This is a genomic window from Methylomonas sp. Kb3 (assembly GCF_002834115.1).
GTDB classification, from domain to species: domain Bacteria; phylum Pseudomonadota; class Gammaproteobacteria; order Methylococcales; family Methylomonadaceae; genus Methylomonas; species Methylomonas defluvii.
The window spans coordinates 57,672-288,357 of the sequence record NZ_PIZT01000068.1 but is presented as its reverse complement, the minus strand read 5'-3'; the positions used below and the strand labels follow the sequence as shown (position 1 = coordinate 288,357).

The 230,686-nt window shown below is 51.2% G+C and carries 193 protein-coding genes, 1 tRNA gene, 6 pseudogenes and 1 riboswitch (1 of these 201 running past the window's edge); of the genes and pseudogenes, 83 read left to right on the top strand and 117 right to left on the bottom strand.

From position 1 onward, the window contains the following. The 4 genes from CWO84_RS20160 to CWO84_RS20145 all read right to left on the bottom strand — a co-directional run. Positions 1–330: the start of an LTA synthase family protein gene (locus tag CWO84_RS20160; protein WP_165786387.1), read on the bottom strand. The gene continues 1,389 nt to the left of window position 1, outside the view; the window shows 330 of its 1,719 coding nt (coding positions 1–330); it begins with the start codon at positions 328–330; its stop codon lies off the left edge, out of view. A 64-nt stretch (positions 331–394) separates the two neighbouring features. Beyond that, the gene (locus tag CWO84_RS20155) at positions 395–961 is read right to left on the bottom strand and encodes a hypothetical protein (RefSeq protein ID WP_225892888.1); all 567 of its coding nucleotides are present in this window, start codon (positions 959–961) and stop codon (positions 395–397) included. Positions 962–1,030: 69 nt separating this feature from the next. Continuing rightward, positions 1,031–1,426 carry a hypothetical protein gene (locus CWO84_RS20150; protein WP_033155631.1) on the bottom strand — a complete coding sequence of 132 codons (396 nt, stop codon included), beginning with the start codon at positions 1,424–1,426 and terminating at the stop codon, positions 1,031–1,033. A 32-nt stretch (positions 1,427–1,458) separates the two neighbouring features. Then, on the bottom strand, positions 1,459–1,917 hold the full coding sequence (locus tag CWO84_RS20145) for a DUF302 domain-containing protein (RefSeq protein WP_033155632.1): 459 nt from the start codon (positions 1,915–1,917) through the stop codon (positions 1,459–1,461). A gap of 17 nt (positions 1,918–1,934) precedes the next feature. Between CWO84_RS20145 and mobA the strand changes: the two genes are divergently transcribed. Beyond that, on the top strand, positions 1,935–2,540 hold the full coding sequence (gene mobA / locus CWO84_RS20140) for a molybdenum cofactor guanylyltransferase MobA (RefSeq protein WP_033155633.1): 606 nt from the start codon (positions 1,935–1,937) through the stop codon (positions 2,538–2,540). 25 nt (positions 2,541–2,565) lie between these two features. On the opposite strand, the gene CWO84_RS20135 is transcribed toward mobA, so the two are convergent. Both CWO84_RS20135 and CWO84_RS20130 read right to left on the bottom strand, forming a co-directional pair. Next, entirely contained in the window at positions 2,566–5,829 is a 3,264-nt protein-coding gene (locus CWO84_RS20135) for a chemotaxis protein CheB (protein WP_101054786.1), read from the bottom strand. 81 nt (positions 5,830–5,910) lie between these two features. Further along, positions 5,911–6,495 carry a PAS domain-containing protein gene (locus tag CWO84_RS20130; RefSeq protein ID WP_033155635.1) on the bottom strand — a complete coding sequence of 195 codons (585 nt, stop codon included), beginning with the start codon at positions 6,493–6,495 and terminating at the stop codon, positions 5,911–5,913. A 475-nt stretch (positions 6,496–6,970) separates the two neighbouring features. On the opposite strand from CWO84_RS20130, the gene CWO84_RS20125 reads away from it, so the two are divergent. After that, positions 6,971–7,909, top strand: a complete 939-nt coding sequence (locus CWO84_RS20125; RefSeq protein ID WP_101054783.1) for a hypothetical protein — start codon at positions 6,971–6,973, stop codon at positions 7,907–7,909. A gap of 57 nt (positions 7,910–7,966) precedes the next feature. On the opposite strand, the gene CWO84_RS20120 is transcribed toward CWO84_RS20125, so the two are convergent. Both CWO84_RS20120 and CWO84_RS20115 read right to left on the bottom strand, forming a co-directional pair. Then, positions 7,967–8,521 carry a copper resistance protein NlpE gene (locus tag CWO84_RS20120; protein WP_240348051.1) on the bottom strand — a complete coding sequence of 185 codons (555 nt, stop codon included), beginning with the start codon at positions 8,519–8,521 and terminating at the stop codon, positions 7,967–7,969. A 214-nt stretch (positions 8,522–8,735) separates the two neighbouring features. After that, positions 8,736–9,068: a hypothetical protein gene (locus CWO84_RS20115; protein WP_101054777.1), complete on the bottom strand. Its 333-nt coding sequence runs from the start codon at positions 9,066–9,068 to the stop codon at positions 8,736–8,738. A 439-nt stretch (positions 9,069–9,507) separates the two neighbouring features. Between CWO84_RS20115 and CWO84_RS24535 the strand changes: the two genes are divergently transcribed. The 5 genes from CWO84_RS24535 (at position 9,508) to CWO84_RS20090 (ending at position 13,338) form a co-directional block, all read left to right on the top strand. Continuing rightward, positions 9,508–9,660, top strand: coding sequence for a hypothetical protein (locus CWO84_RS24535; protein ID WP_051669688.1), 153 nt, complete (start codon positions 9,508–9,510; stop codon positions 9,658–9,660). Positions 9,661–9,669: 9 nt separating this feature from the next. Continuing rightward, a complete protein-coding gene (locus tag CWO84_RS20105) occupies positions 9,670–10,194 on the top strand; it encodes a cytochrome c oxidase subunit II (RefSeq protein ID WP_033155639.1) in 525 nt (174 codons plus the stop codon). Then, the gene (locus CWO84_RS20100) at positions 10,187–11,806 is read left to right on the top strand and encodes a b(o/a)3-type cytochrome-c oxidase subunit 1 (RefSeq protein ID WP_101054771.1); all 1,620 of its coding nucleotides are present in this window, start codon (positions 10,187–10,189) and stop codon (positions 11,804–11,806) included. The genes CWO84_RS20105 and CWO84_RS20100 overlap by 8 nt, the downstream gene beginning before the upstream one ends. 2 nt (positions 11,807–11,808) lie before the next feature. Further along, positions 11,809–12,456 (top strand): c-type cytochrome, encoded by a 648-nt coding sequence (locus CWO84_RS20095; RefSeq protein ID WP_033155641.1) that lies wholly within the window; start codon positions 11,809–11,811, stop codon positions 12,454–12,456. A 90-nt stretch (positions 12,457–12,546) separates the two neighbouring features. Further along, positions 12,547–13,338 carry an elongation factor 1-alpha gene (locus tag CWO84_RS20090; protein WP_051669692.1) on the top strand — a complete coding sequence of 264 codons (792 nt, stop codon included), beginning with the start codon at positions 12,547–12,549 and terminating at the stop codon, positions 13,336–13,338. A gap of 69 nt (positions 13,339–13,407) precedes the next feature. Here CWO84_RS20090 and CWO84_RS20085 read toward each other — a convergent pair whose 3' ends face one another. From CWO84_RS20085 to rsxA, 11 genes are all read right to left on the bottom strand, one after another. Then, on the bottom strand, positions 13,408–14,337 hold the full coding sequence (locus CWO84_RS20085) for an HDOD domain-containing protein (RefSeq protein ID WP_101054768.1): 930 nt from the start codon (positions 14,335–14,337) through the stop codon (positions 13,408–13,410). A gap of 11 nt (positions 14,338–14,348) precedes the next feature. Further along, positions 14,349–15,653, bottom strand: a complete 1,305-nt coding sequence (locus CWO84_RS20080; protein ID WP_101054765.1) for a sigma-54-dependent Fis family transcriptional regulator — start codon at positions 15,651–15,653, stop codon at positions 14,349–14,351. Between the two features lie 465 nt (positions 15,654–16,118). Continuing rightward, a complete protein-coding gene (bfr, locus tag CWO84_RS20075; RefSeq protein ID WP_033155643.1) occupies positions 16,119–16,583 on the bottom strand; it encodes a bacterioferritin in 465 nt (154 codons plus the stop codon). A 1-nt stretch (position 16,584) separates the two neighbouring features. Beyond that, positions 16,585–16,806, bottom strand: coding sequence for a (2Fe-2S)-binding protein (locus CWO84_RS20070; RefSeq protein WP_033155644.1), 222 nt, complete (start codon positions 16,804–16,806; stop codon positions 16,585–16,587). Between the two features lie 3 nt (positions 16,807–16,809). Continuing rightward, positions 16,810–17,073, bottom strand: a complete 264-nt coding sequence (locus tag CWO84_RS20065) for an RnfH family protein (protein ID WP_033155645.1) — start codon at positions 17,071–17,073, stop codon at positions 16,810–16,812. Between the two features lie 3 nt (positions 17,074–17,076). After that, positions 17,077–17,787, bottom strand: coding sequence for an electron transport complex subunit E (locus CWO84_RS20060; RefSeq protein WP_033155646.1), 711 nt, complete (start codon positions 17,785–17,787; stop codon positions 17,077–17,079). Positions 17,788–18,112: 325 nt separating this feature from the next. Further along, positions 18,113–18,850: an electron transport complex subunit RsxG gene (gene rsxG / locus CWO84_RS20055; RefSeq protein WP_033155648.1), complete on the bottom strand. Its 738-nt coding sequence runs from the start codon at positions 18,848–18,850 to the stop codon at positions 18,113–18,115. Between the two features lie 8 nt (positions 18,851–18,858). Next, positions 18,859–19,920 (bottom strand): RnfABCDGE type electron transport complex subunit D, encoded by a 1,062-nt coding sequence (locus CWO84_RS20050; RefSeq protein ID WP_033155649.1) that lies wholly within the window; start codon positions 19,918–19,920, stop codon positions 18,859–18,861. Then, positions 19,917–21,419, bottom strand: a complete 1,503-nt coding sequence (rsxC, locus tag CWO84_RS20045; protein ID WP_101054762.1) for an electron transport complex subunit RsxC — start codon at positions 21,417–21,419, stop codon at positions 19,917–19,919. Before rsxC ends, CWO84_RS20050 begins: the two co-directional genes overlap by 4 nt. A gap of 13 nt (positions 21,420–21,432) precedes the next feature. Beyond that, complete coding sequence (rsxB, locus tag CWO84_RS20040; protein ID WP_033155651.1) at positions 21,433–21,966, bottom strand: electron transport complex subunit RsxB; 534 nt, start codon at positions 21,964–21,966, stop codon at positions 21,433–21,435. Positions 21,967–21,976: 10 nt separating this feature from the next. Next, complete coding sequence (gene rsxA, locus CWO84_RS20035; RefSeq protein WP_026147191.1) at positions 21,977–22,558, bottom strand: electron transport complex subunit RsxA; 582 nt, start codon at positions 22,556–22,558, stop codon at positions 21,977–21,979. A gap of 276 nt (positions 22,559–22,834) precedes the next feature. Here rsxA and nifL point away from each other — a divergent pair, with 276 nt between their 5' ends. Next, positions 22,835–24,472, top strand: a complete 1,638-nt coding sequence (gene nifL, locus CWO84_RS20030; RefSeq protein WP_033155812.1) for a nitrogen fixation negative regulator NifL — start codon at positions 22,835–22,837, stop codon at positions 24,470–24,472. Next, the gene (gene nifA, locus CWO84_RS20025) at positions 24,465–25,991 is read left to right on the top strand and encodes a nif-specific transcriptional activator NifA (protein WP_020485085.1); all 1,527 of its coding nucleotides are present in this window, start codon (positions 24,465–24,467) and stop codon (positions 25,989–25,991) included. Before nifL ends, nifA begins: the two co-directional genes overlap by 8 nt. 64 nt (positions 25,992–26,055) lie before the next feature. Here the strand turns inward: nifA and fchA are convergent, their stop codons facing one another. Then, entirely contained in the window at positions 26,056–26,685 is a 630-nt protein-coding gene (gene fchA, locus CWO84_RS20020) for a methenyltetrahydrofolate cyclohydrolase (RefSeq protein WP_033155652.1), read from the bottom strand. Between the two features lie 9 nt (positions 26,686–26,694). Beyond that, positions 26,695–28,068, bottom strand: coding sequence for a cysteine--tRNA ligase (cysS, locus tag CWO84_RS20015; protein ID WP_033155653.1), 1,374 nt, complete (start codon positions 28,066–28,068; stop codon positions 26,695–26,697). Positions 28,069–28,182: 114 nt separating this feature from the next. Between cysS and CWO84_RS20010 the strand changes: the two genes are divergently transcribed. The 9 genes from CWO84_RS20010 (at position 28,183) to CWO84_RS19970 (ending at position 37,811) form a co-directional block, all read left to right on the top strand. Then, on the top strand, positions 28,183–28,764 hold the full coding sequence (locus CWO84_RS20010; RefSeq protein ID WP_033155654.1) for a peptidylprolyl isomerase: 582 nt from the start codon (positions 28,183–28,185) through the stop codon (positions 28,762–28,764). Positions 28,765–28,813: 49 nt separating this feature from the next. Further along, on the top strand, positions 28,814–29,539 hold the full coding sequence (locus CWO84_RS20005) for a UDP-2,3-diacylglucosamine diphosphatase (protein WP_033155813.1): 726 nt from the start codon (positions 28,814–28,816) through the stop codon (positions 29,537–29,539). Between the two features lie 342 nt (positions 29,540–29,881). Next, positions 29,882–30,658: a serine protease gene (locus tag CWO84_RS20000; RefSeq protein WP_033155655.1), complete on the top strand. Its 777-nt coding sequence runs from the start codon at positions 29,882–29,884 to the stop codon at positions 30,656–30,658. Between the two features lie 31 nt (positions 30,659–30,689). Then, positions 30,690–32,078 carry a TIGR03013 family XrtA/PEP-CTERM system glycosyltransferase gene (locus tag CWO84_RS19995; protein ID WP_033155656.1) on the top strand — a complete coding sequence of 463 codons (1,389 nt, stop codon included), beginning with the start codon at positions 30,690–30,692 and terminating at the stop codon, positions 32,076–32,078. Between the two features lie 183 nt (positions 32,079–32,261). Further along, positions 32,262–33,308, top strand: coding sequence for a hypothetical protein (locus CWO84_RS19990; protein ID WP_240618103.1), 1,047 nt, complete (start codon positions 32,262–32,264; stop codon positions 33,306–33,308). A gap of 16 nt (positions 33,309–33,324) precedes the next feature. Further along, positions 33,325–35,097, top strand: a complete 1,773-nt coding sequence (locus CWO84_RS19985; RefSeq protein WP_101054759.1) for an AMP-binding protein — start codon at positions 33,325–33,327, stop codon at positions 35,095–35,097. Positions 35,098–35,203: 106 nt separating this feature from the next. Further along, positions 35,204–36,349: an SDR family oxidoreductase gene (locus tag CWO84_RS19980; protein ID WP_033155658.1), complete on the top strand. Its 1,146-nt coding sequence runs from the start codon at positions 35,204–35,206 to the stop codon at positions 36,347–36,349. A gap of 188 nt (positions 36,350–36,537) precedes the next feature. Next, positions 36,538–37,308, top strand: coding sequence for a PEP-CTERM sorting domain-containing protein (locus CWO84_RS19975; RefSeq protein WP_033155659.1), 771 nt, complete (start codon positions 36,538–36,540; stop codon positions 37,306–37,308). A gap of 242 nt (positions 37,309–37,550) precedes the next feature. Next, on the top strand, positions 37,551–37,811 hold the full coding sequence (locus CWO84_RS19970; RefSeq protein ID WP_033155660.1) for a transposase: 261 nt from the start codon (positions 37,551–37,553) through the stop codon (positions 37,809–37,811). Positions 37,812–37,879: 68 nt separating this feature from the next. Here the strand turns inward: CWO84_RS19970 and CWO84_RS24530 are convergent, their stop codons facing one another. The 8 genes and pseudogenes from CWO84_RS24530 to cysC form a co-directional block, all read right to left on the bottom strand. Further along, positions 37,880–38,182 (bottom strand): integrase core domain-containing protein, encoded by a 303-nt coding sequence (locus tag CWO84_RS24530; RefSeq protein ID WP_240618102.1) that lies wholly within the window; start codon positions 38,180–38,182, stop codon positions 37,880–37,882. 167 nt (positions 38,183–38,349) lie between these two features. Continuing rightward, on the bottom strand, positions 38,350–38,799 hold the full coding sequence (locus CWO84_RS19955) for an IS3 family transposase (RefSeq protein ID WP_165385983.1): 450 nt from the start codon (positions 38,797–38,799) through the stop codon (positions 38,350–38,352). A 93-nt stretch (positions 38,800–38,892) separates the two neighbouring features. Continuing rightward, positions 38,893–39,093, bottom strand: a complete 201-nt coding sequence (locus CWO84_RS19945; protein WP_051669700.1) for a transposase — start codon at positions 39,091–39,093, stop codon at positions 38,893–38,895. 62 nt (positions 39,094–39,155) lie between these two features. Then, a pseudogene (locus tag CWO84_RS19940) lies at positions 39,156–39,380 on the bottom strand (transposase); the annotation flags it as partial. Between the two features lie 97 nt (positions 39,381–39,477). Continuing rightward, positions 39,478–40,356, bottom strand: a complete 879-nt coding sequence (locus CWO84_RS19935) for a hypothetical protein (RefSeq protein WP_033155661.1) — start codon at positions 40,354–40,356, stop codon at positions 39,478–39,480. A gap of 97 nt (positions 40,357–40,453) precedes the next feature. After that, complete coding sequence (locus CWO84_RS19930; protein ID WP_084153222.1) at positions 40,454–42,835, bottom strand: VanZ family protein; 2,382 nt, start codon at positions 42,833–42,835, stop codon at positions 40,454–40,456. A gap of 12 nt (positions 42,836–42,847) precedes the next feature. Continuing rightward, positions 42,848–43,801, bottom strand: a complete 954-nt coding sequence (locus CWO84_RS19925) for a DHHA1 domain-containing protein (protein WP_033155663.1) — start codon at positions 43,799–43,801, stop codon at positions 42,848–42,850. Between the two features lies 1 nt (position 43,802). After that, on the bottom strand, positions 43,803–44,426 hold the full coding sequence (gene cysC, locus CWO84_RS19920) for an adenylyl-sulfate kinase (RefSeq protein WP_033155664.1): 624 nt from the start codon (positions 44,424–44,426) through the stop codon (positions 43,803–43,805). A gap of 282 nt (positions 44,427–44,708) precedes the next feature. Here cysC and dusB point away from each other — a divergent pair, with 282 nt between their 5' ends. Genes dusB through purD form a run of 4 tightly spaced genes read left to right on the top strand, consistent with a single transcriptional unit; the run spans position 44,709 to position 48,871 of the window. Further along, the gene (gene dusB / locus CWO84_RS19915; protein WP_084153223.1) at positions 44,709–45,686 is read left to right on the top strand and encodes a tRNA dihydrouridine synthase DusB; all 978 of its coding nucleotides are present in this window, start codon (positions 44,709–44,711) and stop codon (positions 45,684–45,686) included. Further along, positions 45,687–45,950: a helix-turn-helix domain-containing protein gene (locus CWO84_RS19910; protein ID WP_020485063.1), complete on the top strand. Its 264-nt coding sequence runs from the start codon at positions 45,687–45,689 to the stop codon at positions 45,948–45,950. It begins immediately after the preceding gene. Between the two features lie 37 nt (positions 45,951–45,987). Continuing rightward, positions 45,988–47,568: a bifunctional phosphoribosylaminoimidazolecarboxamide formyltransferase/IMP cyclohydrolase gene (purH, locus tag CWO84_RS19905; RefSeq protein WP_033155666.1), complete on the top strand. Its 1,581-nt coding sequence runs from the start codon at positions 45,988–45,990 to the stop codon at positions 47,566–47,568. A gap of 16 nt (positions 47,569–47,584) precedes the next feature. Continuing rightward, positions 47,585–48,871 carry a phosphoribosylamine--glycine ligase gene (gene purD / locus CWO84_RS19900; protein WP_033155667.1) on the top strand — a complete coding sequence of 429 codons (1,287 nt, stop codon included), beginning with the start codon at positions 47,585–47,587 and terminating at the stop codon, positions 48,869–48,871. Between the two features lie 80 nt (positions 48,872–48,951). On the opposite strand, the gene CWO84_RS19895 is transcribed toward purD, so the two are convergent. Both CWO84_RS19895 and CWO84_RS19890 read right to left on the bottom strand, forming a co-directional pair. Next, on the bottom strand, positions 48,952–49,356 hold the full coding sequence (locus CWO84_RS19895) for a septal ring lytic transglycosylase RlpA family protein (protein WP_033155668.1): 405 nt from the start codon (positions 49,354–49,356) through the stop codon (positions 48,952–48,954). A gap of 187 nt (positions 49,357–49,543) precedes the next feature. Beyond that, entirely contained in the window at positions 49,544–49,906 is a 363-nt protein-coding gene (locus CWO84_RS19890; RefSeq protein WP_033155669.1) for a SirB2 family protein, read from the bottom strand. A 521-nt stretch (positions 49,907–50,427) separates the two neighbouring features. Here CWO84_RS19890 and CWO84_RS19885 point away from each other — a divergent pair. The 3 genes from CWO84_RS19885 to CWO84_RS19875 all read left to right on the top strand — a co-directional run bounded on the left by CWO84_RS19885 (position 50,428) and on the right by CWO84_RS19875 (position 53,538). Next, positions 50,428–50,625: a hypothetical protein gene (locus CWO84_RS19885; protein ID WP_033155670.1), complete on the top strand. Its 198-nt coding sequence runs from the start codon at positions 50,428–50,430 to the stop codon at positions 50,623–50,625. Between the two features lie 152 nt (positions 50,626–50,777). Beyond that, on the top strand, positions 50,778–53,054 hold the full coding sequence (locus CWO84_RS19880) for a Tex family protein (RefSeq protein ID WP_033155671.1): 2,277 nt from the start codon (positions 50,778–50,780) through the stop codon (positions 53,052–53,054). Between the two features lie 103 nt (positions 53,055–53,157). Then, positions 53,158–53,538, top strand: a complete 381-nt coding sequence (locus tag CWO84_RS19875; RefSeq protein WP_033155672.1) for an exosortase system-associated protein, TIGR04073 family — start codon at positions 53,158–53,160, stop codon at positions 53,536–53,538. Between the two features lie 44 nt (positions 53,539–53,582). Here the strand turns inward: CWO84_RS19875 and CWO84_RS19870 are convergent, their stop codons facing one another. The 25 genes and pseudogenes from CWO84_RS19870 to CWO84_RS19755 form a co-directional block, all read right to left on the bottom strand. Continuing rightward, the gene (locus CWO84_RS19870) at positions 53,583–57,029 is read right to left on the bottom strand and encodes an SbcC/MukB-like Walker B domain-containing protein (protein ID WP_101054750.1); all 3,447 of its coding nucleotides are present in this window, start codon (positions 57,027–57,029) and stop codon (positions 53,583–53,585) included. Positions 57,030–57,195: 166 nt separating this feature from the next. Continuing rightward, entirely contained in the window at positions 57,196–59,205 is a 2,010-nt protein-coding gene (locus CWO84_RS19865; RefSeq protein ID WP_133120721.1) for a hypothetical protein, read from the bottom strand. 77 nt (positions 59,206–59,282) lie between these two features. Then, positions 59,283–59,627: a pilin gene (locus CWO84_RS25055; RefSeq protein ID WP_276308166.1), complete on the bottom strand. Its 345-nt coding sequence runs from the start codon at positions 59,625–59,627 to the stop codon at positions 59,283–59,285. A gap of 3 nt (positions 59,628–59,630) precedes the next feature. After that, positions 59,631–59,744, bottom strand: a pseudogene (locus CWO84_RS25050) (prepilin-type N-terminal cleavage/methylation domain-containing protein); the annotation flags it as partial. 278 nt (positions 59,745–60,022) lie between these two features. Next, the gene (locus tag CWO84_RS19855) at positions 60,023–61,807 is read right to left on the bottom strand and encodes an asparagine synthase-related protein (protein ID WP_240618101.1); all 1,785 of its coding nucleotides are present in this window, start codon (positions 61,805–61,807) and stop codon (positions 60,023–60,025) included. A 14-nt stretch (positions 61,808–61,821) separates the two neighbouring features. Beyond that, complete coding sequence (locus tag CWO84_RS19850) at positions 61,822–62,931, bottom strand: AMP-binding protein (protein ID WP_240618100.1); 1,110 nt, start codon at positions 62,929–62,931, stop codon at positions 61,822–61,824. A gap of 236 nt (positions 62,932–63,167) precedes the next feature. After that, the gene (locus tag CWO84_RS19845; RefSeq protein ID WP_101054735.1) at positions 63,168–64,373 is read right to left on the bottom strand and encodes a glycosyltransferase; all 1,206 of its coding nucleotides are present in this window, start codon (positions 64,371–64,373) and stop codon (positions 63,168–63,170) included. After that, entirely contained in the window at positions 64,363–65,580 is a 1,218-nt protein-coding gene (locus CWO84_RS19840) for a TIGR04063 family PEP-CTERM/XrtA system glycosyltransferase (RefSeq protein WP_101054732.1), read from the bottom strand. The genes CWO84_RS19845 and CWO84_RS19840 overlap by 11 nt, the downstream gene beginning before the upstream one ends. Positions 65,581–65,644: 64 nt before the next feature. Next, positions 65,645–66,721 carry a nucleotidyltransferase family protein gene (locus CWO84_RS19835; RefSeq protein ID WP_101055049.1) on the bottom strand — a complete coding sequence of 359 codons (1,077 nt, stop codon included), beginning with the start codon at positions 66,719–66,721 and terminating at the stop codon, positions 65,645–65,647. Between the two features lie 11 nt (positions 66,722–66,732). Beyond that, complete coding sequence (locus CWO84_RS19830) at positions 66,733–67,638, bottom strand: HprK-related kinase A (protein WP_225892893.1); 906 nt, start codon at positions 67,636–67,638, stop codon at positions 66,733–66,735. Positions 67,639–67,921: 283 nt separating this feature from the next. Further along, positions 67,922–68,686, bottom strand: a complete 765-nt coding sequence (locus tag CWO84_RS24225) for a hypothetical protein (protein WP_129871430.1) — start codon at positions 68,684–68,686, stop codon at positions 67,922–67,924. A 106-nt stretch (positions 68,687–68,792) separates the two neighbouring features. Beyond that, entirely contained in the window at positions 68,793–70,676 is a 1,884-nt protein-coding gene (locus CWO84_RS19820; protein ID WP_101054729.1) for an XrtA/PEP-CTERM system amidotransferase, read from the bottom strand. 20 nt (positions 70,677–70,696) lie between these two features. Further along, entirely contained in the window at positions 70,697–71,833 is a 1,137-nt protein-coding gene (locus tag CWO84_RS19815) for a TIGR03088 family PEP-CTERM/XrtA system glycosyltransferase (RefSeq protein ID WP_101054726.1), read from the bottom strand. Further along, on the bottom strand, positions 71,834–73,039 hold the full coding sequence (locus CWO84_RS19810) for a TIGR03087 family PEP-CTERM/XrtA system glycosyltransferase (RefSeq protein ID WP_033155683.1): 1,206 nt from the start codon (positions 73,037–73,039) through the stop codon (positions 71,834–71,836). It lies immediately after the preceding gene. Continuing rightward, the gene (locus tag CWO84_RS19805) at positions 73,039–74,058 is read right to left on the bottom strand and encodes a FemAB family XrtA/PEP-CTERM system-associated protein (protein WP_033155684.1); all 1,020 of its coding nucleotides are present in this window, start codon (positions 74,056–74,058) and stop codon (positions 73,039–73,041) included. The genes CWO84_RS19810 and CWO84_RS19805 overlap by 1 nt, the downstream gene beginning before the upstream one ends. Positions 74,059–74,064: 6 nt before the next feature. Next, positions 74,065–74,928 (bottom strand): XrtA system polysaccharide deacetylase, encoded by an 864-nt coding sequence (locus CWO84_RS19800; protein ID WP_033155685.1) that lies wholly within the window; start codon positions 74,926–74,928, stop codon positions 74,065–74,067. 6 nt (positions 74,929–74,934) lie between these two features. Then, on the bottom strand, positions 74,935–76,062 hold the full coding sequence (wecB, locus tag CWO84_RS19795) for a UDP-N-acetylglucosamine 2-epimerase (non-hydrolyzing) (protein ID WP_033155686.1): 1,128 nt from the start codon (positions 76,060–76,062) through the stop codon (positions 74,935–74,937). A 3-nt stretch (positions 76,063–76,065) separates the two neighbouring features. Continuing rightward, entirely contained in the window at positions 76,066–77,100 is a 1,035-nt protein-coding gene (locus tag CWO84_RS19790) for an XrtA/PEP-CTERM system-associated ATPase (protein ID WP_033155687.1), read from the bottom strand. A gap of 11 nt (positions 77,101–77,111) precedes the next feature. Continuing rightward, positions 77,112–78,791: a TIGR03016 family PEP-CTERM system-associated outer membrane protein gene (locus CWO84_RS19785; protein ID WP_225892895.1), complete on the bottom strand. Its 1,680-nt coding sequence runs from the start codon at positions 78,789–78,791 to the stop codon at positions 77,112–77,114. Continuing rightward, on the bottom strand, positions 78,769–79,668 hold the full coding sequence (locus CWO84_RS19780; RefSeq protein ID WP_033155689.1) for an XrtA-associated tyrosine autokinase: 900 nt from the start codon (positions 79,666–79,668) through the stop codon (positions 78,769–78,771). The genes CWO84_RS19785 and CWO84_RS19780 overlap by 23 nt, the downstream gene beginning before the upstream one ends. Positions 79,669–79,691: 23 nt before the next feature. Further along, entirely contained in the window at positions 79,692–81,239 is a 1,548-nt protein-coding gene (locus CWO84_RS19775) for an XrtA system polysaccharide chain length determinant (protein ID WP_033155690.1), read from the bottom strand. 76 nt (positions 81,240–81,315) lie between these two features. Further along, positions 81,316–81,987 (bottom strand): polysaccharide biosynthesis/export family protein, encoded by a 672-nt coding sequence (locus tag CWO84_RS19770; protein ID WP_240618099.1) that lies wholly within the window; start codon positions 81,985–81,987, stop codon positions 81,316–81,318. 33 nt (positions 81,988–82,020) lie between these two features. Further along, entirely contained in the window at positions 82,021–84,420 is a 2,400-nt protein-coding gene (locus tag CWO84_RS19765) for a tetratricopeptide repeat protein (protein ID WP_101054720.1), read from the bottom strand. Between the two features lie 80 nt (positions 84,421–84,500). Continuing rightward, positions 84,501–85,238 carry a PEP-CTERM/exosortase system-associated acyltransferase gene (locus CWO84_RS19760; RefSeq protein ID WP_033155693.1) on the bottom strand — a complete coding sequence of 246 codons (738 nt, stop codon included), beginning with the start codon at positions 85,236–85,238 and terminating at the stop codon, positions 84,501–84,503. 32 nt (positions 85,239–85,270) lie between these two features. Next, positions 85,271–85,744, bottom strand: coding sequence for a cyclic nucleotide-binding domain-containing protein (locus CWO84_RS19755; RefSeq protein ID WP_033155694.1), 474 nt, complete (start codon positions 85,742–85,744; stop codon positions 85,271–85,273). A gap of 96 nt (positions 85,745–85,840) precedes the next feature. On the opposite strand from CWO84_RS19755, the gene prsK reads away from it, so the two are divergent. Together prsK and prsR are read left to right on the top strand one after the other, a co-directional pair. Continuing rightward, entirely contained in the window at positions 85,841–87,940 is a 2,100-nt protein-coding gene (gene prsK / locus CWO84_RS19750) for an XrtA/PEP-CTERM system histidine kinase PrsK (RefSeq protein ID WP_033155695.1), read from the top strand. Then, entirely contained in the window at positions 87,927–89,303 is a 1,377-nt protein-coding gene (prsR, locus tag CWO84_RS19745) for a PEP-CTERM-box response regulator transcription factor (protein WP_033155696.1), read from the top strand. Before prsK ends, prsR begins: the two co-directional genes overlap by 14 nt. Before the next feature lie 74 nt (positions 89,304–89,377). On the opposite strand, the gene CWO84_RS19740 is transcribed toward prsR, so the two are convergent. From CWO84_RS19740 to CWO84_RS19720, 5 genes are all read right to left on the bottom strand, one after another. After that, the gene (locus CWO84_RS19740) at positions 89,378–90,148 is read right to left on the bottom strand and encodes a PEP-CTERM/exosortase system-associated acyltransferase (protein ID WP_033155697.1); all 771 of its coding nucleotides are present in this window, start codon (positions 90,146–90,148) and stop codon (positions 89,378–89,380) included. 166 nt (positions 90,149–90,314) lie between these two features. Beyond that, positions 90,315–93,626 carry a transglutaminase family protein gene (locus tag CWO84_RS19735; protein WP_033155698.1) on the bottom strand — a complete coding sequence of 1,104 codons (3,312 nt, stop codon included), beginning with the start codon at positions 93,624–93,626 and terminating at the stop codon, positions 90,315–90,317. Further along, on the bottom strand, positions 93,623–94,876 hold the full coding sequence (locus tag CWO84_RS19730; RefSeq protein WP_033155699.1) for a hypothetical protein: 1,254 nt from the start codon (positions 94,874–94,876) through the stop codon (positions 93,623–93,625). Before CWO84_RS19730 ends, CWO84_RS19735 begins: the two co-directional genes overlap by 4 nt. 92 nt (positions 94,877–94,968) lie before the next feature. Then, positions 94,969–95,913, bottom strand: a complete 945-nt coding sequence (locus tag CWO84_RS19725; protein ID WP_033155700.1) for an alpha-E domain-containing protein — start codon at positions 95,911–95,913, stop codon at positions 94,969–94,971. Further along, positions 95,907–97,340 (bottom strand): circularly permuted type 2 ATP-grasp protein, encoded by a 1,434-nt coding sequence (locus CWO84_RS19720; RefSeq protein WP_033155701.1) that lies wholly within the window; start codon positions 97,338–97,340, stop codon positions 95,907–95,909. The genes CWO84_RS19725 and CWO84_RS19720 overlap by 7 nt, the downstream gene beginning before the upstream one ends. 215 nt (positions 97,341–97,555) lie before the next feature. Here CWO84_RS19720 and CWO84_RS19715 point away from each other — a divergent pair, with 215 nt between their 5' ends. After that, positions 97,556–98,437: a PfkB family carbohydrate kinase gene (locus tag CWO84_RS19715; protein ID WP_033155702.1), complete on the top strand. Its 882-nt coding sequence runs from the start codon at positions 97,556–97,558 to the stop codon at positions 98,435–98,437. Positions 98,438–98,472: 35 nt separating this feature from the next. On the opposite strand, the gene CWO84_RS19710 is transcribed toward CWO84_RS19715, so the two are convergent. The 5 genes from CWO84_RS19710 to CWO84_RS19690 form a co-directional block, all read right to left on the bottom strand. Continuing rightward, positions 98,473–99,207, bottom strand: coding sequence for a DUF5765 domain-containing protein (locus CWO84_RS19710; RefSeq protein WP_033155703.1), 735 nt, complete (start codon positions 99,205–99,207; stop codon positions 98,473–98,475). Between the two features lie 167 nt (positions 99,208–99,374). Further along, a complete protein-coding gene (locus CWO84_RS19705) occupies positions 99,375–100,535 on the bottom strand; it encodes an efflux RND transporter periplasmic adaptor subunit (protein WP_225892902.1) in 1,161 nt (386 codons plus the stop codon). Positions 100,536–100,543: 8 nt separating this feature from the next. Next, positions 100,544–101,989, bottom strand: coding sequence for an efflux transporter outer membrane subunit (locus tag CWO84_RS19700; protein WP_033155705.1), 1,446 nt, complete (start codon positions 101,987–101,989; stop codon positions 100,544–100,546). Then, positions 101,989–103,569: a DHA2 family efflux MFS transporter permease subunit gene (locus CWO84_RS19695; protein WP_101054717.1), complete on the bottom strand. Its 1,581-nt coding sequence runs from the start codon at positions 103,567–103,569 to the stop codon at positions 101,989–101,991. The genes CWO84_RS19700 and CWO84_RS19695 overlap by 1 nt, the downstream gene beginning before the upstream one ends. A gap of 24 nt (positions 103,570–103,593) precedes the next feature. Then, entirely contained in the window at positions 103,594–104,451 is an 858-nt protein-coding gene (locus CWO84_RS19690) for a hypothetical protein (RefSeq protein ID WP_033155707.1), read from the bottom strand. A 127-nt stretch (positions 104,452–104,578) separates the two neighbouring features. Here CWO84_RS19690 and CWO84_RS19685 point away from each other — a divergent pair, with 127 nt between their 5' ends. Then, positions 104,579–105,475 (top strand): LysR family transcriptional regulator, encoded by an 897-nt coding sequence (locus CWO84_RS19685; RefSeq protein WP_101055047.1) that lies wholly within the window; start codon positions 104,579–104,581, stop codon positions 105,473–105,475. Here CWO84_RS19685 and CWO84_RS19680 read toward each other — a convergent pair. Both CWO84_RS19680 and CWO84_RS19675 read right to left on the bottom strand, forming a co-directional pair. Continuing rightward, entirely contained in the window at positions 105,448–106,434 is a 987-nt protein-coding gene (locus CWO84_RS19680) for a 2Fe-2S iron-sulfur cluster-binding protein (RefSeq protein WP_033155708.1), read from the bottom strand. The genes CWO84_RS19685 and CWO84_RS19680 overlap by 28 nt on opposite strands. A 15-nt stretch (positions 106,435–106,449) precedes the next feature. Then, on the bottom strand, positions 106,450–106,830 hold the full coding sequence (locus CWO84_RS19675) for a group 1 truncated hemoglobin (RefSeq protein WP_101054714.1): 381 nt from the start codon (positions 106,828–106,830) through the stop codon (positions 106,450–106,452). Between the two features lie 160 nt (positions 106,831–106,990). On the opposite strand from CWO84_RS19675, the gene CWO84_RS19670 reads away from it, so the two are divergent. From CWO84_RS19670 to CWO84_RS19615, 12 genes are all read left to right on the top strand, one after another. Next, positions 106,991–107,659, top strand: coding sequence for an HTH domain-containing protein (locus CWO84_RS19670; RefSeq protein ID WP_240618098.1), 669 nt, complete (start codon positions 106,991–106,993; stop codon positions 107,657–107,659). A 143-nt stretch (positions 107,660–107,802) separates the two neighbouring features. Beyond that, complete coding sequence (locus CWO84_RS19665) at positions 107,803–108,966, top strand: D-alanyl-D-alanine carboxypeptidase family protein (RefSeq protein WP_101054711.1); 1,164 nt, start codon at positions 107,803–107,805, stop codon at positions 108,964–108,966. Next, entirely contained in the window at positions 108,963–109,802 is an 840-nt protein-coding gene (locus CWO84_RS19660) for a D-amino acid aminotransferase (protein WP_033155710.1), read from the top strand. Before CWO84_RS19665 ends, CWO84_RS19660 begins: the two co-directional genes overlap by 4 nt. After that, on the top strand, positions 109,799–110,065 hold the full coding sequence (locus CWO84_RS19655) for a DUF493 domain-containing protein (RefSeq protein WP_020485010.1): 267 nt from the start codon (positions 109,799–109,801) through the stop codon (positions 110,063–110,065). The genes CWO84_RS19660 and CWO84_RS19655 overlap by 4 nt, the downstream gene beginning before the upstream one ends. Before the next feature lie 9 nt (positions 110,066–110,074). Beyond that, the gene (lipB, locus tag CWO84_RS19650) at positions 110,075–110,695 is read left to right on the top strand and encodes a lipoyl(octanoyl) transferase LipB (RefSeq protein ID WP_101054708.1); all 621 of its coding nucleotides are present in this window, start codon (positions 110,075–110,077) and stop codon (positions 110,693–110,695) included. A gap of 79 nt (positions 110,696–110,774) precedes the next feature. Continuing rightward, positions 110,775–111,734 carry a lipoyl synthase gene (lipA, locus tag CWO84_RS19645; protein WP_033155712.1) on the top strand — a complete coding sequence of 320 codons (960 nt, stop codon included), beginning with the start codon at positions 110,775–110,777 and terminating at the stop codon, positions 111,732–111,734. A gap of 441 nt (positions 111,735–112,175) precedes the next feature. After that, entirely contained in the window at positions 112,176–115,325 is a 3,150-nt protein-coding gene (locus tag CWO84_RS19635; protein ID WP_101054704.1) for a BTAD domain-containing putative transcriptional regulator, read from the top strand. A gap of 161 nt (positions 115,326–115,486) precedes the next feature. Beyond that, a complete protein-coding gene (locus CWO84_RS19630) occupies positions 115,487–116,419 on the top strand; it encodes a hypothetical protein (RefSeq protein WP_033155715.1) in 933 nt (310 codons plus the stop codon). Further along, a complete protein-coding gene (locus CWO84_RS24525; protein ID WP_165786383.1) occupies positions 116,416–116,577 on the top strand; it encodes a hypothetical protein in 162 nt (53 codons plus the stop codon). The genes CWO84_RS19630 and CWO84_RS24525 overlap by 4 nt, the downstream gene beginning before the upstream one ends. Before the next feature lie 182 nt (positions 116,578–116,759). After that, on the top strand, positions 116,760–117,593 hold the full coding sequence (locus tag CWO84_RS19625) for a hypothetical protein (protein ID WP_033155717.1): 834 nt from the start codon (positions 116,760–116,762) through the stop codon (positions 117,591–117,593). Positions 117,594–117,892: 299 nt separating this feature from the next. Further along, the gene (locus CWO84_RS19620) at positions 117,893–118,333 is read left to right on the top strand and encodes a putative lipoprotein (RefSeq protein ID WP_205800424.1); all 441 of its coding nucleotides are present in this window, start codon (positions 117,893–117,895) and stop codon (positions 118,331–118,333) included. Between the two features lie 41 nt (positions 118,334–118,374). Then, a complete protein-coding gene (locus CWO84_RS19615; protein WP_129871431.1) occupies positions 118,375–120,279 on the top strand; it encodes a hypothetical protein in 1,905 nt (634 codons plus the stop codon). 581 nt (positions 120,280–120,860) lie between these two features. Here CWO84_RS19615 and CWO84_RS19605 read toward each other — a convergent pair. The 6 genes from CWO84_RS19605 to CWO84_RS19580 form a co-directional block, all read right to left on the bottom strand. Next, on the bottom strand, positions 120,861–121,748 hold the full coding sequence (locus CWO84_RS19605; protein WP_051669709.1) for an efflux RND transporter periplasmic adaptor subunit: 888 nt from the start codon (positions 121,746–121,748) through the stop codon (positions 120,861–120,863). A 77-nt stretch (positions 121,749–121,825) separates the two neighbouring features. Next, positions 121,826–123,823: a prepilin peptidase gene (locus CWO84_RS19600; protein WP_101054701.1), complete on the bottom strand. Its 1,998-nt coding sequence runs from the start codon at positions 123,821–123,823 to the stop codon at positions 121,826–121,828. Next, positions 123,816–125,960, bottom strand: a complete 2,145-nt coding sequence (locus CWO84_RS19595) for a biotin/lipoyl-binding protein (protein WP_101054697.1) — start codon at positions 125,958–125,960, stop codon at positions 123,816–123,818. Before CWO84_RS19595 ends, CWO84_RS19600 begins: the two co-directional genes overlap by 8 nt. Positions 125,961–125,981: 21 nt before the next feature. After that, complete coding sequence (locus CWO84_RS19590; RefSeq protein ID WP_101054695.1) at positions 125,982–127,730, bottom strand: HlyD family efflux transporter periplasmic adaptor subunit; 1,749 nt, start codon at positions 127,728–127,730, stop codon at positions 125,982–125,984. Beyond that, positions 127,727–128,608, bottom strand: a complete 882-nt coding sequence (locus tag CWO84_RS19585; RefSeq protein WP_033155721.1) for an HDOD domain-containing protein — start codon at positions 128,606–128,608, stop codon at positions 127,727–127,729. Before CWO84_RS19585 ends, CWO84_RS19590 begins: the two co-directional genes overlap by 4 nt. Positions 128,609–128,614: 6 nt before the next feature. Further along, on the bottom strand, positions 128,615–129,481 hold the full coding sequence (locus tag CWO84_RS19580; protein WP_051669714.1) for an HDOD domain-containing protein: 867 nt from the start codon (positions 129,479–129,481) through the stop codon (positions 128,615–128,617). Between the two features lie 370 nt (positions 129,482–129,851). Between CWO84_RS19580 and CWO84_RS19575 the strand changes: the two genes are divergently transcribed. Both CWO84_RS19575 and CWO84_RS25255 read left to right on the top strand, forming a co-directional pair. Beyond that, positions 129,852–139,823, top strand: a complete 9,972-nt coding sequence (locus CWO84_RS19575) for a cadherin-like domain-containing protein (RefSeq protein ID WP_101054693.1) — start codon at positions 129,852–129,854, stop codon at positions 139,821–139,823. Between the two features lie 61 nt (positions 139,824–139,884). Next, a pseudogene (locus tag CWO84_RS25255) lies at positions 139,885–141,369 on the top strand (sensor domain-containing diguanylate cyclase); the annotation flags it as partial. 89 nt (positions 141,370–141,458) lie between these two features. Here the strand turns inward: CWO84_RS25255 and CWO84_RS25040 are convergent. After that, positions 141,459–142,247: a HipA N-terminal domain-containing protein gene (locus CWO84_RS25040; protein WP_084153226.1), complete on the bottom strand. Its 789-nt coding sequence runs from the start codon at positions 142,245–142,247 to the stop codon at positions 141,459–141,461. After that, the gene (locus tag CWO84_RS19560; protein ID WP_033155724.1) at positions 142,244–142,483 is read right to left on the bottom strand and encodes a helix-turn-helix transcriptional regulator; all 240 of its coding nucleotides are present in this window, start codon (positions 142,481–142,483) and stop codon (positions 142,244–142,246) included. The genes CWO84_RS25040 and CWO84_RS19560 overlap by 4 nt, the downstream gene beginning before the upstream one ends. A gap of 93 nt (positions 142,484–142,576) precedes the next feature. Here CWO84_RS19560 and CWO84_RS19555 point away from each other — a divergent pair, with 93 nt between their 5' ends. Continuing rightward, positions 142,577–145,018 (top strand): DEAD/DEAH box helicase, encoded by a 2,442-nt coding sequence (locus tag CWO84_RS19555; protein ID WP_101054690.1) that lies wholly within the window; start codon positions 142,577–142,579, stop codon positions 145,016–145,018. 83 nt (positions 145,019–145,101) lie between these two features. Here the strand turns inward: CWO84_RS19555 and CWO84_RS19550 are convergent, their stop codons facing one another. Together CWO84_RS19550 and CWO84_RS19545 are read right to left on the bottom strand one after the other, a co-directional pair. Continuing rightward, positions 145,102–146,298, bottom strand: a complete 1,197-nt coding sequence (locus CWO84_RS19550) for a Fic family protein (protein WP_033155726.1) — start codon at positions 146,296–146,298, stop codon at positions 145,102–145,104. 204 nt (positions 146,299–146,502) lie between these two features. After that, the gene (locus CWO84_RS19545; protein ID WP_033155727.1) at positions 146,503–146,724 is read right to left on the bottom strand and encodes a UPF0175 family protein; all 222 of its coding nucleotides are present in this window, start codon (positions 146,722–146,724) and stop codon (positions 146,503–146,505) included. Here CWO84_RS19545 and CWO84_RS25035 point away from each other — a divergent pair. Further along, positions 146,724–146,976, top strand: a pseudogene (locus tag CWO84_RS25035) (IS701 family transposase); the annotation flags it as partial. The gene CWO84_RS19545 and the pseudogene CWO84_RS25035 overlap by 1 nt on opposite strands. A gap of 9 nt (positions 146,977–146,985) precedes the next feature. Here the strand turns inward: CWO84_RS25035 and CWO84_RS19535 are convergent. The 15 genes and pseudogenes from CWO84_RS19535 to CWO84_RS19465 form a co-directional block, all read right to left on the bottom strand. Next, positions 146,986–147,207 (bottom strand): annotated as a pseudogene (locus tag CWO84_RS19535) (transposase); the annotation flags it as partial. Between the two features lie 250 nt (positions 147,208–147,457). Continuing rightward, a complete protein-coding gene (gene ltrA, locus CWO84_RS19530) occupies positions 147,458–148,567 on the bottom strand; it encodes a group II intron reverse transcriptase/maturase (protein ID WP_230410277.1) in 1,110 nt (369 codons plus the stop codon). Between the two features lie 17 nt (positions 148,568–148,584). Next, positions 148,585–148,764 (bottom strand): hypothetical protein, encoded by a 180-nt coding sequence (locus tag CWO84_RS19525; protein ID WP_051669720.1) that lies wholly within the window; start codon positions 148,762–148,764, stop codon positions 148,585–148,587. A gap of 543 nt (positions 148,765–149,307) precedes the next feature. After that, a complete protein-coding gene (locus tag CWO84_RS19520; RefSeq protein ID WP_101054688.1) occupies positions 149,308–150,405 on the bottom strand; it encodes an IS5 family transposase in 1,098 nt (365 codons plus the stop codon). A 346-nt stretch (positions 150,406–150,751) separates the two neighbouring features. Further along, positions 150,752–151,759 (bottom strand): DUF4325 domain-containing protein, encoded by a 1,008-nt coding sequence (locus tag CWO84_RS19515; RefSeq protein ID WP_033159536.1) that lies wholly within the window; start codon positions 151,757–151,759, stop codon positions 150,752–150,754. A 138-nt stretch (positions 151,760–151,897) separates the two neighbouring features. Further along, positions 151,898–152,665, bottom strand: a complete 768-nt coding sequence (locus tag CWO84_RS19510) for a site-specific integrase (protein WP_051670556.1) — start codon at positions 152,663–152,665, stop codon at positions 151,898–151,900. Positions 152,666–152,731: 66 nt separating this feature from the next. Then, positions 152,732–154,311: pseudogene (locus CWO84_RS19505) on the bottom strand (IS66 family transposase). A 166-nt stretch (positions 154,312–154,477) separates the two neighbouring features. Next, positions 154,478–154,828, bottom strand: a complete 351-nt coding sequence (tnpB, locus tag CWO84_RS19500) for an IS66 family insertion sequence element accessory protein TnpB (RefSeq protein ID WP_033159537.1) — start codon at positions 154,826–154,828, stop codon at positions 154,478–154,480. Beyond that, entirely contained in the window at positions 154,816–155,127 is a 312-nt protein-coding gene (locus CWO84_RS19495; RefSeq protein WP_101054683.1) for a hypothetical protein, read from the bottom strand. Before CWO84_RS19495 ends, tnpB begins: the two co-directional genes overlap by 13 nt. Before the next feature lie 48 nt (positions 155,128–155,175). After that, positions 155,176–155,676: a hypothetical protein gene (locus tag CWO84_RS19490; protein ID WP_033159539.1), complete on the bottom strand. Its 501-nt coding sequence runs from the start codon at positions 155,674–155,676 to the stop codon at positions 155,176–155,178. Further along, positions 155,676–155,948 (bottom strand): hypothetical protein, encoded by a 273-nt coding sequence (locus CWO84_RS19485; RefSeq protein WP_033159540.1) that lies wholly within the window; start codon positions 155,946–155,948, stop codon positions 155,676–155,678. The genes CWO84_RS19490 and CWO84_RS19485 overlap by 1 nt, the downstream gene beginning before the upstream one ends. 242 nt (positions 155,949–156,190) lie before the next feature. Then, a tRNA-Lys gene (locus CWO84_RS19480) sits at positions 156,191–156,266 on the bottom strand. A gap of 101 nt (positions 156,267–156,367) precedes the next feature. Continuing rightward, a complete protein-coding gene (locus CWO84_RS19475; RefSeq protein WP_026603562.1) occupies positions 156,368–156,916 on the bottom strand; it encodes a response regulator transcription factor in 549 nt (182 codons plus the stop codon). Next, positions 156,894–158,267, bottom strand: coding sequence for an ATP-binding protein (locus CWO84_RS19470; protein ID WP_033158427.1), 1,374 nt, complete (start codon positions 158,265–158,267; stop codon positions 156,894–156,896). Before CWO84_RS19470 ends, CWO84_RS19475 begins: the two co-directional genes overlap by 23 nt. A gap of 269 nt (positions 158,268–158,536) precedes the next feature. Next, positions 158,537–158,812: a hypothetical protein gene (locus CWO84_RS19465; protein WP_020483075.1), complete on the bottom strand. Its 276-nt coding sequence runs from the start codon at positions 158,810–158,812 to the stop codon at positions 158,537–158,539. A 377-nt stretch (positions 158,813–159,189) separates the two neighbouring features. Next, positions 159,190–159,274: riboswitch (cyclic di-GMP riboswitch) on the top strand. A 100-nt stretch (positions 159,275–159,374) separates the two neighbouring features. Between CWO84_RS19465 and CWO84_RS25030 the strand changes: the two genes are divergently transcribed. Further along, on the top strand, positions 159,375–160,487 hold the full coding sequence (locus CWO84_RS25030; RefSeq protein ID WP_033158424.1) for a hypothetical protein: 1,113 nt from the start codon (positions 159,375–159,377) through the stop codon (positions 160,485–160,487). A gap of 99 nt (positions 160,488–160,586) precedes the next feature. Continuing rightward, on the top strand, positions 160,587–161,354 hold the full coding sequence (locus CWO84_RS19450) for a hypothetical protein (protein WP_033158423.1): 768 nt from the start codon (positions 160,587–160,589) through the stop codon (positions 161,352–161,354). 195 nt (positions 161,355–161,549) lie between these two features. Here CWO84_RS19450 and CWO84_RS24735 read toward each other — a convergent pair whose 3' ends face one another. From CWO84_RS24735 to CWO84_RS19425, 5 genes are all read right to left on the bottom strand, one after another. Further along, positions 161,550–163,202, bottom strand: a complete 1,653-nt coding sequence (locus CWO84_RS24735; protein WP_051670308.1) for a sulfotransferase — start codon at positions 163,200–163,202, stop codon at positions 161,550–161,552. 41 nt (positions 163,203–163,243) lie between these two features. Continuing rightward, positions 163,244–164,611: a DNA repair protein RadA gene (radA, locus tag CWO84_RS19440; protein WP_101054680.1), complete on the bottom strand. Its 1,368-nt coding sequence runs from the start codon at positions 164,609–164,611 to the stop codon at positions 163,244–163,246. Between the two features lie 12 nt (positions 164,612–164,623). Then, positions 164,624–164,980: a type II toxin-antitoxin system RelE/ParE family toxin gene (locus CWO84_RS19435; RefSeq protein ID WP_033158421.1), complete on the bottom strand. Its 357-nt coding sequence runs from the start codon at positions 164,978–164,980 to the stop codon at positions 164,624–164,626. A gap of 3 nt (positions 164,981–164,983) precedes the next feature. Then, on the bottom strand, positions 164,984–165,286 hold the full coding sequence (locus CWO84_RS19430; protein WP_033158420.1) for a type II toxin-antitoxin system Phd/YefM family antitoxin: 303 nt from the start codon (positions 165,284–165,286) through the stop codon (positions 164,984–164,986). A 208-nt stretch (positions 165,287–165,494) separates the two neighbouring features. Continuing rightward, positions 165,495–165,689 carry a hypothetical protein gene (locus CWO84_RS19425; RefSeq protein WP_101054678.1) on the bottom strand — a complete coding sequence of 65 codons (195 nt, stop codon included), beginning with the start codon at positions 165,687–165,689 and terminating at the stop codon, positions 165,495–165,497. A gap of 145 nt (positions 165,690–165,834) precedes the next feature. On the opposite strand from CWO84_RS19425, the gene CWO84_RS19420 reads away from it, so the two are divergent. Continuing rightward, a complete protein-coding gene (locus CWO84_RS19420) occupies positions 165,835–166,773 on the top strand; it encodes a hypothetical protein (protein WP_033158418.1) in 939 nt (312 codons plus the stop codon). A gap of 166 nt (positions 166,774–166,939) precedes the next feature. Here the strand turns inward: CWO84_RS19420 and CWO84_RS19415 are convergent, their stop codons facing one another. The 4 genes from CWO84_RS19415 to CWO84_RS19400 form a co-directional block, all read right to left on the bottom strand. Continuing rightward, a complete protein-coding gene (locus CWO84_RS19415; RefSeq protein WP_033158417.1) occupies positions 166,940–168,532 on the bottom strand; it encodes a phospholipase D-like domain-containing protein in 1,593 nt (530 codons plus the stop codon). 194 nt (positions 168,533–168,726) lie between these two features. Further along, complete coding sequence (locus CWO84_RS19410; RefSeq protein WP_033158416.1) at positions 168,727–170,223, bottom strand: endonuclease/exonuclease/phosphatase family protein; 1,497 nt, start codon at positions 170,221–170,223, stop codon at positions 168,727–168,729. 48 nt (positions 170,224–170,271) lie between these two features. After that, a complete protein-coding gene (locus CWO84_RS19405; protein ID WP_101054676.1) occupies positions 170,272–171,861 on the bottom strand; it encodes a 1,4-alpha-glucan branching protein domain-containing protein in 1,590 nt (529 codons plus the stop codon). A gap of 7 nt (positions 171,862–171,868) precedes the next feature. After that, the gene (locus tag CWO84_RS19400) at positions 171,869–172,522 is read right to left on the bottom strand and encodes a DUF4912 domain-containing protein (RefSeq protein ID WP_033158414.1); all 654 of its coding nucleotides are present in this window, start codon (positions 172,520–172,522) and stop codon (positions 171,869–171,871) included. Positions 172,523–172,739: 217 nt separating this feature from the next. Between CWO84_RS19400 and glgX the strand changes: the two genes are divergently transcribed. Beyond that, complete coding sequence (gene glgX, locus CWO84_RS19395; RefSeq protein ID WP_033158413.1) at positions 172,740–174,938, top strand: glycogen debranching protein GlgX; 2,199 nt, start codon at positions 172,740–172,742, stop codon at positions 174,936–174,938. Positions 174,939–174,998: 60 nt separating this feature from the next. Here the strand turns inward: glgX and CWO84_RS19390 are convergent, their stop codons facing one another. From CWO84_RS19390 to CWO84_RS19380, 3 genes are read right to left on the bottom strand one after another with little or no spacing between them, the layout of a single operon-like run. Continuing rightward, entirely contained in the window at positions 174,999–175,511 is a 513-nt protein-coding gene (locus CWO84_RS19390; protein WP_033158412.1) for a hypothetical protein, read from the bottom strand. After that, positions 175,508–176,143: a hypothetical protein gene (locus tag CWO84_RS19385; protein WP_033158411.1), complete on the bottom strand. Its 636-nt coding sequence runs from the start codon at positions 176,141–176,143 to the stop codon at positions 175,508–175,510. Before CWO84_RS19385 ends, CWO84_RS19390 begins: the two co-directional genes overlap by 4 nt. After that, positions 176,140–177,948 carry a vWA domain-containing protein gene (locus CWO84_RS19380; protein WP_101054673.1) on the bottom strand — a complete coding sequence of 603 codons (1,809 nt, stop codon included), beginning with the start codon at positions 177,946–177,948 and terminating at the stop codon, positions 176,140–176,142. Before CWO84_RS19380 ends, CWO84_RS19385 begins: the two co-directional genes overlap by 4 nt. A 136-nt stretch (positions 177,949–178,084) precedes the next feature. Between CWO84_RS19380 and CWO84_RS19375 the strand changes: the two genes are divergently transcribed. The 3 genes from CWO84_RS19375 (at position 178,085) to CWO84_RS19365 (ending at position 180,830) form a co-directional block, all read left to right on the top strand. Next, positions 178,085–179,257: a phosphoglycerate kinase gene (locus tag CWO84_RS19375; RefSeq protein WP_101054670.1), complete on the top strand. Its 1,173-nt coding sequence runs from the start codon at positions 178,085–178,087 to the stop codon at positions 179,255–179,257. Positions 179,258–179,332: 75 nt separating this feature from the next. Next, positions 179,333–180,097, top strand: a complete 765-nt coding sequence (locus CWO84_RS19370; protein WP_033158408.1) for a hypothetical protein — start codon at positions 179,333–179,335, stop codon at positions 180,095–180,097. Positions 180,098–180,296: 199 nt separating this feature from the next. Next, positions 180,297–180,830, top strand: a complete 534-nt coding sequence (locus CWO84_RS19365; protein WP_308441611.1) for a transposase — start codon at positions 180,297–180,299, stop codon at positions 180,828–180,830. A 161-nt stretch (positions 180,831–180,991) separates the two neighbouring features. Here CWO84_RS19365 and CWO84_RS19360 read toward each other — a convergent pair whose 3' ends face one another. The 4 genes from CWO84_RS19360 to CWO84_RS19345 are packed head-to-tail and all read right to left on the bottom strand — an operon-like array spanning position 180,992 to position 187,419. Beyond that, positions 180,992–184,093: an efflux RND transporter permease subunit gene (locus tag CWO84_RS19360; protein ID WP_101054668.1), complete on the bottom strand. Its 3,102-nt coding sequence runs from the start codon at positions 184,091–184,093 to the stop codon at positions 180,992–180,994. Further along, a complete protein-coding gene (locus CWO84_RS19355) occupies positions 184,090–185,202 on the bottom strand; it encodes an efflux RND transporter periplasmic adaptor subunit (RefSeq protein ID WP_101054665.1) in 1,113 nt (370 codons plus the stop codon). The genes CWO84_RS19360 and CWO84_RS19355 overlap by 4 nt, the downstream gene beginning before the upstream one ends. Next, on the bottom strand, positions 185,199–186,761 hold the full coding sequence (locus CWO84_RS19350) for an efflux transporter outer membrane subunit (protein ID WP_101054663.1): 1,563 nt from the start codon (positions 186,759–186,761) through the stop codon (positions 185,199–185,201). The genes CWO84_RS19355 and CWO84_RS19350 overlap by 4 nt, the downstream gene beginning before the upstream one ends. After that, positions 186,751–187,419, bottom strand: a complete 669-nt coding sequence (locus CWO84_RS19345; protein ID WP_033158404.1) for a CerR family C-terminal domain-containing protein — start codon at positions 187,417–187,419, stop codon at positions 186,751–186,753. The genes CWO84_RS19350 and CWO84_RS19345 overlap by 11 nt, the downstream gene beginning before the upstream one ends. Before the next feature lie 344 nt (positions 187,420–187,763). Here CWO84_RS19345 and CWO84_RS19340 point away from each other — a divergent pair, with 344 nt between their 5' ends. From CWO84_RS19340 to CWO84_RS19315, 6 genes are all read left to right on the top strand, one after another. Beyond that, positions 187,764–188,279: a sigma-70 family RNA polymerase sigma factor gene (locus CWO84_RS19340; RefSeq protein WP_033158403.1), complete on the top strand. Its 516-nt coding sequence runs from the start codon at positions 187,764–187,766 to the stop codon at positions 188,277–188,279. 12 nt (positions 188,280–188,291) lie between these two features. Next, positions 188,292–189,248 carry a FecR family protein gene (locus CWO84_RS19335; protein ID WP_033158402.1) on the top strand — a complete coding sequence of 319 codons (957 nt, stop codon included), beginning with the start codon at positions 188,292–188,294 and terminating at the stop codon, positions 189,246–189,248. A gap of 126 nt (positions 189,249–189,374) precedes the next feature. After that, the gene (locus tag CWO84_RS19330) at positions 189,375–191,720 is read left to right on the top strand and encodes a TonB-dependent receptor (RefSeq protein ID WP_033158401.1); all 2,346 of its coding nucleotides are present in this window, start codon (positions 189,375–189,377) and stop codon (positions 191,718–191,720) included. A gap of 12 nt (positions 191,721–191,732) precedes the next feature. Further along, entirely contained in the window at positions 191,733–192,929 is a 1,197-nt protein-coding gene (locus tag CWO84_RS19325; protein ID WP_101054660.1) for a PepSY-associated TM helix domain-containing protein, read from the top strand. A 171-nt stretch (positions 192,930–193,100) separates the two neighbouring features. Beyond that, entirely contained in the window at positions 193,101–194,003 is a 903-nt protein-coding gene (locus CWO84_RS19320) for a cation diffusion facilitator family transporter (RefSeq protein ID WP_101054657.1), read from the top strand. A 99-nt stretch (positions 194,004–194,102) separates the two neighbouring features. Continuing rightward, entirely contained in the window at positions 194,103–195,380 is a 1,278-nt protein-coding gene (locus CWO84_RS19315) for a D-alanyl-D-alanine carboxypeptidase family protein (protein WP_033158398.1), read from the top strand. 8 nt (positions 195,381–195,388) lie between these two features. Here the strand turns inward: CWO84_RS19315 and CWO84_RS19310 are convergent, their stop codons facing one another. Continuing rightward, the gene (locus CWO84_RS19310) at positions 195,389–195,595 is read right to left on the bottom strand and encodes a SlyX family protein (protein WP_033158397.1); all 207 of its coding nucleotides are present in this window, start codon (positions 195,593–195,595) and stop codon (positions 195,389–195,391) included. Between the two features lie 129 nt (positions 195,596–195,724). On the opposite strand from CWO84_RS19310, the gene CWO84_RS19305 reads away from it, so the two are divergent. Genes CWO84_RS19305 through CWO84_RS19290 form a run of 4 tightly spaced genes read left to right on the top strand, consistent with a single transcriptional unit; the run spans position 195,725 to position 198,426 of the window. Then, a complete protein-coding gene (locus CWO84_RS19305; RefSeq protein ID WP_033158396.1) occupies positions 195,725–196,027 on the top strand; it encodes a DUF6763 family protein in 303 nt (100 codons plus the stop codon). Positions 196,028–196,035: 8 nt separating this feature from the next. Further along, positions 196,036–196,884, top strand: a complete 849-nt coding sequence (locus CWO84_RS19300; protein ID WP_033158395.1) for an ATPase — start codon at positions 196,036–196,038, stop codon at positions 196,882–196,884. A 13-nt stretch (positions 196,885–196,897) separates the two neighbouring features. After that, on the top strand, positions 196,898–197,962 hold the full coding sequence (locus CWO84_RS19295; protein WP_033158394.1) for a homoserine O-succinyltransferase: 1,065 nt from the start codon (positions 196,898–196,900) through the stop codon (positions 197,960–197,962). Beyond that, positions 197,962–198,426: a nucleoside deaminase gene (locus tag CWO84_RS19290; RefSeq protein WP_033158393.1), complete on the top strand. Its 465-nt coding sequence runs from the start codon at positions 197,962–197,964 to the stop codon at positions 198,424–198,426. Before CWO84_RS19295 ends, CWO84_RS19290 begins: the two co-directional genes overlap by 1 nt. Here CWO84_RS19290 and CWO84_RS19285 read toward each other — a convergent pair. Further along, the gene (locus CWO84_RS19285) at positions 198,420–198,866 is read right to left on the bottom strand and encodes a hypothetical protein (RefSeq protein WP_133120720.1); all 447 of its coding nucleotides are present in this window, start codon (positions 198,864–198,866) and stop codon (positions 198,420–198,422) included. The two genes, CWO84_RS19290 and CWO84_RS19285, sit on opposite strands and share 7 nt — an antisense overlap. Before the next feature lie 210 nt (positions 198,867–199,076). Between CWO84_RS19285 and hslV the strand changes: the two genes are divergently transcribed. From hslV to CWO84_RS19220, 11 genes are all read left to right on the top strand, one after another. Continuing rightward, positions 199,077–199,637, top strand: a complete 561-nt coding sequence (gene hslV, locus CWO84_RS19280; protein WP_101054651.1) for an ATP-dependent protease subunit HslV — start codon at positions 199,077–199,079, stop codon at positions 199,635–199,637. Positions 199,638–199,641: 4 nt separating this feature from the next. Next, on the top strand, positions 199,642–200,961 hold the full coding sequence (gene hslU, locus CWO84_RS19275) for an ATP-dependent protease ATPase subunit HslU (protein ID WP_033158391.1): 1,320 nt from the start codon (positions 199,642–199,644) through the stop codon (positions 200,959–200,961). 2 nt (positions 200,962–200,963) lie between these two features. Further along, the gene (locus tag CWO84_RS19270) at positions 200,964–201,353 is read left to right on the top strand and encodes a DUF971 domain-containing protein (RefSeq protein WP_171694362.1); all 390 of its coding nucleotides are present in this window, start codon (positions 200,964–200,966) and stop codon (positions 201,351–201,353) included. 8 nt (positions 201,354–201,361) lie between these two features. After that, on the top strand, positions 201,362–202,111 hold the full coding sequence (ubiE, locus tag CWO84_RS19265; RefSeq protein ID WP_033158390.1) for a bifunctional demethylmenaquinone methyltransferase/2-methoxy-6-polyprenyl-1,4-benzoquinol methylase UbiE: 750 nt from the start codon (positions 201,362–201,364) through the stop codon (positions 202,109–202,111). Between the two features lie 37 nt (positions 202,112–202,148). Next, positions 202,149–202,757, top strand: a complete 609-nt coding sequence (locus CWO84_RS19260) for a Uma2 family endonuclease (RefSeq protein WP_033158389.1) — start codon at positions 202,149–202,151, stop codon at positions 202,755–202,757. Next, positions 202,741–203,376, top strand: a complete 636-nt coding sequence (locus CWO84_RS19255) for an SCP2 sterol-binding domain-containing protein (RefSeq protein WP_101054648.1) — start codon at positions 202,741–202,743, stop codon at positions 203,374–203,376. Before CWO84_RS19260 ends, CWO84_RS19255 begins: the two co-directional genes overlap by 17 nt. A 14-nt stretch (positions 203,377–203,390) precedes the next feature. Next, on the top strand, positions 203,391–204,959 hold the full coding sequence (ubiB, locus tag CWO84_RS19250; protein WP_033158387.1) for a ubiquinone biosynthesis regulatory protein kinase UbiB: 1,569 nt from the start codon (positions 203,391–203,393) through the stop codon (positions 204,957–204,959). A 164-nt stretch (positions 204,960–205,123) separates the two neighbouring features. Beyond that, positions 205,124–205,873: a hypothetical protein gene (locus CWO84_RS19245; RefSeq protein WP_033158386.1), complete on the top strand. Its 750-nt coding sequence runs from the start codon at positions 205,124–205,126 to the stop codon at positions 205,871–205,873. Positions 205,874–206,771: 898 nt separating this feature from the next. Further along, positions 206,772–207,239, top strand: a complete 468-nt coding sequence (locus CWO84_RS19235; RefSeq protein ID WP_205800423.1) for an SAM-dependent methyltransferase — start codon at positions 206,772–206,774, stop codon at positions 207,237–207,239. 486 nt (positions 207,240–207,725) lie between these two features. Beyond that, a complete protein-coding gene (locus tag CWO84_RS19225) occupies positions 207,726–209,312 on the top strand; it encodes an ExeA family protein (protein ID WP_101054643.1) in 1,587 nt (528 codons plus the stop codon). 10 nt (positions 209,313–209,322) lie between these two features. Then, positions 209,323–210,135, top strand: coding sequence for a general secretion pathway protein GspB (locus tag CWO84_RS19220; RefSeq protein ID WP_033158383.1), 813 nt, complete (start codon positions 209,323–209,325; stop codon positions 210,133–210,135). A 62-nt stretch (positions 210,136–210,197) separates the two neighbouring features. Here the strand turns inward: CWO84_RS19220 and CWO84_RS19215 are convergent, their stop codons facing one another. Both CWO84_RS19215 and CWO84_RS19210 read right to left on the bottom strand, forming a co-directional pair. Next, the gene (locus tag CWO84_RS19215; RefSeq protein ID WP_240618097.1) at positions 210,198–211,661 is read right to left on the bottom strand and encodes a DcaP family trimeric outer membrane transporter; all 1,464 of its coding nucleotides are present in this window, start codon (positions 211,659–211,661) and stop codon (positions 210,198–210,200) included. Positions 211,662–211,691: 30 nt separating this feature from the next. Beyond that, the gene (locus CWO84_RS19210) at positions 211,692–212,270 is read right to left on the bottom strand and encodes a cytochrome c (RefSeq protein ID WP_101054637.1); all 579 of its coding nucleotides are present in this window, start codon (positions 212,268–212,270) and stop codon (positions 211,692–211,694) included. Positions 212,271–212,332: 62 nt separating this feature from the next. Here CWO84_RS19210 and glnE point away from each other — a divergent pair, with 62 nt between their 5' ends. The 9 genes from glnE to CWO84_RS19165 all read left to right on the top strand — a co-directional run bounded on the left by glnE (position 212,333) and on the right by CWO84_RS19165 (position 225,835). Next, on the top strand, positions 212,333–215,206 hold the full coding sequence (gene glnE, locus CWO84_RS19205) for a bifunctional [glutamate--ammonia ligase]-adenylyl-L-tyrosine phosphorylase/[glutamate--ammonia-ligase] adenylyltransferase (RefSeq protein WP_165786382.1): 2,874 nt from the start codon (positions 212,333–212,335) through the stop codon (positions 215,204–215,206). A gap of 63 nt (positions 215,207–215,269) precedes the next feature. Further along, the gene (locus CWO84_RS19200) at positions 215,270–215,902 is read left to right on the top strand and encodes a ribonuclease (protein WP_051670306.1); all 633 of its coding nucleotides are present in this window, start codon (positions 215,270–215,272) and stop codon (positions 215,900–215,902) included. Between the two features lie 100 nt (positions 215,903–216,002). Continuing rightward, complete coding sequence (locus CWO84_RS19195; RefSeq protein WP_033158378.1) at positions 216,003–217,649, top strand: phospholipase D-like domain-containing protein; 1,647 nt, start codon at positions 216,003–216,005, stop codon at positions 217,647–217,649. Positions 217,650–217,826: 177 nt separating this feature from the next. Further along, entirely contained in the window at positions 217,827–218,618 is a 792-nt protein-coding gene (locus CWO84_RS19190; RefSeq protein ID WP_033158377.1) for a hypothetical protein, read from the top strand. After that, on the top strand, positions 218,611–219,843 hold the full coding sequence (locus tag CWO84_RS19185) for a DNA adenine methylase (protein WP_033158376.1): 1,233 nt from the start codon (positions 218,611–218,613) through the stop codon (positions 219,841–219,843). Before CWO84_RS19190 ends, CWO84_RS19185 begins: the two co-directional genes overlap by 8 nt. Before the next feature lie 583 nt (positions 219,844–220,426). After that, complete coding sequence (locus CWO84_RS19180; protein WP_033158375.1) at positions 220,427–221,635, top strand: efflux RND transporter periplasmic adaptor subunit; 1,209 nt, start codon at positions 220,427–220,429, stop codon at positions 221,633–221,635. Then, on the top strand, positions 221,632–223,569 hold the full coding sequence (locus CWO84_RS19175; RefSeq protein ID WP_033158374.1) for a MacB family efflux pump subunit: 1,938 nt from the start codon (positions 221,632–221,634) through the stop codon (positions 223,567–223,569). The genes CWO84_RS19180 and CWO84_RS19175 overlap by 4 nt, the downstream gene beginning before the upstream one ends. Continuing rightward, complete coding sequence (locus tag CWO84_RS19170; protein ID WP_101054634.1) at positions 223,566–225,074, top strand: efflux transporter outer membrane subunit; 1,509 nt, start codon at positions 223,566–223,568, stop codon at positions 225,072–225,074. The genes CWO84_RS19175 and CWO84_RS19170 overlap by 4 nt, the downstream gene beginning before the upstream one ends. Before the next feature lie 383 nt (positions 225,075–225,457). Next, positions 225,458–225,835, top strand: a complete 378-nt coding sequence (locus tag CWO84_RS19165) for a hypothetical protein (RefSeq protein WP_033158373.1) — start codon at positions 225,458–225,460, stop codon at positions 225,833–225,835. A 229-nt stretch (positions 225,836–226,064) separates the two neighbouring features. Here the strand turns inward: CWO84_RS19165 and CWO84_RS19160 are convergent, their stop codons facing one another. The 3 genes from CWO84_RS19160 to CWO84_RS19150 form a co-directional block, all read right to left on the bottom strand. Continuing rightward, the gene (locus CWO84_RS19160; RefSeq protein ID WP_308441613.1) at positions 226,065–226,619 is read right to left on the bottom strand and encodes a transposase; all 555 of its coding nucleotides are present in this window, start codon (positions 226,617–226,619) and stop codon (positions 226,065–226,067) included. Between the two features lie 30 nt (positions 226,620–226,649). Then, a complete protein-coding gene (locus CWO84_RS19155; protein WP_174843461.1) occupies positions 226,650–227,267 on the bottom strand; it encodes a uracil-DNA glycosylase family protein in 618 nt (205 codons plus the stop codon). A gap of 98 nt (positions 227,268–227,365) precedes the next feature. Next, on the bottom strand, positions 227,366–228,130 hold the full coding sequence (locus tag CWO84_RS19150; protein WP_033158372.1) for an exodeoxyribonuclease III: 765 nt from the start codon (positions 228,128–228,130) through the stop codon (positions 227,366–227,368). 72 nt (positions 228,131–228,202) lie between these two features. Between CWO84_RS19150 and CWO84_RS19145 the strand changes: the two genes are divergently transcribed. Then, positions 228,203–229,606 carry an amino acid permease gene (locus CWO84_RS19145; protein WP_033158371.1) on the top strand — a complete coding sequence of 468 codons (1,404 nt, stop codon included), beginning with the start codon at positions 228,203–228,205 and terminating at the stop codon, positions 229,604–229,606. A gap of 19 nt (positions 229,607–229,625) precedes the next feature. Here CWO84_RS19145 and CWO84_RS19140 read toward each other — a convergent pair whose 3' ends face one another. Then, complete coding sequence (locus tag CWO84_RS19140; protein ID WP_033158370.1) at positions 229,626–230,114, bottom strand: hypothetical protein; 489 nt, start codon at positions 230,112–230,114, stop codon at positions 229,626–229,628. Between the last annotated feature and the right edge of the window lie 572 nt (positions 230,115–230,686).

The following is a 230,686-nucleotide window of genomic DNA, read 5'->3' as shown; positions in this document are numbered from 1 at the left end:
AAGCATACCAAAATCGCTTAATCCATAAATTTGCTGAATATATTTATACGAATAATCCGCATATTTTATTGCGTCACCCAAAGCCAAATGGGTATTAAAATTAACGATAATGGCGTAATCGATAATATAAAGCGCAAACAACAACAAAGCCGCCAAACGTAATATTGCTGCCAGCCCACGCATGATAGTCGGCAGAAACGAAAAATACAGCAATATAAAAATACCGCCATAAATCAGCGCGTCATTACATAAAACCTGAGTAAATCCCAGAAAACGGGTGCCGGTATAGTGATAAATAAAATTATCGACATACCACCCTTTCAGCAGCAAGGGCACAACCAAAATAAGCCATAAAACCGTTTTGCCCATGCCGAGGAAGCAGTTGAAAATGCGGTTAATCGCGAGTTAACTTCAGGAAGTGAAAGATATCAACTTCAATTACACCGAATGCAGTGATCCACAGCAACGCATCGTAAGCATCCAGCCATTCTGACTGCATCAGCCAAGCCACAACCATACCGATCAAGCCGATAAATACCAGCACGGTGACCAACCAAAACGCCTGCCGGTGCCGCTCCACCAAAGCCGGCCAGCGCACTTCCAACTCGAGCAACACGATCAATCCAAACCAAAGCAAGGAGTTGACCACATCCAGCCATTCGTTATCGCGGACGTAGCTGCCGAACACCAGCGCAATCACCACAATCAATACATTCCGCACTGCGTGCAAGGTACGCTCGTTGAATGGCGAGGCCTCGACGGTTTCCAGCTCGAACATCACCAACAATATCACCCAGGTCAGCGCATCAACCGCCGTCGTCAGCGTATCGACCGCTGCGTATATGCCGATATTCAACGTCAACAAGGCCAGTATCGCCAGTTTGTATTTGGGGTAGGTAAGAAAAAACTCGGCGTTGGGCATAACGGTAAGATCAATTGAGTCGAACGCCAAACTACTCATGGCAAAGGTTTTACGGAAAAGACATGAACCATGACGACACCTGGCTGGCGCCGTCATGACCAACAGGGATTATTTAACGAAACAGGCTTTTTCCGCCTCGGCATCAGCGTCTTTCAGCTTGGTGCGCAAATCCTTCGATTGTTTGGGATCGCGAAACGCCGCGCCGGCTTCGCCTGGGGTTTTTTGCATCTGGGTAAAGGTTTTGGCCGATTCGTATTCCTCGAAGCTGAGTTTTTCGGCGATTTTGTCGATTTTGCAACCGCAAGCGTATTGGCTGATATAGGTTAGGCCGCCGTGCTTAGCCACACATTCCAGCACGTATTCGACGCGGTCGCGGGTGGGATAATCATTGACCAAAACCGCAGGCTCGCCGGCAGCGGCGTCCGGTTTTGAATGTTCCTGGGTAGCGGCGCAACCACTTAACAGCGTTACAACAGCGAGAGTAGCGAAGAATGATTTTGTCATGGTGCTCGTTTTTTCGTTATAGGGATATTAAATTATTGCTCGGCGGCGAAGTCGACAATCTGTCGTAATTGCGGGTTCATTTCCTTGGCAAATTTATTCAAGGCGGGGTTGCCCGTATCTTCCGGTAACAAATGCGTCCTGACGATGGTTTTACCTTCGAATTGATAGGTCACCACATTGCAGGGCATATAGCCTATCGCGTGCGGGGTGATTTCCAGCACTACTTTTGCCAACGTCAGATTGCAAAACTGTACCGTATCGTATTCCGGAAAGTTCGTGGCCCCTCTGTCGCGGATGACCTTCCCCACCCGACTGTGGCCGGTAATGCGAAAGTTATGTTCGGCAATCGCTACTTCCAGTTCGGTCAATACTTCGTCGTAGGGTTTGCTGGTTTCCACCTGGTAATACGTCACTTCTTCGGTATGCACAGACTGCGCGGCACAACTTGCAATCAACGGCAGGCTTGCGAAAATGACGACTCTTTTAAACATCGGCAAAGCTTACCATCATGAACGGGCAAAACAAAGTGAGCGGCGTAGTGCTGGCGGGCGGTATGGCTCGGCGCATGCAGGGCCAGGACAAGGGCTTGTTGATATGCCATAACCGGCCCTTGGTGAGTTATGCGCTGGCCGCCATGAACCCATTAGTCAACGAGTTATTCGTCAGTGCTAATCGCCATCAAGACCAATACCGGCAATTCAATTATCCGGTCATCAGCGATGCCGAACTCAGCTTTGACGGACCGCTGGCCGGCGTATTGGCGGCGATGCAGACCGCTCAGCATCCGATATTACTGGTAGCGCCGTGCGACTCACCGTTGGTTGCAAGCATGCATTTGCAACGCTTGCTCGACGCATTAATAAGCCAGGATGCTGACATCGCCGTGGCATTTGACGGCGAACGCTTACACCCGGTTTTCGCCGCGCTGAAAACCAACTTGCAAACAGATTTACAGAGCTATCTCGGTAGCGGTGAGCGCAAGTTACAGACATGGTTTCATCGGCATGCAGTGGTCAAGGTCGATTTCCGCGACTCACCGCACATCTTCGTCAACATCAACACCCCGGCTGAATTATCGGCTGTGGAGCAATCCCTCGCTGAAATCTCGCCTTGACCGCAACACGGCATAGCGCACTCGCTCAATGCACCGCCTTTTCGCTGCTGACAATCAACAAGGCTTCGCCTGAACGATTTCCCAGCACCGTGGCATGCATACGCACCGGGATAATTTTCTGATCCTTGGTGATACGTTTGGTCTTAATACTTTTCACGCCGCCAGCAAGGATCAATTCCTGAATCAGTTGTTGGGTAATGCCCCTTTCATCGTCAGAGACGATCTCGGCAAACGTCATGCTGGCGGCGTCCAAGCTATCCCAGCCGTATAAGATTTCGGCGCCTTTATTCCAAGCGGTAATCTTCCCTGACACTTCAAACAGAATGATCGCTTCATCGGTGTCCATCACTATCGTGGCCAGCTTTTGCAAACAATTTAAACATTCCTGTTTTTCGACTTGGTGCTGGTGAACGTAATCGCGCTCGGTTAACGCGATTAACTCCCTGGCCGAGTTCTCGGCCTGGAACATACAAGCCGACGCCGAAACGTGCACCACCTTACCGTATTTGCTCAGCCGCTTGGCCTGAAACGACGGCAAGGTGTTACCCACTTTCAGGTTGCTTAAACCTTGCTTGGCAAAATGCTTTTCGTCGTCCGGAATCAGATTGTAAAAATTCATCCCCAGCGCTTCATGCGCCGACCAGCCATACAGTTTCTCGGCAGCATGATTCCACGTCACGATGGTACCGTCCGGTTCGAGCAAGGTAATCGCATCGTTGGAGAACTGTACAAATTTGGCCAACCTTAGCGTTTCTTGCTCCTCACGCTTATGCAATTCCAATTGCGCGCTTTTCAGCTGATTGATGTCCACAAAAGTCAAAATAACGCCGGCATTGACTTTGGCTGAAACTACGTAGGGAATCACCCGCAATAGATACCAGGTACCGTTTTCAAGTTGAATTTCCTGATCGAAACAGTTGTGTTGATCGTTGACACCTTTAACGACAGCGATGACATCCAGATCTTTGATCGTATGCGTCAAGTGATAAAACGGCCGCCCGAGATCGGTTTCCAAAATATGGAATATCGACTGTAGTTTCGGAGTAAATCGCCTGATATCCAGATTCTCGTCTAAAAACAGCGTAGCGATATTGGTGCTATTGAATAAGTTATCCAAATCGTTATTCAGTAAGGTCAGCTCGACTATCTTGCCCTGGTGTTCGGCATTGACGGTGTAAAGCTCTTCGTTGACCGATTGCAATTCCTCATTAGTACTCTGCAATTCCTCATTACTTGCCAATAACTCTTCGTTGGTAGCTTGCAGTTCTTCGTTGGAGGTCTCCAATTCTTCCACGGTGGCTTGCAGGTTTTCGCGGGTAAACTGTAATTCTTGCTCCAGATCGATGATGCGCTGTTTGGCGTCTAAATTGACATCGTAGATCAGGGTTTCCGTCTCGCTAAAACAAGAAGGATCCACCGTCTCAGTAATCATCGCCGCCACTAAGATTTCTTGGCCCTTCTTGCCCGGCAGGGGTTTAAATTGCAGTCTAAACGTCCGCAAACTGTCCTGCTCTCTGACCCGAATATTGGACAACACAATTTCGTTATTCGCTTTTAAGGCTTTTTGAATACCTGTGGAAATGGGTATGGATAAATCTTTTTTAACAATTTTACTGACATTACTCACCAGTTTACCGCTGGGATAACTCAAATAATCTTTAGAATCGCCGAAAATATGGGATATTTCCATATTCTCATTAATTATCATCGTAAATGGCAAGACATCATTCGATATTGCCCTGATGAACCGGTCCAATACTCTTTCTTCCTGACCACTAAGCGCATTCGAGGAGCGCACCGAACTCGGATACGGCGCGTAAGTCATTAAAGCACTGGGGGACGCAGTAAAACCCAAGGATTTATATTTGCCTTTGGAGCGATATAGTTTTGATTTAGCACTTGCCACATCGAAATACTCACCCATATCGCCTATCGTTTCACTGGTACCCAACACCAACAAACCTTCCTTTACCAGAGAAAAGTTGAATAACTCCAATATTTTCTTCTGTAAAACAGGTTGCAAGTAAATCAACACGTTTCGACAGCTGAGAATATGAATATTGGTAAACGGCGGATCTTTAATCAGGTTATGCTGAGCAAACACCACCATTTCCCGAATTTTTTGACTGACCTGAAAATAATCTTCCCGGCGAATAAAGTATTTCGACAGGAGCTTGGGCGGAATATCTGCAATAATACTTTCCGGATATTTACCGTTACTGGCTTTCTCAATGGCTGTTAGATCGACATCGGTCGCAAAAATCTTCACGCGAAAATAATGTCCTGAATACTCCCGATATTCCGATAACAACATCGCCAAGGAATAAGCTTCCTCACCGGTTGAACATGCGGTCACCCAAACTCGCAACTCATCTTCTTGCAATAACTTGACAACTTTTTTTAACCAATGCTCACGAATATCGTCAAATACGTGCTCGTCGCGAAAAAAACTGGTAACCCCTATCAACAACTCCTGAAATAACACTAAAACTTCATGAGGATTTGTTTGCAACAAGTTTAAATACTCGGATATATCTTTTAAGTGATTGATCGATATACGCCGTTCAATGCGTCTAACTACCGTATTGGGTTTATAAAAGGTAAAATCGATTTTGCACTTTTCTCTAAGGATTGAAAAAATCCGCGTGATGTCACTGTCGTCAGACGAGACGATATTTTTTTCCTGTAAGGTGGCATAGGGATGCTTAACAAACGCCAACAACTGACCGGGCATCTTCTCCGGCGGCAAACTAAAATCCGCCAAACCCGTAGCAAAAGCATTCTTGGGCATGCCGTCGAATTTGGCGGAATTTTCGTCTTGCACCATCACCATGCCGCCGAATTCTTTGATGGCACGAATACCGCGTGTGCCATCACTGCCGGTGCCGGACAAAATGATACCTACCGCCAGCTCTCTGGCGTCCTCGCTCAAGGAGCGCAAAAATATATCGATCGGCAGATTAATCCCTTTGCTGGGATCTTGCTCGGCCAGCAATAGCTGGTTGTGAAACACCGTGACGTTTTTCCGGGGCGGAATCAAGTAGACGGTGTTGCGCTCGATTTTCATACCGTCCTCAATGCGCTTTACCGGCATGGCGGTATGTTTGGACAATAGTTCAGCCATCAAACTTTTATACTGTGGTGACAAATGCTGAATCACCACAAACGACAAACCGCTATTCGCAGGCATATTCTTGAAAAATGCCTCAATCGCTTCCAAGCCTCCGGCCGAAGCACCGATCCCGACAATATACTGCGGCGGCACTTTTACAGTGTTTTGATTATCCATAAAACCATGTTATTTAATATCAATCGTTTAAATCAATAAAGCCTCTGGACAACATTACCCTTCACGCGGCGATAAAAAAAATCAAGCCTTATTTGCGTCGGTGATCACGTCGCTAATATTTGTGATAGTCACGACTAATTTACGCGCTTTCAAATCAAACGATTCGCCTGCTGTATCGCTACCGTCATCCGCATTACCTTTAATCAAAGCAGGAAAAGCCAAATTCTTATCGCCTTGCAAACGCAACTGCAAACTTTTATGGGCTGGCGCTTTGAAAAAAGCATCAAAACGGTGAATAAATATATTTTTATCTTCTTCGAAGATTAGCTTGGAAAAATGGGTTTTCTGCAATTTACTGGCTTTATAACCCAACATATCTGCAAACGTATGATTTGCTTGCTCTATAAAACCTTGATAATCTAGGGTGATAATACCCACCGGAACGCAATGGTAAGTAAAATTTAACTTATTATTTAGGCGGGATAACTCAAATTGCGCTTTTTGCAGCTCTTCATTCTGCATTTGCAATTCAATTTGGTAAACTTGTAAATCATAAAATAAACGCTGAATTTCTTCCGGCGTAATACTACTGATTTCTTGAGGCGTAAAATCTATAATTTTCTCCGCCATTTCTTTTAATTTAGCAGCATGAGAATCTAATGTCATAACGGCATTTCCTTATTAATCTATTAATTTTTTGAACAATTTACCGGGCGGAAAAATTCTAGTTCCCACTATTTATACTCCCTATCGATTCGTCCACTTCTACCCTCTTCGGATTTTACCGATACCCTGCTGGCAACTTATTGACTTAAAACAGCCTGATTCAGCACCCAGCCGCCCAGCGCACTGGGATTGTAGTACAGAACATATATTCGAGCGCTTGCTACGTGGTGTTTGCCGGCCTCAATATCCCTATTTTTTGCTTGAAAATTTATTTCAAGCGGTGAATTTTATTGGTTCCCGAACACATAAACCGCCTCCTTTTCGGATCAAACATCAGGAAGCACAGTCTAGTTTTCCGCAAATTATCAGCACTGGCAAACGCTACAAATTAGTGGCGTTAAGGTCCGACTAATCAAAGGTTGTGTCATTTACGCCGCATTATGCTAACGTAATTTTCTTTTTGCTTGGAACCACGATGAAACGAACGACTCTCGCCATCATTCTGACATTCTGTTCGTCCGGTGTTTTTGTCCAATCAGCCTTTGCACTCACCACGCCGGCAGAGCAGGATAAATTGCGCATTCATACCAGCATGCCTCGCAGAACCAGCGATTCGCTGTTTTCATACACGGCGGAATGGCGTATCGACGATGGGGAGCTATATCGCTCTACCGGTTTGAGCTTTCTGAATGCACACAAGTTTGATGATCCGACACAGGCTCACGCGGTCACCAAAAAACTACTTACATCAATGAAAGACGGCATGATTCAGCTCGATCCGAATTGGCGCGGCATCACTATTACCCAACCGCCGGAACAAGCAGAATTAATCATCGCCAACAAAACCGGCTATTCGTTGACCACGGTAACGGTTAGAGATTACAGCAACCAAGGCTTGCGTTTCGATCTTGCCGATAAAAATTTCAACGCCGACGGCGTGCAAGTGGCTTTTGATTTGGTGTTCAGCGCGGATGTGGAATATCTGGACGGCTTTTCCTCGAAAAAAGCCCTCACCGCCTCACAAGGCGAAATCGAGATTAAGATAGACGACCAAAAACCGATTCATATCAAAACCGACGGTAAAACCACTCGCGAACTCGAGCAAGAAATCGCCAAACAGTTGAGTGTCTCTCACCTTGCTGAAACACCGCTTTATCCTGGCATGGTCAGCAACGATACCCGCAACAACAAACCGTTCGATGGCAGCGAAGTGCAATTTTTAAATCTTGCCGCCAAATCGATTGCTATTGACATTACCGACCCCGCGTTGGGCGTACTCGCCAAGTTCAAATTTAAAGACGAAAATCATTCGGTGAAGGTCGTGGAACCGCGTTTCATGCTTGGCGCGTTGGCCTTGACGGTACTTTTAGCCATTATCTATTTTCGGCGCAAAAACCAGCAGAAATCGATATAACAGTTCTAATCTCCGGGTGGCCGCCAGGGCGCGCGGCCACCCGGCTTAAGGTTTAAATCAATGCCCGGAATGTTCAGGCTGCTTATCGGTGACGCTGGTTCTACGCAAAATATAGCGATCAGCAAGTTTGCCGGTGAACCGGTTGCCGCTAGTATCCAACTGAATCAACGCATCTTTTTCAACCAGATATTGCTGGGAAGTTGCGCCATTCTTTGGCGTCAAAACCAGAGTATTGGCTTTTTCGCCAGGGGCAAATTTGCCCTTTTCAGTAAACTCCCTTTCCGATTTCCCCAAAAACTGGGTCATCAGCAGATAACTGCCGTTTTTGTTCAAGGCCAACGTGGTTTTCACGCCGATACAGTCGGCACAAGGGGTTAAGCCAGTATAAATCCCTGGCCAATCCATACTCTTGTGTTCGTGATGAGCATCCTTATCGTCAGTCCCCGCCGTTTCGGCAAGCACTGGATTAAAAGCAGAAAAAGCAGCCATCACCAGAAAAATGACCAGATTTTTTTTTAATTTTGATCTAACTGTTCGCATATTTGCTCCTGAGCAAACCGTCGCTAATAATAATTTTTTGAGTACGTACCACGCTGGAAATCCTTTGTACACCGGAGTTCATTCACGAAAAGCCTGGCTAAGGAAAAATCTGCAGTAGACACCCCATGCCCACCGTTTGATTTCTATTCATTGCCCTAAGCACATACAGTTGCTTTTTTAAAGCTCCGCTTACAAAACCTCAGGATTCCAACTGCCTATTGTGGCATAGCTGCAAAGGATTGACTGATTTCAATCAACAAACATATTTAACGGAAGCAACAAAGCTTTAAAACGGAAATACCGATAGATTCAAACCGATCATCGCGACATTCATTACAAATCCGTAGTTAGCCATGGTTTTGCGGAGTTTCGACTTAAACATCGCCACGGCAGCCAACGCTAAGCCAACCAGATCCATCAAGATAAAAGCCACCACTAAGAAGCGTAAGCCATCGCTGTTGGAGACGCCATCCGTAGCGGCATAGATCGGAAATAAAATAAATAACCAGATAACAAAGTTACAAGCCGCCAGCAACAACGCCGCATTGGAAAACCCGAGTAATCGATATTTCACTTGGCGGGGCTGCGTTTCTTGAAATTCGTTGATCGGTTGATTCATTGTGGCTACCACGGGTTAGTGATTCAACACGGACGCTTGCAAGCAGTGTTTCGGTGTTTCATGCCAGCGGGTCCCGTTAACTTTTTGGGGCAAACTATCGATTTGCACCAAATAGTGACACGACGACTTCGCCATTACCAGTTTTTTGGCTTTTTGGCTCACATCAGAGATTTCCAACCGCACAGGGTTTCTAAATTTCCCGTTCTCCATGTCTTCCCCGCTCCGGTAAATACCGAGGCCGTTCTCGGCGCGCTTTCAGCCCACCCTCCTCAAACAATTAGTACCGCTGATTTATTGCTTTCGGTTAGCCCGGCGCTAAAGGTATGATTACCCTAGCAATCAGATGGTAAAGTCATCAGTAAGAATGACAAAGCCCCTGCTGTTCATGCCGTTGGTTGCCAACCTAATTCCTATCAAAACGCATACAAGAAGGAAGGATATGAACAATCTCTCAGAAGAAGAACGTCAAAAAATTTTGCAAAGCTCACCGGTCGGCACCTGGGCATTGATGTTGATAGTCGGCGGCGGCATGGTCGTAGCTTGGCTGTTAATGTACTACGGCATCTTTTTGCCTCGCGGCCATATTGGTTAAGGGGGAGACATGCATATCGATAAACTGGAAAAAAACTGGGCCGGTATCTCGTTAGGGATAGCCGGCCTGTTTGTGACCGTCATTTTAGGGTCAGCGTTTTTTCACGGCATTCACGCGCCGAGTAACGTCGAAACCATAGACTCCGCCAAATTGCATCTTTCTGCGGAATTTGCCGAGGATAAACTCGGCGTACAACATAACGCTAACGGTAGCGTCACCGTGCGCATGGTAGCCGGCCGCTACGGCTTTTATCCGAAAGAACTCACCCTGCCCGCAGAAACCGAAATCACCTTTCGCTGGGTCAGTCTGGACGTGATCCACGGCGTGCATATGCCGATGACCAATATGAGCACGATGATTGTGCCCGGCTACGTTGCGCAGGTAAGCACCGCCTTTCATCACGCCGGTGAGTATCCAGTGCTGTGCAACGAATATTGCGGCATGGGCCACGCCCATATGTGGAGCAACATCAAAGTGGTGAGCAAGGCGCAATGGGAAGCGCTCAATAAACAAGGGGGAGCAAATCATGGATAACTCAGCGGAAAAAAAATTGGCGCTGACCCATTTCTGGGTAGCGTTTGGCTCGTTCGGGCTGGCGGCAGTGATGGGCCTGTATCAGGTCATCGAACGTAGCGGCTTCTTCGGCTTTCTGGAGTCGAGGGAAGTGTATTACGCATCGGTCAGTACCCACGGGGTGTTAATGGGCTTTGTGCTGACCACATTTTTCATCATGGGCTTTGGCTATTATGTGGCCAACACCACCTTGAAATTGCCGGTTTGGAACAAAACCTTCGCCTGGACCGGCTTCGGCGTGGCCCTGACTGGCGTAGTCTTGGCGGCATTACCGTTGCTGCTGGGCCAAGCTTCGGTGCTGTTCACCTTTTATCCGCCATTGATGGCGCATCCGCTGTTTTACATCGGCGCAACCTTATTGGTCGTCGGCTCCTGGTTCTGGTGCGTGTCGATGATTGTCATGTACATGCAATGGAAAAAGAACAATCCGGAGCAACCCGTACCATTGGCGATGTTCGCCACCACCGCGAACGCCATTTTATGGCTGTGGACCAGCGCCGGCGTAGCCGCCGAAGTGTTGTTCCAACTGATACCCTGGGCTTTGGGCTGGATCGATACCATCGATGCCGGCTTGGCGCGCACGCTGTTCGCCTGGACCCTGCATCCTATCGTTTATTTCTGGCTGATTCCCACCTACACGGCGTTTTATACTTTGGTGCCCAAGCAAGCTGGCGGTTTTTTGTTCAGCGATGAGATGGCCCGGGCCGCATTCATCTTATTGGTGGTATTCAGCTTGCCGATCGGTTTTCATCATTTATACATGGACCCGGAACAAGGCCACGGCTGGAAAATCCTGCATGCGGTCGGTACCTTTGTCGTCACCCTGCCAACCTTCATCACCGGTTTTACCGTGATTGCCTCTCTGGAAATCGCCGGTCGTTTGAACGGCGGCAAGGGCTTGTTCGGCTGGATTGCTGCCCTGCCCTGGAATAATCCCATGGTATTGGCCATCATTCTGGGCTTGTTGATGCTGATCTTCGGCGGCTTCGGCGGCTTGGTTAATGCCAGCTACGCGATGAACGCGATGGTGCACAACACCGCCTGGATTTCCGGACACTTCCATCTGATCTTCGGCGGCACCACTATCATCATGTACTTTGGCATTGCCTATTACTTCTGGCCGATTTTGACTGGCAAGCCGCTGTTCTGCCCGTCCATGGCCATTGCCCAGCTTTGGAGCTGGTTCATCGGCATGATTATCATGACCACACCTTGGCACATCTTGGGCTTGCTAGGCCAGCCACGCCGCATCGATAGCGTCAATTACAACAATCTGTTGACGATTTCCTGGGAACCCTACGAGGTAACGATGATTTTCGGCGGTTTGATCCTGGTCGTTTCGGCCGGCCTGCTGGTTTACAACCTGTATAAAACCCATTTCGGCAGCGAAAGCTTCCAGGGCGAAGTGGAATACGCCGAGCCGATTCACGCGGTCAGTAATCTGCCCGGCTATCTAAACAACTTCACCTTATGGAATATCGTGATCGGCGTGTTCATGCTGATCGCGTTCGGCTATCCGATCCTGCAATTCTTCTTGATGGAAACCTTTGGTTCAGGCAGATGGGGGGTCTGATCATGAAAAAACTCATTCTAAGCGCAGCATTAGTGTTGCCCAGCGCGGCTTTTGCCCAGCCTTCCTCACAAGTCGCCTGGACTGCCGAACAGTTAAATTTCGTGAAAGCCGGCAATCCGCAAAAAGGCGAAGAACTGGCCAAGGCTTGCAGCGCCTGTCACGGCGAAAAAGGCATCAGTATCTCGGCGGCGTTCCCGTCGCTAGCCGGGCAATTGCCGACCTATTTGTACAAGCAATTGCAGGATTATGCCGACGGTAGCCGGGATAACGCGATGATGTCGGGCTTGGCCAAAACCCTGAGTAAACAGGACGCCGCCGATTTGGCGGCATGGTTCGGCTCGCAACCGCCAGCCTTCCAATCGAAAACAGTAATGGTCTATGAAAAAGCCGAAGCCTTGGTTAAAAACGGCAGCCGTGAGCGGGTGTTACCACCTTGCGAAGTCTGCCATGGTGGCGACGGCAAGGGCCAAGCCGTCGATATTCCGGCCATCTCCGGCCAAAATGCCGATTACATCTCGGCCACATTGCATGCGTTTAAGGAAGGCTCTCGTCACAACGACATCTACAGCCGGATGCGCATCATCGCGCAAACCCTGACTGATGAAGAAATCAGCGAACTGGGTTATTACTACCAAAATATCAAAAACTAGTAACATGCTTGGCACGGGAGGCAAGGCTTTTGCCTCCCGTTTGAAACCTTGCGCTAAGCGATACCCTGCTCAATAACCCGGAAAACATCTATGTCTGATCGCAACCAAACACCTGTTAAATATGCGTACAAAGGCGCCAATCTGATCAGCTTCGGCCTCTCGATCAAATTGCTGTTCACCGGTTATCTAACGACGATAGCCGCCGGTTATTTGATGGCCTTAATCCAGATTTTGTTTACCCACGGCATGGCCGACGGCAAATTCGGTTTGTCGATGGACGATATTGTTTACAGCTACTATGGCGACCGCTCCGGTTCGGTGTTGGAATCCAAATTAAATGGATCGATGAAATATAACGCACCGGAACAGGAGCGTTTCAAAATCATTCAATGGGTCAGGGATGGCGGTGAGGAAGCGGTTTATAACAAGGACATCAAACCCATCGTCGAGCAATTTTGCATAGGCTGTCATAGCGCCAATGCCGGTTCGTTGCCGGATTTCACCAAGTTTGAAAACTTAAAAAAGCTGACCGAATCAAACGAAGGCGCTACCTTTCAATCACTGACCCGGCTGTCGCATATCCATTTGTTTGGGATCAGTTTTATTTTTATGTTTGTCGGCATCATTTTCAGCTTTAGTACCGGTGTGCCTTGCAAATACAAATACCCCGCCATCGTGATGCCTTATTTGTTTCTACTGATAGACATCGCCTCGTGGTGGCTGACTAAACTCAATCCCCACTTCGCCTTATTGGTGATTGTCGCCGGGGCCGGCTTGGGCGTTTCCTTTGCCTTTATGTGGACCGTGTCCATGTATCAAATGTGGGTACTGGGCGGCATTCTGAAGCAATCCGACCGCCGCAATGCAATATTGCGCGATTAACTGCTGCGTTGCTTGATAGGGGCACCGGATAATTTGTAGGCGCCCCCTTTGCGATAACAGGCGGCGAATTTAATCGGTAAGTTGTTCCGCAGTGGCTAGAATTTTCGCTAAATCGTCATTTTGGCTGTCGAGTATTTCCAGACAAACCGCCTCATCCAAGCCCAGCAAGTCCGGCACTTCCTCCGGACACACCTGGTTCGAGGCATCGCCTATGCCTAAACGTCCCAACAGGCAATCGCTGTAAAACGTCAGCAGATTCAGTTGGTGGTTTTCGCCGCGATAAAAGGGGTTGTGATGGTGATAGACAATATCGGTAATCATGCGCGGCATCGACCACACATTCATCAGCCAGGCGCCGATTTCGGCATGATTCAGCCCGAAGGCAAAAGTTTCCAGATTGAAAATCGCCAGACTGGGATTGGCGTTGATCAAACCACTCAAATAACTAAATTCGTCAGGAAAACGATGTCCCAGTAACGGGAAACCGATATTGTGCATCAAGCCTGATAAAAACAAGGCTTGCGGTTCCGGTCTGATGGCGGCCGGCATAACGGCGGCCAACTGCGCCATCAAGCGGGTGCTCGCCAAGGCATGGGTCCAGAACATCCGCGTACCTATCTGCCCTTCCTTCGGCGATTTCAACGGTGCCAGCACAGCCAAACCCAAAGCCAAATCCAATACAAAATCAAACCCCAACACACGAGTAATCGCATCATGTACCGTCGTGATCTGGCCGCGATAACCGTAGAGCGCTGAACTGGCCCAACGGGTAATTTGCGCTGTCAATAAAGGGTCGAGTTCGATGATGTCGGCTAATTTGCGCGCATCCGCGCTGGGATCGGCGATCAGATTCAATATGCGCAGCGCGCTGCCGGGCAAAGGCGGCAGCGCTTTAATCTGGGCGATAGTCTCGCGCATGTCGCGCGGCGGGGTCAAACCGTTGCGTTGCCGGCTGCCAACGTTATCAAGCGTCCAGTTTATCAGGTTGGATTCCATCATTGCCCCGCCACTTAATTTAGATTGAGTCGGTTAAGTTTACGGTACAGCGTTCGTTCACTGATATTCATTTCCGCCGCTATCAACTTGCGATTCCCCTGATACTTGCTGATCAAACTATTGATAAACTCCGCCTCGAATTGCGCCATGCTGTTAATTGGCGGGGAATATGCATCGCCACTTGCCTCACTGGTGGCGGCCGGCTCCCCTACTGCTTGGCGCTGCATAAAATGTATGTCGGCTTCTTGAATGCTTTTATCCTGACACAAGCCGGCCGCCAATTGCAGACAGTTTCGCAGCTCGCGAATATTGCCGGGCCAAGCGTATTGGATAAGCTTGATTAAGGCCGATTGCGTCATTGTATAGCCGCTATCGGCCTCGGTGTTTAACTGCGCTAAAAAATGATCGATCAATAAGGGCAAGTCCTGTCTACGCTGCCTCAGTGGCGGCACTTCGACCGGAAACACCGATAAACGGTAGAACAAATCTTCGCGAAACCGACCGGCTTTGACCATGTCCGCTAAATTTCTATGCGTAGCACATACCACTCTGACATTGGCTTTTTGCATCGCCGTGCCGCCTACCCGCCGAAATTGGCCGCTTTCCAGGGCGCGCAGCAGTTTGGGCTGTTGCGACAGCGGCAAATCGCCAATCTCGTCGAAGAACAGGGTGCCATTGTTAGCTAATTCGAATAAGCCTTTTTTTGCAGATGTCGCGCCGGTAAACGCACCCTTTTCATGCCCGAACAATTCGCTTTCAAATAACTCTTCGCCCAGAATCGTACAATCGACAATCACAAAATTGCCATCCGCCTGCCGGGAATGGCTATGCACAAATTCCGCCGCCAATTCCTTACCGGTGCCGGTCTCACCCAGCAATAATACCGGTGCTTGCGTATCCGCCGCCTGTTGCAGCCGAGTTTTATATTGTGCAAACGCCGTCGACTTACCGATCATGGCCGGTGCCTCGTTGCCTTTTGCCGCGGATCTTTTCAACACGGTTAGCGTTTCGCCTAAATACAATGTGGCATCGGCATCCAGCAACGGAAAACCGCGCGCACTAAAAGAACGCTGGGAACTGGCATCGTTGGTGTCGGCAAAAATACCGGCGTAGGCTTCCAGAGTTTGAAACAAGCGCTGATGGCGGCAATTGCGGTTTTCGACGCAGCAGGGTTGGCCGACCAAATTCTGCCGCATGACGCCAAAACTCTGTTCCCAAGCGCGATTCACTGCCACGATGCGTAAATCGGCGCCGATTATGATCAGCGGCAGATCATGAGTTTCCAGCAACGATTCCAGCGTAAAGGCACTGTGCGGCATAAATTCCTATCAATGTTTTCGGTGTTGTTAGCGCATTAAAGGCCATTTAAACCCTTCGGCCCTTGGCATCAATGTTGCGCAATACCGCTAAGCATAACTCATTCATCACCAGGGAACACCTATCAAAGTTGGTCAACTGCCGTTATGAATACGCCTATGTTTTAACCCTAGGGCAAGCGAAGCAGCATAACTATAGACTCAGATGCGCCTACTGGGTGGGTCATCAAAACCGCGATGGCGAGAATAGGTGTCTCATTCATCCCTCAACGATAAGTGTGCCGGTATGCGAGCCACTGCTAATGACCGCAATCCAGTGAAAAAGGGAGGTTAAGAATTTCAGGAAAATGCAAAAGATGATGGACAACAACGATATGACAATCGTTGGCAAACTGCAGCGTCGGGGCTTACTAACCAAACGGGGCCGGCAATCGGCCCCGTAAAGTTTTTTTTGACTGGAGCGCCTATTTACATCTGCGATTGCAGATAGTTTTGAATGCCGACTTTTTCGATCAGGTCCATCTGGGTTTCCAACCAATCGACATGCTCTTCTTCGCTTTCCAGAATGTGTTCGAACAATTCCCTGCTGACGTAGTCGTTGATGCTTTCACAATAAGCTATCGCCTCTTTCAACAAAGGCAAGGCCAGATGTTCCAATTTAAGGTCGCATTCCAGCATTTCTTTGGGGTTCTCGCCTATCATCAAACGGCCGAGACTTTGTAGATTGGGCAATCCTTCCAGAAACAAAATCCTTTCGATCAACTTATCGGCGTGTTTCATTTCGTCGATCGATTCGTGATATTCCTTTTCATTCAGCTTTTGAAAGCCCCAATTTTTGAACATCCGGGCATGCAAAAAATATTGATTGATGGCAGTTAATTCGTTTTCCAGTGCCTTATTTAAAAATTCGATTACTTTTTTATCGCCTTGCATGTCAAATCTCCTGGGTTTTTATGATTAGTTGGGCGTCATTCGCAGCCTGCAATAGCCGACATGCATTTTTTCTATCCAAAATTTGCGCAATGTCCTTGTTACATTTACCGCAATCGCCCCCGACGCCGAAACATTGCACCAACTGTTTCCGCGAGCATAAACCGCTGTCTATGGCAGCATCGAGCTGACTGTCGGTGACGGCTTTGCAAAGACACACGTACATGGGCTACGCTACTCGCCTGCGCTGAACTTGCGCGGGATCGGCGGTGATTTTACGATAAATCTCCACGCGGTCCCCTTCCTTAACCGACGCATCCAATTTAGCCAGTTTACCGAAAATCCCGACCTTTTGGTTCTCCAAATCGATCTCGGGATATTGCGTCAACACGCCGGACAATTCAATCACTTCGGCGATGGTACTGCCCTCCGGCACTTCCAGCCGCAACCAGAGTTGCCTGTCCGCCTGCGCATAACATACACCCACATTCATAGTTTACGCCCCTTCTTCCAAGACAACCGGATCAATAATGGTCGGTTCTGTAATTTTGGCCGCCGCTTTCCGGTCCAACAAGCGTTTCAATGCCACCATGAAACCCAGCATGATGAAGCCACCCGGCGGCAAAGCCATCAGCAAAAAACCTTTGTATTCCGGAATCAAAGTGGTTTCCAAAAACCGGAAACTTTCCCCCAACAGCACAGAGGCGTTGGCGAATAAAGTGCCGGCGGAACTAATCTCTCGCATCGCCCCCAGTACCACCATCGCCGCAGTAAAACCCACCCCCATCATCAAACCATCCCACATCGACGGCATCACCGGTTGCTTGGAAGCAAACGCTTCAGCTCGACCGAGAATGACGCAGTTGGTGACAATCAACGGGATAAACAGGCCCAGTACCTTATGCAACTCATGCATCCAGGCGTTTAGAAAAATATCCACCAAGGTCACCAACGCAGCAATCAGCAGCACGAAAATCGGGATGCGAATTTCAGATGGAATCAGATGCCGGCTAACCGATACGGCGGCATTGGATGCCACCATTACCACCATGGTCGCCAAGCCCATGCCCAAGCCGTTGGTTGCCGTCCCGGTCACTGCCAGCAACGGACACAGCGCCAGATTTTGGGTCAGCACGACGTTGTTGTCCCATAGGCCGTCGCGAGCGATTTTTCTGTATTGTTCTGAAAACAGAATCGAAAGATTCATATTGGTTTCTCCAAAAATCGTGAGCAAGTGTTAATACCTGAGAAGATCGCGACGATTTTCTTCCCGTATGCCGCGCCGAGCACCGAAGCGTTTGGCGAGACCAGCCCGATAGGGGAGCGGCATGGATGCCGCTCGTTTTCGGAGGGGCTGGGAAGCCCCTTTCGAAAACCCTCGCCAAACGCTTCGGAGCGCAGGAACAAAGCGGCGTTCGGGCCGCCTTTCTTTTGGATACTTTTCTTTGGCGGAGCAAAGAAAAGTATCGCGGCTGTCGGTCCGCGAACCGACATGCAAACTAAGCGTCGCGATAGCGACACCAAAAACACTATCAACTAGGCTGCAACAACTCCGCCTGATGCACCTTGTAAAACTCCAACCCCCGCTTGATGGCCTGTACGACCTTGCGCGGCGTAATCGTCGCCCCACTAAACTGATCGAACACCCCGCCGTCTTTCTTTACCGCCCATTGCTCGACGGTCAGGTTATTTAAGGATTTGCCGTTGAAAGACAGCACCCACTTGGACTTGGTCACTTCAATCTTATCGCCCAATCCCGGTGTTTCGACATGAGCGATAACCCGCACTCCTAGGATTTCGCCTTTGCTGTCAATACCCATCACCAAACTGATCGGCCCGGCGTAGCCATCAGGTGCGACGAATTTAAAACAGACTGCGTTAACCAAACCGGCCTTTTTAGCCAGATACACTTCGGTTTGCTCCGCGCCCAGATTAGCATCGGCGGAAGACAGCAATACACTGTCTTTCAGCAAGTTGTTATCGTACAGCTCAGCCGGAACCACTTGCTCCAGGTTAGCTTGCAAATCTTCCTGCAAGCGCAACTCGATCACACCACGGGTCGCCAGATCGGCAACACCCAATAAAATCGCCGCCAGCAATGCAAATCCCCCCAACACGCCAGCCTGATACTGTAATAGCGGCCGCAGTTGTTCCAAATTTCCTGGCTCCAGCCACACGGCCAGTTTTTGCCTAAAGTTACTCAAGATACGCAAGGCGTACTCTACATATCGGTTGGCTTTAGGAGGTAATTTAACGGGTTCGGAATTCATGACCAGTCTCAGGAATTGGAAATATCGAGCGGCTTGCCGTTTCGGTAGCGGCCATAAATTCTGGGACGAATGTAATGATCGATCAGCGGCGTAACCGAGTTCATCAATAAAATCGCAAAACCGGTGCCTTCCGGATAGCCGCCCCAAGAGCGGATCACGAAAATCAATAAACCACAGCCCGCACCGAAAATCACTTGGCCTAAAGGTGTGTTAGGCGACGTGACATAATCGGTGGCGATAAAGAACGCTACCAACATCACCGCGCCGGAATTCAAATGCACCCAGGGTCCAAGGTAATGCTGACTATCCCAAGCATGAAAAATCGTCGACAACAGAAGGATACTGAACAGCAACGAGACAGGGATGTGCCATTTGATGACCCCTTGGCGCATCAGCCAAATGCCGCCGGCCAGTAATAATAAAGACGAGGTTTCCCCCAAACTGCCGCGCTCCCAACCGAGAAACGCTAAAAATCCCGAATATTCGATCAAACTGCCGGGCAACAGCCGGTTTTGCGAAAACTCAGTCTTGACCCAACCCAACGTCGTGGCGCCGGTCACCGCATCCGGGTTTTCCAAACCGCTAAAGGTGATCGCTAAGCTATCGATCACACCGGGCCCGGTGAACAAAGGCGATACGTTGGCCCAGGTAGTCATCTCGATGGGAAAGGAAATCAGCAACGCCACCCTGGCCAGCATGGCCGGATTGAACAGGTTTTGCCCCAAGCCGCCGTAGACATGCTTGCCCAACACAATGGCCAGCGCCGAGCCAACCACGCCTATCCACCAAGGCGCCCAAGGCGGCAGAGTCATAGCCACCAGCAGACCGGTGACGATCGCCGAACCGTCGCGCAAATAAGGCATTGCCGCCACACCTTTCATCTTCAGGCACAAGCCTTCGAAAGCCATGGCAGACAGCACGGTCACCGCCAGCAAATACAAAGCCGGCCAGCCGAACAACAACACGCCACAGGCCGTAGCCGGTGCCAGGGCAATAATCACCAAACGCATGATTTGATCGACGCGGCGGGTGGCCGCCACGTGAGGCCCGCTAATCGGTTTATTACTCATACGGTTTCCTCTGCTGGCGCTGCTTGCGCCTGTTGTGCGGCAGCCAAACGGGCAGCTCTGGCTTCCTGAGCACGCAAAGCTTCCGCTTCGGCTTCCAATCTGGCTCGCTCCATCCGATTATTTCTATCTTCGACTAAACGCTTGGTTTGTTCAGCCTTGTGCTCGGCTTGTTGGCGTTTAACTAACTCGCCGGAAGCGAATTTAAAGTAATGCACCAAGGGTATATTCGACGGGCAGACATAAGAACAACTGCCACAGCTAATGCAATCTTTTAGGCCCAAATCAACCGCAGAGTCTAATTGATTGGCTTTGATCCGGCTGGCCATTTCCAAGGGCAACAAACCTACCGGGCAAGCGGTCACGCAACTGGAACAACGAATGCAAGGCTGTATAGCCGGCTCGTCGATGTCGGCATGCGACAAGGCCAGGATGCCGTTGCAGGCTTTCACCACCGGCACTTCGGCAATTGGCAAAGCGTCACCCATCATCGGTCCGCCCATCACTAAGCGGGCCATTTTCGACTTTTCCAATCCGCAAAACGCTAATACTTCCGACATCAAGGTGCCGATGGGCACTTCCACATTTCTGGGTTTGGCAACGGCCGCGCCGGAGACCGTAACCACCCGGCTAATCAAGGGTTGTCCCAAGCAAATGGCTTGATAGACGGCAAAGGCAGTAGCGACGTTGTGCACCACCACCCCAATGTCCGTGGCGCGCCCGTCGGCGGGAATTTCCTGGCCGGTTAAATAACGCAACATTTGCCTATCCCAACCCATCGGATAGCGGGTCGGCACTTGCGCCACCACGATATTGGAAAAATCCCGGGCGGCCGTTTGCATGGCCGCGAAAGCTTCGGGTTTATTATCTTCGATACCCACCATAGCCTTCGGGGCATCCATGCCGCGCAACATTAACCGGATGCCGGCAACGATTTGCTCCGCGCGCTCTTGCATCAAACGGTCATCGCAAGTCAGATAAGGCTCGCATTCACCGGCATTAATCAGCAAGGTATGAATCTTGTTTTTACGCCCCAAACTGAGTTTGACCGCCGACGGGAATACCGCACCGCCTAAACCCACCACACCGGCGGCACCGACTCGTTGGCATATTTCTTCCGGTTCGAGTTGAAATGGGTCTGCCGGAACGATTAACTCGGCCCATTGCTCTTTACCGTCGCTTTCAATCACCACGGTGCGAATCGGCAAGGCTGACGGATGCGGTGCCGGAAAATCTTTGACGTCGGCAATAACGCCCGATGTTGGTGCATGCACAGGCGCCGAAATGGTGCCTTGGCTATAGGCCAGCAATTGGCCCTTCAGTACTTTCTCGCCGACCTTCACCACCGGCTCGGCAGGCTTGCCGACATGCTGTTGCACCGGAATGTACAATTTCTTAGGTATTGGAAAATCGGTAACAATGCTAAGCGGAGAGGTTTCGGATTTGTGCTCTTCGGCATGGATACCGCCGCGCAAACGGGGATTTTCGAACAAGGCGAACATAGGTGTCTCCGTCTCAAGCGGCCAGCGGTTTGGGCCAGCGCCAGTTGCGCAAGGTCACTTCCACAGGGTGCATTTGCAGACATTCGGTGGGACAGACTTCCACACATTTCTTGCAACCGATACAGGCATCCGCCACCACCGCGTGGATTTGTTTGGGTGCGCCGACGATGGCGTCTGTAGGACAAACCTTGAAGCAGCGGGTGCAACCGGTGCAGGTTTCTTCACTGACTCTGGCCACCATCGCTTCCTGGTCTTGGGTTTGGCTCAAATCGACATCAACACCCAGTAATTTGGCCAGTTGTTCCACCAGCGACGTACCGCCCGGCGGGCATAATGTTACCGGCGCGGCGCCGGACACCACAGCCTCGGCAGCCGGCCGGCAACCTGGGAAGCCGCATTGGCCGCATTGCGAACCGGGCATTAAGGCTTCAACTTTCTCGATTAACGGATCGGACTCCACCTTCAGATATTTGGCGGCAATCCCCAAAGCCACGCCCAGCAACAATCCCAGCGATGTCAAAATAACGATGGCAGATAAAACGTACATGATGTGCCTCTTATTTGCTGTAAAGCCCCGCGAATCCCATGAATGCCAGCGACAGGATGCCGGCGGTGATAAATGCGATGGGGGTGCCGGAAAAAAGCGCCGGCACTGCCATGAGCGCTAAGCGTTCACGTAGGCCGGCGAAGAGCACCATCACCAGGGTAAAACCCATTGCCGAACCAAAGCCGAACAGCAGGCTTTGCACGAAATTGTATTTCTCTTGGATGTTAAGCAGCGCCACACCCAAAACCGCGCAATTAGTCGTAATCAGCGGTAAAAAAATCCCCAACACCTGGTACATCACCGGGCTGGTTTTATGTATCACCATCTCGGTAAACTGCACTACCGCGGCGATCACCAAGATAAAACCCAGCACGCGCAGAAAACCGATATCGAACGGTATCAATAAACGATGCTCCAGCACCCAGCTGGCCGCGGACGCCAGCGTCAAGACAAACGTTGTCGCCAAACCCATGCCCAATGCGGTGTCCAGCTTGTTGGAAACGCCCATGAATGGGCATAACCCCAAGAACTTGACCAACACGACATTGTTGACCAAGGCTGTACCCAATATCAGAAGTAAGTATTCGCTCATCGTTTTCGACCCGGTGTTTTGCAACAAGACAGCATCATTTATGCCAACGCCTTAAAAACGCCGTAACTCCCCATTTCAGTGCAAAGCCGCAAGATTTGCCACCAACATCTCTGTCCTAAAAAACACAGAGCCGGAACAAGTACAGTTAAATTTGTCGTAAACCATACAAATCACCGGGATTTTCCAATAGCTGCTAAGCGAAAACGCATTTGGCTCTCTAATTGCATGTATTTTTCCAACTTAAGCCCAGAAAAAAACACGCGAGAACCATTTGCCATGACCAAATCCACCCCTGACTACCTGCAAGGCCAGATTGAGATTGAAACGGCCGATATACTATCGCCAGCCATCGGCCCTAGCGGGCAATCGCCAAGAAGCGGCAAAACCTCTAAAACACTGCCTTTCTCTTTGTTTGTTAAGGCGGTGGAGCAAGCGCCGGTGGCCATTTCGATCACCGATAAAAAAGCCAATATCCTTTACATCAACCAGGCCTTCACCGATGTAACCGGCTACAACGCCGCTGAAATTTTGGGCCAAAACGAATCAGCGCTGTCCGACAAGTCCACACCCAGACAGATTTATTATGATTTGTGGCACACCATTTCCCGTAAGCAGGTTTGGCACGGCCAATTGGTCAATCGGCAAAAAATGGGGCAACGCTACCTGGCTGATCTGACCATCGCGCCGATGCTGGACGACCGCGGCGCCATCAGTCATTACATTGGTATGCACCGCGATGTCACCCAGGCACACTACGCGGAACAACAAGTTAACAACCAAAAGCAATTGATCGAATCGGTACTGAACGCTTCGCCGGTGGCGATGGTGGTGCTCGATTCCGACAAACGGGTCGTGCTCGATAATCAGATGTACAAAATGCTGATCAGCGAACTCGACAAAAAAGAGCCCGCGCTGTTCTTTCTGGAAGCGCTGGAGCAAGACATGGGCGACTTGTGGGGCGACAACATAGACAGACAGCAAGGCTTCGCCAATCGCGAGGTACGGATTGAAAGCGCGGGGCTTAAAGGCACGCGCTGGTTTTCCTGCTCCGGCAATTGGTTTATCGAAAACGACGTCTGCGCCGACAGCTTCTTCGCCAGACAATCCAAGGATTACTTGTTGCTGACCATTAACGACATCAGTCCCTTGCGTCGGCAGCAGGAAAAGCTACAGATACAGACTTTGCGCACCATGTTGGCGGAAGAAGAACACATCCGCAGCATCCGCGAAACCTTGCTCGGCGCAATGCACCAGATTCGCCAGCCCTTGAACCAAATTCACGCGGCGATTCAAATCATGACGCAACGCAACGACGCCAACAATAGTCCAATCCGCGATCTATTGGGCCAAGTGCAAAAAATGGGCGAAGAAACGCTCGCCACTCTGCAACGCTGCGTACCGGAAATTCCGGAGTCTGCGGTGGTGCCGGTGAACTTGAATCAGCTGCTGCACGAAGTGATGCTGCTGTATAGCACCAAGTTTTTGGCAAACGGCATCGTAGTGGATTGGCTGCCCAACCCGGTGTTACCCAATATCCTCGGCTCCGAAAACAAGTTACGCATGTTGTTCAAGCAATTGATCGACAATGCGGTCAACGCAATGAATCGTGCGGGCAGCCAGGAACGCATCATCAAAATCAGCACGGCTATCGAGCATGATTGGGTTTGCGTGTCGATAGCCGATTCCGGCCCCGGCATACCTGCCAACCAACGGAGCAAAGTATTCGAACCGTTTTTTACCACCAATCAAAGCACCGCCGGCGTCCAGGCCGGCATGGGACTGGTCATGAGCAAGGAAATCGTCAATCAGCATAACGGCATGATAGAAATCGACCCGCAATACAAAAACGGCTGTAGTTTTAAAATTAGCTTTCCCTGTCAAAAAAACCTAGCGATGGTGAACATCCATGAGTGATCGTTTATTGCTGGTTGAATCCGAACTGGATACGCTATTTCTGGTCAGTCAATTGCTGAATAGCACGCATGACTTGCGCACCAAGCTTAAAGGCATCCTGGAGATTTTGCACAAGCGTAACGGCCTGCATTTCGGCATGATTACCCTACGCGATGTCGATGACGACAGCATGAGCATTTGCGAGATCTACGGCGACGGCATAGACCGCTCGGTGCGTTACCAACCGGGCGAGGGACTGGTAGGCGCTATCCTCGACGAAGGCAGCACGATTGTGGTGGAACGCATCGCCGACGAGCCGCGTTTTTTAAGCCGCTTGGGCGTGTATAACCCGGATTTACCGTTTATCGGCTCCCCGCTAGCCATCGAACAAGGCGAAGTGGTCGGCATTTTGGCTGCGCAGCCTTGTACTTCGACGTTTTTGGGCGAGCGCGCCCGCTTCATGGAAATGGTCGCCAACCTGATCGCCCAAAGCGTGAACATGCTGCGTGTAATGGAACGCAAGCAAAACGAACTAGCTAGCGAACGCGACTATTTAAAACAAACACTGGTCAAAAACTACCGCTTCGAAAACATCATCGGCCATTCCGAGCCGATGCTGAAAGTGTTCGACATCATCCGCCAGGTGGCGAAATGGCATACCACTGTGTTGATTCGCGGCGAATCCGGCACCGGTAAGGAAGTGGTGGCCAGCTCGATACACTTTAACTCAGCCTGCGCCAACGGCCCGTTTCTAAAATTGAACTGTGCAGCCTTGCCCGACACCTTGCTCGAATCGGAATTATTCGGCCATGAGAAAGGTGCATTCAGCGGCGCAATCGGCCAACGCAAGGGCCGCTTCGAACTGGCAGACAACGGCACGCTGTTTCTCGACGAAATCGGCGAGATCTCCGCGTCGTTTCAGGCCAAATTATTGCGCGTGCTGCAAGAAGGCGAATTCGAGCGAGTGGGCGGCGTTCGCACCCTGAAAGTCAATGTCCGCATCATTGCCGCCACTAACCGCAATCTGGAGCAGGAAGTCGCCGAAGGCAATTTCCGCGAGGATTTGTATTACCGCTTGAATGTGATGCCCATCAATATGCCGCCGCTGCGCGAACGTATCGAGGACATTCCGGAACTGGCCAGCTTTCTGTTAAACCGTATCTCCCGTCAACAAGGCGGCCGGCCATTGGAAATCAAGGAAAGCGCGATCCGAATTTTGATGAAACACGATTGGCCGGGTAACGTTCGCGAATTGGAAAACCGTTTGGAGCGCGCCGCCATCATGAGCCAGGAAGGCATTATCGACCGCGACGTGATTGCCAGCACCGGCCTGGAAAACGAAATAGGCATCAGCCGCACCCCGCAATCGATCAAACATATCGATCTGCACGACGAAAACATGGACGAACGGGAGCGAGTAATAGCGGCGCTGGAGCAAAGCGGCTGGGTGCAAGCCAAAGCCGCGCGCTTGCTGGATATGACGCCTAGGCAGATTGCTTATCGGATTCAGACCTTGAACATCAATGTTAAGCAGATTTAGAAAACCTGCCGCTCAAGTTAAGCAGAGAGGGGGCGATTGAAATTGCCCCGTCCTAAGGAAAGATTTAAAGCTTTTCCCTGACGATACGGTAAATCTGCTCGGCGGCCTGTTCGCCGGTTTGCAACAAAATATCCAATTCTGCAAGTTGGGCTTCGGCAAACGGCCTGTCTTTCAAACTCGCGGCATTGATCTGCACATTCAGTGCCGCGCTTTTCAAGCCGGCGTAGCCTGCCATTACCGCCACGCCGGCATCGCTGATCACCCCCAGATTACCGTGTTCGGCAGCCACCCGGCCCAACTCGATAGCCTTGGCGCAAGCTTTCGCGCATTCCAGCGGCACCAGGGTGGCTTCTCTGAGCACCGTTTGAATCTGTTCGGCGCGCACGGCTTTCTCGTCGTCAGTGCTTTTAGGTAAGCCATAACAGGCCATCAGTTTGTCAAATACATCGACATCGGCTTTGATCATACCAATTAAGGTTTGCCGCAAGGCTTCCGACTCGATCAGCAAAGCCTGCATCTGTTCTTCCACCGCCGCGTATTTGGGTTTGCCGATGGTCAAATTACAGACCATGCTGGTCAAGGCGGCGGCTTGCGCACCCATCACTGCCGCCGCGCTACCGCCGCCGGGCGTGGCTTGCTTGCCAGCTAGTTCGTCCAGGAATGTTTCTACCGATTTATCTTTGATTTCGTTCATTGACAGTCCTTAACTTTCGCGGCGCCAAATGGTGTTGCCGCCAGCCACATCCTCCAGCACAATGCCCTTCGCTTTCAATTGATCGCGAATTTGGTCGGCTTGCGCCCAGTCTTTGCTGGCTTTCGCGGTTTTTCTGGCGTCGATCAATTGCTCTATTTCCGTTTCACTCAGACCATCAGGCGCTGCTCCACCCTTCAAAAAACTGTCCGGATCGTCCTGCAATATGCCCAAAATGGCCGCCAGTCGCTTTAATGTTGCCGCCAGCACGCTTTTTTCCTCGGCTTTGTTTAATTCGCGCGCTAAATCAAATAGAACAGCCAAAGCCACTGGTGTATTAAAGTCGTCATCCATCGCCTGTTCGAAACGCTGGCAGTAATCTGCATCGATAGCCACATCGATAATTTCGACACCTCTCAAGGCTGTATACAAACGAGTCAAAGCCACACCCGCCTCGTCGAGCTGTTCGTCGGAATAATTCAGCGGGCTGCGATAATGGCTGGAAAGGATGAAGAAGCGAATCACTTCCGGGCGATATTGTTTCAACACCTCGCGCACGGTGAAAAAATTGCCCAGCGATTTGGACATTTTTTCTTCGTTGACCCGCACGAACCCGTTATGCATCCAGTAATTGACAAAAGGCTCGCCAGTGGCGCCTTCCGACTGGGCGATCTCGTTTTCGTGGTGCGGGAATTGCAAGTCCATGCCGCCGCCATGAATATCAAAATGATTGCCCAGGCAGCAGGTGGACATTGCCGAGCATTCGATATGCCAACCCGGCCTACCCTGCCCCCACGGTGAATCCCAATAAGGTTCGCCGGGCTTGGCCATTTTCCACAGTACAAAATCCAGCGGATCGCGTTTGGCGGTATCGACATTCACCCGCTCGCCGGCTTGTAAGTCTTCGATATTTTTACCGGACAGCTTGCCGTAGCCGTCAAAGCGGTTTACCGCGTAAAACACATCACCGTTGCTGCCGACGTAGGCAAACTCACGCTCGATTAATGTCGAAATCATCTTCACGATGTCGGCGATGGATTGCGTGGCTTTGGGTTCGATATCCGGCTGCAACACCGACAAAGCCCGCTCGTCTTCATGCATGGCTTCGATAAAACGTTCAGTCAATGCGGTAAACGCCTCGCCATTCTCATTGGCGCGCTGAATAATTTTGTCGTCTATGTCGGTAATATTTCTGACGTAGGTAAGCTGATACCCGGCATGCCGCAAATAACGGGCGACTGTATCGAACACCACCATGACCCGCGCATGGCCGATGTGACAGTAGTCATAAACCGTCATGCCACAGACATACATGCCGACTTTGCCAGGCTGTTTGGGAATGAATTCTTGCTTACTTCGGGTTAGCGTGTTGTAGATTTTCAGCATGACAATAATAGGTGAATGCAGCAAAACATCTGGCAATCTATCAAGATTTCGGCTTCTCTTTCAAGATAAAAACACATAGAATTCGCGGCTTGCAGCGAGATTAAGGAGCTTTTAATGCGCACCACCCTGGTTTACCTGATGCTGTTTTTATTCTCAACCCTTTCATTTGCAACAGAAATTAAAATGTCCAATACACATAGCAAAGTCAAATTAACCACTTCCCTGGGCGACGTAGTCATTCAATTGGAAGACGAAAAAGCACCGGTTTCCGCCGCCAACTTTCTGGCCTACGTGAAACAGGGCTTTTATGCGAGCACCATTTTCCACCGAGTAATCCCGGGCTTTATGGCGCAAGGCGGCGGTTTTGACAGCTCTTTTAAGCAAAAAGAAACCAATGCCCCCATCAAAAACGAAGCAGATAACGGCCTGAAAAACAAACGCGGCACCTTGGCAATGGCTCGTACTAACGATCCGCATTCAGCAACCGCGCAATTTTTTATCAATTATAAAGACAATTCCTTTCTGGATCACACGAGCCCAAGCCCCAGCGGTTGGGGTTATGCAGTATTCGGAGAAGTGATCGAAGGCATGGATGTCGTCGATGCCATGGCCAAACAAGCCACCGGCAATCGCGGTCCGCATCAGGATGTACCGAAAACCGACATCGTTATCGAAAAAGCCGAAGTTATCGAATAATAATTAGCGGTTTCCGCCGATAAGTGGGCGGAAACCGCTGTTGCTTAACGTGAAACAAGACGTACTCTTCATCTCCGACCTGCATCTGGCTTTGGAAAAACCGGAGATCACCCGGCGTTTCTTAGGCTTTTTGCAGCAGCGCGCCATCAAGGCAAAATCGCTGTATATCCTTGGCGATTTGTTCGACGCCTGGATCGGCGACGACGACAATACCCGGCCTATCCCGGCCATCAAAAACGCTCTCAAACAACTTAGCGACGCCGGCACCGAGATTTTTCTGTTGCAGGGCAACCGCGATTTTTTGCTGGGTCAAGATTTCTGCCGGGAAACCGGTATCCGTTTGTTGGATGAATATGCGACTATCGAATTGAATGGTCAGAGGATCTTGCTGACCCACGGCGATTTACTCTGCAGCGACGACCTAGCTTATCAAGCCTTTCGCATTAAATCGCACGGCCAGACATGGCAACAAAATGTGTTGTCCAAACCTTTGTGGCTGCGGCTGATAGCGGCACGTTGGTATCGGTTGCGCAGCTATTATCATAAACGCGGCAAAACCCTGGATATTATGGATGTCAACCAGGATACGGTGGCCGAAAGCCTGCGCAAGTATGGTTGCTGCACATTGATTCATGGACACACGCATCGACCGAAATTACACGAATTTATGCTGGATGGCCGGCCGGCCAGACGCTACGTGTTGGCGGATTGGAAGCCGGATGGCGCGGAGGTGTTGTGTTGGAAGAACAACGATTTTCAAACAGAATCGGTCTGATATAAGCATAAAAAAACCGGTAGCGATTTAACAGAAGGCCAGCGACCTGCGTTTTTTAATCTCAAACCCGCTGATACACCACTGCCAGACACTACCGGGAATTGTCTTACTATCTCCGAAAAATAAGACTCAAAAGAAACCAACTAGTTCACTGGGTATATAATTTTACCGGGTCAATGCCCACGCTCGTTGTTCCCGGTGGACATTAAGCGCTATCTAAGCCGGTGCCTGTCTATTACCAAAGTGTAAACAACTGTTAATTCACGACGACGCCCGCATTCATGCTAAGTTAGACTAAACTTTCCAAGCTCTACCAATTAAGGCCCCTTAACTCCTCCAGCCATGAAAAACCAAATACTTTATCTCTTGGCGCTATTTATCGGACTATCCGCCATCGCCACCAGCCATGCCGATGAAGTTAACCTCCCCGAGATTCTTGCCCGAGTCAAACCCGGAATAGTAGCTATCGGCACTTATATGCCAACACGAAACCCGCGTGCGGTATTCCTGGGCACCGGCTTCGCCGTTGCCGACGGCAGAAAAGTGGTTACCAACGCTCACGTAACCGCAAAAAAACTAGACGAAGAGCACCTCGAACGTTATGCGGTTTTTTATCGCCACGAGCAAAAAGAACAAATGCAAATTGCAGAACTGACCGTAACCGATGAAGATCACGATCTGGCATTGCTAAAGGTAGACGGCGGAGTTTTACCCGCACTGGAAATCGGTGACTCATTAATAGTGCGGGAGGGCGAGCAATATGCATTCACCGGTTACCCAATAGGCATGGTGCTGGGTTTGTATCCGGTCACGCACCGAAGCATTATTTCGGCTATTTCACCCAACGCCATACCGGCAATCGCCACTCGGCAGTTAAACGTCAATATGCTGAAACGACTACAGACGCCCTTCAATGTGTTCCAATTAGACGCCACCGCCTACCCCGGCAACAGCGGCAGCCCCTTGTACGACATCAATTCCGGAAAAGTTGTTGGTATCATTAACAAAGTCTTTGTACAGGGCAGCAAAGAAAATGCCATATCCAATCCCAGCGGCATCACCTATGCTATTCCCGCTGAACATATCAAGACGCTTCTAAAACAGAATATCGTCAAATAGTTATTATCCAGGAGTTAGCGGTAGCCTTCACATGATAAGAATTTTTCGACATTACATTTCCACCGCCTACCTTTGGTTGCTTATAGTGGAATCTTTGGTGTTTTATCTGGCTATGTATTGCGGCGCTGGCCTCAGATTTTTATATATAGCATCCTGGTATTCCCAATCCGAACTCGCTGCTTCAGCAGCGGTTTACGCAGTGGTGTTTATCGCCAGCTGTTCCGGTTTGGGCTTGTACCGCAAAACACTGGATAAAGAAGAATACAATATTCTCCAGCGCATCAGCTTCAGCTTTGCCGTTGCGGTATTTATACTGGCGTTCATCTACTACATCATTCCCGATTTGATGCTGGCACGCAGCGTCTTGATTTCCGCAATTATTTTTTCTTTTGTGGGCTTGCTGTTAACACGATATTTATTTTATCGCTTCGTCAATCTGGATAATTTAAAACGCAGGGTGTTAGTGGTGGGTTGTGGGCAAAGAGCGGGAGAACTCAGCGTCGTTAATTCCAGCTATATTTATAGAGGATTTGAAATAGTCGGTTACATCACGCTGGAGGACGAACCAATAAGCGTACCCCATGCGATTGCGCTCAACGAAAAAATCAGGCTAACCGATATTGTCGAAGCCGCTAACGTCGATGAAATAGTCATCGCTGTCGATGATCGTAGAAAAAAACTACCCGTAGAGGAACTGCTGGACATCAAAATGTCCGGCGTGCAAATCATGGACTTGCAAACTTTCTATGAGAGAGAGCAACGGCTGGTTTTTCTGGAGGCGCTGAGTCCAAGCTGGCTGATGTTTTCCGATGGTTTTGTGAGTGGCGGTTTACGCCCCATCGTCAAACGCAGCTTCGATATTTTAGCCAGTCTACTACTACTCTCCGTCAGTTGGTGGCTAATGATCCTCACCATGTTGGCGATCTATATCGAAAGCGGCTTTGGTGCACCGGTTTTCTATCGGCAAAAACGTGTCGGCTATCGGGACATTCCGTTCGATGTCATTAAATTTCGCAGTATGCGTATCGACGCTGAAAAAAATGGCGCGCAATGGGCTAGCCAAACCGATGACCGCGTAACTCGCGTCGGCAAAGTGATTCGTAAATATCGGATAGACGAGCTGCCACAACTACTAAACGTGCTAAAAGGCGATATGAGCTTTGTCGGCCCGCGCCCGGAGAGACCGGAATTCGTAAAAGGCTTCGAAGAGAATATTCCTTATTATAAAGAACGGCATAGGGTTAAACCCGGCATCACCGGATGGGCGCAACTATGTTACCCCTATGGCGCCAGCGAATACGATACCCGACAAAAACTGCAATTTGATTTGTATTACGTCAAAAACTACAGCCTGTTTCTGGACTTGACGATAATGCTGAGCACGGTAGAGGTTATTTTGTGGGGTAAGGGAGCGAGATAATTTCTTGGCTCTATAGCAAGAGAAACTAGCAATCAACTTTACAACCCAAAACTGCATTTTTTATCTGGCTTAACTAGTTTAATTCCTGGCAAAACTAAATTCATTCGAGACCTGCAAAAACCTCTTAACCTTAAAAATTTACCCATTTCCGGCGAGGTGAACATGGCCAGCTGTAAGCAATGCTTGATTTCCGATGCAGTACCCGAGATAACCCTGGACGCGAATCGCGTTTGTAATCTTTGCCGAGATTTTAATCCTCAACACCAAAGACAAGAGGAAGAAAGCCGCAAGGAGCGAGAGCTCGATCTGGAAAAGGCGCTAAAAGACTGCAAGGGGCAAGCGGAATATGACTGCCTAGTGCCGGTCAGCGGCGGCAAAGATAGCCTTAACTTGCTCTACAAGCTAAAGGTGGAGTACGGTTTAAAAGTCCTGGCATTTACCACCGATATTAATATTCCCCCGATTGCCTGGGATAACATCCGTCGCACACTCGGCAAACTCGACATTGACCACCTGGTATACCGCCCATCCGATAACTTCTACCAAAAGGCTTTTCGTTATCTCTTAAAACATCAAGAACCGAGAGGTGCTGTCTACACAGTATCTTATGTCTATGCCCCGCTATTCGAAGGCGATGCAATCAAACTGGCCCTTCAAAAAAATATACCGCTAGTCCTCGCAGGATACTCGCCGGGGCAGCCTGAACCGGAAAGAATGCTCTACGAATTCTCCAGAAAATTAATCTGCGAAGTCGACTGGACGCCGCCGGCACTGAAAACGTGCGGAGAATTCGATGAACAAGAATTATCGCGCTTTTTCAATCCCAACAATTACCCTAAAGGCACTCAATTTCCACGCTATTTAGCCCCTTACCATGCCTGGGAATATAATCAGGAAGAAGTGATGCAAAAAGTCGTCGAATTGGGCCTGGTTAAGTCAAGTAAGCATGCCAGTCCGATCTTCAGTAACTACCCAATCAACTGGCTGCTGATGTATTCCGACTTAAAGCACTTTGGCTACAATCCCTATCTTCCCGAATTCGCGGCTTTAATTCGTGAGGGTAAAGCCAATCTAAAAGAGTGGAAAATTTTGATCCCACTGGTCGACTTCATGATCAAAAACAAAGTCTTCTTGGGCAAGGATGTCAGAACTAGTCTAAATTGGTTGGGAATGTCGGAACACGAGCTAGCTATTACCGAGCCTAAAGGTGCTTACGACCCGCCTGTATGACTTAAAAGGAGAACGTATGAGTCGATATAAGACACTTCCCGATTTATTAAAACTTAGAGCACACGAACATCCGGATGACGTAGCTCACTGGATTCTGGATACTGACGATACTTGGCATCCGATAAGCAATATAGAGTTTTATCGGAAAGTGATGGGTTTATCCGGGAAATTACAGGCTCTTGGCATAAATACAGGGCAGGTTGTCGCAATTATGGCTACAACCTCGCACGTATGGGAATCTCTACATCACGCCTTTTTATCATTAGGCGGAATTGTGGTTGGTATCGATCCCAACGAAAACTCCGAGCAATTAAACGCGATCATAAAAATTGCTAACGTTAAAATCCTGGCTATAGACCAAATCAAATACCTGGATAAATTTAACGATCTCAGCCAATTTGACAATATTGTTGCATTTAATAGCGATCCATCGAGATATCAACAAGATAAAATCAAATATCTAGATATACCCGAGACAGCAAATGGCGAACTCAACGATACTCCGCAGCCTGAAATTCTAAAACCTTCCGATATTGCCACTATTGTATTCACGTCGGGTACTACCGGCACGCCCAAAGGTATCGCCTATCGACATGATCAAATTATTGCTGCTATAGACTCTATACTACTCACCTACCCGGAACTAAACGATAAACCGTGCCATTTAGTCTGCTGGTTACCGCTTTCCAACTTATTTCAACGCATTGTGAATTTATGTGCATTAGCCGGAGGAGCCGAAGTATACTTTGTAGAGCAGACGCATAAAATCATCGAATATCTGCCAGCAATAAATCCCCACATATTCATTGCTGTACCTCGATTTTATGAAAAACTTTACCAAGGATTTGAAGCCAAACTAAATCTGCAGCCGCGGCTTATCTCTCTATGCCTGAAATATAGCCTTAAAATGGGTGAAAGCCCGTCAACTATCGGCTCATTATTCAGAGCTGCCAATCGCCAAGTTTTTAAATCATTTACCTCTCTTTTTGGCGAAAATATACGGTATATGGTGAGCGGATCGGCAGCCATGCCGGTATGGTTGTTACATCGTTACCAATCTCTGGGATTGTTGATTTTAGAGGCATATGGACTAAGCGAAAACGTGGTGCCTATTGCCGCAAATAGATCGTCAGAATACCGTTTTGGCACGGTAGGCAAGGCTTTACCAGGCAACACCATAAACTTGGCCGATGATGACGAACTACTAGTTAAAGGCATAGGCGTTTTTAACGGATACCTTGACGACCAACCCACTAAGCAGAGCACCAACGAATCAGAATTCCTTCCTACAGGAGATTACGCGAAAATCGACGCCCAGGGCTTTATAAGCTTGACCGGACGAAAATCTGAAGTTTTTAAAACGTCAACTGGTAGAAAAATTGCCCCCGTTGCAATCGAGTCGGTACTCCAAAGCAATGTAGCGATAGAGCATGCTGTTGTTTTCGGCGAGAATAGAAAATTCTTGGTTGCCTTGGTAACAGTTGGCAATTCAAATACCATTGAAGACCAATCTAGAACTACTTACGCGAAAAAAATCGCTATAGATCTGACAGCAACCACTTTGGGTTTACCCGAATATAAGCGCCCAGTTGGCATCATTTTTTCATATAAGCCCCTATCGGTTGCGGAGCAAGAATTAACGACAAATCTGAAGCTTCGCCGTAAAAATATCCGACACAAATACGAAAAATGGATAGAGGAACTTTATAACTTGTTGGAAGAGCCAGAATCGACTATCCATTCCCAACCAATTTCAGCTAGCCGCGATATCGTGCTATTGAAGCTTTAGTTTTAATTACAATACAAAGCAGCTAAAGATTCTCCGCTAATGCGAAAGCGTTGATTCTGGATTTTTAGACTTCGACAATATTCAATCCATCATGGAGCGCTCTCATATGGCAAAAAGAATTTTTGTTACCGGTGCCACGGGGGCAGTCGGCAGTACCTTGGTGCCCTTACTTTTGGAAGAAGCTGATAACTTTGTATGGCTGCTGATCCGCGCCGAATCCTCTGAGCACTTAAAAATTCGTCTCGAAGCTCTATTCCTCTTTTGGAACCTGGATAAGGAACAAGAAGTAAGCGCCAGAAACCGTGTCATCGCTTTGCAAGGCGATGCCGATCTTGAAAAATTTGGAGTATCTGAAAGTGTTTACGCCGAAGTCTCTAGCCAATGTACCCACATTATTCATTGTGCCGGCGTTGTCAGAATGAATTTACCCCTGGAAGTAGCCAGACAACATGCGTTGGGATCCGCAAAAAACGTAATCGAGCTTGCGCTAGCGTGTCAAGCGTCAGGAAATTTACAAAAAGTCGAATATGTCAGCACAGTTGGCGTTGCCGGCAGAATGTCAGGTATCGTCCCTGAAACTTGGATCACCCAACCGAGGAGCTTTCACAACACCTATGAGCAATCCAAAGCGGAGGCCGAAGATTATCTTCACCAACAAATTGAACTTTACAATTTGCCGATAACCGTTCACAGGCCCAGCATGGTTGTGGGTGACTCAAAAACCGGCAAGATTATTCACTTTCAAATTTTTTATTACTTGTGCGAATTCATATCAGGTGCCAAAACTCATGGCTTGCTACCGCATTTAAAAGATGCCACGCTTGATACAGTGCCGGTAGATTATGTCGCACGCGCTATCCAATGGAGTGCCAATCAGCCAACTCTCACCACCAACAAGATTCTACATCTTTGTTCGGGTCCGCACTTATCCATGCAATTGACCCATTTGCAAACTCTGGTGCGCGACAAAATGCGTGAGTTTGATACGCCTTTGCCAGCTGTGATTGCCGTACCGTCAGTATTTTTTACATTCCTTTTACGGGCGATGATGCCAATTGTTAGTCACACTACTTTACGCCAACTAAAAGCCGTTCCGATTTTTCTTGATTATTTGGCTGACAGGCAGATTTTTGGCAACGACAAAACAGCCGATCTATTCCTGGTAAATACTGGCCCGAGCTTACCGCCTGTTAAAAACTCCTTGGAAGTTGCTATAGCCTGTTATTTGCAATCTAAATCGAATAAAAACTAAACACTAGCAAAGCCAGACGACAAAATCACTCTGGATTAGGAAACAAGAGCAGACCTGTCGATAAATTTTACACATGAAATTATCAAAAAATTAAGTTATTGTTTTATATTGTGTTTTTATTTGGCATGCTTTCTGCTTTTCATCAAACGTAAACAAACACCCTTACAATCCATTAAACAGGAAATTTTATGAAACACTCTATTGCAAAGCTCACATTGGTGGGCGCACTAATCGCACCAAGCGTATCTTTTGCTGCCAGCGTCGGCGGAGTAACCTGGAACGAGGCTAGCGGCTTTGATTTAACAATGAACGGCACAATATGGGAAACAGAAGCTAATAACGTAGGAGATGTTGTAACTTTCTTCGGAACGGTTTCAAACGTCAACGGCACAACAACTTTCGTCGCTCCAGGCGCGGAATTGAGCTACTTTGGAACATTCACACTGTCCAATGCTGGAAATTTTGACGGCGACGTAAACGGCGAAGCAATATTTAACCTAGCATCCATGACGTTTTATTATGATGCAACCGCTGACTTCGATGCTTCAAATTCAGCCACTGCAAACGACGGCAATATCTGGCTGACATTGACCGGACACGATTACGATGCGTACGGCTTAGGCCCGACAGGATTGGGCGCTATCTACGCCGAATTGAACGGTGCCTCTATTTCAAGTCTGGGTGATACTGGTGGTGGCTACGGAGCATGGGACGTGTTGGGCGGACAAGCAGCGCTATTCTTTGACACTAACACTGTTTCTACAATTAACGGCGTTTCAGTTGGCGCAAACAATGCAGACTTCACATTCTCCGACAGCTTTCAGCCATCTGGCGTTCCTGGCCTGCTGACCGGTACCGGCGAACTAAAAGGCAAAACAGGCTCAGTTCCTGAGCCGGGCTCGCTGCTTTTGCTGTCTGTTGGCTTGTTGGGCATGGGCTTACGTAAAAGCTACCGCTAATACATTTGGCGAGATACATTTGCTATAACGCAATCAATCCCGCTTTTTGTTAAAACTTAAAGAGCCACTTAAGTCTTTAAAAACTTAGGTGGCTTTTTTATTGGCTTGTTACATGTACATGTCCTAGCCACTCTCATAAACACCAAAGCTACTATCAAATCTGGTGTTCAGTAGTTAATTGATCTTGCCCACGATTCACAGCCCCCCCACTAAGAGAGTAATCTCTGAACATGAGGAGTCTTATGAAAACCAACGAACAGCCATCAGTCGTTGCCGGAAAACCGAAACGCACCCAATATTCACCGCAGTTTAAGAAGCGAGCCAAGCAAGACGGTGTTCCAAAGGTCGCCAAGCATTTGGGCATTGCTCAGGCCATGCTGTACAACTGGCAAGCCAAAAGCCGTCAAACCGGCCAACCGTTTGAAGAGCAAAAACTCCAGCAAGCCGAAATCGCGCGGCTGAAACGGGAAAATGCTCGTCTGGAAGAAGAAGTGGAGAAATAGTCAAATCTGGTGTACAGACGAACTGAATCAGGCGGCGATGTAATGGTCAACAAAACCCGGACACCAAATCAGGCAGATTTTTTATAGAACTCCCGCTCAAATTCGATTGGGGATTGGTAACCCAATGTTGAGTGCGATCGCCGGCCATTGTAAAAAGCCAAATAATCGATCACGCTCAGTTTCGCCGCTTCTTGGGTTTTGAATTTTTCGTAGTTGAGCTGTTCGTGCTTTAAACTGCGAAAAAAGCGTTCGGTTGGGGAATTATCCCAGCAATTGCCTTTTCGGCTCATACTCTGCTCCATCTTCATGACGGCCAAATGGTGACGATATTCTCGGCTCGCATCTTGGCTACCTTGATCGGAATGATGCAATAAGCCGGGCGGAGGCTTACGCCGCCACTTGTGCCCTGTGGGTAGAAGGCCATTTGCAAGGCATTGGCGCAAAGCGATGTGCGCATGTGATCGTCAATCGCCCAGCCAACGACTTGGCGGGAAAAGAGATCAATGATCACCGCAACGTAAAGCCAGCCCTGCAGCGTCTACACATAGGTGATATCGGTCGTCCACACCTGATTAGGCTTGGCTACTTGAAATTGCCGATCCAATCGATTGGGTGAAATAGCCTCATTGTGGTTGCTGTCGGTCGTCGCTTTAAATCGCTTGGGATAACGTACCTGCAATCTCAAGTCTCGCATGAGTCGCCGGGTTTTAAAACGACCCGCAGCAAATCCCTGTTTTTGCAAGCGATCGGCTAGGCGACGCGAACCAAAGCACTGCTTATTGTCGACAAAAATCTGCCTGGCTGTTTCGGCCATTTTTCGATCTTGTTGCTCTTTTTCAACGTCTTTCGGGGCTTTTAACCAATCGTAATAGGCGCTGGTACTCACCTGCATCACTCGACACAGTACGGTCACTGGATACGTCTTCTCTTGCTCTCGAATAAACCCGTACTTTACTTGTGCCCTGTGGGTATTCGGCTTCTTTCGCAAAGAAGACGGCCGCCTTTTTTAATATTTCGCGCTCCATCCGTAACTGTTCATTTTCCTTGCGCAAGCGAATCAATTCGTCATGCTCTCCCAAGTTTACGCTGTTTTTTTCATCGTCGCGTCAGTCGCCGAGGGCTTGCGTTCCGCCCGAACCCAGCGTCCCATCGCACTTAACGATACGCCCAAATGATCGGCTGCTTGTTGCTGACTATAGCCTTTCTCCAAAACTAGCTTGGCGGCATCTTGCCTGAATTCCAAACTATATTTGGGTCGGTTGTGTTGTTTTTCGTTTGTCATGCTTACCTCTAATAACAGTATAAAGTCTGCTTTTAGAAGTGTCCGGCTTCATTAAACCATTTCAGTGTCCCGCTAGTCAGCGACGTTTGATGATGACAGGTCGTACATTGATAGAGATGACGGGTCTTGACCGCGCTATAACGACCGCCACCACAACGTAGACATTGAAAACCCGAGGGCCATCGCGCCTGAAATAGGGCTTCGGCGCATTGGCTTTCGGTACCGTAGCGCTTCAGGAAATCCATCAAACTGAAGCCCTTTTGAAATTGGACCGGGTTCTTTTTCATGGCACGATCTCCAGTCAGGTTGGGGCTTTCATTGGACTTGCAGGAGGCCTCAAAGTTGCTGAGGTTTATGGGTAATCAGGATGTTTTTTAGGAGCAGTTATCTTAAATCTTGTTTAACAAAAAACCTAAACATCCGCCAAACCGAACCAAACCCCATTAATGCCAATAAGCTGTATACAAAATTCTTTATCGTCAAGTATTTTAAAATATATTGAAGTCGCCCAGTATCAACCTCTTCTTTTCTGGCGAAATTACGTTGAGAGAAGTCAAGTATAACCTTAGAATTTCTGCCAGAATCTTGATTTATCCTATCACCAGCACCCTCAGGTTTAGGAGTTATTCCAATACTGCTCTTGAAAACTATCATAGCATTCAAATTCTCATCCACCCCGATAAACTGTTGTAACTTTCCCAACAAATTACTGCCACTTAAATCATACCCCACCATGCTCGCATATATTCTGCTGTCAAGGTCTTTAAGATCGTAATAGGTCCAAACTAATTTGCTATATATTCCTTCCCCAAGACTATCCCGTAGTTCGTCCAGGAGTTTTTTAGAGGAAAATACATCATCGGAGTAATTATAGCCACCCCTCCCCCTAACCAAATCGGCATCAGAAAAATCTGGAACAAAGAAGGAAAACTGCGCAGGTTTATTAATGTTTTCCTGCTGTCGAAATATAGGTCGTGAGATCGAAGAATCATCAACAGCCAATTCGTCTGGAGAAACCTTGGCTCTGATATTTTGCACAGCTATTTCATGACTATGAATTTTAGCAATATCTTTTTTAAGATCAACCGAACTTAGAATGTCTTTAACGCCATCTGGAGCTGTTTGAGTCTTCTCTTTGTCGTCTTTCACGTTAACGCCATCTACGACAAGCTCAGCCTGAATACCCATCGCAACTACATTCGTAAAGAATATGCTCAATAATGCCATCAGAATAAGTGCGAATGGAAAACTTCTAAATATCATGCAAGACTACCCAAGCACATAAATACGTATCAATTTAAAAAAAATAATAAAAACTAAAATAGCCATCTGAAAAACTAAAACACCACTAAGCACTTCGTTACATGGGCTTCGCTGAATATTTCGACGTAACCACATTACGAAAAATCATACACAGCGGGGCTTGAGCCGTAAAAACCAATAAAACCAGTCCAAAGTGCGCCACAAAAAAACGCGCCATTAATATATCGCCTGAAACTAAATGACTTCTATCAGCACTTAACAAAAATTGCATAGCCGAAAAAACAGCATCATACTTTAGAATAAACTGCTCCGTTCCCCAACTTAACAACTGATAGCCTAATGGAAAAGAAATTATAAATAAAAATCCGATAACAATAATGTGCCGATTATTATTAAAAACTGTTAAAAATAAAATTGACGAACCTAGCCAGCCGACCAGAAAAAAATAAATACCAATACAGATGACCGCGAAAGAATAGCCACTATTGATCATTAACTCTGTTAGATTGTCCGTCGCAGCTTCAATAACCACGACCCAATACCCAAACGGCAGTAACGATAATATCCAAAAGAAGCCTAAAACGAAAAGCCGCACCAACTGCCGAGTTGAAACCACCCAAAAAAGCGCCGCATGAGTGGCTGTCAATGCGATTAATGAATATACACCAAACAAACCTAAAAACCGAAACGCTAGCTCTAGCTCTGCGGGGATACTCAAAATTGGAGAGCCCAACACATCATGTATACTTTCAAGGGGAACAATAACCCTTACCAACATCCACGCTATCAGAGTATGTACCGCTAAAAAACGAGCATAAAAAAAAACTTCTCCCCTACCGTTTTTCAAAATATTCATCAAAGAGAATAGCGGATATGCAAAGCACCAATAAATCAATACAGCTATGCCTAAAGCACTGATGATTCGGTATTCTTTCGAAAATAACTCCCTCACATTGTAAGGCATAGCCTCAGAGCCACTGACAAATATCAGCACACCCAAAGTCACAAATACAGACCCCACTGCCAGCAAAAATAGGGGTATCCCACTTGTATAGCTCGTAATATTTCTTGGACGACTCACGGAAGCCGAGCCTTCAGCAAAATTAGCCTGCCCCCTTGAAATCGCAAACAAAACCTCATTTCCCAGCTTGTTTTTAGGCTCCGGCAAAGCAGGTCTATTAAGTTGCAGCAGCTTGACCACCGAATAACCGAGATACCCTCCAAAAGATTCTAAAATAACATCTGTTATATCAACATTTTTATTTGGCAAAAACAATTGTGCAAATTCAATACTCAGAGCCGTCATCACTATTACAGCCAAAATAATGATACTTGCTTGATTACGGCTATTAAAATACTGAAAAGAATACCCTATCAAACCAAAAGGCATAAAAAATAAAATTTTATGAAAAACCTCTGTAATAGCCCTATATTCGGTACCATAATAATATGCATAAAAAGGCACTCTAAGAAACTTATCACTCCAAGTTGAAAGTCTTATATAACCCCACTCAAAATCATAAGGGTACAAAAATACAAATCCTACAACCAATACCCATAAAAAATACGCTAAACACACATACAAAACAGTGAACCTATGATAACTTTTCAACTCACTAGCACTTCCGACCAAAGCAAGCCTATTTGAACCTAACTTTATTAATTGCACGCCAATAAAACCGCCCACCAACGCAAGCAAAATATCCGTAACATCGGTAACCCTGCTATATACAAACAGCTGAAAAAACTCAATTATAGTTGCCGAGAAAAAAACTCTTTTTAATAGATCAACTTTACTCAAAGGTTTCAGCTTATACCATAGCCAAGGAATTGGTATCCATAATATGACGTCAGACAAGCAGTCATATATATCTCGAAAAGCTTCTCCCTTTAACCCATAAAATGGCAGTAGAATAACGCGCCCTTCATGCCATTTATGATAAAACTCAACAGGACTTAGGGTTAAATCCAGCGGGATGACACTGTAAAAAAACATACACCCCAAATAGATTTGCAAATAGGGAACTGAATTGTTTTTATTTATTTGCCAATTTTCAAACCAATTGGCAAATCTTCCACCAAAAACCCACCACGCAAAAACACCAATGGCGGCTCCCAAAGTTTCGGCTATTATGTCGTTTAACGACACCGTTCTGGGAGGAAAAAATAACTGAGTAAATTCGATAGTCGAACAAAGCAAAAAACTGACTATCAATACAAAAACTGACGATACACACCTACCAACAAATTGTTGCTTTAGGGAAAGCGTGCCCAGCCAAAGAAAGGCAAGCGGTATAAATAGCAGAATATTGGCAACCCAATCTGCTCTTGACGCAATACCTAGGGTCAAATATTCAATATTCTGAAAACGAAACCAAGCATCGCTTAACGAAATACTATTAAATTGCCATGGCACCAAACTGCCGTAAACGACAAAAATCGTATAAACAACACAAGCAATTAATAAGCTATTTTTCACAAAAAACTTGGCTCATTGATATTGGCTTTGAAAAGCCGCTACAAAATTGGTCAACTGCTGGTATGGAATATGATTAATACCTGCCGCAGCCTTACGGCCGCCACCCGAAAATAAGGCACATAACACATCGGCACCAACTTTATTATTTATCGGGGCTCTAACGCTAATTTGATAGCCTCCTCTTTGATTGTTGCTAACGATTGCATGAGCCCTATTCGGATATTGATTAGCCAGTTGATTTCCCCATACACCAGATACCCGCCTTGCCCACTTTTCATCAGGCAAAATAACTACCGAGATACTGTCGGTCTGATATTCAGCATCAACTTGCGCCGCTAGACTCATATCCTCGTTATAACCATTAAATAATTGCTGACAAATTTCCGCCTTATCCCGGATAAAGTCAAACGGCGATATAAAACCTTCCAGCTGCCTATAGAGCTCATCCGGAGCAAAATATAGATCATCGATACTCGCACCGTAAGCGTTGTAATTGATAGCGATTCCCAGTTGCTGTAGCTTAAGCAATTCTTGGGCCGTTAAATTAAGTAACTTAGCGGCTTCTCTTGCCGAAGCATCCAAATTATCGCCAAAAGCCCCTGTCACAGCCCATTCGGCAAAGCGTTGCTTCAAATAAATATTCATCAATAAACTTGTGCAAACGTTGGCATCAGTGCTTATTAAAGAGGCCAGACCTTGGTGAACGGGAATTTCACCTGAATAATGGTGATCCATGTAAAAAACACTGACACCTTTATTAAGAAACTCGCATAGATGTAAGCGATTCTTGTCAAGAGAGATGTCGAGCACAACTATCTGATCCCCTGCCTCGGCGGAAACTCGACTTAATAAACCAATGTCGCGCTTGACCCCGGTAATAAGTTTAGACGCCATGGGAAAAGCCAATCGCAACTGTAGCAGTGCACAAATACCATCCGCATCGCCATTAAATACGTCGATATTCACTTTACATTTCTCCTTTAACAGGAGAGATAACGCCGCGCAACTCGAGCATGCTCATCACTTGGTCGACACAGGTTTCCAATTCATACAGCCCGGTATCTACTATCATGTCGGGGTTTTCCGGCACTTCATAAGGCGAAGATATACCGGTGAATTGTTTGATATCGCCTTGTCGCGCTTTTTTATAAAGACCTTTTACATCCCGCTGTTCGCACACAGACAACTCGCAGTTGCAGTAAATTTCAATAAAATCGCCGTGCGGTACCAAATTTCGCGCATATTGCCGTTCGGCCCGGAAGGGCGAAATAAAGGCAGTTAAGGTTATGTTACCGGCTTCCAGCATCAATTTGGCAACTTCGGCAATTCTACGAATATTCTCCTGCCGGTCTTGATGACTAAACCCTAGGTCACCACATAAGCCCTGGCGCACATTATCGCCATCCAATACAAATGTCCGACATTTTAATTGATGCAAACGCTCTTCCACGGCGTGGGCCAATGTTGACTTACCCGCTCCGGACAAACCGGTAAACCATAGAATGGCAGATTTGTGCCCGTTTAAAATCTCTCGGCGGCTACGCGTTACCGTGGCGTGATGCCAAACAGTATTTGAGCTTTGTTTATCCATTTAATCTGACTCCAAAATTGTTCAACCAAGACTACTTCATCGCGGACAAAGGATGCAATCCTCTTCCACAAATCCTTAAATCTCGAGGATTGCGCAAGCTTATTCTTCATCCCCCGATTTCGCGGCAAGGATATTCACAGAAGATCTAAAAGCCAAATTAATACTCAGGACTTGCTCCCAAATCAACGCCATCAACAATTTTCAAGAACTTTCTTGCAGCCATCGTTAATCAGCGCTTTTTCAGGTATCATTTGCCGCCTTTTTCGACTAGCTTGGCTTTTCATGCGAATTGGCCCTTACGAACTTCCCAACCCAGTATTACTAGCGCCTATGGCGGGCATTACAGACGCGCCGTTTCGGCAAATCTGCAGCGAATTTGGAGCGGGCCTCACGGTGTCGGAAATGGTGATTTCAAATCGCAGCTTGCAGCACCACCCGCGCACCCTGAAAAAGCTCGATTACAACGGCGACATTAGCCTGCGCTCGGTGCAAATTTTGGGTACCGACCCTCGGCAAATGGCTGAAGCGGCCAAATTGAATCAGGACCGAGGCGCCCAGATTATCGACATTAACATGGGCTGCCCGGCAAAAAAAGTGTGCTCGGTGGCGGCGGGTTCAGCGCTAATGAAAAATGAGTCATTAGTGGCTAAAATTTTAGACGCGGTAATCAATGCCGTGGAAATCCCGGTAACCCTCAAGATTCGTACGGGCTGGGACTTAGCTAATAGAAACGCGCCAAGCATCGCCAAAATTGCTGAGAACTGCGGCATTCAAGCGCTCACCATCCACGGGCGCAGCCGAGCCTGTAAATTTTCCGGACATGCTGAGTACGACACCATCAAACAGGTCAAACAAAGTATCAGTATTCCGATTATCGCAAACGGCGATATCGATAGCCCCGCTAAAGCCAGTGAGGTATTGGCATATACGGGAGCCGACGCGGTGATGATAGGGCGAGCGGCGCAAGGCAAACCCTGGATATTTAATGACCTAGTCGCCCATCTAAGCAACACGACATATTCACCACTTAGCTTGACCGACATCAAAGCCGTTATCAACCGGCACCTGGAAAATTTATACAGTTTTTATGGCAACGACAGTGGTGTTAGAATCGCCCGCAAGCACATCGGCTGGTATTTCGATCATCTCGGCACTCTGCCTGCCGACCAAAAGACTGCAATTAACCAAGCCCAACACGCTGCGCGGCAACTCGCGCTCGTCAACGCCTCTTTCAATTTGCTGACACCACGAGCCGCCTAGATGGGAAAACATCTTACTCATAAAGTCACCGGCAGCGAGCAAACGCTGTCTGACCATGTCCGTCATTGCGTCGAAGACTATTTCGCCCACCTAAACGGGCACGATTCCAGCGGTTTATACCATTTGGTTTTAGCAGAAGTGGAAAGACCCCTACTGGAAACCACGCTGAAACACTGCGATTACAATCAAAGCAAAGCCGCGATTATCCTCGGCCTCAGCCGCAGCACCTTACGCAAAAAGCTTGAACATTACGGCATAGGTTAATTTCCAACCCTTCTTTTTACCCTTTCTTGAGGTTTGCATGAATCCCACTTTGGGCATAAATAAAAAAGTGACCCGCGCCTTGGTCAGCGTTTCCGACAAAACCGGTATTCTGGAGTTTTGCCGAGAACTCAGCCACCTGGGCGTCGAACTACTATCCACCGGCGGCACGGCTAAACTGCTGGCCGACAATGATATTGCCGTTACCGAAGTCTCCGACTACACCGGCTTCCCGGAAATGATGGACGGCCGCGTTAAAACCCTACATCCCAAAGTTCACGGAGGCATTCTGGGTCGACGCGGCATTGATGACACCGTGATGGCCGAGAACGGCATCAAAGCTATCGATATGGTGGTGGTCAACCTGTATCCGTTCGAACAAACCGTGGCGAAACCCGATTGCGATCTGGAAACCGCGATAGAAAATATCGATATTGGCGGCCCAAGCATGATCCGGGGCGCAGCCAAGAACCATAATGACGTGGCTATCGTTGTCGATCCGGTCGATTACCCGAAAATTTTGGCCGAGTTACAAGCTAATGCCGGCGCCCTAAGCCACGACACCCGTTTTAAATTGGCACTAAAGAGCTTCGAGCATACTGCGCGTTACGACACGATGATTGCCGCTTATCTCAGTAAAGTCGTCGATAGCGGCGATTTTCCAGAAACCCTAAATCTACAATTCCACCGCCTGCAGAGCATGCGTTACGGTGAAAATCCCCATCAAAACGCGGCTTTTTATGGTGAAAAAAATCCACCCGCCGGCAGCATAGCCGCTGCCAAACAGTTACAAGGCAAGGAATTGTCTTACAACAATATTGCCGACGCCGATGCGGCATTGGAATGTGTCAAAGCGTTTAACGACCAACCGGCCTGCGTGATCGTCAAACACGCCAATCCTTGCGGCGTTGCGGTAAGCGGTGACATTTTCGACGCATACAATCTGGCGTACGCGACCGACCCGACTTCCGCTTTTGGCGGCATCATCGCTTTCAACCGCGAACTGGACGAAAAGACTGCGGCGGAAATCGCAGGACGCCAGTTCGTCGAAGTGATCATCGCACCGGCCGTATCAGCGGGTGCGCAAGCGGCGTTGGCAAAAAAGCAGAACGTCCGGGTGCTGGAAACCGGCTATTGGACAAATACCCATGAATCAGCCTTAGATTTTAAACGCATCACAGGCGGCTTATTAGTTCAGGACAAGGATACCGGGAAGATCAGCGCTGCCGATTTGAAAGTAGTCAGCAAACGCGCACCGACCGAACAAGAATTGGCGGACTTACTGTTTGTCTGGAAAGTTGCCAAATTCGTCAAATCCAATGCGATTGTCTACGGCAAAGATGGCCAAACCATCGGCATTGGTGCCGGACAAATGAGTCGAGTTTATTCGGCAAAAATCGCCAGCATCAAGGCCGCCGACGAAGGCTTAACCGTGCCCGGCTCGGTCATGGCCTCCGACGCCTTTTTTCCGTTCCGCGACGGCATCGACGCAGCAGCGGCGGCCGGCATAACCGCAGTTATTCATCCCGGCGGCTCGATGCGCGATGCAGAAGTGATTGCCGCCGCCGACGAACACAATATCGCAATGGTATTGACCGGCATGCGGCATTTCAGACATTAATACGGGACAACCTTATATGAACATTTTGATCGTAGGTAGTGGCGGCCGAGAACACGCCTTGGCCTGGAAAGTCAGGCAATCCGCAAAAGCCGGCAACGTCTACGTTGCGCCTGGTAACGCTGGCACTGCCCTGGAAAACGGCATAAACAATGTAGATATTCAGGCCGACGATATCGAAGGTTTATTGAGTTTCGCTCAAGCCCGAGACATAGAGCTCACCATTATTGGACCGGAGGTACCCTTAGTCAAAGGCATAGTCGACCGATTTTCCGCCGCAGGTTTAAAGTGCTTCGGACCGACAGCTCAAGCCGCGCAGTTGGAAGGCTCCAAATCCTTCTGTAAGGATTTTATGATCCGCCACGGCATCCCCACAGCCGCGTACAACAGTTTTACAGAAGTTGAACCGGCAACCGCGTATATCCGAGAAAATGGCGCACCCATCGTTGTTAAAGCCGATGGTTTGGCAGCCGGTAAAGGTGTAGTCGTCGCCCAATCCGAACAAGAGGCAATTGCCGCGGTTCAAGACATGTTAGCCGGCAATACGTTTGGCACAGCCGGACACCGGGTGGTAATTGAAGAATTTTTGGATGGCGAAGAAGCCAGTTTTATCGTTATCGCCGACGGCTTGCATGCCTTGGCCATGGCTACCTCTCAAGATCACAAGGCCCGCGACAACGGCGATCAAGGCCCCAACACCGGCGGCATGGGGGCCTATTCTCCCGCACCTGTGGTGACGCCGGAGATTCACCAACGTGTCATGAATGAGGTAATTTTGCCCACTCTGCAAGGTATGCGTGAAGACGGTAACGAATATACCGGCTTTCTCTACGCCGGCCTAATGATAGGCAAGAACGGTAGTATCAAAGTGTTGGAATACAACTGCCGCTTTGGCGATCCGGAAACCCAACCGATCATGATGCGTTTAAAAAGCGATTTGGTTGAACTTTGTCTGGCGGCCATAGATAAACAACTTGATCATACGACTACGGAGTGGGACGAACGCCCTTCATTGGGTGTCGTACTCGCAGCCGGCGGCTATCCCGACGACTATGCCAAAGGCCATCCAATCAGCGGATTACCGGGCAGCAATATTGGTGAAGATTTTAAGGTGTTTCACGCCGGCACCAAACAAGTTGCAGGCCAAGTAGTCACAGCTGGAGGCCGAGTATTATGCGCGTGCGCATTGGGCGACAGCATCGCCCAAGCCCAAGAAAAAGCCTACGAGCTATGCCGACAAATCAACTGGCAGGACGTGTATTTCCGAACAGACATCGGCTTTAAAGCGATTAAAGAAACCGCTTAACAAGTAAGTTTGAGAGATTTCAGAATAAGCGAGGACGATGTAATCCGGCCCGTAGACCGAATTACATCACTACAGGCAACTTAGGCGTCGCCTACACGCAGAACTTCAAGTTTGACTTTCGCCAAGCCTGCTTGGATAAAACCAAGCTCGCTGGCAGCCCTTTTGGACACATCAAGCAGCCGCTTATTGGCTTTATGAGCGCGGCTATTTATCCGCAACTCGACACTACGATTATTACTAAGATTAACGACACGCACCAAAGAACCAAACGGCAAGCTCGCGTGAGCCGCAGTTAATGCGTTTTTATCATAAAATTCACCGTTTGCTGTCCGCTGACCATGCAATTTGTCGCTGTAATACGATGCGACGCCGCTTTGTTCAAGGGAAAGAAAACCGTTCCTTTCTGTTTTCGCTAAACCTACAGAGCTAAAAGACGCTAGACTCGCTGAAAGCAATAATATTGCCGTCAATTTCGTTTTTCGCATCCTACCCTCCTTACGTTGAGTATTGACAGGAGGTTTGAGGTTATCCGAATAAAAACGCTTTGACAAGCTTTTTTCGTTAGTATACAAATTTCACCATCTGTCAATAACTATTTTTCGCAAGCCAAATTTATCTACTCTCTAAGAAACACAAGGCCTCGCGGGCAAACTCCAACGCATAGAACAACACTTAAAAAAAGAAAAAAACCTGCTTAGTCACAGCAACCTTGGAGATGTAATACAAACAAATCAATGCGCCACCAAAAGCCAACCATCGCGAACGTCCCGATTGGCGAATCGCCACAATCCCCAAGCCAATGTAAACTAACAACATCAATAGCTTGGCTACGATCCAAGCAAATTCTGCTGATAACCAACCTCCTTGAAAAACCAAGACAAATCCGGTCAACAAGACCAAACTCGCAATAACATGCGGACCAATTTTTAGCCATTTCTGCTCCAACAGGGCTGGCTTTAGCTCGGCAAGCACCACTCGCCCAATAAAGCTGACCACCAAAACTACCACGAAAAGAAGATGTATGTGTTTAAGCATGAGCACCCCAAATTTAGCTAAAGATTATTTTCGAGCCGCCTCCATTCGAACAACACAACGCCGTAAGAACAAACAGACTGCCAGATTCAAATTCCAATCCTATCATGCAACCTGCACGATGACCGAGGTTAACCATACCTCCTTTCCCTTCATCGCCCCTTAGAACACTCGACAAACGATAGGAATTTCCCGCAATATTTCTCGACTTGCCGCCGTAATGCAGGCTTCCGGCTACGGCATAAATGCATAGCAAACCACGCCGAAACAGATACGCAGCAACAGCATCGCATCAAAACCGGGTACTTTTCAGCCCAAAGAAAAGCCCATAATAAGTTGATTTTATTAGAAAAATAAAATACCTATCAGTCAAAACGAATAATCGCAAAAATATTGTTTTGACACAAAACAGTTTTGAGTGTAAAAAATGCACCGTCGACCAACAATAATACTAATTTCGACATACAACTCGAGTTGCCCCGTTTAGGGCTAATTATTACAACAACAAGATGAGGATTATAAAAATGGCTGAACAAGAAAAAGACAATACCTTTACTGTAGTTGCTGTTGTTACTGCAATTGCTATTGCTGGCGTCGTTTTGCTGAAAGCGGATGAAACCAAACATCTCAAATACAGCGGCGAAACTTCTGCCCAAGCTGAAGCCCAAGTTTTGGCAAAGCATAAAGATTTTAATAACGACGTTTTAAGCCAAGCAAAATAATTTTTGCTTAGCAATTTAGGCGCCAGCTGAAAATTCAGCTGGCGCCTTTTTTGTGCCCGCAAGTTTCTCACTCCATTTCTGATAGTTCGCTTTTTCAAGAACCCACGCTAATGTAGAATTGGGCCTTTATACCAATTTCATTTTAGCTACAGATGGACGTTATCCAACGCATTGCCGAAGAACTTTCAGTTAAGCCGCAACAAGTCGCCGCCGCAGCCGCCCTATTGGACGATGGCGCCACGGTGCCCTTCATAGCCCGCTATCGCAAAGAAGTAACCGGTGGCCTGGACGATACGCAACTGCGAAATCTTGAGGAAAGATTGATTTATTTGCGGGAACTTAACAGCCGCCGCGACTCAATTCTCGACACCATTCGCTCGCAAGGAAAGCTCACCCCGGAACTGGAACTAGCAATACTCGACGCCGACACCAAAACGCTTCTGGAAGACCTATACCTACCCTACAAGCCTAAACGCCGCACCAAAGCGCAAATTGCTCGAGAAGCCGGTCTTGAACCATTAGCCGACGCCATCCTGGATAATCACGACCTAATCCCCGAACAAATCGCAGCTAGCTATATCGACGCTGAAAAAGATATCGCGGATGTCGCGGCAGCCCTGGAGGGCGCCCGTCAGATCATCATGGAGCGTATTTCCGAAGATGCCGAACTACTTGCTGAATTGCGCGAACGTGTTTGGAACAAGGGCATCCTGCACGCCAGCGTCGTGACCGGCAAGGAAGCAGAGGCAGCAAAATTCAAGGATTATTTCGACTACAGTGAAGCGATCAATAAGATTCCGTCGCACCGTGCCTTGGCCTTGTTCCGCGGTCGTAACGAGGATTTACTATCCTTAACCCTAAAACCGGCGGAACTGGATCAAGAAGAACATCAGCTATGTTCACAATTCGTTAGTCAACGCCTGCAAGTTAAAGACACAGAAAAACCCGCCGATGCCTGGTTGGCCGAAACCGCCCGCTTTGCCTGGAAAATCAAACTATTTACCCGTATCGATATGGATCTAAAGCTAAGACTGCGCGAGGCCGCCGAGCAAGAAGCCATTAGAGTGTTTGCCAGCAATTTGCGCGACTTGATGCTGGCGGCGCCAGCCGGTCCCAAAGCGACCATGGGCCTGGACCCCGGCATTCGCACAGGCGTCAAAGTTGCTGTGGTTGACGCAACCGGCAAGCTGTTGACCACAGAAACCATTTACCCGCATCAACCTAAGAACCAATGGGATCAATCGATAGCAGTTCTGGCTAAATTGATCAAGCAGCACCAAGTACAACTGGTGAGTATCGGTAACGGCACCGCTTCTCGGGAAACTGATCAATTGGTTGCAGACTTGATGAAGCAACATAAAGACCTTAATTTTCAAAAAATCACAGTTTCCGAAGCCGGCGCGTCGGTATATTCGGCATCGGAACTGGCTGCCAAGGAGTTTCCAGACCTCGACGTCTCATTACGCGGCGCAGTATCGATAGCCCGCCGACTACAAGACCCACTGGCGGAACTAGTGAAAATCGATCCAAAATCGATAGGCGTTGGTCAATATCAACATGACGTCAACCAAGTGCAATTGGCTCGTATGCTCGATACCGTGGTAGAGGATTGCGTGAACGCGGTCGGCGTAGACGTAAACACAGCTTCGGTAGCTTTGCTGAAACAGGTATCCGGACTAAGCAGCAGCATCAGCGAAAACATCGTTGCGTTTCGCGATGCGAATGGCCCCTTTGCAAACCGCAATCAGCTGAAAAAAGTGCCGCGCCTAGGCGATAAAGCGTTCGAACAAGCAGCCGGCTTTCTCAGGGTCATGAACGGCGACAACCCGCTAGACGCATCTGCCGTACATCCAGAAGCCTACCCCGTGGTCAATGCAATCCTAGATGATACGGGCAAATCAATCCGCGACTTGATCGGCCAAAGCCAGTTTTTACGAGGCCTGAATCCGGCAAACTATGCCAACGCCAATTTTGGCGTTCCCACCGTTTCGGATATTTTGCAGGAACTGGAAAAACCAGGCCGCGACCCGCGTCCGGAGTTTAAAAGCGTACAATTCAAGGATGGCGTGGAGAAAATTACCGATCTTGAACCCGGTATGACTTTAGACGGCGTCGTGACCAACGTCGCCAATTTCGGTGCTTTTGTTGATATTGGCGTACATCAAGACGGTTTGGTGCATATTTCACACCTGGCGGACGACTTTGTTAAAGATCCACGTAGCATCGTAAAAACCGGTGATATGGTAAAAGTGCGCATACTGGAAGTGGATGTGGCACGCCAACGTATCTCTCTAAGCATGAGAAAAAACGTGGATGCCGGTGAGATTATTCCAAAAGAAAAACCGCAAAGAACCGCTCACAAACCTAAACAGCAGCCCGCGCTACAGAACAGCATGAGCAGCGCATTTGCCAAGGCGTTGAAAAAGTAAACAGTTCACGGCTCTGCTATACTTTCGAGCGATTGTCGGTCGAAGCGGTAAATCCGACTCGACCAACAGATACTCAAATCCGTTTTAATATACAGGATCAGTTATGAATCGAAATACTCGCGCCCTGACCACTGTTTTATTCGCAGCTTTTCTAATGACCAGCTTGCCCAGCCTAGCGGAAGAGGCCGAAACCTATGGCGAAACCTTCGGGCGAAAACTGACTACCGGCCTCGCCAACATCACCACATCTTCCCTGGAAATACCGAAAAACATTATTTTAATCAATAATCAAAGCAATGTTATTTACGGCTTTATCGGCGGTACTTTTAAAGGGTTATTGAATATGGGAGGAAGAATCGGCGTCGGCGTGCTGGATTTGGTTTCCTCGCCAATCCCTACGCAGCCCATCGTCTATCCTTTATATGTTTGGGACAATTTCAACGCGGAAACCACCTACGGCAAAGCCTTCCGCCCCAGCAATTAATTACTTAATTTTGTGGTGGAGCGTTCACCTACTCCACCGTCAGATCAAGCAACCATCTTCAACTCGCTCATACCGTTGGCTTTTTTTACCAATTCAATCTGCGTTTTGATGCGCTTTTTTACCCCTTCGACGTGGGAAATTACACCGACCGTTTTCCCTTGAGTCTTCAAGCCTTCTAAGGCACTCATTGCCAAATACAGGGCTTCCGCATCTAAATTACCAAAGCCCTCATCCAGAAACAGTGAATCGATCGCCTTACCGTTGTTGGCAATCTCGGCTAGCGCCAAAGCCAAGGCCAAACTCACCACAAAGCTCTCGCCACCAGACAAGGTTTTCGGCAATCGCCGTAGATTTTTTTGTTTGGTATCTTCAACCTCTAGCGCCAAGCCATTATCACTGGCCAAACTGCGGATATAGTAACGTCCGCTTAGTTTTTCCAAAATCCGGTTGGCTTGCGACAACAAATTATCCACCAACAACTGTTGAATACGCCGCCGGAAACCACCCTGCTCGTCGTTAATCAACTTCATTTCCGCTTCGGCTTGTGCATGTATCACCCTTTGCTCAGCCAAAAGCGCCTGAAGGCTCTGATATTTTTCTTGATAAGCTGACTGTTTATCCAGCTTAGTTTCCAACGTAGCCACTTCTTGTTCGGCAATATCGATTTTCTGGGATAGCTGGCGTTGGATTGCCAAAAGGTCGGCTTCGTTTAAATCGGACGGCATAACCGCCAATTCCTTTTGTAAATCGGCTGACAGTTTAGCCAGTTCTTCGTCGATTGCTGCCAATTGCGTATTTTGCTGTTCCAGCTTTTGCTCAATTTCAGCCCGCCTATCGATCAGCTCTAAAGCCGACCGCAAACTATCGACATCAGTAAAAACGCCACCCGCAATTTTATTAGCTAATACTCGCCGCATTGCATCTAGTTCAAGTTGCTGGGTGGCTATTTGCCGCTCCAATTCGACGATGAGTTTTTGCTTCTCCAGGATAACTAGATGCAAACCCAGCGATTCTTCCGTTTGCAAGCTAGTCAAAGCGTCTGCCATCTGCTCCTGATAACTGGCTATTTTTGCCTGACTAGCGTACAGTCTATCTTGCAAGCTAGCAACTTCCTCCAGCAAGCCCTTCTGACGTAACTCGCGGATTTGGTAATCCTGGCGTCGAGTATTGAGCTTATCGAAGACTATATTTTCTTTGCCTTTTCCTGGTAACTTCTCACCCAATAAAGCCAACTGCTTTTCCAGTTTATCAACAAGCGCCTTTTGCTCCGCCGTACGACTAGCGAAAAGCTGTTCGGATTCGATGTATTCCTGAGGCCGATTACGCCAAGTGGCATCAAGTTGCTCCACCGACGCCGTTAATTTTTCTACCAAAGCCTGCTTGGCTTCTAGCTCGGCCGTCCACTTAGCCACATTACGCTGTAACTGCGCGTGATCATTGACCAGGTTTTTGATTTTCTCCAACTCCTGGGCTTCTGTGTCCCACAAGCGTTTTTGCAAAGACAAATTATTGATGTCCAGCTCCGCACTGACGACATTTAAACGGTTGCTCAAAACCAACCATTGCGAGCGCATTTGCTGCAATCTTTGCTGCCGAGCAGACAATTGAGTACCTTGCTTTTTTGCCACTGCCAACTGCCCGGAGACACTATCGATAGCTGCTTTTAAGGCCTGCATCTTGCCGCGCTGATCGATTAAGGCTTTTTTAGAGTTGGTTTGGATTGGCGGTTTAGAAACATAGGGATGATCTAAGGAGCCACATAAAAAACACGGTTTACCATCAACCAACTTGCCGCGATCACCGCTAAATTTTTTCAGCAATGCCTCATTCAGCACAGCTTGCTCCAAGGCTTTGCCGATATTTTCTTCACGGTCCATCTCGTCTCGCAGGGCATCCAGCCTGGCTTGCAAGCGGGTCTCATCGGGCAGTTCCGGCGCTTTATTACGAGAGAACCAACTAAAAAAACTTTTTTTGGTAAATTTGGCATTAACCGCAGCCAGCGAGTGCAGCTCCTGAAAATCATTGACCCGTGTTTGCTGCTCTACCAGTAACTCCTTCAACTCCTCGAAACTTTTACCTTGCGCCAACTCCAGTAGGGTTTTACGTGCAGCTTCAATACGCTCATTCAAATCGGCAACCGCCGTTTTAGTATCGCGCAAAGCAGTCTGGTTTTTTTTCAGCGCCGCAGTCGTGTTTTTAGTCCAATTGGCTTGTGTCTTCTGCTTACCGGCCAACTCCGCCAATTCTGTCCGGAGATTACGTAACTGCACGACATCGGGAAAGTCAGACTGCAAACTAGCATCCACCTGATGATCTTGTAACCAGCCGTCTATTTCCGCAAGACTTGCCTTTCTTTCCTCCAATTGCTGTTGCAGCGTCTGCACCAGTTCGGCTTCACGCGGCAACTCCAGCTTCAGATCACCCACTTTCAATTTCAGCGCATCAATAGCCTGTTTTTGCTCCTCTACGCTTTTACCATTCAGGCTTGGGACGATTGCGTTACTGACATCTTCACCAAGTTGGCGCTGTAGCGCATTCAGCTCCTGACGATAAGCATCCAAGGTCGCCTGACTTTGGACAATCTGTCCCTGCTTACCGTCCAATAAAATTACTTCTTCGCGAAACTGTGTCGCTTGCTGACAATCGGCAATTTTCTGTAAATCGTCTTGTAAAAGCTTAATTTGCGCTTCAACTTTCTCTGACTGTTCGAGAAGTTGTCTTTGGCGTCCTTCTAATGAATGAATGTTTTTTATTGTCAGTAGTTGCTGTTGCAACTGTTTTTGTTGGTTTTTTAACTCCGCAACTTGGTCCTTGAAATCCTGTAAGTCTTGCTCGCCGGCTTGCAAGGCTTCCGGACTGAGTAAAGGAATCAGATCAATATCCTGTTGTAGTTGCGTTAAACGACTGAGCGATGTATGAAAGTTACCTTCAGTCCGCTGCCGATACTCAACATAGATCTGGGTACCGCTGATTTTTTCCAGAATGTCCATGCGCTCGCTATCCAGCGCATTTAGAAAAGCGGCAAAGTCGCCCTGCGGCAAGACCATGGATTTGCTGAATTTATGAAAGTCCATGCCCGTCAACTCGGCAATTTTGGTCCGTACTGTATTTGGTGTCCTGGCGAGTAACTCCGAATCATCGTTTAACTTAGTCAAGCTCATTTCCGGCTGTAAAACCTGATCTTGATTTGCGTCAGCAGGCCGTTTTACCTGCCATGAGGAACGAAACCTCTCGCCATCTAAAGCAAATTCAACCTGTGCGAAGCTATCGTTTGCCTGCTTGGTGATTACATGCTCGGCAGGCTTGTCGAAACGAAAAGTCTCACCGTATAGGCCTAGCGTAATCACATCAAGGATACTGGTCTTACCGGAGCCGTTGGGGCCAGTGATAGCAAACACACCACTGTCGGCAATAGGTCCCTGGTCGAAATCGACTCGGCCTTCGCCTTCCAGTGAATTGATATTTTTGAAGACTATATTGAGTATCCGCATAATCCCAGGCTTTAAGGGCTGTTGGTGGCAATTTGCTCGACCTCGAATAGCGTCAAGCTAATCCCAGCAAAACTGATTGAAAATCTATGCGGGTATTTTAGTGAATTTGACTCAGGCGCGCTGATTAATCTGAATTTTTCGGCAAAGCGACCAGTTAGTAGAAGGACTAACGGCTTAGTACTGCAATATTTTGGCGGAGCGTACTGAACTCTTGCTTATCAAAGCCATTTGCAACGCCTCGACCCTCAGCCATTTTGATCACCTGTTCCGCTGTGTCATATTCCTTTAGGTGAATGAGTAAATCGGCTTTCTCAATGTAGAAATACATTCTGTCAGGCGATTGCGCAATGGCTTTATCAACATTTGCAAAAGCCTCTTCAATATGGCCTTGAAAAAAACATATTTTGGCTTTGATGATATACAGCACCAATCTGTCGGAAAAATCGGGCTGCGCCAAGGCAGCGTCCGTCCATTCCATCACATCCTCTGAAATATTCTTACACTGATATTCAGCATTGAGAAGGCAGCTTGTCATCAACCGCAACGTTACCAATGTTCGCACCGAGTAAGCCTTGTTGGCGATACGAGCCAGAACCTCCTGATGCACCAACGATTTCAACGCCTGCATATAGTGGCTATCCAGTATGAGCGGATCGTCATAACGTTTTGGCATGGCAATTCCTGGCTGATCATTTTTAGCATCTTGAAAGTAAAGAAGCTTGTTCAACTCCATATAGACTTGAACCAAAGTAGCAACCTCTAATTCATTACCTTGTGCCGCCAATAAATAATAACGGTAACTTTCGGGATTCGGCCCAAGTTTTACTTCAAGACTATGGGCATAGAGACTATTTGCCCTGATCGACGTCGGATGATTGCGCACTTCAAAATAACTTAAAGCGTCCAAACTTGACCAAATTGAAGCACGAGAAAAAGTAGCTAGCCCCAAACTAAACACGACTACAGCGAATAGAATATTTAATAACTGTTCACTGATTAATTTAGAAAAAATATTATAGGTCAACGCAACTGTTGCGATGACCAACCCAATACTGGGTACATAATTACGATGCTCGTAAATTAATTCCAGCGCAAAAATACTGGACTCCATACTTTGGCCAACCAAAAACCAAAGAATACCAAAATTAAAAAATGGCGTTTTTTTGCGTACGCAATTGAATACACTGAGTACCAGTAAGCAAAGAATACCTATGACAGAATAAAAGGTACTGATCGGCTGAAACAAACTCTTGCTCAAGGAGAAATCATCATGGTCGAAGCTGAGCTGGGTATTGTCCGGATAAAACAGTAAGCTCAAATAATAAAACAACACTCTGGTCTGAGTCATTACTCGTTCAGCAAGAGTAAAGTTGCGTGTCGCATATCCGCCCAATACGTATTCCGGGTGACTAAATAAATAAATGATTGCCACGAAAACTGGTAGGACCACAGTTATTGCATAGAACACTTGCACACGTACACGGGAAGTATCATTGGGAATCGATGGCAGCAGAATCTCAGATACAACTATCAACAGAGGTAATAGTAGAGCGTTTTCCTTAGCCAAAATACCCAACCCGGAGCCGAACAGAGAACCAACCAGCATCAACAAAATACTGAAAGGCTTTTCTAGTTGAAGCCTACCCTTTAAAAAAATCAAAAAACCTGTCAGCATAAAAAAACAGGACAAACTGTTCATTCGTTGCACGACGTAAAGCACAGAGGTTAACTGCAACGGGTGCAATCCCCATATCAATGCTGACATTAAAGCCAATTTTTGTGCAGGATAGTTTTGAGCAGTTGCGCTAAACAGCAATCGACTGAGAAAAAAAACTAGAACACTATTGACAACGTGAATAGCAATATTCGTCAACTTAAACGCGATAGGATCGAAGTACTGACCTGCGAAATAGTAATTCAACGCAAAACTTACATTGGCTAAAGGTCGTTTAAAAACCCCGCTGGCATTTGAGCTCCATGTTGACATTAGCTCACTGAAATTAAGATGAGTCAGTAACACACCCTTATTTTGCAGAATATTCGGATAATCATCGGCTATAAACGGACCCATCCGACCAGGAAAATAGACAATTAAAATCAGAAAGCCAATTAAACCCAATTTGACCCAATCACTTTGCCAACTTCTTCTGAGCGTACACCCCAACCAGATCGTCATAATTTATACTGAAAAGACATACCAAAAAAACAAAAGGGGCTGTAAGCCCCTTTTGCATACCGTTAAAAATCTAATTACTAGCTTTTTGGACGATATTTTGCTGGCAAGGTACTGTTTGTATTGTCAACAGTCCATTGCATGCCAACACCAGTTGCACATTGACCTGAATAAACTAGTTTATTGGCACCGCTCACCACGTCTGTACCCAAAGCACCGCCCGTTGTGTACAAAATTGTTACTCTAGCACTACCCGTGGACGCAGAGGTAATCTGAACAGACGTAACATACTTACCAACGATTGAAGTTGGCTGAGCCAAACCGAAAGTCGCGTTGCCTGTTGTACTCACACCCAGTGTTACTTCACTACAACCCACGCCACCGGCAGTCAGCGCTGGTGAAGCCAAACTTGGACCTTCAGACACTTTGGATTTAACTGTGTAATCCTGGTAAGCCGGGATCGCAATGGCCGCCAAGATACCGATGATCGCAACTACGATCATTAATTCGATCAAGGTAAAACCTTGTTGCACTTTTTGCATTTGCTTATTCATAACCACCTTCTTTTTTATGATGAACGGAACTTAAAACTCTCAGACTTATTAACAATTAGCATGCCAATTATCTTCCGAACAGAATAAAACGATAAAATTAAGCCTATTCCACATACATTTCAAAGCCTTACACAACGCCCTAACAAATAAAAAAATGCAATATTCCTGTAGCCACAACCTTATCAAAAAAGTAGTTTTTGTTAATAACTGACGTTTTTTGTCACCCCCCCCCCTGTAAATCGCTAAATAATTTGGGGATTGGTTGACTACAAACTCTTACCGGCAAACCAAAACTCCAGCATCATCAACATCCACACTAAATCACCGTAATAGGCGGCATGCACACTTTGATGCATCTCGATAGCATGATCCAAAAAATCCGGTTTAAAAAACTCGCGCCGCTTCAAATCATTTATTGCGCCATAAGCCAGTTGCTTAAGCGGCTGATGGTCCTTCAGCCAAACGCCGAAAGGCAATCCAAAGCCGTGCTTAGGCTTATTGATAATCCGCTCCGGAAGAAAATCCACCATGGCCTGTTTGTAAAACCAACGCAGCTTTTGCCCTCGCAACTTGTCATTGGATGGAATTCGGCAAGACAAGTCGAGAATGCGTCTATCCAACAAGGGGTAGCAGACTTCAACGCCTGCCATTTCGCACATTCTATTTACCTTGACCAAATCGTTGTCGTGCAACGTGTTTTTCCAATCCAGATACAACATACGGTTCAAGGTACTAGCAGACTCCGGCCGCCAATAGTCTTCCCTAAACTGGCGTAAGGGCGCAGAAGTATCAATTTCCACTAAAAAATCAGCTTGAAAAATGTCTGCCGCAGCATGCCTATGCAAAAAATTGTAATCCTGGAGGCGGTCTGGCATCGCTGCGTTCGCTTGATCGATATAGCGTTTTGCCTTAAACGGTAGTTTCTGTTTGGCTATTACATCCGGCAAGTTATTTAATGTTGCTTCGAGGCCAGCGCTTAGGAATTTTGGCAGGCGATGATAACTCTCGAATAACATTTGCTTGGCATAGCGCTCGTTACCCGCAAAAATCTCGTCCCCCCCATCACCCGCTAGCAAACGGTCAACACCATGATCCTTTGCCAACTTGGCGCAATAATACGCTGCCAAGGCAGACGCATTCCCAAACGGCTCATCATAGTAAGCCGCTATTGCCGGCACGGCATTAACGGTATCCTCGGGCGTGACGTAGTACTGGTGTTGCCGCGTGTTGAAACGTTGCACTGCAATATTGGCGTACTCGATTTCATCATAGCCGTCAGCGTCAAAACCCATCGAAAAGGTTTTCGCCTTGCCTGGAAATACCTTTGCCAAGGCCCCCGCCACACTGGAACTATCCAGCCCACCACTCAGAAACGCGCCGGTATTGTCTTCAGTATCGGCCATACTTCTGACCGCTTCGATTAACTGCTGCTGCAATTCCAGGCCGGCTTGATGCAAATTGCAGGATTGCTCACGAAATACCGGTAGCCAATAGCGTTTTAAGCTGATTCGTCCGTTGTGATAAACCAAGCACTGCCCACCTTCCAGCTTTTTAACTTGCCGATAAATCGTTGTAGGGCTGGGACAATGGTTGAGATAGATGTAATCAAATACCGCTTGCGGCGCAATGTCGTTACTGACCTGAGGATGACGCACTACAAAATCGGCACTTGAACCGAATATTAGGCCATCGGCGATTTCTGCGTAATAGATGTTACTGAGACCAATCGGATCGGTAGCCAACATCAGCAGCTGCTGATTGGTATCGATAAGCAGCAAGGTATCAGCTTCCGGCAAACCGACTAAAAAATCGACACCGCGACTTAAATAGGCATCCCACAAACTCTGCGAGCGACCTGATCGCGAACCGGACTGCGGGACGAGCAACAACACCCCATTACTGTCCGTCATATCGGTCGCAGCGGTTGAAAAAGCGAAGTTCTGACCATGCCGAACATTAAATATTGAATCCGCCGCCGTCATTTGCCCCAGCAAAGCGATAGATTCATCTTTCTGGAGACCGCTCCCCATCCATCCTGCAAATTTTGTCATAGTGATCGATATAGTTATGCCTTGACGTGACTAATCACATAACGGAACTTTCCTGAACGTTCCTTGGGAATGTAATCGGTGTATTCGATATTGATGGTAACGGCTTGTCCTAAACGTTTTTTAAATTCGTCGACGATTTTTTGTTCGTAAGCCGCTTGATATTTTAGGGTTTTAACAATTTGCACAGTGGTTTTATCCAAACTATCTTGGGTGATTTTAAAGGAATCAACGCCTTCTAAATCTCGCAAGACATAAATCAATGCCAAGCCATGCAATACTGTTCCATCCTGAGCAACTACAAAATCGGTGGTTCGACCTTGAATCTCCTCCAGCACTGGTAATCCGCGCCCGCAGGCACAGACTTTATCCGACAATATTCCCATATCGCCGGTACGATACCGAATAAACGGAAAATCTCTGGTTGCCATATGCGTAACCACAATTTCACCGAGCTCTCCGTTAGGTAAAGGCTGGCCTTGTTTGTCTACAATCTCGACGACAATGTCCTCAGCGGTAATATGCATACTGCCTTTGGGACACTGATGCGCGATAAAACCGGCATCACGCCCGCCGTAACCATTCGCGACCGGACAAGCAAACACGCTTTCTATTTTTGTCCGCTGATGATCGTACAGCCGTTCCGATGTCACGAAAGCCACTTTAATCCCCAAATTATGCAATGCCACGCCCCGCTTCTCAGCATGACTGGCAATGTGGGCCAACGCAGAAGGATAACCAAATAACATTTTCGGACGAATCTGCTGGATTTGTCGAACAAAGCCGTCCAACTTCTCCGACGACATTTCGAACGCCGGAATCAAATGTGTACGCAACAATTTATCGCGTAACAAGCGAATTTTATCTTGCGCCCCTAGTTCGATTGGAGATCCCCAAATTACTGCTTCCGGATCACCTATATCCACACCCCACCAACGGGTAGCTCGCCACTTTGCCGCGACATCATGACTAACTCGGCGGCTACCGATGTAAAAAATCAATGGTTCTCCACTGGAACCGCCAGTGTTGAAACGTGCGAGTCTTTTAGCATCATCCGCTCTCATTTCATCAAGATGCTGTCTGATTTCCGGCTTACTTAACAACGGTAGCTCGGCTAATTTTTTCACACTATCAAGGTTCGCCGGATCAAACCCCAAGTTAGCGAACAACTGCCTGTAGTAAGGCACATGAATTTGTACGTCTTGCAGAAACGCGCGTAAATGTTGCAATTGCAACTGCCTAATCTCGTCGGGTTTTAGCCACTGACTGCGCTCCATGCCGCGCCTAACTTTGACGGTACTATGCTTTTTTAAGGCTTCGTGAAGCGGAAAGATTACCGTTGAACAAAAAGACGTATAAAAGCTCATGACCTCACCAGTTTTTTAAATTCCGCCAACAAAATATCCACCCGCTTATCCCAAGAGTTATCAGCCGCATAATTTACAAGCGCTTGCCGGTCCCACTGCCGTTGCAAAGCATGTTCAAGCGCCATTAACAATGCGTCAGCATCCCCAAACGGCACGATAGTACCCAATGTTTCATCAGCAACCACCTCGCGATTGCCGCCAACATCGGTGCTAATCACCGGCAAGCCGCAAGCCATAGCCTCCAGAAACACGTTAGCCCAGCCCTCGTTGGCAGTAGCCAGCACAAACAAATCGGCTGCCGATAATGGGCCAAGCAATTGTTCTGCAGGCAAAGCCCCAAGAAAACGCACATGTTGGTCAATATTCAGCGTTTCAACTTGTTGCTCCAAGCGACTGCGAATATCGCCTTCCGGACTAGCGCCTCCGACGATCAAGTATAGCAATCGCGGGTATTTTTCGATTAATGCCGGCAAAACTTCGATCACTCGGTGAAAACCTTTTCTATCGACCAATCCGCCGACCGAAATCAGTACTTGGGCGTCTTCAGGAATTTGCCAATGTTGCCTTGCCTGTTTTTTATCAATAGGAAAAAATTTCGCGGTATCGATGCCGTTGCCGACCACCTGGATTTTTTTCGCGTCGGCGCCTAAATCCACTACGTGCCGCTTTAAAGAATCCGATACCGAAAATACTCGGGAGGCATCATTAAGAGCTTTTAATAATCGTTGGCGGCGACTGGGAATTTTAGACAACGGCACCTCTGTGCCGCGTAAAGTGATGGTGACCGGCACCTTAAACCATTTCCCGAGTAACGTGGCCGCATAACCGTCAGGGTATGCGAAGTGCGCATCGATCACATTAAATACGAAGCTCTTTTTTAATTGACGACAAATCAAAAAACTACAGATTGCCATAAAAAAGCCGTCCCAAGAACGTCCGATTCCGGGTATCGATAAAAAGCGCGGGAAATAGACAGAAATACCGTCTTGATTTTCGTATTTATCCGGTTGCGGCCGATAATTCGGTTTAAACCATTGAATCAGGCTTTGCAGTGGGAACCAAGGCACCGGGGAAATGATTACTAAAGAACAATGACCGGCCACTTTGGACATGCGCTCGCGAATAAAAACGCCAGCGTTAGGCCTGACACGACTGGGATACAAAGAACTGAAAACAATCAGCCTTGGCGAGTTATCGGCCATCGTTACCCGCCATTATCCTGCCGTAAACAGCCTGATAATGACTGACACTGCGCTGCCAATTACGCTCTTCTTCGACATAGCGCCTACCGGCTCGCCGCACCTGCCCCCATTGATCTTGCTGATCGAGGACCGCCAACACCGTTTGCGCCAAAGCTGTCTTATCCCCAGCCTTGAAGAGATAGCCAGTTTCCCTGTCTCGAATTAACTCATGATGCCCACCGACATCCGAAGCCACCAACAAGCGGCCTTGCGCCATGGCTTCCAGCGGTTTTAAAGGTGTCACCAAATCGGTTAAGCGCATCGCCAAGCGCGGATAAACAAAGATATCGACCAGATTGTAATAGCGCTGCACTTGATCGTGAGCGACACGTCCGGGCAGAATGACGCAATCCTGTAAGCTCAGCGCCTCAATTTTCTGCAGGATTTGTTGCTGTTGCGGCCCACCGCCCACTAACAACAAACGCACATCAGGCTGCTGTTCGATAATGGCAGGCAATGCATCCAGCAATAGCAACAACCCCTCATAAGCATAAAAAGACCCGATAAAACCGAGCACAATTTTGCCGTTCAAATCCAACTCTACTTGCAAATCTGGCTCGGCGGCCTCGCCGTAGGTAAATTTATCGATATCGACGGCGTTGGGAATGACGGTAATTTTTTCCGCCGCGACTCCGCGGCCTATGATATCCCGGCGCAGACCTTCGCAAATAGTCGTCACCGCATCGGCACGCTTAAAAACATGTGTTTCCAATGCCTTAGTCAATCGGTAACGTAAACTACCTTCATGGGTGGTGCCATGATCGACGGCCGCATCTTCCCAAAATGCCCGGCATTCGTAGACCAACGGCAATCCGTATTTTTTTGCTACCTTTAATGCCGCAAGCCCGTTCAACGCGGGCGAATGGGCGTGCAGAATGTCCGGTTTGATCTGCGGAATAATTTCATCCAGCCGTTCCGCCAACGACTGTACGATGGCCCATTGATTTAAAACCGGCAATTTCGCCGCTAAACCTTGTGGGATAACAGATCGATAAAAGGTAAGTCCGTCAACGGTTTCAATGGGAGCTTCCGCGACTTGATGTTTGGCGGATGTGACATGAAACGTCTCCCAACCCAGTTTGCGTTGTTGCTCGAGAATCGCACGAGTACGGAAGGTGTATCCGCTGTGCAACGGAATGGAGTGATCCAATATGTGTAATATCTTCATGTCAAGAACGGGTTAAGGAATATTCCTATTGGCAACTTGCCGGGTTCGACATGATTGCCATGATTTATGTTGTTTTAGTATTGTCAGCCAGCCGAAACCACGCCTTTCTGATTAAATGCGGCACTAGTATATGCAAGGGCATTTTTAACCAATGCGAGCGAAGAAACAACAGCCAACGAGCAAAGCCGGTCAGGCTATCCATGCAGCTAGAATGGTGTGGTTTTAGGGCTTGCGAGAAAAGATAGTCCATAACTCGGTTTTTTCCGCCTCCCGCGTAGATGGTAGAAGCCTCAATGACACTATCAGGAACCGGAGTTGCCAATATTTTGGTGGCATAACGGAGGGCGTAAAACAAGGGCTTACCCAATCCCAACATTTCCGCTCGATGATGCAGATTTTGCCAAAAACGCGGATCGTTGCCACTAAATTCGCGTAGGAGCAAATCAATGTCGCTCAAATCGCGCAAACCATTTTCAAACTCTCCTCCCCAGAACAAATGGCTGGCACTATGGAGAACCATATCTTCGGGGGCCAAAACCCAATAATCGGTATCGGTTATCTTGACAGCGGCTTTTAGCAACAACTCGGCATCAGGGTATAAATTGCAAGTTTGCGGAAGTATATTGTGGTGAATATCCAGCGAAGTCCCACGCTTGATATGCCTAAGCGGCGGCAATTCATGCATCCACTGCTCGTAATAGCGCTGATCGTAATTATCCATCGATTCAGGAAGCCATCCATGCCATTTCAACGCATCTTTGACCTGTTTCAACTGAGTCTTCGGCACCAGTATATCAATATCGCTGAATACGCGCCCCAAACCAGCATTCAATCCGGATGCCGAATAAGCGGTGCCTTTCAACAAAATTAACCGAATATTCAAAAGCTTAAAGACCTGCAACAGGTTATGCAGCTCCCATTTGACGATGCGCTTTTGAGACAACCAATAAGTCTCGGCTGAATCGAGGTGATATGCAAAATGCTGTGGCGGGTTGAATAGTAGAAATTTTTTCTGGAAAAATGCCAGTCTGGCCAATACTCCGGCGCTCCTTGCTTGCCTTAACAACAGCTCCCAATCGGAATTCGAGTCAATACTATCTTTCGCCTTGAGCATCAAGTATTCATTCAACAAATCAGGCATCATGCGACTCTCTAGCGTACATCATCCAATAATTGCACAAATAAATCAGACGCATGGTTAAAATCGCCATCGTAAATGAAATCATACGCCTGACAGCTGTTTACCAGACCCAACATGGTCTCAAAACCCTGCGCACCTAGTACACTGTAATTGAATGAAAGGTCCGCCAGCCGCATGAACGCCTCAGCCTTTGGCACCGCAGATAAACTCAAGGATGATTCCGCTCGATACTTCGGAAATACAACCAAGCATGGCAGGGCGGTTTGGTCAGCTTTTGACACCGATTCGGAGGGCGGCTTCATCAGACAAACCGATCCTTTCAAAGTATCGTGAACAACTGGACTGAATTGGCAAAATGGAAAAGTATCCGCGATCACCGATATTGATTCGTTTTTCAAACTAACTGGACGCGGTACCGGAACAACATGCCCAGTTGCTCGATCCATCAAAGTTAATTCATCAGATAATAGTCGCCAACCGTTGTTGATTAATGCTGCGCACAATGTGCTCTTACCTGACCCCGGCGCACCAGGTAAAATTAACGCTTTACCGTTTCGTTCCACCACGGCGGCGTGAATAATTAGAAACCGGTGTGAGTAGCCGGATATACACCAGTTCAACCCCCACTCAAAGAATGGAAATGCCTGCACATAAGGCAAAGGCTTGAAAGGAATAAATTGATCAAAGGCAAATAGCACCTGTTTGCGAAAGAAACGTCTTACGCCCGCAGGCTGAATTAAGCGGACATAAAAGTCGCAAAAAGTATCTGGGGGTAATATCGGATAGGCAGAGTAAAGCTCAATGATACCCTGCTGAACTGACGGTATAGCAGAATGAATTCTAATTGAAAAAGGGCCAATCCTGATAACAAACTGCCCAGACGCTATCAAAGATGAAGTGGAATTAGGTCCGCGCAAAATAACTATATACTTTCAATAATCTTAAGCTTGCACAACTGGTCAAGTACGCTATTCAACGATTGCTTATCCAAATTACCCTCAGAATCGATAAAAATACTCAGTAATTCCGGCTCACTAATTGCGAATTCGGAACCGCTGATTATCGATAAAACCAAACTTGTATCTTTATCCAAATAATGAGTTTCACCGCTACCATGATGAAAAGCAACAGATTCATAACCAAAAGATACGAACTGAATAGGGAAGCTTCGATAAATTTTCCACTTCACAACATTAATGGCTATTGATGAAGATTAGCTAATAATTCAGCAGCACCGACTTCATTCGTTACCGCTAAGCTACCGTCATAGAAGGGCTCATGAAAAGCGCATAACCGATAAAGCTTTATCACCTCTGCGGGACTAACATCCTGAATGGACCCAGCACTGGCATTCAAATAGGCTACGCATGCATCCCGCTTGACTCCAGTTCCGGATAGGGCATCCCAAAAGGTAGTCGTATCTGATAGGCTAGTTGGATCAAATATCGACGCAAAAGTAGTTGCATTCTTGTAAGTATAGCTGCCGGAGATTCCACATTGGCTACCCGTGCTTGATGTCCCACCTGAAAAACTACTTTCAGCTAAAATGGCAGTACACATCGAAGCGGCCGGACTAGGTGGGACGGGATTTATGGGCGTATTTGTACCTTTTTTATAATATAGCGCCCCGTTGGATTTTCTCTCCACCCTGAAAGGACAGACGCGCGCCGCAATCCACTTCAAGTAATTTGGGTCCGTAGCAGTATCTACATTGCTTAGCCAGACGCTAGGAGACGTTCCTGCCCTACAAACCGACATATCCTCGGAATGACTCGACACATTGCCTGATTGCACTCCTGAGATGGTACATTGATAAACACTGCCTAAAGCGGTCTTACTGGTGAGTGTCATTAAAACCGGCGCGATCACACCTGCTTTCGCGAAAGACCTTCTGGATTTATCAAGTGACCTACCAACGTTCTGGGATTCTTCTGCAGTACGTTTCTGTTCATCTATTCTGTTCATCTGGAACCCTCTTAAATTAAACTTTGAATTGGTTCGCACTCTAGCAAAATACCTTGTATCTGTCTATTGCACACAGGTACAGATCCAGAATTTGAAAGTCGATCATTTAACTATTTCGAAGAAACGCTTCAAACATCAGCAATGACCAAATCGACGCGCTGTAATCGCGCAGCCCGGACTGATGCTGAGTAACCAAATGATGCAAATAAGCGTCATCGAACCACCCTGTGCTTTTCAGAGTTTCCCCCAGCAAGGCCTGCTGCACTCGCCCCTTTAACGGACCTCTAAACCAGTTACTTAATGGCACCGCAAACCCCATTTTGGGACGATAAAGAATATCATTAGGTAGATAAGGTTCCAATGCCTTCTTGAATAGATATTTACCTTCTCGCCCATGCAGTTTTAAATTAGGTGGCAAGGTTGCCATCCATTCCACTAACTTGTGATCTAGCAACGGCACCCGAACCTCCAAGGCATGGGCCATACTAGCCCGATCAACCTTAGTCAGAATATCTCCAGCCAAATAAGTTTTCAAATCCAAATATTGCACCATTGACAATGGATGATCAGGGGCTTGTTGTTTATACCGCCGGAATACTTCAATAGCCTTATAACCCTGCAACTCGCTTTTTAGACTGTCGCTAAATAATTGGCTGCGCATGCCGTTGGAGAGTACCGACACACTATGAAAATAACCTGCCATCGAATCTCTACCAATAGACTCGAATGTTGTTTTTGCCCTTAAAACCTTGGGCGCCCAATCCAGCTTTGGATATACCTTGCCCAAAGCAGAGAACAAAGGCATCCGCAACGCATCAGGCAATAATGCCCTCATCCTCTCTTCATAGGTATGCCAGCGATAGCGCCTGTAGCCAGCCAGATTCTCGTCGCCGCCGTCGCCAGATAACACCACGGTCACCTGCTTCTTGGCCAACTCGCAAACCCGGTAAGTAGGTAACGCAGAGCTGTCGGCATAGGGCTCGTCATATAAACCGGACAACTGATCAATCAAACTAAAGTCTTCGGGATCGACTTGTTCGACTCTATGTGCAGTGTGATAGCGGTCCGCAACCTGAGCGGCGAATTGCGCTTCGTTAAATTTAGGATCGCCGAAGGAAATCGAACAAGTATTGACCGGTTCTTTGGATAGTCCTGCCATCAATGCCACGACACCACTGGAATCGACGCCGCCAGACAGAAATGCCCCCAATGGCACGTCAGCGACCATTCTAATTTTCACAGCCTCGCGCAAGCGCTCGATTAACTCTTCACCGGCTTCTACTGCGTTGCCCGCAGAGGCCGTCTGAAATTTAACATCCCAATATTGTTTAGGCCGAAAGCCGTTCTGTCCTCGTTTAATCGTTAAACAATATCCAGGCTCAAGCTTGTAAACACCTTTATATATGGTTTTTGGATCGGGAATATAGCCAAAGCCGAAATAGTCCTCTACCGCAGTAGGGTCAACATTTTTAGGCAGTAAAGGGTGTTGTTTTAATGCTTTCAGTTCGGAACCGAAAATGAACTGACCGTTACTTAATTCAGCATAAAACAGCGGTTTTACGCCGAGACGATCTCTAGCCAAAAATAAGGTCTGCCGCGGCCTATCCCAAATCCCAAATGCAAACATGCCGCGCAAGCGTTCCACGCAAGACTCACCCCAAGCCTGCCAAGCATAGAGAATGACTTCTGTATCGCAATGCGTCCTGAAACTAAAGCCCAATGCCTCCAATTCTTCTCGCAATTCCGGAAAATTGTAGACCTCGCCGTTATAAGTCAACACCACATTGCCATCCTGACTATGCATGGGTTGTTGACCGCTGGACAAGTCAATAATGGACAGTCTGCGGTGTCCAAAACCCAAACCGGGCTCGGTATGCAAACCGCCTTCGTCTGGTCCCCGGTGGAACTGCGATTCGTTCATCCGCGACAACAAATTGCGGTCTATTTCACTAGCACCTGTAATATCGAAAATACCGACTATGCCGCACATATGAGTTCTCTCTGAATCATTTACTGCTTGTCATAAACTTGCCGATAGCGATCCACCATGCTATCGATTGAAAATTCCGCCTGAATCCGCCTAAGCGAAGCTGCGCCCAGTTGCTGCCGTTTGCTATCATCCAACGCCAAATCATGCATCGCGAATGATAATCCCGCTAAATCCTCTTTTTCTACCAGGCATCCGGTCTTTCCATCCAGCACCAACTCGGGGTTACCGCCGACACGAGTTGCTATAACCGGCAAACCGCTAGCCATCGCTTCCAATATAGTATTAGAAATACCTTCGGCTTTTGACGGCAATACAAAAATATCCAGGCTACGCAGAATTTCGGCGATGTCGTTACGTTCGCCGGGCAACCAGGCTTTATCGGTAAGGCTGGCGGCACTCAATAGGTCAAGCGCTTCGGCTCGCAAAGGCCCGTCACCAATCAAAAGCAATCGGGCAATTTGGGCAAATTCCGGGGATTGTTGACAAGCATCGATAAACGCCCTAACCAGCGTCAATTGATCTTTCACGCCGTGCATGCGCCCGACCGTACCGATCACCAGCTTTTCATGCAAATTCAGTGAGCAACCGTCCGGTATTGGTCTACTTCCGGCACGAGGATAAAACGTTTTGGTATCGACACCGTTACAGATTCGCGTGATTTTATCTGAAGAAATGCCCACTCGATTCAGCAGATAATTCTGTAAATGCTGCGACAAAGGAATGAAGCGATGGATGATTAAACCTAAACCCCGCCTTAGCCATTGATATTTGACATTACTGCCATCCGGATCGAAGACATCCCAACCATGCTCGCCATGCACCCGATAAGGCACGCCGGCTAACAATGCGCAAATCTGATATTCGATAGCCGCTAAATTACGGGTATGCACGATAGCCGGCTGCCATTGTTTCAACAAGCGATAGACTGCATAAAACGAAGCCCAGTCCTGACCTGGCCGTTTATGCAACTGGTGAACGATCACATCTTGCCGTTTGATACGTTGGCTGAATTCGGTACTATCCGCCAAACAGATAATGGCATGCCGGTAACTGTCTTCCGGTAGATTGTTGATGATATTGACCAGGCCGTTCTCCAGACCGCCAATTCCTAACCGATAAATGATGTGCACGATTAACGGCGGTAACGGCTTGGACATTTATGCAGACTCGCCCGCTATCAATCGGCACAAGCGTTGGCCGTTCTGCTCCCAACTGAAATCGCTTTCCACATAGCGGCGATTGATGTTAGCCGATTCGACCGGCTGACTCAAAAACCGTAAAACTTGGCAGGCAAAGTCTTCGGGAGCGTCGGTTATCGCCACCTGCAGATCCGCCCCACCAGATATACCTTCCATAGCCGCCGTAGTAGCCACTATCGGCTTCGCCATCGCCATCGCTTCCAACACCTTGTTTTGAATCCCTCTGGCAATTCGCAAGGGTGCGACGACAACGTCAGCAAAAGCTACATAGGGCCTGACATCGTCAACCCGACCGGTCACAATGACGCCTGAGTCTTTATCCGCCAGTTGCAACACCTCTTTGGCAGGCTTGGAACCCACTATATAAAAATGTACTTTAGGCAGGCGGCTTTTAATAACTGGCAATACCTGCTCGGCAAACCATTTGACCGCATCAACATTGGCCCAATAATCCATCGCTCCCGTGAAAACTATAGCGTGCTGCTTGGCCGGAAAGGGCGTTTGCCAAGACAAATCCGGATCGAAACTATCCGTATCCACACCGTTGTTCACAAAACCAATTTTGCTTGCCCATTCAGGCGCCAAAGCTTTGAACAAACCTGCTTCTTGTTCGGATACGAATATTGTCGCATCAGCCCATGCTGCGATACGTCGCTCATAGGCCAAAAGCTTTTCGGCTTCACGCCGGTAAACCCAATTGGCTGGCCAGCGCTTGCTGAAGGCATATTGCTGCCATTTGTCGGAATCGACATCGACAAAATCGGCTACACAATACAAGTTGGTATATTTCTCCACGTATTGCGCCATCGGCGATGAAAAAATCATCGCCCGCTCAATACCCTGTTCGTTAATAGTCTTATCCACCCACTCTTGCAACCCACGGTTTCGGTAATAAGGCAAACTCAAGGCTTCGCCACTCAACAAGCCTGCCAAACTTTTGATTTTGCCGATCTTGGGATTTAATTCGATACAGCAAGTATCCGCACAGAAAGACTTTAAGGCGTCGAGATGCCGCTTGTCATCAGGATCATCAATAAAGGTACCGAGGAATATCCGGTATTCGGCGGCTAACGCCTGCAAAAAATGAAATGAACGAATCTTATCGCCCTTGTTGGGCGGATAAGGAATACGATGGACCAAGTAAAGTAATTTAGGCTTTTCCATTAGCCTAAGTCCTTGGCAAGCCAAGGGCCAATTAGCTGACTAAGCGGCAAAGGCAAACGCTTCCAAGCCGCAATAAACAAGCGGTATTTAGGATTTAGCGGATTGATTTCGGGTATTTGTTTGGCTTTAACCAGATCAACCTCGTAATAGAGCGGTTCCGGTTCAAAACCCCAGTGCTTTTTAAAGCGATAAGAGCCCGTGCCAACTTTACTGCGACCATAATCGAAAATCTTGCAGCCCTTTTCCACCGCACGCCGCATCACTTCCCAATACATGAAATCGTTGCCTTTCAAATCACGGGCTGCGTCGGTGCCGCCGCCGTAATACGGCAAAACCTCGTCCTTGAAATAAAAACTCATTACGCTGGCCACTAATTGACCTTCGTGCTCTATCGTGAGCACCTCGCAACTCTCACCAAATACATCCTGCAAAATTTGAAAATATCTTTTCGGAAATACCGGGGTGCCTAAATTCCGGACACTTTCGGAATAGGCGCGATACAAACGTTCGACATTATCGTCTATGACACTGGTAAGACCGGCTTTAATGCCGGCCCGCACCATTGCCCGCTGTTTACGCGGAATCGCATTCAGATTTTTTTCGACATCTGGATCGAGTTCTTTTCTAAACGTGACATAGAGTTCTTTGTGCGGCCAATCCGGGTGATGCTGTTGTCGACTTCTCATCTCCAGACTATCCACGCCCAATTCCCTAGCAAGTTGTTGTGCTTTGCTTTGTAAGCCTGCGAAGGCTTCATCATTGCTTGCGACAATTCCCCCATAAACACAAAATGCGTTTGAAACCAAAGAATTACCAAACAACAAGCTATTGACATGAGTCAAGGGCAAAATACCGGTAATTTCGCCATCTTGCTCTGTGTAGTAATAATAGGTGTTATGTCCGAAAGCCTGCTTTATCACTTGCTGCCAAGCCGATAAATGAAAAAAGCTGCCATCGGCCGAAGCCATGACATAGTGATCCCAACGCTCTCTTTGGGAAGGCTCAAGTAATTTGATCATGACTGACTATGATGATGTGTCTGTTTGTTTGCTTAGAAACACGCTCTGCATGGTATCCCAAGCAAAATCAGCAAGTAAGCTGTTAAGGCGATTTTCCATTCGACCCAGATTCAGATAATGTCTAAAGCGGGTTTTAAATGACAGGTCATGCTGCCGCGGTTGCTCTGGATCTATTTCCCAAGGGTGAAAATAAAAAATACCTGACTGGTTTTCGCATTTGTTGAGGTGGCGATAAGCCCATTTCGAAAATTGGTACGGATACAATCTAAAAAATCCGCCGCCGCCACAGGGAACATTACGATTCAGAATTTTCAATGTAGTAATCGGAATTTCCAACAGTTTCGGCGCGTTGCCCGGCCGATAGGCGAAGCGAGGAGCTCCCGGCATACCGTATAAATCATGCTTGACCGGGTAAATACTGGAACTGTACTGAAAGCCTTCATCCTCAAGGACTTCTAAGGCCCAAAGATTTTTGGCGCCAATTGAATAACTAGCCGCCCGATAACCCACAATTGGCTGATCACCAATATCTTCAAGAATCTGCCGGCTAATTCTAATGTCTTCCCGGAACTGATCCGGTGTTTGTTCGGTTACGCGGGTGTGTTGATAACCATGCGACGCGAGTTCATGCCCTTCATCGACAATCCGCTTAACCAACTGCGGGTAACGCTCAGCCACCCAGCCCAAGGTAAAAAACGTTGCTTTTACTTGATGTTGAGCAAACAAATCCAAAATCTTCTGGGTGTTCCGCTCTACCCGGTGAGGTAAAGCATCCCACTGATTACGCTGAATATTCGTCTCAAAAGCCGAGACCTGAAAATAATCCTCGACATCGACCGTCATGGCATTAACCCGCACAGGCAAATTCATACAGTTTTACCTTGCCAACTCATAACGACGCACAATTTCATCGACGATGCGATCAGCCGCTTTACCGTCCCAATATTCCGGGACTCGACCACTCTTACCGCCAGTGTGCAAAATATCATCAACACATTGCATGATTTTGGCCGGATCGGTTCCCACAATAGTATTCGTTCCCTCGGTGATCGTGATCGGCCTTTCGGTATTTTCCCGCAAAGTCACACAAGGTACACCCAATGCGGTGGTTTCTTCCTGTAAACCACCGGAATCAGTCAAAACCAATTGGGCTGATTGCATCAAACCGAGCATTTCCAAATATGCCACCGGCGGCAACATAATCACTCGCTGTTGCGGCAATAATTGCAGCAAACCCGCTTCCGCAATTTTTTGCTGAGTGCGAGGGTGAACCGGGAATATCACAGGGAGTTTTTCACTAATATCACCCACTACCCGAACCAAGCGCTCCAGTGTTTCGGGGTCGTCAACATTAGAAGGTCGGTGTAATGTTAATAAGGCGTAAGCTTTTTCCGAAACAACCTGCTTAGAACCGTATCGCTGCAATGTTTCCGCCAAAGAAGAGGCTTGCTGGCAGTTAGCCAAAAGCGTGTCGATCATCACGTTCCCAGTAAAGTATATCCGCTGTTCTGCAATCCCCTCCCTTGTCAAATTATCCGCCGCCGCACGTTCCGTAGTGAATAGCAAGTCAGATAGCTGGTCGGTCAAAATCCGGTTAATCTCTTCCGGCATTTGCCGATCATAACTTCTTAAACCGGCTTCAACATGAATCAGTGGAATGTTCTTTTTCACTGCGACCAACCCGCAGGCGATGGTGGAATTGACGTCGCCGACAACCAATACCGCAAAAGGCTTAACATCATCCAAAACCGGCTCAAAGCGCAACATGACATTTGCAGTCTGCACGGCGTGACTGCCAGATCCGACCCCCAAATCTTTGTCCGGCTCCGGAATACCGAGCTGTTGGAAAAAAGTATCTTTCATGGCCTGGTCGTAATGCTGCCCGGTATGCACCAAATAAGGAGTGATCAAATGGCTAACAGCTTGCAACTGTCTAATAATGGGCGCCATTTTCATGAAATTAGGTCGCGCGCCAACCACGCAAACCAAGACTTTAGGGAACATTTTTTAATCCAGGGAGGTTGTTGTATCGCTATATACGGCATCCATATCCAATTGCAGCAGAATAGCTTTTCTAAGTAACGCTTTTTCTTTATTCAGACTGTTTCGAAGATTGGTGACAACTTCTTCTAGTCTGGCAATCCGATGCTCAAGAGATTCTGAGTCAACACCACTGAAACGATGTAAAGGCGGCATGGAATTCTCATACTCCTCGTCAGCGGCTTCGAGTAACATTTCTTCCTTAACCTCGACAATCACTTTGGTGACCGCCTGCTCATCCAGCAGCTTCAACTCCTCCAAATAACCGAACAATAGCAGACGATCACACAAGGAATTAATGCGCCTAGGAATACCGCCGCTAAACTCATGAATCACCTCGAAAACACTGGGCGTAAACTCGGGAGTTCCCGTCCAGCCGGCAGTTTGCAACCTAAAAAGTATATATTCTTTAGTCTCTTCCAAATCCAATGGATCAAGTTGAAATGTGGATACAATCCGTTGTTTCAGCTGCTCCATATCCGCGGAGTATATAGTACGTTTCAATTCGGTTTGCCCAACCAGAAACACCTGAAAAACGGGATTGCCGTTAACATCCAAATTGGTAAGCATGCGCAACTCTTCCAAGGACTGTTTAGGCAAATTTTGTGCTTCATCTACGATTAACAATAATCGCCTTCCCTCTCTGGCTTTTTCAGCGATAAATTTTTCGAATCCCGATAATAAACTAGCTTTATCCGTTAGGGAAAATGAAAAACCAAATGTCGATGCAGCCATCCGCAAGGTGTCTTCGGGACCCACTTGAGAAGTCATCATCACACCAATTAACAATTTCTCCTTATTCAAATTTTTTATCAAACTCTTTACCAGCATAGTTTTACCTGTGCCAGGTGAGCCGATAACGAGCACAAAGCCTTCACCTTGCGTCAAGCCGTAATGCATATAAGCTAAAGCACGCTTATGCACGGAGCTCTGGAAAAAGAAATCTGGGTCTGCGCTTAACTGAAAAGGCTTTTGGGTGAGATTATAAAATCCGTCGTACATGTAGTTTCTATTTAGAATCGTACGTTAAAATTGGCTGTCGCCCTGTTTTCAACATAACCGTTAAATTGAGACGAATCAGATATTTGATTGATATGTCGAAACTCGAGCCGAGTATCCATTAATAAGGGCCTCCCAAGATTAATCGGAATCCCCCTACTAACCCCCAAAGCAACATCATATCGAGAATTGCTGGTCAACTCTCCGTCGGTGTGCTGCCAAGACGGCCGCAAATAAAGATCCATTCTAGAAGCAAATTGCCATTGCCAACTACCCGTAACACCATATGACATGTCTTCTCCAGAACGAACCTCATATGTTCTACGTTCGTTAAATACCGAAGCGGTATAACTGCTCTTGCCCGTTTGGTACGAGAAAGAAAGATTTCCACGTTTTCTAATAATCACGTCGTTGACCAAATCAAACGGATTGAAAACTAATTGAGTATTGTTAAAATTGGGGCCTCGAATTAAAGATGATCTTCCAGTCACGGGATCAGTAGGGCCCGGCGTGAGAAATCCCTGAGCAATTAAATCTTGAGTATTAACCACCTGAGTCAAACTACCCGATGCATCCCGAAGAAAAAAACCCTGCTCGGCAAACAATTGCTGCTGTGTAGTTGTCTCCTGGGAATAATTGAATGCAATAGTGGCCTGCTTAGCTCGATAATTAAAGTTTGCATCCCAGGAATCGCCAGTATTTAACCCAACATCTTTATTACGATACGTAATAGTCGAACTGAGATTTTCCGATGGATTAAATTGCAACGTAGCATGCTTGTTATTACCAATACCGACCTCAAGCGAATACCACTTGCTTGGCGTCCATTGACCACCTACAGTATAAAAAAAACCATTACTTATGCTGTTGGCCGAGGTCTGAAAATCGTTATTTTCAAACCCTGCTTGCCCGAAAAGGTTAAATTTGTTATTGATATAATACCGAGCATTACCTTGATATTGTTCAAATCGAACATCTTGACCGACAACCCTACTCTGTTCTTGCGACGAATAATTTAATCCCCAATTAATTCTATTAAAATAACTGCCGCTGGACAATCTAGCCTGGCGCGTAATAGTATCTGAATCAGACACTAAACTTGACAACTGCGGAGTGACCGCAGATCCATTTAAATTCTCAAAGGAAGACTTACTATAACCGACTTTAGCTAAACCCGTTGCAAACTGGCCAAAACGAGGCGTCCAATAGGGTGAAATACTAAATGTCTTTACTTCAGTCCGCCCTCCGTTCCCAGAAATATTATCAGTCGTAACAAACGAATTACTAATATTTTGCTGACTAATTGAGCTTGCAGTTTCCAGAAAAAGGGTGTTACGAACAGCTTGATACAAAGAATTCATATTAAGCTGATGATTTATATCTATAGCATCTCTACCACCCGCATTATAGAGACCTTGCATACGATAATTTAAATTGAAATTACTCCACGGAGAATTCCCATACAACGAAACTCCAGGACTAATCTCGGTTACAAAACCGCTCTTTTTGTTATTTTCAGAAAGCGCCAAATTATCAGAAAATATTTCACTCGCCGATAAACTCGGACTAAATCTCCAATCTAGCGCCATTGCGACGCTAGAATGTAAAACCATGCCAACACTTAAACCAGAAAGCAAGGTAGCTAGAGATAAACCGGAAAGACGATTACTGTCACAAATGTCCATATTTCCCATAACTATAATTGTGACCGTATATATCTATCTCTTTTCTTGTTTTGTTCAGAAGAGTCATAACAACATCGCAATTACTAAGCTTCGCAACCGACTCATTAACCACGCTCTGAGGGGTTACTTCCGCCGCAATCACCAGCACTACTTGCCCTACAAGTTCCGCAAGTATTTGGGCTTGAGTAGCAACTAACAACGGAGGTGAATCAAAAATCACAATTCGATCTTTGTATCGCCGACTCACTTCTTCCGCGAACAAATACATCCGTTGACTTGATAACAACTCTGTTGAGTATTTATGTCTTTTACCCGCTGTAATTAAACTAAGATTTGGAAGATCTGTTTTTAACAAAATATCTGAAAAAGTTACTTTATCATCTTCTAAATACTCTATTAAGCCTCGAGGGCTATTAATCCCTAATTGTTTTGATATACTTGGCTTTTCCACATCAGCATCTATAAGCAAAACTTTTTTATCTCTTTCGTTAGCAATACTCAAAGCCAAATTAATTGAAACAAATGTCTTACCTTCCCCAGGCAAACTACTGCAAATAAGAATTAAATTAGAACGATTAATTCCATTATTTTCTGCGCCCTGTATATTGTTTACCAAAGGCCTCTTAATAACTCTAAATTCTTCAGCTAGCTGAGATTTTGCGTTATTATTATCTATAAAACCGTTTTCCGCCAAACTAGCCCAATCAACAACAACCTGTTGTTCGGGCGAAAATGCCCCGGAAGATTCCCGCAACCCAGTCGATTCTAAATTGGCTTCACTGAAACCCCTATCAGGTTTAGCTGTGGTAGCCGACTCTTGACTATTATTTTCCACAACTAACCCTTGGCTCCCTGCCTTTTTCAGCGCATTCTCTATAATGCTCATATGTTTACCTGTTTAATACGACTTTACTTGAGTATCTCAAATATCATGATACCGATATAACCACTTAGCAATATTGCAAAAGTCGAAATAAGTAACCAGTCAATATTATTAGTCTGACTTATGCCTTGTGAGGTAAGAGACACACTACCTAAGGATGGTAGGCCGGTCACAATCCTTACTTGTCTCGTTGACATGAACACTGGACGTATAAAATAAACCAAAAACGCGACACCAAATCCCAAAATAACCCCAACCAAAAGCGCGAAAGAATAAAATAATTTTCTATTAGGTGAGCTAGGCTTGTTGGGCTTACTAGGGGGATCAGCAATTTTAAATTTCAAACGAGATGTCTGGTCATCAACGCGTTCGGTAATATGAGCCTGTTCACGCCGATCCAGCAACTCGGCGTACTTGCCGCTTATCGTTTCATAGTCCCGGTTAAGATTTTTCATTTCCGTTTCTATGGTCAATCTTTCATTCAAACCTTCTTCAAGCTTTGCTATCCTGTTTCGAATTGACTCAACCAAAGTTTGACTAGAAGCAACTTCAGCCTGAGCATTGTCAAACCCCATTTTTAACGCCTGAACATAGGGATTTGCCATTTTCTCTGCACCAATACTTTCGGAAAGCCCTGCCTGTATATCTCCATTGACTTGCGACTGACTCGTCTTAGCTTGGTTCTCTTGAGTTTTCAGCGTGTCAATCAACTTATCGATTTCAATTATTTCCGGATGGCGTTCGGTATATTTAAGCAACAATTCAGTGCGCTTATCTTTCAGAGATTCTATCCTTGCATTATCCGCAGATACTTCCTGAGTGGATGTCGGTAGACCCCAGTCTTCCTCAGACTCTTGGATTTCAGCAACCTGCTCCGCTAAAACATTTCGTCGAGAAATAGCTTGCTCTAGAGCCGTGTTGGCATCTAGATACTGCTCCTTCATTTTCTGCAAACTCTGAAATTGATCTGAGCCGTTAAGTAAATCAATGTTTGCGCGTTTAAATTCTTCTTTCGCTTTTTCAGCATCTTGCAGCCTAATCTCGTATTCTCGTATCTGCTGTTCGATGAAACGTTGCGCATCACTCGCGTCAGCCAATGCTTTGCCCTCTGTTTGTTCAGAAAACACTGTAAGAACAGCCTGGACCACACTCTTCGCAACTTCAGGATCTTGTGAGGTATAAGCAATATCGAATATATCTCCTCTGCCTCCTGCAATTGTTATGTCCTTCTTAAGTTTCTCAATCAATTCCGTAGCAGATCCTGAGCTATCCTGCGATCTACTTAGCTGAGATAGCGAAATAATTTTTTCAAGATTAGGTCTCGTAAACATTAGCTGCTGGATTATTCTGATCAGCGCAGATATATCAGGCTCTATAACCATACCTCTCATGAGAGGCCTAATCACTGTAGCTGAATCAATATGAACTTTGGCTTTCGATTCAAATTTATCAGGCATCATAAAAATGTACGCCCAAGCAGCTGAACAAACAACCAAAGCGAAAACGATGGCAAGGCGCTTGTACTTTAAAGTACCTTTCAAATAAAAATAAACTTCGGAAAGATCTTGCTGCATATTAACTAGCCGTTGTTTTCAATCTAGAATTAATGGACATACTACCTACAGAAAAAGTCTACCTTCTTACAAACACTTAAAAATACGCATCGGGAATAATCAAAATGTCCCCAGGCATCATCAAGACATTAGCTGACAAATCTGTATCATCAATAAGGTCGTCAATCCTTACGCCAAACGGCTTCAATTCTCCATTCACATCCCTGATAACACTGGCTCTATTACCATCAGCATATTGGTTCAGACCAATTTGAATAATAACATCCAATAGCGTCATTCCCCTCTCGTATGGAATGGATTTACCCTGGTAACGTCCTACGCCACCACCACCAGTTCCACCACTGGCTCCACCACCGCCACCGCCACCGCCAATTCTCCCAATGACCCTGATTTGCTGAGTGCTAATCCCTTTGAATCCGCTAACCATAACAACTACCTGTGGACTTTTTATATAAGTCGAAAGCACCTTCTCAATGTCCCGAGCAAGTTCAAATGGCGTTTTACCACTGGCCAACAATTCTTCTACTAAAGGAACAGTTATCTTTCCATCCGGACGCACTGGCGCTGATGTAGATAACTCTGGGTTGCCCCAAACAAAAATATTGACACTATCGCCAGGCCCTATCTGATAAGTATAGTCAGCAGTCTGTTGCATATCCTCAAGTAAAGGCTGGGAACACCCAACAATACTAGAAATAAGGGCAAATGCTATCAAACAATACAACAACTTTTTTTTAAATATCCGCATAATCATAATCTAAGTAGTTACCCAATTACCTGCTCAATTCTCTATTTCTTCAAGGATCTTTTTTGCGTTATCTTTACCGGAAAAATTTCGCTTCTGTTTTTCAGACAAACTAATAGATTGTTTAAGCTCACTTATCGCAGTCGCTTTATTACCAGCATTCATGTGCGCAACTCCTAAGTGATATCTAAACTCAGGCAGTTTAGGCTCTTTTAGAATCAAGGACTGTAATAACTTCAGCCCCTCCTCATTACTACCAGCTTTAATTAATGCCCAAGCGTATGTGTCTTGAAAATACGAATTCTCGGAATCTTTAAATACTTTTGCTAACTCCATTCCTTGACTAATCTCATCGTGACTGTTTGACTCTATCAATAACGAGGCCAAATTGTTAATAGCTAAGTTATTATCGGGATTCTTATCGAGTACTGCTTTATACACCCTGATTGCATTTTCCTTTTCGTTTAATTGTTCATACAAAGCAGCTAGAGCCATAGCTAACTGAGGATCATTTGGATTGACTTCCAATCCTCGCAAATACACATCTTTGGCTGAAGAAATATTTTTATTCATCATTGCCTCAACCCTTGCTAGAGCGAGATAAATCGATGCTGCTTTTGGAGTATGTTTAACCTGATCCGTCAGCAGCTTTTTGGTTTTTACATAATCATTATTTGCAATGTATATATCACTCAGCACGCCAACAGTATTTAATTGATCAGGATACTTTACATGGTGCTTTTCCAAATACGCAACAGCATTCTCTCTTTGCCCAAGAGCCTCGTAAGATCTGACTAAATTAATCAAAGAATTTAAATGATTAGGATACTGTTGTATCAACTTGTCATACAAGCTAATTGCCTCAGCATACTTACCTTTACCCTGTAAAACATTGGCTTGAAGATATATAGGCATCGCCTTATCTTTAGAAAAAAGTGCTAGCCGTTGAATAGACTCTTGGGCGCCATCCCACTTTTTCTCTAAAATATCCAACTCAGCCTTACTAGTAAGTAATAAAATGTCGTTTTGTTTTAGCGATAACGCCTTTTCAAGATATTGCCTAGCATTTTCATTTTGCCCGGCCTGTACGTAGTTACTATATACACGAGAAAAGGCAGCCAAATTTGCTGGATTAACTTCTAACGCCTGTTTAAAACTTTTCTCAGCCTGTTTCCGATCCTGTTTTATTAAATAAGCATCACCTAGCAAAGAATAAACGTCGTCTGCATTAGTTTTGTTCCATACAAGTTTATTAAGGAACTCAATAGCTTCATCCGTTTTATTTTGAGCCAGCAAAAAACGACCTTTAAGCAAATTTGCCTGAATCAATTCCGAATTAATACTAAAAATATCTTTTAAAGAGCTTTCTACAGCACTAAACTGCTTTTCCGTTAGCGCAATTTCCGCAAGAATGACTTGGGCTGACAAGCCTGCTTCGTTATTCTTTTCTAGCTGAACAACTTGTTCTAACCCTTCCTTACCAGTTTCAGCATATCCTGACGCAACCATCCATTTCGAGAGCTCTAACAACACCTTAGGTTGCCCTTGTTGGCGGTTAAGCATAGCCTTGTACTCCGAAATCACTCGATCTTTAGCACGAGCATTTAAAAATTCGATCAAAACTATTTCAGGCTCGACTTTATCATTTGATTTTTCGACCATTTCCCTCAATAGTCTCTCCGCCTCCTCAAGCTTATCAGTCATCGAGTAAATGGAAGCCAAGCTCAGCTTAAAGTTACCGGCATCTGGGTATAACTGAATAAGCTCCTGATAACCCTTTATTACGCTATCTATGTTATTCAGCCCTGCATCCAGTTTTATCTTAAATAAGCGCAAAGGAAGGTTTGCGGGCTGTACTCCCAATGCCTTATTTACTGCCCCCAAAGCTTGATCTATTTCATTTTTTTCAGCAAATAAAGCAGCTTGCAATGACAAAGCCTCAACATTATCCGGGCTATCTTTTAAAACAAAATCAACTATTTCTGCTGCTTGATCTTTTTTCAACTGCTTAATATAAACCGATGCCTTGATCATTTTTGCATCAATATTGCTTGAGTCACTTGTCAAAACTGACTCCGCTTGCTCCAATGCTTTCTCCAGATCTCCAAAAACAATATCGAGCTTGCCTAGTTTTATTTTTGCGGAAGTCAAACTTGGCTCTAATTCTAAGGCCCTAATCAGGTTTTGCCGCATCGACTTGAAATTATTATTTTTTTCGTCCAATAGGGCCATATAGAAATAGGTCTCACCAAACTTATCGCTGCTTTGACTGGCTGTCTTCAACTCAAGCAATGCCTTATCAAATTCCCCTTTTTCAAAAAGCTCCTTACCTTTTTGCAAATGACTCCGAGCAGATTCCTCCGGCGAGGAACATGCCGCTGTTTGCAATAAAAACGTACATGCGAGAACTACGGAACTGATTATTTTTCTTTTCATCCTATTACCAAAACCCCAATATTTTATTTGACTACTTACTAATCGCCTAGAAATATATAATTACATTCGATCCCGCCATATTAATTAACAATATTTTCTTTTATCCAGGAATATAACTCTAGCAAATCGGGATGCATATTTTCTAAAACAGCCTGAGTAGTAATGAAATAAGGTGCTCGTATACCATGATAGTCAATATCCTTACCAACTCGTTGAAAATCTATACCTGACCGATGCATCAGCCGCGGCAAGAACGGCTCCATCATCGCAAACACATTTGTACGTCCATCAACCTCTGTTAGGACTGTGGCGGCAAAAAAACAAGCAACTGCTATTGACGAAAAAGTCCTCTGCTCTTGAGGCGAAAACTGTAAGCCGTTAATTTCACCGAAGCGGGTTAGAGTCTCGCCGGTACGTCTACGAAACGCCCCATCCACAGCTAATCTTGATATTTCGCATACTGTATTTCTTTGTAGCTTTAAATCATCTATAAGCTTGCTGTCTAAACTAGCTCCACAGTATTTTTCTAACGGCAATGGCTTATTCTGTCGTTCCCCGATAGCAGGAACCATTCTCACACAACCAGCAGGGATACCAGTTTGCAAATGCGTAATCAAACAGTGGCGTGAATATTGATCGTATTCGTCTACTTCAAGGCGATTAGCAAAATGTTCAACAGGTTCATATTTAAACTCTTCACAATAAACACGGTACCTTACTTGAAAAACAAATTCCTTCTGAGCGTCACTTTCAGCGAGCCCCACCTTGAAGTAACGGCTAAAACTTTCTGCCAGTGATAACTTAGGCCCCACATCCATCTTGCCCTCTCATTTTCACAAGCATCATCCAGCTACAAATATTTATCGATGTCATGCGCTTTAATTCCCCACGCCAGTAAATGCTCTATTCGATCATTTGCCAATCCCAAACGATTAGACATAGCTTGAAACAAGCCCTTCAAAAATAAATAACCCTGCACCGGATGATCGTCCAAATAAACACTCAACATATCACTACGAACTTCAAGTAGACACACATCAGTCAATGAAACAACAGAGGCCGTTCTCTCCCTGGGTTCGTACAAACAGACATCCCCAAATACCGCCCCAGCATCTAAATCACAGAGACCTGGACTTATTCTACGATTCCCATCCAGCTCTGCACCGCCCAACACTCTAACAACACCTTCTTCTATGAGAAATAATGTATTTCCTTGCTGGCCTTTTTTTACGATGGTCTCACCCGCATTTAGGCGATATCGTTTCCAGCCGGAACCGTCCGAGAATTGCGCATTAGCTAGTACGTCACTAAATAATTCTTTCATGTCAGCCTGAATCTGCAAAGTAATGATCCTGCCTACTGCTTATAAGGTCGTATAATGATTATACGTATTGAAAAAACACTTAAACATCGACGCTAAATGCAAAGCTACATTTATTACAGCTACTTGAGCGCAGCCATCGCTTATGGTTTTTTACTTTTATACGCTTGCTTTAGGAAAAACTGGCATCTGCCTTTCATAATAGCAGTTTTGTGCTCGTTAGCATGGTGCACAAGCGTGATAATCGCCACAAAAAATAGCCATTTCTTCTTCGCTGACACGCTACCGTACGAAACTCTCCGGAATGCATCTTGGTTTCTTCAACTTGGAACACTGCTGTCCAAACAGATATACAACGATCACAAGCAAATATTTAAGTCGAATGTTAGCGTGGCCGCTACCCTAACTATCGCGCTAGTTTTAGGTATTGAGATCTTTCCCGCCTACCTAACCCTAATCCGAGAACATCTAAACGTCGATCCTCGTTTCGCATCGCACGTTGTATCCGCTGTATTTGGCCTCATCCTGGTTGAGCAGCTTTATCGCAGCACCCCCCTGAAGCAAAGGTGGAATCTCAAATTTCTGTGTATAAGCCTTGGCTCGCTATTCGCATTCGATTTGCTCGTTTACAGCAAATCACTGCTATTCAGCAGCCTGGACTTCGAGCTCTGGCAGTCACGCGGCGTAATTAACGCACTCATGACACCACTTTTAGCAGTCACATTGACCCGACTAAAGCTTAACAGCCAAAGTACGGAACTGACAACACCTCGCAAAACTATTTTTTACTCAACGATTCTCCTCGGTTGCGGCATCTATTTAATCCTTATGTCGTTTGCCGGTTTTTATATCAAACGCGCAAATACCGAATGGGGTGAGGCTGCACAAACTCTGTTTATTTTCCTCGCCATTCTCCTGCTGATTATCCCGTTTACATCTGGAAAAATACGAGCGATCTCCAAGGTGTATTTTAGTAAGCACTTTTTCCACTACAGCTACGATTACCGCGAAGAGTGGCTCAAAATCAGCAAATCATTGGCAAAACTTGAGTCGCTTGAGGAACTGAAAGGATTCATCATAACTACTTTAACGGACCTAGTAGAAAGCGCAGGAGGCGGTTTGTGGTTAAAAAACGATCAAGGCCAATTTTTTCTAGCTGCAGAACAAAACCTCAAACTCACTCCACAAGAAATTGAATATCTCCACAACATCGGCGACCTGCCTCAATATTTAGCGAACAAGCAATGGGTCATCGATTTTTTCGAACTAGCTCATGCTCCGGAAGTATACGACGACATAGATCTATCGCCGTGGTGCTACGAAGATAGCCAAGTGTGGCTGATAGTGCCGCTATTTCACCTAAACAAACTTGAAGCTTTTGTGGTGTTAACGCAGGCGCGCGCACCACGAAAACTTGACTGGGAAGACCACGATCTTTTAAAAACAGTGGGAATGCAACTTGCCAACGCCCTCGCTTTGAACCGGACAAGTGAAGAACTCGCCAATAATCGTCAATTTGAAACTTATCACCGCCTTTCAGCATATTTGGTACATGACCTCAAAAATCTGGTAGCCCAGATCTCCTTGATAGTAAAAAACGCGGAAAAGCACAAACATAACCCGGACTTCTTCGACGATACCATAGACACGCTAAATAATGTGGTCAAAAAAATGCACCATATTGTCGAACAGTTAAAACAAGGTGAGACCAACACAACTACAGCCAATACCTTCATCAATCTGGTGGAATTGGTTAAAAACATCGAGCAACAACATCTCGGCACTCCGCCGTTGCAGATGGACACAACACTCAGCGAGTGCTTCGTGACGGCCGACAAAATCAAACTGACCAATATCTTGACGAATTTAGTGCAAAACGCCCAAGACGCCATAGCGACAAGCGATGGATGGGTTAAGCTTGAATTAACAAAAAACCAAGACTATGCTGTCATCAGAATTATCGATAACGGTATAGGTATGGACCAACAGTTCATTGCGGAACGCCTATTCAAGCCGTTCGATACGACAAAAGGCAATGCCGGAATGGGCATCGGCGCCTACGAAGCCCGCGATTACATTCTAAAGCAGTCTGGAAATATCCGGGTCGATAGCAATCCAGGCCGCGGCACTGCTTTCACCATCCAATTACCATTAGCTCAGCGAGTTTCCGCAAATCAAGGAAATAATGATCACTTCTAAAGTACTGTTAGTTATCGAGGACGACCTAGGCTTACAAAAACAACTGAAATGGGCCTTCGAGCAATACGAAGTAGTAATAGCAAGTAATAGAGACGAAGCAATAGCTGCACTTAGACGATATACGCCAAGCGTCGTTACCTTGGATCTTGGTTTACCGCCCGACCCCACCAACGCCACTGAAGGACTCGCCACTCTCAAGGAAATTCTCGCATTAGCACCTGCCACCAAGATAATCGTGGTAACCGGCAATGATGATCGCGCAAATGCGATTCATGCAGTAGCCTTAGGTGCTTATGACTTTTATCAAAAGCCGGTAGACCCGGACGTCTTGGGCCTGATTATAGAAAGAGCGTTTCAACTTGACGCATTGGAGCGCGACTACCAAATATTGCAGCAACAAAAGCCCCTGACCGGCGTGATCGCCACCAGTCCGCAAATGCAGGCGGTCATGCGGATGATTGAAAAAATTGCACCGACTCAAGCAACCGTTTTACTAATCGGCGAAAGCGGCACCGGTAAAGAGCTATTGGCAAAAGCCTTACATCGCCTGAGCACACGCGCCTCACAACCGTTTGTAGCGGTAAACTGCGCGGCCATACCAGAAACATTGTTAGAGAGTGAATTATTTGGCTACGAGAAAGGTGCATTCACCGGCGCAGTCGCGCAAACCAAAGGCAAAATCGAATATGCGCAGGGCGGCACATTCTTTTTAGACGAAATCGGCGACCTCCCTTTTGCCTTGCAAGCAAAATTGCTGCGATTTATCCAGGAACGGGTCATAGAACGGTTAGGGGGTAGAAAGGAAATTGCCGTGGATGTGCGCATTATATGTGCAACACATCGCCATTTACCCGACCTCATTGCGCAAGGTAATTTCCGGGGCGACTTATATTACAGGCTCAGTGAGATTGTCGTTGACATTCCCCCACTACGCGAACGCGAAGGCGATATTATTACGATAGCTAATGCTTTGCTACAGCGCTATTGCCGCGAAAACAACTCCAAAGAAAAACATTTTTCCCACGACGCCGCTCGTGCTCTTGAAGCTTATAACTGGCCTGGCAACATTCGGGAGATGGAGAACAAAATCAAACGTGCGGTCATTTTATCCGACAACAATTTCGTCACCGCCGAAGAGCTGGAAATTGGTACCGATAGCGACAAGTCCATGCCGCTGAATCTCAAGTCGGTACGAGAAGCGGCAGAAACCATCGCCATCAAACGCGCACTGACCTACGCAGACAATAACATATCAGAAGCAGCTAAATTATTGGGTGTTACCAGGCCAACCTTGTACGGTTTATTTGAAAAATACGGACTGCAAGCTTTGCTGCGTAATCATACTGATGAACACCAGAATTGACATAGAAGGCCTACCAGCGAGAACGGTTGATAATTGCAGGCTAGGGTTTTACGCGGCGGATTTAAACAGATAAATCAGATTCTCGACACATAAGAAATAACGCCGATTTGCTTTACCTGGCGCCCCCTCATATCGACAGGAACGTCAGTTGCAATATCCGAATATAAGCGAAAATCGTGTCGGTAACCCTCAAACCATAAAGAGTTTTCCAGCACTTGCTTTGTATTCAAATAATACAGCAGACGTGCACTTTGACGACTAGCATCGCCCAGTTGCTGTATATCTAAGCCTTGTTTCTTAATACTGTACGCCAGTGCCGGATCGGCTAACATATACCAATGTTTAATGCCCTGCTGGACGGAATAAACCGCCGCGGCTCGATACAGCCCCCACATTATGTCTCTATTGATATTGCGGTAATCGTGCAGAAAACTAATTTTGCGATTTTCTTCAGCTACCTCTACAGCCGAGTTTCTAAAAGCAAAGCGCCTTGCTTCCTTAATAACGCATAGCCTGGAAATTTCAACGGAATTTTTGTATCTGCCGTTTGGTAGCCGTTGATGTGAACTACTGCTTTCTTGAAACGGAAAAACGTGACCTTTGGGCATGACCATCCTCAGCCCGCCCAACCACTGCTGAGTATATTTATGCCTGACTAAAAAATGAACTGCGCTTTTATCCCATTCATCGATTTCTTGCTGCGCCGGAAACTGCTCCGTATCGTCAAAGCCCATTTCATCGCAATAAACCCGGTATCTGAGTTGATAATGAATTTTTTTACTTTCCGGCGTATCAGCTAAAAATACCTCGAAACAATGATCGAAAGACTGCTTCTGTCGATTCAAGATACACCCCACCCTATAAACAAATATTCATAACAAGTTCAAATAGCTATAGCCACTTTGTCTCGTTCCGCAGGTAAGGATGGTATAGCAAATCGAGTCAATTTCAAGCTAAATTGTAAAAAAAACCGACACTCGCTGATTAGGTTTTTTAATTTCCTCGTTCTATCTAGCTCGCATTCCAACGTAAATCCAGCGTAAACGGATAATCTTTATTGAACTCCTCACTCGGTAATTCCAACACGGTTTCGGTCGGCGTATGCCCGTGCTGCCAAAAACGACTAACCCTGCGTCCTTCAGCCTCGTAAGCATTAACTGGCAGCGTGTCGTAGTTGCGGCCGCCGGGGTGAGAAACATGATACGTACAACCGCCGATAGACCGACCGTTCCAGGTATCAACCAAATCGAATACCAGCGGCGCCTGGACACCGATAGAGGGATGCAAAGCCGACGGCGGGTTCCAAGCCCGATAACGGATACCCGCCACCAGCTCTCCTTGCTTGCCGGTGGCCTTTAACGGCACCCTGCGACCATTACAGGTTAAGGCATAGCGTTCACCCATCGCTCCAGTCAGCGACACCTGCAAGCGCTCCACCGAGGAGTCGACATAACGGGCGGTGCCGCTGCTGGTGATTTCTTCGCCTAACACGTGCCACGGCTCAATAGCCTGATACAGATCCAATTGCAGATCGTTAACCCGCAGACTACCGATTCTAGGAAACCGGAATTCCAAAAACGGCGCGAACCATTCCGTCTTGAATTCATAACCCGCAGCTTGCAGATCGCGCGCCACATCGTAAATATCGCTGGCAATGAAATGCGGCAACATAAACCGGTCATGCAATTGCGTCCCCCAGCGCACCAAAGGCTTCTTGTAGGGCTCGCGCCAAAACCAAGCTACCAGGGTTCGCAGCAACAGCATTTGCATCAAACTCATTCGTGCGTGCGGCGGCATTTCGAACGCACGCAACTCCAGGAGCCCAAGCCGTCCAGCATCGGTACCCGGCGCATACAGTTTGTCGATACAAAACTCGCTACGATGCGTATTGCCGGTCATATCCACCAACAAATTGCGGAACAGCCTATCGACCAGCCACGGCGCGGCCACTTCGCCCTCCGGCATCTGTTGAAAGGCAATTTCCAGCTCGTACAGGCTGTCATTGCGCGCTTCATCGACGCGCGGCGCCTGGCTGGTTGGACCAATAAACAAGCCGGAAAACAAATAGGACAAGGCTGGGTGATGCTGCCAATACGTGACCAAGCTGCGCAACAAATCCGGTCGCCGCAAAATCGGACTATCGGCGGGCGTAATGCCGCCCAAGGTCACATGATTACCGCCACCGGTCCCGGTATGCCGGCCATCCAGCATGAATTTCTCGGTGCCGAGCCGGGTCAACCGGGCCAGCTCGTACAAAGTGGTGGTGTTGTGCACCAGCTCTTTCCAACTGGCGGCAGGATGAATATTCACCTCTATCACGCCAGGATCGGGCGTCACCGGCAAACGGGTCAGACGCAAATCGTGGGGCGGCTGATACCCCTCTATTACCACCGGCATTTTCAAAGCCGCTGCCGTAGCTTCCACCGACGCGATAATGTCCAGGTAGTGTTCCAACTCGGTCGTGGGCGGCACAAATACAAATAAACGACCTTCACGGGCCTGAACCGACAAAGCGGTATGCGGCACCCATTCCGGATCGTGCGGCCTCTCATCATCGGCTGCGTCCATTTCGGTCGGATGTAGTCCCTGCTTGGCCATTTGACTGTAACGACGGCTAACTTCCGAATCAATATCGCCCAGAGGCTCCACCGGTTCATACAGGCTACGTTCATGGGGGTGATCGCGCTTTTCGAACGGCACCCAAGGCAAACAGTTCAGAGGTAAACGCAAACCCATCGCCGAATCGCCCGGCACCAGGAACATCGCCCCGCGGCGGAATTCCCAAGCACTGCTGTTCCAAGAACCGGCCTGATAGCTCCAATGCAGCGGCAACACATAGCCGACCGGCGCGCCGAGATCCGCGCTGAGCAATTTGGCCAAGCGCTGACGCTCTAAGTCGTCTTTCAAATCGACTTGCAAAGGATCCAGGTTTTTCGGTACCAATCCCTCCTGTAACAGGTAGTAAAGAGGATCCTCGAAACCAGGCAGAATGAACTCGCCAGCCACGCCCAGCCGTTTCACCAAATCACGGATAAATGCATCCGCATGCTTGAGATCGAATCCATAATCACGGGTCTCATCCGCCAATAGGGCCGGATTTTTCCAAATCGGTTTGCCGTCCTTGCGCCAGAAACACGCCAACTGCCAGCGCGGCAACGGCTCGCCCGGATACCATTTGCCCTGCCCGAAATACAACAGCCCGCCCGGCGCAAAGCTGTCGCGCAAACGTCTGACCAATTTTCCGGCCAACTTGCGCTTTTCCTCGCCGTCAGCATCGGTGTTCCATTCCGGCGCATCCATGTTATCGATGGACACAAAAGTGGGCTCGCCGCCCATGGTTAAGCGCACATCCCCGGCTTTCAGCTCGGCATCGACCTTTTCGCCCAGACGCTCAATGTCGGTCCATTGCTTATCGGTGTATGGTTTGGTAACCCGTGGGTCTTCATGGATACGGCTGACACGATTGGAAAAATCGAAGGTAGTCTCGGCCTTACCGATAAAGCCGCCGCTGACCGGCGCCGCACTGACATAATCCGCGGTACAGGCTAAGGGAATATGGCCCTCTCCGGCAAACAGTCCGGACGTCGGATCCATACCTATCCAGCCAGCGCCGGGAATATACACCTCGGCCCAGGCGTGCAGATCGGTGAAATCGTGGTCGGTGCCCGACGGGCCGTCCAGCGATTTCACATCCGCCACCAACTGCACCAAATACCCCGATACAAAGCGCGCGGCCAAACCCATGTGCCGCAATACCTGCACCAGTAACCAACCGGAATCTCGACAGGAACCCAACTTTTTTTCCAGGGTTTCCTCGCAACTTTGCACGCCCGGTTCCATCCGGATCGCATAGTTGACGACCTGATTCACGGCTTGATTGATACTCACCAGAAAATCGACGATGCCTTGCTTATCCCGCTTCAAGCCGGCCAGAAAACCTTTGAGCAAAGGCCCCTGCTCGCGAATTTCCAGGTAAGGCGCCAGCTCCTTGGCCAATTGCTCCGGATAGGAAAACGGATAATGTTCGGCGTACTCTTCCAGAAAAAAATCGAAGGGGTTGATCACCGTCATATCGGCAATCAGATCCACTTCTATCGAAAATTCGGTGGTTTTTTCCGGAAACACCAAGCGCGCCAGATAATTGCCAAACGGGTCCTGCTGCCAGTTAATGAAGTGCTTATCCGGCTTAATGGTCAATGAATAGGCACTGACCGCCGTCCGCGAGTGCGAAGCCGGCCTTAGCCGCAATACGTGCGGACCCAATTGGACCGGATGATCGTAGTGGTAACTGGTTTTGTGATTAATCGCTACTCTGATACTCATGCTGACACCGGACTGGCTGCTTCACTCTCTGCCTGTAACAAACGTAGATTTTCCTCTACCCCAGCGGCATGCGTTAATTCAGCAACATTCTGCTTTGTAAAGAAACCATCAAAATTACCAAAACGCTGCACGTACTCCACAATCAACGACGAATGCTCGGAAGCGCTGGAAAATATTTGCTTCAAGCCTTCTTCGCGTGAACCGATGACATCCAGCAGAAAGTCCTTACCTCTGGCCCGGATAGCCTGCACTACATAATCGATATTGGCCTGGCCGTTGATCTCACCGTCCGCTACTTCCAAAGCCACATGATGCAAGCGCGGTCCATAGTTGCGCACGAAACTCTCGGTCGGTGACGGCAAGCCCACCAGATGATTGACAAAATACGGATGATTGGCAGCGGTAAACACTTTGGCCGGACTAATGCGTTCCTCGGGATAATGAATGCTTTTGGTGACGTTGGTCGAAGAATTCTGATTGGCAATATCGTAGGACCCCCAATAGTAATAACTGGAGAGCGTCAAATATTCCAAAATCGCCACTTCCCGATTCTGGCTGTAAACCCGGGTAGCTAAATGATCGATGGGGCGGATCAGTTTATCCAGCCCTAATTCTTCCTGAATCTCCTTGGCTTGCAGGTAGCCGCGATTCACTTCGTCAAGGATAATGCTATTTCCCAAGGCATATACTCTGATGTCCTCCGGCGGCCTTTCCCAGTAAGCCACGATGTTGTGAGTATACGGCGACGGTTTGACGATGGCCATATTGCCGGGCAATTCCAGTTTGCGAATTTGATCCTGGTTAAAAAAGCGGATTTCCCTGGCTTTTTGCTGCTCGACCACTTCGTGCAAATTGCTGACCCGGAAAATTTCGCCCATATAGCGCGAGTTAGGCTTGTGGGCACCAATCGGATACACCTCGTTCAGACTGCGGAAAATGTCAGCCCGACCGGGTGCACGCACTTCCCGCACCAACAAGTCCGGCGAATTCATATCAATCCGCAGCACGTGAGTCCAATGGCTCTCGGACTGTAAAGTGACCAGATAGTGGTAAGGCGTCATCAAGGCCAATTCGCTGACATAGGCCGCCGAACAGCCTGGCTCCACCGTCAACATTAACGCATCGATTTCGCGGATCATTTCGGTCAGGCCGGTTCGATCCCGGTTTTCCAGCAACTTGACCAGAAACTCGTCAAACCAGGGCGAATTGGCCTTGTCGCCCTGCTTGGGGTGGATCAGTGAATTTATCATCCGTTTTCCTCTAACTCTATTTGTCCGCTAGGCTGAATCGCCAAAATTTTGCTTAAACAGTCGGTGCAGCAATACACTGTTTACACAAGGACTTATTCCGGTCCATTAAGAAAGGCCCGCTGAATTTCAACGCCGAGCGCGTTGTTACGCAAAATGAAATCCTGCAAAAACTGATGCAAGCCCGTCTTAAAAATGTCGGCCATCCGCCCGTAATGCAGCCGCGCATGATTTTCGCCGGCCAAGCGCAGACACTCCCGGCCCCGCTGCCGACACAGTTGCTCCAGGATAGGCGCTAGTTCGTCGTAGCAGGCATGCAAAGAGCGCGGCATGTCGTCGCGTAACACCAATAGCTCGGCCACTTTCCAGGGCTCGATGGTATCTCGAAATACTTTTTGATAGGCCTCGAATGCCGATACCGAACGCAGCAAGGAACTCCATTCGTAATAATCGACCTGACCCTCGGGAGCTTCCACGGCCGGCAACAGCAATTGATACTTGGCATCCAGCAGCCGGGCGGTATTGTCGGCCCGTTCGACAAAGCTGCCCAAACGCACAAACTTGTAACTGTCATCGCGCAACATGGTGCCGAAGGTAACACCGCGAAACAGGTGCGAACGCGATTTCACCCAATCGCAAAATTCGCTGATCTCTGCTTCTCGTAAACCTTGTCGAATCCGTTGCCTAAGTTCCAACCATAAGGCATTGACGGTCTCCCACATTTCCGAAGACATCGCCACTCGGACGGCACGCGCGTTTTCGCGCGCCGAGTTAAGAGCACTGACGATGCTGGAAGGGTTACGCTCATCCAAAGCCATGAACTGAATCACATTGACAGCAGTGTAGCCGGAGTAGTTTTTCTCGAAAGCCTCGATATCGTCGGCAATCTGCACCGGGGGTTTCCAGCGTGCGGCTTCGTCGTAGGCGCTATTGGCGACCAGTGACATCCGATAAGTCACGTCCAGCACCCGCGCCATATTCTCGGCGCGCTCGATATAACGGGCCATCCAGTAAAGATGGTCGGCGGTGCGGCTTAGCATGTTGAGTCTCCGTGCAATACCCAAGTGTCCTTAGTGCCGCCGCCCTGCGAGGAGTTCACCACCAGCGAACCTTCCCGCATCGCTACTCGGCATAAGCCTCCCGGCACCAGCGTGGTGGTTTTGCCGGACAACACAAACGGTCGCAAGTCCACATGGCGCGGCGCCACCCCTTGTTCAACCAAAGTCGGACAAGTCGACAAAGCCAGAGTCGGTTGGGCGATGTAATTGTCAGGTTCGGCCAAAATCCGCGCCCGAAAATCCTCGATCTGCTGTTTGGAGGACGTTGGTCCCACCAACATGCCATAACCGCCGGAACCCTGCACTTCCTTGACCACCAGTTCCTCCAGATGCGCCAACACATATTTCAAATCGTCGGGATTTTCCAGTTTATACGTGGGCACATTGGACAAAATAGGCTCCTCGCCCAGATAAAAACGCACCATCTCCGGTACATAGGTGTAGGTAGCTTTGTCGTCTGCCACTCCCGTGCCAATCGCGTTAGCCAGCGTGACGCCCCCATTGCGATACACCGAGACCAAGCCCGGCACACCGAGCATCGAATCTTCGCGAAACGCCAGCGGATCGAGAAAATCGTCGTCGATGCGCCGATAAATCACGTCAATGCGCTTTGGGCCTTCCGTGGTGCGCATGAACACTCCATTGTCCTTGCAAAACAAGTCCTGGCCCTCTACCAGCTCTATACCCATTTGCTGCGCCAGAAACGCATGTTCGAAATACGCACTGTTATAGGCGCCAGGAGTCAACAACACCACAGTCGGATCGTAAACACCGGGCTGCGCCACCGCCCGCAAATTGTTCAATAGCACCTGCGGATAATGCTCGACCGGCGCTACCGCATAACGGCGAAACAGTTCCGGGAACAGACGCATCATCATCTTGCGGTCTTCCAGCATGTAGGAAACCCCGGACGGTGTGCGCAGATTGTCTTCCAGCACATAAAATTCGTTCTCGGCGGTACGTACGATGTCGACGCCGGCGATATGTGCATAAATCCCACCGGGCACGTCCACGCCCTGCATTTCCGGCCGATACATCTCGTTTTCCAGAATGCTGGCGGGGACGATACCGGCTTTGATGATTTCCTGATCGTGATACAGATCGTTCAAAAACGCATTCAGCGCCGTGACTCGCTGAATCACGCCCGCCGACAACACCCGCCATTCCGTCGCGGCCAGAATCCGCGGCACCACATCAAATGGAATTAAGCGCTCAGCGCCGGCCTCGTCGCCGTAGACATTAAAAGTAATACCCACCCGCCGAAACAGCATTTCCGCTTCGCGGGACTTTTGCATCAACTGGGCATGATCGGTACTGCTCAACCACTCCGCGAAGGGTTGATACAGCCGCCGGACGCTACCGGTTGAGGTACGCATTTCATCGAAAAAAGTATTTATATTCATGATCATCTTTCAGCAATCCACATGCCAATCTTATTAATGTCTATTTATCAAAAAGTTAAATCGCCGCCACATCACCCAAACCGCTTTACGCACCACATCAGTGCAGCACACATCGGTAAGCGCCCTGAAAACGACCATAGCCGTTCACACGCCATTGTCATTTCCGCAGGCGTTGATTATTGTGATCGCTCTAAACCAGCAATTGCGGCGAGGCGAGACAGATGCAGACAGCTTTTTTCACGATATTCGGTGAAGTACTATTCGACAATTTTCCGGACGGCAGCCGAATCCTCGGTGGCGCGCCATTTAATGTCGCCTGGCATCTGCAAGCTTTGGGCCGGCCAGCCCTGTTTATCAGCCGTGTGGGGGAAGATGACGCCGGCCGCGAGATCCTCGCGGCCATGCAAAGTACCGGTATGACGCGATCTGCCATGCAGATAGACGCTGCTCACCCAACAGGCAGCGTAGCGGTCAGCATAACAGACGGGCAACCCAGCTACCGGATTCTGGACCGGCAAGCTTACGACTACATTGATGCCGAGGCGTTCCATCATTCCCCCAAACAGGGCTTGCTCTATCATGGCAGTCTGGCTTTACGAAACCCGGTTTCCAGACAAACATTGCTTAATATGCAACAGAACTGGAGTGGCCCGGTGTTTCTGGATGTCAATCTGCGCGCGCCCTGGTGGCAAGCGAATGAGGTCTTGGAATGGATAGCCGGCGCGGATTGGTTAAAACTGAACGATGAAGAATTGGAATTATTGCTGCCTGACCAGCAGAGCATAGACACCAAGATGCGCCTATTGCAGCAGACGTATCATTTACAAGGCGTGGTGCTTACGCGCGGCAGCCAAGGTGCTCTGGCGCTGAATTCATCGGGGAAGTTGTTCGGTATCGCCCCCGAAAGCCATATTGAAATAGTCGATACGGTCGGTGCCGGCGATGCGTTTGCAGCAGTTTTGTTATTGGGGATTGCCGAACACTGGCCTATGCCCGTGATGCTAAAACGGGCGCAGGAGTTTGCGTCGGCGTTGGTAGGTCAGCGCGGCGCTACCGTCGCCGACCCAGCGTTTTATCAAGGGTTTATTGAAGCCTGGCAATAGCAGAGGCGTAATGTCTTGTGCCTCTGCCACACTGATCAAGATTGTTGTCTGGCGGGCACGCCGTCTGACCAATCGTCAGACTGGGCGGAGAAAAACTTTTTAAATGTCGGCATGAAGCTGGCGGTGATCGGGATCGAATAAAAACAATACATCGCCGCCGCCTCGCCGGTACTGACGCCAAACAGCCATTGCGGCATGAACAAGGTCATCAACGCGCCGAAGCAATGGTAGATGCCGATTCGCCAATTGTTTTTCCAGACAAACGCGCTGAAGGCCAGGGCAAACAAAGAGCCATGGGTCACCAGCAAACCAAAGGCGCTGGAGATCGCATAACCGATGTGGTAGATGCCCATGAACAGACAGGAGTTCATCCGGCCGATGAAATTAGGGTCAATATCAAACAGCTGCCAGTCGTTCGGCAAGCGGGTCAAAATCAAAAACAAACCGCTCAAAGAGCTGCCGACAATAAAAGCTTTCTTCAAGGCCTTAGGGTCCGACGAATACGTCGCCAAAGCCGGCATGATCGCAAAGGCTTGCAGGCTGATATGCACCGACGACAATTCGCTTAGAAAAAGATTGCTGCCGTAGCCGCACTGATCGGCTACCGGATACGCAAAATACTGAATAAATTCCATCAACGAGAAGTGAAAAATGGCGTAAGCCCTCGCCAGTTTCACCCAAAAGGTTTCGTCCTTATCCAGGAAGGTTACCGTGGAGGCAACGAGCCCCGCCACTCCCAGGCCCAAAGACATATTGGCACTAAAACACATGGTTAATCCGTCATTTAAATTTTTAGAAGCGGCGCGTACCTTGTCGCAGTCGCCGGTTTGATTTATGAGTGCCGGCCATTTTTGCCGGAAGGCAAAGATACACGTAGCGGCGTTTTATTGCAGCAATTTTGTGGGAATTAATCGCTAGCCGCCTGAATACGGCCGAACTAGTGCGGCCGATTGGCCAACTCAATCTGTTCTATCAACTGTTCGGCACCCTCCAACTCTCGATCATAAACATCGGTGCGATAAGCCTCGCCATTCAGCGTAACCGCGGATGCCGATACCAAACCGTCGGCTTTTTCTATGTTGATACGGGTTAATGTAGACAAGCCTGGCTGCAAGGGATTGGCCTTGAGTTCCGCGGCATCCAGCGCGATACGCACCTGCAAACGCTCGGCGATATGAATGAAATTACCGGTAGCATTATCGGTCGGCAACACTGCAAAGATGCTGCCGGTACCTGGATTGATGCCTTGCACCCGGCCGTGATACATCCGTTCGTCGCCATACGCCGCCACGCGCACTTCGGCCGCTTGCCCCGGCCTGACCCCAGCGATCTGACTTTCCAGAAAGTTGGCTTCTATCCATAGATCGTCGAGCGGCACGATAGCCAGTAAGGGCGCACCAGCCTTCAGCGTATCGCCGACTTGCACCTTGCGTTTGGCCACGCAACCGGACACCGGCGCCACCAGATTTCGGCGCTGAAAATCCAGAAACGCTTGGCGCAAGCGGCTCTTAGCTTTTTCCACCGCAGGATGATTATCGATACCCGAATCCAGCAATTGCGCCTCAATACTGCTTTGTTCGGCGCGAATTTCTTTAATCGCCGCCTGCAGTTCGTGGCTTTTATCTTGGGCATTTTGTAGCTGTTGATCGGAAACCGCCCCATCCTTAGCCGCTGCGTTAAAGCGCGCCAAGTCATGATCAACCTGTGCCAGCAAAGCTTGTTTCACCAAGGCCCGCTGCTTCAGCGTCTCGGCTTTGGCCTGCAAACTGACGATATTCCGCACCGCTTCCGCCAATTCGGCTTGCGTCTGCTGCAAGGCAATGCCGGCATGCACACCATCCAGCCGAACCAAGACCTGGCCTTTTTCCACGCACTGGGTGTTTTCCGCCAATACTTCGATCACGGTACCGTCAGTCTGGGTTTTCAACGTAATTAAATGCCCGGCCACGAAGGCGTCGTCGGTGGCGATCCAGTCGCGATGCTCCAGCCACCAATAAGCCAGATAAGCCAAACCGGCCAGCAGCAAAGCCAAGGTGACGCCTTGCAAGCGGCGCCGGCGTTGGCGCAGAATTTCTCGAGGACGAATTTTTTTTGGCATGTTTGCGGTCATGGCTTTGCGGGTTTAGTGTCGCTGTAGCCGCCGCCCAGCGCTTTGATGATATTAATCTCGGCTTTGTGTCGCTCGCCCACCAGAGCCGCCAAGCGAAACTGTTGTTGATAGACCTCCAATTTAGCCAAACTCGGCGCGGCGCGATCAGACAAGCCATGAATGCGTAAACTGTCGGCCAGCTTGTCAGCGGCTAATGCGTCGGCCAAGCTTTGCCTCTGTGCCGCCAGGCGCTCATCCAGCTCGCGCCAACGGCTCAGCGCATCGGCCACTTCCTGCACCGCATGCACCAAGCTGCGGTTATAGCGCTCGACAGCGGCTTCGTAAGCAGACTCTTGATACGCCAAATTGGCGCGCAGGCGGCCGCCTTCGAAGATCGGAAACTCGATGGACGGCCCGACCGCGTAAGCCAGACTGGAACCTTGCAACAACACGTCGCTCAAGCTGACGCTGTGCAAGCCGGTGAAGGCCACCAGATTGACGTCCGGATAAAACGCCGTCTCGGCCACCTTGATTTCCTCGGCCGCCGCCTCGGCATGCAGCCGCGCCGCGCTAATATCGGGACGATGCGCCAGTAAATGCAGCGGCAAATCCACCGGCAGGGTTAACGCTTGCTCAAACTGATCGGATTCGATAACGATGCCAGCCCCCCAATCAGGCCCCTTCCCAGCCAGCGCCGCTAACAAATTTTTACTTAACGCCACGTCGGCGCGCGCCGCAGCCAAACCTTGTTCGGCGTTAGCAAGGGCTATTCTGGCCTGCAATAGCGGTGCGTCGGGGGCCAAACCGGTCGCCAAACGTGTCTGTTCAAATTGCAACAAGGCCCGCCGCTCGGCGACGATGTTCTCGGCGATGCCTTGCTTTTCGCTGACAGCCAGCAGCTCGAAATATGCCTTGGCCACGGCAGACGCCAGTAACAGCCGCGCATCGGCCAACTCCGCCGCGGCCGCCAGCGAGCGGCCAACCGCGCCTTGCAGGGCCGCCGCGTCGCGTCCCCAAAAGTCCAGGTGATAACGCAAGATCAAGGGGTTAATCAGCATCTGCCGAAAGTTCTCGCCGGCCAGTTTGGCTTGCACGCTGTTCGCCGAGAAGCGCTGCGCCGAGAAGCTAACATTGGCATCTACCGTCGGATAAAGCTCGGCCGCCTGCGCATCGACCATCGCCTGTGACTGCCGCAACCGGGCCGCTGTGGCCTTCAAATCCGGATTATCGGCCAGCACCGCGCTTATCAAGCGCTGCAATTCCGGGCTGGCGAAACCAGTCCACCAATCCGGCGCCGGCCAGGCATCGCTGCTTGCGAAACTGCCGCGCGCATCAGCAACGGTGTTGGTCATGTCAGGCATGGGTAACAGACTGGCGCGCGTAGTTTCTTCTCCACCGAACCGGGCGCAACTTGACGAAATACCCAACATTAACGCCAGTGCAATGAATCGGCGTACAGACATTAGGCCTCCTCCGCGAGTAATTCCTGAGTTTCCCGGCGCAGTTCCTGCTCGACACTGACTTTCACCGGGGTGCGAGTCGGGTGCGCAAACCAGACCAACGCCGCCATGCCGACAAACACGCAACCGGCCATCCAGAACGCATCGTTCATGGCGTGTAACACCGCATCACGTCCGGCCAGCTTGGCATATTTGGTCAACGCCGCCGGCTCTGCAAATCCCAAGGCATTTAGCGTTGCCAAGGCAGGATGATCTGACAATTCAAACGCGCCGTGATTTTCGGCAAAGCGGGTCAGATGCTGCGGCGCCCGCCGGTACAGCACGATGCCTTGCACGGCAATGCCGATTGCCCCGGCCGCTATCCGCAACAGATTAGCCAATTCCAGCGCCCGCCATTGCCGTTCGGCTGGCAAGCCGTGCAGCAGCAAAGCGGTCATCGGCACGAAAAAGCTGCCCAGGCAGGCGCCCTCCAGCAACTTCGGCCAGAACAATTGGGCAAACGAGTCCGGATCGTCGAAGCGACTCAGCCAAAAATAGGTGGCGGCGAATCCGAGCAAATTCGCACTCGCCAACAGCCGGGCATCACAGCGTTTGACGATCTCGTGCAAGACGCTGGCCATCGGCTTGGCGCAGATAGCCATCGGCAGAAATACCAAACCGGCTTCCCACGACGAATAGCCGAACGCCAGTTGTAACTGTACGATGAGCAAGGACAGCAAGCCTTGAAAATACAGAAAGCCGGTGAATAAAATGAATACGCCAATGCTGAAATTGCGGTGCGCAAACAGGCGAATATCCAAAAATGGCCGGCGCACGTGCAATTCCCACACCACCCAATACATCAGCAAAGCGCCTATCAACGCGATTAAGCCTTTGATGTAAGCCGAATTGGTCCAGTCCCAATCGTTGCCCTGGTTCAACAAAGTCTGCAAAGCAAACACCAGCATTACCGATAAGATAAAACCCACGCTATCGAAGCGCTGCCAGGATCGCCGGTGACCGCGCCGATACAACAGCGCGCCGACGATACCGGCAATCGCCAATGCCGCCGGGATGTTGAGCCAAAACAGCCAGCGCCAACCCAAGTTATCGGCTATCCAACCACCCAAAGGCGGGCCAAAAGTGAACGGCGTCAACGTGAATAGGCTCCAGATACCGATACCTAGCGATTTGCGTCTATCGGGATATTCCTTCAACAACAAGGCCTGACCCAAGGGCAGCGTCAAGCCGCCGGCAAATCCCAGCACAATGCGGCCAGCCAGATAGCCGTAAAAGGCAGTGCAATAGGCGCAGAGGAAAGAGGCCAAGGCAAACGCCAGGAAAGCCGCAACGAAGGGCCGGTATTCACCGAAGCGCCGCGCCAACCAGCCGCCCACCGGAAACGCCAGCGCCAGCGCTATCATGTAATCAGTCTGGGTCCAGGTCGCAAAACTGGGCGGCACACCCAAGCCGCCGGCCACTCTGGGCAGCATGGCGATGTACGCGCCGGCATTGAAGATCACCAGCGCATGCCCAAAACCCAGGCACAGATTAAACAGCTTAAAACGCCAGCCGCGCAGACGCTTTTGATAGACGAGGCTCATCCGCTTATCGGCCCGGTCAACACGCTAAGATTCGTCGGCTTGAGGGGGTAGGCGCAGACCAATGTCACCCAAACTTTGCCGCAACAGTGGCACCGCCATATCGCTGATCAATCGTTTAAACGCGCCACCGCCATTGTCCAGAGAGGCGAACGCCTGATCGTCAACCCTGAAACTTTCCGATAGTGTCCGAGCGATGACGTGGCGCGAGACGGGATCAATGAGCTTGATCATTAGCTGCAAAGACGTTTGCCCTTCAAAAATCCGATACCTGCCGATCCCAACCTCTATCACCGCGTCGTAGCGGCCCATCGCCGCATAATCGACCGGCGTGGTGTTCTGGCCGTACCAGGCTTGAATGGCCTGATGCCAATGTTGCAAACTGGCATCACCCGCCGCCGGTAATTGATAATACTCGCGGCTCAATTCCCCTTTGCGATTTTCCGCAGCTAGTAGACCAGGCAGCTTCTGCGCCGCCGCCTTGGCGGGCGTCCAACCCAAATCGGTATTTACAGGACTACCGGCAGCGCTTGGCGCTGCCTTGGTCATCGCTTCCACATCAGCCGTTCGGCTGTCACTAACCATGCCCGCAATTTCGATACCGCCAGGGATTTGATAAAGCTCAGTAGGCAGCGCATAACCCAAGGCCATGTTTTCGAAATGTCGATAAGCCGGATCGCGCCGCTCGATCAAATCCGGTATCACTTCCAGCGGCGGCGCTTGCACCGGCACAATCAAAAAACTGTGCAATCGGTCGATCTGCGACGCGGAGGGCTTAATGCTCTGCGCCGTGCATGCCGCCAGCAAACACGGCAAAGCCAATCCCAGCAGCATGTTTTTGTGGTTACCCCAAAGCCTGGTAAATAAACATATTGAAGTTTTCATGATTTCCTCCGCACCCAACAATGCCATCGAATCGATACATTACTCAGGAGGTACTATAAAAACCACGTTGATATAAGACAAGCGATATTTATTGGACTTTAATATCGATAAATGCAATATTAAACTGATGGACATCGACCAAATCAGAACCTTTTTAAGCGTCGCGGCCAACGGCAGTTTCCTGGAAGCGGCCAATCGTTTGTATGTAACGCAATCGACCGTTAGCACCCGTATCCAGCGCCTGGAAGCTTATTTGGGCGTGACGCTGTTTGTCCGCAATCGCTCCGGCGCCAGCCTGACTTTGCCGGGCCGGCGTTTTTTACCGCACGCCAAATCCTTGCTATTAACCCTGGAACAAGCCCGGCACGATATTGGTTTGCCCAGCCGGTTTCGCGGCAGCATCAGCATTGGCGCGCGGATTGCCTTGTGCGAAACCTTGTTGCCGGAATGGATCAGTGAGATACGGCAGGCTATGCCCGATATTTCCATCCGTAGCGACATCGGCTTTGAGGAAGACTTGATGCGCAGCTTGGTGGCGGGCGCACTGGATATAGGCTTGATGTACACCCCCCAACACAGCCCCAGCCTGCAAATAGAACCTTTGTTCGATGAAACCCTGGTGCTGCTGACCACCGACCCCAGCCAGCCCTGGCCGAACGACGATTACATTTATGTCGATTGGGCGCCCGGATTTTATGCTCAGCACAGTAATAGCTACCCCAACCTGGAACGGCCGGCGCAGGTGGTCAATATCGGCTGGATGGCGGTACAACTGATTCTGGCGAAAGGCCGCGGCTCCAGCTTCCTGCCGGTACGCCTGGCCGAACCATTGCTACAAGCCGGCAAACTATTTCCGGTCGCCGACAGCCCGCAATTCAAATTACCGGCCTACATGGTGTCGCAGCGCGATAACGATTCGGCGGTTTTACAGCAGGTGCTGGCGCAGATCCGCATCTTGGCGGCGCTGGAGCGGCAAAAGGTTTATGTGCTGCCCGATCAATCCAAGGTGGCCGACGCGACATGAAATGCATCGGCATGGATGTCCTGCAAGGCCGCGCCATGCAAAAACGCTTGGCGTTTGGTCTGATGCACCATGTCCGGATGGCCGCATAAATACAGCCGCCAACCTTTCAGACTAGGCAAACTCGCCATCGCCACGTCGTTGGCCCGGCCCCTGGCCACGCCATCAGGCGCATCGCCGCGCGAGATACAGGCGGTGTAATGGAAATTTGAGTATTGGTCGGCAAGCGCCTGCATTTCCTCGATCCAATACAAACCATCCATCTCGCGGCTGCCATGGAATAGATGAATATCGCCACTGTGGCCGTGGTGCAAAGCCTCACTGACTATGCCCGCCAACGGCGCCAAACCACTGCCGGTGCCAATCAGCAACAGATTTTTTTCCGGGGTAGTCGGCAGGTAATAACACAGCCCCTGCGGATCGGATACCTCGAGTTTGTCGCCTACCTGAAGTTCCCGGTGCGCCCATTCGCTGAAGCGGCCGCCGGCCAAGCGGCGGATATGAAAACTTAATTTGTTGGCATGCAAGCGATTGTTGGCAATCGAATAACTACGGGTCAATCCGTCGGCGCGTTTCAGATTCACGAACTGGCCGGCGTAATAATCCATGGTTTCCCGGCACCGCAAAGTGAGTTGCAGCGTCTCCGCATTCAACAAACTTTTTTCAATTACCGTCGCTTCGGTGAAAAAATCGGCGGGCGGATTAATGCTGATAGACATATCCTGCTGCGGATAACACAGGCAGGCCAGGAAATGATTTTGATGCCGCAACACTTCTTTTAAACCGTCTTGCGCCGCCGGCGGCGGCGGGCCCTGCAAGCTGCGCACCATACAGCTTTGACAAGCGCCCTGCCGACAACCGTAGGGGATGTCGATGTTTTCGCGCAGACAGGCGTCCAGCACGGTTTCGCCAGACTCGCAAACAATTTCGCGGTCGTTCACGCTGAGTTTATGCAAGCTCATCCCCTACTCCGGCGCCTAGCGGTCCAACACGTCGTTACGGGTGCTTTCAGCAATCGCCGCGACTTGATTGATCAGCTCTTGAGGCACATTAAGCTCTTGCAAGGTAGCCGCCAGATTTTCGACCACCGCATCAAAATGTGAGTCATCCAAACCCAGTTTTTTAACCAGATGCGCATGGGCTTGACGCATATCGGCGCCGGAATAGTTATTCGGACCGCCGAAAGCCATGGTTAAAAAGGATTTTTGTTTGGCTGCCTGCTTGTCCATATCGGTGTTATCGAAAAAGCGGCTGATGCGGTGATCGCTCAGCACTTTGCGGTAAAAAATATCGACCGCCGCGTTAACGGCCGCTTCGCCGCCCAGTTGTTCGTAAAGTGTCGCTGTGGTTTCACTCATGATGGTCTGCCTTTAGTTGCCAATTAAAAAAATGCGGCTGTTTAAAGCCGAACGCAGAGTAAGCGAAAAAAACCACTTTTGCAATATTTTTATTATAAAAGTTATTTATATGCCAAAAATAGACTTACAGCGCTTTGCGTGATAGCTGATCCGGCGTAGAATGCCGCATCACTTATTTCCGACCACCCCACACGCCATGGTCAAACTTACCGGCTCGCGCCAAGAGCAAATCTTAAAATTATTGCTGTCCAGCACCTCCGGCATGAGTATCGACGAGCTGGCCGCCCAGTTGGAGATTTCCAGAAACGCCGTCAAACAACATCTCACCGGCCTGGAAAAAGATCAGTTGATTCAGGAAGCGGCGCTGAACAACACCGGCGGCCGGCCTTCGCGCAATTACACGCTGACCGAACAAGGCCGCAACCGCCTGCCCAAGCAATATCCTTGGTTTTGCAACTTGTTGCTGGGCGAGCTAAAAACCGAACTGGGCGAAGCCGCTTTAAGGCAAATGCTGTGGCGCATGGGCGTCAATCTGGCACAGTCGCTGGCCCCGCAATTCAGCGGCAAGGACCCGGCACAGAAACAAAGCGCGCTGCTGGAATTGATGCAATCGCTGGGTTATCACGCCGAAATGGACGCCGAACAAACACAGCCGACCATTAAAGCCGTTAACTGTGTTTATCACGATTTAGCGCAGCAGCACCCGGAACTATGCGAATTTGATCGCGCGCTGATGTCCACTTTATTGGATAGGCCCGTCGAGCAAACCGCTTGCATGGCCTTGCAGGATTGCGCCTGCAAATTCAAAATCTGCCATACCAGCGCTTAGGCGAACTTCCCAACTATTCCAAACAGTTGCCAAAATTTCCGGCTTTGGACTAAAGCGCCTTAGCACAATACGCGGGTTTTTCTACGCGGCGGCTCTCGGTGTTACAATGTTGTTTTCCAGAATGACTATTTTGAATCGCGACCATGAGCCAACCTTTCCGCACGACAACCAGCCTGTTTAGCGGGCTGCTGTTATTGTTAACCGCCTTCTCGCTGCAAGCCGCCAGCCCGATTTTCACCCCCGCCGCTCCCAGCGTCGCGGCCTCCAGTTACTTTTTGATGGACTTCGACAGCGGCCGGGTATTGGCCGAAAAAGACGCCGACAAGCGCGTATCGCCCGCCAGCTTGACCAAAATCATGACCGCCTACGTGGTGTTCCGCGAGCTGAAAGCCGGGCATTTGACGCTGGACGAAAAAGTCACGATCAGCCAGAACGCCTGGGAAACCGGCGGCTCAAAAATGTTCGTTGAGGTAAACAAACAAGTGGCGGTCGAAGACTTGTTGCAAGGCATGATCATTCAATCGGGCAACGATGCCAGCGTAGCCTTGGCTGAACACGTGGCCGGTAGCGAACAAACCTTCGCGACGATGATGAACGAACAAGCCAGCCGCTTGGGCATGGCCAACAGCAATTTCGAAAACGCCACGGGCCTGCCCAGCCCCAACCATTACAGCTCGGCACATGACCTGGCGACCTTAGCCCGCGCGGTGATCAAAGAGTTCCCGGAATACTATCGCTGGGACAAGCAAAAAGAATTTACCTACAACGGCATCACCCAACAAAACCGCAACCTGCTGCTGTGGCGCGATCCTTCGGTTGACGGTTTGAAAACCGGTTTTACCGACGATGCCGGCTATTGCATGGTGGCTTCCGCCAAACGGGAAGATATGCGTTTGATTTCTGTGGTAATGGGTACAGCCAGCGCCGGCGCGCGTTCCAACGAGAGCCAATCGCTGCTGAATTACGGTTTCCGCTTCTTCGAAACCCACCGTCTGTACGAAGGCAATAAGCCTTTGGGCGAAGCGCGGGTCAGAAAAGGCGTGACCTCCAAAGTCCCGGTCGGTTTACCGGAAGACCTGTATGTCACCGCTCCGCGCAAACACTTTAACGAACTGAAAGCCGAAACGCAGATCGACAAAGGCGTATTCGCGCCGTTGAACAAGGGCGACACGGTCGGCAACCTGAACATTTCGTTGGCCGGCGAATCCATCCTCAGCAAACCGCTGGTGGCTTTGGATGCTGTCGCCGAGGGCGGCATTTTCCGCCGTCTCTACGACGCAGCCATTGGCTTACTGGAAAAAGAATGACCGAGCAAGTCTATCTGAACGGCGCTTATCTGCCATTAGCCGACGCCAAAGTGTCGGTGCTGGATCGCGGTTTTTTATTCGGCGATGGCGTCTACGAAGTGATTCCGGCTTATAACGGCCGGCTGTTCAGACTGGAAGACCATATCGCCCGGCTCAACAACAGCCTGAACGGCATCCGTTTACCGTTGCCTCACAGCGTCGCGGACTGGGAAGCGATTTTCCGGCCGCTGCTGGCAGATGACCGCGATCAATACATTTACCTGCAAGTCACCCGCGGCTATGCGCCGAAACGCGATCACGGTTTCCCCGAACAAATCGTACCGACCATATTTGCAATGTCTGCGGACATCAAGCCGTTCGCCGGCCGAGTCGACGGCATCAAGGCGATTACGCTGGACGACATCCGTTGGCAGCTCTGCAACATCAAAGCCATTACATTGCTGGGCAACATTCTGCTTAGGCAGGAGGCGCTGGATCAAGGCTGCGCGGAAGCGATACTGGTACGCAATGGTTACGTCGTGGAAGGCGCGGCCAGCAATCTGTTTGCGGTGCTGGACGGCGAATTGATCACGCCGCCGAAAAGCCATGAAATCCTGCCCGGCATTACCCGCGACGTGATTCTTGAATTGGCGGCCGCGCACAACATCCCTTATCAAGAAGACATCATTGCACTGGAAGCGCTAAACAACGCCAGCGAAATCTGGGTCGCCAGTTCCACCCGCGAGATCGTGCCGGTGATCGAACTGGACGGCCAGCAAGTCGGTGACGGCAAGCCCGGCCCCATCTGGAAACACATGGACGACTTATTGCAAGCCTACAAAAAATCACTGTCATGAGCGAAACCGAAAGCTTACTGGAATTTCCCTGCCAATTCCCTATCAAGGTGATGGGCAAGCATCGCGACGATTTTGACGCCATCGTCGTGGAAATCGTCCGCCGCCATGTCCCGGACATCCTGGAAGGCGCGGTCACCACCCGGCCCAGCAAAGGCGGCAATTATCTGGCGGTAACGGTCATGATCGAAGCCCATAGCCGCGAACAGCTGGACGCCATCTACCTGGGCTTGACGGCCTGCCCAGATGTATTGATGGCGCTGTAAGCCGGACTGATGCCCAGTAAGGCGACCCCCGTCCTCCGCGATCTGGGGACGCAAGACTATCTCGGCGTCTGGCAGGCCATGCAGCAATTCACTACCGAACGCGATGACAACACTGCTAATCAAATCTGGATCGTCGAGCATCCGCCGGTTTATACGCTGGGTTTAAACGGCAAGCGCGAACATTTTCTTAAAGCCAACAACATCGAAATTGTCGAAAGCGACCGCGGCGGCCAAGTGACCTATCACGGCCCCGGCCAATTAGTGATTTATCTGTTGGCCGATTTACGCCGCCTGAACAAAGGCCCGCGGCAGATGGTGACCATCCTGGAAAACGCGGTGATAAACACCTTGCGGCAATACGGCATCGCCGCCCAAGCCGAGCCCAAGGCACCGGGCGTCTACGTCAATCAGCAAAAAATTGCTTCGCTGGGTCTGCGTATCAAGCGCGGTTGCTGTTACCATGGCCTGAGCATCAATAACGATATGGATTTGGCGCCGTTTGCAGACATCAATCCCTGCGGCTATGCCGGCTTGCAAGTCACGCAACTGGCCGATTTGGGGGTTAAGATCACTAATCAGGAACTCGCGGTGCCGGTTGTGCATCAGTTACTGCAAGCAATAGAAATCTGAAATAAGCAAACTCGACGAGCTTCGCTAAAAAGCAAAGCTTGCAGAGACTCAAAAATCAACCCAAGTGCCCGGTGGCAATATGACCCTCAACGCCCCTTCCCGCTCCACGCCAGAAACGCATCAACGTAATGCCGACAAGCTGTCGCGGATTCCAGTAAAAGTGGAAAAGCCCGAACAAATCTTGCGTAAGCCTGACTGGATCCGCATCAAATTGCCCAGCGGCGACCAAGTCAATCGCATCAAGCAATCATTACGCGAACACCGCCTGCACACCGTCTGCGAAGAAGCCGCCTGCCCCAACTTGAGCGAATGCTTCAGCCACGGCACCGCCACATTCATGATCATGGGAGACTTATGCACCCGCCGCTGCCCGTTCTGCGACGTCGCCCACGGCAAACCGCAGCCTTTGGATGCCGAAGAACCGGCCAATCTGGCCGCGACCATCGCCGCAATGGCCTTGAAATACGTGGTGATCACATCCGTGAACCGCGACGACTTACGAGACGGCGGCGCCAGCCATTTTGCCGCTTGTATCGCGGCAGTGCGCAGCGAGTCGCCGAATACCACCATCGAAGTGCTGGTGCCAGATTTTCGCGGCCGTATGGACACCGCACTGGATATTCTGCAACAGCAGCCTTGCGATGTGTTCAATCACAATCTGGAAACCGTGCCGCGCCTGTATCTGCAAGCCCGCCCCGGCGCCGATTATCACGTCTCGCTAAAACTGCTGCAACAACACGGCCAGCTTCTGCCTGAAGTACCGACCAAATCCGGCTTGATGCTAGGCATAGGCGAGACAGAAGCGGAAGTGATAGACGTGATGAAAGACTTGCTGGCCCACGGCGTCAGCATGCTAACTTTGGGCCAGTATTTGCAACCCAGCAAGGACCATTTGGCGGTACAGGAATACATTCATCCCGACCAATTTCAGCGCTATGCCGAGGTCGCTCGGGAATTGGGCTTTCACCAGGTCGCCAGCGCGCCCTTGGTACGGTCTTCCTATCACGCCGATTTGCAGGCAGCGGGTGTTGGCAAATAGCAACACATCCCAAGCTATACAAACATCCCGATAGCGTTTGAGCTTTGTCGCATCATAGCCGTCAATCGCGCATGGATAAAGAATACGCAAGCAAGCAAATCCGGCCCGTAACTGATTCGCGGAGTGGTATCAATTGCCAACCCGCAAGGGGCGACGTCGAACATTATATTTACTTCGGTACTCAGTGAAATCGGCTGAGCCGGTTCTTGATTTCCTCTAGCGCGTAAGCCGGCTGATTTAAGGTCATCGGTTTGTGGCTGAATAGCCGGCATCGAGCACATGGATATTAAGAGCCTAACTGCTTTTGCGTGAATAGAATACTATTTATAGGACTCTTCCCAGCCGATTACTAAAGACCGGATTAATAACAGTTGCTGCCGGACGCTGGTTTGTGCTGAACTACCGACGCGATTCGTGTGGATAAATTGCTTGGGGGGGTGGATGATCGACAAACCGGTGCGCGCGCAACTTCCCGCTAAATTGGTCGCGCCGACCTTACCCGCTGTGGTTTGCCGCCGACGCCTGTTCGAACAAATAGACCGCAGCTATTCCGACTACGGTTCGGCAGTCTGGCTGTTCGGGCCGGCCGGTTACGGTAAAACCACGTTAGCGGCTGATTATGCCGCCGCAAACACTCAACCCGTACTTTGGTACCGTTTCGACAGCGATGACCTGGACCCGGCCGTTTTTTTGGGGCATTTCCGCACTGCGGCAACCCGTTTGGGCCTGGTCTCCGCGACACCGGCGTTCGGCCCGGAATATTTGCCCGGCCTTGAAGCCTATGTCGGCGAGTTATTGCGCACGCTGTTACCGCCCGAAGCCGCGCCAATGCTGCTGGTATTCGACGATTGCCACCAGGTGGTCGCTTCGCCGTTACTGGTGCGGATATTGGCCGCATTGGGCCGCATCGTCGGCGTGCAGCACCGAATACTGTGTCTGAGCCGCCACGAACCACCACCCGGACTGGCTATTGCATTGCAGCCGCTCGGCATGCTCACGCCGGCGCAATTGGCGTTTGACCGCGACGAAGCCGGCCGACTGGCCGATCTGGCCGGATTCGACGGCGGCAGCGACAGGCTCGACAAGTTGTTCGGCCAAAGCCGCGGCTGGCCAGCCGCTTTAGCCGTGGAATTACGGCAACGGCCACCCGAACATCCGACTCCGGCCAACGAGCAAGCAGATTTAGCGCAACGGGTGCAGGACGGTTTGGATGCCACCGTCTTGCAACAGTTGCTGGCCGTTGCCTGCGCAGAAACCGCAACCGAGCCGCTGGCGCACGATTTAGCAGACGACCCGGCCGTGTTGGCGACGTTGGCCCGACTGGCGGCCAACCATTATTTGGTCAACCGCATCGACACTGCCATCCCCAGTTACCAACTTCACCCTTTGCTGCGGGAATTTCTGCTGGCCCGCCACCGGGCCAACCTCGGACAGGACGGTTACGCGGCATTTTTAAAACGCAGTGCCGGAGTGCTGGAACGCCACGGCGAGATTGGCCAGGCCTTCGAACTGTACCGCCAAGCCGACGCCGGACTGGACCTGCAACGCCTGATTCTGGTCCATGCCAAAACCGAGTTGGGCGCCGGCAGAAGCCTGCAACTGCAGTCTTGGTTGCAGAGTTTACCGGACGACTTACCGGCTAACCCGTGGCTGGAGTTCTGGCGGGCCGCGGCCCAGTTGGCGTTAAATCCGCCGTTGGCCCAAACCTTGTTCGAACGGGCTCACGCCAGTTTCGGCGACGACCCCTTGGGCAAAGCGCTGAGCGCCGCCGGGGTACTGAGCGCGATGTTTTTCGTGATGGACGACTTTCGCGACGCGGCACGCTGGCTGAACGAACTGGCTGTGCTGGATTCAGTAATCGAAGCAGCCGACGATCCGGAGTTGGACGCCTGGATCCTGGGCTGCGGCAATATTCTGGTCCACTTCCCCGATTACCTAGAATTGGCCCGACGCTGGGCGCAGCGAGCATTAGCGCGCCTGCCGCACTGTCCACCGGGGCGCCAGGTGTTTTTGACCTCCTTCCTGTTGCAATACCACGTCTGGCGCGGCGATACGGAAGGTTCGCGCGCCTTTTTTGCCTTACTGGATCAGCAGATAGCCAACGACGAACCGCTGTACCGGATCAATCTATTGAATTGGCAAGCAGTGAACGCTTACCTATGCGCCGCGCACGGCGCCGCTTACGCAGCCACCGAGGCTGCTGCGCAATTGGCTACCGCTTACGGCTTGGCTTTTTATTTGCCGAACATTTACGGACAAGAAGCCTACACCGCGCTGTCGGCCCGTGATTGGGAGCGCTTTCGCTCGGCGTTGGCGCGCATGGAAGCGTGTTTGCCGGCGAATCGGCGGGTAGACCAATCGTTCATCTTGCATTTGCGCTCCGGCCTGTCGCTGGCGGAACAGCGTTTTAGTCAAGCGCGCCAGGAAGCGGAACTGGCGTTGTCGATTTGCCGCGAAATCAACTTACCGTCGGTGGCGGCCCTGGTTCAGCATGGGCTGGCGCAAGTGTTAGCGGCGTCCGGTGACCGGGCCGAAGCCGCCCGGCATTTACTGCAATTGCAAAGCTATGCCGTTCGCGCGGACAAGCCCTTCATTCTATTCATGGCCTTGCTGACCGAAGCCCAAGTCCTATTGGCCGGCGGCGACGAAGCCGGCGGCCTGGCCTCGCTGGCCCGGGCGTTGGCATTGGGCAAGCGCCAGCGCTATCTGAACGTGCACCCGTTCTGGCAGCCAGCGGTGATCGGCAGATTATGTACCGTGGCGCTGGAGCGCGGTATCGAAGCCGACTATGTGCGTTGGTGGATAGTGCAACGCCAACTGCAACCGGACGGTAACGCCTGCGAAGAATGGCCGTGGCCGGTGAAAATCCGAACGCTGGGCCAGTTCAGGATCGACAGCCTCGAACCGGCGGCCCGTCGCAGGCAAAAAGACAACAAGCCATTGCAGTTGCTGCAGTGGTTGCTGGCGACGAATCCGGACGGCGTGCCTCAACAAACCCTGGCCGATGCGCTGTGGCCGGACTCGGACGCCGATGCCGCCCAGCATGCGCTGGAAGTAGCCTTGCAGCGCCTGCGCAAACTGCTGGGACGGAATGAGGCGGTGTTGTTGCAGGGCGGCACCCTGTCTTTGAATCGGGAATTGTGCTGGCTGGACATTTGGGTTGTCGACGAAGTCGCCAGACGATTTGCCGCCGACCCGAATCAAGCCGCAACCTTGGCGGAGCGCCTGTTAAAAGTCTGGCGCGGCCCGTTTCTGCCCGGCCTGGAAGCGCCATTAGCGGCATCGAAACGGGAAAATCTCGCTGCCAAATTCATCCAAACTTTGGAAAAGCTTGGTTCCGAGCTGGAAGCCGCAGGCCGGAGAGCCGTGGCCATCGCCTGCTATACGCAAGCCGTCTCAATTGAACCGTTGGCGGAAAATCTGCAATACCGGCTGATCGATTGCCTGCTCGCCGAAGATAGGCGCGCCGAGGCCTTGCTAGCTTACCGCCGCTGTCGGCGCCACTATGCCGGCCACTATGGCATCGAACCCTCTCCCCGCTTAAAGTCCCTGGCCGCACGGATCACGGCACCAAACGTCGGTAAAGGCTAAACACTGTTCATAGCCTTAATGGACGGCATCGAGCTAATACTAAATAACTTCCGGTCACGCATTCGCCGATCATCCGCAAACAAATTCGGTCGATGTTGTGAGTTTTTTGTGAGGCCTGTTGCTTTAGGGTATCGACACGACCGTCGATAGGAGACCTAAACATGAACTTTCCCGCTAAGCCGATCACCTTGTTTTTATGCGTCAATCCGTTTTCGACGTTTGCCGCAGTAGTTTCGCCACCGCCTGTGCTGTCGTTGATCGCTTCCGACGTTTATGTCCAGTACGGCGGCCCCGGGGTCGCGAATACCTTGCAGCATCATCCCAGCGTATTGTCGATTGCAGTCGGCGGCTCTATGGCTTCCGCCGATTTCGGCAGCGGCGTCTTTAAGGCCAGTTCTGCAGCTGCGGATACAGGCTCACAAACCACTTATGCCTACACCGGCATGACTGCAACATTCAAAAATACCGGCGCCGTCAATATCAGTTTTGCTACCGGAGCGATTGATGCCGACATCGACGCGGTGTTCAGCCGCACAATCGGCAGCGAAGCGAGCGGCCAAGCCGCCACGGTACTGAGTTCCGCGTTGGCAGGAACTTACCCGGGCAATAATGTTCCCGGCGTTAGCGTGCTGTATCAATATGGTGCTTCCAATAGCCCGTCATCGCCGTTTTTCGACTTTCATTTCAACCCCAATGCCGGTTTCACCGGCAGCGGTACGGCAGATGCGGACAAGTTGTCGGCCAATCTGGCCTTCCCGGCTTTCACGCTGAAACCGAACGACATTCTAACCGTGAATTATTCGCTGAATACCTGGGTCGTGGCCGGCGTCGGCTTGGGCACTCCCGGCAGTGGCTGGAGCGCTACCAGCGATGCAACGCACACCGCGTCGATCAGCCTGCAATTGCCGGCGGGAACTTTACTGAACTCGCCGATTGCGCTCGATTGGGTGAAAACAGCGCCTGTCCCGCTCCCGCCAGCCATCGGCTTGATGCTTACCGGATTGGCGGGCATATTCGGCTTCACCCGCCAACGTTCGCACCAAGCCATGATTTTCCCGCTGGTCGAATCCATTAACCCAGGAATCCAATCATGAATCTAAACAAAGGTTATGCGCTATTCGGCATCGCGTTATTCGGCCTTACCACCGCTGTTCGCGCGGACCAGGCCATTTTGCAATATGGCGGCAACGATTACGGCAATCAGCGTCTTTTCGATCCCAATCCAGCTGCTTTCGACGACGCCAACATTTAGGATGGCGTCATGTCGCCACGGCGGAATTCAGGGTTTCCGGTTATTCCGATTCGGTAACCAACTCGAACAACCGTTTCAGCCAAGGCTCCTTGCAATATCACTATCTAAGTTACTTAAGACCATTCAGATTAAACACCAGTCAGAGATACTTTAAAGCACGTCATAACATTTGGAGGATTATTATGTTGAAATTAGCACGATATATTGGCATATGCGCGCTTGCGACCAGCCAACTTTCAACAGCGGCGACAGTGTTCGTTCAATACCCTGACCCCAGCGGTTCTGGGATCACGTCTGATCCTGCATTTGCCACGCAGACCGGCGCCGGCTTCTTTGCAGAGGCGGATCTGCTGAGTGCCGTATTCAAGGCAAGATCGGAATCCCCGGACGCTTCCTTTGCTTATGCTGGACTACAAGGTTTGACCTTTACCAATCCGCTGGGCAACGCGCCAATACTGCTGCCGGCCGGAGCGCTTGGTGTCAACATTACCGGCCAGTATACACTTGGCCCGCTGGTACCAAACTCTGGCGCCAGCGCGGGCATAACCGGTGTCCTTAGCATCAATGACGGCAGCTTGCCAAGAGTAGCCAGAGGCGATCATTTCGTCAATGTTGGTCAGGCTAGTAATGGTTTCTCCTACCCTCCCACCAATACAACAACCCCAATTACGCAAAACGGGGGGACCGTCTTGTTTAATACGGCAACCTTGACCAACCTTGACATGACATTATTAATGCCAGCCATGACAATAGACCCTGGCGAAACCCTGGAAATCACGTTTTTGCTGCAAACGATACAAGGGGCCAATGGTGCCGGCGTCAAATCACTAGCCGATGCGTCGAACAGCGCAAAGTTGTTTTTCAATTTACCGGTTGGCGTCAGTTTGGTCGACAATGCTGGTGGTACTTTGACCTGGGTTAAGCCTGTGCCGTTACCGGGAGCTTTTTCGCTGTTCGGCATTGCACTGGCATCTGCGGCAGTACGTCTGCGGCGTGCCGCCCCCCATTCGCACTAGCAGATTTTTCGCTCGTTCCCACGCTAGCGCGTGGGACGGCACTTGTGTATAACGCTAAGCACCCGAGCTTGGAACTACCCATTAAAAACGTATAAACACGGGATGTAAGCCTCTTCATCCCTGACCTTCTTCTCCCTTTTTATCATGCGGCTTCGGAGGCCGCGAGCGTTGACAATTCGCCATCCTACCTCCCCCAAAACACTGTAGAGGCGTAAAACCTTGCGTCTTCACGCATAAGCAGTAACACTACTTGTTTTTTAAAGCCATCCAAGCATATGAACCGATTCAGAACCTTTACTTTGGCAACTACTATCGCGTTGGGAACTACACTGATAAGCGGCTGCTCGTTTTCCACCAGCTCCGAGAGCTCGTCCGACAGCATCGGCAGCTTATCTGACAGCTCCGGCGGCATCTTCAAAAGCGCCTCCAGTCCGTTTACTTCCAGCTCTGATTCGTCGCGTAACAAGCGCGATAAATACGAAACTGATGTGGCCGACTATACCGCTACCTTCGTGGTGTCCAGCAGCGGCACGCTGGATAGTTTTCGCGGACATCTCAGCGAATTGGCCGAAAGTCATGAGATCACCAATTGGGAAACCGACCGCAACACTTACGTCGGCATCGGCCGTGGACTTGCTAAAGCCAAGCTCGGTAAACCGCAAATCTCGGCATTTACTGAAAGTTTGAGCGATAACGAGCCCTGGAAGAAACAGGCCATTGAAGAAGGTTTGAAAAAATAATCCCGCAGGCAGTCGCCCACTTGGTCATGCCAGTTGCTGGCTTGAAATTCGCAAAGTGGGCGCTGACGCTGGGCTGTTTACTTTGGGTAGCCGTTGCCGAAGCAGACCAAAGTCATCATTTCGAATTCCTGTACATAGAAGCCAACGAAGGCAGCGCCAGCGGCGGCCATGCCGCCATTAAATTCGACCGGCAAGTCTTTCATTTTCAGCACATCGAACCTGGCCTGCTGCGCCTGTATCGCAACGATGCGGCCGCCTTTGAGTTTGCCTACGGCTTTCAGGAGAACCGTAACATATACGGTCACCGCATCGAAGTGTCTGAGGATTTTTTTCAAGCACTACGGGATACCTTTAGTCGCCGCCTGTTCATTCAACACCAGCAATTGTCGCTGTTACAAGCCCTGCACGACGACCAGACGCTGGTTTCAGGCTTGCAAAATCCTGGCTCTGCGCCGCCTTTAGCCATAAAGGGATTGGGTTATTTTTTGAGGCAATACCGAGCGACGGAAGCGTTCCCTGTCGAGGCAGACAAACCCAGCAACAACAGCCAAGCACTACAACAATTGCACGAAGCCATCGTTAACGAGTATGGCGAAGATTTTTTGCCGGCCAAGCGCCAGCAAGCTTGGCAAACCTTGCAAACTCTGAAACCTGAGTTAGCAGTTAACCCCGCTGAACCCACGGATACACGGTTTACCGCCACGAACAGCTCATTTGCCGAACGCTACCGCAATCAGTTGCTGAATCTGGCCGCGCTGGATGTGCTGCACGCCAGGCTATCCCCGCTTAGCGAAAGTTTGTTACAAATTCCCGAGGCGACATACAAACTCAACACGGCCCAACGTACCAAGCTGCAAGATTTTCGGCAGCGTTTGTTTGCCGATTTAATGACCCTGATGCGCAGCCAGCGCAGCGACTGGGGTTATCCGCTGTTGGTGGGAATGGCCCGTTTGCATGTGCTGGACCATGCCGTCGCCTCGGGCTATCTGAGCGTGCTGGACCGCAGTCGCCCCGACAGTGCGGATCCACAAGCCACTATTATCGACAATGACAACTTGCCGGCAGCGCTGCAATACAGTCAAGAGCTATTTGCCGCGGCGTCCAAACAACTCGACAGCCCCATAGCGCTGGATGAGCTTGCTTACTCGGAACTGGAGCTAAGCGCGACGGCGCTAATGCAGTTGCATAAGCCGCGCCATGATAAGCAGTCTTTGCAGCTGTTGCCGTTGACAGCCACTCCATCGCGACCGGCAGCGGCAGAATTGATTGGGTTACCGCTGCCTACCAGCGAACTGGCAGATTTCCAAAACAGCGTCACACAGCAACTCGAAACATATCAAAGCCAATTGCAATCCTTATATGGCTATAACTTGCTTAGCCGCAATTGCGCCACCGAAATCTTTCGGCTCCTTAACCAGACGGTTGCGGAAATCTCGTCTACAGCCGAGGAAAGCACAAGCCAGGCTTCCCAGCGACTGCTGGGCGGTTACGTTGACGAAGACGGCTTGAACATGATTCCGTTTATCGCGTATGAACAGATAGGAAGCACATATCGACTAAGCACCAGCTTCCAGCGCCAGCCCTACAGAGAACGACAGCGTCAACGGCATTACCGGCAGATGCCGCAATGGCTGGTGGATTTACAGGAATCCAATACCCTGAGTTCGAGGATTTATCAATGGAACGAGGATGACGCGGCGTTTTTATTCTTTACTCAAGATCAGCTATGGCCTCGGCCATTGCAGGGCGGCCTCAATCTGGCGGTAGCCGGCGGCCAGGGCCTTTATGGTTTGTTCAGTTGGCCTTGGGATGACGGCGACAATCTACGCAAAGGCTTGAAAGGTTTTGTGGTCAGCCTGCCTGAACTGTTGTTTTTTAACATCCGTAAAGGCTCGTTTCCAGGATTGCTGCCGGAAGCAGGTCTATATTGGCCTGAGGCTTTTTAACTAGGCTAGCTTGCGGGTATAGCGACGGTGAGAGGGGGAGAGGAATAATTCGTTGGCGCTTTACCGGACTGCCCTCAGACCCTAGGCAATTTGCGGTGAAATACTCGGGCATCAGGCTCGAACATCAATAAATCTGCCTTTACCACCTTCGTTATTTTGATCGGAGGCGTCTTTAGCAACCGGTTGGACTTGCTGAAACGCTTGTATGGGGCTGTTTGGCTGCGCCTTTTTGACTGTCGGAACATTGGCCCCGGCAGCACTATAAATTTGCGACGCGCCTGAATTAATTGACATGTATGACATTGGCTACCTCTTGTTCACGGATTTAATGGCTATAACTCTACTTGAGAGCAGCCAATTTTATTCCAAGCCCTTTGTATGAGTTGCCTGTTGCCTCGCAGTTTTCGAGATAATTGCTATACCAGCTTCGAAGCATATACCTGAATTGCGCTAATTTGCCCGATATGCCGCATCAAACCGTTCTCGCGAGGCTTCAGACAGGAAAAACACCGGTAGGCGTTCGCTTGTCAATCCACCCTATTTGTTAGTATCAATGCAGCGGGTAAGCGCTGTTGCTTGGCTCAACGCTTGATGACCGGACTCACCGGCGCCGCGTTCTGCGGTACAAAAGGCGGGGGAGTCGGCGTCGTGGTTGGGGCTGGCGTGGCAAAATCGAAGGTAGCGATACAGTTGACGCCGCCGATCAGTTCGTCGCTGGGATTAGGCAAGGTCATGCGCACCGTAAAGCTGCCACTGGCCGGATCGATCAATTGGTCCACTTTGGTGACAGTAGCTCTCACGACTTTTTTGGCCGGCAGTTCAGGGCGTACTTCCACTTCCATACCAGGCTGAATCAGACCAAAATATTCAGTCGGCGCGATCAGCTCAACGCGCAACGGATTGACTTGCGCCAGCTTCATAATCGCGCGATCACTAACGGACTCGCCGGGCATCGCATAGCGGTCTATCACAATACCGTCTATCGGACTTTTGATGGTTTTAACCTCCAGTTGCGCCTTGGCCATTTCCAATGCCAACATCGCCGACTTTTTGCGTTCCTCTGCCTTTCTCAACTCGATTCCAGCCAACACCACTTCGGTCTCGACTTTGTCTTTCTCTATTTGTGAAATAACACTGGTCGTGGCTAAGCTGCGATAGCGGGTGCGGTTGCGCGTGGCGTATTCCAGTTTCACTTTCTGATTGCATACCTCGCTATTGGTCTCGGCATCGGCCTTGGCCTGGTTAAACTTGGCCAATTCCACCGACGCTTCCAATTGGGCAAGCGGTTGGCCTTTGGCAACGTGATCACCCTTATCGACCAATAGCGCTGCGACAGTCCCCGCCACCGGGCTACTCAACTCGACGTACATTTCCGGCTTGACCATGCAATCCAGATTGGCGGCAAACACGGTGCCACTGAACAGGCCAGGACCGATTAATGCGCAAAAAAAATGGTGGCGTATGGGCATGTAAAAATCACTAATCGATTAGTTTGATTTGAAACGGTCTGATTTTTAACAAAATAGTAAATTTAAGGCCACAGCGTTTATTCAAACTTGCCGGAAAACGCCAAAATACGCGACAAATGCTTATCCTGTTTGCTGAGTTGCCTTCTGACGTTGCGCTGTTGCCGCTCGTTATAAATTTGCGGCAGACGTAATATCAGGTTTCCCAAAAAACCCGGCAAAGCTTGCTGATCTTTAGCCAGGCCGGCCATAGTCTTGAGAATAGCAGACGAATAAAACTCCCGTAGCGCCGTATCCTCCAGCGACAGTATCGCTTCGCAGCTACCCGGATCGCCTTGCCGGGCAGAGCGCCCGTATAGTTGCCGGTCAATACGGCGGGATTCGTTGCAGTTCAAAGCAATCACGTGCAAACCGCCCAACTCCGCCACGCCCAATCCCAGGGCTATATCGGTGCCACGGCCGGCCATATTGGTCGCTACCGTAATAGCGTGCAACTGCCCGGCTTGCGCGATGATCTCAGCCTCGTGTTGATCTTGTTCCGCATTCAACACCCGGTGAACCAAACCCGCCGCTTCCAGCCAGACACTGACCTCCAACGATTCGGCTACCGAACCGGTGCCTACCAAAATTGGCCGGCCTTGCGCATGTATTTCCGCGACCCGTTGTAAAAATGCCCGTTGCTTGGCGGCTTGCGTGGCATAAACCCGCTCGCTGAGCAGTTTTCGTTTCGAAACTCTATGGGTAGGCACTTTTACACTATGCAAACCATAAACACGCTGCATTTCCGTCGCCACTTCCCGTACCGTGCCCGAAGTACCGGCCAGTTTGAGATAGCGGCTGAAAAAGCGCTGGTAACTGATCCGGGCCAGCGGCTCGCGTTGTTCGGAAATCAAGCAACCTTCCTTAGCTTCTATCATTTGTTGCAAGCCCTGCTCCCAAGACCGATCCTCCATCACCCGGCCGGTAAACTCGTCGATGATTTGCACCTTGTTATCTTTCAGGATGTATTGCTTGTTGCGCTTGAAGCAATACTCGGCGATTAGCGCCTGTTTGACCATGGCTTCCCGCCAGCGCTTGTTTTTCCAACTCGGTCCCAAGCCGATAATCATATCCGCAATGGTATTTTCGCCTTGCGGGGTCAGTTCCACGTCGCGAGTTTTGGGATCCATGACAAAGTCGTCGTTGATGAACAATGACGAGGCCAGATACAAGGCGTCACCGTAGGTTTCCGGAGACGCCTCGCTCGGCCGGGCCTGGGTGATGATCAGCGGCGTTTTGGCTTCGTCGATCAATACACTATCGGCTTCATCGATGATGGCAAAGCATAAGCCACGCATGATCAGAGGGTTGCTTTGCGGCTGTTTGATTTGCTGTTGAATCTGCTTGAATTGAAATTTTAACAAGCCCACATCCTCGCCCATCTCGATGCGGTCACGCAGATAATCAAAGGCAATTTGTTTATTCGTCGTATGGACGATGGGTTGTTGATACAGTTTTCGGCGCAGTTCAAGGTCCATACCGTCAACCACCGCGCCGGACTTCAAGCCCAGACGCAGATAAAGCGGTTTCAGTATCTCCGCATCGCGAGCCGCCAAGTAATCGTTGGCAGTAATCACATGCACCGGGATGCCTGCCAAGGCGGCGGTGCAGGCCGGTAAGGTCGCTGTCAGCGTTTTGCCTTCGCCGGTTTCCATTTCCGCCAGCATGCCGTTAATCATTAACCAGCCGCCAAACAATTGCACGTCAAAATGCCGTTTATGCAGCGTCCGACCGGCGGTTTCGCGAATCAGCGCGAAGGCTCTGATCATCAGCTCTTCGGTCAGACCATACCGATATAGATTTTCCCGCAGTTCCAGAATGGCAATGGTCAACTGTTGCTCGTTGTAGTGGCTTAACGGGGCGGCAACTTTTTCAACTCGACTGACGATATAAGCCTGGCTGAAACGCTGGCGGTTCAGGCGTTTGTGGAGTTTGTCGAAAAATGCCGCGGCGCCTTGCTCGAAATCGCTTAGTCGACTTTCCGGCATTTGCGGGTAGCTGCCAAAATGCACCCCTGGACGCAATACAAGCTCAGACATTGAACTGCCTCAAAAATACCTGGCGTACCCGGCGGTACAGCTGAGTCATAATCGATTCGCCGCCATGGTTGATCCGCACATAAGCGCGCATACCTATCGGCAGATTTTTCGGCGGCGAGAAGTCCAGATCGACCAAAAAGATTTTTTGCAGGGTTTGCATGTCTTGTTCGTTTTCCGTATTCACCCGGATCTTGCCGCCGCCGGTGGTCGCCAGGGCCGGGCTGGGCAGCGTATTGGTCGCTTCCGGCGCCAGGCGGATGATGTTGGCCGGGTATTCGCGATACGGGTCGCTAACCAGACGCACGCTGATTTCCGGACTGCCTTGCCTTAGCAAGCCAATATTGTCTTGTGTTACCACCATGCGGATGGTCGGTGGCTGTTCATCCAGAATGTAACCAATCAACTCACCCTGGCGCAAATAGCTACTAGTCAGATCGTCGGCATCGGGCAACAGGATATAACCGGATTTAGCAGCACTAATGATCATCGCGCTGGATTTATGATTCAAATGATCCAGTTCGGATTCCGCAACGCGCAGCGATTCTTTCAAAATTTCCGCCTTCACCAAATCGTTTTCTTTCTCCGCCCGATATTGGCTTTGCAACTCGGCCACTTTGGCGCGAGCGATCTTGGCTTTGGCTTCCAATGCGTCATCATGCATGGTCAGCAACACATCACCCTGATTCACAAACTGATTGGATTTCACCAGCAATTCGCCGATGAAACCCTCTTGCTCCACCTTGATCAACGCTTCATCGGGTAGCCACACCACGCCTTCAGCCAGCGTGTAATTGGGAATCGGCAAAGCACCAAAAACCAGAACAACCAACAAGGCTACGCCTGCCGTGGTCAACAGCGCCTTATCTCTTTTCCGACTCAGACTGGGGCTGGTAAACACAAAACGTATGGCTTTATACAGCGGAAACACGACCTGTAATGACACCATCAACAACGCAACGACGATACCCAGTGAGAAAAATTTTTCGGTCAGATAAATACAGACAAACCACAACATCATCAGGCGGTAAGTCAGCGATGCCAAACTATAAATGACAAACCAAGCCGTTTCGCCCGGCGCGGAGGCCGGCGACACCGCCTGTTTCAAGTCAAACAAATAGCGCTGGGCCAAATAAGCCCAGATTTGGCTTGAACGCTGATACAAATTCGGAATGCTCAAGGCATCGGCCAGAATGTAATAGCCGTCGTACTTCAATAACGGGTTGCCGTTAAAAAACAACGACGACACGCCGCCGGTCAGCAGGATGTCGAAACCCATATCCTGGACAAACCCGGTCTCGGTGCTCAAAAACAAGAATAGGCCAAGCGCGGCCAGAAATCCTTCCACCAAAATGCCCGCGGCGCTGATCAACATCCGGTCGTACTTGTTACGCAGATGGTTGGCGGCGGAGACATTGACGTAAGGCACCGGCATAAACAATAAAAAATTGACGCCCATTTCATGCACTTCGCCGCCTTTCAACTTCATAGCAAAGCCATGCCCCAATTCATGCAGGATTTTGATCAAGGGGTACAACAAGAACATGATCAAAAAATTGTAGGGAGCCAAAGCATTCAATTCGAAATGATGGCTGATTTCCTGCCAATTGGCCCCCGCTTGCAGCGAAGCAATTGCAATGACTAGCAGCCAGACCATCCCAAACTTGACGCTGAACAGCCCCGCCACTTTAGACACATGTTTGCCGAGAAACTCGTCCGGATCCCACAGCGGCAATTTCAGCGAGAGCGGATTCAACAATCGCTGATTGCTTTTCGCGCTGCTTAGCCGCGCCTGACGCTCGAACAATTCTTCGGTGTTGACCAAGGCTTCGGTTTGAATCAAATCGGCCTGATGTAATTGCCCCAGTAGTTGAATAAGGTCTTGTTGGCTGGGTGCATAGTCGCCCAGCTGCCGATTCAGGATGTCGGCAATCTCTTGTACGCTCAACTTGCCGTCCAATAGCCCGATGAACTGATAAGCCAGGCTGTTAAAGCGCTGATGGCGGGCGGTATTGGGGTCTTCCAGGATGTACCAGATCAGGCCGCGGTACTCGTGGCGATGAATCTCGATATGGCTATGCAACTTGGGTTTGAGCTTGGCGACCCGGTACCAGTGCGGACTGAACAGTTCGTTAGCCATGAGCAAACCTCAGCACCGGTGTCACCAGGACCAAATCCACAAACGCAGCCAAGCCAGCATGTCGTGGCTCCATATCCACAATAAACTGGCGCGTCCGGCCGCGATTTTGCCAACACCCTCCATGCCCGGCCGCAATAATTCAGGGGCTTTTTCCAGGCTGGCTTCCACCCGGAAGACATTCTTGCCGCTATCGGTTTTGGCCACTGCGGTGATCTTTTGCACCTGTAGCGGAAAGGTCCGGCTGGGCATACTGGCCAGCACCAAAGAACCTTTTTGACCTTCCTGAATATAGGAAATCAGGCTTTCATCCACTTTCAGGATGATGCGGTAACCCTCCAACGGGGCAATCTTGAACAGGATTTCACCGCGTTCGACCGGTGAACCGAGTTTCTGACTCAAATCGCCTTCAATCACCACCCCATCAAACGGCGCGGCCAGATTGATTTTCTGCAACTGCTGGCGGGTCAGCTCCATTTCCGCGTCGGCCTGGTCGATTTGCGCGCTAATGACCCTGACTTTCACCAGATCACCACCGGACAGGGCTTCGCGATATTCGCGACGGAATTTTTGCAGCTGCCCGTCCAGCTTGCTTAATTCCAGTTGTAATTCCGCATCGTCCAGGCTAGCCATCAATTCGCCTTGCCGCACCGTATCGCCGGCCCGTACCGCCGCCGATTGCAAAAATCCGGAAATGGGCGCAGCGACCACCCGCTGAATTTTACCTTCCAACACCGCGTCGGCGGTCACCCGAAAATCACCGCGCAACACAGAGCTGATCAACAAGAACAACACCAAACCCAGGACGGTCAACTTCACCTTGAAGTGTTTGACGCCCATCAGTTCGGCCAATCGCTGTTTAAGCTTGATGCCGATTTTTACCGACAACGCTTGTTCGTCGAGTTTTTTTAAAGCCAGATACGGCGAGATCAATGCCAGGGCTTGTTGGCAAAGTAGCACGGTTTCCTTAGCAAAGGACTGTTCTTCGCTGCGTAACAAGGTAACCGCGCCGATAAACTTACCGGCATGCAGCATAGGTACGGTCAGCAATGAACCATAACCATACTTGCGGACGATTTCCTGATGGGCGCGCTGGATGCTGACCGATTTGACATCCGGAACCACCACCACACTATCCTGCTCGATGGCTTCGTCCATCGCATCGGCGATTTTTTGCAACAGATTGGCTTGCTGGTCGAATTGCGCGTTGTTGGAAATCGCCACTACCGTGCTGTAGTTGTCTTTGAATTCGCCGATGGCAACCCGATCGCAACTCAGCATGCGCGTCAATTCCGTACCCAGGCTAATCAAAACCTCGCGGTAACTATTTTGCTCGAAACAAGCCGCCAGCAAACCGACTACGGAGCTGTAAAAATCGTCGTTCTGCTGCAAACGGTCTTGCGCCAAACGCCACCACTCCACGCTCTGCTCCAGCGTGGCAAAAACAGCCGCGCGCCGATCAGCAACAGCATGCTCCAGTTTGAGCGCAATCACACCTAATAGTACCGAACCGTCAAATACCGGCAGACCGAAGAAGTCATATTGCCGTTGATCCAGCTTTGCCACATTAGGCATGTAACTGGGTTGATTTTTATCCAGTGCAAGTTTGCAAATAGCCGATAACTCGGCAGCATCGGCGAGGTTCTCCGGCCATTTCGCCAACAGCCGCAGCGTTTTGCCATCCGCATCGCTCACCATCAATGCCGCAGCCTCAGTTTGCGGCACAATGCGGCAGACTATCTCCAGCCATTGTTGGGCAAATCTAACGCTCATAGCGGAAAACCTCCCGGACAGGCATTACTCTGAACCACACTCTGCGGGCACAACATCAGAAATATGTCATCGAGATGGTTGGCTATTTCCTGACTGACCAGGTCTTTCAAATTACTGGGGATGGCGGCAAATTGTTGCTGGCTATCCTTTAAGCCACTGAGCGCCTGGTTAAATTGTTCCGGCTCCGCAAACACTTGCTGCGCCAGATAAACCAGATAGGTTTCGTTGCGATAATGCGGATCGGTAAGTTCAGGATGCAGTTGGTGACCAATGATGTGCGAATATACCTCGGGTAAATGCCATAAACGCATCAGTTCAGAGCCCAACTGACAATAATCAAAGCCAAACAACAGCCGTTCCTGCTCGTCAATCGGCAAGCCCTGCTCCCGGCTTGCCAGCAATGCGTCCAGCGCCTGTTCCGGGGCTTTGACAAACATCGCCGCGTGGCCGATTTCCAATAACAACCCCAGTGCAAAAAAACGATGTCCAGCGGGTAGTCCGGCCATTTTAGCCAGCGTGCGGCAGGCGATGCCGCATTCGATGCCATGCAACCAGAACTCTTTCAAGTCCATCACCGCGTCGGGAATATTGCAAAACGTCCGCATGCACAAACTGCTCAACAGCAAATCATGCAACTGAATGGTACCAATCAAGCTGATTGCATCGTAAAGGTCATACGCTTTGCGGTTAAAACCAAAGAAGCGGCTGTTGGCCATGCGGATTATGCGGACGGTCAACATAGAATCGGTTTGCAGCACCGCGACATAGTCGCGGATTCTGGCATCCGGCTTTTCTAATAACAGCCTGATTTTCAGATACACCTCAGGCATCGAAATTTTTTCGGCCAAATCGCAAAGGAATTGTTGTTCAGCTCTCATAGCGGCTTAATTGAACATGAGCTTTTCCATCTCAGTCGCGGCTTTTAAAGCTTGTTCGACAGCCTCTGCCAACTGTTCGGCATTGAGTTGCAAAATATCCCAAATGTCCGCGGATACGCTCTCCTCGATTGCGCGCATATGCCCGGATATGTATTTTTCGGCACAGGCCCGCACCAGATGCAGTAGTGCGGTTTCCCTGCGCTGATCCGGGGCAAGGTCAGGGGTGGGCTGATAATGCACAATGTCTTGAAAATGCGCCGGCAAACACCATTGCGCCATCAGTTTGGCACCGATCTCGCCATAATGCATACCCAACAGTTTTTGTTCAGCGATGTGCAGTAATTCCTGGTTATTCCGGGACAGTTCCATCGCGCGTTTCGCCAACTCAGGGTGCTTTGCGTAAAGCACCAGATGCCCTATTTCATACAACAAACCAATCACAAACAGGCGTTCGCTCTTGGGGAATTTTAGCTGGCTTGCCAACAACCGGGTCAACACCGCCGAGAACAAGCTGAACCGCCAAAAGGTTTTCAGCGGCATGATGTCATTGGGCAATTTTAACGAGGCAATCGCCGAGGTAGCCAGCACCAAGTCATGTAACTGCCCGATGCCCAGCATATTGACGGCGCGACTCAAGCTGTCGATCTTTCCCGGAAAACCAAAGAAAGCGCTGTTGGCAACTCTTAACACGGCGACGCTTAAGTTGGGATCGCTGGCCACAACTTCGACAAAGTGCTCGATATCCGAACGGGGATCGTCGATCAAATTTCTAACTTTCTGATATACCTCGGGCAAGGAAACCAAACCTTTGATTTCTTGCAAGGTATGTTCGATCAAATCAGCTTGCGAATTGATCTCGACAGGATCAAGCAAGGGCGTCCCTCCAAATTAGACAGTGTTTAAATCAAGCGGAAGTATAGAACGGAAACCGGAGCTGTAGTAGGGAAACTACCGGTATTCCGTTCGGGCTGAGGTCGTCGAAACTCAAGCTGGTTTGCTCTTTGAGGGGTGATCGGTATTTAAGAGTGGGGTTAATAAAAGCCACAAGCGCTCCATTTTTTCCATATACCCTCCGACACTTAACCACTGCACATTTTGAGCAGGCTTATCTGTGTTCTATTACGGATTATTTGCTGCAATCACAGAATAATTAAAACGAAGTCGCTAAACTCTAGCAGCATCTCTGGCATCCGATGCCAACGGCGTTCCATGCTCATCGGTCAAACTGCAACTTTCAACGCCCATGAATTCAAAGTCACATCTCAAGCACTACCACTCAAAACCGATTCTGGAAGAGTTGGAATCTCGACAGCTGTTCTCCGGCGGCATCGAGGGGCTTTTGACCGAACAGCTCATGGATCCCAACGCAACCTACACCAATGCCACGCCGCCCGCCGACACCCAACAGCCCCCCGCGCAAACCAGCACCAGCGAGACCAGCCGCAATGAAATCGTGTTTGTCGATACCCGCGTCCAGGGCTACGAATCGCTAATAAACGATATCAAAAGCAGCGACGTTTCCAACCGTAATCTGGAAATCATTACGCTGGACAGCAGCACCGACGGCATTCAACAAATCACGCAGATTCTGGCCGAGCGCGACAATCTGGACGCGGTGCATATCATCTCGCACGGCAGCGACGGCAGCCTGGATTTAGGCAACAGTCAACTCAATTTCGATACCTTGATTCAAAACCAGACCGACATCAGCGCCTGGGGAGATGCCTTCAATGCCAACGGCGATATTCTGATTTACGGCTGCAATGTCGCGGAAACGCAATTTGGGCAGAGTTTTGTCGAGTATCTGTCCGGGATCACCAATATCGACGTCGCGGCGTCGGAAGATACCACCGGCAGTGCGGATTTGGGAGGGGACTGGCTACTTGAATACCAAACCGGCGACGTCGAAACCGAAGTTGTAGTCAACGCGGCGGGTCAAAGCGAATGGACTGGCTTGATGGCGGTGACTGCCAATGGCACAGTGACATCCACCAGCAGCACCAGCACCAACCAACTGACGTGGTCGCATACGGTCAGTGCCGGCTTCGACCGGGTACTATTTGTCGAGATTGCCATTGATGACGGCAGCGCTGGGGTCAACAGCGTTAAATACGGTACCGCCGATCTCACCCGCGTAGGGCGCACAGCAGCCAATCACGCCGTCGAAATTTGGGCGTTGGTCAACCCCACAGCGGGAACCGATAACGTCGTTATATCATTTACCGGAAATACAGAAGCTGCTGCGGGTGCATCGACCTTTAACGGTGTTAACCAATCGATGCCCTACGGTACTTATGCTGGCAACACCGGCACCACCGGTTTGTTGGGGGGATCAGGCACGGTGAATGTCGCCAGTGCGACTGGCGATTTAGTTATCGACGTGCAGTATTGGAAAGCTATTTCAGCTGATACTTCGGGTACCGGGCAAACTTCGCAATGGAGCAGTTCTCCCCTATTGTCTACGGCAAAGGCAGGCTCTTCCGTGGCGGAAGGCGCGAGCTCAGTAACGATGAGCGGTTCAGCGTTACTTGCTGCCGATTGGTCGATAGGTGCGGTATCTATCAAAGCAAGTATAAACACCGCGCCTGTGAATACAGTACCCGCAGCACAAACAACGAATGAGGACACGGCCAAAGTGTTCTCATCGGCCAATGGCAATGCGATTACGATAACCGACGCTGATGCCGGCGGCGCAAACAACGAAATCACTCTGACGGTCACCAACGGCACGCTGACCTTGGGCGGCACCACCGGCTTGACCTTTGTAGCCGGCGACGGCACCGCCGACAACACGATGAGGTTTCGTGGCACGGCCAGCGCCATCAACACGGCGCTGAATGGCTTGAGTTTCATGCCCACTGCCGAATACAGCGGCAGCGCGACGCTGACGTTAGCCACCAAAGACTCGGTACTCCTGAGTTTGGATATCGATACCGGCCTCTTGGGCCGTTACGCTTTCGATAACACTAGCGCACTGGAGACCGATAGCAGTCCGGCGGCCGGTTCCACGGCCTCGGTCGTCAACGGCACGTCCGTCAATGACACTACCCGCGGCAATGTGCTGAGCTTGGCTGGCGACGGTTATGTGCAAACTACTGGGGTTTATGGCCAGCCATCCAGTGTCACCCTGGCGGCCTGGGTAAACTTGGCGTCCGCCGACACGGGGGGTGCAGAAGTCATTTCGCTGGGCGACAACGTGATATTACGCCTGGATGCCGGCGGCAAAATCAAAGGTAGTTATGTCGATAGCGGCACGTTCAGATTTACCGAAACGGCTACGACATTGGCCGGTACCGGCTGGCACCACGTTGCATACACCATCGACAGCGTAGCCCATACCCAAGCGGTTTATATAGACGGCGTTGCCGTGGTCTCTACCGCTTACACCACATCCATCGCTTACAGTCAGGGAACCAATAGTTTTATCGGCAAGCACGGAAACGGTGGTACTACCTACGATTTCAATGGCAAGATCGACGAAGCACGGATTTATAACCGCGCTTTAACTGGGGCGGAAATTGCCGCACTCGCCGGAGACCTGACCTTAACAGACACCGATACGGTGGCTATCACAGTAACGGCAATCAACGATGCGCCGCTCATTTCCGCCATCGAAGCCACGACCCTGGCTTACACCGAGAACGGCGCTGCGACAGCGATTACCTCAGGCCTGGTACTTACTGACGTCGATAACGCTAATCTGAGCAGCGCCACGGTGCAGATCACCGGCAACTACGCCAGCGGGCAGGACGTACTGGCGTTTACCGATCAAAACGGCATCACCGGCAGTTGGAATGCGAGCACCGGCACACTGACCTTAACCGGCACGGCCAGCGTCGCCCAGTATCAAACTGCGCTGCGTTCTGTTACCTATCAAAACACCAGCGATGCGCCGTCCACCGCCAGCCGCACCGTGAGTTTCAGCGTGACCGACGGCACGACGGCAAGTAACATTGGAACGCGCAGCATCTCGGTCGCGGCGGTCAATGACGCGCCGGTCAACAGTCTACCCGCCAACAGTTACACCGCCGTCAATACCAGCAAAACCTTCTCCAGCGCGAATGGCAATGCCCTACAAATTGCCGACGCCGATGCAGCCTCCAGCAGTGTGCAAGTGACGCTAAGCATCAGCCACGGTAGCTTGACGCTGGCCAATACTGCGGGTCTGAACTTGGTCAGCGGCAGCAACGGCAGCAGTAGCATGACTTATTCCGGCACAGTGTCGGCAATCAACACCGCACTGAATAATGGCCTGACCTTTACGCCCGATAGCAATTACCGTGGCTTGGCGCAACTGACCATTACCACCAGCGATCAAGGCAATACCGGTTCCGGTGGCACTTTAACCGATACCGACATTCTGGATGTGCACGTCGGCGCCATCGTTGTCACCAACACCTCGGATACCATCAGCGCTTCGGCTGATACCAGTTCGATCAGCGCATTGATCGCCAGCGATGGCGGCGATGGCATCTCGCTGCGGGAGGCGATTGCCGCCGCCAACAATACCGCCGGCACGGATTACATTTACTTCGGCATCAGCGGTTCGTCGGTGCATACTATCAATCTGACGGCACCCTTGACGATTACGAGTCAAGTCGTGCTGGATGCGACCAGCGACGACAGCTTCAGCGCCAACAAACCCGCAATTGTTTTGAACGGCGCCGGTAGTATTCAAGATGGCATACAGCTCCACGGCGGCAGCGATGGCAGTATCATCCGCGGCCTGGTGATTCAAAACTTTACCGGCAGCGGTATCAATATCGCCGGCAGTAACGGCAACACCATTGCCGGTAACTGGATAGGCCTTAACGCTACAGGCACCGGCGCTGCCGGCAACGCAGTGGGTATCAGCATCTGGAATTCCGCCAATAACATCATCGGCGGCAGCTCGGCAGCGGATCGCAACGTAATCTCCGGCAATACCAGTCTTGGTATCGGCTTGAATACCGACAACGGCTCGACCACAGGCAACGTAATCAAGGGTAACTACATCGGCACCGATGCCTCCGGTGCGAATGCAGTCGGCAATGCCAATCAGGGTGTTTGGGTTAGTGCCGCCGGTAACAGCATCGGCGGAACGGTCGCCGGCGAAGGCAACGTCATCAGTGGCACCACGGCCTGGGTGGGCATTCAGTTGGAAGCACCTGCCAGCAACACCCTTGTCGCTGGCAACCTGATCGGTCTCAACGCCACCGGCAACGCCGCGCTGGCCAATGCCGGCGGCGGTATTTATGTGCAGTCGGCTAACAACACCATCGGCGGCACAACAGTCGCAGCACGTAACGTCATTTCCGGTAATAGCAGTTCGGGTATTACCTTGACCGGCGGCTCGGCAACCGGCAACGTCATTTCCGGTAACTATATTGGTACCGATATTTCCGGCATGATCGACTTGGGCAATGCCAATTCCGGTATTACTATCGAATCGTCCGGAAACACCATTGGCGGCACGGCAACCGGCGCCGGCAACCTGATCTCGGGCAACAATTACTCCGGCGTTTTTATCAATGGCGAAAGCGCCGACAACAATATTGTCCAAGGCAACACCATCGGTACCGACGTATCCGGCAATGCCAGTTTGGCAAACAGCTGGGACGGTGTTTCAGTAATCGACGGTGCAGACAATACCCTAATCGGCGGTACCACGGCAGCGACCCGCAACATCATCGCCGGAAATACCGAGGCGGGCGTCTATATCAGCGATAGCGGCACCACCGGCACTGTCGTCCAAGGCAACTACATTGGGGTTGGCACGGATGGCGTCACGGCGTTGGGCAACGGTATGCAAGGGGTTGCTATTGAAAATTCCGCCACCAGCAGTTTGATCGGCAGCACAACGGCCGGCGCCGGCAATATCATCGCCAACAACGACGTGGGCATAACGGCTGTGGGCACTGGCTCCAGCAACGTGTTTTTAGAGAACAGCATTTACGGCAACACCCGCCTAGGAATTGATTTGGGCGACAACGGCGCGACCGCCAACGACGCCGGCGATGTCGATAGCGGTCCCAATAGTCTGTTAAACACGATGGTGTTGACCCGGGCGGTCGTGAATGGTACGAATCTGACGTTTAGCGGCACCTACAACGGCGCGACTAACAGTTATTACCGCATCGAAGTTTTTTCGGATGCCACGGCCAGCGGCGAGGGACGAACCTTTCTGAATGCGTTGAACATGGCGGTCGGCAGTTCAGGCAGCGTCAACATGTCATTTAATTTTTCCGACGTCCGCTTGGCAACTGGTCAGTACATCACCGTCACTGCGACCCGCACCGATTCCAGTTACTCGACCTTTTACGAAACCTCGGAATTTTCCAATACTATTGTCACGGCAACGCCGGATAGCGCGCCGGTGGGCCAAGACCACACCATCATGGTTACCGAGGATACGGCTTACACCTTTAGCACCGCCGATTTTCCGTTCACCGACGCCGATGGCAACAATCTCAGCCAAGTCTGGATCGAATCGCTGCCCGGCGCTGGCACCCTGTATTTAAACGGTGTTGCCGCGCAGGAGTTGGACGCCATCAGCGCCGCGGACATTCAATCCGGAAAATTGACCTACACACCGGCCGCCAATGGCACGGACGCAACCAGCTTTTTATTCAGTATCGTCGATAGCGGCAGTAACTATGGCGGCGGCCAAACCCTGGATAGTACGGCCAATACACTGACCATCAATATCAGCGCCGTTAATGATGCGCCGGTCCTGTCGGCCACTGAAGGCACGACGCTGGCTTACACCGAAAATGGCAGCGCCACGGCGATAACCGCGACGCTGGCATTGAGTGATGCCGACAACACCAACCTAAGCGGGGCAACAGTACAAATCACCGGCAACTACGCCAGCGGGCAGGACGTATTGGCGTTCACCAACCAAAACGGTATCACCGGCAGTTGGAATAGTAGCACCGGCACACTGACCTTAACCGGCACAGCCACCGTTTCTCAATACCAAACCGCGCTGCGTTCCGTTACCTATCAAAACACCAGCGATGCACCGTCCACCGCCAGCCGCGCTGTGAGTTTTAGTGTTACCGACGGCACGACGGCAAGTAACATTGGAACGCGCAGCATCTCGGTCGCGGCGGTCAATGATGCGCCGGTGTTGAGTTTTGCCACCGGCAGCGTCAGTTATCCGGAAAATGCCGGCGCCGTGATATTGGCACCCACTGCGACCGTGACCGATGCTGACTCGACAGATTTTAACGGCGGCCAGTTGGTAGTTTCGTTTAGCGCCAACGGCCAAGCAGAAGATCGTCTGGCGATCCGTAATCAAGGCACGGCCAGTGGACAAATCGGCGTGTCGGGTAGCAATGTCAGCTACGGTGGGGTCGTAATGGGTACTTTCACCGGCGGTACCAACGGCACGACACCTTTGGTCATCAGTTTTAACAGCAACGCCAGCGTGGCCGCTGCGCAGGCCTTGGGGCGTAACATTACTTATCAGAATGTCTCGGACGCCCCGTCAAATTTGGTGCGTACCTTACAAGGGTATCTGACTGATGGCGATGGCGGCACCAGCAATGTGGTGTCCGGCACACTCAGTATTATTGCCAGCAACGACGCGCCGGTTGTGACCAGTGCCAGTCTGACCTTGACCGAGGGCCAAACCGTCACCCTTTCGGCGGCGAACTTCGGCGTAACCGATCCGGATAACAACAGTTTCACCTACACGGTCAGCAATGTGTCCGGCGGTATTTTCCAGCTTACGACCAACCCCGGCTTCAACATCAACAGTTTTACCAGCACGCAACTGTCTAACAATCAAGTGCAATTTGTTGACGATGGCAATGAAGTCGCGCCTAGCTTTAGCGTTACCGTAAGTGATGGCTCGGCGAATTCGAATACTCTGGCAGCAACAATCAACTATACCGCCGCCAACGAAGCGCCAACGGACATTGCCGCGACCCGCTATCTGTCTGAGCAGAGCTATTTGACAAAATCGATGTATGACTTAACCCTCGATACCGGACATAGTGGCTACGGCATTGTCCTGGACGGGGTCAGCTACACCCGTGGCTTGGGAACTCATCCCGCCGCTAGCGGCAATGGCTACGGTTATGTCGACTATGCGGTCAATGGCGCCACATCGTTCAAGGCCACAATCGGCATCAACGATTACCAAACCGGCTCGTATGGCAAGGTGCAGTTTTATGTATATGTCGATGGTGTACAGACTTATAGCAGCCCTATTTTAAACTCCACCAGCACACCTATCGACCTGAACATCGACGTGACCGGAGCCAGTACGTTAAGGCTTGCTATCGACAACGCCAATAACGGCAACGCTTTTGATCATGGTGTTTGGGCCAATGCGCGCCTGGAAGGCGGCACTGTTGCCTTGGCAAGTATCGCCGAGAATACCGCCATTGGCACGGTCGTAGGCTCGGTTGTGGGGGTTGATAACGATCTGCGGGAAAATTGGAGTTATGCGCTGATCAATGATGCAGACGGACGTTTTGCGATAAACGCCAACACCGGCCAAATCACGGTCGCTAACGACAGTCTACTTAATTATGAAGCCGCGACCAGCCAAGACATCATCATTCGTGCGACCGACACTGGCGGGCTCAGCGTCGATAAAACATTTACCATCTCGCTGGCTGATGTTAACGAGGCGCCGGTCATCAGCAGTGCGTCGCTGACCTTGAATGAAGGTGATACCGTTACTTTGTCATCGGCCAACTTCGGCGTCAGCGATCCCGACAATACCAGCTTCACCTACACGGTCAGCAGCGTCAGCGGCGGTTACTTCCAATTGAGCAGCGCGGCGGGTAACTCGATCACGCAATTCACCAGTGCCGATTTGAGTGGCGGTCTGGTGCAGTTCGTCGATGACGGCAACGAAGTGGCGCCGAGTTTCAGTATGACTGTTAATGACGGTGCGTTGAATTCCAACACGTTGGCCGCGACGATCCATTATACGGCCGTCAACGACAACACCCCGGTGATCAGCTCCGGTAGCAGCGCCAGCGTCAATGAGAACAGTCCGATTAACACCGTGGTCTACACCGCCACCGGCAGCGATGCCGACGGCAACCCGCTGACCTGGAGTCTGAGCGGCGCCGATGCCGCCTTATTGAACATCGACGCCAACAGCGGTGCCGTCACCCTCAACGCCTTCGCCGATTACGAAAGCAAAGCCAGCTACAGTTTCAATGTCGTCGCCAGCGACGGCACGCTTAGCAGCAGCCAAGCCGTGACCTTGGCGGTCGTCAATCTCAACGACAATCCGGTCTCGGCGGTCAGTGACAACAATGCCACCGCCAACAGTGTCGCTGAGAATGCCGCCAACGGCAGCGTGGTGGGCATCACGGCGCTGGCGACCGACGCGGACACCGGCGCGACGATCAGCTACAGCCTGACGGACAACGCCAACGGCCGCTTCGCTATCGACAGCAGCACCGGTGTGGTCACCGTCGCCGACGGCAGCCTGCTCGATTACGAGGCCGCCACCAGCCACAGCATCACCGTGTTGGCGACCAGTTCGGACGGCTCGACTAACAGCCAAAGCTTTACAATCAATATAACCAACCTCAACGACAATGCCCCTGTGCTCAGTGCAACCAATTTGACCCAGAGCGAAGGCCAGACGGTGACTCTGAGCGCCACAGATTTTGTCGTCAGCGATGCGGACAGTAGTGATTTCACTTTTACCATCAGCGCGCTGACCGGGGGTTACTTTCAACTAACAACGACCCCCGGCATTGCTATTACCAGCTTCACCGGCGCACAACTCGTCGCCAATCAAGTGCAATTTGTCGACGACGCCAACGAGGCTCCGCCAAACTTCAACGCTACAGCCAGCGATGGCACACTTAATTCCAATACGCTGGCCGCGACCATCAACTACAGCTCGCTCAACGATGTGCCAGTCCTGACCAGTGCCAGCCTAACGTTGAATGAAGGCGAGACCGTCACCCTTTCGGCCGCCAACTTCGGCGTCACGGACCCCGACAACGCCAGCGTCACCTATGCGCTCAGCAGCGTGAGTGGCGGGTATTTCCAACTCACCACCAATCCCGGTGTCAGCGTCACCAGTTTCAACAGCACCCAGCTGGCCGCCGGCCAGGTGCAGTTTGTCGATGACAGCAATGAAGTGGCGCCGCGTTTTGATGTCACGGTCAGCGACGGTAGCCTCAGTTCCAATACCTTATCCGCGACGATCTACTACACCGGTATCAATGATGCACCGATCATCAATAATCTGGGCTTGACGGTAAGCGAGGGGGAAACGGTCACGCTTAGCGCGGCCCATTTTGGGATAACCGATCCGGATAGTGACAGTTTTACTTACACGGTCGGCGATGTAACGGGGGGGTATTTCCAATTGGCATCCCGTGCAGGATTACCGATCACCGGCTTTACCAGCGCCCAGCTGACCGCCAACCAAGTGCAATTCATCGACGACGGCAACAATGAATCGGCGCCGAGTTTTAGCCTCTCCGTCAACGACGGATTAGCGGGCTCCACCGCAATGGCCGCCAAGATTAACTATATTGCATCTAACGATACGACGAATACTTTGCACGACATCATTAGGTATAATCCAAAAAATGGTTTGAATGATAAAAATCAGGGAGACGACGCTCAAACACATATTTCAGCAAGTCAGCACGTATCCACCGATCAATTTGCGGTCATTGTTGATTTAACCCCCCATGCCGATCAATTAACGCATGAATCACCACCAGATAAGCAGGCAACTGACAATCGATTTATCTTAGAATCCAACGCATGGATTGATAATGGAAATAGCCCACGCTTATCCGGACTGATGGACACTAATAAGAACGAAGAACCACGCAGGAACGAAACTAGCCGAAAATACCACTTTGAATCCAGAATTCCATCTGTCGATGAATACAGAATTGATAGCCAGACGACTTTAAGCGAGCAAGAAGAAGTGGAGTTTTGGAACAGATTGGAAAACATTCACAAGCAAATGAGCGACCCTACGGTCGTAGAGGACGCCAATCCGGTAAACATTAAAATCATTCTGGGGACCAGCACCGGTCTGACGGCCGGATTTGTCAGCTGGATCTTGCGGGCTGGGTCGTTAATGGCCAGCTTTATGTCCACGGTACCCTTACTGAAACGCTTTGATCCATTGCCTATAATGCGATCAGTCAAAAAATCAAGGCTGGCAAAAGACCATGAAGCCAAAGAGCTTGACTCAGTATCCTCCTGCTCTGAAGACACCCCGTGATGATCAGAAACTGTTTGCTTGAGTTTCGGTTTAATATTCCGGCATCGCATCATTTAAGATCATGGACGCCCTAAAAAAAGCGGTTGGAGTTTTATTGCCGGCAATGCGCATCAGCCTGGCTTTAGTAATGCTGAGTATCTGCTTACTGTTTGCAGCGGAAATGTTGGGTTTCATGCCGGATAAATCCAGTTTTATGCTGGAGTCGCGCAAACAAATCAGCGAAGCGCTAGCCATTCAATTTTCCACCATCGCCTCCGATCAAGACCCACACCGCATTGAGCGAATGCTCAATGCCTTAATCAAGAGAAACCCGGACATTCTCTCCGCCGGCATCCGCTTGCAAAACAATCAATTAATTTTTCAAGTCAACGATCACGTTAAAGAATGGGCCGATTACGATAGCCAAAAATCCACGTCCACGCATTTGGTGGTGCCTATTTTTCGCGACTCGGAAAAATGGGGGGATATTGAATTTAAATTCGCGCCGATAGCCGGAGAATCGGCCTCAGATTTTCTTGAACACCCCAGTTTTAAAATGGCGATATTCTTTTTGGTTGTCGGCTTTTTTATTTACTTGGCGTTCATGCTCAGAACCTTGAAAGTACTCGACCCCAGCGCCGTGATTCCCGAACGGGTCAACGCGGCTTTCGATACGCTGGCCGAGGGTGTCATCATCATTGATGAGTACGAGCAAATTGTCTTGGCCAATAATGCCTTTCTGAAAAAGATCACCAGCCCTATGGCCGCTTTACTAGGGAAAAAGGCCTCGCAACTAAAATGGAAAAGCGCGGACGATTCAACCACCGACGTCTACCTGCCCTGGCAAACTGTTTTAAAAACCGGCAAAAGTTCGATTGGCGCGCATCTTAAACTGACTAGTCCTGACAATGACACATTTAAATTTGTGATCAACGCATCGCCCATTCTTGCTGGCAACGACGCCCCTCAAGGAGTGTTGATCACGCTGGATGACATCACCGAAATAGAAGAACGCAATACCAAGTTGCAAACCATGGTCAGCATGTTGGAGGAAAGTCAGGCGCAAGTTAAAGAACAAAACAAGGAATTGCACTTTCTGGCCACCAGGGACTCTCTGACCGGCTGTTTGAATCGGCGAGCATTTAACGAACTGTTTGAAAAGGCGTTTGCCGATGCCCTGCAAAACAATTTGGAGCTGTGCTGCATTATGGTCGACATCGACCATTTCAAACGGGTTAACGATAATTACGGTCATGCCACCGGTGACGTCATCATCAAATTGCTCGCCGAAATCTTAACCACCAACACTCGTAAAATTGATTTGGTTGGCCGCTACGGCGGCGAAGAATTTTGCCTCGTGCTACCGGGTTTAAGCGTAGACGAAGCCATTACAGTGGCGGAGCGTATTCGGTTACGCATCAAATCCGAATCAGTCGCCCGTTACGAAACCGGACCCTGGGTGACCGCGAGTTTGGGTGTCGCCAGCATCCTAGACAAACCGGAAGACCCGAGCGAATTGAACAAATTTGCCGATGAAGCGTTATATGTTGCCAAGGAATCGGGCCGAAACCGCGTCGTGCGCTGGCAACTGCAAAACGAATTTGCGGAAAAAGTTAAAACCGCTCCGGAGCCCGCCGAAAAAAATCTACCTGCACCTCAACCAGAGGCGGCTAAGGAAGACAGTAAAGTCTCAAAATTGCAGATGAGAGTTGATGAACTTGAACAAATAGCCTCGCAAATCTCTACAGAGCTGGAATCGCCGATGGTTCGATCATAACGGGCAATCATCGCCGCTTCTAATTCTGGTGCGTAGCGAACCTTGGCGACCTGCATGCCAATACGTTCGGCCAAGGTCATCACCAAGGCTTCGTTGATCGCGGTATGAGGAATATCCTGCCGATGTTGGATGGATGGCTTGATGATGTGGCTGGACGGCGCGGCACCCAGTGGAATCGACAGATTGCCTTGATCATCGATAAACACCGTCATTTTGTCCTGAGCGCCGGACAGCGACATGCGCGCCTGTTCGCCGGAAATATCCAGTGGAATACCTCTGGAACGCTCGAACCAAGCTTTGATGGCTTCCGGCGTAACGGGCAAATAATGTGGCTCACCCGTGGGCGCCATGCCTTCCGGCAAAATCGAAAAAGCGCCTGCCGTATCGCCACCAAATCGTTCCAGTAAGCCAAAGATATTACCCTGAGAAATCTGCGCAGCTCGGCTGATGAAATTCAGCACATCGCCTTCCGGTAACAGGTTTTCGAAAAAAGCGGTTACAGCATCGTCACTGAACGTTTGTTCGGTGAGTTGTAGACTGGGAGAAAGAGCGAAAGCATCGGATTTAGCTATCCAATCAGGTGTGTAGCTGAATTCCAATTCGTACTGTTTGCATTCCTGTAAAGAACCAACTAATTGGTCGCCTGCGAATACGGCCAAGCGTTTCATGATTGCCGATCCATGATCACAACATCCAAGCCCAGCAAATTCAGAATATGCATGACTTTATCGAACTGCAACGTGCCTTTGCCGTTTTCCAGATCACTAATGAAGCGTGTGCCGGTCTGAGCTAATCCGGCTAAATCCGATTGCCTTAATCCTTGAGCTTTACGTTGGCTGGCAACGATTTTCCCTAATTCCATGGCATTCTGAATATTACCGAGCGGTGGTTTTGGGTTTGTCATGGCATCGTGTTGTCGTTATATTACCGATCAGGAATTTTAGATTATGTGCCATCTCTTTGCCAAGCAAACGTTACCGAACGGTATTTTTCACGCATGAATAGCCTCGAACAAGAGATATCAGAGTTAGAGCAAAAGCTCCATGCCTTGGATGCCGAGCGCGTGACGGTAGCTCAAACTTTGGCAACACTTAGGCAACGGCGGCAGGAACAAATTGAAAGCTTTTCGCAACGTGTCGCCAATGCAACGGTTACACATCAGTCCTCTCGCCAAGACAAGATCAAACTGTTTCGCGACTTGTTCAAAGGTCGCGAGGATGTTTATCCCAAACGTTTCGAAAGCAGTAAAACCGGAAAAACGGGTTATTCGCCGGTATGTTTGAATGAATGGCATCCGACTCTCTGTCATAAACCGCGCATCAAATGCGGCGACTGCCAGTATCGCGCGTATCAGTCCTTAACCGATGCTGTGATTACCAATCATTTGATGGGTGCAGGCAATCCAGCTAAACCCCATGAAGATTATGTGATTGGCGTTTATCCCTTGTTGCAAGATGAACGCTGTTGGTTTTTGGCAGTGGATTTCGATAAAGCATCCTGGCAGCAGGATGTTTCGGCATTCAGCGCGGTTTGTAAGGTGGAAAAAGTTCACTTCAGTATCGAGCGTTCGCGCTCCGGCAAAGGTGCGCATGTTTGGGTATTTTTCAGCACGCCGGTTCCGGCCATCGAAGCCAGAAAATTAGGCTCCTATTTGTTAACACTAGCCATGGATCAATATCCTGAGTTGGGATTCGAGTCCTACGATCGGTTATTCCCCAACCAAGATACGATGCCCAAAGGCGGTCTTGGCAATCTAATTGCCTTACCGTTGCAGAAAAAGGCGCGTGAGCGTGGCAATAGCGAATTTATCGATGAACACTTTGTGACTTATCCCGATCAGTGGGCATATCTCTCCACTATCAAGCGCATTTCACTCTTCGAATTACGCTTCTGGCTCGACAAAGCCGAGCAGCAGAACAAAATTCTTGGCGTGAAACTACCGATGGAAGAGGACGATAGTCAACCCTGGAATTTGACTCCTTCGCGAAAATTAAAAGAGGTCGCTATCGATGCCAGTTTGCTCCCCAAACAACTGGAAATCGTATTGGGCAATCAGTTGTTCATCGATAAGCTAACGCTGCCTGCCGCCTTGCAAACGCGGCTACTACGATTGGCTGCGTTCCAGAATCCTGAGTTTTACAAAGCGCAGGCCATGCGTTTATCGACCCATGATAAGCCAAGAATCATTTCCTGCGCCGAACTGTTTTCCCAGCATATTGCCTTGCCGCGCGGCTGTCTGGAAGATTTGTTATCGCTGATGAAAGAACTGAATATCCAAGCGGTTCTGCGGGATGATCGTTATTCAGGGGAGCTATTACCGGATGTTCAATTCCAAGGCGCATTGACCGAAGAACAGATTCCTGCCACCATTCAGTTGCTCCAATACGATATCGGCACCTTGTCGGCGACGACGGCCTTTGGCAAAACCGTGGTGGCTTTGTACGTTTTGGCGCAACGCCAAGTTAATACGCTGATTATCGTCCACCGTCGGCAATTGCTGGACCAGTGGCTGGAGCGCATTGCGATATTTCTGAATGTGCCGAAAAAACAGGTTGGCAAAATCGGCGGCGGTCGAAACAAACCCACCGGCGTGATTGATGTTGCCATCATGCAAAGCTTAACCAAAAATCATGAAGTCGATGATTTGGTGGCCAACTATGGACTGGTGATTTTTGACGAATGTCACCACTTATCCGCCAAAAGTTTTGAAAAGGTAGCGAATGCCTGCAAAGCCAAATGTGTGCTGGGTTTGTCGGCGACATTGACCCGAAAAGACGGTCACCATCCGATTGTGTTTATGCAATGCGGACCGATTCGCTACCAAGTCAGCGCCAAGCAACAAGCTTTGGCAAGACCGTTTGATCATGTCGTAATCCAGCGCTTTACGGAATTTACAGTGTCTAAAATACCAGAAAGCCAAGGTCAAATCGCCATCCACGCGATCTATCAGGCGCTGATGGAAGACGAGGCGCGCAATCAGTTAATTCTTGCCGATATTCAACAGGCGCTGTCCGGTGGCCGTTCGCCGATCGTATTAACCGAACGGAAAGAGCATGTGTCGTTATTGGTTGAGCGTATCAGAGCTTTTACACCCAACGTGTTTGAAATGCAGGGTGGCATGGGCGCCAAACTGCGGAAACAACTGTTGTCCGAAATAGATGCTGTACCCGATAACCAACCGCGTGTCATTGTGGCAACCGGTCGTTATCTCGGTGAAGGTTTCGATGATGCTCGACTGGACACCTTGTTTTTAGCGATACCGATTTCTTGGAAAGGCACATTAGCCCAATACGTTGGCAGGCTCCACCGGCTACATCACGCCAAAACGGAAGTCAGAATTTACAATTATGTCGATGCCCAAGTGCCGATGTTAAGCAAAATGAGTGAGCGACGAAAAGTGGGTTACCGCAGTTTGGGTTATAAAATGATCGATAGTTGATTGAAAAATCATCAACGGTGCGTGAGCTCAAGCTTCAGAATTAATTGAGAACCAAGTGAACTCAATCTATTGGACAGACTGCATCAGCTTTCGGCAAATAACTTGGGAAAGAGCAGGTCGATGGATTGACTGGTAAATCGTAGCGATATGGGGCCTTTGGGGGTCTGAGAATTGACGATGCCATCCTTGACCAAATCGGCTAACACCATGCGGGCGCTGCGTTCTTTCAGGCCGGTCACTCGCTCCGCTTCGCCGCGTGGCATTTCCCCTTGCAATAGAATCCGATGCAAAATGAAAAAGGCTTCGGGTCGCAGACCCTGCTTTTCGGTGTAGATTTTCAATCGGTTGGCAAACTGATCGAACTCAAACAATGAGGTCATGAATTTCGCCTGATCGATACACGCCGACAGGAACCATCTGACAAATTCGGTTAATGCTTTTTGCGACAGATTACCGCGACCATCCAGATCGCCTTGTCTTGGGCTGTCGGCGTAATCCATCATCTGCTTGTATTCTTGCCTGCTATTCAGCCCGCGCGCTAATCCCCTGGAAATAGACCATAACCCGAATGCGCCGATTCCGGCCTTAAGACCCATGGCGTGACTCATTAATCGGCTGACGCGGCCATTGCCATCGGGGAACGGATGAATATAGGCCAAACGGTGATGCGCGGCGGCCATCGCTAAAATACGGCTGCCTTTGCCCACGGATTCAAGCCGGTAACGTTGTTCGAAGTGCCGCATGAAATCCGTCACCGTTTCACTGCTGGGTGGCAGATGGCGGCCGACAGCCACATCATGAACGGCTAACGATCTAAATTCGCCTGGCACCATTTTGAAGTCTTGTTGACCTTGCTTGATAACCAGCATTTCATCACTGGCATCCCGATAAAATTCGGTATGTAGCCACTGTAAAAAATCGGAAGACGCCGGTTCCGGTAAAGCATGCTGGGTATGCATCTCGTCGATCAGCTTTTGTACGCGAATATGCGCTCTGGCTTCGATCTGCAAATTGCGTCTGGATTGATCATTATCGAGTTCGTTGGCTAATGCGCGTTCAATATCGCGGGGGATGGTGTTATGGCCTTCAATCAAATTCGAGTAATAGCAATTCATGATCCGCACCGTGTCGGCCAAGCTCGCGGCGGCATCGGGATGTAACCGGGCGCCTAACTGTTCGGTCAGCGAAGTTAATTCCGCTACCAAATCGACCACATCCAGCGGCGGATTTTCCAGCAAACATGGCTCGATGCGATAAGGCGTTTCGGTTGATATTGGCATGCCGATCTTTAATTAATCTAATAATCTGTTTTTATTAGACTAATTATACAGATAACAAAAATTGTTGCCGATTTTGTTGCCGATGCAATAAAAGCCGATAGTTGACTGATTTTATTGATATTTAATGATCTGTCGAAGGGCGCGAATGCCGATTTTGTAAGAGAACGAGGTTATTGGATGAATTGCGTGTCATTAGGCGTACAATCATAGTAATGCAGTTTCACGCATAAGATCGTCGGCTGTATCTTCCAATAGGATAGCGCCTGCCTCAAACGCCAATCTTAGAAATGCCAATCGCCGAATACCCAGCCATGCGGCAGCCATACCTGAAGACAATTTGCCCTCTTGAAAAAGGTTGATGGTCGCCTGTTTTTTTAAATAGTCTGCAAAGCTTTCGGCATTCATACCAAGACCAAGCAATATCATTTACAAACAAGGACGGTAGTACAGGCTGTTTGAATCTGGTGTGCAGTGATTTGACCTGCGATGGCGACACTGTCACGACAATCTACCAAAAACGGTGGCAAGTCGAAGTGTTTCATTTATGCCCTATGGGTACAAATCCTTGAAATCCAACGCCGCTTTGGCCAAATCGCGACTCGGGGCGTGACGACGCAAAACAACCATGTGTTTATGTCGATCTACGCCGTCTTCAAGTTGGAATGCCTGAAGCTAAAACACACCTGATTACCCATAAGCCTCAGCCAATTTGAGCAAACGCGCAGGCATGGGCGGAGTATTGGCCGCGACGAGAAACCTGGGCATCATGGCTTGCAGATCGAACTGGCGATTAAAGCGATAACAAAACTCGGCTAGATAACGTGGCAAGTGTTTGGGATTGATGGCATGGTACGTACCGTTAATCGAGCGCTTCACATTACCGATCATGGTGTTGACCCACGCGAACTCTTCTTTAGCGGGCTGGTGAAAAACCCGCCGATATTTCCCCTTACCCACGATGTTCGTGATTTTTTCGAGTTGAAATCGGTCATGACATCGAGTTTCAAGCGTTTTGCCCCGGTTTCAAGGGCTTTTTATTCGCCTGAAGCCGTCTGTGGACGGTTTTCAGGATCGACTCGGGGTGACGGGATTGCGCCCGCCACCTCTGCCACACCACCGGACGTGCGGTTTTCCGCATCCGGCGGTTGAATCCAACAGCCTAAGCTGTTGAGAGTTCTGACGGCACAACTAAACCATAACGCCGCAACGTGCCATTGCCCAGGACTTTGTGTAGGACTATGCTTTTCGCAATACCCCACGCTCCACCTGTACGATTTGCGAACCCTTGCTGCTTAACCGTCGCGCCTAATCGGCGCATGGCATTCAGTCGCCCCTTCTTGTTATGCCAGCGTAACCAGAAACATTTACGCATATGGCGGCGGGTCCACCCCTCCCATGTCAGAAGGTTCCGACGATCACCGGCTAGCTTAAAATAACTCCACCAGCCTATGATGTATCGCCGCCATTGCTCAACCAATTCCTGACTGGTTTTACTTTGCCGGGCATCCCAGAGTTCGCGCACTTTCGCTTTATAACGGTCGACACTTTTGGGGCTAATCGCGATTTCCTGTGCTTCGGTGATTCTAAAACCCAGAAACTGACTGTCCCACGGCCTCCCTGTGCCACTTTTGGCCTGATTGACGACCAGATTTAGATGCTTTTCTATCCATAACGTTAGACTATCCAAGACTCGTCGCGCACTGCGTTCGCTACTCACATAGATGGCAATATCGTCTGCGTAGCGGCAAAAACTCAGTTCTCGCTTTTCCAGCTCTTTGTCCAATTGATCCAGGTAAATATTTGAAAGCAAAGGGCCCAACGGGCTTCCCTGCGGCACCCCTTGATGCCGTCGCTCTACTTTTCCGTCTTTCACGACTCCCGCTTTCAGGTACGTTCTTATCAACCCCAACACTTGGCGGTCTGATATTTTCCGGCTGATTTGATGCAGTAATCTGTCGTGATTGACTTCGTCGAAGAACGCCTTAATGTCGATGTCCACTACCCAACTTTTACCCTGCCGGACAAAGTTTTGAGCTTGTTTCACGGCATCCTGCGCACTGCGATAAGGGCGATAAGGGCGATAGCCATAGCTAAACTGACTAAACCCGCTATCAAACTTTATCGTCAAGATTTGTTGCATCGCTTGCTGTATCACGCGGTCTTGCACCGTCGGTATCCCCAGCACACGTTCGCCTCCGTTCGGTTTCGGAATAGTCACCGCTTTCACGGGACTTGGGACATAACTTCCCGCTCTTAACTTGGCTTCAATGGTTTCCCAGTGCTGCTTTAAATGCTGCTCAGTCTCGGTAATTGCTCCTGCATTACCCTACCTCCTGCATCCATGCAGTCGTCTACAATGCTTTGTCCGTCTATTCCCGCCGCGCCTTTGTTGCGCTTTACCGCATCAAGCGCTTCTTGCAGGTTTAGCCAGTTGAACATGGCATCCATCAGTAACTCTTCCGTCATTTTCCTTTCGCCTTTTACCGCTAATCTTAGCTTGCATCTCCCGAGATTTCGTTCACAAAGCATCCACTTTGCTCTTTGATTTCCCGCCAAGGGGGTGGTGGCCGCAGTTGCCGCGCCCGCTTGTTTCGAAATACTCTGCGCGTCCGATTAACCTCGTTTGGTTTAATGAACTTGATTCTTCGGCCCTTTGCTCCATGCCCATTACAGGCACTTCTTCGCTACTACGGCCTCTGCTGACTTCTCCCGCATTCTCATGCCGGAGATCTCCCCAGGTAAGGTGCCAAAACTTTCCGCCCGTGCCGCCAAGCTCTACTTGATGTGTCTTTCGGTAACGGTTGGATTTTGTGTTACACGGCACACTCATCGCCCACATCCAGCCTCACTGCTTGTTCGTGTTCCTGCGGTCGTGCGTTTGCTACGCGCTTCTTTCAGGCTGGCCTCGCGGATTCCCCCTTGCGTTTCGCTACAGTTGTCGTTACTTCTTCCGATTACCTCTTTCCAGGTAATAAGTTTTGGCCCATGCTGGGCACACCGCACTTCACCCTAGGCGGGTGCACTCCACGCCGGTTTCGGCGTGAACACCAATAGGTTGAGCATGCGCGTCAGGTTGTATGCGGCAAAGCAAAACAAGGCCTGACCCGCGACTTTGGCTAAGCCGATGTGACGGGTTTTGCGCAGGCCGCCGACCGTTTTGACCCAGCCAAAGGCTTCTTCGACGATTTTGCGGCGCTTGAGGCTTTGGGCATAGCCTTTGCCGCGCGCGGTCCGGCCATCGACGGCACTGCCGGTCTTTTTGCGGGCCACATGGGCTTTGATGTCACGGGACTCGAGTCCGTTGACGAACGCCGCTTGGTCATAGCCTTTGTCGGCACCGACGCTGCCGCCTTTGGGCACGCGGCGTTTGATCATTTTTTGCGCGGCTTCGATTTCGGCGGTGCCGGTGGCTTGAGTGGTTTCGACATCGACAATCAGGCCGTTGCGATTCTCGGACAAGGCATGGGTGATGTAACGCAGTTTGGCCTCGGTGTATTCGCCTTTCTTGTAAAGCCGGGCTTCGGGATCGGTCGTACTGTGGTGGGTGGCGTTGCTGCGCTTTTCGCCGCTGAAGTCGACCTCGGGATTGCGGCCGGCGGGTTTGTCCGGGCCGCTGCCGTCTTTCTTGACGAAGCTTTTGTGCGAGGCCCAGGCTTCGATCAGGCTGCCATCGACACTGAAGTGTTCGTCGGACACCAGGTTTTGCCATTCGGCTATGGCCAGTACCCGCTCAAAAAATTCGCGACTCAGGGCTTCGGACAGCAGGCGTTCGCGGTTGGCGCTGAACACCGTGCGTTCCCATACGGCATCGTCGACGCCCAAACCGACAAACCAGCGAAACAGCAGGTTGTAGTCCAGTTGTTCCATCAAATGACGCTCACTGCGAACGGTGTACAGCACTTGCAACAGCAAGGCGCGCAGCAGTTTTTCGGGAGCAATCGACGGACGGCCAGTGTGCGAGTAACGCTCAGCAAAGACGGCATCCATAGAGCCCAATACGCTATCGGTGAGTAGCCGTAAACGACGCAACGGATGCTGTTTGGGAATTCGGTCTTCCAGGTTGATGTAGCTGAACCAGTTGTTTTGGATGGCATCGTGTCCGCGCATTGAAAGGCTCCAAATTTAGGTAGCCTATTTTAACAGTTGGCGGCTCATCTATGCCTTAGCTTACTTGGCTTTTCGAGTTTTTCACCAGCCTGATAACCCTCTTGACTTCTTCAGTTTCAACATACTCATATTCCTTACGAGACGAGATATTTAGCGGTGGATCATCAATAAGTGATTTAATTAAATTTCTGTAAATCTGCTTTGTTTTTTCTTCTAGTACCTTTTAAATAAGTGTTCATTTACACACTCCATTCAAGTGCAATTCATTAAAAATGGATAACCAGCCCGGCGGTTAATGACGCCGCTTTTCTCCCCGTCGGGATAGGCTGGTTAGTTCGGATATTCGTTATTTAGCCGACAATGCCCGCTTAACCATATTCTCGACGGCAGGGGTTAAGTTGATCGGCAATAATTGGGTATTGGGGTGGGCGTTGCCGAACACCCGGAAGACTTCGTCGGCAAACGCCTGGCCGATTTCCTCAACGCCGGCAAAATCCAATACAACCGACTGGAATCGCTCAAAGCGCATGGTCAAACGCTTGGCTTGCGACCGGGAAACCAGTTTTTCGCCTTCATGCTGTGCCAGTCGCACCGGGACAATGGTCTTGGCAAAGGTATATTCCCCTGGCGCTGCAAACTGATCGAACACGTCTTGCAAAATGCGCGGGCTATCGTTGGCCAGGCGCATCAATACCAAGGTGCCCGGCGCATTGGCGGGGCGCTCAAGCAGAATATCGGCGCCCCATTCGTCGTGCATGAAGTGCAATAGGCCGGATCGGATGTCGAAGGCGTCCATCACCTTGGACGAAAAGAAAATGCCTTCGCCGGTATGGTTGGCGGGATCGGTGGTCAGCTTGCCCTTGGCCAACTCCAGGATCGCTTCGCGCGGATCATACAAATTCATGGCCCGCTGAATTTTCAGAAATATTCCTTCCCCTTCGTCAGCAATGTAAACGGTGGTATTGAGTGCGTCTCGCACCAACTCCACGGCGACGTTTTCGGATCCGGAATGGTCGATGGCATTGTTTACCATCTCGGTGACGGCGTAATGCCAGATGTCGCGGACATTGCCGGGTAAATCGCTTAACAACGGCGACATGGTTTCAGCCCAGACAATATCCTCGCGCAAGCCTGCACGGGGATAAACCCGCTGTACCTGTGCCATTGTTGCCAATTGATAACGCACACCCCGGCCTATACCGGATGATGTGATGGCACCTTCTTTTTTCAGTTTGGTTAGCCAAGCGCTGGTGGCCTGTCGGGATACGCCATGTTGATTCGCGAGGCGGGCGGCAACATTGCTGCCGTCTTCGGCGATGGCGACTAGGATGGAATGACGTAGATCAATACTCATAGTGAATAAACGTAAAGTGATTTTAAAATAATTGTAAAGTCAAAATATGCTAAACGTAAAGTACCGATTTACTCGGCTATTCGATTCATGAACAGAAAAGCCAGCCAACCCAATCAAGGATTGGCCGGCGAATAGCCGCTACAGGTTAAAGGCCTGAGCCAGTTCGTTGACGATCTGCCGCTTTTGGTCGCGTCCCTGATGGATATAGCGCATGGTGGTTTGAATGCTCTTGTGGCCGGCCAGTTTGGCTATATGATTAATCTCCTTGCCTTGGTCGGACAGCGCCGAGCAGAAGCCATGCCGTAGGCAATGGAAGGTAAATTTCTCCAGTTTGACACTGCCATCCGGGTTCAGGATGTCCCGGTCGGCAATATTGGCCGCTTTCAATACGTTTCGCCAGGCTTTACGAAAGTCCATCGGTTGCCCGGGAAGTTCGACCGACGGGAAGATCAATCCGGTACCGACTTCCTGATGGCGTTTCAGCTCGGTCATGACGACCGGCGCTAAATACAGCTCCCGACTGGTACCGTTCTTGGTGTCACCCAGAAAGGTGCTGTTGTCCTTGAAGTTAACATCACTCCAGCGCAGGTTCATCAGCTCGCCTTTCCGGGCACCGGTTGTCATTGCCATCACAACCAACAAATACAACTTATCCCAATGCGATTCCCGGCAGGCTTTCAGTAGTCGTTTGCGTTCGGCCTCGCTTAATACCCGGTCCCGCCGCTTGGTGTCGTCGTCGACCACCACGCTCCGAACTAGGTTTTCATCGACATAGCCAAGGCTCAAGGCAAATTTGTAGACGCTGGACAAGACCGCCTTCTTGCGATTAATAGTCGTGGCGCGCAGGCCCTCGTCGATCAAGTCATCAACGTGTTCGCGCAAGTCGAAGATGTCGATGTCGGTCATGATCCGGTCCCCGAAGTATTGTAAGCAACTAGCCCTACCACATCGTCAGCCTGTTGCCGCTTTGATCTAATCCCTGTGACTAAACGGTAGTAACTCGTCGATGCGGCTGTTGGGCCAGGTGGGGAGTTTTCCCAGGGTGTCTTTTAGCCAGGCAGCCGGATCGAGACCATTGAGTTTGGCGGTGCCTAGCAGAGTCTGAATGACGGCGGCTCGTTGGCCTGCCCGCTCCGATCCGGCAAACAACCAGTTCTTCTTACCCAAGGCAATGGGACGAATGCTGTTCTCCACTGGATTATTGTCGATAGGCAGATCGCCGGTGTCGGCGTACCGGCTGAGCGCCGTCCAGCGTTTCAAGCTGTAGTCGATGGCTTTGGCGGTTGCCGTGCCGGGTGCGGTGCGCAAACGGGTTTGCTGTAGCCAGTCGTGTAGCTCGACCAGGAGCGGCAGACTGGTTTCGGCGCGCCACTGTTTGCGCTCAGCAATGCTTAAATCACGGGCTGCGGCTTCGACCGCATACAGCTTGGCGATACGATTCAGTGCGTCTTGCGCGATAAGGCTTTGACTGGCCTGGAACAGGTCGAAGAATTTGCGCCGCGCATGCGCTAGGCAGGCCAGTTCGATACACGGCTCTAGCGGGTGTTGCGATGCGGGATGGGCACGGGTCGTAGCAAACAGGGCCTTATACCCCGCATAGTCATCCACCACTAAATGGCCGTGCCAATCGCCCAGAAATTGTTGCACATGCCGGCCGCCGCGACCGGCTTGATAATCGAAGACGATAAGCTTCGGTCCCGGTTGCAGATCATTGCTGCGATAGGCCCACAGATAGGCTTTCTTGGTTTTACCACTGCCGGGATCCAGTTGCGGTACCGGCGTCTCGTCGGCATGTAAGCTATCCCTTTGCAACAAATGCCAAGCCATGCGGTCGGCTAAGGGCGCTAAAGCGACACCGAGTCGTCCGACCCAGTCCGCCAGCGTGGAGCGGGACAGGATCACCCCGTCACGGGCGGCGATTTGTTCCAACCGGTACAGCGGCAAATGATCGAGGTACTTGCCGATCAGCACCCAGGTGAGCAAACCGACGGCAGCCATACCGCCATCGATCACCGCCGGTGGAATCGGTGCTGCGGTGATGGTTTCGCAGGCCCGACAGGCGTATTGCGGACGAATGTGTCGATGCACAAAGAACTTGGCCGGTTCGACGTCCAGTTGCTCGCTGATGTCTTCGGCAACTGCTCCTGCGTTGCTCTATCTCCTGCATCCCTGCAGTCGTCGCCGACTTTGACCAGGTCTTTACCGCAGTGGCCACAAGCGCAGGATTCCGGTTCATGGCGATGCTCAATGCGCGGCAGATGCTCAGGCAACGGTTGGCGACCGGCACGTGGGCGTTTGGGACGGGCCACGGTATCGCAGGGCTGATCATCCCGGAGTTGTTCGACTTCCTCATCAATCGCCGAGATATCGGTATTCCAGGTTTCCTCGAACACATCCCGCTGCAACGGGGCCAGACTTTCGTTCTTGCGACTGAAGCGGATGCGTTTGTAATACGCCAGCTCATGGGTCAGCGCGCCGATTTTGAGGTCTTTGGCGTGAATCGTGGCGTCTTTGGTTTGGATGACTTGGGCATCCTGGGCTGCCTGATCCATCAGTGCCTGAAGCAGGGCCGCCACCTCGGTTTTGGCAGTCGGCTCCAGGTTCAATTGGTCGAGTTTGGCCAGCGGATTCATGGGTGAATTATACCGCAATGTCCCATCCAATGCCTTGATATTAGGACATTTTAGGACTTTTTTACCGCCGCGCGTTACCTCTGACTCACACCTGCCAGTCTGCTTGGGGCTGGGCGGATAAGCGTTGCCAATCGACTCCAGCAATTAACCAGTGCCATTGCGCCTGCGTCAGCGCAAACACCGCATCGCCCACCCTGGGCCAGACAAAACTGCCTTGGTGCAAACGGCGCTGACACAGCCAAACCCCATTGCCATCCCACACCAACAACCGTAGCCGGTTGCCCGCACGATTACGAAAGATAAACGCCGATCCGGCACACGGGGCATGCCCCAGACTCTGTTGAACAATCGCTGACAAGCCATCCAAGCCGCGGCGCATATCCACCGGCGCCACCGCCAACCAAATCTGCGCGGGATAATCGATCAAGCCAGACATCGTAACAACTCGGCTACCCAGCCCGCCGATACTGAAGACGAAATCTCCAGCCTATAACCGTGGGCATCGGTCAAGACCATAGCCGCTGCTGCGGGTGTCGCCACAGAAGCAGGCTCAGGCTGTTCAATCTGCACCGGCACCAAAGCGACCGGCTCTACCGCAGGCCGTTTGCGATAGTCGCAGAGTCTGGCTGCAAAGGTTCGGGCATTGATGCGCTGCTGTAGGCAATACTCAACCTGCGACAAACCACTGCCTTGCCATTCTTCAATATGCTGACGCCATTTCGATGCAACGGTCATCGCTACTCCTGATCAAAAAGTCACAGGATGACAAAGACAACAGGATTATTAAATGTGGGCGGAATGGAGGCTTACGAAGTATTGGCACCAATAATCGATCCGTTGCATCTGGCCTTTGTAATCCTTCTTGTTCCAGCGAGACAGATATTCATCGCAGACGTCTCGAAAGGTTTTGTAGCGGATGCGTTTGCCGGCCTTGATGAATAGCTCAGCGCCACCCATGCGCTCGATTTCTTGCACGGTAAGCTGTAACAGTTCTTTTTTGGATAGGGCGTTAATCGCTTCCAGTTTGGCCTGATGGCGGATTGCAAACAGATCGATACCCAACTGCTTGAAAAGATCCTCGCCACCCAAGGCGCAAATTTCATCCTCTGAAAGCGCCATTAATTGCGCCTGATCCAGGTTCAAAATAGTCTTGATGCCTTTCTCGATGTTATCGGCCCAAGCTAGTGCGAGACTTTCCGTTGGGAAGGTTTTGTTTTTAACGATGCCTTTTAAGCGGACATCGGCGCGGAAGTTGCCGTTGGCTAGAGGTCGGATATATGCCATTACACGCCCTCGCCGTTTTGATTGAGTTGGATAGCGACGTCAGGCGCATTCCGTCGCCTTAGCAGCTCAAGCAGCTGGTCATATTCCGGGCCGGCACCCATGATTTCAGACAATAATTCTTGTCGGCCAGCATCTTGTTCAGATCGGAAATAGGATTTTCGGTGTTCGCCGTGGGCGTTCGGAAAGGTTTGGCAGATATGTAGTAAGACAACATCGTTTTGCGCCTTGGTGGCAAATAACGGGCTGTGATACTTGCTCTCGGGATCGAACACGCAAAAATATTCGACGTGATAATTCGCGGAAGTTTCTTTGGACTTTTGAGATTCTTGAAAATGTTGCTAGGACAAAACATCGTTTTGTGAGCTTTGAAGGGATAGATTTTGCTGGTTCATTACGCCACCTCATTGGAGCAAATAATGCAGAGTGCGCCTAAATTTGCGCCTTACTGCGGTTATGTTGCTTCAACTCGACGGCAATCCAGTTGATAAGCTATTGATTAGCTTAAATTATTCAGTGGTGGGTCGTGTGCGATTCGAACGCACGACCATCGCATTAAAAGTGCGGTGCTCTACCGGCTGAGCTAACGACCCCCTGAATGAGCCGCCCATTATACTCAGAAATATTAGTTTTGCAACGATTAGTTGTAATAAATACGAAATAATATCTTCACTTCCTAAATAGTGCTGGTCGCCTACTCTTTTACCGGCCGTTTTTCCAGCTTTCTTTGCAAGGTCCTTCTGTGCATATTCAATGCTCTGGCGGCGGCTGAGATGTTACCGTCGTGCTGCATCAGCACCTTTTGCAAGTGCTCCCACTCCAAGCGCTTTACCGATAGCGGATTGTCACTGATGGCTACCGAGGCATCGCCTTCGTTCTTGTACAAAGCACTGACAATCTCATCAGCGTTGGCCGGCTTGGTCAGATAATGAATCGCGCCCAATTTGATAGCCTCCACAGCGGTGGCGATACTGGCGAAACCGGTCAGCATGACGATTTGGGTATTGTCATCTAAAGAAATCAATTTCTTGACCATTTCCAAACCGGAGTCAAAACCGATCCGCAAGTCGATTACCGCGTATTCAGGCTCGGTTTGTTCCGCCAGTTTCATCGCCGTATCAACATCATTGGCGACAGTCACTTGAAAATTGCGCTTTTCCAACGCCGGCTTCAACACCGAACAAAAGGTGACGTCATCATCGACCAGCAATAAATTGGGCTTATCCATAGGTAATTGGTTCATGCATACTCTCCTTAGCTAAAAGCGGCAAACTGATTTCAACGCAAGCACCGCCCGACTCTAAATTACTGAACTGTATTTTACCGCCGAGTCGCTTGATAGTGGTATAAGTCAAAAACAAGCCAACTCCCATACCTTGCTTATTGCTCTTGACCGGTTGGTGCCCGGCAAACTCGATAAATTCAGCCGGCAAGCCTGGACCGAAATCCCGGATTTTCAAGTTTAGCGTTGCTTCATCCCATTCCACATGAAACTCAATGCCCGCATCGACCGGCGATGCCTCGGCAGCGTTATTTAGGATATTAATGATGGAGTGAGTCACCGTACGTTCCGCAATCACACGCGCTTCCATATCCACATTCGGCGAAATAAATAGCTTGAGCCGGGTAGCGGCTTTATGCGTGCGCCACTGGCCTAATACTTCATCGATATATTCGCTCACCAGCATCACCTTGCCGGATTCCGCCCGCATCTCGCCGGCGGAGGCCGACATCACCGACAAAGCTTGTTTGCAGCGATCAATCTGCTGCTGCACAATCATCAGTTTCTGATGCAGATCCGGATAGCGATGCGCCGACAGCTCTTCCGCCATCTCATGCGTCAAAATGGCGATCGTGCCCAGCGGCGTACCCATATCATGCGCGGCGCTGGCCGCCAAGGTGCCTAGGGACACCACGCGCTCGTCGCGTAGCGCACTCTCGCGGGCATCCGCCAAATTGCGCTCCCGCTCTTTCAAGGTCTTGGACAGTTCGACCACAAAAAAAGCGACTAAGCCGGCGCTAAACACAAAACCAAACCACATACCGAATACATGCAGATTGAAATAACGCCGGTCGTTCATCAAATGCATTTGCAGGCTCATTTCCGGCGTCATCTCCGTCATCGCCGGATGGGCCATGTGCGGCTCGACAGCCGGCAAGGGTACGTTGTAGGCAATCAGCACTGTATAAACACAGGATGTAATAATCACCATATTCCAGGCATAAGCCTGCGGCAGCATGATGGCAGTTACAATCAAAGGCAGCAGAAACACCCAAATGATCGGGTTTGACGCGCCGCCGGTCAAATAAAGTAAATAGGCCAACGCCAGTACATCCATGCATATTTGCGAAAAAATCTCGTGCTCGGTAACTTCTTCCGGCGTCCTCAGCCGTAGCCAGGTGTAAAGATTAAGTATGGAAATCGCAAAAATCGCCAGCCACAGCTGGTTTTGCGGCAAATTAATACCCAGGCCGTTTACCGCAATAAACACCGCCACCGTAACGGCAAACAGCATCAAATTTCTAAGAATGTATAACCAACGCAGGTTTTCGCGAATGGATATTTCGGCTTTAGGCAGAATGTGTGAAAGCATAGAAACAACACTAAATTGAAGAAAGCATCGCCGCTAGATACTACCGCCGCTTGCTTAAGAAGGTGGAAAGCCGACCAAACCTGGAAGGCGGCCACCCAAGTATTTAATCGACTTTTGATAGCAACCTTCACTCCAACCACTAGGTGCCAGAGCAAATACGGAATCAAGCTCGCCGCTTACAAGATCGAAAGATAATCTACGAGCTGATCTTTTAGGAACAAGCGTCACGATCTGACAAATCATGCCCTCCCAAAAAATAGTGCGGCATATCACGCACCAGCCAAACGCCAGCCGCCGTTTTTATCCACCCATCTCATGCTCAGCCAGTACCAAAACGTCATAGGCAGCATCATCGCAAACCATTCCCAATCGTCGATCAAAAATAATTTGGCAACCCAGCCATTGCCATCGAAATAGAGCGGCCAAGGCACACAGTAAAGAGTAAAAACAATACTACTCCAGATCAACAGTAACGCGCCTTTGCGGGTTTCTATACTGGACAGGGCCAGGAACACCCACAGCGGGGTTTTATCGGTTTTTTGCATACATCTCTCCACTGAAAAATCTCGTGCCAACCCAATGAGCGGCGCAACAACCTAACAATAAACGACTAGAAAAGAAAGAAATTCCTGATCAAATCCACCAAAACAAACTTCACCACCAAGCGGGGATTATTTCCCAGCAATTGAACTGTGTTATTTAAAATAAGCGTATGAGCTATTTCGCTGAATTTCGCCCGCAGCTCACTCATGCCATCCCAGGAAAAATAAGCAGCAATACAATGATATTTATATATTTTATTAAGTTGGCCCACTATTCGCTGTAACTAGTGTACTTGCTTCGTGGTTTGCTTTCCGAAAGGCGGTTAGTAGGTCTCTATCCCTGCCATGTCTGCCGCCGGCGGAATGAGTAAATCTCTGAAAGCAAGCATTGCCACACCCGTCGTGAGGCGGGGCCGGAAAATCACGGTTCTTAAAAAACGATTTAAAGAAGGCCGGATTGCCCCCATGCGCGCCATGGGCGAGGGCAAAGTTTGGCTCGCTGCTGTTGGTCAAGTTTTGTCAGTTTCGCTGTTACCTTTAATTCCAATAACAAAAGAGGACGATCATGATCTTTCATAAAACGGCTATAGCAGCTATTTTGACAACTGGCCTGGCGGCTGTTTCCAGCCAAGCGTTCGCGCACTCTTACTACAACCTGACCGGCGCGGGCACAGTAGCCTCCGGTAACTCCGCTATCGGCTTCGGCATAGCCAACAGCATCAACGGCACAGACGGTGTATCTGCAAACTCCAACGGCACCAATAGAGTCGCTAACGGTACCAACGTTTATACGGTCGGCGACTTAAACGCTAACACCTTAATTCCGGGCACAGGTACCGCGGCTGAGACAGCCACAGAAGTAGCAGGCAACCTGCCCTATATGTGGTATTCAGGTCAGCATACAACAGCTACAGGTTTCACCAAACGCGAATTACATACGGGCTCCAGCGCTACAGACAACGATGGCGCACTGACAGCAAATCTTATTAACTCAAACCCTAGTTTCGGCACCAATACTATCGGTAGCTTGTGGAAAGCTTACTCGGACAAAAACGGCGGCACCAACGCCGCCACCTGGGGCACCATCATGGCCGATCTGCCAGCTGATGGCGACCATCCTTACTTAGCGGTAGCAGGCAATTCGGCATCAACCGGCCTGGGACTGGACTACGGCTTGATTCATATTAGCTGCGGCGCAAACACAGCAAGCGCTAACTGCGCCAGCGCGGGCAATATCAAAACCACCATTACCGTGAAAAACGACGCCGATTACAGCCAATTTAACGGCTTATTGGACGTGGCCCTGTATCGCAATGTGGACAGCAGTTCCACATCTGACCGTAACGCAGCTGCCACAATCGGCGAAACGGGCCTGCAAGGCTCAAGCTTGGGCGAAGCTATCTGGACAGCCAGCATGAGCAGCACTTCCGACACCTTGTTCTACTCGTTTGTGTTCGACCAAGCCGAGTGGAATGCCACAGGCACACCCGGGCTGCACACCAATGGCTTTTATACCTTGGTGGTCGGCGCGCACGGTGGCGGCGCGCTCGATGGCGTAACCTACGACGTACTGGTTACCACTTCGGCAGTGCCTGTTCCAGGCGCAGTCTGGCTGTTCGGCAGCGCGATGGCCGGCTTGATCGGTTTCGGCCGCCGCAAACAAGCACTAGCGGCTTAATTACCCAGCGGGGTTGCCGCCAAACAACGGCAATCCCCTCACCAAGCGCTGTTTAACAACAGGCTTTAGCTCATATATTTAATTCGATAGAGATCCAAAATGACTGCAAACTTAACCTTTAAGAAACTAGCATTAGCCGGCGCCATGGGCGCGTTAATGTCAATCAGCGGCATGGCTAGCGCTCACGTAACCTACAATTTAGCTTCCGGAGATCCCTTACCAGACGGTTCTGCCGCAGGCCCATGGTCGGCCGGCGATCCAGGCTATATTGGCAATTTGCCCGCCACCTGGGTAGCGATGATCCACAATGACGGCGGCGTTGCCAACTCGCAAACCGCCAGCGGCCACGGCATAGGCATGGGCGCCAAAGCTTATAAAGACGGCGCGACAAACTGGGGGCATACCGCCGATTACGGTTTGTTTGAACTGCATGCCGACGCAGAAGTGACTATCACCGTATCGTCGGACGGCTCCAATCTGCGCCCGGCTTTTGGTTTGTGGAGCGGCTGGGATACCGCGGGTAGCAGCAGTCGTCATCAAGAATACCTGAACAACGGTGCTCTGAATCCCATGGCTGCCAGCCCACTTGGCACAACGCTGGCTTTGGTTGACGCAAACGCCTGGGCCTTCGCAGCCACTCAAGGCACCACCGCCAGCGCGACGCTGACCCGTTTCCTGACTGCCGGTACTTACACACTGATTTTGGGTGGTTACGACGGCACGGTAGGCGGCGCCAATCTGGCCTATACCGCTACCATCTCCGCCGCCGCATCACCAGTACCCGTGCCGGGTGCGGTTTGGCTGTTCGGTAGCGCGATGGCGGGCTTAGTCGGTTTCGGCAAACGCAAAACCACAGAAAACGTCTGAGACGTATCTATGTCACTTAAAGCTGATTTTTAACCCGGCGCCCTTAATTACCAGTGTGATCAAGGGCCGGGTTAATCAGCAAGAAATTGGATCGGTTTCGGTCAAGGATGACCGGGGGCACGGAAGCTCCATTTTTACATCCGTTTGATCGTAGTCTACTTGATCAAAAAGCTTGAACAACCCTGCCCATTCGCTTCATTCGTAACCGAACGCATCGATATACGACGCTAAAATCGGTAATACGGGTTCGTAAAACTTTTCATAGTGCTGCCAACGCGCCACCGAGCGCGAATAAATCGGCTGAGCGACAGCGGCAAAACTCGGCGTGGCAATGTAACGGCCCTTAGCCTTCTCATGAAACGCGCTAACTTCGGCCACCCATTCCAAATCCAATAAGGTAAACACCCGGCGAAAACTGGTTTCGAAATCGTTGACCGTGTCCTCGTAACGCAATTCCATATAACGCGGCTGCATCATCGGTTTAATGTAAAGCCACAGATCCATTACGGCCGCATATTGCTTGGCCACACCTTCCCAGCTCAGTAGATTGACTGTCACGCTAGACGGCTTAAACGCCTGCTGGAAGCAACTCAAACACACATCGCGCGGATCGCGTAGCGCAAAGATAATCCTGGCCTCCGGAAATAGGCTGCTAATCAGGCCAATATCGATACTGTTCAGCGCTACTTTATCGATAAAACATTTATTCAAGGCACCCGCGCCATATTCTTCGCTAACCCGCCGCCAATAGTAAGCGCGCAACTTTCGGACATCATCCAGACCAAGCTGGCGGAGGGCGGCCGGGATGTCTTCTCGCACACCGCTCAACCTTTGCAGCTCTTGGATCAAACCATGAATCAGATCATTTTCATCGGAGGTAAACACCTCGGGATGCGCCGCCAGCACTTGCTCGGTCAACGTCGTGCCGGACCTCAAAAAGCCCAGCAGAAACGTCGGGGCCGGCAAGTTATCGGCAAAGTCGCTGAGAGCCCATCGATGCAGTAACGCCTGATCAAAGCCCTGCTTGTTACGTTGAATCGCACGAAATACCTGTCCGGCGTCAAGTGAGCTGAGTTCAGGTAATTGCTTATACAAAGCCTTAGCTTGCTGGCAAGCCGCAAACGATGCATCGTATTCTTCCAATTTATCCAGCACGCCAACCAACTCCTGCCAGGCGCGTGCGGTCTGCTGCATATTGCGATTGGCGGCTATCACAGCCTGAAAGCGCTGCTTGGCTGCCGGCAAACGGTTTAAATGCGCTTCCAGCACCGCCAGCATATTATTGCAGGCCGGATCATCCGGACGTAACTCGCAAACCTTGCTGGCAAAAGGCAAAGCCTCTTCGAATCGATTAACCCTTGTCAAATACAGGGCGCGATTATTCAGCGCGGCAGGGTTCTCAGGTTCCAGTTTGACCGCCAATTCGGTTAATTTCAGCGCGGTATCCAGATCGCCCCAGTGATGCAATTGCTCGGCCAGTTCCAGCATAAAACGGATATTGCAGGTTTGCTGAGCGTCGATTTCCAGTTGAAGAGCGGCCTGCTGTAGATAGGCTAAGCCTTCCCGGCGCTGCTGCTGCCAACACAAAGCCTGTCCCAATCCGGCCAGTGCTTCTGCATGATTGGGTTGGATCGCTAACACTTGCCGAAACCCATGCAACGTACCCGCCATATCGCGCCGCGCCACGGCTTGCCAGGCTTGTTTTAAGGCGTCGTCCACACTGGGTTGAACCGGCCTCGCCGCCGCCTCGGCTTGCTTTAAACAACAGGCTTTGTATTTCTTGCCGCTGCCGCATGGGCACGGATCGTTACGGCCAAATTTACCGTTGACGGCTGCTGTATTTTTCATATCGTTCCCTGACGAAGTTTGGCATTGATTATGGGCAGCAATTATAAATCCGCCAGCACGGCCAGCGCTTCTTGAATGTTACTGACTGCATGGATTTGCAAGTTTTTCACCGGATCCTTGGGTTTGTTGCTCTTAGGAATAATCGCCTTTTTGAAACCATGCTTGGCCGCCTCGTTGAGCCGAGCATGGCCGTTGGCCACCGGACGAATTTCGCCATTCAAACCCACCTCACCGAAGAACACAGTGTCGTAAGGAATGATGCGATCACGCAGACTGGACACCACGCCTATCATGATCGCCAAGTCGCTGCTGGTTTCCGTGACTTTAATGCCGCCGACCACGTTGGCGTAAATCTCGTCGTTGCCGGTAAAAATCCCGCCGTGGCGCGACAACACCGCCAGCAACATGGCCAGCCGGTTTTGGTCAAGACCCACCGCCAAACGGCGCGGATTGCCGTACTGGCTTTCGGTGACCAAGGCCTGAATCTCCACCAGTAAGGGCCGGGTACCTTCCCACAACACCGTCACCACACTGCCGGGCGACGGTTTTTCCGCACGCGACAGAAACATCGCCGACGGGTTTTTCACTTCCTTCAAGCCACTGCTTTCCATCGCAAAGAAGCCCAACTCGCCGACACTCCCGAAGCGATTCTTGTCGGCGCGCAACACCCTAAAGCGTGAATCGTCGGTAGACGACAACACCACTTGCGCATCGACGATATGGCTCAAGGTCATTGGGCCAGCGAGCGATTGATCCTTGGTCACATGGCCGACCATGAAAAACGACACGCCGGTAAGTTTGGCGTATTGTGTCAGATAGCTGGCGGATTCGCGCACCTGCGATACCGAACCCGGCGCCGAGTCCGAGTCGGCGGTATACATCACCTGAATCGAATCGATGATCACCACCTTGGGCTGTTCCTCGTCCAAGACTTGGCAAATCTGCTGTACCGAAGTTTCGGCCAACATTTTGATGCCGGCGGTATTCAATTGCAGACGATGGGCGCGCTCGGCGATCTGTTGCAGCGATTCCTCGCCCGACACATACAACACCGGCAGTTGCTGCGCAATATGACCGATGGCTTGCAGCAGGATGGTACTCTTGCCGGCACCCGGTGCGCCGCCGATCAACACCACGCTGCCGGTAACGATGCCGCCGCCCAACACCCGGTCGAACTCGGCCAGACCGCTGGAAATCCGTTCAGCTTGCGCCAGATTGACTTCGGACAACAACCGTACTTCGCTGCGGCTACCGGCATAGCCGGAATTATCGCGCGCGGTTTTGCCGCTACCCAACTTCACTTCCTTGATGCTGTTCCAGGCCCCGCACTGGTTGCACTGCCCGGACCAGCCGGGAAAATCGGCGCCGCATTCGGTGCATACGTAAGCGGATTTTGATTTTTTTGCCATAGGGATAAAGGTTTAACGATTTAGCCACAAGCCAGCCAAATCATAGCTGAGTTGTTGGTAGTGTTTGATGGCGAGCAGATATACGGCGTCAGTCGGTAAGTACAACAGCAAATAGTCCTCTAAAACATATTCACGGACCGCCGGATAATGGTCGGCAATTCGCCCGGTCGCGCTCAGCGCTTCCACCGAGTCTGGGTTATGGCGAGCAAATAACCGACCCATTTCCGGATAACGCTCGAGATTAGGGATAACGGAGTCCTCCAAACTATCAAGCAGCCGATCATAAGCCTGCGGAAAATTGTTTACTTGCCAATAGCCTTCTATGTCTTGCAAATTGGCGAGAAAGTTATCGGTAAAACGTACCTGCATGGGTCAGGTGGATACGGATTTAGCCCGGTCTTGCTTGATTTGCTTTAACGCTTCGCGGGCATCCTGGTGACGCCCTGCATCGAGATCAGCCAATCCGCGTTCGATTTCATGCAATAACAGTAAGTGGATATGCGCACGCTCCAGGCGATGGTAGTGATCTAAGCGTTCCGCGCCGATCAACGCGGCTACGCCTTCACCGTTTTTGGTAATGATTTTTTCCTTACCGGTTTGCACCTCGCTCACCAAAGCGGATAACTGGGTCCTGGCCTCGGAAAACGGCACTATATCGGCCACGGCAATACTCATAACAACTCCTGAATAGTTTGCTCAAAATTTCGCTCAATATTATGAGCTTTTTGCTGATTTGCATAGCGATACCTCCCGGTTTATCTCATCTTCGGCTGCCTATCTTTGACGCGCCAGCTTGACCACACATTTGGCGCTGTAGTGATTGGTTATGTGCCGGAGCTTACGAGTGGTTAATTCTGCCTTGTCAGATTCTCGGTAGTGCTCGTCATTTCGGCAGGGATAGCCGAAATCCAGACACCACGGACGGATCGAAGCTTGCCATCCAGGCGGGCATGACGGCGTTGCTTAAATCTGACAAAGTAGAATTAATGGCCGGGCTTTTTAAATCTGTTTCTATCGAGCCGTTGCGGACTATGGCTCGATCTGATTCAATGGCAACAGTCTGGCCGTTACCGGTCATTATTTCTCCGCCGGATGATATACAGAAAGGAAGATCATATGCAGATCAATAAATTATCGTGCCAAAGATCATTTTTCGGTAGATATGCCGAGCCTCAGAACCACCTCCCAGACGCTCTACTGCACTCCTGATGACCTCAATACACATGCTATTTCTGGCCGCATTCACGGCGGCCGCATCCATTGGATTTGTCTACTACCAGTCCCCTCGCTGGAACTACGTTGACCTTGTGTACTACCCTCTAGCTGCGATCGGTGTGATCTTGCTATTCTCGTCAAACGAAGTTCAGCGCAAGCTCTTTGCCCTAAATTCAGTGGCAGAGAACAGTCGAACGGCGCTTGAGACAATGCAGCGTGAGCGGCCGAACATTGAGATAGGAGAAACGGAAGCCGCATTCGACTCAAGTTTGCAGAGCATAAAGGTCATTCGTGACTCTGCCTCCGTCTGCGCGCAGCCACCTTCGAGCGCAACCGGTCAGTGCCTAGCAGCCGTCAGATTCGCCGAGCCTACTGCTGCATTTCTGTCGACCGCGCAAGCGGCGTACCCAAACTTTGAGGACAGACTGCTGGCCTCCTGCGCAGCAGCCGACAAGTTGATTGAGAGCCTCACTAAGGGCGACAGGATGTCGTCACTTGTTGCGGGTCCTATGGCTTCCCTTTACCTGTCCGCTGTCTCTTCACGCACTTCGCTAGTATCCGACGCACTTTCGTTCAAGGAGAATATGCAGGTCGAGATCGACAAGTTGCATCAGCAAGCGTTCAAACCAACCCATCCCGGCAGCGCTCTACTTCACGAGATTCAATACGAAGAGGCGTCCCTGGCTCAATTGATTCTTTTCGGCATCTCCAAGTGCACGACTGCCCCCAGACAGCAACTAGAGCACCTCGGAAAATGGAAGGTTTCGACACGAACCAAACAGCAAGAACTTGTGGAGATTGAGAATCAGCGGTTGGCCTTGCGAGAGCAAACGGTCAGCGCCTCGACGTTTTCTTGGATCCAGTTGAACCTCTGGCCCTACGTGCTCATAGCAGCCCTGTCGCTGAAGTTTGGTAAGGGGGTAGCAGCAGTTCGCAAAGCAAGCTGAGGCCTAACATGTTGGTCAAACGGTCCCGCCACGGCCAGGGCGCCTCGCCTCCGCGGGTCAGTTACCTCTACGCTAATCGTTCATTCAAAAATCCACCACGATAGACAGCGTTAGGTCGAAAACGTTATTCAGGAAGATCTGAGTCGTCGTATACCTGAAATGTTTGTCAGTAAAACACCCTAAACAAACGCTGAATCTGCCCAAACTCGTAGAGATAGGGCTGGGCCACGTCGCGGTTGGCGGCGACGACGATCAAGTCGTGGGAGAACACCGAGGTGTTGTACCAGTTGAAACTACCATCAATGACGATGTAATCGTCAATCACGCAATATTTGCTATGGATGGGCGAATACGGCACCGGCAAGTCGTCTTGGCCATAGACCAATCCCACTCGAATCCCAGCATCGCGCAGACGTTGCACGGCCGGTAACAGTGGTCGTGCCAATTCGTCGGCCATACTGCGCTCGACGCCGATTTTGCCTTGACGGGCCAAGTGGCCGTTGAACAGCAGCTGCACATCAACACCACGGTCGCGGGCCTGGATCAAGGCGTTGACGACGCTATCGTGGTGATCGCCCAGCAAATCGCCGATCAAAAACAAACACAACTTCAAGGAGCGGCGCGCTCTATGAATTTCCGCCAATATCGCGTGATGCGGCCGGTAAACCCTGCCATTGGCCATGGTGTGGCGGCCAAAGGTGTATAGCAGATTGAACGGACTGAGCGGATCGACGCCATACTTTTGAATCACGCCGCCGCGCTGGCTCTGGAAGATGTTATCCAGCAAGCGGCACACACCCTTGGAATGAAAACTCATCCCGGATTCCCAATTGGCCCACCAACGATCAAAGGTGATGTTAAACGAGCCGATAATGCAATCCTCGTCGTTGAAGATCACGAACTTGGTGTGCATGTCCGGCTCGACTTCGATCAAGTGGTGTTTGGGCGTGCAAAACACGCCCACTAGTTCAATACCGGAGCGCTTCAAGCGCGCGTAATTCTGGCTATTGGTCAGCGTCATCTTCCGCCAATCGACAATGCATTGCACCCAAACACCCTGCTGGCTGGCATGAATCAAGTGATTAATAAAATCGCCGTCGTCTATGCAATCCACGCTGACTTTGATGGTGCATAAGCGGTCTGGCTGACTGTGTTTGGCCGCGATGACTTTATCGATATGATCGTGAATAAAACGCTTGGGGTGATACGGGTGAAATTGCTGGCCCTTGGTAAATTTGGGGGTCAGTTGCAGGGAATCGAAATGATGGTTGTACCAATCCACATCACTCTGCAATTGACCTGGGTCCAGCTCATAACTGCGGAAATGGTTGGGCGTGGCCCAATGCTCGTTGATATGGCGCTGCTGCGGGTGGTTATCCCTTAACTGGTCGCCGTCCATGAAAATATACTCATGGCGCGAGGCGATGGAATGCTCACCCAAATGCACGATAAACGAGAACTTGATGCAGCTGATCTTGCCGAACTGCCCGGAATACGGCATCACGTAAAAATCCCGCGTCGAGCGTTTGTGCTTGTCCCATTCCACGTCATAAGCATCGGTGTCGACGATATAGGTCTCGCAAATCGACTCCCGATACACCTTCAGCACCACCTTCAAGTTAGCGGCTATGCCGTGCGACAGATGAAAGTCTATCTTGCCCCAGCGAACGTCGAAGGTTTCCCTGAAATCGTTACCTCGTTGGAAACAACCGCCCAATTTGCCAAATACCGGTTTGGCGTAATGTTCTGCTACTTGCATATGGTGCTGCCTAATTAAACAAGCTTTATCTTAATTGTAAAATCGCCTACGGGGACCTCAAAACATTAAAAACCTCCTTCTCCCTCAGGGAGAAGCTTGGGATGAGGGGATTAAAATCCATTGTTTACATCCCTCACCCCAGCCCTCTCCCTGAGGGAAGGGGATTTTTAGAGGTTGCCCCTTTGCAATTCAGTTTATAGCGGCTCAAAGGTTAACAGATAGCCGCAATGATCCGATACCGGCCCGTAATCCTGCTCGGTGAACACGGTTCGCGCCGAGCTGGCCCGCAAGCCGCTATTCCTGTCCATGAAAATGTAATCGATTCGATAATCGTCGGCCAGATAATCCCGCCAATGCGCATCGTTAACCCGAAAAATTTGTTCGAACAACGCCGGGGCGTTGGCGGCGAGATATTGATCTTCGTATTGATGGCCGTCGACCACCAGTTGATAGCCCGTCGAACCGGCGGCGATATTGAAATCACCGCATAGCAAGGTGGCATCCACCTCGGCGCTGCGTTTATCGTTCGCCCACGCGGATAGTCGTTGAAATTGTTGCTGGAAACCGTCTTCCCACCAACTTAAATGCGCGGAAAACACATCGACGGTACCGACATACGGCACCTTGATCCGCGCCGATACCACTTTGCGGGAATGAATGCTATAGGCATCGTGGCTATCGGATACGTAGCGGGCTTCTTGCTCTATAAAGGGATAGCGGCTAAGAATGGCCACGCCCTCGCGGAATTTGTCGAACCCCAGGTGCGACCAATCCGTGTACAGATGAAACGGTTGCGGCAAGCGCTGGTTGATGATATTAGCAGAATTGGACGGCCAATCGCCGCGCCCGTCATTCCAATACTCGGCCACTTCCTGCAGGCAAACCACATCCGCGCCCAACTCGTCGATAGCGTTAGCAATTTGCCAAAATTTCCGGTCTTGGTCTTCCTCTTGGTAACAGTGCAGATTCAAAATCAACAGCCGTAGCGGCGTGCGGCTTAGCGCGTAATTTTGCCCGGCATTGTTATCCCACAGCCGTTGCTGCTTGTTTTCACAGCAGATGCTGTATTGCAAACGAAAAGCGTCCCCTACCCTGATCCGCCCGTTCCACACTTGCGCAAGATGCAAGCCGGCATAGAGGGCTTTATGGGCAGACTTCCTTTGCGCCTGGCGGCGGCAGCTGGTGGTGTGACTGTGTTGCCAATCGTCGATAGTCCAATGGATCGTGACATGGTCTATTTCCAGCGCAGCGTCCACCGCCAGTTTGACCGGCACGGAATGTTGCCCGTCCTGAAGTTGTTCGGCGTGGCTCAATTGCAGCATGGCCGCGGCACTGGTCAATCTAGCCCCACTACCCGCGCCGCTAAAATAGTCGCCACCTTCGTTGTTGTCCCAATATTCGCTGCCGGCTGCTTGCAGACGCAAAGCAAAACGAATATCGCCGGGTATGTCGGCATGCGGCTGCGGCGGAAATAGGATGTCGGCCTGCCAATACTCCTGCCTGTCTTCCGCCTTACGGTTGAATAAGGCCGGCAAAACATGCCAGACGCCATCTTCGCCGGCCCAGAGCACGTCAACTTGCTTGTGATAATCCAGGTCGGCCACCCGCATCAAAAACTGCAAGGATTGCTGACAGGCGGCGGCTTTGCCGGTGACGTTATTGGCTACATACAACAATTGGATGTTATCCATAGCTCCCCCTGGAGGTTGGGTTAAGCAGTGCCCAAAACGGGCCTTTGTCTAGGCGGCATAATGGCGAAAATCGATGTCAGGAAAAATATCGTCCATGATTTCCAGCGCGGTCAGGTAGCGTTCATCGATACGGTTTTTGCGAATCGCATCGTGCAGATAATTAAAACGAGCCAAATGGTCGGTGATGCGTTTGCGCGCATAATCGATAGTGGTACCGGCCTTCATGATAAACGGCCAATCCGAAGACTGCGCCAGCAACAATGACCGGGCAGCCTGATTTAACGCCCGTTGTTGTAAATCACTCACAGTAAAACCGCGTAAATCGTTGGCCAGCTTTTCCATTTCGGCGGCGGCCTTGTGTAACAGGGGATAAATCCAGTCATTGCTTTCGTTCAGCCAATAACTGGAATAACCGTGTTCGCCCCAACTGGAAGCGGCCGGCGTAGCCTGCACATGCTGCAACGGCAATTGCAAATAATCGCCGCAACTGACGGTCTGGATACCGTTTTCGCTGCTCGCCGCCAAGCGTAACACTTGTTCAAGCCATAAAGGCCCTTCGAACCACCAATGTCCGAATAGTTCAGCATCGTAAGGCGCGACGATAAGCGGCGCTTGCGGCATTTCCGCAGTCAGCGCGTCAATTTGCTGCTGACGGCGCACGATAAAATCCTCGGCATGTTGGCGCGCCTTCTGCTTGGCCCGCTCCGGTTGGTACACCTGCTTGGTTTGCTTGGCGCCGGTAATCCGGTAGTACTTGATGCCGGTGTTGATCCGGGTTTCGCCGTCCAGAATATAAGGCGCGATATATTCCAAGGGCAAGTCAAAGCCGATGTCGCGATAATACTCGCGATAATCCCCATCCCCCGGATAGCCTTCCTCGGCGCTCCACACCTGCCGCGACGAAGCCGGATCGCGGCCGAACGCCGCCACGCCATTGCCGCAATCCAACGGCGCATACACACCATGGCGCGGCGGTTGGTCGGCATCCATGACTGCATGGCTATCGACGAAAAAATAAGTGATGCCTTCGGCTTTTAGCGCCTGTTCCAGGCCCGGATAGTAACCGCATTCCGGCAACCAAAATCCGCTGGGTGCAAAGCCGAATTGGCTCTTAAAACTGGCGATACCCACGCCGATTTGATTACGCACCGACACCGGACTGACATTTAACAAGGGTAAAAAGCCATGGGTGGCTGCGGTGGTAATCAACTCCAGGCAGCCCGCGCTGTGATGCCGTTGAAACTCCGTCAGCAAATCGCATTCATAGCGGTGCTGGTAGCGATGCAAGGCGTCCTGAAACCACTGCATATACATCTGCGCCAGCGGCTCGAACTGCGGTAGCCTGCGCGTGCGCTCCAACTCCCGCTCCGCCAGTTCCAGCCGGCCTTGCAGATAATGCAGATAACGGTTTTGCAGCAAGGGATCGCGCAACATCGTCATCAACGTCGGCGACAAGGACAAGGTCAGCCGGTACGGCACTTGATCGACATGCAAACGTTCCAGCATCGCCAACAAGGGCAAATAGCATTCGGTAATGGCTTCGAACAACCAGTTTTCTTCAAAAAAACTGTCGTGTTCGGGATGATGCACATAGGGCAAATGGGCATGCAAAACGATGCTGAGATAGCCTTTGTTCATCGCGGAATTAGTTTTGTTGGCCGGACGCGGTTACGGCAAGCGCCGAAGACGCCTGGGAAGGCAGCATTATAAACTGCGCCATCGCCGGCGACAGCCTTTCCGTCATCGGCGACACTTGCGGCGCGACTGCGGCAGCCTGCGAATACGCCAAGGGATTGAATTCCTGCTGAGCATTGAGCCGACCAATCGCCACCTGGTAAATCCCGGCGATGCAGGTGTCGCCGCTGGGCAGCGTAATCTGCTGTTGGCTGCGTTCGGCGGCAACCGGCACATCGAACCAGGTTTTGGCCGATTCAGCCGGCAACGGGACCGCTTCGGGCGGCGCAGGATGACTGTATACGCGCAAGGTCAAAGGCTGGACATCTGCCGGTGGCTCGGTAAGCGGCACAGACGCCTGAGCGGCTTCATCCAGCTGCCAATAGACATGAATATGTTCCGGATCGACCGGCAACGCCACCAGCTTGGCGCTTTCAGCTTGGGCGGCAGCGCGTTGCTGGGGTGGGGCAAATTCGCGATTAATCTGCTGACTAATGCTTAACAACTCTTGCGGCGAGAAGCCAGTACTCGTTAACCGCGCCGCGCCGGCTCTAAACCGGCGCGGGGCAAAACCCCGGCTAATCTCCAGACTGATAGCCCGCATTTCCTCCGCAGAAAGCGGCATGCGGACTTGAGACGGTGAGGAGGAAAAGGCCATCGGCAATGTTAACGGGTCGGGTGACTAGGTTTTATCCTGTGGGTAGCGGACACTCCGCGACGTATCGCCGCAGCGACCAGGCTTTATAGACTCTAACCGTTGTCGATTATTTACGCAAGGCGTAGGCCCGCAGCCCTTATATGCAGTAAAATCAGGACTAATTCACAGTTTCTCGGTAAAGGGCATGCACAAACCATACAGTTTAAAGTCAGGGAGTCCCTATCCTCACGGCGCCCGGGTCAGCGAGGGCGGCGTCAACTTCTCCATCTCCAGCCGCCACGCGACGGACGTGGAACTGCTGTTATTTGCCGAATCCGACAGCATAAAACCTTTACAAGTCATACCCTTACAAAAAGAGAAAAACCATACGTTTTTCTCCTGGCACGTGTTTGTCGAAGAACTGCCGGTCGGCACCTGGTATGCGTGGCGCATCGACGGCCCCGCCAACACGCGCGAATCGGGCTTGCGGTTTGATCGCGAAAAATTATTGCTGGACCCTTGGGCGCGCGCAATCAGCGACAAATTATGGAACCGCGCCGCCGCCTGCAAGCCCGGTGATAATAGCCAACATGCCATGCGCGCGGTGGTGGTAGATGACCGTTACGACTGGGAAGGCGACACACCGCTGGCTATTCGCAGCGAAAAAGCCATTATTTACGAATTGCATGTCGGCGGCTTTACCCGTCACACCTCCGCCAAGGTTAAACACCCCGGCACCTTTATCGGCCTGATCGAAAAAATCCCTTACCTGAAAAAGCTGGGCATTACCCATGTCGAACTGCTGCCTATCATGGCCTTCGACGAGCAAGACGTGCCGCCGCATACCGCCGATCTGGGCTTGAAAAACTATTGGGGCTACAGCACGCACAGCTTCTTTAGCCCGCATCCCGGATACTGCGTCACGCCGGAACAAGGCACGCATATCCGCGAATTCCGCGATCTGGTGAAAGCCTTGCACAAGGCCGGCATCGGCGTGATCATGGACGTGGTGTTCAATCACACCTCCGAAGCCGGCGCCGACGGTCCGGTGATCAATTTCAAAGGCATTACCGGCAACAGCTTTTATTTGACCGACAAGCACGACAAACGCATCTTTCACGACTATACCGGCTGCGGCAACACCGTGAACGCCAACCACCCGCTGGTCACCAACTTCATCATCAGCTGCCTGGAATACTGGGTGCGGGAAATGCATGTGGACGGCTTTAGATTCGACCTGGCCAGCGCGTTGGCGCGCGGCGAAGACGGCAGCGTACTGCAGGATCCGCCGCTGGTCTGGGGCATAGAACTATCCGAACAACTGGCCAAAACCAAGCTAATTGCGGAGGCCTGGGATGCCTCGGGACTATACCAAGTCGGCAACTTTCCCGGCTACCGCTGGGGCGAATGGAACGGCCGCTACCGCGACGTAATTCGCCGCTTCCTGCGCGGCGACACCGGCATCATCGCCGAAGTGGCCACCCGAATTTGCGGCAGTAGCGATCTCTATCAACATCAGCACCGCTTGCCGATCAGCGGCATTAACTTTGTCACCTGCCACGACGGTTTTACGTTAAAAGACTTGTTCAGCTACAACGAAAAACACAATACCGCCAACGGCGAAAACAATCGAGACGGTTGCAGTAATAATCTCAGCAGCAACTGCGGCGTGGAAGGCCCAACCCCCGACCCGGCCATAGTCAAACTGCGGCGGCAACAGGTGAAAAACGCCTTTACGGTTTTGCTGCTTAGCCATGGCGTACCGATGTTGCTGGCTGGCGACGAATTTCTGCACACCCAGCAAGGCAATAACAACTGTTATTGTCAGGATAACGAATTGAGCTGGCTGAATTGGGATAAAGCCAAGGACAATGCCGACGTGCTGCACTTTGTGCAGCAGATGATCCGTTTGCGCAAACGCCATCCGGCCTTGATGCGCCGAAACTTCCTCACCGGCCGAAAAATGGAAGATAAGGATATGGCCGACATCAGCTGGCATGGCCTGGAAGTAGATCAACCGCCGCGTTGGGACGACCCGAACACGCGGATTCTGGCCTTTACGCTGGCGGCATTAGGCAAAGATGAACCCGACCTGCACGCAATAATGAACATGTCCGACAGCAAACACAACCTGCAGCTACCGGAGGTTGAGGGCAAGAGCTGGTGTCTGGCCGTGGATACCGCGCAAACATCGCCCAAAGACATTATCGAGCCGGCCGAGCAAAAAGCACTGAGCAGACCCTGGTATACCGTGGAGCCGCACTCCATTGTGGTGTTTGAAAACACCCATCAAACCGGTATCGATGGAGGCGATAGCGTGGCCAAACGGTCCGCCAGTTTTTTCAGCAAATTGACCGGCATCAAGTTGCTCGACCAGCCGGCGACGGAAATACCGACAAGTTAATGAAACAGCCTGTTGTCAGGGTACGCTATGGTGCGCCCTGACAACAAGCTGCCAAAATCATCAATCAAACACATCCCCCCAATCCGGTGGTGGTGGAGCCTCTTCGGGAGGGGGTTCATCAGAGCTCTGCGACTTTGGCTGCTCGGAATCGGTGTCGGCAAATTGTTCTTCGGTCTCCGCAGGCGGCTCGTCGGCAACCGGTTTTTCAGCCACTTTGGGTAAGCCGTCCAGATAACTATCCAGCAAAAGGCACAGGTTTTCGTAAAAACCGGCCACGGTCTGCTGCTGCATTTGCTGCTCAACAAACCCATACAAAAACTGCTTTTCCGCCGCAATCAGGGTGTCGCTGACTGCTTGCGCGGCTTGTTCGTCTAAGTGATGCTTACCGGCCAAGGCCAAGGCCAACCTGTCGCCGCGCCGCTCCTGCCGGTCCTTAATGTCTTCCAGCAACTCTTCGATGCCGGCCAGCCGCCGACGTTTATGCCGCCGATTAACGACTAACACCGCGATCAAGCCGGTCAACAACACCAGCGATAGCTCTCCTAAGCCGATAAGCAGCAGAGATTGCATCATTTCCCCAGCTCCGTAATGCTTTCACGCACACCGCGTTCGGCATCATGAAAAATTTGCAGCATCTTTTTACTGCTGTTTTCCAACTCTAAGGCGGTCTGATTGCCGCTAAACACTCGGGTATATTCGGCGGACATTTCGTCTATGGTTTTCATCGCGTTATCCAGTTGCCGCACCAGTTGTTGGTTAATCCGCTCCAAGCCGGCCAATTGGTTCGCTTGGGGCGAATCCTGCGCCGCAGCAACCGGCGCAAGCGTGCCCCGATTCGCCAGCAAATTCTGATATGGCTCGGTTAGCCGACCGATACGTTGCTCAATCTCACTCAACAACACCAATTCGCGTTTTAAAAACAAGCGAATAACCCCTTCAAACACAGCGCGTTCTGATGCATTGACTTCTTGCAACAATGGCTCAATCTCCGCTGTAGCCAACCCGCAGTTTTCTTCCAGAAATTGCTCCAACCAGCGAGTCTTCACGATGGACTGCTCTTCAAGCTCGGTAATGAAATGTTCAATTTCGGCCATCTCCTTCCCTCGCCGGTTTCTCGAGATAAAAAACAGCACGATAACCAACAGCGTCAAAACCCCCAACGCCTCCGCCGCTAATATCACTACCACGGAATCGAATGGATTCATGACAATCTCTCCAGTAACTGCTGATGTTTATCTGCTTGGCTTTTTTTCAGGTATCGATAGGTAAAAAATCCACCCACACCCAATATCAGATTGATGGCCAACATGATGCCGCCAACCAACAACCAATTGGTTTCCGGGGCGTCCGGCGGCGGATGTAGCTCATGCTCAGCCTGCTCATGCTGCCCGGCATCGGCTTCGTGATCGGTTTTTTCAGGATCAGCTGATTCGTGATGCGCATCCGTATATGCCGCCGGTGCGGCAGCCTCGACTTTCTCGGCAGGAACGAACCAACTGTCATCGATACTCAGCGGTTTGATCGCCGGCGCCAACGGCTTGCCGGCATGATCTTTAGCCATCACATTAAAATTGACATGCGTGGTGGTCTGCGCCGGCAAACCGGCCAAATCCAGCAGCCAAACCCCGTCTTTATTTGTCAATGCGCGGGTTTCCGGCTCATGCCCGGTTTGGTTAATCACTGCATTGACCACCAAACCGGCGGGATCGATCAGTTTGGTATCCGGTAACAGTTTTAGGGTGACTTGGCGTTGTGCTGCATCGACGTGCTTCTCGACCGTAATCGGCGTGGCAACCACTTCGATCTCATGAATAATTTCCCGCTTGAAGGTCTTGCCGTCGGCAACGATTTTCAGCAAATGCTTGCCCAAACTTAAATGCTCAGTCTTGTGCTGGTAAAAACCGGGTTCTGCAACCACGACCAGCATTTTTGCCGGTGCTTGCTGATCCTGGATCACTTCCAGGGTCAGCATGCCCAGGAAATCGGCGCGGGTTATCAGCTTATCCTTGTCGGTGAAATGCGCCTTAATCGGCAAGGCTTCATTCTCGCCCAGAAAATTAGGTATCTCACTGAGTTGCAATTTCAGGTCGGTGACGATCATGACTTGGTTATCGGGATCGACTTCCGCCACCAAACGCCATTCGCCGATCAAGGGTTGCTTGACGGTGATCAGGTCGTAAGCCTGGCTTTCCAGCCAGGACACGTTGGCGACCATGCTTTGTTTACTGATACTTTTGCCGTCCGGCGCAACCAATTGGGTTGGCGCGGCATGCGGTTTTTTGAACACCAACACCGAAAACTCGTGGATGCCGCTATCGACCTGGAATTTATTATCGGTCAGCGGCAAAGTCTCTTTCGGCGCGGCTTTTTGGGCCATTTTCAAAAACACCCGTTGCAATTGCTCCGCCGATTGCGCGGTTTCCGCCCAGCCGCCGGTCTCGAAAGCCAGTTTTTCCAACAATTCTTTATCGGCTTGCTCGGACAATGCCACGGTTTGTACGTTGATGTTTTGCTGCTGGAGTTTGGGGATCCACTCGCTGAGGATGCGCTCGCGGGAATCCGCGCTTTGCATGATGTCCTTGGAAATGTCCACAAAACCGTCGGTCAATAAAATCAGATGTTTCTTGCCGCCGCCCTTAAAGCCCTGGCTCAGCACCGTCTGAATCGCGTCCTCGATGTGGGTATACAAACCGCGAGAATGAATATTGCCGATGGTTTTGCCGGCTTGCTGTTTCCAGGTTGCATTGACAGCATCGGTAGCGGACAGCGGCGCGGTTTTTTCGGCGAATAACCAAAACGCGGCCTTGGCACCGTCCGGCAACAAATTGACTAACAAACGGCTGGCCTCGACGCGCAGATTGTCCGGATCGTTCTGTTTCATGCTGCCGGATACGTCTATCAACACTTGAATTTCGTCGGCGCCGGCAGCGGCAGGCACGGGTTGGCAGCGCGCAGAATCAACAGTAACCACCAACACACAGAACACCGTAAAAATAAACGACTTGCACATAAGTCCGCCGGTAAAAGTTTAGGCAACGGATAGCAAATATAGTCCAAGCGCCTGACTATTCTGTTATTTTTTAATTCAGGCTGCGGCCGGCGTTACACTTTATAATGTTTTCAATATTTCAACCAAAGGAGAACTTATGTCTATCAAACGAATGGTCGACCTGGATTTGGCCGGCAAGCGCGTATTAATCCGCCAAGATTTGAATGTGCCCGTAAAAGACGGCAAAGTCACCAGCGACTTGCGCATCCAAGCCAGTGTCCCAACCGTGGAAGCCGCATTAGCCGGCGGCGCCGCGGTGATTTTGATGTCCCACTTGGGGCGTCCTACCGAAGGCGAATACGATGAAGCCTCCAGCCTGCAACCTGTGGCCGAGCGCTTTTCACAATTGCTGGGCCAACCGGTGCGCCTGGTGAAAGACTGGCTGGACGGCGTGGAAGTAAAACGCGGCGAAGTGGTACTTTGCGAGAACGTGCGTTTCAATAAAGGCGAAAAGAAAAACAATGCCGAACTGGGCCAAAAAATGGCCGCGCTGTGCGACGTATTCGTGATGGACGCCTTTGGTACCGCGCACCGCGCCGAAGCTTCGACCCATGCCGTAGCCGAACACGCCGCCATCGCGTGTGCCGGCCCACTGTTGGCTGCCGAACTGGACGCACTCGGCAAAGCCCTGGAAACCCCTGCCCGCCCCTTGGTGGCCATCGTCGGCGGTTCCAAAGTGTCTACCAAATTGACTGTGCTGGAATCCTTGTCATCTAAAGTCGATCAGTTGATCGTCGGCGGCGGCATTGCCAACACTTTTATCGCCGCCGCCGGTTACCCGGTCGGCAAATCCTTGTATGAAGCGGATTTAATTCCGGAAGCCAAACGTCTGATCGCTTCGGCAAAAGAACGCGGCGCCGATATTCCGGTACCGGTCGATGTGGTCTGCGCGAAAGAATTTTCGGAAAGCGCGGCAGCTACCGTGAAAAACGTCGCCGACGTGGAAGCGGACGACTTGATCCTGGATATTGGACCGGAAACCTCCAAACAATACGCGGAAATCCTGAAAACCGCCGGCACCATCGTCTGGAACGGCCCGGTCGGCGTATTCGAAATCGACCAATTCGGCGAAGGCACCAAATCTCTGTCGTTAGCGATTGCCGAAAGCCCTGCCTTCTCCATCGCGGGCGGCGGCGACACATTAGCGGCGATAGACAAATACGGCATCGCCGATAAAGTGTCTTACACCTCGACTGGCGGCGGCGCGTTCCTGGAGTTCCTGGAAGGTAAGGAATTGCCGGCGGTAGCGATATTGCAAACTCGCGGCTAAGCGCGCTGGTCTTGACGGGGCTTAAAGTCTCGTAATCTCTAAAATGTCGTACTAGTCGATCTACATGGAGAATTGTTGATCGACTGGTTGCGCCCCCTCAGCAACAACGGCCCTTTTATGTTCGGTTTCACCATGAATATTACGCTGCTAATGGCTCTGTCATTGTTGCCCAAACCTTTAGTTGCGAATTCCGAGAATCCTACCCTCCCAAAGACGGATATCGCCACACCTTCTTTAGGTGAAAATGATTCCTGCGTGTCAGGTCCCTTTGAGACAGATATCGAAAGACTGAAGAATGCAGCCCCCTTGCAAGACATTACGATTGCTGAGCGGAAGGCTGCAAACCTTAGAATCCCAATTGAGATTGAAAAAATTCGTGAGGGTGGCTACTCACTATTTGTTGGCAGTTATATCAACAATGGCCTCATAACGTGGTATGGGTTTGACGTAGAGCGTCGTCTCTTTATCGCTGTCCTTGGGCATATTGGACCGTTGCTAGATAAGGTGCCAAGCGAAGAAAAATTAAGTGACGCGCAATTGCTTCGCTACACAGACGCTGCTGGATATCGTCGAAGTGAATTTGTAACTGTGTCGGATGCGACTCCGGAGCAAGTAAGAGAGTTTTCGTGCTTGGCTAACGAATTATCAGCGACTCACAGGGATCCACAACCTACGTTTCGTAGGATGACGGATACTCTAAAGAAGGAGTTCGTGCTTATCCATAATGGGAATCGGCTGCCTAGCGGTGGAGGCGATGCAAGGCGGAAATCTGAAGGCATGCTTGAAAAATTTGTGGCCAAGCCACTCCGAGAACCAATTATGCAAACATACCGAAAATGACGCGAAACCTCGCGTTGAATGGTTGCCTTTGGGCACTTTCACCTCTCATTAGCAAGCAAGTAGCCTCGATGTAATCGAGGTTTCGAAGACCAACCCCCTTCAATTGCCGATGTGGGTTTGGTGGTCTGTAAGCCGACGCCCTCGATTCCGCTATCGCTGCATCGAGGCTACAATGGCCTGACTTCAATCGACGTAAGGAATGGCGATGGTCGCGTATCGGCGTAATTTCGTGGCGGGTGGCACTTATTTTTTTACGGTGACGTTGCGTGATCGTCGGGCGCGTTTCCTGGTCGAACATGTCGGCGATTTACGCCGAGCATTTGCGCAAACCCGCGCCCGAAAACCCTTCGTGATTGAGGCTATGGTGGTATTGCCCGATCATTTGCATGCCATCTGGCGTTTGCCGGAACACGATACCGATTATCCCGGACGCTGGAAGTCAATCAAGTCGCTGTTCACTCAAGCGCTGAACAGCCATGGTATCGATGTCGGCAAACGGCATGACGGCAGCGCATCCATCTGGCAACGCCGTTATTGGGAACACACCATTCGCGACGAACAGGATGGGTTGCATCACATCGATTACATTCACTTCAACCCGGTGAAGCACGGTTGGGCGCACCGCGTGCAAGATTGGCCGTTTTCATCGTTTCACCGTTATGTCCATCGCGGTTGGCTCCCTCTGAACTGGGCTGGCGAGAATGTTGCCGATCAGAGTTTCGGCGAACCGTAGCCTCGATGAAATCAATGCTCCGAACGCCAACACCCTTCAATTGCCGGTATAAGCTTGATGGCCGGCAGGATAGTTCGAACATCGCCTGACGCCCTACCCTAGCCCGACCGCTTCTGTTTCATCTTTCCGAATGCGCTATGGATGATGCCGTGTTTCGAAAATCACGATTCGACAGCAACAGCTTTGGGCCCCGTAAAGCGTTTCCAAACTGCCATGCCCAGATTTTTAAAATCGTCCAGATAGGTGTAAGCCACCGGAATCACCAATAAACTCAGCAAGGTGGACGTCACCAAGCCGCCGATTACGGCGACGGCCATCGGGCTGCGGAAGGAGGAATCGGCGTTGCCCATGCCTATCGCAATCGGCAACATACCGGCACCCATCGCAATCGTGGTCATGACAATCGGCCGGGCCCGTTTGTGGCACGCATCCAATAGCGCATCCACCCGGCTCAGACCCTGTTCGCGGCGAGCAATGATGGCGTAATCAACCAACAATATCGAGTTTTTGGTGGCTATCCCCATCAACATCACCAAGCCGATCAACGACGGCATCGAAAACGCCTTGCCGGTCAACAGCAGTGCGACGAAACCACCGCCAAACGACAGCGGCAATGCCGCCAAAATGGTGATGGGTTGCAGGAAGTCTTTAAACAGCAACACCAGCACGATGAAGATGCACAACACGCCGGTCAGCATCGCCAAACCAAAACTGGCGAACAGCTCGCCCATCATTTCCGCATCGCCAATATTGATGCGTTTCACGCCGGCCGGCAGGTTTTTAATGCTATCCAAATTTTCCACCGCCGCGGCAACGTCACCCAGCGGCTGGCCGGACAATTCGATTTCGAAATTGATATTCCGCGACCTGTCGTATCGATCAATCACCGCTGGACCGCTGGACAGTTCCAGTTTCGCCACCTGGCCGACCATCACCGCGCCGATACCCGGCTTGGCGGACGGCACTGCCAAGCGTTCCAAAACGCTCAAATCTTGCCGGCCCTCCTCGGCCAGTTTGACGACCATCGGCACCTGGCGTTGCGCCAGATTGAGCTTGGATAAAGACCAATCGTAATCGCCCAAAGTGGCAATGCGCAGGGTTTCCGCGAGTGCCGTGGTGGTCACGCCCAGATCGGCGGCGCGGGCGAAGTCCGGCCTTACCGCGATTTCCGGCCGCACCAGCGCTGCGCTGGAGGCGATGCTGCCCAGGCCGGGAATGGTTCTGAGGTCGCGTTCCAGATTGCGGGCGGCGGCACTCAAGGCTTGCGGGTCGTCGCCGCTCAAAACCAACACGTATTTTTCGCCGGAAGCGCCCAATCCCACCTTGGTGCGCACGCCGGGGAGTTTTTGCAGGGCCAGGCGGATATTTTGCTCAATGGCCTGTTTACGCACCGGGCGGTCCTGGCGGTTAGCCAGGGTAATCGTCAACGTGGCCTTGCGGACCTCGCCGGCACCCTGGTTGCCGGCCATCGGGTCGCTGCCCGCCGAGCCGCTGCCGATGGTGGTATAAATCGTTTTTACGTAGTCGATCCTGGCAATCAATTGTCTAGCCGCTTCGGCGGAAGCGCGGGTTTGTGCCAGACTGGAACCGGGCGGCAGTTCCACGAATACCTGGGTTTGCGGATTATCGTCCGCCGGGATAAAGCCGGTCGGCAACAGCGGAATCAAAAACAGCGAGCCGATAAAAAACGCTGCCGCGCCGCCCATCGTAGCCAGACGATGATGCAGACACCAGCCCGCCAACTTCATATACGTGCGCATCACCGCACCTTCCTTGGGCTCAGAATGGTCGAGATTTTTCAGCATATACGCCGCCATCATCGGCGTCAGCATCCTGGCGACCACCAAAGACGCCATTATCGCCAGCGCCGCCGTCCAGCCGAATTGCTTGAAAAACCGCCCAGCCACACCGCTCATAAACGCAGTCGGCAGAAATACCGCGACCAGCGCAAACGTGGTCGCCACCACGGCCAAGCCGATTTCGTCAGCGGCCTGCATCGCGGCTTGGTAAGGCGTTTTGCCCATCCGCAGGTGGCGGACGATGTTTTCTACTTCGACGATGGCGTCGTCCACCAGAATGCCGATCACTAACGACAAGGCCAACAAGGTGATCACATTCAGCGAAAAGCCCAAATAATCCATACCCAGGAAGGCCGGAATCACCGACAGCGGTAATGCGACAGCCGAAATAAAAGTGGCCCGCCAATCGCGCAAGAACAGCCAGACCACCAAAACCGCCAACAACGCACCTTCGTAAAGCATGGTCATTGAGCCTTGAAATTCTTCCTCGACCGGCGTGACAAAGTTAAACGCTTCGGTGAATTCGATATCCGGGTTGGCGACACGCAATTCGGCCAAGGCTTTTTGTACGCCGGCGCCGACCTCCACTTCACTGGCACCCCGGCTACGGGTCACTTCAAAGCCCACTACCGGTTTGCCGTTCAGCAGCGCCAACGCGCGCGGTTCCGCTACCGAGTCGTCCACCTTGGCGACTTGATCGAGCCGAATATGGCGGCCATCGGCCAGTGAAAGCTGCAAGGGCCGTATTTCCTCGACCGAGGCCACGTTGGCCAAGGTCCGCACCGGTTGCTCGCCGCTACCCAAATCGATCCGGCCGCCGGCGCTCTCACGCTGGATTTGCCGCAATTGCCGGGAAATGTCCGACGCCGTGGCACCCAAGGCTTGCAGCTTGACCGGGTCCAGCGCAATAGTCACTTCGCGGCTGACGCCGCCCACCCGATTGACCGCACCGACGCCGCGTACCGCCAGCAGGCGTTTGGCGACCGTGTCTTCCACAAACCAGGACAGCGCTTCTTCGTCGCGCTGCGCGGAGCTGACGGTTAAGGCCAAAATCGGCGAACCGGCCAAATCCAGTTTGGTGACAACCGGATCGCGCAGGTCGCCCGGCAAATCGGCGCGGACTTTGGACACCGCTGAACGCACATCGTCCAAGGCTTCCTGCACCGGTTTTTCCAGACGAAATTCGGCGGTAATCGTGGCGCTGCCGTCCTGGACCTTGGAGGTGATGTGTTTCAAACCCTGCAAGGTGGCGATGGCGTTTTCGATTTTCCGTGCCACCTCAGTTTCCAGTTGCGACGGCGAAGCGCCGGGCAGCGAGGTCGAGACCGTGATGGTGGGCAAATCCAGATCGGGGAAGTTCTGGATTTTCATCGATTTAAAGCTGAGCAAACCGGCGAAGCTGAGCAGCACGAACAACATCATGGCCGGAATGGGGTTGCGGATACACCAGGCTGAAACGTTCATTGTGTCACCACCCGCACGCTGTCACCGTCGGCCAAAAACGAGGCACCGCCAGCCACCAACCGATCTTCGGCGGCCACGCCGGCTAAAATTTCCACCTGGTCGCCGTTTCTGCGGCCCAACTGCACTTTGACCTGCTTGACGCGGGCCCGGTCTTCGGTTTGTTCGGTCAACAAAAATACATAACTAAAGCCATCCCGCAGCGACAGCGCCTCTTGCGGCACCGTTAGCGCCGTGGAACTGCCCAATTCAAATTCGCCGCGGGCGAACATACCGGCACGCAAACCGGTCTGCGCGGCACGAGGTAAGTCAACATAAACCAGGCCATTGCGGTTTTGCACATCCAGGGTAGGCGCCAGGAAACGCACTTCACCGTCGATACTGCCAACATTCGGGACCTCTACCCTCACCTTATTGCCTGGTTTCAGTTGCGTCATTTCCGCGGCGGTAAGCTCGCCGCGCCACTCCAAGCGGTTTTGCCGAATCAAACGAAACAATTCCTGGCCTTTGGTGGCGACGGCGCCCAAAGTGGCGCTACGCGCGGAAATCACGCCGTCGTCGCTGGCCAATACTTTGGTGTATTTCAGGCGTAACAATTGCGCATCCAACTGCGCTTTGGCGGATTGCAGTTTGGCCTCTGCGGTTTTCGCGCCGGTCAGGTACTGGTCCACTTGTTGCGCGCTCAATGCGCCGGATACCGAGACCTTGCGCGCCCGCTCGGCGTTAAGCCGGGCTTCGGCCAGATTGGCTTCGGCTTCGGCCACTACACCTCGGGCTTGCGCGACATCGGCCAATACGCTTTCGTCGGAAAAGGTGGCCAACACCTGGCCTTTTTTAACGGCTTCGCCGATTTGCACGTTAACCGCGCTCAGACGCAGATCGCCGATTTCGGCGCCGATCACGGCTTCCTGCCAAGCCGCAATCGAACCGTTAGCCGTGAGACTGAGCGGAATATCATGCGTCTGCGGACGGATCGCGGACACGCTGAGCGCCGGATTGGCAGCCGGTGCTTCGCTAGATGGCGCGGGCTGGCTGACGCGGCCGATCGCTACGCCAATGCCGATTAATAACAGTAAGGCGGCGAATAGCACGCCTATTTTTCCCTTGGTCATGAGTTTCCTCCGTTGAGCATGTCGTTTTGATTCGGATATAAATGCGTGTTGCCGATGGCTCTGAGTTTGGCTGGGCCTGCCGCCGCCGTGTCCGGATTCGGCGACTCGCCAGCATCGGTCCAGCCTCCGCCCGCCGCGCGATACAGCGCGATCCAAGCCCCGACCTGTTCCTGCTCCAGCTCTTCGAGCGCCAGTTCAGAGGCCAGCACGTTGCGGCGGGCAGTTTCCACATCCAGCAAATTACCCAGTCCGCTTTGGTAGAGCGTTTGCAGCGCCTGAAAGTTTGCCCGGTAACCGCTGACCGCCTCGCGGCCTTGCGGCAAGCGTTGGCGGGTGCTATCCAAACGTACCAGGGCATCTTCGACTTCCTTGACCGCCGTGCGCACCTTGGCGCGGAAGCGGCTTTCCGCCGCTTGGTATTGCACCTTGGCGACTTCCACGTCGGCTGCGCGCTTGCCGGCGTCGAACAGCGGCAAGCTCAGCGTCGGCCCTATCGCCCAAGTCTGCGCCAGCATCAGCGCCGCGCCGTTGATGTTTTGCAGGGTCGGGGTGATGTTGCCCGACAGGCTCAATTTCGGAAATTGTTTGGCCCGTTGCACGCCGATATTGGCGCTGGCCTCGGCGAGGTCGCGTTCGGCGGCCGCCACATCGGGCCGTTGCAATAACACCTTGGCCGGTAAGGACGCGATTTCGAACGCTGGCGGAGTGGGCAGTTTCGCCGTCTGATCGGCCGAACCGTTCAGTAACGACCGCAAGTCGGCTTCCGCGAGGCCGGTCATCGCCACCAGGCTTTTGATGGAACGTTCGCACTGGGCTTGTTGTTGCAGCAAGGTTCTGTTGCCTTCGGCGGCGCTGGCGGTAGCCAAGGCTACATCGCCCGGTGAGCGGAACCCGCTCTGGCCGGCAACCGCCGCTACCCGCGCCGACTCGCGGCGCGAATCGCTGTCGGTACGCAATAGTTGCACTTGCGCTTCGCAATAGCGGTAAGACAGGTAGGCATCGGCCACTTCCACCGCTACCGCGACCCTGGCGTCGTGCCAGGAGGCGTTGCGCGATTCCAGTTGGCTTTGGGCCGCTTCCTGCTGCCGGGCCAAACCGCCGAACAAGTCTATTTCCCAGCTGGATTGCAGTCCGGCCGAGAATTGGTTCCAGATGAACGGCGTGCCGCCAAACGAAGACGAGGAGCGTTTGGAGGCGAACTCTGAATCCAGTTTCGGCAGGATGGCCGCATCGGCGCCCACGAGATTTGCTCTAGCTTCTTCGATGCGCGCTCTGGCGTCGGCGACCGAGGCGCTCACCTGTTCGGCGGCGCTTAACAGGCGAGTCAGAGCCGGGTCTTGAAAACGCTCCCACCAGCGCATCAGCTCGGCGGGGTCGCCTTGATGCGCCTGTTGGCGCTTGGCCGCATCGGCTTGCGGCGCTTGCCAGCTCGCAGGCGTCGGCAATGGTTCTGTTTGATAATCAGGGCCGACGGTCGTCAATAAACCGCCGGACCCGCAAGCCGAAAGCAGCAAGGGGATCAGACTCAAACCCAGCGGCCGCGAGATATTATTGTTCATGGTCGCCATCCCGAGCCCGGCGCGCGGCTTCGCCTTCGATCATGGCCAGTGCGTAGCCGGCCAGACGTTCCGCTAGTACGTCGATGTTTTGTGGAGAATTTAAAATTTGCGGGGAAATCATCGAGATGACGTCTTGTCCCACATAGAAATGCACCGCCATGCCTATCATCGCGAAAACCAGCCGATGCAAGTCGTCGTCGATGCCGCTCAATCCCAAATGTTCCTTGAGCAGCAACACCAGGGATTCATGCTGCGGTTTGATTTCCGCATCGATTTCCTGCTGCCAGGCGCCCGTCGGCTCGATCATCTCCCGGAAGTGCAGCTTCATCACAAGCCCAAAGTCCTCGCCTTCTTTCAGCGGCTCCAGGAATTCGCTGAAAAACCGGGTCAATACTTCGGGCAACGGTAAGTCGGCATAGGCCGCGACATCGGAACCGCAACGTGCGTCGCCCATCGGTTCGAAGAATGCGGCGCGATATAGACCGGCCTTATCGCCGAAGTAGTAGCGAATGGCCGAAATATTGGCGCCAGCCGCCTCGCAGATTTCCCGCGTGGAGGCCGCCTTGTAGCCTTTTTCGGCAAACAGCCGCAACGCTGCCATGACCAGCCGGCTGCGTGCGTCGTGAGTTTCGGTTTCGGAGTTTTCAGGTGCGACCATGCTGCCTCTGCGGAAGTGCTTGTTAGAAAAAATCAATCGATTGATTTAAACAATATCAATCAATCGATTGATTGTCAATTTTTGGATTGTGTTTAAAGGACAACTTTTCCTCGATTCCTACCGAAGAATGACTTCCATTGCAGCTGATTTGCACAGAAAAATCAGGTCATATGCCACAGGTAATTGCGTTAAATGACATAGTTTTAAACGTAAGTCTCCCCCTACACCTCCCCTCAACAACCTTACAGCCGAGCACTATTGGAATTGGACGGCTTTATGCGTTTATTGGCACACAGCTTGCGGCAGTTTCCGTCTTTCGTTCACAAAAATCCGGAGCTAGTCGCTTGTCCGTCATCGCCATTAAGCACGATCAGATAGCCGAATTATTTCTGACTCATAAAGAAGCCATCGTCGATTTTTTGCTGCGCAAGGTAAAGTGCCCCGATGCGGCACAAGATCTGAGTCAGGAAACTTATTTGCGTTTGCTGGGCAAGGACAGTCTGACACACACCGACAATCTACCCGGTTATCTGTTTCGTACCGCCGAACGCCTGTCGATAGACTTTATTCGCCACCATCAGCGCAGCGGTGCAAAAACCCAAGAATTGAACGACGAGCTGACTTGCCCGCTGATGCAACCGGAAGACTTTGCCATTCTTAGCCAACAATGCGAACGCCTGTTGCAGGCTATCGCCAGCCTGCCGCGGCAATGCCGGCATATTTTACTGCTGCGCAAGATCGACGAACTCACTTATGCCCAAATCGCCGGAAAACTGGGTATTTCCGAGAAAACGGTGCAACGCCAGTTGGTCAAGGCCATGTTGCACTGCCATCACATGCTAATCGGCACGCAGCACTAAACCGGCCAATCGATGACGGCGCCCAAGCTTTCGCAATCGCCAAAAATTCTTCAGCAAGCTGCGACGTGGTTCGTGGAGTTACAGTCTGAATCCTGTGATGAGCAGCGGCGTCAAGCATTCGCGCAATGGCTTCTGCAAAATCCAGCGCATCAGACCGCTTACGACGACATCGCCAGCCTTTGGGGCAATCTGGACGAGCTAAAAACCGCTGAGGTCGCCGGCTTGAATACCGCGCGCTCCGCAAGGCCCCGCGTCTGGCGAAACGGCAAAATGTTAACCGTTAGCCTGCTGCTTGCCACCGTGTTGACCGGCGCATGGCTGGACTTCAAGGCGCCTAGTAGAGTTTACCAAACAGGCATAGGCGAACGGCAAACCGTGCAACTGGCCGACGGTTCCCAACTGCAATTGAATACCGATACACAACTGCGCGTACGTCTGTCCTGGTGGCGCCGCGAGATCGAGTTGCAGCAAGGCGAAGCCATGTTCAACGTCGCCCATCAGGCCTGGCACCCGTTTACCGTTCATACCGGCAATCTACAAATTAAAGACATCGGCACCGTGTTTAACGTGCGGCATGATAATCACGGCACCGCCGTATCGGTCTTGGAAGGCGAAGTTGCCCTACATGCCGGCCGCAGCTGGTTTGGCGAAAATTTACCCGCCGGCTTCAGCCGCAAAATAGATGCGGGCGGCCACTGGCAAAAACCCGAAAAAACCAATACCAAGCAAGTGGCGGCATGGCTCAACGGCCAACTGTTGTTCGACCACACGCCGCTGACCGAAGTCGTCGCGGAATTGGAGCGTTATCACGCCGTGCGTTTTGCGTTTGCCGATCCTGCCTTGGCCAAGCAAACCCTGAGCGGCAGTTTCAATAGCGCCGATCTCAAGCCGTTTCTGCAGGCCCTGGAAAAAATCCTGCCTATCCGCGTGCAGCGCCAAAAACAAACCGTCGTGCTTTACAGCCGCTAACAAACAGGTGTTCGTGTTTGGGTTAAAAAAATATTCCCCAAACCTGTCCAGTTTGACCAGTCTGCTTCGTTAATGGGGTATGGCGAGTCAAAAAATATTGCCACCCACGACTAACAGGAGACGATCATGGATTGCAAACTTAACACCACACCCGCGAAAAAACCGCGCCGACAGGCGCCCCTGCTGGCGTTGGCCCTAGCCGCTTCAATCGACGCAAGCGCGGCAGGCAGCACCAGCGCAAGCATAGACCTTCCCGCGCAACCGCTGGCAGCGACGCTGGAAAACTTGGCAAAGTCCACCAATACCAAATTGATCTATGCCGACTCGATGGTGCAAGGCTTGCAAGCCCAGCCGTTGAAGGGCCAATACACCGTACAACAGGCGCTAGAAAAAGTGTTAAGTCAGAATGGCTTACAGTACGAGCAAGTAGGCGAAGGCGTCATTGCGGTTAAAAAAGTCCCCGCGCCAAAACCACCAGCCGTTAAGGACGATTCGACTTTCGAACTGGGTGCGGTCACAGTGAGTGATCAAACCGAGAGCATGAAATTAACCAGCAAGGACATTGCCACGTCAGTGGACATCATGTACGCCGATAAAATTGCCGACCAAAACGTATTAACGGCCTACGATTTGTTCCACCGCATGCCCGGCGTTCAAGTGACCCAATTCGGCCAAGGCATCACCACCGGCAAAATGTCGTTTCGCGGTTTCAATGGCGAAGGCCGGGTCAACGCGGTGAAATTGCTGATCGACGGCGTGCCTAGCAACACCAACAGCGGCGACACCTATTTTATCGACTCGCTGTTTCCGCTCGACATCGAGTCCATCGAAGTGGTGCGGGGTACCAACGACGCCCGCTACGGCCTGCACTCCTTCGCCGGCAACATCAGCATGAACACCACCACCGGCGGCAACTACGCTAAGGCCCGGGCCAGTTTTGGCAGTTTCAATACCCACGACATCCAATCCGGTCTGGGCTATGAAAAAGACGGTTTCTCGCAGAACTATCAAATTTCCTACCGCGCCAGCGACGGCTACCGCGACCATAGCGACACCGACAAAAACAGCTTTTCCGGCAAGTGGTTTTACACCCCGGACAACCAAAAATACAAAATAGGTTTGATCGCCCGCTGGAGCGAAGCCGGCGCCCAAGAACCCGGCTATATGACATACCAGGAACAGTTACTCAATCAAACCCAAACCTTCACCCGAAATGCCACTGACGGCGGCAAACGCACGGTTGGTCAGGTCAGCACCCACTTGGACGTCAACCTCAGCCCGACCTTATTCTGGTCGTCCAAGGTCTACGGCACTTTATTCGACGACCAGCGTTATGTCACCTATGGCCCTGGCGCAGCACAGCAAGAACGCGACCGCGACGAAATTCAGTACGGCGCGATGACCTCGCTGACCTACCATCCGGTGGTCAGTTGGCTGGACGACTTTTCGCTGGAAACCGGCTTCGACTTCCAGCAACAGGAAAACAAATATCTGCGTTATCTAACCGATAGCAGGGTTCGCCGAAGCAGCGGTTTGCGTAACGACGAGAAGTGGGACTTCCTGAACTACGGCGGCTACATCCAGGCGATCATCAAGCCTTTCAAATGGTTGAAACTGACACCGGGTTACCGCGCCGACATCGTCGACGGCAGCTTCTTCAGCTATCGCCCCGGCTCAGCGTTCGGCTCCTACCCCCTTAACGACTACGGCACGATTTCGCAACCCAAAATAGGCGCGGTGATTACGCCGATCGAAGGCTACAGCCTTTATGGCAACTGGGGCCGCACCTTCCAGGTCGGCCTGGGCCAAGCCACCTTCATCGGCCGCAACCAAGCGAATATCGGCCCCTCGTTGAACGATGGCTGGGAAGTGGGTGTCAAGCTGAAACCGGTCAATTGGGCCGAGGGCCGGGTCGCCTATTGGTCGCAAAAAGCCAGCAACGAAATTAGCCGCGACCTGGCCAGCGTGGAGTCGAGCCAAATAGGCCCCACACTGCGTCAAGGCGTGGACATTGAAGTCAAAGTTTATCCAACCGATAAAGTCGGGGTTTGGGCGGCGTACTCGTTGCAGGAAGCTAAAGTCACCAATCCGCCGGCGGTTTCGGCTGGCACTATGGAATACGTCTCGGGTAATCAGGTCGTCAATACCCCGAATTATTTGTTCTCGGCCGGCATCGACTACCAAATCCTGCCGCAATTGCGTTCTTCACTGTGGACCAGCGGCCAAGGCGACTACTTTGTCGATCAAGCCAATCAGCGCGGCCAATACGGCGAATACGCCCTGCTCAACCTGGATTTAGGCTACCAGGTGACCAAGGAAGTGGAATTGCAATTTCAAGCTAAAAACCTGACCGACGTTCGCCGGGAATACGTTTGGTACTCCGAATCATTCGGCGCCACCGCCCAACCTTTCTTCTCGCCGGGCGACGGCGTTGCCTTCTACGGCGCCGTCAACGTCAAGTTCGACTACTAAGCTCGTATCACCATGAAATCGACGGCCAACAAGAAGCAGGCTAGACGCCAATTCTGGCTGGCCGTACATTTATACCTCGGGCTGTCGTTGGGCTTTATCATCGCCCTGGTCGGCCTGACCGGCAGCCTTTTGGTGTTTTATATCGATCTGGACGAGTGGCTGAATCCACAGTTGATCATTTCCGAATCCAGCGCCCAGCGGCAAAGCTACGAGGATATTTTTCAAGCCCTACGTCGCGCGGAGCCTACGCGGCAACGCGGCTGGCGGCTGGAAATTCCCGACGATCCGCGGCGCGCCATCACCGCCCGCTACTATAAGCCGCAAGAAACCGAGCATCACGGCTTTGCCCCGCTGATGCTGTCGGTCGATCCTTATACCGGCACGGTCCTCGCCAATCGTTTCTGGGGCGAATTTGCGATGACCTGGCTTTACGATTTGCATTACAAGCTGCTACTGGATAATCCCGGCAAAATTTTGATGGCCATCGTCGGCGGCTTGTTGTTGATGTCCGTGATCAGCGGCGTCTATCTGTGGTGGCCTCCACTACACAAATTAAAGAGCGCTTTGAGCCTAAAGCGCCATGCCAGCCGCGAACGCCTAAATTACGATTTACATAAACTGGCGGGCGTCTACAGCCTGATTGTGATGCTGGTATTGGCAGTCACCGGAGTAGCCTTGGAGATTCCGCAATACGTCAATCCGATACTGGGCTATTTCTCGCCCTTGCAGGCATCGCCCGCGCCAAAATCCGCCATCACCGAAAACAAGCCGGCGCGCATCAGCCTGGATCAAGCCGTCGCGGTCGGCCAAGCCCGGTTTCCGCAGGCGCGCCTGTGTTGGATAGAGACACCGCACGATGCTAATGGCAGCTACCGCATCAATCTGCGCCAGGCTGGCGAGCCTAGTCAGCGCTTTCCCAAAACCAATGTCTGGGTCGATCAATATTCCGGCCAGGTGTTGGCGGTCAGCAGTCCCGACGAACTGGGCGGCTCGGACACCGTCATCAACTGGCTGCATCCGCTGCATACCGGAGAGGCGTTTGGCTTGACCGGGCAATTGCTGGTGTTGGTTGCCGGCTTGCTCTGCCCGCTGCTGTTCCTCACCGGCGTGATACGCTGGCTGCAAAAACGCCGCGGCCGGCAACTGCATCCTCGGCACCAGCAATCGGCAAAAAACCCACCTCTACCGCCCGCCTTACAGAATCGATAAGCTCTCTATTGCCTAGTTGACAGTCAATGACTCAAGTTGTCTGTCAACACCTAAGTATTTGCAGCAAATCCGCTCGACTCATCTAAAATCTGCATAATTACTTGATTTGTTTCGGTGCTGTCTGCTGCAAACAATCGCCGCCTAATTCTTAATTTTTTTGGCCCATAGCTCATGTCTCATAGCAATTCCGCCTCAGCCATCATTTATGCGTTCGCCGCTAATCTGGGTATCGCTTTGATCAAAACCGGCGCAGCAGTCTGGACCGGTTCCGGCTCGCTGCTGGCGGAAGCCATTCATTCCTTTGCCGATTGCGGCAATCAGGTCTTGCTGTTTATCGGCATGAAACGCTCCGCGCGGGCGGCAACCCAACACCACCCGATGGGCTATGGCCGGGAAGCGTATATCTGGTCGATGATGGTAGCGATTACGCTATTCTCGGTTGGCGGCTTGTTCTCTATCCACGAAGGCTGGTTGCGTTTTCAAGAATCGCACACCGTGGAAAACGCCGGCATGGCTCTGGCGATACTGGCTATCGCCGTGGTTTTGGAAGGCTTTTCATTGCGCGCGGCCTTGGGGGCCATGGCAAGCGAACGCGGCGAACGAGGCATGTGGCAATGGTTTAAAGAAACGCAATCCAGCGAATTGATGGTGGTCATCGGCGAGGACTTGGCGGCGCTGATTGGTCTGGTGATAGCCGCGGCGATGCTGGGCTTGACTATGCTTACCGGTAATTCAATGTACGACGCGGTGGGCTCGATGTTGATTGGCGCCTTATTGGTCGTCGTAGCGGTGTTAGTCGGCCGGGAAGTGCATTCTTTGCTGCTCGGTGAAGCCGATACTGAGATTCGCGATGCCGTTCGCGGCTATCTGGAAAAGCAAGGCTGCGTCAATCGCGTACTGAATATTTGGGCTATTAGCCACGGCAGCCAAGTGATGCTGGCCATTAAAGCCGAACTGCTGGCGGATTTAAGCGTGGGGGAAGCTGTTGAATTAATTAACGGAATGGAAAAACAGATCAAAACCGACCATCCCCGCATTAATTGGGTCTTTTTCGAAATCGATAATTCTGATTAAATAATATAGTCAAATGTTTAGGCCACATATCTGGAGCAAAGTAATAACTTGAGCACCCTACCCAAAACCCGTTTAGCGTTACTTTCTCTAGCTTGCCTAATGCTGCAAAGCGCTCCTGCGTCCGCCAGATATGCGGCGATTGTGATCGACGCCGACACCGGCCGCGTGGTTCACGAAACCGAATCCACTCAACGCTGGTATCCCGCGTCATTGACCAAAGTCATGACTATCTACTTAACGCTGTCGGCATTGGAAAATGGTCGCCTGCGACTGACCGACACCGTGTTCGCATCAAAACACGCCGCCTCGCAACCGCCTTCCAAACTAGGTTTGCGCACTGGCCAAAGTTTGACGGTGGAACAAGCCATCATGGCGGTCACCACCCGGTCCGCGAACGACGCGGCGGTCGTGCTGGCGGAAAAGCTGGGCGGTACGGAAAGCAATTTTGCGGCGATGATGACCCAGCAAGCGCGCACGCTGGGGATGTACAACAGCTCGTTCGAAAACGCCAGCGGCTTGCCGGACGACGGGCAAATCAGTAGCGCCCGCGACCTGGCCTTGTTATCTGCTGCTTTGATTCGCGATTTTCCGCAACATTATCATTATTTTTCGGCAACGGAATTTAACTACAAAGGCCGGGTAATGCCCAATACCAACCGCATCCTGAAAAGCTATCCGGATGCCGACGGGCTGAAAACCGGTTTTACCTGCGGCTCCGGCTACAACCTGATCGCCTCGGCCAAACGCAACGGCCACCGCTTGATTGGGGTGTTATTGGGCGCGCACAGTAGCGGCGAGCGTTTCGAGCAAATGGGCAACCTGTTGGACATGGGCTTTGCCAATAGCGAAAAAGGCCTGTTCGGCGAGCATATCTCGCAATTGAAGGATTACAGCGCCCTGCCGCCACCGTTTCAATTGTCGTCCAACCGTTGTGCCGGCAGTGCGGAACAAATGGGTGCCGACTCCGGCAGTAGCCGTTATGAGCCGATTCGCATTAATGCGCCATACAACAGCCGCCGCGAAAAGCTCACGCAATTAGCCCAAGCCAAACCGCAAAGCCGCGGCAATGTTTGGACCGTCAGCATGGGAAGTTTCCCCAGAAAAATCGACGCCGATGTGAATCTGCAGCGTGCGCGTAATGCTCTCGGCCCGTTAGCTAAAACCGGGCGGGCCGGCATTGTCAAAACCAAAGTCAAAAACGCCACATCTTGGCGGGCGCAATGGACCGGCTTACAGCAAGACGACAGTCAGGATTTTTGTCGGCGCTTGCGCGCCAAACATATGGATTGCAGCGCCTCGCCGCAACCTCGAACCAGCTTGGCAACAGCATCCAACCCGACGAAGCAGCTTCGCCGCGTTAGCCATCGCAAATCGTAATTGATAAGTCAGTAATGGGGCGGACGCTCATCGACCGCCCCCGCTTGGCGCTCATCCAGCGCCAGGCTTTTGATCTTGTCGTGCAGCAACTTACAGGTTTCTTCCAGTTTGCCGATTTGCTTTTGCTGGTCTGCCACCACTTGGTTCAACGCCTGAATCAAATCTTCCTGATACGCTTGTTTAATCTCCAATTCGATGAATCTTTCTTCGCTCATGGCTCCCGCCGCTGACTGTGTAAATTTGCCATTCTAATCGAAAATCCCGACAGTTTTGCCGCATGCACTCGCACAGCTTCTATAAACTCGCTATCATTGATAAGTCATCAACATAGCGAGGATTCAACTATGGCAACTATTACAGATCCGGTCATTGGCCGCTGGTATAAAGACCTGGAAAGTAATCTTACCTTCAAGGTCGTAGCGATTGAGGGTAACGACGAATCGGTGGAAGTTCAGTTCGCCAATGGCGATTTGGGCGAATACGACAACGAATCCTGGTACGGCTCCACTATCGATTACATCGAAGATCCGGAAGACTGGAGCGCGCCGTTCGACGAGTTGGAAGCCGACGATCTGGGCTACACAGACCCCGATAGACACGCCCGCCCGGATGCGGAAGATTTGGACATTAGCGATTTGTTGGATTGAGATAATTTATGAGAATGACCCCGCAACAATTTCTGGACTGGGAATCCAAGAGTATCACCCTGCTGGCCATGTCCGGCGCCGGCAAAACCACCCTCTCCGCCAAGTTACCCAGGGATAAATGGTTTCATTATTCCGGCGACTACCGCATCGGTACCAAATACCTGGAAGAGCCGATTCTGGATAACATCAAGCAGCAAGCGATGGGCGTGCCGTTTTTGCGCGATCTGCTCAAATCCGACTCGATCTATATTTGCAGCAATATCACTGTGGAAAACCTGGCCCCCGTATCCAGCTTTCTGGGCAAAATCGGCGACCCGGCCAAAGGTGGCCTGTCGCAAGCCGAATTCAAACGCAGGCAAGCGCTGCATCATCAAGCCGAAATCGCGGCGATGAACGACGTGCCGGACTTTATCCATAAGGCCGAAGACATCTACGGCTACAAGCATTTCATCAACGACGCCGGCGGTAGCGTTTGCGAACTGGATTGTCCGGAAGTCCTGGAAAATCTGGCTAAACACACGCTGATCGTCTACATCAAAATTCCGCCGGCTTTGGAACAGACCATCATCGACCGCGCCAAAAAAGATCCCAAACCCCTGTATTACCGCCCTGAATTCGTCGATGAAAAATTGGACCAATTCATGAGTGAGCGCGGTTACAGTTCGACCGACCAAATTCCACCGGACGAATTCGTCAGCTGGGTATTTCCGGAGCTGTTCAAAGCCAGGGTACCGCGCTACGAAGCGATTGCCGCCCAGTACGGCTACACCATCAGTGCCGACGAAACCGCTAAAGTCAATAACGAAGACGACTTTATCCGTCTGATTGCCGAGGCGATTGCCCGGCAACAATCTTGAGACCGTTCTTGTAATGCCGCTAGTTGCCCATACTGCTTTACCCACTTTTCAGCGTCTGCACGAAGAAGGCGAAGAAATTCTCAGCCCGGACCGCGCCAGCCATCAATCGATTAGAGAGTTGCACATCGGCTTGTTGAATATCATGCCGGACGCGGCGCTGGAAGCCACGGAACGCCAGTTTTTCCGCTTGGTCGGCGCTTGCAATCAGATTGCCCAGTTTCATGTGCATCCGTTTACGATTGCGGGCCTGGAAAGAAGCCCGCAAGCCCTGGCGCATATCCAGCAATATTACGAATCCTTCGAACAAATCAAGCAAGACGGGCTGGATGCCTTGATTATCAGCGGTGCCAATGTCACCCACGACCATTTGCAGGAGGAAGATTTTTGGCGGCCGTTAACCGAAGTGTTCGAATGGGCCACGCAAAACGTCACCTCGGTACTGTGTTCGTGCCTGGCCACCCATGCCTTTATTCAGCATTGTTACGGTGTGGAGCGCACGCGCCTGCCGGCCAAGCGTTGGGGCGTGTTTTCCCATAAAGTGGTCGATAGGCAGCATCCCCTGGTGGCGGAAATCAACACCCGCTTCGATGTGCCGCATTCGCGTTTTAACGAAGTGTTTCGGCGCGACATGGAAACACACGGACTGAAAGTCCTGGTGGCCAGCGAATCCGCCGGTGTGCATCTGGCCGTTAGTCCGGACGGATTTCGCGTCGTCTTCTTCCAGGGTCATCCGGAGTACGACGATATTAGCCTGCTCAAAGAATACAAGCGCGAAGTACTGCGTTATTACAACGGCGAGCGCGACGACTACCCACCCTACCCCGAGCATTATTTCGATAACGAAGTGCAACAGCTACTGGCCGAGTACACAGAACACGTGAAAGAAGCCAAGCTTGGTAACTGCCCACTGCAAGCCATGCCTGAGCAACAAATCATCGAGCACTTGGACATCACCTGGCGGGATTCCGCTAAAGCCGTGTTTAATAACTGGCTGGGGAAGGTTTATCAGATCACCAACGAAGACCGCCGATTGCCGTTCATGGACGGTATTAATCCTGATAATCCGCTGGATTTGTAATGCACGAAGGCTTTCTAAACCAAGCCATCGCACTAGCCTGCGATAACATCGACCAAGGTGGCGGGCCGTTCGGCGCGATTGTCGTTAGAGACGGCGAAATTATTGCCGCCAGCGGGAATCGGGTGACGCCGGATCTGGACCCGACTGCTCACGCCGAAATCGTCGCCATTCGGCTGGCTTGTCAAAAACTAGGCGATTTTCAATTAACCGATTGCACCCTCTACACGAGTTGCGAGCCTTGCCCGATGTGCTTGGGTGCCATCTATTGGGCAAGACTGCAAGCCGTTTACTTTGCTTGCGACCGTTTCGACGCCGCTAAAGCCGGGTTCGACGACGGTTTTATTTACACCGAAATCGACAAACCCGCCCTGCAACGCCGGATCGTCATGCAGCAACTCTCGCTCGACTCGGCCAATCGCCCCTTCCAAATGTGGCGGATCAAAACAGATAAAATTCGCTACTGAGCCGCCGCCGGCTGTTCCGCCGGTTTAGCGGTTGCCTCACCTTTAATTTTAAGCAACCAGCCATCCTGACCCAAACAGCCGCTCTCCAATTTGCTTTCTGCGGATTTAGCGGTGACATGCACACGGGCAAATCCCGGCGTCAATGGCGGCAATTTCGCGGTCACAAAGTAAAAGTTCTTTTTATCCACCACATTGACTTTCATTTTTTCGCCACGCGCTTCGGCGGTCACGGTCAATGGATCGGCATTGTGGGAGATATGAAAAGAGATTTCCGTGCCCGCATCGACCTCGGCTTTTTGCTCGGGCACAAAATCCCGGAATTTAGGCCTTTTACACTCTTTCACGCGCTCTTCTTCTTCCGGCGATAAAGCCAGGGCTGCCGTTGAAAACACCATAGCACCCAGCAAGCACGCACCTCTCCAGCGATTTGACAATTTCATGACTAGCTACCCTCTTGTTGTTATTGTAATGTTGGAAACGCCGGTCAATGCGGCGCATCCTTAAAATACCAGCACTTTGAACTTTAATCAGTTTTCTTGCTTTGTTCAATCTTTGCGCCTTTTACCCACCGGGCTTACGGTTTTAAACTTCTACCCTATCGCCGTCGAGAACATGTAAAATCGCCGCCTTTCCCTTTCTCATTCACAGACATGACGAACTTCAGAGGCACCACCATTCTTTCCGTCAGACGCGGCGATAAAGTCGTGATCGGCGGCGATGGCCAAGTCACCCTGGGCAACACCGTGATGAAGGGCAATGCCCGTAAAGTCAGACGCCTGTACCACGACAAAGTGATTGCCGGTTTCGCCGGCGCGACGGCCGATGCGTTTACCTTATTCGAACAGTTCGAAGGCAAGCTGGAAAAACATCGCGGCAATCTGACCCGTGCCGCCGTGGAAATGGCCAAAGACTGGCGCACCGACCGCGCCCTGCGCAAACTGGAAGCGTTATTGATCATTGCCGACAGTAAAACCTCGCTGGTCATTTCCGGCACCGGCGACGTCATCGAACCGGAATACGACTTTATCGCCATCGGCTCCGGCGGCGCGTTTGCGCAAAGTGCTGCGCGCGCCTTACTGGAAAACACCGAACTCAGCGCCCGCGAAATCGTCGAGAAATCGCTAGGCATTGCCGCCGATATTTGCATTTACACCAACCACAATCTGCGCATCGAAGAATTAGACGCCGAACCCCAACCGGCACAAGAGTAAAACCATGAGTCAAATGACCCCGAGAGAAATCGTCAGCGAACTGGACAAACACATCGTCGGCCAAGCCGCCGCCAAACGCTCCGTCGCAATAGCCCTGCGTAACCGCTGGCGCCGCAGCCAGGTTACCGCCGAGCTGCGCGATGAAATCACCCCGAAAAACATTCTAATGATAGGCCCCACCGGCGTCGGTAAAACCGAAATCGCCCGCCGTCTGGCTCGCTTAGCTAACGCGCCTTTCATCAAAATCGAAGCCACCAAATTTACCGAAGTGGGTTATGTCGGCCGCGACGTGGAATCGATTATTCGCGACTTGATCGATAGCGCCGTGAAAACCACCCGCATTTCGGCGATGGAACGTGTGCAAAACCGCGCCGCCGATGCCGCCGAAGAAAAAGTGCTGGATATATTACTGCCACGCGCCGAAGGCGGCATGCTCTCGGAATCCGAGGAATCCACCCGGCAGAAAATGCGCAAAAAACTGCGCGAAGGCGATTTGAACGATAAGGAAATTCAAGTAGACGTTGCCGCACCGGCAGTGGGTGTGGAAATCATGGCCCCACCGGGCATGGAAGAAATGACCAGCCAGTTGCAAGGCATGTTCCAAAATCTGGGCAGTGGCCGCACCAAAACCCGCAAACTAAAAATTAAAGATGCCTTGAAACAGTTGCAGGAAGAAGAAGCCGGCAAACTGGTCAACGAAGAAGAAATCAAGCAAGCCGCGCTGGAAGCGGTTGAGCAACATGGCATCGTGTTTCTGGACGAGATCGACAAGATCTGCAAACGCGCGGAAATGGGCGGCGGCGAAGTGTCCCGCGAAGGCGTGCAGCGCGATTTATTGCCGTTAGTGGAAGGCAGCACCGTCACCACCAAATACGGCATGATCAAGACCGATCATATTCTGTTTATCGCCTCCGGTGCGTTTCATTTGACCAAGCCGTCGGATTTGATTCCGGAATTGCAAGGCCGCTTTCCAATCAGGGTCGAGCTGAACGCCTTGAGCGCGGACGATTTCGTGCGGATTTTGACCGAGCCGGACGCCTCGCTGACCGAGCAATATCAGGCACTCTTGAAAACCGAAGGCGTAGACGTACAATTTACCGCCGACGGTATTCAGCGCATTGCCGAACTGGGCTGGCAAGTCAACGAAAAAACCGAAAACATTGGCGCGCGCAGATTACATACGATTCTGGAAAAATTGCTGGAAGACATTTCCTTCAACGCGCCGGACATGGCCGAAAAATCCATTACCATCGATGCCGCTTACGTGGATTCACATTTGATGGAACTGGCCGATGATGAAGACCTTAGCCGCTACATTTTGTAATTATGCGCGTCAAAATCACCCCCACTCAGCGTGTGCCGACCGAAATCAAGCTGCATAAGGTTTCGGCGATCCTGGAAATCCATTTCGACGACGAGAGCATTTACGAGCTGCCCAGCGAATATCTGCGCGTGTTCACCCAATCGGCAGAAGCGGTTGGCCACGGCCCCGGCCAGGAAACCCTGCAAATCGGCAAGGAAGACGTGACGATTACCGACATCCAGCCGGTGGGCAATTACGCCATCAAACTGGTGTTCAGCGACGGCCACGACACCGGCATTTACAGCTGGGATTTACTGTATAAATTGGGTTCGGAATTTCCGCTGCTTTGGTCGCAGTATCTTGAAACCCTGAAAGCCGCCGGCCTCAGCCGCCGCTCGCCCATCCATAATTAAACGACATCATGACAAACGACAATACCACCCATTTTGGTTTCAAACAGGTTCCTAAACAGGAAAAAGTGGCGCTGGTGCGCGGCGTGTTCGACTCGGTCGCCAGCCAGTACGACGTCATGAACGATCTCATGTCGATGGGTATCCACCGCATCTGGAAACGAGTGGCCGTGCAACTGGCGAATGTTCGTGAAGGCGACAGCGTGCTGGACCTGGCGGGCGGCACCGGCGATTTGACCAAACTCTACGAAAAGCGCGTCGGCAAATCCGGCCAGGTGATACTGGCGGACATCAACGCCGCCATGCTGCGCACCGGCCGCGACCGGCTGATCGACCACGGTTTGAGCGGCAATATCCGCTACGCCCAAGTCAACGCCGAATGCCTGCCTTTTGCCGACAACACTTTTGATTGCGTGACCATCGGCTTTGGCTTGCGCAACGTCACCGACAAGGACGCCGCCTTACGCTCCATGTACCGCGTGTTAAAACCCGGTGGCCGCGTCATCGTCCTGGAATTTTCCCACCCTATCGACCCGATCACCGAAAAAGTCTACGACTTTTATTCCTTCAAACTACTGCCCAAAATCGGCGCCGTAGTAGCGAAGGACGAAGACAGCTACCGTTATCTGGCCGAATCGATCCGCATGCATCCCAAGCAGGACGAACTCAAGCAAATGATGGAAAACGCCGGCCTGGAGCGTTGCGAGTATTTCAACATGACGCAAGGTATCGTTGCCGTACACCGGGGCTATAAATTTTAAGCTCCCGTTCGCCGGTCGTGAAAGCGGAGAATTGCCAATGGCACTAAAACCAGCTCAGCATTACATCAGTGAAGCCGAATACTTGGCCGGCGAAATGATCAGCGACACCAAGCATGAATTGATCGACGGCGAAGTTTACGCAATGGCGGGCGCCAGCCGTAACCATCAAAGATTAGCCGGGAATGTTTTCACGACTTTCGCCCAACATCTGCGAGGCACGCCGTGCGAGACGTTCATGGCTGACATAAAAGTCAAAGCCGAAAACAACTTTTTCTATCCCGATGTGATGGTAGTCTGCGCCGACGAAAACGGCGACGAGTACTACACCGAAAAGCCAACCATTATCGTCGAAGTGCTATCCAAAGCCACCCGACGCATGGACAAATCCACCAAACTGGCGGCCTATAAGGCCTTGCCGAGCTTGCAAGAATATGTACTGATCGAACAGGATTTTGTCGACGTCGAAATCTTACGCCGCTCGACCCACTGGCTATCGGAACATTACTTCCTTGGCGACAGCCTCACCCTGGAATCAATAGACTTAACCGTGACAGTCAGCGATTTATACCAACGAGTCAATAACGAAGACATGCAAGAGTTTCTGCAACAACAGCAAGCACAGGCGAGTGATGTCGAGCAGCGTTAAGTCCCTATTAATCTCCACGCTGGAAACCGCACTGAATCGTTATTTAGCGCTGGACGATCACATCGAACAGTATTTAACGCCCATGACCGGCAAAGTCATCGCCCTGCATGTGACGTCTTTCGACAGCAGCCTGTATCTTTGCCCTACCGCGCAAAGCATACAAATTCTGGAGAGCTATCCGGGCAGCGTGGACGCCACGCTCAGCGGTTCATTGTCGGCTTTGGGCTTGATGGGTTTAAGCGCTACACCGATGCGCTCATTGTTCAAAGGCGAAGTCCGCATCGACGGCGACACCCAAGTCGCGCGCCGCCTGCAACGTCTGTTTGAAAAACTGGACATCAACCTGGAAAGCAAAATCGCCCGTTATACCGGCGACGCCTTTGCTCAACGCTTGGGCCAGTTGTTCCGCGGCAGCCGCGACTGGACGCAGCACACTCTGACCACCTTTCGCTTAAACCTAGAAGAATTCCTGCAAGAAGAAACTCGCGAGCTGCCGGCCAAATCGGAAGCCGAGTTATTTTTCCGCGACATCGACGCTTGCCGCAGCGACTGCGACCGCCTTGATGCCCGCCTCGCCCGCCTGGAAGCCGCAATCCAAACTACATCCGCGCCTCAATAACAAGGACCTGCCCCGTGATTCGCCCGAAAATTCTGATGCGCCTCATCCATATCAACTGGGTGATGATGTTCCATGGCTTGGATGAAATTGTTTTAAAAACCCATTTATTTCGCCCCATCCGTTATATCGCGTTTTTATCGCCCAACTATTGGACCAGCAACTCCCGCGAACCGCGCGGCGCCCGCATCCGTAAAACCCTGGAAGACCTGGGGCCGATTTACGTCAAATTCGGCCAAACCCTGTCCACCCGCAAGGATTTACTGCCGGAAGACATCGCCGAAGAACTGGTCAAACTGCAAGATAAGGTGCCGCCGTTTTCCGCTGACACGGCCCGCAAAATCATCGAACAACAACTGGGGCAATCGATAGAAGAGGCCTTCGCAGAGTTCGATCCGCAACCGCTAGCCTCGGCGTCGGTTGCGCAAGTACACACCGCCACGCTGCACACCGGCGAAAAAGTCATCGTTAAAGTCTTGCGGCCGGACATCGAAGACAAAATTCATTCCGACGTCGGCTTGCTCTACGAACTGGCGCGCCTAGCGGAACGCTTCTGGAGCGATGCCCGCCGCCTGCGGGCGATGGAAATCGTTGCCGAGTTCGAAAAAACCATTCTCGACGAACTGGATCTGGTGCGGGAAGCCTCCAACGCCAGCGCCATCCGCGCCAATTTCAAGAATTCCGAGATGCTCTACATCCCGGAAATTCACTGGCCGCTGACCCGCCGCAAAGTCTTGGTAATGGAACGCATCTACGGCATTCCGGTCGGCGACATCGACGCCCTGCGCAAAGGCAATGCCGATTTCAAAAAGCTGGCCGAGCGCGGCGTGGAAATCTTTTTCACCCAAGTCTTTCGGGATAATTTCTTCCACGCCGACATGCATCCGGGCAATATTTTCGTGCAATTGCCGGACAAATACCTGGCGGTAGACTTTGGCATCGTCGGTAGCCTTTCCAGCTCGGATCAACGCTATCTTGCCGAAAACTTCCTGGCCTTCTTCAATCACGACTACCGGAAAGTGGCGCAAATGCACATAGAATCCGGCTGGGTGCCCGCCACAACGCGGATCGAAGAGTTCGAAGCGGCAATCCGTAGCGTCTGCGAACCGATTTTTGAAAAACCGCTGAAAGACATTTCCTTCGGCTTGTTACTGCTAAGACTGTTCCAAACCGCCCGCCGCTTCGATATGGTGGTGCAACCGCAATTGGTCTTGCTGCAAAAAACCCTACTCAACATCGAAGGCCTGGGCCGTCAGCTTTACCCGGACCTGGACTTGTGGCAAACCGCCAAACCCTTCCTGGAAAACTGGTTCAAGGAACGAGTTGGTCCGGGTAAAAAGATCAAGGAGCTGTTCGCCAAATTCCCGGAAATCACCGAACAGATCCCGGAAGTCCCCGGCCTGGTATTCCAAGCCCTGCAAAGCGCCGCGCACATGCAGCAGCAACTTCAGCAGCAGCAAAAAGACATGCTGGAGCTACGTAAGCAACTTAAACGCAACAATACCCGGACTTTGCGGGCTATTCTCAGTGCGGCGGTGTTGATTGCGGCGGCGATAGTGTTGCGGTCGCCGTTGTTGGGGGGGTGAGTTGCCGCTTATCCCTGCGGAAGCATCTGATGGGTAATTTGCAAGACAGGGACGATAGACAAAAGGAAATATGCATTAATAAACATATATTTATCGGGAGAATATATGATATGTGGTAGATATACAGTTAACCATCAAATTACTTGTTAGAGGCTAAACATCTCGTGTCGCATATCCCTCTCCCTTTTCTGAGCTTCGCTGCTGATATCTTGGCCGATACCAGCCGAGGCTTGAGTGGAAACGAAGTTGTGAAATCCTTTAACGCTTACGCTGTCGAGTACAACATCAATATTCCTCATGCGGCGTATCCGTTTGAGGCCCCAAACAAGCGAACGGCGCTGCTAGAAAATCTGAAGTGTTTCCCTCCCCCTCTTCAGTTCAAAATTATTAGAGAGTTGTGTGATCACCGAATCTTCTCCAACAAGCAATACGACGAGCTGAAATCACTAAAGGTAAAGCTAGTCTCCCAATTCGCGCACCTCGCACCAAAAGACGAATTTTCTAAGCTTAACGAGACACTCACCGAAGAAACGCGCCACTGGCTCGACAGCTTCCCTAATGCACTAGAGTTGTACTTGCAGGCAATTCAAAAATACAAACACGGAATCTTTAGCAGAAACTTGCTTGATGATCTCCGACTCAGTTTGGAACTATTGCTGAAATGTGTTTTTAAAAACGATAAGTCTCTCGAAAATCAGCTCGGCAATGTCGGTAGTTTCGTCAATGAGGCCGGAGGTTCGAAAGAATTCTCGAATATGTTCTCGAAGCTGATCGACTACTACGCGAAATACCAAAACACATACATCAAACACGATGACGCTGTGGTGGAGGAAGAAATCGAGTTCGTGTTTGAAATTTCATCATCTTTTATGCGCCACATAATTCGGCTTCATGCAAAGTCACCAAGCCTATAACATAGCGATCAACCTCCCTCCATTCGGTCGCTGGACGCTAAGAGGTAAAGGCGCGCAGCCCTTAGGGCGCATTAGCGACAGCGCAATGCGCCGAATGAACATCACATGGCGCAATAACCGTTGGTTTTTATGCCCACCCGTTTAATAGGCTTTCGTGTTTGGTGTCGCTAACGCGACGGCTGATTTTAATGTCGGGTCTCGGCCCGACAACCGAGATACTTTTCTTTGCTTGTCCAAAGAAAAGTATCCAAAAGAAAAGACACCCGGATGCCGCTTAGCTCACTCGGCACATCCCTGTGCCTCGCCCTTCGGGTGCGATGCATGCAAATCGGCTATCCTGCCGATTTGTCCTGCGCTCCTCGCTTTTGAACGGGGTTGCCGAAAGGGGCTTCCTGCCCCTTCGGCAACGCGCCGCATCCCTGCGGCGCCCCTAACGGGCTGAACCGTTCAAAAGCTCCGGTGCTCGGCGCGGCATACGGGAGAAAACCATCCCGGTTTTCGGTGGGCTTTCGAGAGACCGTAGGGCGCATTAGCTTTAGCGTAATGCGCCGAATGAATCGACACACAGCGCAATGCCCGTTGGTTATTGCGCCCTACGAGCTGTTCGAACACATGTTGGCAATCCCTTAATCACTCTAGACGTGTGCTACCTCGCAAATGGTCCAAACGATGTTTCGCATACCCCTCGTTCCTCCGAATACGCTTCGCTATTCGCAGCTACGCCACTGATTTTTCACCGCGAGGAGAAACCCGGCTAGCCATTTTCGATGGCTTGGAAGACAGTCATAAGGAAATACATTCTATAAAGCATAGGCTTATTGCAGCCAGATCGGATTCGTGCTAGATGTGCAGTTAACTATCTAATTCTTTGTTGGGCATCAAAATGGAAAATGTTTCAATGCACTCACAAGTCACAGCAATCGGATTTGTCGAAGCCGTTCGGCCTCATGCGGAAGATGATTTTTGGGGAGGAGAGGAAGCGTGTATTGCGCTGACGTCGGAATTTACTTTTGAGGCATTGCAAGGGATTTCTGATTTTTCCCATGTCGAAGTACTGTTTCTTTTCCATGAAGTCGAGCCATCAAAAATTGTCAAGGGCGCGCGCCACCCTCGGAACAATAGCGCGTGGCCAGCCGTAGGCATCTTCGCGCAACGTGGTAAGAATCGGCCAAACCGCATCGGCAGCACGATCTGCCGTGTGATTCGTGTGGAAGGGGCGAAGCTTTTCGTCGCTGAATTGGATGCCATCAATGGCACGCCAGTGCTCGACATCAAACCCGTCATGGTTGAGTTCCTGCCACGCCAGGAAGTTCATCAGCCCGTCTGGTCACATGAACTCATGCGTGACTATTGGCTGCACAAGTAGCCCGTAGGGCGCATTAGTTTCTGCGCAATGCGCCGAATGAATCGACACACGGCGCAATGCCCGTTGGTTATTGCGCCCTACGAGCTACGAGCAAAATCCAAAAGAAACGTCAAAGCCCTGAGCTCGCGACGGGGTTTCCCCGTATGCCGCGCCGAGCACCGGAGCTTTTGGTGGGAATAGCCCGAAGGGGTACGGCAGGGATGCCGCACGTTGGCGAAGGGGCAGGAAGCCCCTTTCGCCAACCCCCGCCAAAAGCTCTGGAGCGCAGGAAACAAGCGGCATCCGGGTGGCTTTTCTTTTGGTGACTTTTCTTTGGCCAAACAAAGAAAAGTTACTCGGCTGTCGGGCCGAGACCCGACATTAAAACAACCGTCGCGTTAGCGACACCAAAAGCCCTCCCAGACTTGCCTCGATACAGACTTTTAAGTGCAATTTCCCCCGGTTTGAATTAGCATCGTCCGACCATTTTCTTGAAGCCCCAGAACCTTGTATCAGCAATACTTCAATTTCAGCGAATTGCCATTTTCGATCTCGCCTGACCCGCATTTCATGTTCATGAGCGAGCGACATCAGGAAGGTTTGGCGCATTTGCTGTATGGCATTAATCAAGGAGGTGGGTTTGTCGCTTTGACGGGCGAGGTGGGCACCGGCAAGACCACGCTGTGCCATTGCTTGCTGCAACAATTGCCCGAAAATGTGGATATTGCCTTGATTTTGAACCCTAAATTAACGACACAGGAATTACTGGCGACGATCTGCGACGAGTTGGGCATCAGCCATGCCGGTTTCGCGGCCAAACAGCTGATCGACGCCATCAATCAATACCTGCTGGCCGCTTATTCGCAAGGCCGGCGCACGGTATTGTTGATCGACGAAGCGCAGAACCTTAGCTTGGACGTATTGGAGCAAATTCGCTTGCTGACCAATCTGGAAACCAGCAAAGCCAAGCTGTTACAGATCATCTTGGTCGGACAGCCGGAACTTAATGCGTTGCTGGCCCGCCAAGATTTGCGCCAGCTCAATCAGCGCATCACCGCCCGCTATCATTTGCTGCCTTTGTCATTGGACGAGACCCGAGCTTATATTCGCCATCGCTTGCGGGTCTGCAAGGGCAACCATCGGCTGTTCAATCCAGCGGCCATCCGCAAGATTTACCAGTATTCGCAAGGCGTGCCGCGCCTGATCAACATTCTGTGCGACCGGGCCTTGTTGGGCGCTTACGCCACCAATGCGCGGGAAATCAACCCCGCAATCATTCGCCGGGCGGCACAGGAAGTGTTGGGGTCGGTAAAAACCAAACGGCGCTGGTATAGCGCAACCGCCGCGATTTTGGTGATCGGCGCTTGGGCCGGGCTGCAGTTTTGGTCTCAGCCGATGCCCGTTGTTGAACCGGCCAAACCGGCTATTGCCCAACAACCCGTAGTCCCGGCAGCGCCCATCCCCGCCGCCAAGCAGGTCAGCTTTGCCGATCAGCTGGATCAGGCCGGCCTCAGCTTTGCCGAAGCCGTGACCGAGTCGTTGAATACTTGGCATCTATCCGCCCCTCCTGGCCGCACTGCGGATTGCGCTACGGTAGCGACGCTGGGTTTGCAGTGCTTATTCGGCAAGGGCAATTGGCAAGAGTTACTGACCTTAAACCGGCCGGCGATTCTGGCTTTTTCCGACCCGACCGGCGCCAAGCGCTATGTATTGTTGACCGGCGTTGAGCATGATTCGGCGATCATCCGTTTGAAGGACACCGTCAACATCCCGCTCGCGGAGTTGGTAACCCTCTGGGACGGCAATTATTTGTTGCTGTGGCGACCGCCGCATCCAGGGGTCACGGAAATCGCTCCCACGCAGCAATCCGCAGCAGTGCTCTGGCTGCGCGAACGGTTAAGTAAAATCACCGGCAAACCTGCTGGCGACATGGCTTCCCGAATTTTCGATGAAACGCTGAAAGCCGAGTTGTCTAGTTTCCAACGCCGGCACCATCTGACGCCCGACGGCATAGCCGGCGCCCGCACCCTGATCCATCTGGATAACCAAAGCGGCGCCTCTGCTGCGCCCCATTTGGCAATCACCACTCGCTAGGCTTGTTGATATGTCTTACATCTTGAATGCATTGCGCAAATCCGAACGAGAACGCCAAGCCATGCAGCCCGACTCGGTGACCAGCCGCATCGCTATCGAGCAAATGCCGGAACGACATGGCATGACTAAGATCATCGTTGCGCTGGTCCTGTTGAACTTGGCGATTTTGATTTATTTTCTGGGCATCGCGCCACAGACACCCGCAGAAAAACCACAGCCCCTCGTCAATATCGAAGAAGCGGCGCCGTTGATCGCGAAAGCAAATCCACAATTGCCGGCCGATAGTCCACCGAAACCGGCAAAGCTTGCCCCCACGCCCAAAACTGAGCCGCCTCGCAATCCGACGTCGGCAGCCGAAAAACTCGCCGCTAACACAAAACAAGCAGTTGAGCCGGTCGAGCGGGTTAAACCGGCCGTTGCGCCAGCGCAGCCGGTTAAGCCCTTACCGACGGTAACCACCGCAGCAGCGCCGGCTAGCAAGCCGACAGCCGAGATAGAACGACAATCTAAACTTGTTCCGCAACGCATCGAAGAACCCAGTGAACAAGCCGTAGCGAAAAAACCGGAGCCAGTCGCGCTAGCAAGTCCACAAAACGACTTGCCCACTTTACAAGACTTACCGCCGGAAGTGCGCCAGTCGTTGCCAAATCTACCGATTAATGTATTTAGCTATTCACCCACACCGGCGGAGCGTTTCGTGATGATAGACATGGTAAAATACGTACCCGGCCAGACGATCAAAGACCAGTTGGAACTGAAGGAAATAGTGGAGGACGGGATTGTCGTCCGCTATCAGGGCCGAGTGTTCAAGATCAAACGCTAATAGCGGCTGGCGGAATGCCTATCGCCTTCAGCCCAGCCCATTGGAATTTGTTGCAGCCAAATTCAAAAACTATATTTGGCTGAAAACTGCACCCGCTGTAACACGCCATCCCGACCATCGATCAACTCGCGCGTCGCATAAGTATATTCCACGCCGAACATGGCTTGGCTGACCGGGCTCCAAAGCAAATTGGCATGCAAGGACTGCACTTGGTAGCTCAACACTTTATTCGCATACGTTGGATAATCCGCCTGCGCAAAACCATAGGTGACATTGGACCGCCATTGCTTATCCCACCAATGCTGATAAGACAACATGCCGCCGTAGGCATTGACCATCTCGATAGCGCCGTGTTGATCCAGCGCCGCATCGGCGAAGGTGTTATTGGTAGACACGTAGCGCCCGTCGCCTTTGCCGTAATGCGCCATAAAGCGCATATTATCCAGGCCAAACGTATTAATCCGTCCGGCCACGTTAACCCCGCCGCCCCACTCCGCTTGTCGATAACCGGTCGTGCCATGGGTATAGCGCAACTGCCTGCCGACCGCCGCCAAAGACACATTGCCCCAATCCGGATTCAGATTGAGCCTAGCGATTACATCCGGATAACGATCAGCGTTAGGCGTAGTGTAATACCCCGCATCCAAATTGGGATTGGTACTTTTACTGGAAGAAGTCTCCAGCGCACTATCGACCCACAAACGGCTGCGCGGCGCCTCCAACGCCACTTGCCACTCCATCGGCGTATCCAGCCAATTAAACGGCTCGCTCCAGCGCACCAAAGGATCGCGCAGGCTGGCGACAGCGCCAGCAGAGCCACCCACATCCAACGTATCCGGCAATGCGGCTACGTTAAGAAAGGTAGTCCAGGTTTGTCCAGCCAGAAAATGACCGATGGAGCCGTAGGCGTGGCGCAAACGCGGCGTGTATGTGTACGTTGCCGGATCGCCGTAAAAGTCAAACTCGATATAGGTGTTGATGTCGCCCCAGTCAGTCGTCGGGGTAAACGATTTGAACCACAAACGGCTTTCTTTGCCGTGAAACGTAATTTGCCCACGTTCACCGGCCGCACCCACCGGAATTTGCGCCATCGCCAGTTGCTGATCGCCCAGCCTGTCACGCCCAGCGCTGACGCTGTTAAACAAGGTGTCCATTTTCACGAACCCGCCCAAACCCACAGACGTGTCGGTACCGGGAATTTTAAACGTGCCTTTCACATCGCCAACCGTCACCGCCGGCTTCTCTTTGGCCTTATCGCTCACCAAAGCGGAAGCGGTGCCACCCGTCGCTACCGTTGTCGGAGACGCCACCGCAGCTTGCACCGTATTGCTGACCGGTGCCTTGCCGGCAGCAACTTGCTCGGCGCGGACATGCTGCAACTCCTGCTCCAGCTGTTCGATCCTGGAATTGGAACGCTCAACCTGACTCTGTAATTGAGTGACTTGCTGACTTAAGGCCTTCAGCAAAGCCTTGATGTCTTCGTCGGCAGCTTGCGCGGGATTGACTATCCAACAGCACAGCCACATGAGACATAGTTGTAAAAATTTGCTCATCCTCTAACCCCCAAGTTTTCTGAATAAGGCATGACAAGAGGTACAGGTGGTATTGATTTCATGCAAGCTATCCGGAATGGCGTCTATATGATTTTGCTCGGCCAGCTGCTGCAATTGGCGCATCTCTTCGCGCAGCTTGCCGGCCAGGGCCAGAAACGTGGTTTGTTCGGCCGCGTTTAACTGCAAACCGGGCATACGGGCAATCATGATCTCGACAGTAGCCGCCAAATCCCGCGCTGCTTCGCCGATTTGCCGTGAATATTTACGGCGCTCCACGTCTAATTGCTGTTCGGTCATAAACCGCTCCTGCATCAGGCTGTTCATCCGGTCCATCAATTCATGCAAGCGCTGGTCCCGCACCGCATGCAAGGCCGGCTGGCCGGTTTGGCTGCGCCCACCCTGCAAATACGCATACTGATTATTTTGGCTACAAGCGCTCAACATCAATAGTAGTGCGGCTAGATACAGGGTTTTCATGCGTTGCGCTCCGGTTCGATCAATCTGCAAGATGCGGCGCTCAGCCGCATCCTGGCCTGGTTTAAGTTTACCCGATTCCTGTGTGGATATTTTTTCAGCTGCCATCTAGGGTAGCGTCTGCAGTTTAGGTATCATGCTGCTTCCGTTCTTCCGACAGGATCCCGCCTATGTCACTTTTCGATTCGCTGTCCCAGCACACGGTACTGTTGCCGGATGAACTGCGGACTTTGGCCTCCGACTTTTGCACCAAGCTCGACGAAAAGCTTAGCCAAGAGCAACGCCAGGTTTTCGACAACGCCGTATTTTGCGCTTCGGTACTAAAAGTTTGTGTTTGCAGCCAATTTATCAGCGAAAGCTGGCTGCGCCATCCCGATTTGATTCCGGATCTTGTGACATCCACCGATCTATTCGCCCCGCTGCGCCGCGCCGATTATGCCGCCGCATTGCAAAAGAGCGGCAACGCCGACGGCGAACCCGCCTTGGCCAGACAATTACGCCTGTTCCGCCGCCGGGAGATGGTCAGAATCGCCTGGCGCGATCTGGCCGGCTGGTCCGATCTGGACGAAACGCTGTCGGATTTAACCGCCTTGGCCGAGGTCTGCATTCAAACCGCGCTGGATTTTTTATATCGGCAGGCTTGCGCGCGCTGGGGCACACCCACGCTGGCCGACGGCACGCCGTTTAACATCGTGGTGCTGGGGATGGGCAAACTCGGGGCCTGGGAATTGAATTATTCCTCCGACATCGACCTGATTTTTGCTTACGCCGAAGACGGCGTCCTCACCGAGAAAAAGGAAATCAGCTACGGCGAATTCTTCACCCGTATCTGCCGCTCACTGGTGAAAATGCTCGACGAAATTACCGTGGACGGTTTTGTGTTCCGCACCGACGTGCGTTTGCGCCCGTTTGGCGACAGCGGCCCGTTGATCATGAATTTCGACGGCATGGAGCATTACTACCTGACCCAAGCCCGTGAATGGGAACGCTATGCCATGATCAAGGCCCGGCAAGTGGCCGGCGACTTCAATACCGGCAAACACCTGGCCGCATTAATCAAACCGTTTGTCTATCGCCGCTATCTGGATTACGGCGCGTTCGAGGAATTACGCTCGTTAAAATTCCAAATCGCCCAGGAGCTAAAACGCCGCGACCGCGCCGATAACGTCAAACTCGGCCCCGGCGGCATCCGCGAGGTAGAGTTCATCGGCCAAGCCTTTCAGTTGATTCGCGGCGGCCAGGACGTCGCCTTGCAGCAACGTGAAATCCAAACCATCCTCAGCGTTCTGGAAGAGCTGGGGTTGATGATGGTCGAGGATGTAGCCACCTTAAAATTTGCCTACCGGTTTTTACGGCGCGTGGAAAACCACATCCAGCAATACCAGGACAGACAAACCCACGACCTACCCGCTAACCCGCTGGTACAACAAATTCTGGCCTATTCACTGGACTTTGAGGATTGGAGCGCGTTCAAAGCCGAACTGGACCAGGTCCGCGAGTCGGTGCAGGATATTTTCGAGCAAGTGTTTTCGCTCAGCGAACAGGACAATAAACAGCAAAGCGCGCGCTTGATCTGGGCCAGCCCCGCGGACAACGAACTGGCGCTGGAAGCACTGGCCGACTATGGCTTTGCCGATCCGCTGAACATCCAAAAAGCGCTCGTCAATTTTAAAGAATCGCATGCGATTAAACGCATGACCAGCAAAGGCGCCGGTGTCCTGGACCGGTTGATGCCGCAATTGATAGAACAAGTGGCAAACAGCGAAAAAAGCGATGCGAGCTTGCTGCGGATTCTGGATTTATTCGAAGCCGTAGCCGGCCGCAACGTCTATCTAGCCTTGCTGGCCGAAAATCCGGACGCGCTGAATCAGCTGATCAAGCTGGCCGCAGCCAGTCCGTGGATTTGCGAATATCTGTCGCTGTATCCGATTCTGTTCGACGAACTGCTGGATACCCGTTCGCTGTACGACCCGCTGCAAAAGCAGGCCTTGCGCGAGGACTTGCAGCGCGAACTGGCGCGCGTCGATACCCAGGACAGCGAACAACTGATGATTGCGCTGCGCCAGTTCAAGCATCTGAATGTGTTGCGGGTGGCCGCCGCCGACATCATGGGCGTGATACCGGTGATGATCGTCAGCGACTATTTAACCTGGACCGCCGAAGCCATTCTGGAGCAGGTATTGCAATGCGCCTGGCAAATGCTGGTCAGCAAGCATGGCCACCCGCCCGGCACCGGCCCCGATCCGCAAAACTTTGCGATCATTGCCTTCGGTAAATTCGGCGGTATCGAACTGGGCTATGGCTCGGATCTGGATTTGGTATTTTTATATGCCTGCGCCGACGGCGACGCGCAAACCAACGGCGAAAAACCGATCAATTCCGGCCAGTTTTATTTACGCCTGGGCCAAAAAATCCGCCACATTCTGGATACCAAAATGCTGTCCGGCATCCTCTACGAAGCGGACTTACGCTTGCGGCCCAACGGTGACTCCGGCTTGCTGGTCACGCATATTGACCATTACGAAGCGTATTTAAAAAACGAGGCCTGGACCTGGGAACACCAAGCCTTGGTGCGCGGCCGTTTCGTGGCCGGCGACGAAAGTTTGAAACACAGCTACGAAGCCATCCGCGGCCGGATTTTAGCCTTACCGCGGGATCGCGAAGAACTGAAAACCCAGGTGCGGGAGATGCGTGAAAAAATGCGCGACAACCTGGCCCCCAAAGACCCGGCAATATTCGATCTAAAGCAAAGCCAGGGCGGCATCGCCGACATTGAGTTTATCGTCCAGTTCGGCGTCCTCGCAGAAACCGCGCAGCAGCCGAGTCTAGCGACTTACACGGACAACGTCCGCCTGTTGGAAGGTTTACAGCAGCACGGTTTTATCTCGCCAACCGATGCCGCCTTGCTAAAACAAGCCTATTGCGCCTACCGCGATTACGGCCATCATCAGGTACTGCAAGGCCTCAGCGCCACCGCGCACGGCGACGAATTTCAAGAACTGCGCAAGGAAGTGGAGCGGATTTGGCAGCAGTTTATGCTCTGATACTGAGCTAAAAAATATAGACGGCGAATTCCTCGCCCTAAACTCTAAGACTTGGAGAAATTTATGAAAGCTTGGTTACTGCTGTGTTTGGCAGCGTTCTCGACCGCCCTGGCCGCCAACGGCAAGCCCGGCAAGTTTGATGGGTATGTGCTGGCCTTATCCTGGTCACCCACCTATTGCGAGGAACAGCCCAAAGACCGCGAACAATGCGGCAAAAAACTGGGTTTGGTACTGCATGGCCTTTGGCCGCAATACAACGTTGGTTATCCAAGCTTTTGCACCAAGGAAGCCTACGCACCTAGTCAAGCTCAAGCGTTTCCAGAGCTTTATCCGTCCGAATTTCTGTTCGAACACGAATGGGAAAAGCACGGCACCTGCTCCGGATTAACCCAAGCCGGTTATTTTCAATTATCGCAAGCACTGAAAAGCAAAGTCGCCATCCCGGAGGCCTACCAGCGGCCGCAAAAACCTTTCCGAACCACAGCCGAAGTTTTGAAAAACGCCTTTGCCGACGTCAACCCCTGGCTGAAAGAGCAAGCCATCGCCCCATTCTGCAGCGGCGGCGGACGGTTTTTCAAGGAAATGTTCGTGTGTTTGGATAAGAGCGGCGCGACAGCTAGTTGCAGCGCCGACGTGGTGAAAAGTGCGGCGAAATCTTGCGGGCAAAAGGATTTTTTGGTGCGGAATATTAAATAGCTGCGGGGGCTTTACAGCGATTTCTTGACGCTTGCCAGCCTCGCAACCGAGGGTTAACAGACCTAAACTTGTCATCCACTCTATCTAAACGGAGACGGCCATGCGTAGCGAAATTAATATCAGCCCCAAGGGCTTGCAAGTCAGAGCGATCGCCGGCACCTACGTGGTGCTGCTGGCATTTACCTGCCCGAAAGCCTATTGCAGCGGCTTGCTCGGCTTCGGCATCCAACGCACAGACCATGAAAACGGCGAAATCACTTGGCTGCGCGGCTTAAAGCGCTTCGAGCTACCCGGCGACGACGGCTCCAGCGTTAGCAGCCGTCATCACCCGATCCAGAAATTTCATTGGGGTGACTACACTACCAAGCCTGGGCGCAGTTATACCTACACCGTCCATGCGCTGACCGGCAAACCAGGCGCGTTAAAGACTTTCGATTCGGTAGCCGTGCAAGTCAATTGCGAACAACCCGCCGCCATCGGCAGCCAAGGTCATGCGGTGCATTTCAACCGCAGTGCGGCTGCCAGCCAAGCTTTTGCATCGCGCTTTCCACATTTGCCGGCCGGCGAGATTGTCGATGAAAATGCGCGCCGCTGGCTGTCGCGCGGCCTGGAGGAGGCCTTGATCGCCTATATAGACGCGGCCAAAGCCAAACAGGGCTTACATTTATTTTTATACGAATTTGCCAAGGACGCATTTTTCGAGGCACTTAAACGCGCGAAGCAACGCAAGGTCAGGCTGGAGATTTTGTACGACGGCTTGCTGGACGCCAAAGGCGACGGCCCTTCACTCGACGCGCTGCCGCAGATCAAAAAATACGGTTTGAAAAGCGTCTGCAAAGCCCGCACCGGTGCCGGTTTGAATATCTCGCATAACAAATTTATGGTGTTGAGCAACGGCAAAGGCAAACCGCTGTCGGTGTGGACCGGCTCGACCAATTTCACCGATAGCGCGATTTACGGGCAATCCAACGTCGGCCACGTCATCAGTGATGCCACAGCCGCCAAACAATATTTCGAGTGGCATCAAACCGTCTGGAAAAACCCCAGCTTGCCCGGCGCCGACTCGCGGAAAGTCGCGATGGGTTTAACCCAACCGCCGACCACGACCGCGACGGGTTCGCATCTGGTACTAAGCCCACGCAAATCCACCGAAGCCATCAACGAATGCGCGGAATGGGTAACGGCAAGCAAACGCCTGATTTGCTTTACCGCGCCGTTTGCCATGCACGACGACCTGGAAGCGGCCCTGGCCGCAGCGCCTGCTCACGTCTTGGGCTTGTTGAACACCCGCAGCGTAGTCGGTCAAGCCTTGCACGACGCGCCCAACACCCAATTGGCGGCCAGTGCCGCTATAGATGAAAAATCCATTTTGGAGCAATGGCAAGGCCGGCTGCTGGCCGAATCCAAACATCATTCCGGTGTGCATGTGCATACCAAAATCCTGCTGGTAGATCCGCTTTCCGACAAGCCCTTGGTCGTCACCGGCTCGGCCAACTTCAGCACCAATTCCTGCCGTTACAACGACGAGAACCAGCTATTCATCATCGGCGACACAGCGGTCGCCGACGTGTATTTGGGCGAGTTCATGCGTATGTTCGATCATTACTATTTTCGCGACTATGTCAGCTGGACCGCCAAACAAAAGAAAACCGATCCCAAAGCCGGCTTTCTGGACCCTACCGACCAATGGGCTTTGCGATTTTTCGACGGCGGCGAGCGCGAGGCGGCAAGGTTGGCGTTTTTTTAGTTGAGTTAGGCAAGTCTTTAGCGAACCAATTGTTTGGATTAAGTGGCATTCAATGGGCCTCTTTATCCTGAATACAGACGGGCGGTCAATTCCAGGGATTCGGCCTTTCTGATTGTGGGATAATGGAAACGCCGCCTTTGAGGCGGCTTTTAGACCAAGAATGAAGAGGAATCGCCGGTGGCGACAGAGAAAGAGTTGTTGAAGAAGTTTTTAGACCCGCTGAAGGTATGCAAGCGGTACAAACCAAAGTTTGGACAGGGAAATAAAGAAGAAGGCGTATCCCTTCCGCAGTTTCTTGACTTGTACGGGGCCGACCCGTTCTATGCGTGGTGCGGCCTGAATTCTGAACTGATGTATGCAGCCCACAAAGCCGCAGGCGGTATGACCTCGGTGTACCGGCAAATCGGCAAGGGGTGCGAGAACCTTTTTCGTGAAATCATCATCGATGCCACGGGCTACACGGACAGGAACAGCGCCACATGGTCCTACAAGACTAAGACGAGCGCAGGGAAAGACAAAACACTCTCGCTTGATGGTCGCCTCCAATTCGATGACATTACGAACGCTGCGGTGAAGGCACGGGTGAACGAGTGGGTTGCCGAATACTGCCGAATTCTTGGTGCGAAGATCCCCGACCACGGCGCGGTGTTCGAGGTTCGTCAGGGGTACAAGAGCAAGGATAGTAAACGGCAGAACGGCGATATCGACAACATCGCCGTAGCTTGGGCACAAGGCTACATGCCCGTGTTTGCCATCTTCTCCGGTCAGATTGACGGTGATTTGGTCCTTCGCTATCAAAACAGCCGAGGTGGAGTTTTGGTCGGTCGTGCAGACGACGCATCGACCGCATCCCTGTTCGCCTTCTGCAAGGAGGTCTTGGGCTTTGATCTTGCCGACTTTTTCAAGCGCAACTCCCCCGCAATCCAGAAGGAAGTCCAAGAAGCGCTGGAAGCCTTGTTGAATGCTTGAAGTCACGCGCCATTCCGTTAAGCAACGCTCGGACCTCACGTTTAAGCATAACAAGTCGCTCGGTCGCCACGGCTGGCTCCGGCTTACTCCGGCCTACTCTGTAAAGCTGGTGAAGGAGATAATCGCCAGATTCCCCCCCAATATTGCGATTCTTGATCCGTTCTCCGGGACTGCGACCACGACACTTACGGCGGCGGAGCATGGCAACTCTGCGCTTTCATTCGACATCAATCCGTTCTTGATCTGGCTTGGCAATGTGAAGTGTCGGTCATACTCGTCTGATCACTTGGCCTTAGTGCAAGACGGTGCGCAACAGGCTATCGCTCGGGTTCCCGCCTTGATGAAGAAGGACAATTGGACCCCCCGCCTGTTCAACATCGAGCGCTGGTGGTCAGCCGATACACTCCAAGCTCTAGCGGCACTTCGGACAGGGCTTGTCGAAGTGTTCGGAGAGCCGGCGAAAGATCGAGCGACCGGGCTGGCGTGGGTGGCCTTCTGTCGGTTGGTGATAGAGACTTCTGCAGCCGCCTTCAATCACGTGTCCATGTCATTCTCGTCGGAGACGATAGACCACGAAGTCGAGCATGTGACAGACCTGTATCTAGTCATTCTCGATGCCGTGCTTGCCTCTAGCGGTACCCAGCTACGCGGCCAGGGGGCGGTTGTTGCGGTGGATGCCCGCGCTATTCCAGAAATGGGGCGGCGCTTCAACCTTGTCGTCACCTCCCCCCCTTATCCGAATCGCATCAGCTATATTAGAGAACTTCGCCCATACATGTATTGGATGAAGTTTCTTGAAGAAGCCCGAGAAGCGGGTGAGATGGATTGGAAGGCGATAGGCGGCACTTGGGGGATCGCTACAAGTCGCCTAAATGAATGGGGACCAAATGGCAAAGTGCTCCCGGAGGTTCTAACTGATGCGGTTGGACGCATCGCAAAGAGCGACGGCAAGAATGCTCAGCTCATGGCGACCTATGTGCTCAAGTACTTCTATGACATGCACCTGCATTTATCGTCGCTACCAAACGTACTGGAGCCGGGTGCAGAGCTTCATTACATTGTCGGCAATTCCAGCTTCTTCGGAAACATGGTTGATACCCCAGCGATTCTGACTGCCTCCCTGCTGATGCTTGGGTACGAAAACACTGATTCGATGGTCATACGGAAGCGGAACTGCAACAAGGCGCTTTTCGAGTATGACGTTACTGCTCGTTGGCCGGGGTAATTACATTTAGGATCAATTTGGGAGTATTCCTCCAACTCAAATTGCCTATTCAATGACAGCAAGCTGCGAGATGCCGGCCACAATCACTCGATTGTATGACCGCGACCGGCGGCAAAGGCCGTGTAATTAGCTTACAGGCTCAGCACTATACGACTGGAAAGGTCACAAACCTACCCCAGGGCCGTAGGGTGGATAAGCGAAGCGTCATCCACCTATTTGCGTTCCCATGGTGGATGGCGCTTCGCTTATCCACCCTACAATTTTTATTATTTGAATGGCCGATTTAAATTTTAAACCGACATTCAAGATAAATACACGAACTTCCGCGTTGGGTCGACTGCGACTACTTCCCTGCTTGATTGACGCTAACCAAAATCCGATACCTCATCTTTACCAAGCTTTACCTTCCCAGTATTGCCAAGCCCGATACCAAAGCATAAACTCCCTGCAGACTTGGCGGGCGGCTTGAGCTAGCGTTCCTGCATCCCGCCAAGCCATATCCTGCTATCCGCTGTCGAAGCCATCGCCACTACTGCCGGTCGGGAAACTATCCGTCATCCTCAAGTAGACATACATTATTGCCATGCAGCAATCGCTCGTTTCCTCCCCAAACCGCCGGCGTCTGCGCTGGCTTGCTCTGTTTTTATTGGCTATCGCGGTCGCAGTTGGCGGCTGGTATTTTGCCAAGCAACCCAAACACGCAAACCAGGACAAAGCCGATAGCGTGGAAGTAACGCTGGGCGATCTGGAAGAAAACGTCACCGCCCAAGGCAAGCTGGAACCCAAGGAATACGTGGATGTCGGTGCGCAGGTGACCGGCCAGTTGCAAAAAATCTACGTTAAAATCGGCGACAACGTCCAGGCCGGCCAATTGCTGGCGCAGATTGACCCACGGATCTACGCCGCTCGCGTTGCGGCCGACGAAGCCAATATCAAAAATTTGCAGGCGCAACTGGCCGGCCAGCAGGCGCAAGTGGTGTTTGCCCAACAACAATACGACCGCAACCGCGAACTGCTGAAAAGCCAGGGCGTCAGCGTCCAGGACTTTCAGAACAGCGAATTCACCTTGAAAAACGCCAAAGCTACCGCCGAATCGCTGCAAGCCCAAATCGAACAGGTGCAATCGACTTTAAACGGCGACAAAACCAATCTGGGTTTCACCAAAATCTTTGCCTCGATGGACGGCACCATGGTCGATCAGAAAGCCCGCGAAGGTCAAACCCTGAACGCCAACCAAACCACTCCCACCATCCTGCAACTGGCCAAACTGGATACGATGACAGTGCGCGCTCAAGTGGCCGAGGCCGACGTGATGCGCCTGCGTTCGGACATGCCGGTGTATTTCACCACGCTGGGTTCCGGCGAACGCCGCTGGCAAGGCGCGGTGCGGCAGATTTTGCCGACACCGGAAGTGATCAATAACGTGGTGCTTTACAACGTGCTGGTGGATGTCGATAACCGCGACCGGCAACTGATGACCGGCATGAGCACCCAGATGTTTTTTGTGCTGGGCAAGGCCGAACAAGTGCCGCTGATTCCTGTGAACGCACTGGGCCCACGCCAACGCAAGGAAGATAAAGCCAGCGGTCATGCTTACCAAATCAAAGTCCTTACCGAACAAGGCGTGCAAGACAAAATCGTCCAAATCGGCTTGAGAACCCGGCGCTTTGCACAAGTGCTGGATGGCCTGACCGTCGGCGACAAACTACAAATCAACGCCGGCATGGACGACAAGGCTAAAAACCGCAAAAACAATCAAGGCTATCCCGGCGCCGGAGTGCCCAGACTATGAGCACCCTGCCCCTGCTGCAACTTGAGCATATTCAACGCTTTTACCCCAACGGCGATGCCATCGTCCGCGCGCTGGACGATGTCTCGCTAAGCATCTGGCCCGGCGAATTTGTGGCGATCATCGGCCAGTCCGGCTCGGGCAAATCCACATTAATGAACCTGATCGGCTGTCTGGATAAAGCCGATGTCGGCAGCTACCAAGTGCTGGGGCAAAATGTCGCGGATTTAGACCCTGACCAACTGGCAGAGCTGCGCCGGGAAAGCTTTGGCTTTGTCTTCCAACGCTACAACCTGTTGAACACAGCAACCGCCACCGAAAATGTGGAAATTCCGGCCTTGTACGCCGGTCTACCTAAAGCCGAACGCCAGCAACGCGCCTTGCAATTGCTCGGCAAACTCGGTTTGGCAGAACGCAGCGGTCACAAACCCATGCAACTGTCCGGCGGCCAACAGCAACGGGTTGCTATCGCCCGCGCCTTGATGAACGATCCGCCGGTCATCCTGGCCGACGAACCTACCGGCGCGCTGGACAGCCAAAGCGGTACGGAAGTGATGGCCTTGTTGAAAGCCTTGCATCAGGAAGGCCGCACCATTTTATTGATCACCCACGACGACAAAGTCGCCGCCCACGCCCAGCGTGTCATTCATATCGCCGACGGCAAAATCGTCAGCGACGGCACCGCCAATCAAAGCGGACAGCGATTGCCCCCTCCCCAGCACCGCGGCATCGGCGCGGCTGGTTTGCTGGCCGAACTGGGCGAAGCCGCCAAAACGGCATTGCGCTCCTTACGCGCCAATTTATTTCGTACCGCCCTGACCTTGCTGGGCATTGTGATCGGCGTCGCCGCGGTCGTCACGATGCTGGCCGTCGGCCAGGGCAGCCAGGAAAAAGTGTTGGAACAGATGCGGACGATGGGCACCAATATCCTGTCTATCCGTCCCGGCCTGACCGGCTTTCGCGGTGGCGGCGACGTGGCAACGCTAACGCTGGCCGATGCCGAGGCGGTTGCTGAACTGGACAATGTCGAATCGGCCTCACCGGAACGCAACAGTCGTTTGACGGTGCGTTATGGTTCGATTGATTATTCAACCAGTGTGCAAGGCGTTGCGCCGAGTATGCCCTCGGTGCGCGACTGGCCGGTCGGCAGCGGCGACTTCTTCGACGAACGCGACCAACGCCGCTATGCACCGGTGATGGTACTGGGCGAAACCGTGCGCAAACTGCTTTTTGTGGAAGGCGAAGACCCTATCGGCCGCTTTGTGATGATAGGCAATATTCCGTTTGAAGTGATCGGCGTGATGTCGCCCAAAGGCGCCGATGCGATGGGCAGCGACCGCGACGATGGTGTGTTTGTGCCGATCAGCACCGGTTTGATTCGGCTGTTTGGGCAGAAATATCTGGGTGGCATCACCGTCAAGGTCGGCGATTTAAGCCAAATCGACGCTACCCAACAAGCCATCAGCGACTTGTTGATCGCCCGCCACCAGACCGAGGATTTTCGGATACGCAACATGGCCTCCATCATCGAATCGGCCACCGAAACCCAGAACACCTTTACCCTGATGCTGGGCATCGTCGCGGCGATTTCCCTGCTGGTGGGCGGCATTGGCGTGATGAACATCATGCTGGTCAGCGTTACCGAACGCACCCGGGAGATTGGCATCCGCATCGCCACCGGCGCCCGCCGCCGCGACATCTTATTGCAGTTCAATACCGAAGCGGCAGTGGTCTGCACCCTGGGCGGGCTGATGGGCGTGTTGCTGGGCTTTGCCGCCGGTTATGTGCTGAAGTATTTTGACATGGCGGTATTGTTCTCGCCGTTGCCGGCGATATTGGCCTTCTCCTGCGCCTTCGGCACCGGCTTGCTGTTTGGTTATTTACCTGCCCGCAAAGCCGCCCATCTGGACCCGGTCGTGGCCTTGGCGGCGGAATGAATAGGTACTATCTCAAGAAAGGCCGAAATTCGTCCTTCGACAAGCTCAGGACGAACGGTAAACAGTTGAAGCCGTTCGTGGTGAGCTTGTCGAACCATGAGCGGAATCAAATTGTTCCAAATTTCCTAACCGTCGCCGCGTTAGCTGGTCTATTGACGTTGACGACCGGCTGCAATTTATTGACCGAATACCAGCGCCCCGTCGTGGAAACGCCTACGCAATGGCGGGAGGCCGAACAAGCCAACAGCGCCAACATCAATCCGCAATGGTGGCAGGCGTTTGCCAGCGAACAGTTAAACCGGTTGATGGCCGACGCACTGGCCTATAACAACGATTTGAACGCCGCCCGCCAGCGGATCGAACAAGCCCGCGCCCAGGCACGCATCGCCGGTGCCGGGCTATGGCCGGCCGCCAGCGTAAACGGCGATTTTACCGACACCCGCAACAACGCCAGCGACACGCAAAAAACCAGCGGCCAGCTGGACATTGCTTACGAAGTGGATTTGTGGGGCGCCAACCGGGCCCGGCGCGATGCCGGCAGCGCGCGCTTGCTCAGCCAGGTGTTTGCCCGCGATGCCTCGCAATTGGTAGTGATGGCCGATGTCGGCCAGGCCTACTTCAATTTGCTGGCTATCCAGGAGCGCCGGCAAATCGCCAGCGACTTTTTGGACACGGTCAGTGCGATTTTGACCATCGTCGAAGCCCGGCAGCGGGCCGGTGCCGCTTACGAACTGGAAGTGGCGCAGCAGCGCACCGCCCAAGCCAACGCCCGCGCCAATCTGGATTTACTGACTCAACAGCAAACCCTGGCGGAAAACACGCTGGCCATTTTGCTGGGCCATCCGCCGCAACATCTGGTGCTGGAACCGGCCCAATTCGCCGCACTGAGCGTGCCGGCAATCGCCGCCGAGCAGCCGGCCACGCTGTTGCAACGTCGGCCCGACATCGGCCAGTTGGAAATGGAATTGATCGCCGCCAATGCCGACATCGCCGTGGCCCGCGCGGCGTTTTATCCCAAACTGCAGCTCAGCCTGAGCAGCGTATTATCCAACCCGCAACCGGCCGGCGTGGCGGCCAGTCTGGCGGCCGGCTTGACCCAGCCTTTGTTTCAGGGCGGCCGCCTGGAAGGCGCCCTGGGCAACGCCCTGGCAACGAATGCCGAATTGGTGGAAAACTACCGAAAAACCGTATTGACCGCCTTCAAGGAAGTCGAAGACGCGGCCACCACCTACGCCAACTCCAGCCGCCGCCTGCAAGCCCTGCAACACGCCGCCGCCCAAGCCAAACTGGCCTACGACATCTCGCAAAACCGCTACCGGCTCGGCGCGGTCGATTACCAAGCCCTGCTGAACGCGCAAAGCAGCTACCTGACCACCGAAAACAGCCGGGTGCAGGCCAGATTGGATGTGTTGGTCTCCCAGGTGCAGATGTATAAGGCGCTGGGTGGCGGTTGGGCGTTGAATGAGCAGAATACGGATTTGTCGGCTGTGGGGCCAGGGCCTTAGCGGCAGATGGATTGGGGAAGATGTTACAGCCTTGCTTAATATCGGAAAGGCAACTATTCTCCTGATCAAGAACAAGAAATTGAAAACGGCTTTTCTTGGGTACTTGGGTTGTGCAGATTCTTGGATAGCACCGGTGTCGTACTTGTTTTCACGGCATGTCCTTTTTCTCGAAGTTAATTACTTAATAAACAATAACTTGTCTAAATTGCAATCGAGTTATACGACATAATGTATTGGATTATTAGACAGACAATGTCTTATATACTACGTTAGGCATCACCGGAACATCTATCGCTCGCTCTGTACTTCGGATTGAGGACGGCGCGGACAATCAGCTGAGAGTTGAGAGCCAAGGTTCACACCTAAACAGGAGGAGATGAAAAATGGGACATCTTGGGATGCTTGCGCTCGGCGTATTTATCGGCAGTCTCATCTGCATTGCGGTACGCAAAACGACAAACTGGTCAGACGCAGCGAAAGTAGTTGTTGCACTCATAGGAGCAGCACTGTCCGGAACCGTCTTTACCTTCATCGAGAAAATTCTCGGCACTTCGCTAGGCGCGGCGATGTTTATGTACCCAGTTGGCCTAGCTTGGAGTCTAGTCTGGCTTTACGCCGACCAATCAATTGAACACATTAAGTCCACGGACTCCAACCAGAGAACCGCCGGTTGGCTGCATATCGCTGGAATCATTTTGGGGACCATCTTTGTTCTGTTACTTCTGCTTTCGGAGAGCTTCCGCGCACTACTCCCAAAGTGATGCCTAACCCCTCAATCAAGCCGAGCCCCAACAGCCGTGCACTTGGCCGTCGCGGCCGTGCGGTGCATCATCAGCTCGTAGGGCGCATTAGCGATAGCGTAATGCGCCGCATGCTTGAAGGCCAACATATGCCGCAATACGGCTGCGCCTATTGACGCCCTACAATTGGACTTGTAACACGAAAACCGTAAGGCACCATAGCCAAAGGGCATTGTGCCGTATTTTAAAGTTACTCAAAGTCATATAAATCTCCGTCAATTCCTGCCCAATCTAACGGATAGACGCCCTTTTCAACCCATCGGTGAAAAGTCGAGTATGGCCAGTGTTTTACTTGTGTTACCCAGCCATGTTTCACCGGGTTGTAATGTATATAATCCAAGTGGGCTTGAAAATCAGCTTCATCCCGTATCAGGTGCTCCCAATAACGCCGTTGCCATATTCCGCGTTCTCCGCGTCTAACTCTCACGTTCGATCTGCTTTCGGTTTTGGGTATTGCCTTGGAAAATCCAATTTTTATCAGCCGTATTCGCGTAGCGTAGTCGATGTCGTTTTCCGGTAACTCGATTAAACAATGCATGTGTTCGGGTAATACCACCCAACCGTGAATTTTGAACGGGTGATGTGTTTTTACCGTTTTGATCGCATCTTTTAACGGTTGAATATGTCGAATCAACAGATCGTTACCATTCCTTTGTAACAAATTGATGGTAAAAAAATAGGTACCGCCAGGGTGCCAAATTCTTCGGTAATCCATTTTTTTATTTTCAATAGCAAGTTGATTCAATGCGGCGCAATGCCCGTTGGTTATTGCGCCCTACGTTGGACGCCCCAACACTTGCAGCCAGGCCGCATGCGCCTGAATAGTTGCCAACGCCGCTTGCAGCAAACCGGCACCCGGCTCGGTGCGATGCCAGGTGGAGGCGCCGGAGGGGTGCGGCAGTGGGATGACGTCGGTGTCGTGGCCGTGAAAATTCAAGTGGTGCAAACCGCCGATGACATCGCTGAGTTTATCGACCGGTAGCATTTGTTGAATTGCCAGCTTGCCGACCGGGATGATTAACTTGGGCTGCAACAGCTCGACTTCCGCTTGCAGCCAGGACGCGCATTGCTGGATTTCCTGCGGATTGGGTACGCGGTCGCCGCCTTTGGGATTTTTACCGGGAAAGCAGCGGCAGACCGCCGCCATATAGACCCGCTCCCGAAAACTGGCTTCGTCCAGGCCGATCTGGGCAAACCATTTGAACATCGTCTTACCCGCCGTCCAGGCAAACGGCCTGCCCAACACCCCTTCTTTATCGCCGGGTGCCTGACCGATTAGCAACACCGGCGACAGCACCGGCTTGCCGCTGACCACCGGGCGGATCATGGCCGGGCAGCGAGTACAGGCCAGCAGCGCTTGACGGTGTTGTAGCAAATGCTGTTGGTCGCTCATGATTGTCGGAATAAAAAAATTAAAAACATCCCTCACCCTAACCCTCTCCTTTATGCCCTGCGGGTACGGAGGGAGAGGGGACTTTTCGATCATTTCGCTCAAAGCGCCAGCTCGATGCCGACCGGGCAATGATCTGAGCCGAATACGTCCGGCAGAATGAACGCATCGCTGATTTGCCCGAGCAGCGCCTGGCTGGTCAGCACGTAATCGATCCGCCAACCGATGTTCTTTTCACGGGCATTGGCGCGGTAGCTCCACCAGCTGTAAGCCACGGTATCCGGATGCAGGTGCCGAAAACTGTCGATCAAACCGGCCTCCACAAAATTGCTGAAACCATCGATCTCGACTTGGGTATAGCCGGCCGATTTGTTGTAATTGGCTTTGGGGCGGGCAATATCGATGGCTTGATGGGCGACGTTGAAATCGCCGCAGGCAATCAGCGGTTTTTGGCTTTGCAGCTTTTGCATGTAGGCTAAAAACTCTTTATCCCAAGTCTGCCGATAATCCAGTCTCGCCAAACCGTCGCCAGAGTTAGGCACGTAGACATTCAACAAATAAAATTTCTCGAATTCGGCGACGATGATCCGGCCTTCCTGGTCGTGTTCAGCGATGCCCATATCGTGCATCACTTGCAGCGGCTCCTGCCTACTTAATATCGCCACGCCGGAATAACCCTTGCGTTCCGCGGAGTTGGAGTACAGGTGATAGCCGTGTATATTTTCCAAAGCCTTGCTGACTTGCTCGTCTTGAGCCTTGGTTTCTTGCAGCAACACGCAGTCGGCATCGAGTTGGCTGAGCGTATCGGCAAAACCTTTATCTTGCACGGCGCGAATGCCGTTGACGTTCCAGGAGATGATTTTCATGTGGGGTTCCATTGGGATAGACCGAATTGACTGGGTATTTTACCGGCTTGCGCGCCGCAACGGGGACGCGATATGAACAATTGGCGCCAGCGTAAACCCTGGCCGGCTGCTGACAATGTGCCGACAGAACATAGATTAACCGCCACGTTAAGGTGGCCGCACCTGATGGCGCTGGGCGTGGGGGCGATTGTCGGCACTGGCATCTTAACCTTGATCGGGGTTGGCGCGGCCAAGGCCGGGCCGGGGGTGATATTGGCGTTTGTGATTGCCGGAGCGATTTGCGCCTGCGCGGCCTTGGCTTATGCGGAAATGGCCACGCTGATGCCGGCCGCCGGCGGCGCTTACACCTATGCCTATATCGTGATCGGCGAATGGGCCGCCTGGTTTGTGGGCTGGAGTTTGATTTTGGAATATTCGCTGGTGGTCAGTGCGGTGGCGGTGGGTTGGTCCGGTTATGCAGCGCCGCTGTTGCACGAAGGCTTGGGCGTACCGATGCAATGGATGCAAGGCCCGGAACTGGGTGGCTTGATTAACCTGCCGGCGATTTTCATCATCCTGGTAGTCACCGGCCTATTGCTGATCGGCACTAAAGAGAGCGCCAGCGTCAATGCCTTGTTAGTGGTGGTCAAGCTGACCGCATTGCTGGTATTTATCGCGGTGGTGTTGCCGCTGTTCCAAGCCGAACATTTCCAACCTTTTATGCCGTTTGGTTTCATTAAAACCTTCGGCGCGGACGGCGTCGAGCGTGGCGTAATGGCTGCGGCGGCGATCATCTTTTTTGCCTTCTACGGCTTCGATGCGATTGCCACCGCGGCTGAGGAAACCCGTAACCCCGACCGCGATTTGGCGCTAGGCATCGTCGGCTCGATGCTAATCTGCGTGGCCATTTACGTCGTGGTGGCAGTGGCGGCACTGGGCGCTTTGGATTATCGGCGCTTCGCCGACAGCCCCGAGCCCCTGGCGCTGATTTTGCGCGAGTTGGGCAAACCTAACGCGGCGCGCTGGCTGGCGGCATCGGCCGTCATCGCCCTGCCGACGGTAGTGCTGGCGTTTTTTTACGGACAGAGCCGGATTTTCTTTGCGATGGCCCGCGACGGCTTGCTGCCGCGCGGCTTGGCCAAGGTGTCGCCACGCGGTACGCCGGTTCGCACCAGTGTGTTTACCGCCGTGATCGTCAGTATCATCGCCGGCGTGTTTCCGCTGGCGGACATCGCTGCGCTGGCCAATGCCGGCACGCTGCTGGCATTCTGTGTCGTGGCGGTTTGCATGTTGTTGCTCAGGCATCAACAGCCGGAAATGCCGCGGAAATTCTCGGCACCGTTTGTCTGGATCACCGGACCGGTGGCGATACTGGGCTGCCTGTATCTGTTTATCAGCCTGCCGAGCACTACGCAGCTGTATTTTCTGATCTGGAACCTGATCGGCTTTGCGGTTTATGGCCTGTACCGTTTGCGGCAGCCCGCGCCCCACGGCTGACGGGCCGGATTTGGCTGCATTACATTTTCAGCTTACCGAGTTGCGCCTCAAATTCTTCCAACGACATCGCCCCGCTCTTACCCACCCGCTGATGGCCAGCGTCGAAGAAATAGGTTCTGGGTAATTCGCCATACCAGGCCGGGTCGATCTCGTAACGCAGTTTTTCCGGATTATCGGAGGCGAAAGCCCAATTCTCCAGCCCGCCGAGTTTATGGCTGTCGATGATACGTTTGATCTCCGGCAAGGCTTCCGCGTCGTCGGTGGCTAGCATGACGATTTTCAAAGCCGGATGTTTCTCGTGCAGCTTACCCAGTATGTCCATGTCCTTCAGGCAGGATGGGCAATCCACCGACCAGATTGCCAGCATTAGCGGCTTGTTGGCATTTACCGCCAAAATCTGTTGGTAGCTGCCGGGAGTGAAGGGTTTTATTTCGGGCTGTTCCGCCAAAACCACGCTACAGCCAATGAGATTTAAAGCTAGACCAACCAGAATGGTTCTTGTGTTCATAGTATCCTTATTAAATTAGCTGCCAGGGCCGAATTTGCCATCAAAAAACGGAACACCTTAGCGCCAGTCCAGACGACATTCAAGCCCAAACGGCAGAGGTAACGATAAAGTTGCTGTGGTCCATGTTCAACTCAGGCGATGTAGTCATTTAACATAGTTTATTACTTTGCTTTTACCTACCGGCTGCTTTAACGAATGGTTTAATCTTTTTAAGCCACGCAATCTTGTGCAAACCAATACGCCTATCAAATTATTGAACTATCCGACATTTTTTTAAAACTCTCGCTTGTTTAAAAGTTTATGTCTCAGACATAGCACCATGGAATAGCAAGGCGTATCGCCCAAAAAAACTTAAAAAATCAGTTAAATAACACAGTTTATTAAAAATAAAACACGACCATTAATTATTTATCAATAAAATCAAAGACATTTAATCTTGGCCCCAATCTTGCCGGAAATTCGGAATATTTTTTATCCGGAAAACCTGTTAGCTATCAGCATGATCCAGCTCGGAAAATCGCTCAAATTGAGTAGATCAAAAGGCTAAAACAAACTTCGCAATAATCCAGAAA

Bases quoted from the DNA above. Each gene is read 5' to 3' on its own strand.
- CWO84_RS20155 (WP_225892888.1), bottom strand. From the start codon at position 961: ATGAGTAGTTTGGCGTTCGACTCAATTGATCTTACCGTTATGCCCAAC.
- CWO84_RS20150 (WP_033155631.1), bottom strand. From the start codon at position 1,426: ATGACAAAATCATTCTTCGCTACTCTCGCTGTTGTAACGCTGTTAAGT.
- CWO84_RS20145 (WP_033155632.1), bottom strand. From the start codon at position 1,917: ATGTTTAAAAGAGTCGTCATTTTCGCAAGCCTGCCGTTGATTGCAAGT.
- mobA (WP_033155633.1), top strand. From the start codon at position 1,935: ATGAACGGGCAAAACAAAGTGAGCGGCGTAGTGCTGGCGGGCGGTATG.
- CWO84_RS20135 (WP_101054786.1), bottom strand. From the start codon at position 5,829: ATGGATAATCAAAACACTGTAAAAGTGCCGCCGCAGTATATTGTCGGG.
- CWO84_RS20130 (WP_033155635.1), bottom strand. From the start codon at position 6,495: ATGACATTAGATTCTCATGCTGCTAAATTAAAAGAAATGGCGGAGAAA.
- CWO84_RS20125 (WP_101054783.1), top strand. From the start codon at position 6,971: ATGAAACGAACGACTCTCGCCATCATTCTGACATTCTGTTCGTCCGGT.
- CWO84_RS20115 (WP_101054777.1), bottom strand. From the start codon at position 9,068: ATGAATCAACCGATCAACGAATTTCAAGAAACGCAGCCCCGCCAAGTG.
- CWO84_RS24535 (WP_051669688.1), top strand. From the start codon at position 9,508: ATGAACAATCTCTCAGAAGAAGAACGTCAAAAAATTTTGCAAAGCTCA.
- CWO84_RS20105 (WP_033155639.1), top strand. From the start codon at position 9,670: ATGCATATCGATAAACTGGAAAAAAACTGGGCCGGTATCTCGTTAGGG.
- CWO84_RS20100 (WP_101054771.1), top strand. From the start codon at position 10,187: ATGGATAACTCAGCGGAAAAAAAATTGGCGCTGACCCATTTCTGGGTA.
- CWO84_RS20095 (WP_033155641.1), top strand. From the start codon at position 11,809: ATGAAAAAACTCATTCTAAGCGCAGCATTAGTGTTGCCCAGCGCGGCT.
- CWO84_RS20090 (WP_051669692.1), top strand. From the start codon at position 12,547: ATGTCTGATCGCAACCAAACACCTGTTAAATATGCGTACAAAGGCGCC.
- CWO84_RS20085 (WP_101054768.1), bottom strand. From the start codon at position 14,337: ATGATGGAATCCAACCTGATAAACTGGACGCTTGATAACGTTGGCAGC.
- CWO84_RS20080 (WP_101054765.1), bottom strand. From the start codon at position 15,653: ATGCCGCACAGTGCCTTTACGCTGGAATCGTTGCTGGAAACTCATGAT.
- bfr (WP_033155643.1), bottom strand. From the start codon at position 16,583: ATGCAAGGCGATAAAAAAGTAATCGAATTTTTAAATAAGGCACTGGAA.
- CWO84_RS20070 (WP_033155644.1), bottom strand. From the start codon at position 16,806: ATGTACGTGTGTCTTTGCAAAGCCGTCACCGACAGTCAGCTCGATGCT.
- CWO84_RS20065 (WP_033155645.1), bottom strand. From the start codon at position 17,073: ATGAATGTGGGTGTATGTTATGCGCAGGCGGACAGGCAACTCTGGTTG.
- CWO84_RS20060 (WP_033155646.1), bottom strand. From the start codon at position 17,787: ATGAATCTTTCGATTCTGTTTTCAGAACAATACAGAAAAATCGCTCGC.
- rsxG (WP_033155648.1), bottom strand. From the start codon at position 18,850: ATGAATTCCGAACCCGTTAAATTACCTCCTAAAGCCAACCGATATGTA.
- CWO84_RS20050 (WP_033155649.1), bottom strand. From the start codon at position 19,920: ATGAGTAATAAACCGATTAGCGGGCCTCACGTGGCGGCCACCCGCCGC.
- rsxC (WP_101054762.1), bottom strand. From the start codon at position 21,419: ATGTTCGCCTTGTTCGAAAATCCCCGTTTGCGCGGCGGTATCCATGCC.
- rsxB (WP_033155651.1), bottom strand. From the start codon at position 21,966: ATGTACGTTTTATCTGCCATCGTTATTTTGACATCGCTGGGATTGTTG.
- rsxA (WP_026147191.1), bottom strand. From the start codon at position 22,558: ATGAGCGAATACTTACTTCTGATATTGGGTACAGCCTTGGTCAACAAT.
- nifL (WP_033155812.1), top strand. From the start codon at position 22,835: ATGACCAAATCCACCCCTGACTACCTGCAAGGCCAGATTGAGATTGAA.
- nifA (WP_020485085.1), top strand. From the start codon at position 24,465: ATGAGTGATCGTTTATTGCTGGTTGAATCCGAACTGGATACGCTATTT.
- fchA (WP_033155652.1), bottom strand. From the start codon at position 26,685: ATGAACGAAATCAAAGATAAATCGGTAGAAACATTCCTGGACGAACTA.
- cysS (WP_033155653.1), bottom strand. From the start codon at position 28,068: ATGCTGAAAATCTACAACACGCTAACCCGAAGTAAGCAAGAATTCATT.
- CWO84_RS20010 (WP_033155654.1), top strand. From the start codon at position 28,183: ATGCGCACCACCCTGGTTTACCTGATGCTGTTTTTATTCTCAACCCTT.
- CWO84_RS20000 (WP_033155655.1), top strand. From the start codon at position 29,882: ATGAAAAACCAAATACTTTATCTCTTGGCGCTATTTATCGGACTATCC.
- CWO84_RS19995 (WP_033155656.1), top strand. From the start codon at position 30,690: ATGATAAGAATTTTTCGACATTACATTTCCACCGCCTACCTTTGGTTG.
- CWO84_RS19985 (WP_101054759.1), top strand. From the start codon at position 33,325: ATGAGTCGATATAAGACACTTCCCGATTTATTAAAACTTAGAGCACAC.
- CWO84_RS19980 (WP_033155658.1), top strand. From the start codon at position 35,204: ATGGCAAAAAGAATTTTTGTTACCGGTGCCACGGGGGCAGTCGGCAGT.
- CWO84_RS19975 (WP_033155659.1), top strand. From the start codon at position 36,538: ATGAAACACTCTATTGCAAAGCTCACATTGGTGGGCGCACTAATCGCA.
- CWO84_RS19970 (WP_033155660.1), top strand. From the start codon at position 37,551: ATGAAAACCAACGAACAGCCATCAGTCGTTGCCGGAAAACCGAAACGC.
- CWO84_RS19945 (WP_051669700.1), bottom strand. From the start codon at position 39,093: ATGACAAACGAAAAACAACACAACCGACCCAAATATAGTTTGGAATTC.
- CWO84_RS19935 (WP_033155661.1), bottom strand. From the start codon at position 40,356: ATGATATTTAGAAGTTTTCCATTCGCACTTATTCTGATGGCATTATTG.
- cysC (WP_033155664.1), bottom strand. From the start codon at position 44,426: ATGGATAAACAAAGCTCAAATACTGTTTGGCATCACGCCACGGTAACG.
- dusB (WP_084153223.1), top strand. From the start codon at position 44,709: ATGCGAATTGGCCCTTACGAACTTCCCAACCCAGTATTACTAGCGCCT.
- CWO84_RS19910 (WP_020485063.1), top strand. From the start codon at position 45,687: ATGGGAAAACATCTTACTCATAAAGTCACCGGCAGCGAGCAAACGCTG.
- purH (WP_033155666.1), top strand. From the start codon at position 45,988: ATGAATCCCACTTTGGGCATAAATAAAAAAGTGACCCGCGCCTTGGTC.
- purD (WP_033155667.1), top strand. From the start codon at position 47,585: ATGAACATTTTGATCGTAGGTAGTGGCGGCCGAGAACACGCCTTGGCC.
- CWO84_RS19895 (WP_033155668.1), bottom strand. From the start codon at position 49,356: ATGCGAAAAACGAAATTGACGGCAATATTATTGCTTTCAGCGAGTCTA.
- CWO84_RS19890 (WP_033155669.1), bottom strand. From the start codon at position 49,906: ATGCTTAAACACATACATCTTCTTTTCGTGGTAGTTTTGGTGGTCAGC.
- CWO84_RS19885 (WP_033155670.1), top strand. From the start codon at position 50,428: ATGGCTGAACAAGAAAAAGACAATACCTTTACTGTAGTTGCTGTTGTT.
- CWO84_RS19880 (WP_033155671.1), top strand. From the start codon at position 50,778: ATGGACGTTATCCAACGCATTGCCGAAGAACTTTCAGTTAAGCCGCAA.
- CWO84_RS19875 (WP_033155672.1), top strand. From the start codon at position 53,158: ATGAATCGAAATACTCGCGCCCTGACCACTGTTTTATTCGCAGCTTTT.
- CWO84_RS19870 (WP_101054750.1), bottom strand. From the start codon at position 57,029: ATGCGGATACTCAATATAGTCTTCAAAAATATCAATTCACTGGAAGGC.
- CWO84_RS19865 (WP_133120721.1), bottom strand. From the start codon at position 59,205: ATGACGATCTGGTTGGGGTGTACGCTCAGAAGAAGTTGGCAAAGTGAT.
- CWO84_RS19855 (WP_240618101.1), bottom strand. From the start codon at position 61,807: ATGACAAAATTTGCAGGATGGATGGGGAGCGGTCTCCAGAAAGATGAA.
- CWO84_RS19845 (WP_101054735.1), bottom strand. From the start codon at position 64,373: ATGGCCGATAACTCGCCAAGGCTGATTGTTTTCAGTTCTTTGTATCCC.
- CWO84_RS19840 (WP_101054732.1), bottom strand. From the start codon at position 65,580: ATGAAGATATTACACATATTGGATCACTCCATTCCGTTGCACAGCGGA.
- CWO84_RS19835 (WP_101055049.1), bottom strand. From the start codon at position 66,721: ATGCCTGATTTGTTGAATGAATACTTGATGCTCAAGGCGAAAGATAGT.
- CWO84_RS24225 (WP_129871430.1), bottom strand. From the start codon at position 68,686: ATGAACAGAATAGATGAACAGAAACGTACTGCAGAAGAATCCCAGAAC.
- CWO84_RS19820 (WP_101054729.1), bottom strand. From the start codon at position 70,676: ATGTGCGGCATAGTCGGTATTTTCGATATTACAGGTGCTAGTGAAATA.
- CWO84_RS19815 (WP_101054726.1), bottom strand. From the start codon at position 71,833: ATGTCCAAGCCGTTACCGCCGTTAATCGTGCACATCATTTATCGGTTA.
- CWO84_RS19810 (WP_033155683.1), bottom strand. From the start codon at position 73,039: ATGGAAAAGCCTAAATTACTTTACTTGGTCCATCGTATTCCTTATCCG.
- CWO84_RS19805 (WP_033155684.1), bottom strand. From the start codon at position 74,058: ATGATCAAATTACTTGAGCCTTCCCAAAGAGAGCGTTGGGATCACTAT.
- CWO84_RS19800 (WP_033155685.1), bottom strand. From the start codon at position 74,928: ATGAATTTGCCTGTGCGGGTTAATGCCATGACGGTCGATGTCGAGGAT.
- wecB (WP_033155686.1), bottom strand. From the start codon at position 76,062: ATGTTCCCTAAAGTCTTGGTTTGCGTGGTTGGCGCGCGACCTAATTTC.
- CWO84_RS19790 (WP_033155687.1), bottom strand. From the start codon at position 77,100: ATGTACGACGGATTTTATAATCTCACCCAAAAGCCTTTTCAGTTAAGC.
- CWO84_RS19785 (WP_225892895.1), bottom strand. From the start codon at position 78,791: ATGGGAAATATGGACATTTGTGACAGTAATCGTCTTTCCGGTTTATCT.
- CWO84_RS19780 (WP_033155689.1), bottom strand. From the start codon at position 79,668: ATGAGCATTATAGAGAATGCGCTGAAAAAGGCAGGGAGCCAAGGGTTA.
- CWO84_RS19775 (WP_033155690.1), bottom strand. From the start codon at position 81,239: ATGCAGCAAGATCTTTCCGAAGTTTATTTTTATTTGAAAGGTACTTTA.
- CWO84_RS19770 (WP_240618099.1), bottom strand. From the start codon at position 81,987: ATGCGGATATTTAAAAAAAAGTTGTTGTATTGTTTGATAGCATTTGCC.
- CWO84_RS19765 (WP_101054720.1), bottom strand. From the start codon at position 84,420: ATGAAAAGAAAAATAATCAGTTCCGTAGTTCTCGCATGTACGTTTTTA.
- CWO84_RS19760 (WP_033155693.1), bottom strand. From the start codon at position 85,238: ATGGATGTGGGGCCTAAGTTATCACTGGCAGAAAGTTTTAGCCGTTAC.
- CWO84_RS19755 (WP_033155694.1), bottom strand. From the start codon at position 85,744: ATGAAAGAATTATTTAGTGACGTACTAGCTAATGCGCAATTCTCGGAC.
- prsK (WP_033155695.1), top strand. From the start codon at position 85,841: ATGCAAAGCTACATTTATTACAGCTACTTGAGCGCAGCCATCGCTTAT.
- prsR (WP_033155696.1), top strand. From the start codon at position 87,927: ATGATCACTTCTAAAGTACTGTTAGTTATCGAGGACGACCTAGGCTTA.
- CWO84_RS19735 (WP_033155698.1), bottom strand. From the start codon at position 93,626: ATGAGTATCAGAGTAGCGATTAATCACAAAACCAGTTACCACTACGAT.
- CWO84_RS19730 (WP_033155699.1), bottom strand. From the start codon at position 94,876: ATGATAAATTCACTGATCCACCCCAAGCAGGGCGACAAGGCCAATTCG.
- CWO84_RS19725 (WP_033155700.1), bottom strand. From the start codon at position 95,913: ATGCTAAGCCGCACCGCCGACCATCTTTACTGGATGGCCCGTTATATC.
- CWO84_RS19720 (WP_033155701.1), bottom strand. From the start codon at position 97,340: ATGATCATGAATATAAATACTTTTTTCGATGAAATGCGTACCTCAACC.
- CWO84_RS19715 (WP_033155702.1), top strand. From the start codon at position 97,556: ATGCAGACAGCTTTTTTCACGATATTCGGTGAAGTACTATTCGACAAT.
- CWO84_RS19710 (WP_033155703.1), bottom strand. From the start codon at position 99,207: ATGTGTTTTAGTGCCAATATGTCTTTGGGCCTGGGAGTGGCGGGGCTC.
- CWO84_RS19705 (WP_225892902.1), bottom strand. From the start codon at position 100,535: ATGCCAAAAAAAATTCGTCCTCGAGAAATTCTGCGCCAACGCCGGCGC.
- CWO84_RS19700 (WP_033155705.1), bottom strand. From the start codon at position 101,989: ATGTCTGTACGCCGATTCATTGCACTGGCGTTAATGTTGGGTATTTCG.
- CWO84_RS19695 (WP_101054717.1), bottom strand. From the start codon at position 103,569: ATGAGCCTCGTCTATCAAAAGCGTCTGCGCGGCTGGCGTTTTAAGCTG.
- CWO84_RS19690 (WP_033155707.1), bottom strand. From the start codon at position 104,451: ATGAAAACTTCAATATGTTTATTTACCAGGCTTTGGGGTAACCACAAA.
- CWO84_RS19685 (WP_101055047.1), top strand. From the start codon at position 104,579: ATGGACATCGACCAAATCAGAACCTTTTTAAGCGTCGCGGCCAACGGC.
- CWO84_RS19680 (WP_033155708.1), bottom strand. From the start codon at position 106,434: ATGAGCTTGCATAAACTCAGCGTGAACGACCGCGAAATTGTTTGCGAG.
- CWO84_RS19675 (WP_101054714.1), bottom strand. From the start codon at position 106,830: ATGAGTGAAACCACAGCGACACTTTACGAACAACTGGGCGGCGAAGCG.
- CWO84_RS19670 (WP_240618098.1), top strand. From the start codon at position 106,991: ATGCCGCATCACTTATTTCCGACCACCCCACACGCCATGGTCAAACTT.
- CWO84_RS19665 (WP_101054711.1), top strand. From the start codon at position 107,803: ATGAGCCAACCTTTCCGCACGACAACCAGCCTGTTTAGCGGGCTGCTG.
- CWO84_RS19660 (WP_033155710.1), top strand. From the start codon at position 108,963: ATGACCGAGCAAGTCTATCTGAACGGCGCTTATCTGCCATTAGCCGAC.
- CWO84_RS19655 (WP_020485010.1), top strand. From the start codon at position 109,799: ATGAGCGAAACCGAAAGCTTACTGGAATTTCCCTGCCAATTCCCTATC.
- lipB (WP_101054708.1), top strand. From the start codon at position 110,075: ATGCCCAGTAAGGCGACCCCCGTCCTCCGCGATCTGGGGACGCAAGAC.
- lipA (WP_033155712.1), top strand. From the start codon at position 110,775: ATGACCCTCAACGCCCCTTCCCGCTCCACGCCAGAAACGCATCAACGT.
- CWO84_RS19635 (WP_101054704.1), top strand. From the start codon at position 112,176: ATGATCGACAAACCGGTGCGCGCGCAACTTCCCGCTAAATTGGTCGCG.
- CWO84_RS19630 (WP_033155715.1), top strand. From the start codon at position 115,487: ATGAACTTTCCCGCTAAGCCGATCACCTTGTTTTTATGCGTCAATCCG.
- CWO84_RS24525 (WP_165786383.1), top strand. From the start codon at position 116,416: ATGAATCTAAACAAAGGTTATGCGCTATTCGGCATCGCGTTATTCGGC.
- CWO84_RS19625 (WP_033155717.1), top strand. From the start codon at position 116,760: ATGTTGAAATTAGCACGATATATTGGCATATGCGCGCTTGCGACCAGC.
- CWO84_RS19605 (WP_051669709.1), bottom strand. From the start codon at position 121,748: ATGCCCATACGCCACCATTTTTTTTGCGCATTAATCGGTCCTGGCCTG.
- CWO84_RS19600 (WP_101054701.1), bottom strand. From the start codon at position 123,823: ATGTCTGAGCTTGTATTGCGTCCAGGGGTGCATTTTGGCAGCTACCCG.
- CWO84_RS19595 (WP_101054697.1), bottom strand. From the start codon at position 125,960: ATGGCTAACGAACTGTTCAGTCCGCACTGGTACCGGGTCGCCAAGCTC.
- CWO84_RS19590 (WP_101054695.1), bottom strand. From the start codon at position 127,730: ATGAGCGTTAGATTTGCCCAACAATGGCTGGAGATAGTCTGCCGCATT.
- CWO84_RS19585 (WP_033155721.1), bottom strand. From the start codon at position 128,608: ATGAGAGCTGAACAACAATTCCTTTGCGATTTGGCCGAAAAAATTTCG.
- CWO84_RS19575 (WP_101054693.1), top strand. From the start codon at position 129,852: ATGAATTCAAAGTCACATCTCAAGCACTACCACTCAAAACCGATTCTG.
- CWO84_RS25040 (WP_084153226.1), bottom strand. From the start codon at position 142,247: ATGAAACGCTTGGCCGTATTCGCAGGCGACCAATTAGTTGGTTCTTTA.
- CWO84_RS19560 (WP_033155724.1), bottom strand. From the start codon at position 142,483: ATGACAAACCCAAAACCACCGCTCGGTAATATTCAGAATGCCATGGAA.
- CWO84_RS19555 (WP_101054690.1), top strand. From the start codon at position 142,577: ATGAATAGCCTCGAACAAGAGATATCAGAGTTAGAGCAAAAGCTCCAT.
- CWO84_RS19550 (WP_033155726.1), bottom strand. From the start codon at position 146,298: ATGCCAATATCAACCGAAACGCCTTATCGCATCGAGCCATGTTTGCTG.
- CWO84_RS19545 (WP_033155727.1), bottom strand. From the start codon at position 146,724: ATGATATTGCTTGGTCTTGGTATGAATGCCGAAAGCTTTGCAGACTAT.
- CWO84_RS19525 (WP_051669720.1), bottom strand. From the start codon at position 148,764: ATGACGGAAGAGTTACTGATGGATGCCATGTTCAACTGGCTAAACCTG.
- CWO84_RS19520 (WP_101054688.1), bottom strand. From the start codon at position 150,405: ATGCGCGGACACGATGCCATCCAAAACAACTGGTTCAGCTACATCAAC.
- CWO84_RS19515 (WP_033159536.1), bottom strand. From the start codon at position 151,759: ATGAGTATTGATCTACGTCATTCCATCCTAGTCGCCATCGCCGAAGAC.
- CWO84_RS19510 (WP_051670556.1), bottom strand. From the start codon at position 152,665: ATGACCGACATCGACATCTTCGACTTGCGCGAACACGTTGATGACTTG.
- tnpB (WP_033159537.1), bottom strand. From the start codon at position 154,828: ATGTCTGGCTTGATCGATTATCCCGCGCAGATTTGGTTGGCGGTGGCG.
- CWO84_RS19495 (WP_101054683.1), bottom strand. From the start codon at position 155,127: ATGACCGTTGCATCGAAATGGCGTCAGCATATTGAAGAATGGCAAGGC.
- CWO84_RS19490 (WP_033159539.1), bottom strand. From the start codon at position 155,676: ATGGCATATATCCGACCTCTAGCCAACGGCAACTTCCGCGCCGATGTC.
- CWO84_RS19475 (WP_026603562.1), bottom strand. From the start codon at position 156,916: ATGAACCAATTACCTATGGATAAGCCCAATTTATTGCTGGTCGATGAT.
- CWO84_RS19470 (WP_033158427.1), bottom strand. From the start codon at position 158,267: ATGCTTTCACACATTCTGCCTAAAGCCGAAATATCCATTCGCGAAAAC.
- CWO84_RS19465 (WP_020483075.1), bottom strand. From the start codon at position 158,812: ATGCAAAAAACCGATAAAACCCCGCTGTGGGTGTTCCTGGCCCTGTCC.
- CWO84_RS25030 (WP_033158424.1), top strand. From the start codon at position 159,375: ATGATCTTTCATAAAACGGCTATAGCAGCTATTTTGACAACTGGCCTG.
- CWO84_RS19450 (WP_033158423.1), top strand. From the start codon at position 160,587: ATGACTGCAAACTTAACCTTTAAGAAACTAGCATTAGCCGGCGCCATG.
- CWO84_RS24735 (WP_051670308.1), bottom strand. From the start codon at position 163,202: ATGAAAAATACAGCAGCCGTCAACGGTAAATTTGGCCGTAACGATCCG.
- radA (WP_101054680.1), bottom strand. From the start codon at position 164,611: ATGGCAAAAAAATCAAAATCCGCTTACGTATGCACCGAATGCGGCGCC.
- CWO84_RS19435 (WP_033158421.1), bottom strand. From the start codon at position 164,980: ATGCAGGTACGTTTTACCGATAACTTTCTCGCCAATTTGCAAGACATA.
- CWO84_RS19430 (WP_033158420.1), bottom strand. From the start codon at position 165,286: ATGAGTATTGCCGTGGCCGATATAGTGCCGTTTTCCGAGGCCAGGACC.
- CWO84_RS19425 (WP_101054678.1), bottom strand. From the start codon at position 165,689: ATGACCGGTAACGGCCAGACTGTTGCCATTGAATCAGATCGAGCCATA.
- CWO84_RS19420 (WP_033158418.1), top strand. From the start codon at position 165,835: ATGCTATTTCTGGCCGCATTCACGGCGGCCGCATCCATTGGATTTGTC.
- CWO84_RS19415 (WP_033158417.1), bottom strand. From the start codon at position 168,532: ATGCAAGTAGCAGAACATTACGCCAAACCGGTATTTGGCAAATTGGGC.
- CWO84_RS19410 (WP_033158416.1), bottom strand. From the start codon at position 170,223: ATGGATAACATCCAATTGTTGTATGTAGCCAATAACGTCACCGGCAAA.
- CWO84_RS19405 (WP_101054676.1), bottom strand. From the start codon at position 171,861: ATGAACAAAGGCTATCTCAGCATCGTTTTGCATGCCCATTTGCCCTAT.
- CWO84_RS19400 (WP_033158414.1), bottom strand. From the start codon at position 172,522: ATGCCGCTTTCTGCGGAGGAAATGCGGGCTATCAGTCTGGAGATTAGC.
- glgX (WP_033158413.1), top strand. From the start codon at position 172,740: ATGCACAAACCATACAGTTTAAAGTCAGGGAGTCCCTATCCTCACGGC.
- CWO84_RS19390 (WP_033158412.1), bottom strand. From the start codon at position 175,511: ATGATGCAATCTCTGCTGCTTATCGGCTTAGGAGAGCTATCGCTGGTG.
- CWO84_RS19385 (WP_033158411.1), bottom strand. From the start codon at position 176,143: ATGAATCCATTCGATTCCGTGGTAGTGATATTAGCGGCGGAGGCGTTG.
- CWO84_RS19380 (WP_101054673.1), bottom strand. From the start codon at position 177,948: ATGTGCAAGTCGTTTATTTTTACGGTGTTCTGTGTGTTGGTGGTTACT.
- CWO84_RS19375 (WP_101054670.1), top strand. From the start codon at position 178,085: ATGTCTATCAAACGAATGGTCGACCTGGATTTGGCCGGCAAGCGCGTA.
- CWO84_RS19365 (WP_308441611.1), top strand. From the start codon at position 180,297: ATGGCGATGGTCGCGTATCGGCGTAATTTCGTGGCGGGTGGCACTTAT.
- CWO84_RS19360 (WP_101054668.1), bottom strand. From the start codon at position 184,093: ATGAACGTTTCAGCCTGGTGTATCCGCAACCCCATTCCGGCCATGATG.
- CWO84_RS19355 (WP_101054665.1), bottom strand. From the start codon at position 185,202: ATGACCAAGGGAAAAATAGGCGTGCTATTCGCCGCCTTACTGTTATTA.
- CWO84_RS19350 (WP_101054663.1), bottom strand. From the start codon at position 186,761: ATGAACAATAATATCTCGCGGCCGCTGGGTTTGAGTCTGATCCCCTTG.
- CWO84_RS19345 (WP_033158404.1), bottom strand. From the start codon at position 187,419: ATGGTCGCACCTGAAAACTCCGAAACCGAAACTCACGACGCACGCAGC.
- CWO84_RS19335 (WP_033158402.1), top strand. From the start codon at position 188,292: ATGACGGCGCCCAAGCTTTCGCAATCGCCAAAAATTCTTCAGCAAGCT.
- CWO84_RS19330 (WP_033158401.1), top strand. From the start codon at position 189,375: ATGGATTGCAAACTTAACACCACACCCGCGAAAAAACCGCGCCGACAG.
- CWO84_RS19325 (WP_101054660.1), top strand. From the start codon at position 191,733: ATGAAATCGACGGCCAACAAGAAGCAGGCTAGACGCCAATTCTGGCTG.
- CWO84_RS19320 (WP_101054657.1), top strand. From the start codon at position 193,101: ATGTCTCATAGCAATTCCGCCTCAGCCATCATTTATGCGTTCGCCGCT.
- CWO84_RS19315 (WP_033158398.1), top strand. From the start codon at position 194,103: ATGCTGCAAAGCGCTCCTGCGTCCGCCAGATATGCGGCGATTGTGATC.
- CWO84_RS19310 (WP_033158397.1), bottom strand. From the start codon at position 195,595: ATGAGCGAAGAAAGATTCATCGAATTGGAGATTAAACAAGCGTATCAG.
- CWO84_RS19305 (WP_033158396.1), top strand. From the start codon at position 195,725: ATGGCAACTATTACAGATCCGGTCATTGGCCGCTGGTATAAAGACCTG.
- CWO84_RS19300 (WP_033158395.1), top strand. From the start codon at position 196,036: ATGAGAATGACCCCGCAACAATTTCTGGACTGGGAATCCAAGAGTATC.
- CWO84_RS19295 (WP_033158394.1), top strand. From the start codon at position 196,898: ATGCCGCTAGTTGCCCATACTGCTTTACCCACTTTTCAGCGTCTGCAC.
- CWO84_RS19290 (WP_033158393.1), top strand. From the start codon at position 197,962: ATGCACGAAGGCTTTCTAAACCAAGCCATCGCACTAGCCTGCGATAAC.
- CWO84_RS19285 (WP_133120720.1), bottom strand. From the start codon at position 198,866: ATGAAATTGTCAAATCGCTGGAGAGGTGCGTGCTTGCTGGGTGCTATG.
- hslV (WP_101054651.1), top strand. From the start codon at position 199,077: ATGACGAACTTCAGAGGCACCACCATTCTTTCCGTCAGACGCGGCGAT.
- hslU (WP_033158391.1), top strand. From the start codon at position 199,642: ATGAGTCAAATGACCCCGAGAGAAATCGTCAGCGAACTGGACAAACAC.
- CWO84_RS19270 (WP_171694362.1), top strand. From the start codon at position 200,964: ATGCGCGTCAAAATCACCCCCACTCAGCGTGTGCCGACCGAAATCAAG.
- ubiE (WP_033158390.1), top strand. From the start codon at position 201,362: ATGACAAACGACAATACCACCCATTTTGGTTTCAAACAGGTTCCTAAA.
- CWO84_RS19260 (WP_033158389.1), top strand. From the start codon at position 202,149: ATGGCACTAAAACCAGCTCAGCATTACATCAGTGAAGCCGAATACTTG.
- CWO84_RS19255 (WP_101054648.1), top strand. From the start codon at position 202,741: ATGTCGAGCAGCGTTAAGTCCCTATTAATCTCCACGCTGGAAACCGCA.
- CWO84_RS19235 (WP_205800423.1), top strand. From the start codon at position 206,772: ATGCACTCACAAGTCACAGCAATCGGATTTGTCGAAGCCGTTCGGCCT.
- CWO84_RS19220 (WP_033158383.1), top strand. From the start codon at position 209,323: ATGTCTTACATCTTGAATGCATTGCGCAAATCCGAACGAGAACGCCAA.
- CWO84_RS19215 (WP_240618097.1), bottom strand. From the start codon at position 211,661: ATGTGGCTGTGCTGTTGGATAGTCAATCCCGCGCAAGCTGCCGACGAA.
- CWO84_RS19210 (WP_101054637.1), bottom strand. From the start codon at position 212,270: ATGGCAGCTGAAAAAATATCCACACAGGAATCGGGTAAACTTAAACCA.
- glnE (WP_165786382.1), top strand. From the start codon at position 212,333: ATGTCACTTTTCGATTCGCTGTCCCAGCACACGGTACTGTTGCCGGAT.
- CWO84_RS19200 (WP_051670306.1), top strand. From the start codon at position 215,270: ATGAAAGCTTGGTTACTGCTGTGTTTGGCAGCGTTCTCGACCGCCCTG.
- CWO84_RS19195 (WP_033158378.1), top strand. From the start codon at position 216,003: ATGCGTAGCGAAATTAATATCAGCCCCAAGGGCTTGCAAGTCAGAGCG.
- CWO84_RS19185 (WP_033158376.1), top strand. From the start codon at position 218,611: ATGCTTGAAGTCACGCGCCATTCCGTTAAGCAACGCTCGGACCTCACG.
- CWO84_RS19180 (WP_033158375.1), top strand. From the start codon at position 220,427: ATGCAGCAATCGCTCGTTTCCTCCCCAAACCGCCGGCGTCTGCGCTGG.
- CWO84_RS19175 (WP_033158374.1), top strand. From the start codon at position 221,632: ATGAGCACCCTGCCCCTGCTGCAACTTGAGCATATTCAACGCTTTTAC.
- CWO84_RS19170 (WP_101054634.1), top strand. From the start codon at position 223,566: ATGAATAGGTACTATCTCAAGAAAGGCCGAAATTCGTCCTTCGACAAG.
- CWO84_RS19165 (WP_033158373.1), top strand. From the start codon at position 225,458: ATGGGACATCTTGGGATGCTTGCGCTCGGCGTATTTATCGGCAGTCTC.
- CWO84_RS19155 (WP_174843461.1), bottom strand. From the start codon at position 227,267: ATGAGCGACCAACAGCATTTGCTACAACACCGTCAAGCGCTGCTGGCC.
- CWO84_RS19150 (WP_033158372.1), bottom strand. From the start codon at position 228,130: ATGAAAATCATCTCCTGGAACGTCAACGGCATTCGCGCCGTGCAAGAT.
- CWO84_RS19145 (WP_033158371.1), top strand. From the start codon at position 228,203: ATGAACAATTGGCGCCAGCGTAAACCCTGGCCGGCTGCTGACAATGTG.
- CWO84_RS19140 (WP_033158370.1), bottom strand. From the start codon at position 230,114: ATGAACACAAGAACCATTCTGGTTGGTCTAGCTTTAAATCTCATTGGC.